Origin of the sequence: Luteibacter sp. 329MFSha, from assembly GCF_900111665.1 — a bacterium.
Classification (GTDB): domain Bacteria; phylum Pseudomonadota; class Gammaproteobacteria; order Xanthomonadales; family Rhodanobacteraceae; genus Luteibacter.
The window spans coordinates 1,948,141-2,174,790 of record NZ_FOJE01000001.1 but is presented as its reverse complement, the minus strand read 5'-3'; the positions used below and the strand labels follow the sequence as shown (position 1 = coordinate 2,174,790).

General features: G+C 68.1%; 212 protein-coding genes and 1 pseudogene (2 of these 213 cut by a window edge). 131 read left to right on the top strand and 82 right to left on the bottom strand.

The annotated features are described in order from the left end of the window. The 29 genes from rpsJ to BMW54_RS09680 all read left to right on the top strand — a co-directional run. Positions 1 to 49, top strand: partial view of a 30S ribosomal protein S10 gene (gene rpsJ / locus BMW54_RS09820; protein ID WP_014402136.1) — the final stretch only. The gene continues 263 nt to the left of window position 1, outside the view; 49 of the gene's 312 nt are visible here — the last part of the coding sequence; its start codon lies off the left edge, out of view; the stop codon is at positions 47 to 49. A gap of 20 nt (positions 50 to 69) precedes the next feature. After that, the gene (gene rplC, locus BMW54_RS09815) at positions 70 to 711 is read left to right on the top strand and encodes a 50S ribosomal protein L3 (protein WP_089978135.1); all 642 of its coding nucleotides are present in this window, start codon (positions 70 to 72) and stop codon (positions 709 to 711) included. Positions 712 to 722: 11 nt separating this feature from the next. Next, the gene (rplD, locus tag BMW54_RS09810; RefSeq protein ID WP_090054997.1) at positions 723 to 1,325 is read left to right on the top strand and encodes a 50S ribosomal protein L4; all 603 of its coding nucleotides are present in this window, start codon (positions 723 to 725) and stop codon (positions 1,323 to 1,325) included. Continuing rightward, complete coding sequence (gene rplW / locus BMW54_RS09805) at positions 1,322 to 1,615, top strand: 50S ribosomal protein L23 (RefSeq protein WP_046967254.1); 294 nt, start codon at positions 1,322 to 1,324, stop codon at positions 1,613 to 1,615. Before rplD ends, rplW begins: the two co-directional genes overlap by 4 nt. An 18-nt stretch (positions 1,616 to 1,633) precedes the next feature. Continuing rightward, a complete protein-coding gene (gene rplB, locus BMW54_RS09800) occupies positions 1,634 to 2,455 on the top strand; it encodes a 50S ribosomal protein L2 (protein WP_090054995.1) in 822 nt (273 codons plus the stop codon). A gap of 12 nt (positions 2,456 to 2,467) precedes the next feature. After that, entirely contained in the window at positions 2,468 to 2,740 is a 273-nt protein-coding gene (gene rpsS, locus BMW54_RS09795) for a 30S ribosomal protein S19 (RefSeq protein WP_029213892.1), read from the top strand. Next, a complete protein-coding gene (rplV, locus tag BMW54_RS09790; RefSeq protein ID WP_029213891.1) occupies positions 2,740 to 3,075 on the top strand; it encodes a 50S ribosomal protein L22 in 336 nt (111 codons plus the stop codon). Before rpsS ends, rplV begins: the two co-directional genes overlap by 1 nt. A 15-nt stretch (positions 3,076 to 3,090) precedes the next feature. Further along, a complete protein-coding gene (rpsC, locus tag BMW54_RS09785; protein WP_090054994.1) occupies positions 3,091 to 3,822 on the top strand; it encodes a 30S ribosomal protein S3 in 732 nt (243 codons plus the stop codon). A gap of 11 nt (positions 3,823 to 3,833) precedes the next feature. After that, positions 3,834 to 4,247 carry a 50S ribosomal protein L16 gene (gene rplP, locus BMW54_RS09780; protein WP_090054992.1) on the top strand — a complete coding sequence of 138 codons (414 nt, stop codon included), beginning with the start codon at positions 3,834 to 3,836 and terminating at the stop codon, positions 4,245 to 4,247. Next, positions 4,247 to 4,432 (top strand): 50S ribosomal protein L29, encoded by a 186-nt coding sequence (gene rpmC / locus BMW54_RS09775; protein WP_090054990.1) that lies wholly within the window; start codon positions 4,247 to 4,249, stop codon positions 4,430 to 4,432. The genes rplP and rpmC overlap by 1 nt, the downstream gene beginning before the upstream one ends. Positions 4,433 to 4,443: 11 nt before the next feature. Next, positions 4,444 to 4,704, top strand: a complete 261-nt coding sequence (gene rpsQ, locus BMW54_RS09770) for a 30S ribosomal protein S17 (protein ID WP_090054989.1) — start codon at positions 4,444 to 4,446, stop codon at positions 4,702 to 4,704. Positions 4,705 to 4,715: 11 nt separating this feature from the next. Further along, entirely contained in the window at positions 4,716 to 5,084 is a 369-nt protein-coding gene (rplN, locus tag BMW54_RS09765) for a 50S ribosomal protein L14 (RefSeq protein ID WP_090054987.1), read from the top strand. A 14-nt stretch (positions 5,085 to 5,098) separates the two neighbouring features. Further along, positions 5,099 to 5,410 carry a 50S ribosomal protein L24 gene (rplX, locus tag BMW54_RS09760; protein ID WP_090054986.1) on the top strand — a complete coding sequence of 104 codons (312 nt, stop codon included), beginning with the start codon at positions 5,099 to 5,101 and terminating at the stop codon, positions 5,408 to 5,410. A 12-nt stretch (positions 5,411 to 5,422) separates the two neighbouring features. Then, positions 5,423 to 5,962 carry a 50S ribosomal protein L5 gene (rplE, locus tag BMW54_RS09755; protein WP_090054984.1) on the top strand — a complete coding sequence of 180 codons (540 nt, stop codon included), beginning with the start codon at positions 5,423 to 5,425 and terminating at the stop codon, positions 5,960 to 5,962. Positions 5,963 to 5,975: 13 nt separating this feature from the next. After that, the gene (gene rpsN / locus BMW54_RS09750; RefSeq protein WP_090054983.1) at positions 5,976 to 6,281 is read left to right on the top strand and encodes a 30S ribosomal protein S14; all 306 of its coding nucleotides are present in this window, start codon (positions 5,976 to 5,978) and stop codon (positions 6,279 to 6,281) included. A 127-nt stretch (positions 6,282 to 6,408) separates the two neighbouring features. Then, positions 6,409 to 6,804 carry a 30S ribosomal protein S8 gene (rpsH, locus tag BMW54_RS09745; RefSeq protein WP_090054982.1) on the top strand — a complete coding sequence of 132 codons (396 nt, stop codon included), beginning with the start codon at positions 6,409 to 6,411 and terminating at the stop codon, positions 6,802 to 6,804. A gap of 11 nt (positions 6,805 to 6,815) precedes the next feature. Beyond that, positions 6,816 to 7,343 carry a 50S ribosomal protein L6 gene (gene rplF / locus BMW54_RS09740; protein ID WP_090054980.1) on the top strand — a complete coding sequence of 176 codons (528 nt, stop codon included), beginning with the start codon at positions 6,816 to 6,818 and terminating at the stop codon, positions 7,341 to 7,343. A gap of 30 nt (positions 7,344 to 7,373) precedes the next feature. Then, entirely contained in the window at positions 7,374 to 7,724 is a 351-nt protein-coding gene (gene rplR, locus BMW54_RS09735; protein ID WP_090054978.1) for a 50S ribosomal protein L18, read from the top strand. Positions 7,725 to 7,848: 124 nt separating this feature from the next. Further along, the gene (gene rpsE, locus BMW54_RS09730) at positions 7,849 to 8,358 is read left to right on the top strand and encodes a 30S ribosomal protein S5 (protein ID WP_090054977.1); all 510 of its coding nucleotides are present in this window, start codon (positions 7,849 to 7,851) and stop codon (positions 8,356 to 8,358) included. Further along, positions 8,351 to 8,548: a 50S ribosomal protein L30 gene (gene rpmD / locus BMW54_RS09725; protein ID WP_045831139.1), complete on the top strand. Its 198-nt coding sequence runs from the start codon at positions 8,351 to 8,353 to the stop codon at positions 8,546 to 8,548. The genes rpsE and rpmD overlap by 8 nt, the downstream gene beginning before the upstream one ends. 5 nt (positions 8,549 to 8,553) lie before the next feature. Next, entirely contained in the window at positions 8,554 to 8,985 is a 432-nt protein-coding gene (gene rplO / locus BMW54_RS09720; RefSeq protein ID WP_090054975.1) for a 50S ribosomal protein L15, read from the top strand. 4 nt (positions 8,986 to 8,989) lie between these two features. After that, positions 8,990 to 10,312: a preprotein translocase subunit SecY gene (gene secY, locus BMW54_RS09715; RefSeq protein WP_090054974.1), complete on the top strand. Its 1,323-nt coding sequence runs from the start codon at positions 8,990 to 8,992 to the stop codon at positions 10,310 to 10,312. 127 nt (positions 10,313 to 10,439) lie between these two features. Then, positions 10,440 to 10,796, top strand: coding sequence for a 30S ribosomal protein S13 (rpsM, locus tag BMW54_RS09710; protein ID WP_072322787.1), 357 nt, complete (start codon positions 10,440 to 10,442; stop codon positions 10,794 to 10,796). Between the two features lie 12 nt (positions 10,797 to 10,808). Then, positions 10,809 to 11,195, top strand: coding sequence for a 30S ribosomal protein S11 (gene rpsK, locus BMW54_RS09705; protein ID WP_007513384.1), 387 nt, complete (start codon positions 10,809 to 10,811; stop codon positions 11,193 to 11,195). A gap of 11 nt (positions 11,196 to 11,206) precedes the next feature. Further along, positions 11,207 to 11,833, top strand: coding sequence for a 30S ribosomal protein S4 (gene rpsD, locus BMW54_RS09700; RefSeq protein WP_090054972.1), 627 nt, complete (start codon positions 11,207 to 11,209; stop codon positions 11,831 to 11,833). 16 nt (positions 11,834 to 11,849) lie between these two features. Further along, entirely contained in the window at positions 11,850 to 12,848 is a 999-nt protein-coding gene (gene rpoA, locus BMW54_RS09695; protein WP_090054970.1) for a DNA-directed RNA polymerase subunit alpha, read from the top strand. Between the two features lie 209 nt (positions 12,849 to 13,057). Further along, complete coding sequence (gene rplQ, locus BMW54_RS09690) at positions 13,058 to 13,444, top strand: 50S ribosomal protein L17 (RefSeq protein ID WP_090054969.1); 387 nt, start codon at positions 13,058 to 13,060, stop codon at positions 13,442 to 13,444. 163 nt (positions 13,445 to 13,607) lie between these two features. Then, positions 13,608 to 14,108: a disulfide bond formation protein B gene (locus BMW54_RS09685; RefSeq protein ID WP_090054967.1), complete on the top strand. Its 501-nt coding sequence runs from the start codon at positions 13,608 to 13,610 to the stop codon at positions 14,106 to 14,108. A gap of 41 nt (positions 14,109 to 14,149) precedes the next feature. Further along, positions 14,150 to 15,523 carry a class II 3-deoxy-7-phosphoheptulonate synthase gene (locus BMW54_RS09680; protein WP_090054966.1) on the top strand — a complete coding sequence of 458 codons (1,374 nt, stop codon included), beginning with the start codon at positions 14,150 to 14,152 and terminating at the stop codon, positions 15,521 to 15,523. Positions 15,524 to 15,870: 347 nt separating this feature from the next. Here BMW54_RS09680 and queG read toward each other — a convergent pair whose 3' ends face one another. Continuing rightward, on the bottom strand, positions 15,871 to 16,932 hold the full coding sequence (gene queG, locus BMW54_RS09675) for a tRNA epoxyqueuosine(34) reductase QueG (RefSeq protein ID WP_090054964.1): 1,062 nt from the start codon (positions 16,930 to 16,932) through the stop codon (positions 15,871 to 15,873). 32 nt (positions 16,933 to 16,964) lie between these two features. Between queG and BMW54_RS09670 the strand changes: the two genes are divergently transcribed. The 5 genes from BMW54_RS09670 (at position 16,965) to BMW54_RS09650 (ending at position 23,479) form a co-directional block, all read left to right on the top strand. Continuing rightward, positions 16,965 to 18,437: an NAD(P)H-hydrate dehydratase gene (locus BMW54_RS09670; RefSeq protein ID WP_090054963.1), complete on the top strand. Its 1,473-nt coding sequence runs from the start codon at positions 16,965 to 16,967 to the stop codon at positions 18,435 to 18,437. After that, entirely contained in the window at positions 18,434 to 18,898 is a 465-nt protein-coding gene (gene tsaE, locus BMW54_RS09665) for a tRNA (adenosine(37)-N6)-threonylcarbamoyltransferase complex ATPase subunit type 1 TsaE (RefSeq protein WP_090054961.1), read from the top strand. Before BMW54_RS09670 ends, tsaE begins: the two co-directional genes overlap by 4 nt. 110 nt (positions 18,899 to 19,008) lie before the next feature. Continuing rightward, entirely contained in the window at positions 19,009 to 20,595 is a 1,587-nt protein-coding gene (locus tag BMW54_RS09660; RefSeq protein ID WP_090054960.1) for an N-acetylmuramoyl-L-alanine amidase, read from the top strand. 173 nt (positions 20,596 to 20,768) lie between these two features. Next, entirely contained in the window at positions 20,769 to 22,616 is a 1,848-nt protein-coding gene (mutL, locus tag BMW54_RS09655) for a DNA mismatch repair endonuclease MutL (protein WP_090054958.1), read from the top strand. A gap of 41 nt (positions 22,617 to 22,657) precedes the next feature. Beyond that, positions 22,658 to 23,479, top strand: a complete 822-nt coding sequence (locus BMW54_RS09650; protein WP_090054956.1) for a DUF1684 domain-containing protein — start codon at positions 22,658 to 22,660, stop codon at positions 23,477 to 23,479. 190 nt (positions 23,480 to 23,669) lie between these two features. Here the strand turns inward: BMW54_RS09650 and BMW54_RS09645 are convergent, their stop codons facing one another. Beyond that, positions 23,670 to 24,452 carry an enoyl-CoA hydratase/isomerase family protein gene (locus tag BMW54_RS09645; protein WP_090054955.1) on the bottom strand — a complete coding sequence of 261 codons (783 nt, stop codon included), beginning with the start codon at positions 24,450 to 24,452 and terminating at the stop codon, positions 23,670 to 23,672. A 154-nt stretch (positions 24,453 to 24,606) separates the two neighbouring features. On the opposite strand from BMW54_RS09645, the gene BMW54_RS09640 reads away from it, so the two are divergent. The 3 genes and pseudogenes from BMW54_RS09640 to BMW54_RS09630 all read left to right on the top strand — a co-directional run bounded on the left by BMW54_RS09640 (position 24,607) and on the right by BMW54_RS09630 (position 27,208). Then, a complete protein-coding gene (locus BMW54_RS09640) occupies positions 24,607 to 25,326 on the top strand; it encodes an FKBP-type peptidyl-prolyl cis-trans isomerase (protein ID WP_090054953.1) in 720 nt (239 codons plus the stop codon). 216 nt (positions 25,327 to 25,542) lie between these two features. Then, a pseudogene (locus BMW54_RS09635) lies at positions 25,543 to 26,339 on the top strand (CoA pyrophosphatase). Further along, positions 26,333 to 27,208 (top strand): sulfurtransferase, encoded by an 876-nt coding sequence (locus tag BMW54_RS09630; RefSeq protein WP_090054951.1) that lies wholly within the window; start codon positions 26,333 to 26,335, stop codon positions 27,206 to 27,208. The pseudogene BMW54_RS09635 and the gene BMW54_RS09630 overlap by 7 nt, the downstream one beginning before the upstream one ends. 63 nt (positions 27,209 to 27,271) lie before the next feature. Here BMW54_RS09630 and BMW54_RS09625 read toward each other — a convergent pair whose 3' ends face one another. After that, positions 27,272 to 28,303, bottom strand: a complete 1,032-nt coding sequence (locus tag BMW54_RS09625) for an oxidoreductase (RefSeq protein ID WP_090054950.1) — start codon at positions 28,301 to 28,303, stop codon at positions 27,272 to 27,274. Between the two features lie 97 nt (positions 28,304 to 28,400). On the opposite strand from BMW54_RS09625, the gene BMW54_RS09620 reads away from it, so the two are divergent. Both BMW54_RS09620 and BMW54_RS09615 read left to right on the top strand, forming a co-directional pair. Beyond that, complete coding sequence (locus BMW54_RS09620) at positions 28,401 to 29,960, top strand: POT-type proton-dependent oligopeptide transporter (RefSeq protein ID WP_090054948.1); 1,560 nt, start codon at positions 28,401 to 28,403, stop codon at positions 29,958 to 29,960. A 56-nt stretch (positions 29,961 to 30,016) separates the two neighbouring features. Next, complete coding sequence (locus tag BMW54_RS09615) at positions 30,017 to 30,823, top strand: SDR family oxidoreductase (protein WP_090054946.1); 807 nt, start codon at positions 30,017 to 30,019, stop codon at positions 30,821 to 30,823. Positions 30,824 to 30,832: 9 nt separating this feature from the next. Here the strand turns inward: BMW54_RS09615 and BMW54_RS09610 are convergent, their stop codons facing one another. The 3 genes from BMW54_RS09610 to BMW54_RS09600 are packed head-to-tail and all read right to left on the bottom strand — an operon-like array spanning position 30,833 to position 33,452. Continuing rightward, positions 30,833 to 31,645 carry a metallophosphoesterase family protein gene (locus BMW54_RS09610; protein ID WP_254779276.1) on the bottom strand — a complete coding sequence of 271 codons (813 nt, stop codon included), beginning with the start codon at positions 31,643 to 31,645 and terminating at the stop codon, positions 30,833 to 30,835. 2 nt (positions 31,646 to 31,647) lie between these two features. After that, a complete protein-coding gene (locus tag BMW54_RS09605) occupies positions 31,648 to 32,595 on the bottom strand; it encodes a diacylglycerol/lipid kinase family protein (protein ID WP_090054943.1) in 948 nt (315 codons plus the stop codon). Positions 32,596 to 32,636: 41 nt separating this feature from the next. Next, the gene (locus BMW54_RS09600) at positions 32,637 to 33,452 is read right to left on the bottom strand and encodes a phosphatase PAP2 family protein (protein ID WP_254779182.1); all 816 of its coding nucleotides are present in this window, start codon (positions 33,450 to 33,452) and stop codon (positions 32,637 to 32,639) included. 44 nt (positions 33,453 to 33,496) lie between these two features. Here BMW54_RS09600 and BMW54_RS09595 point away from each other — a divergent pair, with 44 nt between their 5' ends. The 4 genes from BMW54_RS09595 to prpC all read left to right on the top strand — a co-directional run bounded on the left by BMW54_RS09595 (position 33,497) and on the right by prpC (position 39,370). Further along, on the top strand, positions 33,497 to 35,095 hold the full coding sequence (locus tag BMW54_RS09595; protein WP_090054939.1) for an alpha/beta hydrolase: 1,599 nt from the start codon (positions 33,497 to 33,499) through the stop codon (positions 35,093 to 35,095). Between the two features lie 172 nt (positions 35,096 to 35,267). After that, complete coding sequence (gene prpE / locus BMW54_RS09590; RefSeq protein ID WP_090054938.1) at positions 35,268 to 37,172, top strand: propionate--CoA ligase; 1,905 nt, start codon at positions 35,268 to 35,270, stop codon at positions 37,170 to 37,172. 148 nt (positions 37,173 to 37,320) lie between these two features. Further along, the gene (gene prpB, locus BMW54_RS09585) at positions 37,321 to 38,208 is read left to right on the top strand and encodes a methylisocitrate lyase (protein ID WP_090054936.1); all 888 of its coding nucleotides are present in this window, start codon (positions 37,321 to 37,323) and stop codon (positions 38,206 to 38,208) included. Positions 38,209 to 38,221: 13 nt separating this feature from the next. Further along, positions 38,222 to 39,370, top strand: a complete 1,149-nt coding sequence (gene prpC / locus BMW54_RS09580) for a bifunctional 2-methylcitrate synthase/citrate synthase (RefSeq protein WP_090055895.1) — start codon at positions 38,222 to 38,224, stop codon at positions 39,368 to 39,370. Between the two features lie 148 nt (positions 39,371 to 39,518). Here prpC and BMW54_RS09575 read toward each other — a convergent pair whose 3' ends face one another. Next, the gene (locus tag BMW54_RS09575; RefSeq protein WP_175472821.1) at positions 39,519 to 41,537 is read right to left on the bottom strand and encodes an NADPH-dependent 2,4-dienoyl-CoA reductase; all 2,019 of its coding nucleotides are present in this window, start codon (positions 41,535 to 41,537) and stop codon (positions 39,519 to 39,521) included. Between the two features lie 341 nt (positions 41,538 to 41,878). On the opposite strand from BMW54_RS09575, the gene BMW54_RS09570 reads away from it, so the two are divergent. The 6 genes from BMW54_RS09570 (at position 41,879) to BMW54_RS09545 (ending at position 46,985) form a co-directional block, all read left to right on the top strand. Continuing rightward, positions 41,879 to 42,802 carry a hypothetical protein gene (locus BMW54_RS09570; protein WP_090054933.1) on the top strand — a complete coding sequence of 308 codons (924 nt, stop codon included), beginning with the start codon at positions 41,879 to 41,881 and terminating at the stop codon, positions 42,800 to 42,802. Between the two features lie 87 nt (positions 42,803 to 42,889). Further along, entirely contained in the window at positions 42,890 to 43,249 is a 360-nt protein-coding gene (locus tag BMW54_RS09565) for a hypothetical protein (RefSeq protein WP_139206077.1), read from the top strand. Beyond that, complete coding sequence (locus BMW54_RS09560; RefSeq protein ID WP_090054930.1) at positions 43,246 to 43,929, top strand: C39 family peptidase; 684 nt, start codon at positions 43,246 to 43,248, stop codon at positions 43,927 to 43,929. Before BMW54_RS09565 ends, BMW54_RS09560 begins: the two co-directional genes overlap by 4 nt. After that, complete coding sequence (locus tag BMW54_RS18815) at positions 43,926 to 44,549, top strand: hypothetical protein (RefSeq protein WP_090054929.1); 624 nt, start codon at positions 43,926 to 43,928, stop codon at positions 44,547 to 44,549. Before BMW54_RS09560 ends, BMW54_RS18815 begins: the two co-directional genes overlap by 4 nt. 42 nt (positions 44,550 to 44,591) lie before the next feature. Beyond that, the gene (locus BMW54_RS09550; RefSeq protein WP_217642622.1) at positions 44,592 to 45,947 is read left to right on the top strand and encodes an acetate kinase; all 1,356 of its coding nucleotides are present in this window, start codon (positions 44,592 to 44,594) and stop codon (positions 45,945 to 45,947) included. 180 nt (positions 45,948 to 46,127) lie between these two features. Further along, positions 46,128 to 46,985 (top strand): outer membrane protein, encoded by an 858-nt coding sequence (locus tag BMW54_RS09545; RefSeq protein WP_090054927.1) that lies wholly within the window; start codon positions 46,128 to 46,130, stop codon positions 46,983 to 46,985. A gap of 473 nt (positions 46,986 to 47,458) precedes the next feature. On the opposite strand, the gene BMW54_RS09540 is transcribed toward BMW54_RS09545, so the two are convergent. Then, complete coding sequence (locus BMW54_RS09540; RefSeq protein WP_090054925.1) at positions 47,459 to 48,133, bottom strand: TerC family protein; 675 nt, start codon at positions 48,131 to 48,133, stop codon at positions 47,459 to 47,461. Between the two features lie 294 nt (positions 48,134 to 48,427). Here BMW54_RS09540 and BMW54_RS09535 point away from each other — a divergent pair, with 294 nt between their 5' ends. The 6 genes from BMW54_RS09535 to BMW54_RS09510 all read left to right on the top strand — a co-directional run bounded on the left by BMW54_RS09535 (position 48,428) and on the right by BMW54_RS09510 (position 54,787). After that, positions 48,428 to 49,879: a bifunctional 2-methylcitrate dehydratase/aconitate hydratase gene (locus tag BMW54_RS09535; RefSeq protein ID WP_090054924.1), complete on the top strand. Its 1,452-nt coding sequence runs from the start codon at positions 48,428 to 48,430 to the stop codon at positions 49,877 to 49,879. A gap of 195 nt (positions 49,880 to 50,074) precedes the next feature. Continuing rightward, a complete protein-coding gene (locus BMW54_RS09530) occupies positions 50,075 to 51,169 on the top strand; it encodes an OmpA family protein (protein WP_090054922.1) in 1,095 nt (364 codons plus the stop codon). A gap of 321 nt (positions 51,170 to 51,490) precedes the next feature. Then, the gene (locus tag BMW54_RS09525; protein WP_090054920.1) at positions 51,491 to 51,928 is read left to right on the top strand and encodes a DUF3574 domain-containing protein; all 438 of its coding nucleotides are present in this window, start codon (positions 51,491 to 51,493) and stop codon (positions 51,926 to 51,928) included. Beyond that, on the top strand, positions 51,928 to 53,520 hold the full coding sequence (locus BMW54_RS09520; protein WP_090054917.1) for a hypothetical protein: 1,593 nt from the start codon (positions 51,928 to 51,930) through the stop codon (positions 53,518 to 53,520). The genes BMW54_RS09525 and BMW54_RS09520 overlap by 1 nt, the downstream gene beginning before the upstream one ends. Before the next feature lie 69 nt (positions 53,521 to 53,589). Further along, a complete protein-coding gene (gloA, locus tag BMW54_RS09515) occupies positions 53,590 to 54,120 on the top strand; it encodes a lactoylglutathione lyase (protein WP_090054916.1) in 531 nt (176 codons plus the stop codon). Between the two features lie 10 nt (positions 54,121 to 54,130). After that, positions 54,131 to 54,787, top strand: a complete 657-nt coding sequence (locus BMW54_RS09510; protein WP_090054910.1) for a rhomboid family intramembrane serine protease — start codon at positions 54,131 to 54,133, stop codon at positions 54,785 to 54,787. On the opposite strand, the gene rapA is transcribed toward BMW54_RS09510, so the two are convergent. From rapA to BMW54_RS09490, 4 genes are all read right to left on the bottom strand, one after another. Beyond that, on the bottom strand, positions 54,788 to 57,619 hold the full coding sequence (rapA, locus tag BMW54_RS09505) for an RNA polymerase-associated protein RapA (RefSeq protein WP_090054909.1): 2,832 nt from the start codon (positions 57,617 to 57,619) through the stop codon (positions 54,788 to 54,790). A 64-nt stretch (positions 57,620 to 57,683) separates the two neighbouring features. Further along, a complete protein-coding gene (locus BMW54_RS09500) occupies positions 57,684 to 58,364 on the bottom strand; it encodes a Fe2+-dependent dioxygenase (RefSeq protein WP_090054908.1) in 681 nt (226 codons plus the stop codon). A 20-nt stretch (positions 58,365 to 58,384) separates the two neighbouring features. Beyond that, positions 58,385 to 60,703 carry a catecholate siderophore receptor Fiu gene (locus BMW54_RS09495; RefSeq protein WP_090054907.1) on the bottom strand — a complete coding sequence of 773 codons (2,319 nt, stop codon included), beginning with the start codon at positions 60,701 to 60,703 and terminating at the stop codon, positions 58,385 to 58,387. A 266-nt stretch (positions 60,704 to 60,969) separates the two neighbouring features. Continuing rightward, positions 60,970 to 63,108, bottom strand: a complete 2,139-nt coding sequence (locus BMW54_RS09490; protein ID WP_090054906.1) for a M13 family metallopeptidase — start codon at positions 63,106 to 63,108, stop codon at positions 60,970 to 60,972. A gap of 238 nt (positions 63,109 to 63,346) precedes the next feature. Here BMW54_RS09490 and BMW54_RS09485 point away from each other — a divergent pair, with 238 nt between their 5' ends. After that, positions 63,347 to 65,053 (top strand): phospholipase C, encoded by a 1,707-nt coding sequence (locus tag BMW54_RS09485; RefSeq protein WP_090054905.1) that lies wholly within the window; start codon positions 63,347 to 63,349, stop codon positions 65,051 to 65,053. Then, positions 65,046 to 66,665: a multicopper oxidase family protein gene (locus BMW54_RS09480; RefSeq protein ID WP_090054899.1), complete on the top strand. Its 1,620-nt coding sequence runs from the start codon at positions 65,046 to 65,048 to the stop codon at positions 66,663 to 66,665. Before BMW54_RS09485 ends, BMW54_RS09480 begins: the two co-directional genes overlap by 8 nt. Positions 66,666 to 66,791: 126 nt before the next feature. On the opposite strand, the gene BMW54_RS09475 is transcribed toward BMW54_RS09480, so the two are convergent. Continuing rightward, positions 66,792 to 68,585 (bottom strand): M14 family metallopeptidase, encoded by a 1,794-nt coding sequence (locus tag BMW54_RS09475; protein WP_090054897.1) that lies wholly within the window; start codon positions 68,583 to 68,585, stop codon positions 66,792 to 66,794. Positions 68,586 to 68,666: 81 nt separating this feature from the next. Here BMW54_RS09475 and BMW54_RS09470 point away from each other — a divergent pair, with 81 nt between their 5' ends. From BMW54_RS09470 to BMW54_RS09450, 5 genes are all read left to right on the top strand, one after another. Further along, a complete protein-coding gene (locus BMW54_RS09470; RefSeq protein WP_090054895.1) occupies positions 68,667 to 69,203 on the top strand; it encodes an RNA polymerase sigma factor in 537 nt (178 codons plus the stop codon). Further along, on the top strand, positions 69,185 to 69,799 hold the full coding sequence (locus BMW54_RS09465; protein WP_090054889.1) for a hypothetical protein: 615 nt from the start codon (positions 69,185 to 69,187) through the stop codon (positions 69,797 to 69,799). Before BMW54_RS09470 ends, BMW54_RS09465 begins: the two co-directional genes overlap by 19 nt. Positions 69,800 to 69,875: 76 nt before the next feature. After that, a complete protein-coding gene (locus BMW54_RS09460; RefSeq protein WP_090054888.1) occupies positions 69,876 to 70,541 on the top strand; it encodes a response regulator in 666 nt (221 codons plus the stop codon). After that, positions 70,538 to 71,935, top strand: coding sequence for a sensor histidine kinase (locus BMW54_RS09455; RefSeq protein WP_090054887.1), 1,398 nt, complete (start codon positions 70,538 to 70,540; stop codon positions 71,933 to 71,935). The genes BMW54_RS09460 and BMW54_RS09455 overlap by 4 nt, the downstream gene beginning before the upstream one ends. Positions 71,936 to 72,004: 69 nt before the next feature. After that, entirely contained in the window at positions 72,005 to 72,523 is a 519-nt protein-coding gene (locus BMW54_RS09450) for a Dps family protein (protein ID WP_090054886.1), read from the top strand. Between the two features lie 222 nt (positions 72,524 to 72,745). Here the strand turns inward: BMW54_RS09450 and BMW54_RS09445 are convergent, their stop codons facing one another. After that, entirely contained in the window at positions 72,746 to 74,626 is a 1,881-nt protein-coding gene (locus BMW54_RS09445; protein ID WP_090054884.1) for a M61 family metallopeptidase, read from the bottom strand. 142 nt (positions 74,627 to 74,768) lie between these two features. On the opposite strand from BMW54_RS09445, the gene BMW54_RS09440 reads away from it, so the two are divergent. Beyond that, complete coding sequence (locus BMW54_RS09440; protein WP_090055890.1) at positions 74,769 to 75,218, top strand: DUF4442 domain-containing protein; 450 nt, start codon at positions 74,769 to 74,771, stop codon at positions 75,216 to 75,218. Between the two features lie 9 nt (positions 75,219 to 75,227). Here BMW54_RS09440 and trxA read toward each other — a convergent pair whose 3' ends face one another. After that, on the bottom strand, positions 75,228 to 76,100 hold the full coding sequence (gene trxA, locus BMW54_RS09435) for a thioredoxin (RefSeq protein WP_254779180.1): 873 nt from the start codon (positions 76,098 to 76,100) through the stop codon (positions 75,228 to 75,230). Between the two features lie 168 nt (positions 76,101 to 76,268). Between trxA and BMW54_RS09430 the strand changes: the two genes are divergently transcribed. From BMW54_RS09430 to BMW54_RS09360, 15 genes are all read left to right on the top strand, one after another. Then, the gene (locus BMW54_RS09430) at positions 76,269 to 76,880 is read left to right on the top strand and encodes a paraquat-inducible protein A (RefSeq protein WP_090054881.1); all 612 of its coding nucleotides are present in this window, start codon (positions 76,269 to 76,271) and stop codon (positions 76,878 to 76,880) included. Then, on the top strand, positions 76,877 to 77,500 hold the full coding sequence (locus tag BMW54_RS09425) for a paraquat-inducible protein A (protein WP_090054879.1): 624 nt from the start codon (positions 76,877 to 76,879) through the stop codon (positions 77,498 to 77,500). The genes BMW54_RS09430 and BMW54_RS09425 overlap by 4 nt, the downstream gene beginning before the upstream one ends. Beyond that, positions 77,497 to 79,179 (top strand): PqiB family protein, encoded by a 1,683-nt coding sequence (locus tag BMW54_RS09420; RefSeq protein ID WP_090054878.1) that lies wholly within the window; start codon positions 77,497 to 77,499, stop codon positions 79,177 to 79,179. The genes BMW54_RS09425 and BMW54_RS09420 overlap by 4 nt, the downstream gene beginning before the upstream one ends. Further along, positions 79,176 to 79,775 (top strand): PqiC family protein, encoded by a 600-nt coding sequence (locus BMW54_RS09415; protein WP_090054876.1) that lies wholly within the window; start codon positions 79,176 to 79,178, stop codon positions 79,773 to 79,775. The genes BMW54_RS09420 and BMW54_RS09415 overlap by 4 nt, the downstream gene beginning before the upstream one ends. Positions 79,776 to 79,878: 103 nt before the next feature. Beyond that, the gene (gene leuS / locus BMW54_RS09410) at positions 79,879 to 82,620 is read left to right on the top strand and encodes a leucine--tRNA ligase (protein WP_090054874.1); all 2,742 of its coding nucleotides are present in this window, start codon (positions 79,879 to 79,881) and stop codon (positions 82,618 to 82,620) included. A 2-nt stretch (positions 82,621 to 82,622) separates the two neighbouring features. Beyond that, complete coding sequence (gene lptE / locus BMW54_RS09405; RefSeq protein WP_090054872.1) at positions 82,623 to 83,174, top strand: LPS-assembly lipoprotein LptE; 552 nt, start codon at positions 82,623 to 82,625, stop codon at positions 83,172 to 83,174. Positions 83,175 to 83,187: 13 nt separating this feature from the next. Further along, entirely contained in the window at positions 83,188 to 84,198 is a 1,011-nt protein-coding gene (gene holA / locus BMW54_RS09400; protein WP_090054871.1) for a DNA polymerase III subunit delta, read from the top strand. Then, positions 84,195 to 84,836, top strand: a complete 642-nt coding sequence (gene nadD / locus BMW54_RS09395; RefSeq protein WP_090054869.1) for a nicotinate-nucleotide adenylyltransferase — start codon at positions 84,195 to 84,197, stop codon at positions 84,834 to 84,836. The genes holA and nadD overlap by 4 nt, the downstream gene beginning before the upstream one ends. Before the next feature lie 150 nt (positions 84,837 to 84,986). After that, a complete protein-coding gene (rsfS, locus tag BMW54_RS09390) occupies positions 84,987 to 85,322 on the top strand; it encodes a ribosome silencing factor (protein WP_254779274.1) in 336 nt (111 codons plus the stop codon). 7 nt (positions 85,323 to 85,329) lie between these two features. Continuing rightward, on the top strand, positions 85,330 to 85,800 hold the full coding sequence (gene rlmH, locus BMW54_RS09385) for a 23S rRNA (pseudouridine(1915)-N(3))-methyltransferase RlmH (protein WP_090054859.1): 471 nt from the start codon (positions 85,330 to 85,332) through the stop codon (positions 85,798 to 85,800). Between the two features lie 10 nt (positions 85,801 to 85,810). Continuing rightward, positions 85,811 to 86,368, top strand: a complete 558-nt coding sequence (locus BMW54_RS09380) for a Maf family protein (protein ID WP_090054858.1) — start codon at positions 85,811 to 85,813, stop codon at positions 86,366 to 86,368. Between the two features lie 54 nt (positions 86,369 to 86,422). After that, complete coding sequence (rng, locus tag BMW54_RS09375) at positions 86,423 to 87,910, top strand: ribonuclease G (protein ID WP_090054857.1); 1,488 nt, start codon at positions 86,423 to 86,425, stop codon at positions 87,908 to 87,910. 30 nt (positions 87,911 to 87,940) lie between these two features. After that, entirely contained in the window at positions 87,941 to 91,807 is a 3,867-nt protein-coding gene (locus BMW54_RS09370) for a YhdP family protein (protein WP_090054856.1), read from the top strand. Between the two features lie 200 nt (positions 91,808 to 92,007). Then, complete coding sequence (gene tldD / locus BMW54_RS09365; protein WP_090054850.1) at positions 92,008 to 93,447, top strand: metalloprotease TldD; 1,440 nt, start codon at positions 92,008 to 92,010, stop codon at positions 93,445 to 93,447. Between the two features lie 461 nt (positions 93,448 to 93,908). Continuing rightward, positions 93,909 to 100,769 (top strand): beta-1,3-glucanase family protein, encoded by a 6,861-nt coding sequence (locus BMW54_RS09360; RefSeq protein WP_254779272.1) that lies wholly within the window; start codon positions 93,909 to 93,911, stop codon positions 100,767 to 100,769. 555 nt (positions 100,770 to 101,324) lie between these two features. Here the strand turns inward: BMW54_RS09360 and yjgA are convergent. Together yjgA and BMW54_RS09350 are read right to left on the bottom strand one after the other, a co-directional pair. Next, positions 101,325 to 101,864 (bottom strand): ribosome biogenesis factor YjgA, encoded by a 540-nt coding sequence (gene yjgA / locus BMW54_RS09355; protein ID WP_090054845.1) that lies wholly within the window; start codon positions 101,862 to 101,864, stop codon positions 101,325 to 101,327. Then, positions 101,861 to 102,106 (bottom strand): DUF1653 domain-containing protein, encoded by a 246-nt coding sequence (locus BMW54_RS09350; RefSeq protein ID WP_090054844.1) that lies wholly within the window; start codon positions 102,104 to 102,106, stop codon positions 101,861 to 101,863. Before BMW54_RS09350 ends, yjgA begins: the two co-directional genes overlap by 4 nt. 120 nt (positions 102,107 to 102,226) lie before the next feature. Between BMW54_RS09350 and pmbA the strand changes: the two genes are divergently transcribed. Beyond that, on the top strand, positions 102,227 to 103,576 hold the full coding sequence (gene pmbA / locus BMW54_RS09345; protein WP_090054843.1) for a metalloprotease PmbA: 1,350 nt from the start codon (positions 102,227 to 102,229) through the stop codon (positions 103,574 to 103,576). Positions 103,577 to 103,656: 80 nt separating this feature from the next. Continuing rightward, positions 103,657 to 104,061 (top strand): DUF4870 domain-containing protein, encoded by a 405-nt coding sequence (locus BMW54_RS09340; protein ID WP_090054842.1) that lies wholly within the window; start codon positions 103,657 to 103,659, stop codon positions 104,059 to 104,061. Positions 104,062 to 104,195: 134 nt separating this feature from the next. Here BMW54_RS09340 and ispA read toward each other — a convergent pair whose 3' ends face one another. The 14 genes from ispA to BMW54_RS09270 form a co-directional block, all read right to left on the bottom strand. Further along, on the bottom strand, positions 104,196 to 105,098 hold the full coding sequence (gene ispA, locus BMW54_RS09335; protein WP_090054840.1) for a (2E,6E)-farnesyl diphosphate synthase: 903 nt from the start codon (positions 105,096 to 105,098) through the stop codon (positions 104,196 to 104,198). Further along, the gene (locus BMW54_RS09330; RefSeq protein ID WP_090054838.1) at positions 105,079 to 105,339 is read right to left on the bottom strand and encodes an exodeoxyribonuclease VII small subunit; all 261 of its coding nucleotides are present in this window, start codon (positions 105,337 to 105,339) and stop codon (positions 105,079 to 105,081) included. The genes ispA and BMW54_RS09330 overlap by 20 nt, the downstream gene beginning before the upstream one ends. Before the next feature lie 32 nt (positions 105,340 to 105,371). Continuing rightward, positions 105,372 to 106,658, bottom strand: a complete 1,287-nt coding sequence (gene tilS / locus BMW54_RS09325) for a tRNA lysidine(34) synthetase TilS (protein WP_090054835.1) — start codon at positions 106,656 to 106,658, stop codon at positions 105,372 to 105,374. Then, a complete protein-coding gene (locus BMW54_RS09320; RefSeq protein WP_090054833.1) occupies positions 106,655 to 107,398 on the bottom strand; it encodes an NYN domain-containing protein in 744 nt (247 codons plus the stop codon). Before BMW54_RS09320 ends, tilS begins: the two co-directional genes overlap by 4 nt. Before the next feature lie 65 nt (positions 107,399 to 107,463). Next, positions 107,464 to 108,423 (bottom strand): acetyl-CoA carboxylase carboxyltransferase subunit alpha, encoded by a 960-nt coding sequence (locus BMW54_RS09315; protein WP_090054832.1) that lies wholly within the window; start codon positions 108,421 to 108,423, stop codon positions 107,464 to 107,466. A 130-nt stretch (positions 108,424 to 108,553) separates the two neighbouring features. Next, entirely contained in the window at positions 108,554 to 109,174 is a 621-nt protein-coding gene (locus BMW54_RS09310) for a hypothetical protein (protein WP_090054830.1), read from the bottom strand. A gap of 387 nt (positions 109,175 to 109,561) precedes the next feature. Then, positions 109,562 to 113,107 carry a DNA polymerase III subunit alpha gene (dnaE, locus tag BMW54_RS09305; protein ID WP_090054829.1) on the bottom strand — a complete coding sequence of 1,182 codons (3,546 nt, stop codon included), beginning with the start codon at positions 113,105 to 113,107 and terminating at the stop codon, positions 109,562 to 109,564. Positions 113,108 to 113,177: 70 nt separating this feature from the next. Further along, positions 113,178 to 113,762, bottom strand: coding sequence for an NUDIX hydrolase (locus BMW54_RS09300; protein WP_175472820.1), 585 nt, complete (start codon positions 113,760 to 113,762; stop codon positions 113,178 to 113,180). Between the two features lie 67 nt (positions 113,763 to 113,829). After that, a complete protein-coding gene (locus BMW54_RS09295; protein WP_256374578.1) occupies positions 113,830 to 114,720 on the bottom strand; it encodes a 5'-3' exonuclease in 891 nt (296 codons plus the stop codon). Further along, positions 114,717 to 115,289 (bottom strand): nitroreductase family protein, encoded by a 573-nt coding sequence (locus tag BMW54_RS09290; RefSeq protein ID WP_090054825.1) that lies wholly within the window; start codon positions 115,287 to 115,289, stop codon positions 114,717 to 114,719. Before BMW54_RS09290 ends, BMW54_RS09295 begins: the two co-directional genes overlap by 4 nt. 37 nt (positions 115,290 to 115,326) lie before the next feature. Continuing rightward, positions 115,327 to 115,854 carry a DUF3106 domain-containing protein gene (locus BMW54_RS09285; protein WP_254779178.1) on the bottom strand — a complete coding sequence of 176 codons (528 nt, stop codon included), beginning with the start codon at positions 115,852 to 115,854 and terminating at the stop codon, positions 115,327 to 115,329. Between the two features lie 5 nt (positions 115,855 to 115,859). Next, on the bottom strand, positions 115,860 to 116,231 hold the full coding sequence (locus BMW54_RS09280) for a hypothetical protein (RefSeq protein ID WP_090054806.1): 372 nt from the start codon (positions 116,229 to 116,231) through the stop codon (positions 115,860 to 115,862). Next, a complete protein-coding gene (locus BMW54_RS09275; RefSeq protein WP_175472819.1) occupies positions 116,228 to 116,851 on the bottom strand; it encodes an RNA polymerase sigma factor in 624 nt (207 codons plus the stop codon). The genes BMW54_RS09280 and BMW54_RS09275 overlap by 4 nt, the downstream gene beginning before the upstream one ends. Before the next feature lie 83 nt (positions 116,852 to 116,934). Further along, positions 116,935 to 117,390, bottom strand: coding sequence for a hypothetical protein (locus BMW54_RS09270; protein ID WP_090054805.1), 456 nt, complete (start codon positions 117,388 to 117,390; stop codon positions 116,935 to 116,937). 192 nt (positions 117,391 to 117,582) lie between these two features. Here BMW54_RS09270 and sufT point away from each other — a divergent pair, with 192 nt between their 5' ends. Next, on the top strand, positions 117,583 to 118,140 hold the full coding sequence (gene sufT / locus BMW54_RS09265) for a putative Fe-S cluster assembly protein SufT (RefSeq protein ID WP_090054803.1): 558 nt from the start codon (positions 117,583 to 117,585) through the stop codon (positions 118,138 to 118,140). A gap of 11 nt (positions 118,141 to 118,151) precedes the next feature. Here the strand turns inward: sufT and BMW54_RS09260 are convergent, their stop codons facing one another. After that, complete coding sequence (locus BMW54_RS09260) at positions 118,152 to 118,604, bottom strand: DUF4279 domain-containing protein (protein WP_090054794.1); 453 nt, start codon at positions 118,602 to 118,604, stop codon at positions 118,152 to 118,154. Positions 118,605 to 118,831: 227 nt separating this feature from the next. Between BMW54_RS09260 and BMW54_RS09255 the strand changes: the two genes are divergently transcribed. Both BMW54_RS09255 and BMW54_RS09250 read left to right on the top strand, forming a co-directional pair. Next, a complete protein-coding gene (locus BMW54_RS09255; RefSeq protein ID WP_090054793.1) occupies positions 118,832 to 120,670 on the top strand; it encodes a M4 family metallopeptidase in 1,839 nt (612 codons plus the stop codon). Between the two features lie 186 nt (positions 120,671 to 120,856). After that, complete coding sequence (locus BMW54_RS09250; protein ID WP_090054792.1) at positions 120,857 to 122,167, top strand: S8 family peptidase; 1,311 nt, start codon at positions 120,857 to 120,859, stop codon at positions 122,165 to 122,167. A 1-nt stretch (position 122,168) separates the two neighbouring features. Here BMW54_RS09250 and BMW54_RS09245 read toward each other — a convergent pair whose 3' ends face one another. Genes BMW54_RS09245 through wrbA form a run of 4 tightly spaced genes read right to left on the bottom strand, consistent with a single transcriptional unit; the run spans position 122,169 to position 125,314 of the window. Next, positions 122,169 to 122,654, bottom strand: coding sequence for an asparaginase domain-containing protein (locus tag BMW54_RS09245; RefSeq protein ID WP_090054791.1), 486 nt, complete (start codon positions 122,652 to 122,654; stop codon positions 122,169 to 122,171). A 33-nt stretch (positions 122,655 to 122,687) separates the two neighbouring features. Further along, positions 122,688 to 124,337, bottom strand: a complete 1,650-nt coding sequence (locus tag BMW54_RS09240; protein WP_090054789.1) for an acyl-CoA dehydrogenase family protein — start codon at positions 124,335 to 124,337, stop codon at positions 122,688 to 122,690. Between the two features lie 30 nt (positions 124,338 to 124,367). Next, positions 124,368 to 124,715 carry a DUF2069 domain-containing protein gene (locus BMW54_RS09235; protein WP_090054787.1) on the bottom strand — a complete coding sequence of 116 codons (348 nt, stop codon included), beginning with the start codon at positions 124,713 to 124,715 and terminating at the stop codon, positions 124,368 to 124,370. Further along, positions 124,712 to 125,314, bottom strand: a complete 603-nt coding sequence (wrbA, locus tag BMW54_RS09230) for an NAD(P)H:quinone oxidoreductase (RefSeq protein ID WP_090054785.1) — start codon at positions 125,312 to 125,314, stop codon at positions 124,712 to 124,714. The genes BMW54_RS09235 and wrbA overlap by 4 nt, the downstream gene beginning before the upstream one ends. A 76-nt stretch (positions 125,315 to 125,390) precedes the next feature. Between wrbA and BMW54_RS09225 the strand changes: the two genes are divergently transcribed. From BMW54_RS09225 to yccX, 3 genes are read left to right on the top strand one after another with little or no spacing between them, the layout of a single operon-like run. Continuing rightward, positions 125,391 to 126,662: a YihY family inner membrane protein gene (locus tag BMW54_RS09225; protein WP_090055879.1), complete on the top strand. Its 1,272-nt coding sequence runs from the start codon at positions 125,391 to 125,393 to the stop codon at positions 126,660 to 126,662. Beyond that, the gene (locus BMW54_RS09220; protein ID WP_090054784.1) at positions 126,659 to 127,141 is read left to right on the top strand and encodes a TlpA family protein disulfide reductase; all 483 of its coding nucleotides are present in this window, start codon (positions 126,659 to 126,661) and stop codon (positions 127,139 to 127,141) included. Before BMW54_RS09225 ends, BMW54_RS09220 begins: the two co-directional genes overlap by 4 nt. Before the next feature lie 5 nt (positions 127,142 to 127,146). Beyond that, positions 127,147 to 127,416 (top strand): acylphosphatase, encoded by a 270-nt coding sequence (yccX, locus tag BMW54_RS09215; protein ID WP_090054782.1) that lies wholly within the window; start codon positions 127,147 to 127,149, stop codon positions 127,414 to 127,416. Positions 127,417 to 127,450: 34 nt separating this feature from the next. On the opposite strand, the gene BMW54_RS09210 is transcribed toward yccX, so the two are convergent. Next, entirely contained in the window at positions 127,451 to 127,891 is a 441-nt protein-coding gene (locus BMW54_RS09210; RefSeq protein WP_254779176.1) for a copper chaperone PCu(A)C, read from the bottom strand. After that, entirely contained in the window at positions 127,888 to 128,502 is a 615-nt protein-coding gene (locus BMW54_RS09205; protein WP_090054780.1) for an SCO family protein, read from the bottom strand. The genes BMW54_RS09210 and BMW54_RS09205 overlap by 4 nt, the downstream gene beginning before the upstream one ends. A gap of 80 nt (positions 128,503 to 128,582) precedes the next feature. Here BMW54_RS09205 and BMW54_RS09200 point away from each other — a divergent pair, with 80 nt between their 5' ends. After that, complete coding sequence (locus tag BMW54_RS09200) at positions 128,583 to 128,963, top strand: DUF423 domain-containing protein (protein ID WP_090054779.1); 381 nt, start codon at positions 128,583 to 128,585, stop codon at positions 128,961 to 128,963. 122 nt (positions 128,964 to 129,085) lie between these two features. On the opposite strand, the gene BMW54_RS09195 is transcribed toward BMW54_RS09200, so the two are convergent. From BMW54_RS09195 to BMW54_RS09175, 5 genes are all read right to left on the bottom strand, one after another. Further along, positions 129,086 to 129,274 carry a type II toxin-antitoxin system antitoxin gene (locus BMW54_RS09195; RefSeq protein ID WP_090054777.1) on the bottom strand — a complete coding sequence of 63 codons (189 nt, stop codon included), beginning with the start codon at positions 129,272 to 129,274 and terminating at the stop codon, positions 129,086 to 129,088. Between the two features lie 7 nt (positions 129,275 to 129,281). Beyond that, a complete protein-coding gene (locus BMW54_RS09190; protein ID WP_090054775.1) occupies positions 129,282 to 130,148 on the bottom strand; it encodes an SPFH domain-containing protein in 867 nt (288 codons plus the stop codon). A 66-nt stretch (positions 130,149 to 130,214) separates the two neighbouring features. Next, a complete protein-coding gene (locus BMW54_RS09185) occupies positions 130,215 to 131,702 on the bottom strand; it encodes a transglutaminase-like domain-containing protein (protein ID WP_090054774.1) in 1,488 nt (495 codons plus the stop codon). A gap of 84 nt (positions 131,703 to 131,786) precedes the next feature. Next, on the bottom strand, positions 131,787 to 133,304 hold the full coding sequence (locus BMW54_RS09180) for a transglutaminase domain-containing protein (RefSeq protein ID WP_175472818.1): 1,518 nt from the start codon (positions 133,302 to 133,304) through the stop codon (positions 131,787 to 131,789). Positions 133,305 to 133,353: 49 nt separating this feature from the next. Continuing rightward, positions 133,354 to 134,880, bottom strand: coding sequence for a transglutaminase-like domain-containing protein (locus BMW54_RS09175; protein ID WP_175472817.1), 1,527 nt, complete (start codon positions 134,878 to 134,880; stop codon positions 133,354 to 133,356). A 114-nt stretch (positions 134,881 to 134,994) separates the two neighbouring features. On the opposite strand from BMW54_RS09175, the gene purT reads away from it, so the two are divergent. From purT to BMW54_RS09150, 5 genes are all read left to right on the top strand, one after another. Next, entirely contained in the window at positions 134,995 to 136,176 is a 1,182-nt protein-coding gene (purT, locus tag BMW54_RS09170) for a formate-dependent phosphoribosylglycinamide formyltransferase (protein WP_090054769.1), read from the top strand. 83 nt (positions 136,177 to 136,259) lie between these two features. After that, positions 136,260 to 137,981 (top strand): hypothetical protein, encoded by a 1,722-nt coding sequence (locus BMW54_RS09165; RefSeq protein ID WP_090055874.1) that lies wholly within the window; start codon positions 136,260 to 136,262, stop codon positions 137,979 to 137,981. An 8-nt stretch (positions 137,982 to 137,989) separates the two neighbouring features. After that, entirely contained in the window at positions 137,990 to 138,820 is an 831-nt protein-coding gene (locus tag BMW54_RS09160) for an SDR family oxidoreductase (RefSeq protein WP_090054767.1), read from the top strand. A gap of 172 nt (positions 138,821 to 138,992) precedes the next feature. Continuing rightward, positions 138,993 to 141,245, top strand: a complete 2,253-nt coding sequence (gene mrcB / locus BMW54_RS09155) for a penicillin-binding protein 1B (RefSeq protein ID WP_090055871.1) — start codon at positions 138,993 to 138,995, stop codon at positions 141,243 to 141,245. Between the two features lie 3 nt (positions 141,246 to 141,248). Further along, positions 141,249 to 141,761 (top strand): tetratricopeptide repeat protein, encoded by a 513-nt coding sequence (locus BMW54_RS09150; RefSeq protein ID WP_090054766.1) that lies wholly within the window; start codon positions 141,249 to 141,251, stop codon positions 141,759 to 141,761. Between the two features lie 289 nt (positions 141,762 to 142,050). Here the strand turns inward: BMW54_RS09150 and hemE are convergent, their stop codons facing one another. The 4 genes from hemE to BMW54_RS09130 all read right to left on the bottom strand — a co-directional run bounded on the left by hemE (position 142,051) and on the right by BMW54_RS09130 (position 145,066). Further along, complete coding sequence (gene hemE / locus BMW54_RS09145) at positions 142,051 to 143,121, bottom strand: uroporphyrinogen decarboxylase (RefSeq protein WP_090054764.1); 1,071 nt, start codon at positions 143,119 to 143,121, stop codon at positions 142,051 to 142,053. Continuing rightward, on the bottom strand, positions 143,111 to 143,374 hold the full coding sequence (locus BMW54_RS09140) for a hypothetical protein (protein WP_090054763.1): 264 nt from the start codon (positions 143,372 to 143,374) through the stop codon (positions 143,111 to 143,113). Before BMW54_RS09140 ends, hemE begins: the two co-directional genes overlap by 11 nt. Positions 143,375 to 143,453: 79 nt before the next feature. Further along, the gene (gene aroB / locus BMW54_RS09135; protein WP_090054762.1) at positions 143,454 to 144,536 is read right to left on the bottom strand and encodes a 3-dehydroquinate synthase; all 1,083 of its coding nucleotides are present in this window, start codon (positions 144,534 to 144,536) and stop codon (positions 143,454 to 143,456) included. Beyond that, positions 144,536 to 145,066 (bottom strand): shikimate kinase, encoded by a 531-nt coding sequence (locus BMW54_RS09130; protein ID WP_090054760.1) that lies wholly within the window; start codon positions 145,064 to 145,066, stop codon positions 144,536 to 144,538. Before BMW54_RS09130 ends, aroB begins: the two co-directional genes overlap by 1 nt. A 7-nt stretch (positions 145,067 to 145,073) precedes the next feature. Between BMW54_RS09130 and BMW54_RS09125 the strand changes: the two genes are divergently transcribed. Next, the gene (locus BMW54_RS09125; protein ID WP_090054759.1) at positions 145,074 to 145,946 is read left to right on the top strand and encodes an NAD-dependent epimerase/dehydratase family protein; all 873 of its coding nucleotides are present in this window, start codon (positions 145,074 to 145,076) and stop codon (positions 145,944 to 145,946) included. 27 nt (positions 145,947 to 145,973) lie between these two features. Here the strand turns inward: BMW54_RS09125 and BMW54_RS09120 are convergent, their stop codons facing one another. Beyond that, positions 145,974 to 146,786 (bottom strand): kinase, encoded by an 813-nt coding sequence (locus tag BMW54_RS09120; protein WP_090055869.1) that lies wholly within the window; start codon positions 146,784 to 146,786, stop codon positions 145,974 to 145,976. 23 nt (positions 146,787 to 146,809) lie between these two features. On the opposite strand from BMW54_RS09120, the gene pdxH reads away from it, so the two are divergent. Genes pdxH through BMW54_RS09105 form a run of 3 tightly spaced genes read left to right on the top strand, consistent with a single transcriptional unit; the run spans position 146,810 to position 148,647 of the window. After that, on the top strand, positions 146,810 to 147,397 hold the full coding sequence (gene pdxH, locus BMW54_RS09115) for a pyridoxamine 5'-phosphate oxidase (RefSeq protein WP_090054757.1): 588 nt from the start codon (positions 146,810 to 146,812) through the stop codon (positions 147,395 to 147,397). Between the two features lie 12 nt (positions 147,398 to 147,409). Further along, positions 147,410 to 147,850, top strand: coding sequence for a secondary thiamine-phosphate synthase enzyme YjbQ (locus BMW54_RS09110; RefSeq protein WP_090054755.1), 441 nt, complete (start codon positions 147,410 to 147,412; stop codon positions 147,848 to 147,850). Then, complete coding sequence (locus BMW54_RS09105; protein WP_090054754.1) at positions 147,850 to 148,647, top strand: ABC transporter substrate-binding protein; 798 nt, start codon at positions 147,850 to 147,852, stop codon at positions 148,645 to 148,647. The genes BMW54_RS09110 and BMW54_RS09105 overlap by 1 nt, the downstream gene beginning before the upstream one ends. A gap of 174 nt (positions 148,648 to 148,821) precedes the next feature. Here BMW54_RS09105 and BMW54_RS09100 read toward each other — a convergent pair whose 3' ends face one another. The 5 genes from BMW54_RS09100 to BMW54_RS09080 are packed head-to-tail and all read right to left on the bottom strand — an operon-like array spanning position 148,822 to position 153,730. Then, entirely contained in the window at positions 148,822 to 149,523 is a 702-nt protein-coding gene (locus BMW54_RS09100) for an arginyltransferase (RefSeq protein ID WP_090054752.1), read from the bottom strand. A 59-nt stretch (positions 149,524 to 149,582) separates the two neighbouring features. Next, positions 149,583 to 151,448: a GAF domain-containing protein gene (locus tag BMW54_RS09095; RefSeq protein ID WP_090055867.1), complete on the bottom strand. Its 1,866-nt coding sequence runs from the start codon at positions 151,446 to 151,448 to the stop codon at positions 149,583 to 149,585. Further along, the gene (locus BMW54_RS09090) at positions 151,441 to 152,010 is read right to left on the bottom strand and encodes a biliverdin-producing heme oxygenase (protein WP_090055865.1); all 570 of its coding nucleotides are present in this window, start codon (positions 152,008 to 152,010) and stop codon (positions 151,441 to 151,443) included. Before BMW54_RS09090 ends, BMW54_RS09095 begins: the two co-directional genes overlap by 8 nt. A gap of 36 nt (positions 152,011 to 152,046) precedes the next feature. After that, positions 152,047 to 152,439 carry a hypothetical protein gene (locus BMW54_RS09085; protein ID WP_090054751.1) on the bottom strand — a complete coding sequence of 131 codons (393 nt, stop codon included), beginning with the start codon at positions 152,437 to 152,439 and terminating at the stop codon, positions 152,047 to 152,049. Between the two features lie 10 nt (positions 152,440 to 152,449). Further along, complete coding sequence (locus tag BMW54_RS09080; protein WP_090054749.1) at positions 152,450 to 153,730, bottom strand: alkaline phosphatase family protein; 1,281 nt, start codon at positions 153,728 to 153,730, stop codon at positions 152,450 to 152,452. Positions 153,731 to 153,786: 56 nt separating this feature from the next. On the opposite strand from BMW54_RS09080, the gene BMW54_RS09075 reads away from it, so the two are divergent. Both BMW54_RS09075 and hutU read left to right on the top strand, forming a co-directional pair. Further along, positions 153,787 to 154,215, top strand: coding sequence for a hypothetical protein (locus tag BMW54_RS09075; RefSeq protein WP_090054748.1), 429 nt, complete (start codon positions 153,787 to 153,789; stop codon positions 154,213 to 154,215). A gap of 82 nt (positions 154,216 to 154,297) precedes the next feature. Continuing rightward, positions 154,298 to 155,980, top strand: a complete 1,683-nt coding sequence (gene hutU / locus BMW54_RS09070) for a urocanate hydratase (RefSeq protein WP_090054746.1) — start codon at positions 154,298 to 154,300, stop codon at positions 155,978 to 155,980. Positions 155,981 to 156,340: 360 nt separating this feature from the next. Here hutU and BMW54_RS19115 read toward each other — a convergent pair whose 3' ends face one another. Both BMW54_RS19115 and msrA read right to left on the bottom strand, forming a co-directional pair. Further along, positions 156,341 to 156,475, bottom strand: coding sequence for a hypothetical protein (locus BMW54_RS19115; RefSeq protein ID WP_256374577.1), 135 nt, complete (start codon positions 156,473 to 156,475; stop codon positions 156,341 to 156,343). Positions 156,476 to 156,598: 123 nt separating this feature from the next. Then, positions 156,599 to 157,267, bottom strand: coding sequence for a peptide-methionine (S)-S-oxide reductase MsrA (msrA, locus tag BMW54_RS09065; RefSeq protein WP_090054744.1), 669 nt, complete (start codon positions 157,265 to 157,267; stop codon positions 156,599 to 156,601). 126 nt (positions 157,268 to 157,393) lie between these two features. Between msrA and BMW54_RS09060 the strand changes: the two genes are divergently transcribed. After that, on the top strand, positions 157,394 to 158,653 hold the full coding sequence (locus tag BMW54_RS09060; protein ID WP_090054743.1) for an HD-GYP domain-containing protein: 1,260 nt from the start codon (positions 157,394 to 157,396) through the stop codon (positions 158,651 to 158,653). Continuing rightward, positions 158,650 to 159,900 carry a putative bifunctional diguanylate cyclase/phosphodiesterase gene (locus BMW54_RS09055; RefSeq protein WP_090054741.1) on the top strand — a complete coding sequence of 417 codons (1,251 nt, stop codon included), beginning with the start codon at positions 158,650 to 158,652 and terminating at the stop codon, positions 159,898 to 159,900. The genes BMW54_RS09060 and BMW54_RS09055 overlap by 4 nt, the downstream gene beginning before the upstream one ends. 115 nt (positions 159,901 to 160,015) lie before the next feature. On the opposite strand, the gene coaE is transcribed toward BMW54_RS09055, so the two are convergent. The 4 genes from coaE to pilB all read right to left on the bottom strand — a co-directional run bounded on the left by coaE (position 160,016) and on the right by pilB (position 164,710). Continuing rightward, the gene (gene coaE, locus BMW54_RS09050) at positions 160,016 to 160,636 is read right to left on the bottom strand and encodes a dephospho-CoA kinase (RefSeq protein ID WP_090054739.1); all 621 of its coding nucleotides are present in this window, start codon (positions 160,634 to 160,636) and stop codon (positions 160,016 to 160,018) included. Beyond that, positions 160,633 to 161,502, bottom strand: a complete 870-nt coding sequence (locus tag BMW54_RS09045) for a prepilin peptidase (RefSeq protein WP_090054738.1) — start codon at positions 161,500 to 161,502, stop codon at positions 160,633 to 160,635. The genes coaE and BMW54_RS09045 overlap by 4 nt, the downstream gene beginning before the upstream one ends. 78 nt (positions 161,503 to 161,580) lie before the next feature. Continuing rightward, positions 161,581 to 162,846, bottom strand: coding sequence for a type II secretion system F family protein (locus BMW54_RS09040; protein WP_090054736.1), 1,266 nt, complete (start codon positions 162,844 to 162,846; stop codon positions 161,581 to 161,583). A 139-nt stretch (positions 162,847 to 162,985) separates the two neighbouring features. Then, a complete protein-coding gene (gene pilB, locus BMW54_RS09035; RefSeq protein WP_090054734.1) occupies positions 162,986 to 164,710 on the bottom strand; it encodes a type IV-A pilus assembly ATPase PilB in 1,725 nt (574 codons plus the stop codon). 171 nt (positions 164,711 to 164,881) lie between these two features. On the opposite strand from pilB, the gene BMW54_RS09030 reads away from it, so the two are divergent. The 3 genes from BMW54_RS09030 to BMW54_RS09020 are packed head-to-tail and all read left to right on the top strand — an operon-like array spanning position 164,882 to position 167,484. Beyond that, positions 164,882 to 165,736, top strand: a complete 855-nt coding sequence (locus tag BMW54_RS09030; protein ID WP_090054733.1) for a glycosyltransferase family 2 protein — start codon at positions 164,882 to 164,884, stop codon at positions 165,734 to 165,736. Beyond that, positions 165,733 to 166,701, top strand: coding sequence for a glycosyltransferase (locus tag BMW54_RS09025; protein WP_090054731.1), 969 nt, complete (start codon positions 165,733 to 165,735; stop codon positions 166,699 to 166,701). Before BMW54_RS09030 ends, BMW54_RS09025 begins: the two co-directional genes overlap by 4 nt. Before the next feature lie 6 nt (positions 166,702 to 166,707). Further along, entirely contained in the window at positions 166,708 to 167,484 is a 777-nt protein-coding gene (locus BMW54_RS09020) for a class I SAM-dependent methyltransferase (protein ID WP_090054729.1), read from the top strand. Here BMW54_RS09020 and BMW54_RS09015 read toward each other — a convergent pair. The 10 genes from BMW54_RS09015 to BMW54_RS08970 all read right to left on the bottom strand — a co-directional run bounded on the left by BMW54_RS09015 (position 167,481) and on the right by BMW54_RS08970 (position 179,273). Then, the gene (locus BMW54_RS09015) at positions 167,481 to 168,503 is read right to left on the bottom strand and encodes a glycosyltransferase family 2 protein (protein WP_090054728.1); all 1,023 of its coding nucleotides are present in this window, start codon (positions 168,501 to 168,503) and stop codon (positions 167,481 to 167,483) included. The genes BMW54_RS09020 and BMW54_RS09015 overlap by 4 nt on opposite strands. Next, positions 168,500 to 169,405: an NAD-dependent epimerase/dehydratase family protein gene (locus BMW54_RS09010; protein WP_090054726.1), complete on the bottom strand. Its 906-nt coding sequence runs from the start codon at positions 169,403 to 169,405 to the stop codon at positions 168,500 to 168,502. The genes BMW54_RS09015 and BMW54_RS09010 overlap by 4 nt, the downstream gene beginning before the upstream one ends. Then, on the bottom strand, positions 169,398 to 170,564 hold the full coding sequence (locus tag BMW54_RS09005; RefSeq protein WP_254779174.1) for a glycosyltransferase family 4 protein: 1,167 nt from the start codon (positions 170,562 to 170,564) through the stop codon (positions 169,398 to 169,400). Before BMW54_RS09005 ends, BMW54_RS09010 begins: the two co-directional genes overlap by 8 nt. Next, entirely contained in the window at positions 170,561 to 172,000 is a 1,440-nt protein-coding gene (locus tag BMW54_RS09000; protein WP_090054723.1) for a lipopolysaccharide biosynthesis protein, read from the bottom strand. Before BMW54_RS09000 ends, BMW54_RS09005 begins: the two co-directional genes overlap by 4 nt. A 33-nt stretch (positions 172,001 to 172,033) precedes the next feature. Continuing rightward, positions 172,034 to 172,705, bottom strand: a complete 672-nt coding sequence (locus BMW54_RS08995) for a NeuD/PglB/VioB family sugar acetyltransferase (RefSeq protein WP_090054721.1) — start codon at positions 172,703 to 172,705, stop codon at positions 172,034 to 172,036. Between the two features lie 2 nt (positions 172,706 to 172,707). Continuing rightward, the gene (locus BMW54_RS08990; protein WP_090055863.1) at positions 172,708 to 173,883 is read right to left on the bottom strand and encodes an aminotransferase class I/II-fold pyridoxal phosphate-dependent enzyme; all 1,176 of its coding nucleotides are present in this window, start codon (positions 173,881 to 173,883) and stop codon (positions 172,708 to 172,710) included. Positions 173,884 to 173,888: 5 nt separating this feature from the next. After that, entirely contained in the window at positions 173,889 to 175,928 is a 2,040-nt protein-coding gene (locus BMW54_RS08985) for a hypothetical protein (RefSeq protein ID WP_175472816.1), read from the bottom strand. Further along, a complete protein-coding gene (locus tag BMW54_RS08980) occupies positions 175,925 to 177,943 on the bottom strand; it encodes a tetratricopeptide repeat protein (protein WP_090054719.1) in 2,019 nt (672 codons plus the stop codon). Before BMW54_RS08980 ends, BMW54_RS08985 begins: the two co-directional genes overlap by 4 nt. Before the next feature lie 162 nt (positions 177,944 to 178,105). Beyond that, complete coding sequence (locus BMW54_RS08975; protein ID WP_090054718.1) at positions 178,106 to 178,540, bottom strand: pilin; 435 nt, start codon at positions 178,538 to 178,540, stop codon at positions 178,106 to 178,108. Between the two features lie 298 nt (positions 178,541 to 178,838). Beyond that, entirely contained in the window at positions 178,839 to 179,273 is a 435-nt protein-coding gene (locus BMW54_RS08970; protein ID WP_090054716.1) for a pilin, read from the bottom strand. A 205-nt stretch (positions 179,274 to 179,478) separates the two neighbouring features. Between BMW54_RS08970 and BMW54_RS08965 the strand changes: the two genes are divergently transcribed. After that, positions 179,479 to 181,569 carry a S9 family peptidase gene (locus BMW54_RS08965; RefSeq protein WP_090054715.1) on the top strand — a complete coding sequence of 697 codons (2,091 nt, stop codon included), beginning with the start codon at positions 179,479 to 179,481 and terminating at the stop codon, positions 181,567 to 181,569. Positions 181,570 to 181,651: 82 nt separating this feature from the next. Here BMW54_RS08965 and BMW54_RS08960 read toward each other — a convergent pair whose 3' ends face one another. Further along, positions 181,652 to 182,677 carry a magnesium and cobalt transport protein CorA gene (locus BMW54_RS08960; RefSeq protein WP_254779172.1) on the bottom strand — a complete coding sequence of 342 codons (1,026 nt, stop codon included), beginning with the start codon at positions 182,675 to 182,677 and terminating at the stop codon, positions 181,652 to 181,654. Positions 182,678 to 182,913: 236 nt separating this feature from the next. On the opposite strand from BMW54_RS08960, the gene tssB reads away from it, so the two are divergent. From tssB to BMW54_RS08870, 19 genes are all read left to right on the top strand, one after another. Continuing rightward, positions 182,914 to 183,426 carry a type VI secretion system contractile sheath small subunit gene (gene tssB, locus BMW54_RS08955; protein WP_090054713.1) on the top strand — a complete coding sequence of 171 codons (513 nt, stop codon included), beginning with the start codon at positions 182,914 to 182,916 and terminating at the stop codon, positions 183,424 to 183,426. Positions 183,427 to 183,430: 4 nt separating this feature from the next. Next, on the top strand, positions 183,431 to 184,924 hold the full coding sequence (gene tssC / locus BMW54_RS08950) for a type VI secretion system contractile sheath large subunit (protein WP_090054711.1): 1,494 nt from the start codon (positions 183,431 to 183,433) through the stop codon (positions 184,922 to 184,924). 92 nt (positions 184,925 to 185,016) lie between these two features. Beyond that, positions 185,017 to 185,523 (top strand): Hcp family type VI secretion system effector, encoded by a 507-nt coding sequence (locus tag BMW54_RS08945; RefSeq protein WP_090054710.1) that lies wholly within the window; start codon positions 185,017 to 185,019, stop codon positions 185,521 to 185,523. 7 nt (positions 185,524 to 185,530) lie between these two features. Beyond that, positions 185,531 to 186,034, top strand: coding sequence for a type VI secretion system baseplate subunit TssE (gene tssE, locus BMW54_RS08940; protein WP_090054708.1), 504 nt, complete (start codon positions 185,531 to 185,533; stop codon positions 186,032 to 186,034). A gap of 6 nt (positions 186,035 to 186,040) precedes the next feature. Continuing rightward, complete coding sequence (gene tssF / locus BMW54_RS08935; RefSeq protein WP_090054707.1) at positions 186,041 to 187,906, top strand: type VI secretion system baseplate subunit TssF; 1,866 nt, start codon at positions 186,041 to 186,043, stop codon at positions 187,904 to 187,906. After that, the gene (gene tssG, locus BMW54_RS08930; RefSeq protein WP_090054705.1) at positions 187,870 to 188,940 is read left to right on the top strand and encodes a type VI secretion system baseplate subunit TssG; all 1,071 of its coding nucleotides are present in this window, start codon (positions 187,870 to 187,872) and stop codon (positions 188,938 to 188,940) included. The genes tssF and tssG overlap by 37 nt, the downstream gene beginning before the upstream one ends. Next, entirely contained in the window at positions 188,937 to 191,603 is a 2,667-nt protein-coding gene (gene tssH, locus BMW54_RS08925; RefSeq protein ID WP_090054704.1) for a type VI secretion system ATPase TssH, read from the top strand. Before tssG ends, tssH begins: the two co-directional genes overlap by 4 nt. 25 nt (positions 191,604 to 191,628) lie before the next feature. Then, positions 191,629 to 192,081 (top strand): hypothetical protein, encoded by a 453-nt coding sequence (locus tag BMW54_RS08920; protein WP_090054702.1) that lies wholly within the window; start codon positions 191,629 to 191,631, stop codon positions 192,079 to 192,081. Positions 192,082 to 192,118: 37 nt separating this feature from the next. Further along, complete coding sequence (locus BMW54_RS08915) at positions 192,119 to 192,769, top strand: hypothetical protein (protein ID WP_090054701.1); 651 nt, start codon at positions 192,119 to 192,121, stop codon at positions 192,767 to 192,769. A 3-nt stretch (positions 192,770 to 192,772) separates the two neighbouring features. Further along, on the top strand, positions 192,773 to 194,737 hold the full coding sequence (tssI, locus tag BMW54_RS08910) for a type VI secretion system Vgr family protein (RefSeq protein WP_090054699.1): 1,965 nt from the start codon (positions 192,773 to 192,775) through the stop codon (positions 194,735 to 194,737). 10 nt (positions 194,738 to 194,747) lie between these two features. Further along, on the top strand, positions 194,748 to 195,278 hold the full coding sequence (locus BMW54_RS18810) for a DUF6931 family protein (RefSeq protein ID WP_175472815.1): 531 nt from the start codon (positions 194,748 to 194,750) through the stop codon (positions 195,276 to 195,278). After that, complete coding sequence (tagH, locus tag BMW54_RS08905; protein WP_175472814.1) at positions 195,275 to 196,576, top strand: type VI secretion system-associated FHA domain protein TagH; 1,302 nt, start codon at positions 195,275 to 195,277, stop codon at positions 196,574 to 196,576. The genes BMW54_RS18810 and tagH overlap by 4 nt, the downstream gene beginning before the upstream one ends. Then, positions 196,573 to 197,919: a type VI secretion system baseplate subunit TssK gene (gene tssK, locus BMW54_RS08900; protein WP_090054697.1), complete on the top strand. Its 1,347-nt coding sequence runs from the start codon at positions 196,573 to 196,575 to the stop codon at positions 197,917 to 197,919. Before tagH ends, tssK begins: the two co-directional genes overlap by 4 nt. Further along, positions 197,916 to 199,205: a type IVB secretion system protein IcmH/DotU gene (gene icmH, locus BMW54_RS08895; RefSeq protein ID WP_090055859.1), complete on the top strand. Its 1,290-nt coding sequence runs from the start codon at positions 197,916 to 197,918 to the stop codon at positions 199,203 to 199,205. The genes tssK and icmH overlap by 4 nt, the downstream gene beginning before the upstream one ends. Further along, positions 199,202 to 202,735: a type VI secretion system membrane subunit TssM gene (gene tssM / locus BMW54_RS08890; RefSeq protein WP_090054695.1), complete on the top strand. Its 3,534-nt coding sequence runs from the start codon at positions 199,202 to 199,204 to the stop codon at positions 202,733 to 202,735. The genes icmH and tssM overlap by 4 nt, the downstream gene beginning before the upstream one ends. Further along, positions 202,732 to 203,289, top strand: coding sequence for a type VI secretion system-associated protein TagF (gene tagF / locus BMW54_RS08885; RefSeq protein ID WP_139206073.1), 558 nt, complete (start codon positions 202,732 to 202,734; stop codon positions 203,287 to 203,289). The genes tssM and tagF overlap by 4 nt, the downstream gene beginning before the upstream one ends. Beyond that, entirely contained in the window at positions 203,286 to 204,011 is a 726-nt protein-coding gene (locus BMW54_RS08880; protein WP_090054692.1) for a PP2C family protein-serine/threonine phosphatase, read from the top strand. Before tagF ends, BMW54_RS08880 begins: the two co-directional genes overlap by 4 nt. Next, entirely contained in the window at positions 204,008 to 206,914 is a 2,907-nt protein-coding gene (locus BMW54_RS08875) for a bifunctional serine/threonine-protein kinase/formylglycine-generating enzyme family protein (RefSeq protein ID WP_090054690.1), read from the top strand. The genes BMW54_RS08880 and BMW54_RS08875 overlap by 4 nt, the downstream gene beginning before the upstream one ends. Continuing rightward, positions 206,914 to 207,204, top strand: a complete 291-nt coding sequence (locus BMW54_RS08870; protein ID WP_090054689.1) for a hypothetical protein — start codon at positions 206,914 to 206,916, stop codon at positions 207,202 to 207,204. Before BMW54_RS08875 ends, BMW54_RS08870 begins: the two co-directional genes overlap by 1 nt. A gap of 71 nt (positions 207,205 to 207,275) precedes the next feature. Here BMW54_RS08870 and tssA read toward each other — a convergent pair whose 3' ends face one another. From tssA to miaB, 7 genes are all read right to left on the bottom strand, one after another. Continuing rightward, on the bottom strand, positions 207,276 to 208,283 hold the full coding sequence (gene tssA, locus BMW54_RS08865; RefSeq protein ID WP_090054687.1) for a type VI secretion system protein TssA: 1,008 nt from the start codon (positions 208,281 to 208,283) through the stop codon (positions 207,276 to 207,278). Further along, entirely contained in the window at positions 208,270 to 209,256 is a 987-nt protein-coding gene (locus BMW54_RS08860) for a LysR family transcriptional regulator (protein ID WP_090054685.1), read from the bottom strand. The genes tssA and BMW54_RS08860 overlap by 14 nt, the downstream gene beginning before the upstream one ends. A 270-nt stretch (positions 209,257 to 209,526) precedes the next feature. Continuing rightward, the gene (locus BMW54_RS08855) at positions 209,527 to 210,735 is read right to left on the bottom strand and encodes a lipoprotein N-acyltransferase Lnb domain-containing protein (RefSeq protein ID WP_090054683.1); all 1,209 of its coding nucleotides are present in this window, start codon (positions 210,733 to 210,735) and stop codon (positions 209,527 to 209,529) included. Next, entirely contained in the window at positions 210,735 to 211,583 is an 849-nt protein-coding gene (locus tag BMW54_RS08850; protein ID WP_090054681.1) for an HlyC/CorC family transporter, read from the bottom strand. Before BMW54_RS08850 ends, BMW54_RS08855 begins: the two co-directional genes overlap by 1 nt. Before the next feature lie 102 nt (positions 211,584 to 211,685). Further along, entirely contained in the window at positions 211,686 to 212,147 is a 462-nt protein-coding gene (gene ybeY / locus BMW54_RS08845; RefSeq protein WP_090054680.1) for an rRNA maturation RNase YbeY, read from the bottom strand. Beyond that, complete coding sequence (locus tag BMW54_RS08840) at positions 212,144 to 213,124, bottom strand: PhoH family protein (protein ID WP_090054678.1); 981 nt, start codon at positions 213,122 to 213,124, stop codon at positions 212,144 to 212,146. The genes ybeY and BMW54_RS08840 overlap by 4 nt, the downstream gene beginning before the upstream one ends. 5 nt (positions 213,125 to 213,129) lie before the next feature. Beyond that, complete coding sequence (miaB, locus tag BMW54_RS08835) at positions 213,130 to 214,479, bottom strand: tRNA (N6-isopentenyl adenosine(37)-C2)-methylthiotransferase MiaB (RefSeq protein ID WP_090054677.1); 1,350 nt, start codon at positions 214,477 to 214,479, stop codon at positions 213,130 to 213,132. 160 nt (positions 214,480 to 214,639) lie between these two features. Here miaB and BMW54_RS08830 point away from each other — a divergent pair, with 160 nt between their 5' ends. Then, a complete protein-coding gene (locus BMW54_RS08830; RefSeq protein ID WP_090054675.1) occupies positions 214,640 to 215,776 on the top strand; it encodes a lytic transglycosylase domain-containing protein in 1,137 nt (378 codons plus the stop codon). A 111-nt stretch (positions 215,777 to 215,887) separates the two neighbouring features. Here the strand turns inward: BMW54_RS08830 and BMW54_RS08825 are convergent, their stop codons facing one another. Beyond that, positions 215,888 to 217,078, bottom strand: coding sequence for a S1C family serine protease (locus BMW54_RS08825; protein ID WP_090054673.1), 1,191 nt, complete (start codon positions 217,076 to 217,078; stop codon positions 215,888 to 215,890). Positions 217,079 to 217,314: 236 nt separating this feature from the next. Here BMW54_RS08825 and petA point away from each other — a divergent pair, with 236 nt between their 5' ends. From petA to BMW54_RS08800, 5 genes are all read left to right on the top strand, one after another. Next, a complete protein-coding gene (petA, locus tag BMW54_RS08820) occupies positions 217,315 to 217,914 on the top strand; it encodes a ubiquinol-cytochrome c reductase iron-sulfur subunit (RefSeq protein ID WP_090054672.1) in 600 nt (199 codons plus the stop codon). Further along, positions 217,914 to 219,215, top strand: coding sequence for a cytochrome b (locus BMW54_RS08815; RefSeq protein ID WP_090054670.1), 1,302 nt, complete (start codon positions 217,914 to 217,916; stop codon positions 219,213 to 219,215). Before petA ends, BMW54_RS08815 begins: the two co-directional genes overlap by 1 nt. Continuing rightward, complete coding sequence (locus BMW54_RS08810) at positions 219,208 to 219,963, top strand: cytochrome c1 (RefSeq protein WP_175472813.1); 756 nt, start codon at positions 219,208 to 219,210, stop codon at positions 219,961 to 219,963. The genes BMW54_RS08815 and BMW54_RS08810 overlap by 8 nt, the downstream gene beginning before the upstream one ends. A gap of 70 nt (positions 219,964 to 220,033) precedes the next feature. Then, positions 220,034 to 220,678 carry a glutathione S-transferase N-terminal domain-containing protein gene (locus BMW54_RS08805; protein ID WP_090054669.1) on the top strand — a complete coding sequence of 215 codons (645 nt, stop codon included), beginning with the start codon at positions 220,034 to 220,036 and terminating at the stop codon, positions 220,676 to 220,678. Positions 220,679 to 220,814: 136 nt separating this feature from the next. Continuing rightward, positions 220,815 to 221,249, top strand: a complete 435-nt coding sequence (locus tag BMW54_RS08800; protein WP_090055853.1) for a ClpXP protease specificity-enhancing factor — start codon at positions 220,815 to 220,817, stop codon at positions 221,247 to 221,249. A gap of 51 nt (positions 221,250 to 221,300) precedes the next feature. Here the strand turns inward: BMW54_RS08800 and BMW54_RS08795 are convergent, their stop codons facing one another. From BMW54_RS08795 to BMW54_RS08775, 4 genes are all read right to left on the bottom strand, one after another. Further along, positions 221,301 to 221,696 (bottom strand): DUF3301 domain-containing protein, encoded by a 396-nt coding sequence (locus BMW54_RS08795; protein WP_090054667.1) that lies wholly within the window; start codon positions 221,694 to 221,696, stop codon positions 221,301 to 221,303. Between the two features lie 396 nt (positions 221,697 to 222,092). Continuing rightward, positions 222,093 to 222,983 (bottom strand): carboxylating nicotinate-nucleotide diphosphorylase, encoded by an 891-nt coding sequence (gene nadC / locus BMW54_RS08785; protein WP_090054664.1) that lies wholly within the window; start codon positions 222,981 to 222,983, stop codon positions 222,093 to 222,095. 135 nt (positions 222,984 to 223,118) lie between these two features. After that, a complete protein-coding gene (locus tag BMW54_RS08780; protein ID WP_090054662.1) occupies positions 223,119 to 225,386 on the bottom strand; it encodes a DUF1631 domain-containing protein in 2,268 nt (755 codons plus the stop codon). An 87-nt stretch (positions 225,387 to 225,473) separates the two neighbouring features. Beyond that, a complete protein-coding gene (locus BMW54_RS08775) occupies positions 225,474 to 225,755 on the bottom strand; it encodes a Trm112 family protein (protein WP_090055851.1) in 282 nt (93 codons plus the stop codon). A gap of 74 nt (positions 225,756 to 225,829) precedes the next feature. Between BMW54_RS08775 and purE the strand changes: the two genes are divergently transcribed. After that, positions 225,830 to 226,345 carry a 5-(carboxyamino)imidazole ribonucleotide mutase gene (gene purE / locus BMW54_RS08770; RefSeq protein ID WP_090054661.1) on the top strand — a complete coding sequence of 172 codons (516 nt, stop codon included), beginning with the start codon at positions 225,830 to 225,832 and terminating at the stop codon, positions 226,343 to 226,345. Further along, on the top strand, positions 226,342 to 226,650 hold the 5' portion of the coding sequence (locus BMW54_RS08765; protein WP_256374576.1) for a 5-(carboxyamino)imidazole ribonucleotide synthase. 846 nt of this gene lie beyond the right edge of the window; only the first 309 of its 1,155 coding nucleotides appear in the window; the start codon lies at positions 226,342 to 226,344; its stop codon lies beyond the right edge, outside the window. The genes purE and BMW54_RS08765 overlap by 4 nt, the downstream gene beginning before the upstream one ends.

The window sequence follows — 226,650 nt, the reverse complement described above, 5'->3', positions numbered from 1 at the left end:
GAAGCTCGATCTCGCGGCTGGCGTTGACGTCCAGATCAAGCTCGGCTGAGCGGACTAAAGGATACGAAGATGAGTATCGGACTGGTTGGCCGCAAGTGCGGCATGAGCCGGCTCTTCACCGAAGACGGCCGCTCGATTCCGGTGACGCTGATTGAAGCGACCCCGAATCGCGTGACGCAGGTGAAGACCGAAGAAAACGACGGCTACAGCGCCGTGCAGGTCACGACGGGCGCGAAGCGCGCCTCGCTCCTGACCGCCCCGCTGAAGGGCCATTACGCTAACGCCAAGGTCGAGCCGGGCCGCGGTCTGTGGGAGTTCCGCGTTTCCGCGGAAGACGCAGGCAAGTACGCGATCGGCACCGAGATCAAGGCGGACGACGTGTTCACCGTCGGTCAGACGGTCGACGTCGCCGGCGTGTCGAAGGGTAAGGGTTTCCAGGGCACCATCAAGCGTCACCACTTCAAGATGGGCGACGCCACGCACGGTAACTCGCTGTCGCATCGCGCCCCGGGCTCGATCGGCCAGCGCCAGACGCCGGGCCGCGTGTTCCCTGGTAAGAAGATGTCGGGCCACATGGGTGCGGTGAACCGCACGCAGCAGGGCCTCGAAGTTGTCAAGGTCGACGCCGAGCGCCACCTGATCGCGGTCAAGGGCGCAGTCCCGGGCGCGCCGGGCGGTGACGTCGTGATTCGTCCGACGACCAAGGGCTGAGGAGAGACGCCATGGAACTCAACGTTATTGGCGCCAAGGCGCTCACCGTGTCGGACGACGTGTTCGGCGGCGAGTACAAGAAGGCCCTCGTGCACCAGGTCGTCACCGCCTATCAGGCGGCTGGCCGTGCCGGTACGAAGGCTCAGCTGTCTCGCGGTCAGATGTCGGGTACGACCAAGAAGTTCAAGAAGCAGAAGGGCGGCGGCGCTCGTCACGGCGATTACCGCGCTCCGATCTTCGTCGGTGGTGGTGTGACGTTCGCAGCGAAGCCGCGCAGCTTCGAGCAGAAGGTCAACCGTAAGGCTTACCGCGTCGCGATCCGTTCGATCGTCGCCGAGCTGAACCGCCAGAACCGTCTGAAGGTCGTCTCCGAGCTGTCGATGGAAGCCCCGAGCACCAAGGGCATGATCGCCAAGCTCGCCGAGCTCGAAGTCAAGGGTCGCGTGCTGCTGGTGTCGGAAGACGCCACCGAAGCGCTGTACCTGTCCGCTCGCAACATTCCGTACATCCACGTCGTCGACGTGCTGGCCCTGAATCCGGTCAGCCTGGTCGGCAGCGACTACGTCGTCATGACGGTGGACGCGGTCAAGAAGGTCGAGGAGTGGCTCGCATGAGCACCGAACGCACGCTCAACACGCTTCGCGCGCCGCACATCTCCGAGAAGTCGGCTCGCCTTGCTGAGAACAACCAGTACGTTTTCGTCGTGGCGCCCGAGGCGACCAAGGCCGATGTCCGCGCAGCGGTGGAACACCTCTTCGACGTCAAGGTCGTGGACGTGAACCTCGTGAACACGAAGGGCAAGGTCAAGTCGTTCCGCTTCCGCACTGGCAACCGCCAGGGCAAGCGTAAGGCCTACGTGCGCCTCGCCGACGGTCACACGATCGACGTGTCGGCCAAGGCCTGAGCCAGGAGTTGAATTGAGATGGCACTGATCACTCACAAGCCGACCTCCCCGGGCCGCCGCGACGCAGTCAGCGTGCGGACCGAAGGTCTGCACAAGGGCGCACCGTACGCGCCCCTGACCGAATCGCAGTCGAAGACCGGCGGTCGCAACCACTTCGGTCGCATCACCACGCGTCATCGCGGCGGCGGTCACAAGCAGGCTTACCGCATCATCGATTTCAAGCGTGACAAGGAAGGCATCGCCGCCGTTGTCGAGCGTCTGGAATACGATCCGAACCGCACCGCGCACATCGCGCTGCTGTGCTACGCCGACGGCGAGCGCCGCTACATCATCGCGCCGAAGGGCGTGGCGGTGGGCGACCGTCTCGTGTCGGGTTCCGACTCCCCGATCAAGCCGGGCAACTGCCTGCCGCTTCGTTCGATCCCGGTCGGTTCCACGATCCACTGCATCGAGATGAAGCCGGGCAAGGGTGCGCAGATCGCGCGTTCGGCCGGCGCCTCGGTCCAGCTGGTCGCTCGCGAGCAGGGCTACGCCACGCTGCGTCTCCGCTCCGGCGAAATGCGTCGCGTCCCGGTCGAATGCCGCGCCACCATCGGTGAAGTCGGCAACTCCGAGCACAGCCTGCGCAAGCTCGGCAAGGCCGGCGCCAAGCGTTGGAAGGGCATCCGTCCGACCGTCCGCGGCGTGGTCATGAACCCGGTCGACCATCCGCACGGCGGTGGTGAAGGCCGTACCTCCGGCGGCCGTCATCCGGTCAGCCCGTGGGGCACGCCGACCAAGGGTTACAAGACGCGCAACAACAAGCGCACCCAGCAGTTCATCGTGCGTCGTCGCAAGTAATAGGAAACGATCATGCCGCGCTCTCTAAAGAAAGGTCCGTTCGTTGACCTGCACCTCGTAAAGAAGGTGGAAGCCGCCGTTTCCGCCAACAACAAGCGTCCGATCAAGACCTGGTCGCGTCGCTCGATGATCCTGCCGGAGATGGTCGGTCTGACCATCGCCATCCACAACGGCCGCCAGCACGTGCCGGTGCTCATCAACGAGAACATGGTCGGGCACAAGCTCGGCGAGTTCGCGGTGACCCGCACCTACAAGGGCCACGCCGGCGATAAGAAGGGCAAGTGATGAGCACCGAAGCCAAAGCGATCCTGCGCAGCGCCCGCATCTCGGCGCAGAAGGCACGCCTGGTGGCTGACCTGGTCCGCGGTATGCCCGTGGGCCGAGCCAGCGACGTGCTCGCCTTTACCAACAAGAAAGCCGCCCACCTTGTCCGCAAGGTGCTGCTCTCCGCCGTCGCCAACGCCGAGAACAACCTCGGTGCCGACGTCGACGAGCTGAAGGTGGCTCGCATCTTCGTCGACGAAGGTCCGGCGATGAAGCGTATGTATGCCCGCGCCAAAGGCCGCGGTTCGCGCATCCTGAAGCGCACCAGCCACATCACTGTGGTTGTGGGCAACTGACTGGGGTAAGAAACGATGGGTCACAAAGTTCATCCCACCGGTATCCGCCTCGGCATTGCCAAGGACTGGAACTCGAAGTGGTACGCCAACAAGGGTGAGTACGCCCAGTACCTCGCTGCCGACCTCAAGGTCCGCGAGATGCTGCGCAAGAAGCTCGCCGCCGCCGGTATCTCGAAGATCCAGATCGAGCGCCCGGCCAAGACCGCCCGCGTGACGATCCACACCGCCCGTCCGGGCGTGGTGATCGGCAAGAAGGGCGAGGACATCGAGAAGCTCCGTAAGGAAGTCACCGACATGATGGGCGTCCCGACGCACATCAACGTCAGCGAAGTCCGTAAGCCGGAGCTCGATGCCCAGCTCGTCGCGGAGTCCATCGCTCAGCAGCTCGAGCGTCGCATCATGTTCCGCCGCGCGATGAAGCGCTCGGTCGGCAACGCGATGCGCCTCGGTGCCCTCGGCATCAAGATCAACGTTTCCGGCCGTCTCAACGGCGCCGAAATCGCGCGCTCCGAGTGGGCCCGCGAAGGTCGCGTTCCGCTGCACACCCTGCGTGCGGACATCGACTACGGCACCGCCGAGGCCAAGACCCAGTACGGCATCATCGGTGTCAAGGTGTGGGTCTACAAGGGCGAGATCTTCGATCTGGCGGCCGCCACGGCTGAGTCGAAGGAAGAACAGCAGCCTCAGCAGTCGTCGCGTCGCGAGGGTGGTGAAAACCGCCGCGATCGCGATCGGGCTGCCAAGTAAGGAGCGTTGCCATGTTGCAACCGAAGCGTACCAAGTACCGCAAGATGCATAAGGGCCGTAACGACGGCCTGGCATTCAACTCCAACCTCGTGAGCTTTGGCGAGTACGGCCTGAAGTCGACGACGCACGGTCAGCTGACCGCGCGCCAGATCGAAGCGGCCCGTCGTTGCATCACGCGCTACGTGAAGCGTGGCGGCAAGCTCTGGATCCGCGTGTTCCCGGACAAGCCGATCACCCGCAAGCCCATCGAAGTCCGAATGGGTGCAGGTAAGGGTGGCGTCGAGTTCTGGGTCGCCCTGATCCAGCCGGGCCGCATGCTTTATGAAATCGAAGGCGTCGACGAGGCGACCGCGCGCGAGGCGTTCCGCCTGGCCGCTGCCAAGCTCTCGGTCCAGACCCAGTTCGTCTCCAGGGCGGTGATGTAATGGCCATCAAAGAAATCAACGACAAGTCGGCGGAAGAGCTGAAGCAGCATCTGCTGGACCTTCGCAAGGAGCAGTTCAATCTGCGCATGCAGAAAGGCTCCGGTCAGCTCACTCAGCCGCACCAGCTGCGCCGCGTTCGGCGTGACATCGCCCGCACGAAGTTCGTGCTCGGCGGCAAGAAGTAAGGACGGCGGACATGAGCGATAACACGAAGGCGGCACGCACCCTCACGGGTCGTGTCATCAGCAACAAGATGGCCAACACGGTAACGGTCCTGATCGAGCGCCAGGTGCAGCACCCGCTGCTCGGCAAGATCATCCGCCGCTCCACGAAGCTCCACGCACACGACGAAACCGGTGCGAACGAGGGCGACGTGGTCCGCATCGCGGAGTGCCGTCCGCTGTCGAAGACGAAGCACCACCGCGTGGTCGAAATCGTCACGCGCGCTGAAGTTTAAGGAGAGCTGCGATGATCCAGATGCAAAGCACGCTTTCCGCGGCGGACAACAGCGGCGCGAAGGAACTGATGTGCATCAAGGTGCTGGGCGGCTCGAAGCGCCGTTATGCCAGCGTCGGTGATGTCATCAAGGTGACCGTCAAGGACGCCATTCCCCGCGGCAAGGTCAAGAAGGGCGAGGTGTACAACGCCGTGGTGGTTCGTACCGCCAAGGGTGTGCGTCGCTCGGATGGCTCGGTTATCCGTTTCGACGGTAACGCGGCCGTCCTCCTCAACAACAAGCTCGAGCCGATCGGCACCCGTATCTTCGGGCCGGTTACCCGCGAGCTGCGCAGCGAGAAGTTCATGAAGATCGTCTCGCTCGCGCCTGAAGTGCTCTGAGCGGAGGCCAGACCATGAACCGTATCCGCAAGGGTGATAACGTCGTCGTCATCACCGGCAAGAACAAGGGCCAGCGCGGTGACGTGCTGCGCGTCGATGGCGACCGCGTGGTCGTCTCGAACGTGAACCTCGTCAAGCGCCACACCAAGCCGAACCCGCAGGCCAACCAGCCGGGCGGTATCGTCGAGCGTGAGGCCTCGATCCATATCTCCAATGTCCAGCTCTTCAACTCCGCCACGAACAAGGGCGAGCGCGTTGGCACCAAGACGCTCGAGGACGGGCGCAAGGTGCGCGTGTTCCGTTCGGGCGAAGTGGTCGACGCGTAAGGAATCGAAGTCATGACCCGCCTTGAAACGTTTTACAAAGAGTCGGTAATGAAGAAGCTCACCGAGCGCTTCGGTTACCAGAACGTCATGCAGGTTCCGCGCATCACGAAGATCACGCTCAACATGGGCGTCGGCGAAGCCGCCGGTAACAAGAAGATCCTCGAGAACGCGGTCGCCGACATGACCAAGATCGCTGGCCAGAAGCCGGTCACGACGAAGGCCCGCGTGTCGGTCGCTTCGTTCAAGATCCGCGACGGTTGGCCGATCGGTTGCAAGGTCACGCTCCGTCGTGCCCAGATGTGGGAATTCCTGGACCGCCTGATCAACATCTCGCTGCCGCGTACGCGCGACTTCCGTGGTGTCTCCGGCCGTGCCTTCGATGGCCGTGGTAACTACAACTTCGGCATCAAGGAACAGATCATCTTCCCGGAAATCGACTTCGATCAGGTCGACGCGCTGCGCGGTATGGATATCTCCATCACCACGACCGCCAAGTCCGACGAAGAAGCCAAGGCGCTGCTGGAAGCCTTCAGCTTCCCGTTCCGCAACTGATTACAGGTAGAACATGGCCAAGACCTCGATGATCGAGCGCGATATCAAGCGCTCCAAGCTCGTCAAGAAGTACGCCGCCAAGCGCGCCGAACTGAAGGCGATCGTGCTGAGCGCCACCGCCTCGTATGACGAGAAGATGGAAGCCCAGACGAAGCTGCAGAAGCTTCCCCGCGATGCGAGCCCGTCGCGCCAGCGTAACCGCTGCGCCCTGACCGGTCGTCCGCGTGGCGTCTACAGCAAGTTCGGCCTGGGCCGCAACAAGCTCCGCGAAGCCACCATGCGTGGCGACGTGCCGGGCCTGCGCAAGGCTAGCTGGTAAAAAACTCGCCAACGGCGGGACAAGCTGTTATAGTCGTCGGTCTGCGCAACGCAGACCGACTTCTGTCGGCTTTACAATTTAAGATTTCCGGTAATTCGGATATCGGTGCACTCTCAAGGGTTTTCTTATGAGCATGACTGATCCCATCGCCGATCTGTTTACGCGCATCCGCAATGGCCAGGCATCTGGCAAGTCGGTTGTCCGTATGCCGTCGTCGAAGATGAAGCTGGCCGTTGCCACGCTTCTGCAGAACGAAGGCTATATCCTCGACGCCCGCACCGCCGACGAAGGCGGCAAGCCGGTCCTCGAGATCAAGCTGAAGTATTTCGAAGGCCGTCCGGCCATCGAGTCCATTTCCCGTGTCAGCCGTTCCGGTCTCCGCGTCTACCGCGGCAAGGACGAGCTGCCGAAGGTCCTCGGCGGCCTGGGTATCTCGATCATCTCGACTTCCGCCGGTCTCCTGACCGACGCGCAGGCCCGTGCCAAGGGTCTGGGCGGCGAAGTCATCGGCCAGGTGGCGTAAGGAGTCCCGACATGTCACGTGTAGCCAAAAAGCCCATCACGCTCGCCAAGGGCGTCGAACTCTCGGTCGCCAACGGCACCGTCACCGTCAAGGGCCCGAAGGGCACCCTGACCACCCATGAACTGCCGGGCGTTTCGTTCCAGCAGGAAAACGGCGTGGTGAACATCGTTCTCGCCGACGGCGCGGACGACAAGTTCGGCGGCACGGCGCGTGCAATCGTCGCCAACATGGTCCAGGGCGTGTCGGCCGGCTTCGAGAAGAAGCTCGAGCTCGTCGGCGTCGGTTACCGCGCTCAGCTCACCGGCAAGTCGGTGAACCTGTCGCTCGGTTACTCGCACCCGGTCGTGTTCGAGGCGCCGGAAGGCATCACCATCGAAGTCCCGACGCAGACGGAAGTCCTCATCAAGGGCGCCGACAAGCAGCTCGTGGGCCAGGTGGCAGCCAAGATCCGCGCATTCCGTTCGCCGGAGCCCTACAAGGGCAAGGGCGTCCGTTACGCCGGCGAGACGATCATCCTGAAGGAAGCCAAGAAGGCTTAATAAGCCTATCCGCTTCCTGGAGACGAGACGATGAACAAGAACGAATCCCGCCTGCGCCGCGCCAAGTCGACCCGCGCCCACATCCGTGAGCTCGCCGTCGCCCGCCTGAGCGTGCACCGCACCGGTCAGCACATCTACGCCCAGGTCTTCGCGCCGAACGGCACCGTCGTGGCAGCCGCCTCGACCGTGCAGAAGTCGGTCGCCGAAGGCCTCAAGAGCAAGAAGAACGTCGAAGCCGCCTCCACGGTGGGTCGCATCGTTGCCGAGCGCGCCAAGGCCGCCGGTATCGAAGCCGTCGCGTTCGACCGCTCGGGTTTCCGTTATCACGGTCGCATCAAGGCACTTGCCGACGCGGCGCGTGAGGCCGGCCTCAAGTTCTAAGAGGCGTCAGGCCACGGCATCGGCCCCTCGGGGCCGGTGTCGCCCGAAGTACCTACAACTCCAAGCGGCGACCAAGCCGTAAACGTGAAGTCCCGGGGTCCTTCCCGGGCAGACAGGAAAAGAGATGTCCTCGACAGATCGCGAAAATTCGGACGGCATGCTTGAAAAGCTGATCGCCGTCAACCGCGTGGCCAAGACCGTCAAGGGTGGCCGCCAGATGAGCTTCACCGCGCTGACGGTCGTCGGCGATGGCGAGGGTCGCGTCGGCTTCGGTTATGGCAAGGCCCGTGAAGTGCCGGTCGCCATTTCCAAGGCCATGGAGCGCGCCCGCCGCAACATGGTGACCATCGAACTGAACAACGGCACGCTGTGGTACGCCATCAAGGCCAACCACGGTGCGGCCCGCGTCTTCATGCAGCCCGCTTCCGAGGGTACCGGCGTCATCGCCGGCGGTGCCATGCGCGCCGTCCTCGAAGTCGTCGGCGTGAAGAACGTCCTCGCGAAGGCCGTCGGCTCGCGCAACCCGATCAACCTCGTCCGCGCGACGATCAAGGGTCTGCAGGCCGTCGCCTCGCCGAAGCGCATCGCCGCCAAGCGTGGCAAGACGATCGAAGAGGTGCTGGGCAATGGCTAAGAACAACGAAACCGCCGGCACCGTCCGCGTCCGCCTGGTCAAGGGCCTGCGCGGTGTGCAGGGTCGTCATCGTCTGAGCGTCAAGGCCCTCGGCCTGAACAAGCTCAACGATGTGCGCGAACTGAAGGATAGCCCCCAGGTCCGTGGTCTGATCAACACGGTCTACTACCTGGTCCGGGTCGAGGAGTAAGCATCATGCGTCTTAACGACATCAAGCCCGGCAAGGGCGCCCGCAAGACCCGCACCCGCGTCGCCCGCGGTATCGGCTCCGGCCTCGGCAAGACCGCCGGCCGTGGTCACAAGGGTCAGCACGCCCGTGCCGGTAACACGCACCGCGTCGGTTTCGAAGGCGGTCAGATGCCGCTGCAGCGTCGTCTTCCGAAGGTGGGCTTCCGCTCGCTGAAGAAGGCCGACACCGAGCAGGTCATGCTGTACCAGCTGGCGTCGATCCAGGCCGACACGATCGACCTGATCGCTCTGCACGCCGCTGGCCTCGTGTCCAGCCGCGCCAAGAAGGTCAAGGTGGTGCTGAAGGGCGAGATCTCTCGCGCCATCAAGCTCCAGGGCGTGCTTGCGACGGCCGGCGCCAAGGCGGCCATCGAAGCCGCCGGCGGCAGCGTGGAGTAATCAGGTGGCTGCAGCGCAGGGCACAACGCTCGGCTCGCTGGGCAAACTGACGGAACTGCGTCAGCGCATCTTTTTCCTTATCGGTGCGCTGATCGTCTTCCGCCTCGGTTCGTTCATTCCCGTTCCGGGCGTGAACCCCGAGGCGATGACGAGCCTGGTCGAAGGCGGTGGCGGCCTGCTGAACATGGTCAACATGTTCTCGGGCGGTTCGCTGTCCCGCTTCTCGGTGTTCGCTCTCGGTGTGGTGCCGTACATTTCGGCATCCATCGTGGTGCAGATGATGGGCTCGGTCATTCCGTCGCTCCAGGCACTGCGCAAGGAAGGCGAGTCGGGTCGTCGCAAGATGACCATGTACACGCGCTTCGGCACGGTCGGCCTCGCGGCCTTCCAGGCCTTCGGCATCGCGGTGGCCCTGCAGAAGCAGGTCGCGGCGGGTGGTGCGCCGGTGGTCTACATGCCGGGTGCGGGCTTCGTCCTCGCGTCGGTCGTCGGCCTTACCGCCGGCACCATGTTCCTGATGTGGCTGGGTGAGCAGATCACGGAGCGCGGCATCGGCAACGGCATCTCGATGCTGATCTTCGCCGGTATCGTCGCGGGTCTGCCCGGTGCGATCGTGCACACGCTGACCATGGCGAACAACGGCGAGCTGTCGGTGCTGAAGCTGCTGATGGTCACCGTGGTGATCCTCGCGGTCACGGCGTTCGTGGTGTTCATGGAGCGCGCCCAGCGGCGTATCACCGTGAACTACGCGAAGCAGGGCAGCCAGCGTCAGTTCCAGCGCCAGACCTCGCACCTGCCGCTGAAGATCAACATGGCGGGCGTCATTCCGCCGATCTTCGCGACCAGCCTGCTGCTTTTCCCTGCAACCGCGGCAACCTGGTTCGGCTCCGCCCACCAGTCCCGCTGGCTGCAGTGGCTGACCACGGCGCTGAGCCCGGGTGAGCCGGTCCACGACATCGTGTTCGCGGTGCTGGTGATCGGATTCGCCTTCTTCTATACGGCGATCGTGTTCAACTCGCAGGAAACGGCCGATAACCTCAAGCGTTCGGGCGCGTTGATTCCGGGCATCCGTCCGGGTCGCGCCACGGCGGACTACATCGATGGCGTCATGACCCGGCTCACCGGGGTCGGCGCGCTCTACATCGTGCTGGTTTGCCTGGTGCCCACGTTCATGCAGAACGCCTGGCACGTCCCGTTCTATTTCGGCGGCACTTCGCTGCTGATCGTGGTGGTGGTGGTGATGGACTTCACGGCTCAGGTCCAGGCCCATCTCGTCAGCCACCAGTACGAGAGTCTGCTCAAGAAGTCGAATCTCCGTCGCAGCTGAGACGCGACGGAACAGCCCCCAAGTAGGGGAGGCCGCGGCGCCTGGCGCCGCAGGACTTCCCGTTTAGGTTAATTCAGGTTAGAATTGCGCGTTTACCGCGCACGAAACGCATCGGAGACAGTACATCATGGCGCGCATCGCGGGTGTCAATTTGCCGGTCCAGAAGCATGTCTGGGTCGGTCTGCAGAGCATTTACGGAATCGGCCGGTCGCGGGCCAAGCAGGTCTGCGTGGACGCGGGCGTGGTTGCGACCACTCCCATCAAGTCGCTGAGCGAAGGCGAGGTCGAGAAGATCCGCGCCGAAGTCGCGAAGTACACGGTCGAAGGCGACCTCCGCCGCGAAATCGGCATGGCGGTCAAGCGCCTGATGGACCTCGGTTGCTACCGTGGCCTGCGCCATCGTCGCGGCCTGCCGGTGCGCGGCCAGCGCACGCGTACCAACGCCCGTACCCGCAAGGGTCCGCGTCGTCCGATCAAGAAGTAACGGATACCGAACATGGCTAAGCCTGTTAAGACCAAGAAGAAGATCAAGCGCGTTGTCACGGATGCCGTGGCCCACGTGCAGGCTTCTTTCAACAACACCATCGTCACGATCACCGACCGCCAGGGCAACGCCCTGTCGTGGGCGACCGCAGGCGGCGCGGGTTTCCGCGGCTCCCGCAAGTCGACCCCGTTCGCAGCGCAGGTCGCCGCCGAGAAGGCCGGCCGCGCCGCTGGCGACTACGGTGTGAAGACCGTGGAAGTGCGCATCAAGGGCCCCGGCCCGGGCCGCGAGTCGGCCGTGCGCTCTCTGAACGCGTTGGGCTACAAGGTGCTCAACATTATCGACGTCACGCCGATTCCGCATAACGGCTGCCGTCCCCCCAAGAAGCGTCGCGTCTAAGGAGCATAACCATGGCCCGTTATCGTGGAGCTACCTGCAAGCTGGCGCGTCGTGAGGGTACGGACCTCGGTCTGAAGAGCCCGGCTCGCGCGCTTGATTCCAAGTGCAAGCTCGAAAACAAGCCCGGTCAGCATGGCGCCAACAAGCGCGCCCGTCTGTCCGACTACGCTGTGCAGCTTCGTGAGAAGCAGAAGGTCAAGCGCATCTACGGTGTGCTCGAGCGTCAGTTCAGCAACTACTACACCAAGGCTTCGACCCAGAAGGGCAACACGGGTGAAAACCTGCTTCGCCTCCTGGAAAGCCGTCTCGACAACGTCGTCTACCGCATGGGTTTCGCGGTCACCCGCGCCCAGGCTCGTCAGCTCGTTGCCCATAAGTCCGTCACGGTCAACGGTAAGAAGGTCAACGTGCCTTCGTACCACGTCCGTCCGGGCGATGAGGTTTCGCTGACCGAGAAGGCCCGCACGCAGCTGCGCGTGCAGGAAGCGGCGACGATCTACGACACGATGGATCTTCGTCCGTCGTGGGTCGAGGTCGACAGCAAGAAGTTCGCGGGTACGTTCAAGGCCGTCCCGGATCGTGGCGATCTGCCGGCCGATATCAACGAAGCCCTGATCGTCGAGCTTTACTCGAAGTAATCCACCGGAGCCTTGCATGGCAGTTTCGTCAACTAGTGTGCTGCGGCCTCGTGGCCTCAGCGTCGAGCAGCTTGGAGCGAACCGCGCTAAGGTGGTGGTCGAGCCGCTCGAGCGTGGCTTTGGTCACACCCTGGGCAACGCGCTGCGCCGCGTGCTGCTCTCTTCGATTCCGGGCAGCGCGATCGTCGAGGTCGAAATCGACGGCGTGCTGCACGAGTACACCACTCTGGAAGGCCTGCAGGAGGACGTGATCGAAGTCCTGCTGAACCTCAAGGACGTTGCCATCCGTCAGCACAGCGGTGACGAAGTCACCCTGACGCTGGCCAAGAAGGGCAAGGGCGTGGTCACCGCGGGCGACATCGCGGTCGATCACTCCGTCGAAATCGTCAATCCCGAGCACGTGATCTGCCACCTCACCAAGGATGTGGCTCTGAACATGCGCCTGAAGGTGCGTCGCGGCGTCGGCTACCAGCCGGCCAGCGCGCGCCAGCATCCGGATGACGAGACGCGGCCGATCGGCCGTCTGCAGCTCGACGCGTCGTTCGCGCCGGTCCTGCGCGTGGCTTACGAAGTGGACGCCGCTCGTGTCGAGCAGCGCACCAACCTCGACAAGCTCGTGCTCGACATCGAGACGAACGGCACGATCGGTGCTGAAGACGCCGTCCGCAAGGCGGCTGAAATCATCAACGACCAGCTGTCGGTGTTCGGCGACTTCTCGCGCCGCGAGAGCGACTCGACCAAGGCGGAGAAGGGCGGTTTCGATCCGCTCCTGCTGCGTCCGATCGACGATCTCGAACTGACGGTCCGCTCCGCGAACTGCCTCAAGGCCGAAAGCATCTACTACATCGGCGACCTGGTCCAGAAGACCGAGGTCGAGTTGCTGAAGACGCCGAACCTGGGCAAGAAGTCGCTGACGGAAATCAAGGATGTCCTGGGCGGGCGTGGTCTCGCACTCGGCATGAAGCTCGAAAACTGGCCGCCGCCGGGCCTCTCGCACGGCATGCAGCTGGGCTGATGCATCACGGGGCGATCGCTTTTCGATCGCCCCGATCCTTTGCGCCATCCGGTCGATGCCCAAGGCACTTCGATCGGCTTACCAAAGCGGTCCACAGAGGCCGTGCTCTTATAACGGGGCGTTTTGACAGCCTCGAATAGCGGGTAACCGCGGGAAGTCGACTCATCCTGATCGGCTTTTCATAACAACAGACATAGAGAGTAGACGTCATGCGCCACCAGAAATCCGGTCGCAAGCTCAACCGCACCAGCAGCCACCGCGAAGCGATGTTCAAGAACATGGCCGCGTCGCTGATCAAGCATGAGCTGATCCGCACCACCCTTCCCAAGGCGAAGGAACTCCGTCGCGTCGCCGAGCCGCTCATCACGCTCGCGAAGACCGATGGCGTCGCCAACCGCCGCCTCGCTTTCTCGCGCCTGCGCGACAAGCAGGCCGTCGGCAAGCTGTTCGTCGAGCTCGGCCCCCGCTACCAGCAGCGTCCGGGTGGCTACCTGCGCATCCTCAAGTGCGGCTTCCGCCCGGGCGACAACGCCCCGATGGCGTACGTCGAGCTGGTGGATCGCCCGGCTAAGACCGACGCCGTCGACGCCGAGTAAGCCTTTCGGCTCACCGTTGTCACGAAACCCCGGCAGGGTGACCTGCCGGGGTTTTTTTATGCCGCAAGTCGTTGTCACGGTTACAAATGAAACTGCGCGCGCCTACTGACAAACCCCTCCACAAAGCGTTAACGTGGGTGTCCCGCAACGCACCATCCCCCGAATGAACCCTCGTACCTGGTCCTTCCGCACGCGCTACCTCGCTGGATTCGTCGTCTGCATCGGTCTCATGGCGTTCGCGCTGTATTCGCAGTACGTCATGCACCTCGACCCGTGCCCGCTATGCATCTTCCAGCGCATCGCCGTGTGCGTCATGGGGCTGTTCTTCCTCATCGGGGGCCTGCATGCGCCGCGTACCACCGGCAAACGCGCGGTGTACGCCACGCTGATCTCGCTGGGTGGCCTCTGGGGCATCGCGACCGCGGGGCGCCACCTGTGGTTGCAGTCGCTGCCGGCGGACCAGGTGCCGGCGTGTGGGCCGGGCCTTGGCTACCTTTTCGACGCGTTTCCGTTCGTCAAGATGCTGGAGCTGGCGTTCACCGGCTCGGGCGAGTGCGCCAAGATCGAGCCGATCCTCGGCCTACCCATGCCGGCCTGGACGCTGATCTGGTTCGTCGTTCTCACCGTGTGGGCCATCCTGGCCGTTCGCCGCACCGTTCGTTGACTTCCCGCGCCCCGTGGGGCGCATCCAAGCAGAGCACCGTCATGTCGCACATCCTCAAAGCCGTAACGCCCCCGTCCATCGACTGGACGCCGGCATCGTGGCGGTCGAGGACCGCCCTTCAGCAGCCGACCTACGAAGACGCCGACGAGCTCAACCGCGCGCTCGCGCAGCTCGGCGAGCTGCCGCCGCTGGTGACGTCGTGGGAGATTCTCGCGCTGAAGCAGCGCATCGCCGAGGCGCAGGAAGGCGAGCGTTTCCTGCTGCAGGGCGGCGATTGCGCGGAAAGCTTCGCCGACTGCACGAGCCCCATCATTTCGAATCGCCTGAAGGTGCTGCTGCAGATGAGCCTCGTGCTCGTGCACGGCCTCAAGAAGCCGGTCCTGCGAGTCGGTCGTTTCGCGGGCCAGTATGCGAAGCCGCGCTCGGCGGACACGGAAACGCGCGACGGCGTGACGTTGCCCGCGTTCCGCGGCGATCTCGTCAACAGCCCGGAGTTCACGCCCGCGGCCCGTCGCGCCGATCCGAATCGCCTCATCAAGGCGCACTCGCGCTCGGCGATGACGATGAATTTCGTCCGCGCGCTGATCGACGGCGGCTTCGCCGATCTGCACCATCCGGAGTACTGGGACCTGGCCTGGGTCGAACACTCGCCGCTGGCCGCCGAGTACCGTCGCATGGTCGCCAGCATCGGCGATTCGCTGCGTTTCATGGAAACGCTGGCCGGTCAGTCGATCTCGAGCTACTCGCGTGTCGACTTCTACACCTCGCATGAGGCGCTGCTGCTCCACTACGAAGAAGCCCTCACGCGCCAGGTGCCGCGCCAGGACGGCTGGTTCAACCTGTCCACGCATTACCCGTGGATCGGCATGCGCACGGCCGCGCTCGATGGCGCGCACACGGAATACTTCCGCGGCATCCGCAATCCGATCGCCGTGAAGGTCGGCCCGACCGTGCAGCCCGACGACCTCCTGCGCCTGATCGACGTGCTGAACCCGAACGAAGAGCCGGGTCGCCTCACGCTGATCCATCGCATGGGCAACGACAAGATCGCCACGCAACTGCAGCCGCTGCTCGAGGCGGTGAAGCGCGAAGGCCGTCGCGTGCTGTGGGTCGCTGATCCGATGCACGGCAACACCGAGAGCACCAGCAACGGCTACAAGACCCGCCGTTTCGCGAACATCGCCGGCGAACTCGACCAGGCGTTCGACATCCACGCGGCGGCGGGCACGCGCCTCGGCGGCGTGCACCTCGAGCTCACGGGCGAGGACGTCACGGAATGCCTCGGCGGCGCGCGCGACCTGGTGGAAGGCGACCTCGACCGCGCCTACCGCTCGATGGTCGACCCACGCCTGAACTACGAGCAGTCGCTCGAGATGGCGATGCTGATCGTGCGCAAGTCGGGCGGCATGGGCTGAGCCAGGGCGCTATCGCCCTACCGACCACCCCGCCGTGGGCACCGGCGTACGCCGGTGCGACGGTGAGGTGTCCACCGATGCAACCGCATCGCCGCTCACGCGCGGGCAAACGCCATGAGCTGTAGCGCGCGACGGTGAGGCGCTACGGACGTACCCGCGTCGCCGCTCTTGCGCTGACGGAAACGCCGGGCGGAAGCACGAAGGTGAGGGCGCACCCACTCCACCTCACCGTCGCACCGGCGTACGCCGGTGCCCACGGCGAGGCGCAGGGACGAGCGACGCCGATCCGGACTCACGCCGTACGACACGAGGCCAGTCGCCTCGTCTCGTCGCGAACGCGGCCTCCGTTACCCATGCCGCCCCAACGCCCACGCCACGTGCTCGCGCACGACCGGCGACGGATCGTCGATACGCGCGCGCAAGGCGGTCACGACGGCGTCGCTCGTGTCGGCATTGCCGAGCCCGACGGCGATGTTGCGCAGCCACCCTTCGTAGCCCGTGCGGCGGATCGCCATGCCTTCCGTTCGCGAGAGGAACTCCTGCTCCGACCAGGCGAACAGGTCGACCAGGCGCGGACCATCGAGGCTGTGGCGCGGCGCGAAATCGGGCTCGGTCGCCTCCTGGGCGAACTTGTTCCAGGGGCAGATCAGCTGGCAGTCGTCGCAACCGAAGACGCGATTGCCCATCGGCTCGCGCAGTTCCACGGGAATGCTGCCCTTGAGCTCGATCGTCAGGTAGGAGATGCAACGGCGTGCATCGAGCCGATACGGCCCGACGATGGCCTGCGTCGGACAGATGTCGATGCAGCGCCGGCAGCTGCCGCAGTGTGCGCTGGCCGGCTCGTCGATGGGCAGGGGCAGGTCGGTGTAAAGCTCGCCGAGGAAGAAGTACGACCCCGCGCGCTTGTTGATGAGCACAGTGTGCTTGCCGATCCATCCGAGGCCGGCGTTGCGGGCGATCGCCTTTTCCAGCACCGGGGCCGAGTCGACGTAGGCCCGGTAGCTGAAGTCGCCGATCCGCTCCTGGATGCGCGACGCCAGCTTCTGCAGGCGGTTGCGCATGACCTTGTGGTAATCGCGGCCGAGGGCGTAGCGCGCGACGTAGGCCTTGTCGCTGTCGTGGATGACCTCCCACGCGTTCGCGGTGCCGGGCGGCACGTAATCCATGCGCACGGAGACGACGCGCAACGTGCCGGGCTCCAGCTCCGCGGGGCGGCTACGACGCGTGCCATGCCGGGCCATGTAATCCATCTCGCCGTGATGCCCCTCGGCGAGCCAGCGTTCGAGGTAGCCCTCGTCCGCGCCGAGATCGGTGCCGGCGATGCCGACATCGGCGAAGCCGAGCTCGCGCGCCCACGCCTTGATGTCGCTGGCGAGCGTGACGTAATCGATGGCGGCGGAAACGGACATGCGGCCATTGTACCGGGGCCTATAATCGGCCGATGACCGCCACCGATCCGGGCATCGCCCTCTTCACATCCGAACAGTCCCGAGCGATCGACCAGCGCGCCATCGGCGAGCTGGGCATTCCCGGTTTCGACCTGATGACGCGCGCGGCCGCCGCGGCGTTCGCCATGTTGCGCAGGCGCTGGCCCGACGCACGGCGCCTGCGGGTGGTATGCGGGGCGGGGAACAATGGCGGCGACGGCTACCTCGTGGCGCGCGACGCGCTGGCGAGCGGGATGGACGTCGACCTCGTGGCGCTCGACCGTCCTCGCGGCGACGACGCCCTCCGCGCCCGCCAGGCGTTCGAAGCGCTGGGCGGTCGCGTGCACGACGTCGCCGCCTGGGCTTCCCTCGCACCGGCGGACGTCGTCGTCGACGGCATCTACGGCACCGGGCTCAACCGTGCTCCCGAGGGCGTGGCGAAAACGGCGATCGAAGCGATCGACGCGCTGGGCGCACCGGTGCTGGCCCTCGATGTGCCCTCGGGCCTTTCGGCGGACACCGGCGATTGCCCGGGCGTGGTCGTGCGGGCGACGGCGACGGCGACCTTCATCGTGCGCAAGCGGGGGCTGCATACGCACCGGGCGGCGGTCGCGGGCGACGTCGAGCTGCATACGCTGGATCTTCCCGCCAGCATCCAGGGCGAGGCCGACGCTCATCTGCTGGTCGAGGCGCACCTGCCGCCGCGCCCGCAGGATTCGCACAAGGGGAGCAACGGGCACGTGCTGGCCATCGGCGGCGACCATGGCACCGGCGGCGCGGTCCGCATGGCCGCCGAAGCGGCCCTGCGCACGGGCGCCGGTCTCGTCAGCGTCGCCACGCGCGACGAGAACGTGCTCGCGATGAACGCCGCGCGGCCGGAACTCATGGCGCATGGCGTGAACGGGCCGCAGGCGCTCCAGCCGATGCTCGACAAGGCGTCCGTGCTCGCGCTTGGTCCCGGGCTTGGACAGGCCGCCTGGGGGCACGCGCTGTGGACGACCGCGCTCGACGCGGGCCTGCCCACGGTCCTGGACGCCGACGGACTGAACCTTCTGCAGGCCGAACCGCGGCCCCTGCCGGCGAGCATCGTGCTGACGCCGCACCCGGGCGAAGCCGGGCGACTGCTCGGCGTTACGACCGTCGCCGTCCAGGCGGATCGCTTCGCCGCCGCGCGCGAACTGGCGAAGCGTTACCGCGCCGTAGTCGTGCTGAAGGGGAACGGCAGCCTCATCGCCCGGCCCTCGGGCGAACTCTCGGTCTGCCCCTGGGGCAATCCGGGCATGGCCAGCGGCGGCATGGGCGACACCCTGACCGGTATCGTGGCGGGGCTGCTGGCCCAGGGCTGCGACGCCTACGAAGCGGCCTGCCTCGGCGTCGGGCTGCACGCGCGCGCCGCGGACGTGGCCGCGCGGGACGGGCAGCGCGGCCTGCTCGCGGGCGACCTGCTCGAACCCTTGCGCCGCCTCGTCAACGGAATCCCCGCATGAGCGCGATCGAACTGCACCTGCCCGACGAGGACGCGACGACCGCCTTCGGTCAGCGTCTCGCCGCGACCCTTCCCGATGGACTGGTCGCCTTCCTCTACGGCGACCTCGGCGCGGGCAAGACCACGTTCGCGCGCGCGTTCCTTCGCGCGCTGGGCGTCGGCGAGCGGGTGAAGAGTCCTACCTACAGCCTCGTCGAGGGCTACGACCTCCCGGACCGACGGGCCTTCCACCTCGATCTCTACCGCATCGCCGATCCTGGCGAGCTCGAATGGCTCGGTCTGGACGGTCTCGCGGAACCGGGTGCGATCGTGCTCGTGGAATGGCCCGAGCGCGGCGCGGGCGCGCTGCCGCCGGTGGACGTGGAGCTCCACTTCCGCCACGAACGGGACGGGCGTGCCGTCCGCCTCGAGCCGCGCTCCGAGCGTGGGCGCCGGCTGACGCGCCAGCTCGCCGCGATCTGACGATTTGCGGGCCATTCCTGTATGGACGTTGACGAAGTGTTCGCAGGTCTTGGATTAGCAAGGAAAAACGTCTTGCATTCAGCGTGGGCTTGCAGTTCAATTCTGAACGTATGAGGGGAATCACTAGCAAACTCGGCCTTATCGCGTGCGTGACCGCCGTCGCGGCGATGGCGCCTGCCGCCTCGCGGGCGGCCGACGTGAAGGCCGCTCGTGTCTGGGCCGGCCCGGAATACACCCGCGTCGTGTTCGATCTTTCGGGTCCGGCGACTTATAAGATGTCCCAGGGCGACACCCCGGGTAGCGTCGTGCTCGACATCGCCGGCAGTGCCATCGCGGGCGACTTCGCCGCGCCGGGCGGGCAGGGCCTCTTCAAGTCCATGACCGCGGGCAAGCAGGGCGCCGCCGCGCGCATGGTCGCGACGGTGGATCCGAAGGCCAAGCCCAAGAGCTTCCTGCTCAAGCCGGCGGGCGATTATGGCTACCGGCTCGTGCTCGACCTCTACCCCGGCGGGCAGAGCGACCCGGGCGACAACCCCGTCACCGACGATGCCCCGTCGATCGCCGATGCCAGCGCCGACGCGCCGGTCGCGACGCCGGTGCGCGCGACGCGCGGCAAGACCGTGCCGCCCGGCAAGCCCCCGCTGCTCGCCGCCGAGCGCAAGGTGGTGGTGGCGATCGACGCCGGTCACGGCGGCGAGGATCCGGGCGCGCGTGGCGCGACGGGCCTGCGCGAGAAGGACGTCACCCTGCAGGTCGCGCGCGAGCTGGCCGACCAGATCAATCGCCAGCCCGGCATGCAGGCCGTGCTGACCCGCAACGGCGATTACTTCATTCCGCTCAAGCGCCGCTATCAGATCGCGCGCGAGCACAACGCCGACATGTTCGTGTCCATCCACGCGGACGCCTTCAAGAACAGCGATGCCAAGGGCTCGTCCGTCTGGGTGCTCTCGCCGCGCGGCAAGACCTCCGAAGCCGCCCGTTGGCTGGCCGATCGCGAAAACCGCGCCGACCTCGTCGGCGGCGTCTCGCTCGACGACAAGGACGACACCCTCGCCGCCGTGTTGCTGGATCTCCAGCAGGGCTACGCGATGCAGGCGAGCGAATCGATCGCGGGCAATGTGCTCAAGGCCCTGGGCCGGCTCGGTCCCACGCATCGCGGCTACGTCGAGCGCGCGAACTTCGTGGTGCTCCGTTCGCCGGACGTGCCGTCCATCCTGGTCGAGACCGCCTTCATCACGAACCCGGACGAAGAGAGGCGCCTGCGCGACGACGGCCATCGCCGCTCGCTGGCCACGGCCGTGCTCGGCGGCGTGCGCAACTACTTCGAATCGATGCCGCCACCCGGCACCTGGTTCGCCGCGCAGGCCGCGCGGCGCAATGGCACGTCGGTCGCTTCGGCGGCCCCCGCCGCCGCCCAGGACGACGACAACGCACCGGCCGCTCCGCCACCGCGCGCGACGCCGAAGAAGGCCGCGGACAAGGTGGTCGCGAAGGCCGACAAACCCGCGCCGGCCCCTGCCAAGCCCTCCGGGCGGGCCGACGACAACGTGCGCGACGTGCACCGTGTCAACCGCGGCGAGACCCTCACCGGCATCGCGCAGCAGTACGGCGTCTCGGTCGGCGCGCTGAAGATGGCGAACAAGATGACCGACAACAACGTGCGGATCGGCACGGTCATGGTGATTCCGTCGGGCTGAGACGCACCAGGACGGGCGTGGCCTGGTAGGAGCGCGCCCTGCGCGCGACATCTTTTGGGGCCGGGTGCTGCAGGCCCTGGCGCGTCGCGCGAAAAGCTGTCGCGCGCAGGGCGCGCTCCTACCATCTTCATCGGCTATCCTTCGTGGCTTGCAAGCCCGCAGGTCATGCCGTCATGCCCATTCGCCCGTTGCCGCCCGAGCTGATCAACCAGATCGCGGCCGGTGAAGTCATCGAACGCCCCGCTTCGGTGGTCAAGGAACTCGTCGAGAACAGCATCGACGCTGGCGCGCGCCGCATCGAAGTCGACATCGAGCAGGGTGGCGTGCGCCTCATCCGCGTGCGCGACGACGGCGGCGGCATTCCGCGCGACGAGCTGCCGTTGGCGGTGGCGTCGCACGCGACCAGCAAGATCGGCAGCTTCGACGATCTCGAGCGTGTCGCCAGCATGGGTTTCCGCGGCGAGGCGCTCGCGTCCGTGTCGTCGGTGGCGCGTTTCTCGCTGACCTCGCGCCAGGCGGGTGACGATTCGGCGTGGCGCATCGAGGTCGACGGCGGCCGCCTGATCGATCCGCGCCCGGCGCAGCATCCGCAGGGCACGACGATCGAGGTGCGCGACCTCTTCTACAACGTGCCCGCACGACGCAAGTTCCTTCGCGCCGAGCGCACGGAGTTCGCGCACATCGACGACCTGCTCAAGTCGCTGGCGCTCGCGCGCGAGGGTGTCGACATCCGCCTCAGCCACAATGGCAAGCCGGTTCGCCTGCTCAAGCCGGCGCGCGACGAGAACGCCGCGCTGGCCCGTGTCGCCGAGGTGCTCGGTCCCGAGTTCCCGGGCCAGGCGCTGCGCGTGGAGCACGAGGCCGCCGGCATGCGTCTGTCGGGCTGGGTCGGTCTGCCGACCGCGTCGCGCTCGCAGGCCGATCAGCAGTACTTCTACGTCAATGGTCGACTCGTCCGCGATCGCGTCGTCGCGCACGCGGTGCGCCAGGCGTACGCGGACGTCTTGTTCCATGGGCGGCACGCGGTGTTCGTCCTGTTCCTCGAACTGGACCCGGCGGGCGTCGACGTCAACGTGCATCCGGCGAAGAGCGAGGTGCGCTTTCGCGAACAGCGCCTCATCCATGACTTCCTCTTCCGCACGCTGCACGAGGCGCTCGCGCACACCCGCGCGGGTCACGTCGCCGCGAACGCCGATGCCGCACCCATGGCGATGCCGTCGATGGCGGGCGCGTCGTTCAGCGGCGGTGCGCCGGTGGCCGCGTCGTACCCGGCGTGGCCGCAGGCGGCGAGCCAGTCGCGCCTGAGCCTGGGCGTGCGTGAGGAGCCGCTCGCCGACTACGCGACGTTGTTCGGCTCCGCGTCGCCGTCCTCCTCGCCACTGCCGACCGCGCCCTGGACGCCACCGCCCGGCGCGGAGGCCGACGAAGCGGCCGGCGTGCCGCCGCTCGGTTACGCCATCGCGCAGCTGAAGAACATCTACGTGCTCGCGGAGAATGCGCACGGCCTCGTGCTGGTGGACATGCATGCGTCGCACGAGCGCATCACGTACGAGAAGCTCAAGAATGGGCGCGTCACGGCGAATCTTCGCTCGCAGATGCTGCTCGTGCCGCTGTCGATCGCGGTCAGCGCGAAGGAAGCCGCGGCCGCCGAAGAACATGCCGAGGCGCTCGGGGAGTGGGGCCTCGAACTGTCGCGCAGCGGTCCCGGCGGTGTCGTCGTTCGCCGCATTCCTTCGCTGCTCGAAGGCGCCGACGTGAGCCAGCTCACGCGCGACGTGCTCGCCGAGCTCGCGCAGCACGGCAGTTCCCGTCGGCTGGAGGAACTCGAGAACGAGCTGCTCTCGACGATGGCCTGTCACGGTTCGGTCCGCGCCGGTCGTCGCCTCGGCATTCCCGAAATGAACGCGCTGCTGCGCGAGATGGAAGCCACCGAGCGCTCCGGTCAGTGCAACCATGGCCGCCCGACCTGGGTGCAGCTCTCGCTCGGCGAGCTCGACAGGCTGTTCCTGCGCGGCCGCTGATGGCAGGCGGCGCGCGCTCCCAAGATGACTGAGGAATCTCGATGACCGACGACACCCTGGCGCAGGCGCGCGCCACGCGACTTGCCCGGCTGACGGCGCCGGATGGCTGGCTCAGCCTCATCGGTTTCGACTGGCTGGCGGAAGGTCCGCAGCGCGTCGGCAGCGCCCCGGACAACGACATCGTGCTGGCCGCGGGGCCCGAGCACGTCGGCACGATCGTGCTTGCCGCCGACGGGACGACGACGCTCGAGGTCGAACCCGGCGCCGGCGTGCTCGTCGACGGTCGCGAGGTCGCCCATGCCACGCTGCTCGACGACGCCGCGGGCCGCACGCCCACGGAAGTGCGCTTCGGCACGGCGCGCCTTTTCGTCATCCTGCGCGACGGACGCAAGGCGCTGCGCGTCCGCGACGAACAGGCGGAAACACGTACGCGCTTCGCTGGCTTAGATCACTTTCCCGAGGACGCGTCGTGGCGCGTCGTCGCCGACTGGGTGCCGTTCGATCCGCCGCGCGATCTCCAATTCGGCACGGTGCTCGGCACCATCGAGACGGAAAAGGTGCCCGGCAAGGCGGTGTTCGAGCGCGACGGCCGCACGTTCGAACTCATGCCCATCCAGGAGACGCCGGATGCGCTGTTCTTCGTTTTCGCCGACGGCACGTCGGGTAAGGAAACCTATGGCGCGGCGCGCTTCCTCGACACGGCGCTGCCGCGCGACGGCAGGCTCGTGATCGACTTCAACGAAGCGCGCAATCCGCCGTGCGCGTTCACGCCGTACGCGACGTGCCAACTCGCGCCACCCGAGAACCGGCTCGATGTACGCGTCGAGGCCGGCGAGCTGAAGTACCGGGGCGGGTCGCACTGAGGCGAGCACCCATCGCCGATACGATCGGCTCCCACCCTTCGGTAGCCCCGTCGCTGGGCCCAGCTACCGAAGGGTGGGAGCCGATCGCATCGGCGATCCCCGCATAGCGGGCCGGGTCGCGAAAGAGGTCCTACCAAAGGGTGGGAGCCGATCGCATCGGCGATCCCCGCGTAGCGGGGCCCGATACCGCTTACGTCCCCTGGAACGTCGGCTTGCGGCGTTCCAGGAACGCGCTGGTGCCCTCGCGCATGTCGTCGGTGGAGAACGCGATCGCGAAACCCTGCGTCTCGAACGCGAGGCCCTGATCGATCGCGCATTCGCCGCCTTCGATGACGGCGTCGAGGATGCCCTTGAGGGCGAGGGGCGCGGCCGCGGCGAGCTGGTCGGCCATGGCGTCGACGCCGGCGTCCAGTTCATCCGCCGCGACGACGCGCGTCACGAGGCCGAGCCGTTCGGCGCGCGCCGCGTCGATCTGGGCGCCGAGCAGGCACAGTTCCAGCGCCGCGCCGCGTCCGGTCAGTCGGGTCAGGCGCTGCGTGCCGCCGAAGCCGGGAATCAGGCCGAGACCGATCTCCGGCTGGCCGAATCGCGCCTTGTCGCTGGCGACGCGCAGGTGGCACGCCATGGCCAGCTCCATGCCGCCGCCGAGGGCGTATCCGTGGATTTTGGCGATCACCGGCTTGCCGAGGCGCTCGATGGTGAGCATCAGCTCCTGGCCGGCGCGCGACGCCGCCTGCGCCTTGACCGGCGACCAAGCCGTCATCTCGGAGATGTCGGCGCCGGCGACGAACGCCTTCTCGCCCGCGCCCGCCAGCACCACGACACGCACCGCCTCGTCCTGCGCCGCCTGGCGGAAGGCCATCGTCAGCTCGCCGATCGTCTCGCGGTTCAGCGCGTTGAGCTTGTCGGGGCGGTTGACGGTGATCGTACGGACCGCGCCGCGGTCGGCGGTGGTGAGGGTGCGAAAGGCCATGACGACTCCTGGCGGGGTGGGGCGGGGAGCCGGATGGTAGCAGGGGGCGGGGAACCTTTACCCCCCGACGGGCGTCTCATGGCGTACGGGCGGGCCGCGTGCCGATGGACTATCCTCCACGCACGCCCAAGGTTCCGGGTTCACGGAGAACGGGATGTCACCCTTGCGTTTCCTGGTCATGTCGCTCGCGCTGTCGCTCGTCGCGGCGGCCGTATCGGCGCAATCCGCGCCCACGCCGCCCGCGTCGGGGGCCCCGACGATCGACAAGACCAGGCTCTCCTATGCGATCGGCTACCAGATCGGCACTCAGTTCGCGAACAGCGCGCAGCCGGACGTCGACATCGCCGTCCTGGTGAAGGCGCTGCAGGATGGCTACGCGAAGCGGCCGCCGGGTGTGCCGGTGGACGTCATGCAGCAGCAGCTGGTGAACTTCGACGCGAAGGTGCAGCGCGATTCCGTCGTGGAGTTCCGCCGCGTCGCCGCCGACAATGCCCGGCGCAGCGCCGCCTTCCTCGCGCGCAATCGCACGCGCCCGGGCGTGATCACGTTGCCGTCGGGCATCCAGTACGCCGTGCTCGCGAAAGGCAGCGGGCGTCAGGCGCAGGTCACCAGCACCGTCGTGGTCAATTATCGCGGCGCGCTGATCGACGGTACCGAATTCGACAGCTCGTACGCGCACGGCAAGCCCGTCACGTTCACGGTCAATCGCGTGATTCCAGGCTGGCAGGACGTCATTCCGCGCATGCGCGTGGGCGATCGCTGGAAAGTCGTCATTCCGCCCGGTCTCGCGTACGGCGAGCGCGGCGAGCTGCCGCGCATCGGGCCGAACGAGGCGCTGGTGTTCGAGATCGAACTGATGGATATCCGGCAGTGACGGCGGCGAAAGCCGATGTGACGCGCTCGGGATAACCGACCGCCTCGCGGTGGATCCCGGCGTGCGCCGGGATGACGGCATGGCTGGCCGACGTGCTTATCGTTGTCCTCACCGTCACCCCGGCGTACGCCGGGGTCCACGGCCCCGGTGTCCGGCCGTGCGAGAACGCCCCTTCGCCCGTGCTTCGCGACGCGACGCGCTAGAATGCCCGACGCCATGCCCATCGCGCCTTCGCTCACCCTCCCGCTTTCTCCCTGCACCGGCGTGTGCCGCCTCGACGCGCGCGGCCTGTGCATGGGCTGCCTGCGCACGGGCGACGAGATCGCGCGCTGGACGTCGATGACCGACGCGCAGAAGCGCTGGTTGATGGACGAGGTCCTGCCGGGCCGCGAGGCGCAGTCGGAATGACCGACGACATGCTCGCCCGGCTTCGCGGTGCGCTGCTTCCGCTGGAGGCGCCGCCCGGTCCGCGCGGGTGGAACCACGACGACATGGCGGAGCTGATCGGCGAGGGTCCGCGGCGACGCGCGGCGGTGCTGATCGGCATCCGCGACGATCGCGAACAGAACGTGCTGCTCACGCTGCGCACCGACACCCTGCAGCAGCATGCGGGGCAGGTCGCGTTTCCCGGTGGGCGTGTGGAACCCGACGACGTGGACGTCGTGGCGACCGCCTTGCGCGAAAGCCACGAGGAGATCGGCCTCGACGCGTCGATGGTCACGCCGCTGGGTTTCCTCGAGAGCTTCGAGACGATCAGCGGCTACACGGTCACGCCGGTCGTCGCGCGCGTCGCCGCCGACGCGGCGCTGAAGCCCGATCCCGGCGAGGTGGCCGAAGTGTTCGAAGTGCCGTTCGCGTTCTTCATGGACCCGGCGAACCTACGTCGCTACACGATGGATTTCCGCGGTCACCCGCGCGACATGGTCGAGTTCCTCCACGCGGGGTATCGCATCTGGGGCGTGACGGCGGCCATCCTGTTCAACCTGCTCAAGCGGATGGGACACCCATGCTGATTTCGCGCACGCTGATCGACGCCACGACCGCCAGCCGTCTGCCCGCGCACGACGTGCTCTTCGTCGACACCCGTTTCGATCTCACCCAGCCCGGCGGCCGCGATCCCGGCAAGGGCGACCAGGACTATGCGCTCTCGCACATCCGCGGCGCCGTGCGCGCGGATCTCGACCGCGACCTCGCCGACATGGCGACGCCTTCCAACGGCCGGGGCAGGCACCCGCTTCCCGACGCCGCGTCGTTTTCCGCATGGCTCGCGCGCGCCGGCTGGCGTCCCGACCTGCAGGTCGTCGCCTATGACGCGGCGGGCGGTTCGCTGGCCGCGGCCCGCTTCTGGTGGCTCGCGCGCCTCGCGGGCCTCGACAACGTCGCCGTGCTCGACGGCGGCTGGCCCGCATGGATCGCCGCCGGACTTCCCGTCGACAACGCGGTGCCGGTCCGCGAGGCGACCGCGGTGCACGTGGCGTTCGACGCGGCCGGCACGGTGTCCGCGGACGAACTCGCCGAAGGCGTAGGGGCGGGCCGTCTCGTGCTGCTCGACGCGCGCGCGGCGCCGCGCTTTCGCGGCGAGGTCGAGCCGCTGGACCCGGTCGCGGGTCACGTGCCCGGCGCGCGCAACCGCCCGTTCTCGGACAACCTCGAGGCCGACGGCACGTTCCGTCCGGCGGAAGCCCTGAAGCAGGCGTTCCGCTCGCTGATCGGCCCGCACGACCCCGCCGACGTCGTGCACATGTGCGGCTCCGGCGTCACCGCCTGCCACAACCTGCTGGCGATGGAGTACGCCGGCCTGTGCGGCTCGCGTCTCTACGCGCCGTCGTGGAGCGGTTGGGTGAGCGACGCGTCGCGCGGCGTCGCGACGGGCGACAGCTGACGGATCGGCTCCCGCCTTTCACCGAAGGGGTGGGAACCGATCGTATCGGCGATCGAACTCGCCTCAGAGCACGACGGTACGACGCTCCCGCGCGCTGATCTGCGCCGCCTCGATCACGCGAATCACGTCGCGCGCCTCGCGGGCGTCGACGGGCAACGCCGAGCCATCGCGGATCGCCGACGCGACCTCGTCGTAGAACGCGGTGTAGCGGCCCGGCAGGGTGTCGATCGTGGCGACCGTGCCGTCGGCGTCCGTGAATCGTCCGAACAGCGCGGGATCGTCGTCGCCCCAGCCTTCGCCGCCCGGCCGGCGGCCTTCGCGCAACGCCGCCTCCTGGCCGTCGATGCCGTGCTTCACGAAGCTTCCGCCGTCGCCATGCACGAGGTAGCGGGGGCCCGGATCGCGCACCAGCACCGAGGCGTGCAGCACCGCGCGCCGCGTGCCGTAGTCGAGCACCAGGTGGAAATAATCGTCGGCCTTCGCCGCCGCGCGCTGCCGTGTCACGTCGGCGGTGATCGCGCGCGGCATGCCGAACAGCACCAGCGCCTGGTCGATCAGGTGGGCGCCGAGGTCGTAGAGGAGGCCGGAGCCGGGGACGTCGGTCTCCCGCCAGCCTGCCTTGATCTCCGGACGGAAGCGGTCGAAGTGGGCCTCGTAGTACGCGACCTCGCCGAGCCGTCCGTCGCCGACGAGGCGCCGCACGGTCAGGAAGTCGTTGTCCCAGCGCCGGTTCTGGAACACGGTCAGGCGGCGGCCCAGCCGCTCGGCGAGCGCGATCAGCGCTTCGGCCTCGGCGGCCTCGAGCGTGAACGGCTTGTCCACGACCACGTGCTTGCCGGCCTGCAACGCTTCGCGCGCCAGCCCGGCATGGGTGTCGTTGGGCGTGGCGATCACCACGAGCTCGATGCCCGGATCGGCGAGCAGCGACTGAGCATTTTCGTAGGCCCGGGCTTCGGGGAAGTCCCGCTGGATGTCGTCCGCGCGGCGGCTGGCGATGGCGGTCAGGCGGAGGCCCGGGGCGGCGGCGATCAGGGGCGCATGGAAGACGGCGCCCGCCGTGCCATAGCCGATGAGGCCGGTGGGAATCGGTTGCATGGTCGTTCCGCGTGGTGACATGCCGGCAAGGGTAGCGCGGGGCGCCTGATCGTTTCGTTTAGGATCGTGCGGTTCGACGCCACCTTACCGACGACGCATGACCGCCACCGACCTCGACGCCACGCGACCCGCCCGGCTGCCCCGCCAGATTCCCTACATCGTGGGCAACGAGGGGTGCGAGCGCTTCTCCTTCTACGGCATGCGCAACATCCTCACGCCGTTCCTCGTGACGTCGCTGCTCATGTATCTGCCGGAAGCGGAGCGACCGGGCGCGGCGAAGGACGTGTTCCACACGTTCGTCATCGGCGTCTATTTCTTCCCGCTGCTGGGTGGCTGGCTCGCCGATCGCTGGTTCGGCAAGTACAACACCGTGCTGTGGCTGAGCCTGCTGTATTGCGTCGGGCATGCGTGCCTCGCGATCTTCGAGCACAGCGTCGCCGGTTTCTACACGGGGCTGGCGCTGATCGCGCTCGGCGCGGGCGGGATCAAACCCTGCGTCTCGGCCTTCGTCGGCGACCAGTTCGACGAGAGCAACCGGAAACTCGCGAAAGTCGTGTTCGACGCGTTCTACTGGATGATCAACGTCGGCTCCTTCTTCGCCTCGCTCCTGATGCCGTACTTCCTGCGCCACTACGGGGCGGCGGTGGCATTCGGCATTCCCGGCGTGCTCATGTTCGTCGCCACGCTCGTGTTCTGGAGCGGCCGGCGGCATTACGTCATGGTGCCGCCCACGCAGGGCGACCCGCACGGCTTCCTGAAGGTCGTCCGCACCGCGTTGCTGGCGCACACGCCGGGGCAGGGGCGGCCCGGCCTCGTCGTCACGTCGCTCGCGTTCGTGCTGGCCGCGGCGTCGCTCGCCCTGACGCCCGCGCTTGGCATCGTCGCCGCGCTCTGCCTCGCGCTGGTCTGCGTGCTCGGTGGCGTCGGCATCGGCGCGCGCATGCAGTTGGATCGGGCGCGGGGCGCGCATCCCGACGAGGCCATCGACGCCGTGGCCGTCGTGTTGCGCGTGCTGCTCGTGTTCGCGCTGGTCACGCCGTTCTGGTCGCTGTTCGATCAGAAGGCGTCCACGTGGGTGCTCCAGGCCAACGCGATGGTGGCCCCCGACTGGCTGCATCCGGCGCAGATGCAGGCGGTGAATCCCGCGCTCGTGCTGATCCTCATTCCGTTCAACAACCTCGTCGTGTACCCGATGCTGCGTCGCTTCGGCATCGAGCCGACCGCGCTGCGCCGCATGACCGTCGGCATCGCGCTCGCCGCGGTGGCCTGGGTGATCGTGGGTGCGATCCAGCTGGCGATCGACGGCGGCGACGCGGTCTCGATCGCCTGGCAGCTCGTTCCCTACGTGTTCCTGACGATGGGCGAGGTGCTCGTGTCGGCCACCGGCCTGGAGTTCGCTTACAGCCAGGCGCCACCGTCCATGAAGGGCACGCTGATGAGCTTCTGGACCTTGAGCGTCACCGTCGGCAACCTGTGGGTGCTGCTGGCGAACGCCGGCGTGCGCAACGACGCCGTGTTGGCCGGCATCGCCGGTACCGGCATGGGCGCGACCGCGTTCCAGATGTTCTTCTTCGCCGCGTTCGCGGGGTTGGCGGCGCTGGTGTTCGGTCTCTACGCGCGCCGCTATCGCGAAGTGGATTACTACCGGCCCGCGTGACGTTTCCTCCACGGCGCCGCGTGGAGCATCCATGGGTCCCCCACCGGAGCCCTTCCATGGTCGCGCCAAAGCATGCGTCGCCCGTTCCCACCGCGTCCATCGGCGAATGGCCGGGCAAGGTCGTCCTCGTCACCGGCGGTGCGCAGGGCATCGGCAAGGGCATCGCGGAGGCCGTCCTGGCCGCCGGCGGCAGCGTGCTCATCGGCGATCTCGACGCGGAAGCGGGCAAGGCCTGCCTGGACGAGTGGAACGTGCCGGACCGTGCCGCGTTCCTGGTGCTCGACGTGGCGAAGGAGGCGAGCGTGAAACGCTTCGTCGCGGGTGCGCTGAAGCGTTTCGGCCGCATCGACGGACTGGTCAACAACGCCGGCATCGCCGATCCGGTCACGGGGCCGCTGGAGGACCTCGACTGGAACGAATGGAAGCGACGCATCGATACGAACCTTGGTGGCGCGTTCCTCTGCTGCAAGCATGCGCTGCCCGAACTGAAGAAACGCAACGGCGCCGTCGTCAACATCGCGTCCTCGCGCGCGCATCAATCCGAGCCCGATACCGAAGCCTACGCCGCGAGCAAGGGCGGCATCGTCGCCTTCACCCATGCGCTGGCGATCAGCGCGGGACCCGTGCGCGTCAACGCAATCGATCCGGGATGGATCGTCGTCGACGACTGGAAGAAGCCCTCCGAGCGACGCAAGCCTAAGCTCTCCGCCGCAGACCACGCGCAACACCCCGTCGGTCGCGCCGGCGTGCCGCCCGACATCGGCGCGCTCGCGGTGTTCCTCCTGTCGTCGCAGGCCGGCTTCATCACGGGTGCGAACATCACCGCCGATGGCGGGATGACGCGGAAGATGCAGTACGTCTGATTCGAGTGCCTACGGCGACGCGTACCGGGCGAGCGGCACCGAGGTCCTCGCTCCGGCCACGAACCGCTTCGCCGCCTCGTCGTAATCCCACTGCTCGACGACGCACACCGAGCGGTCCTGTTGGGGATCGTGGTGCAGCGCGTGGAACGAATTGCTGATGCCTTCGCGGATGCGCGTCGACAGCGCCGTGCCCGCCTGCACGGACCATAGCTCGCTCGCGAGCTTGCGTGCCTCGTTGTTCAGCGGCCGCACGTAGGGCAGGTGGATGTGGCCGCCGAGTACGAGGTCGGCACCCGCGGCGGCCCATGCGGCGATGGCGGCTTCGCGGTTGATCAGCAGGTTTTCGACGTCCTTCTCGCGGATCACGTGTACCGGCTGGTGCGTCACGACGATGCGCAGCTGCGCGTCCGTCGCGTCGCGAAGCCGCCGGCTGACGCGTTCGATCTGCGCGTCCGATACCTCGCCGTTCTTGTGGCGCTTCGCCCGGACGGTGTTGACGCCGATCGCGAGGATGCCGTCGCTTGCGAACGTGGGCTCGAGGTCGTGGCCGAACACGCGGGCGAATTCGCCGAAGGGCGAGAAGGCGCGGGCGACGACGTTGAAGAGCGGTACGTCGTGGTTGCCGGGGATGACCAGCGTCGGGCGGGCGTAGGCGTCGATGAAGCGCCGCGCCGCTTCGAACTGGGCGCGCCGTGCGCGCTGCGTCACGTCGCCGGACAGGATCACGAGTTCCGGCGCCAGCGCGACGATGGTGTCGTGCAGGGCGGTGACGACCTCGGCGCGTTCCGTCCCGAAGTGCGGGTCGGAGATCTGCACGATCACGCTCAACCCGGATCCTCCCCGGGCTGGCGCGCGCGGTCGGTGAGCAGGCGCAAGGGGCGCGGCGCGGCGCGAAAGACGATGGGCGGATCGAGCCAGACGATTTCGCCATCGACCGCCACCTTGATCGCATGGCGGTGATGTTTCGGCGTCACGCGGATCTCGCGGAACGGAAAGCTCACGGCCTGCTCGGCATCGCCGAGCTTGCCCAGCGCGCCACGCAGGATGAGGCCGAGCATCGCCAGGCGTCCGATCGGCTTGAGCACGAGGCCGGCGAGCACGCCCTCGTTGCGGTGGACGGCCTCCGCCTCCGGCAGGCCGATTTTTTCCAGCTGCAGGGCGTTGTTACCCACGAAGAGGGTGGGCGTGCGCAGGTGCCGCGTTTGTTCGCCGTCGGTGACTTCGATGCGCAGGGGGCGATAACCACGCATCATCGTGGCGAGGCCCGACCACAGCGCGACGATGCGATGGCGGCCGAAGCGCTGCTTCCAGGCTTCGCGGTCTTCGAGCACCTGCGGATACAGGCCGAGGCTGCCGTTCACGAGGAACACCCGGTCGTTGACCATGCCGATCTGGGCATCGGACGGCGTCGCGCGCACGAGCGCTTCCGCGGCTTCGCGCGTTTCGGTCGGGATGCCGTGCGTGCGCCCGACGAAATTGAACGTGCCCTGCGGCAGCACGCCCATGACGAGATCCTCCTCCCACGCGGTGCCCGCGACGCAGTTGATCGTGCCGTCGCCGCCGGCGGCGACGATCGCGCCGCCTTCGGCCTTCGCGTACGCCGCGGCCTCGCGCACCACGGTCTTGATGTCGCGGCTGCCGTCGATGGGAAAGAACCGGTGGGTGCGGCCGGCGGCGTCGAGCACCGACGCGATCTCGGCCTGCGCCTCGTCGGCTTCGCGGCTTCCGGAGCCGGTATTGATCACGATGGCGAACGAGGTGGGCTGGGTCATGCGGCACAAGGAAGCATCCGTGCCGTCACGACCGCATGAAATCACCGGGCGGCGCGGCGGCCCTCGCGCAGGCGCAGGTACTCCGCGCTGCCTGCGCACAGCGTGACCCATGCCAGGCCCGTCGCGTAGCCGGCCATCACGTCGCTGAAATAGTGCACCTGCAGGAGGATCCGGCTGATCCCGACCAGCGTGATCATCGCCACGCAGGCGATCACGATGGGGCGGTGCCAGCGGGCGGGGCAGAGCACCAGCAGCACGTAGCCGAGCATGCCGTAGAAGACCATCGAACCGGAGGCGTGGCCGCTGGGAAAGCTGTAGCTGTGCTCGACGATGAAGCCGTGGTCGTGCAGCGGGCGTTCCCGCTGGAACCAGGCCTTGAGCGCACCGTTGATCAACGCCGTGCCCACCAGCGTGGCGATCCAGGTCGCCGCCAGCCGGTAATGCCGGCGCAGCAGCAGGCCCACGAAAACGAGGAACGTGGCGATGCCGAGCACCAGTCCGTCGCCGGCGTGAGTCACCACGGCGACGCCGCGGAGGACGGGCAACGGCATGTTCGCCCGCAGGTCGCGCGCGAGGTTGGCGTCGAACACCGTGAGACCCGCCGCGCCCCTGACTTCCACCGCGATGGCGGTGGCGATCGTCAGCATCGCCACAACGATGGCCAGCGCGGTCATCGGCCGGAGCAGGCTGCGCGCCGCGGCGTCCAGGCCCTCGCGGCGGCGCACGGCGCGTCGCCAGGCCACGTCGGCACCCACGAGCGTCGCGGCGAGCAGCGTCGCCCATAGGCTCAGGGCATGGCGGCTGATCCACTCCGCGTCCATTTCGCTCGGTCCTCGTCTCGTGGCAGGATCGGCCATGTTGCCACGCCGCGCGTCCGCGGCCCGAGAAGGGGATCCACACGATGAACGTCACGCTCGCCCGCGCGACCCTTGCGCTCGCGCTTCTCGCCGCGGGACTCCCCGCCGCCCACGCCGACGACGCGCCGCTCGCGCATCGCATCGTCCGCGTGTCGCTCGACGGTGCCACGGACAAGGGCACGTCGGGCCGGCTGCTCCTGTTCGCCGCACCCGCGTCCGCGGCGAAGAACGGCAAGCTCGACGAAGTGGACACGAATCCGTTCCAGCCCAAGGCGGTGTCGGTCGCGGGGCGCGAGGTGAGCTGGATCGCCCCCGGCCAGTCGGTGGACATCGACACGGACGGCGAAGCGTTCCCGGCCGGGTTTTCCACGCTGCCGCCGGGCGATTACCTCGTGCAGGCCGTGCTCGATGTCGGCAACGACTACAACTACCACGGCCGCCACGCGGGCGACCTGATCAGCGACGTGACGCCCGTGAAGCTGACCCCGGGGGGCAGCCTGCCGGTGCTGAAGCTGACGAAGACGGTGCCCGCGAAGGATCCCTGGGACCTGCCGCCGCAGGCGCCGAAGGACGTGCGGGACGCCGCGCCGGAGGCGCGCAGGCACGCGCATGCCGAGGTGTTCCAGAGTCCCTCGCTCACGGCCTTCATGGGCCGCCCGGTATCGATCCGCGCCTGGGTGCTCACGCCGCCCGGCTACGATCCGAACGGCGGCACGCGCTACCCGGTGGCGTACGTCACCCACGGCTTCGGCGGCGGTTTCGATCGCTTCACCGGCAACATCGCGTTCCTCTGGCACGCGATGACGAAGAAGGACATGCCGCCGATGATCTGGGTGCTGCTGGACGAGTCCGGCCCCACCGGCACGCACGAGTTCGCCGATTCCGTGAACAACGGTCCCTGGGGCCAGGCCCTCACCACCGAATACATCCCGTGGCTGGAAGGCCGTTACAGGATGGACGGCAAGGCGAGCGGCCGGTTCCTCAACGGCCACTCGTCGGGGGGCTGGGCGACGCTCTGGTTGCAGACGCGCTATCCGAAGGTGTTCGGCGGCACATGGTCGACCTCGCCCGACCCGAGCGACTTCCACGACTTCACCGGCATCGACCTCTATGCCGCGAACGCCAACGCCTATCGCAAGGCCGACGGCAGCGTGAACCCACTGGTGCGCGACAAGGGCAAGGTGATCGCCACGTTCGAGACGTTCGCGAAGCTGGAGCGCGTGCTGGGCGCCTACGGTGGCCAGCTGGCATCGTTCGAATGGGTGTTCTCGCCGCGCGGCAAGGATGGCCGCCCCGAGCCGATGTTCAACCGCGACACGGGCGCGGTGGACGCGGACGTGGCCGCCTACTGGCGCGAGCACTACGACATTTCTCAGCGGGTGAAGACGCACTGGCCCGAACTGAAGCCCGATCTCGACGGCAAGATCCACCTGATCGTCGGCACCGCCGATACGTTCTACCTCGACGGGTCGGCGCACCTGTTCAAGGGCACGCTGGACGAGCTGCACGCGAAGAGCGATTTCCGTTTCTTGCCAGGCCGCACGCACTTCGATCTCTACGCCGAGGGCGACGACAAGCAGGCGCTGCTGAAGAAGATCGCGTGGGAGATGTACGGCGTCGCCCGGCCGGGGCAAGGCAAATAGGTCGCGTGCCCGTGCCAGGCATCGCACCCTTCGGTAGCCGCCTGGCTACCGAAGGGTGGGAGCCGATCGCCTCGGCGATGTGGCTGCCGCGGCTCCCATGTACGACCAAAGTGCAACGGAGCCGGCGGGCTGCGTGATCTAGGCTGATCGCATACTGCACGAGGTGATCCGCATGCGCTACGAAGACGCCTGGCGACGCTCGGTCGACGACCCGGAGGGTTTCTGGGGAGAGCAGGCGAAGCTGATCCATTGGGAGACGCCACCCGCGCGCATCCTCGACGCGACGCATCCGCCGTTCCGCCGCTGGTTCGTGGGCGGCACGACCAACCTCTGCCACAACGCGGTGGATCGCCACCTGGACACGCGCGGCGACCAGCTCGCCATCGTCGCGGTGTCCACCGAGACGAACACGACGCGCGAGATCACGTACCGCGAACTGCATCGCGAGGTGAACGCGTTCGCCGCGATCCTGGTGTCGCTCGGCGTCGGGCGGGGCGACCGTGTCGTCATCTACCTGCCCAACATCGCGGAAGCCACGTTCGCCATGCTCGCGTGCGCACGCATCGGCGCCATCCATTCGGTGGTGTTCGGCGGCTTCGCGGCGCACAACCTCGCGCTGCGCATCGACGATGCGGAGCCCGCGCTGCTGATCTGCGCCGACGCCGGCATGCGCGGCGGCAAGGTCATCCCGTACAAACCGCTGGTGGATGCGGCGCTGCGCGAGGCGAACGCCGCACCGGCGCACGTGCTCGTCGTCGACCGTGGCCTGGATCCCGCGATGGAGCGGCAACCGGGACGCGACGTGGATTACGCGACCCTGCGCGAACGGCATCTCGACACCGACGTACCCGTCGTCTGGCTCGAATCCAACGAGCCGAGTTACCTGCTCTACACCTCCGGTACCACGGGCAAGCCGAAGGGCGTGCAGCGCGACGTCGGCGGTCACGCGGTGGCGCTGGCGCTGTCCATGACGACCATCTTCGACCTGCGCCCCGGGCAGACCATCCTATGCACGTCCGACGTCGGCTGGGCGGTCGGGCATTCGTACAACGTCTACGGGCCGCTGATCGGGGGCTGCACCGCGATCCTCTACGAGGGCGTCCCGACCTCGCCGGACCCCGGCATCTGGTGGCGCCTGTGCGAGACCTACGGCGTGCGCACGATGTTCTCGTCGCCCACGGCGATCCGCCTGCTGAAGAAACAGGACGCCGCGTGGCTCTCGCGCTACGACCTCTCCGCCCTGGAATGGATCTTCCTCGCGGGCGAGCCGCTCGACCGTCCGACGTACGAGTGGCTCACCGCCGGCACGGGCAAGACGGTGATCGACAACTACTGGCAGACGGAGACCGGCTGGCCCGCGCTGTCGCTGATGCCCGGGCTCGACCTGAAACCCGTGAAGCCGGGCTCGCCCGGGTTCCCCACGTTCGGCTACCGCATGCGCGTGATCGACGAAGCCACGGGCGAGGAGAAACCGGCGGGGGAGAAGGGCGTGCTGGTGATCGAGCCGCCCCTGCCGCCGGGATGCCTGACCACGATCTGGCGCGACGACGAGCGTTACCGGCGAAGCTACTTCGGCCACTTCAGCGAGTGCCTGTACAGCTCGCTCGACTGGGCCGTGCGTGACGCCGACGGCTACTTCTTCATCCTCGGACGCACCGACGACGTCATCAACGTCGCGGGGCACCGGCTGGGCACCCGCGAGATCGAGGAATCGGTGGCGTCGCTCGGCGCCGTCGCCGAGGTGGCGGTCGTGGGCATCGTCGACGAGCTGAAGGGGCAGGTGCCCGCCGTGTTCGCCACGCTCAGGCAGGGCGTGACCGACGACCCCCGGGACGTCGCGCAGGCGATGGAGCGCCGGGTGGTCGAACTGCTGGGGAGTCTCGCGCGGCCGGCCTGCGTCTACGTCGTCGGCGCGCTGCCGAAGACACGGTCCGGCAAGCTGTTGCGGCGGTCGCTGCAGGCGCTGATCCAGGGCACCGATCCCGGCGATCTGTCGACCCTCGACGATCCGAACGCGCTGGACGAGGTGCGCCGGGCGATCCTGCGCGGGCCCGATTGCGGCGCAAGGCGGGCGTGAATCGCCGATGCGATCGGCTCCCACCCTCCGGTAGGAAAGGTGGGAGCCGATCGCATCGGCGACAAGCCGACGGAGCGGCTTAGCCGCAGCGCAACAACAGGCGAACATCCCTCCACGCTAAAATGCCTCCCTTTACGCGGAGAGTTCCATGGCACAGCACCCCTCGGCCGGCGCGCGTTTCCGGGCCGCCCTCGCGGCCGAACAGCCGCTGCAGGTCATCGGCGCGATCAACGCGAACCACGCGCTGCTGGCGAAACGGGCCGGGTTCCGCGCCATCTACCTCTCCGGCGGCGGTGTCGCGGCCGGTTCGCTCGGCCTGCCGGACCTCGGCATCAACACCCTCGACGACGTGCTCACCGACGTCCGCCGCATCACGGACGTCTGCGACCTTCCGCTGATGGTCGACATCGACACGGGTTTCGGTCCGAGCGCGTTCAACATCGCGCGCACCGTCAAGAGCCTGATCAAGTTCGGCGCCGCGGCCTGCCACATCGAGGATCAGGTCGGCGCGAAGCGCTGCGGTCACCGCCCGGGCAAGGAAATCGTCACCACCGAGGAAATGGCCGATCGCGTCAAGGCGGCGGCCGACGCGAAGACCGATCCGGACTTCTTCCTCATCGCGCGCACCGATGCGATCGCGGTGCAGGGCGTGGATGCCGCCATCGAGCGCGCCATCGCCTGCGTCGAGGCCGGCGCGGACGCGATCTTCGCCGAGGCGGCCTACGACCTGCCGACGTACAAGCGTTTCGTCGATGCCGTGAACGTGCCGATCCTCGCCAACATCACCGAATTCGGCCAGACGCCGCTGTTCAGCACCAAGGAACTCGGCAGCGTCGGCGTCGGCATCGTGCTGTATCCGCTTTCCGCGTTCCGCGCCATGAACAAGGCCGCCGAGAACGTCTACACCGCCATCCGCCGCGACGGTCACCAGCGCAACGTCATCGACACGATGCAGACGCGCGAGGAACTCTACGACCGCATCGGTTACCACGCTTACGAACGCCACCTCGACGAACTGTTCTCCAAGAAGGTTTAAGGAGTTTATGGACATGAGCGACACCACCATCGCGCCGAAGGCCAAGAAATCCGTCGCACTCTCCGGCGTGACCGCGGGCAACACCGCGCTGTGCACCGTCGGCCGCAGCGGCAACGACCTGCATTACCGCGGCTACGACATCCACGATCTCGCCGCCAAGGGCTCGTTCGAGGAAGTGGCCTACCTGCTGGTCCACGGCGTGCTGCCGAACTGGATGGAGCTGAACGCGTACCGCGCCAAGCTGAAGCGCCTGCGCGGCCTGCCCGCGCCGGTGAAGGGCGCGCTGGAGCTGCTACCCGCCGCGACGCATCCGATGGACGTCATGCGCACGGGCGCGTCGGTGCTCGGCACCGTGCTGCCGGAGAAGGAAGACCACAACGTGACCGGCGCGCGCGACATCGCGGATCGCCTGATGGCGAGCTTCGGTTCGATGCTGCTGTACTGGTACCACTTCAGCCACAACGGCAAGCGCATCGAAACGGAAACCGACGACGACTCGATCGCCGCGCACTTCCTGCACCTGCTGCACGGCCGCAAGCCGAGCGAACTGCATTCGCATGCGCTCGACCGCTCGCTGGTGCTCTATGCCGAGCACGAGTTCAACGCCAGCACGTTCACGGCGCGCGTCATCGCCGGCACCGGTTCGGACATGTATTCGGCCATCACCGGTGCGATCGGCGCGCTGCGCGGACCGAAGCACGGGGGCGCGAACGAAGTCGCGATGGAGATCATCGCGCGGTACCGCGACGCGACCGAGGCGGAAGCCGATATCCGTGCGCGCGTGGAGCGCAAGGAGATCATCATCGGGTTCGGCCACCCGGTCTACACCGTGTCCGATCCGCGTAACGAGATCATCAAGGAAATCGCGCGCAAGCTCTGCACCGACGGCGGCAATCCGCGTCTGTTCGAGGTCTCGGAGAAGATCGAGAAGCTGATGTGGGAACTGAAGAAGATGTTCCCCAACCTCGACTGGTACTCGGCCTCCGCGTACCACATGATGGGCGTGCCGACGGCGATGTTCACCCCGCTGTTCGTCATCGCGCGCACGTCGGGCTGGAGCGCCCATGTGATCGAGCAGCGCCAGGACGGCAAGATCATCCGCCCGAGCGCGAACTACACGGGTCCGGAAGACCAGACCTACGTGCCGATCGAGAAAAGGTAAAGCCCGCGCTTTGCGCGGATCGCCGATACGATCGGCTCCCACCCTCCGGTAGGCAGCTACCGGAATAGAGGCTGCCCACCGGCAGGCAGCTACCGGAGGGGTGGGAGCCGATCGCATCGGCGATAGCCGACGGAGCGGTGAAGCCGGATCACAGGGCCGCCGCCAGGCGCGTGGCCTTGTCGATCGCCCGCTTGGCGTCCAGCTCGGCCGCCACGTCGGCACCGCCGACCAGCCGCACGTCGACGCCCTTCGCGACCAGCGCCTCGTGCAGTTCGCGATTGGGCTCCTGTCCCGCGCATACGATCACATGATCGACGTCGAGCACCTGCGGCTTGCCGTCGATCACCACGTGCAGCCCCGCATCGTCGATGCGCTCGTAGCTCACGCCGCCCAGCATCTGCACGCGCTTGTTCTTCAGCGTGGCCCGGTGCACCCAGCCCGAGGTCTTGTTCAGGCGTCCGCCGGGGCGACCTTCGCTGCGCTGCAGGAGCCACACCTGCCGCTCCGGTTTCTCCGGGCGCGCCGGCATGAGACCGCCCGGCGTCGCCATCGTCATGTCCACGCCCCATTCCTTCGTCCAACGCGAGACGTCCATGGTGGGGGAGGGTGTGGCTTCGGTCAGGAACTCGGCCACGTCGAAGCCGATGCCGCCCGCGCCGATGATCGCGACCTTCTCGCCGACGGGTGCGTCGCCGTGGAGGACGTCGAGGTAGCTCAGCACCTTCGGATGGTCCGCGCCCGGCAGGTCGAGCGCGCGCGGCAGCACGCCCGTCGCCAGGATGACGGTATCGAATCCGTCGCGGACGAGCGCGTCGGCCGTCGCGTCGGTGCCAAGGCGACGCTCGACGCCCGTGGCGTCGAGGCGATGGTCGAAATAGCGCAGGGTCTCGTGGAACTCTTCCTTGCCCGGGATACGCTTGGCCATGTTGAACTGGCCACCGATCGCCGATGCGCGGTCGAACAGCGTCACGGCGTGGCCGCGTTCGGCGAGCGTGGTGGACGCGGCAAGTCCGGCCGGCCCGGCGCCGACCACCGCGACGCGCTTCTTCGCGGTCGCGGGCGCGATCACGAGCTCGGTCTCGTGGCAGGCGCGCGGATTGACCAGGCACGACGCGCGACGATTCACGAACACGTGGTCGAGGCACGCCTGGTTGCAGGCGATGCACGTGTTGATGGTTTCCGGTCGCGCCGCGCGCGCCTTGTTCACCCATTCGGGATCGGCCAGCAGCGGGCGGGCCATGGACACCATGTCCGCGTCGCCCTGCGCGAGGATCCGCTCGGCGACGTCCGGCATGTTGATGCGATTGGTGGTCACGAGCGGGATGCCGACCTCGCCTTTCATCCGCCGCGTCACCCAGGTGAAGGCGCCGCGCGGCACGCTGGTGACGATGGTCGGTACGCGCGCTTCGTGCCAGCCGATGCCCGTGTTGATGATCGTGGCGCCGGCCGCCTCGATGGCCTTGCCCAACGTGACGATGTCCGTCCACGACTGCGCTTCGTCGACGAGGTCGAGCATCGACAGCCGGTAGACGATGATGAAGTCCCTGCCGACCGCCTCGCGCATGCGGCGGACGATCTCGACGGGAAATCGCATGCGGTTCTCGCTCGAGCCACCCCAGCGATCGGTGCGCTTGTTGGTGCGCGCCGCGAGGAACTGGTTGATCAGGTAACCCTCCGAGCCCATCACTTCCACGCCGTCGTAGCCGGCGTCCTGCGCGAGCTTCGCGCTGCGCACGAAGGCGTCGATGCTGCGTTCCACGCCGCGCGCCGAAAGGGCGCGGGGAGTGAACGGCGTGATCGGCGACTTGATCCGCGATGGCGCGACGGAAAACGGCTGGTACCCGTAACGCCCCGCGTGCAGGATCTGCATGCAGATCTTCCCGCCCTCGGCGTGCACGGCCCGCGTGACCTTGCGATGGCGACCGACGTGCCATGGCATCGACATCGTGCCCGACATCGGCTTCAGCCAGCCCTGGATGTTCGGCGCGATGCCGCCGGTGACGATCAGGCCCACACCGCCCCGCGCGCGTTCGGCGAAGAAGGCCGCCAGCTTGTCGAAATCGGCCGCCTTGTCTTCCAGGCCCGTGTGCATGGAGCCCATGAGCACGCGGTTGCGCAGGGTGGTGAAGCCCAGGTCGAGCGGGGCAAGCAGGTGCGGGTAGGCCACGGAACGCTCCGGTTCAAACGATCGTTCGAATGATCGTCCGATCCCGGCCCGAGGGCAAGCGATAGAAGGCCCGCCGAATAGGCCCCGGATACCCGCCGCGACAGCCATCTCACTCCCGCCGCAACGGCGTTACGGCGTGTATCGCGTCCGTTACATGACGTGCGCGCTCTTCCGCCGGCTAGGCCGCGTAAACCCGCATGGATGCACGCCTCTCCGCAAATACGGCCAAAGGCACGCAACTTGCTGCGGCTCCTTCACCCCCCGTGTTGGCAGGACGCGGCGGTCGGCAAGAGAAACAGGGGTTCGCGAAGCTCATGCTATGCACACCAGGAGACTCTCCCATGCGTAAGACTCTTATCGCCACGGCGATCTGCCTCGCCACCGGACTTTCGCTGCCGGTGATGGCCGACGACACCCAGACCGGATCCTCGGGCGCCACCGCGCAGCGCCGGTCCATGGCTATCCAGTATTCCGACAGCTCCACGTACAGCGACAGCTCGACCCATTCATGGGCCGACAGTTCGACGCATACGAAGACGACCACCGGTTCGTTCAACACGACGAACGTGGCCGCGAACACCGTACTCAACGGCACCGTGAGCGACGTCAGCTCGACGATGGGCAACGTGGCCTGGAACCGCGGCGACGCCAGCGGAGCGCGTGGCGGATCCGGCGGTGACGGCTACGGCGCGAAGGGCTACGGCGGCCATGGCGGATCCGGCGGCGACGGCGGAAACGCCCGCGCCAGCGGCGCCGTGGGCGGCGATGGCTCCTCCTCGTCGGGCGACGCCTGGGCCGCGAGCGGAGCGAGCGGCGGCGGTGCATGGGGCGACGGCGGCGACGCGTCCGGCGACGGCGGCAACGCGCGTGCGCGTGGCGCGGGTTCGCATACCTCGACCGGCGGATCCACCGCCAGCACGGGCGGCGCGAGCAGCAGCACGGGCGGCGCGGGCACCTCCGGTGCGTCGACCGGCACGTCGGGCGCGTCGACCGGAACGGGCGGCGCGGGCGGCGAAGCCATGGCGGCGGGCGGCGCGGGCGGCGCCGGCGGTGCGGGTGCTTCCGGTACCGGCGGCTCGGGCTCCGGCGCGGCCGGTGGAGCGGGCGGTGCGGGTGGCTCGGCGTCCGCGAACGCCGGCTCGTTCTCGGTGGCCAACACCTTGAGTGGCGGTGCGGGCGCGGCCGGTATCACGACCTCGGTCGCGAACATCGGTGGCGGCCTGATCCAGACCGGCATCACCGTCCAGGCGAACATCAACCCGTAACAGGTTGTGCTCGGCAACAGGAACCACAGGGCGCCGTCGCGCCCTGTGGTGACCGCAGGGAACCGTCAGGACCTCGAGGACACCCAGATGCCGCAGTTTTCCAGACAACGGGTACGCCTGGCAGCGATCGTCGCGATCGTCGCCTTCAGCGGAGGAGCCGCGTCCGCCGCGACGCCGCCGCAGCAATCGCCGCCGACATCGTTCGGCCAGCCGACGCCGGTCGAGGCGCTCGGTGACATGACCGGCGGAAGCGACACCACGCACAACACCAACCAGCTGAACGCCACGATGAGCGAGGCGGATGCGAGGCGGAACATCACGGGCACGAACGTCATTTCCAGCGACGCGCTGAGCAACGCTTCCGGCATCCCCACCGTCATCCAGAACAGTGGCAACAACGTGATCATCCAGAACGCCACGATCGTGAACCTCAGGATGAATCCATGAAGATCGCCTGCGCCGTTGGCCTCGCATTGCTCGTCGCGGCACCGGCCGCGCCGGCGATGAAGGTCGAGGTGCAGACGAGTCCGGGTACGTCGTACCCGGTGAAGATGACCAGCCTCAAGGAAGCGCGTTTCCGCAACACGGTGCGGCAGAAGTACGACTTCAGCTGCGGCTCCGCGGCGGTGGCGACGTTGCTCACCTACCAGTACAGCGACCCCATCGACGAGCAGTCGGCGTTCGACATCATGTACGAGCACGGCGACCAGGCGAAGATCGGCAAGGAGGGTTTCTCCCTGCTCGACATCAAGCGCTTCCTCGCCTCGCGCGGCTTCCAGGCCGACGGTTTCGACGTGCCGCTCGAACGCCTAGAGGTCGAAGGCGTTCCCGCCATCGTGCTGATCAACGAACGCGGCTACCACCACTTCGTGGTGGTCAAGGGTTACAAGAAGGGCCGCGTGCTGCTCGGCGATCCCGCCCGCGGCACGCGCGCGATGTCCCGGCGCCGCTTCGACGCGCTGTGGACCAACCGCATCGTCTTCGTCATCCACAACGAACGCGACCGCGCGATCTTCAACAGTCCGCGCGACTGGGCCGTCGCACCCGCGGCGCCCATCGCCGAAGGCATCGAGCGCAACGGACTGGGCCCCATCGTGATGCCGAAACGCGGTCCGGGGGACATATGAACACCCGACACTTCCTGATCGCCGCCGTCCTCGCCGGTGGCGCATGCGCCACCGCCCAGGCGGCGGATCTCCCGCGCCATCGCGCGGTCCCCGACGCGCAGCTCGACCGCATCCGCGGTGGCTACGACTTCGGCGACAACCTGAGGGCGTCGTTCGCGCTGCAACGCACCGTGCTGATCAACGGCATGGAAGCTATGCGGACGTCCATCTCGGTGCCGGACATCGCGACGATGACCGCTGACCAGGCGGCCGCGCTGCAGAACGCGTTGCGCACGACCATCGTCACCAACGGCATGGGCGAGGTGGCCGGATCGGTGCCGGGCGTGCAGACGCCCGCCGTAACGGCCCCATCGGCCGTCGCACCCGCCGCCGCCGCGGCGAACGGCGCGGCCGCTTCCGCGAACGGCAACGCGGCGAACGCAGGAGCAGCATCGGCCGCCGTGGTCGCGACGCTGCCCAGCGCGTCGTTGCCGGGGCTCGTCGTCCAGAACTCGCTCGACAACCAGGCCATCACGGCCACCACGACGATCGACGCGTCGGTCAACACGGCCAACATGCTGCAAAACATGAGGGTATCGGAGTCGATCCGCGACGCGGTGATCCAGTTCCGGGGGAACTAACGCATGTATCGCAACGGCAGGGTGATGCAGGCTAAAACGTGCGTGAGCGCCCTGGCGCTCGCGGTGCTTCCACTGTGGATCGGCGCGTGCCTGGCGCAGGAATCCAGCGTCGATCCGGAGCTGCGCGAGAAGATCGACGCACAGGGGCGACGCATCGACGCCATGCGAACCCGCATGGCGGAGCAGCTCGCCGAGCTCGAGCAGATGAAGCGCGAGCTCGCCGCGCAGGAGCTGCAGTACAACGACCTGCGCAAGGCCGTCGGGCTGAACGCGCTCGAGGAAGCGCGGGGCGCCGCTGGCGAACTCGCCGATCCGCGTGCGCAGGCGTCCGCGCCCGCGCAGGACGCACCCGGCGCCCCGCCGCCCGGCGCACCGGCGGCACCCGCGTCGGGCCCCGTCGTCGCCACGCAGCCCGTCGGACGCCGTCCGGAAACCGACGAACGGCCACCGGAGGTCGCACCCATCTTCGACCAGCCCGGTGTGCTCACGCCGCGCGGCAAGCTGATCGTCGAGCCGTCGTACCAGTACGGTTATTCGTCGAGCGATCGCGTCGCGCTGGTCGGCTACACGGTGATCCCCGCCGTCCTCATCGGCCTCGTCGACGTGCGCCAGGTGAAGCAGACGACGCAGACCGGCGCGATCGCGTTCCGCTACGGCCTGACCAACCGCATGGAACTGGAAGTGCGCGTGCCCTACGTGGACGTGCACACCGATACGATCAGCCGCGAGATCTTCACGGGCACCGCCACCGATCGCCTGTTCACCACCAGCGGCAAGGGCATCGGCGACGTCGAAGCCACGCTTCGCTACCAGATCAACGACGGTGGCCCCGACAAGCCGTATTACATCGGCTGGTTCCGCGCCAAGTCGCGCACGGGCCGCGATCCGTTCGAGGTGACGACGGATTGCGTGACGCGTTGCATCGAGAGCTTCACCGGCACCGGCCTGCCACTGCGCAGTCCGACCGGCTCGGGGTTCTACTCGGCGCAGCTCGGCGTGACGTGGCTCTATCCCTCCGATCCGGTGGTCTTCTTCGGCAACCTCAGCTACCTGCGCAACTTCGAGCGCAAGAACGTCAGCCGCACGATCCTCGGCGGCGGCAAGCAGTTCCTGGGCGACGTGAAAGCCGGCGACATCGCCGACATCAGCATCGGCATGGGTCTGTCGCTCAACGAGAAGGCATCGATCAGCATCGGCTACGACCAGGCCTTCGTCGCCCGCACCACGCAGGACGGCCATCCGCTCGCCGGATCGGCGCGCGCCACGCTGGGCTCGTTGCTCATCGGCGGCTCGTACCGCTTCAACGACAAGGAGACGCTCAACATCACGCTGGGCGTCGGCGTCACGCGCGACACGCCGGACACCACGATCACGGTGCGCCTGCCACTCACGCTGTAGCCCTCCGGAAGGTAGCGAGCGTCACATATCCGCACGCACCTCGCTCACAGTCCCTTCACCAACGTGACGCACTCCGCGTTTCAAACACGCGGAGGTTCCCGTGCACGCCGCGCACACATCATGGATCGTTAAGATTTCGCTCGGGGGTTCGATCAAAAAATACTTAGCAGGGAGTTACCAATGCGCTCACGTCCACATCGTCATGCCAAGGTCGTCGCGGGCCTCGCGCTGGCTTCGATCGCTACCTTCGGTGCCGCCGCGCACGCGCAGGACAGCAGCAACAAGAAGTCGCAGTCGCCCGCGCTCGACAACATCAGCGTCTGGGTCGGCGGCTACTACACCAACAACGACACGACGATCGGTGCCAACACCGGCATCCTCAACACCAGCGGCGACGTGAACCTCGAAGACGATCTCGACTTCAAGAAGCACAAGACGGTACCGCGCGTGCGCCTCGACTTCCTGATCGGCGAGCACCAGGGCTTCACCTTCGACTACTACAAGGTCGATCGTTCGAACTCGAAGAGCCTCTCCGAGCAGATCAACTTCCTCGGCAACCCGATCCAGGCCAGCGCCTACGTCAAGGGCGACCTGAAGTTCACCTTCGGCAGCGCGGCCTACAAGTGGTGGTTCGGCACCGGTAACGACGTGTTCGGCGTGGGCCTCGGTGCCGCGTACTACAAGGTCGAAGCCAGCATCTACGGCTCGGTCACCGCGCTCGGCCAGACCCAGTCCTCGGGCTCGTCCAGCGACACCAACGCCTGGGCCCCGAACCTGCAGCTCGGCTGGCGCCATGCGTTCAACGACCAGTGGCGCATGTACGTCAACGCGTCGGGCGTGAAGAAGAACGGCGGTTCGCTCAACGGCCACATCTGGGATGGTGCGGTCGGTGTCGAATGGTTCCCGTGGGAGAACGTCGGTTTCGGCGCCGAGTACGCCTATACCAAGATCGACCTGCACCAGGACAAGCGTCGCTACGACCTCGACCTGGACATGAAGCTGCACGGCCCCGCGGCTTACGTGCGCTTCCGCTTCTGATACGAAACTGGGTGGGAATCCAGGGGGCCGCCGAAAGGCGGCCCTTTTTGTTGGAGCGGACCCGGCCGCGATCGCTCCTCCCGACCACCCCGGAGCTGGCGCGCGAGGCTGAGGACCGTGGCGAAGAGCCGTCGCGGCCAGGTCCGCTCCCACAGGCGCACCGAACGGCAGGGGCTCTCGTGGGAGCGGCCCCGGCCGCGACGTCTTTTCGCGACCACCCCGGAGCTGGCGCGCGAGCTTGATGACCGTGGCGAAGAGCCGTCGCGGCCAGGTCCGCTCCCACAGGCGCACCGAACTGTTGGAGCGGCCCCGGCCGCGATCGCTCCTCGCGACCACCCCGGAGCTGGCGCGCGAACCTGACGACCGTGGCGAAGAGCCGTCGCGGCCAGGTCCGCTCCCACAGGCGCACCGAACTGTTGGAGCGGCCCCGGCCGCGACATCGTTTCGCGACCGCCCCGGAGCTGGCGCGCGAGCTACGCCGCGGCCTGGCGGCGGCGCGCGTAGAGCCAGCCGCCACCGCAGATGCCGGCGACGAGCAGCACGTCGAGCAGCCACGGCGCCCACGGGCGTGCCTCGAACCAAGGGGCGAGCAGGTGGTCGTGCGCGATCATCCGCGCGGCCGTCCACGCGATCGCGCCCGCGCCGATGTAGACGATCACGGGGAAACGTTCGATGAGGCGCAGGATCAGGGTCGAGCCCCAGACGACCAGGGGCACGCTGATGGCCAGTCCGAGGATGACGAGGCCCATGTGCCCCTTGGCGGCGCCGGCGATCGCCAGGACGTTGTCCAGGCCCATCAGAGCGTCGGCCACGACGATGGTGCGGATCGCCGACCAGAAACCCGAGGCGGGGCTGATGTCGGGATCGTGCTCCTCGTGCTTGAGCAGCTTCCAGGCGATGGGCAGAAGGAGCAGGCCGCCGGCCAGCATCAGGCCGGGAAGCTTGAGCAGCCAGATCACGGCGAAGGTGAGGAGGATCCGGATCGCGATCGCGCCGAACGTGCCCCAGAAGACGGCTTTCTTCTGCAGGTGGCGGGGCAGGTTGCGCGCGGCGAGGGCGATGACGATGGCGTTGTCGCCCGCCAGCACGAGATCGAGCAGGACGATGGCGGCGAGGCCGGAGAGGAACTCGGGAGTGAGGAAATCCATGTGTGGGTACCTTCGCGCGCGGTGGTCGGACCAATGCGGCGGCGACGGGTACGCGCCCCCGTCGTCACCGCAAAAGTCTCGTTCCTGGCGCGAAGCCACCGCGACGACCGGGTTGCGTGGGAGCAACCGTACTGACGATCGTCGCGCACGGGGCCGGGATGGCCGCCGCGGAACTACTCCCCTTCGGGTGTGTCGTGGGGCGCATTGTCCCTGTTGGGATGCACCGCGGCAAGACATCCCCCGGGGGTCACCGGCTAAAATCGCGGGCTTTCCCAACCCCTCGCGAGTGAAGTCATGAGCGCACACGACATCCGTTCCGCCACGCGTCCCGATCCGGACCAGCCGCTGGTGGACATCGCCAACTACGTGGCCGATTACCAGATCGACTCGCAGGAGGCCTACGACACCGCGCGCTACATGCTCCTGGACTCGCTCGCCTGCTCCGCGCTGGCCATGAAGTTTCCCGACTGCGTGAAGCATCTCGGCCCGGTCGTCCCGGGCGCCGTGATGCCCGGCGGCGTGCGCGTGCCGTTCACCTCGCACGAGCTCGATCCGGTGCAGGCGGCCTTCGCGATCGGCACCCAGATCCGCTACCTCGACTTCAACGACACATGGCTCGCCGCCGAATGGGGCCATCCCTCGGACAACCTGGGCGCCATCCTCTCGGTCGCCGACTACCTGTCGCGCAAGGCGGAGAAGGAGGGCGGCAAGGCCCTGACCGTCCGCGACGTGCTCGGCTACGCCATCAAGGCCCACGAGATCCAGGGCTGCTACGCGCTGAAGAACAGCTTCAACCGCGTCGGCCAGGACCACGTGATCCTCGTCCGCCTCGCCTCCACGGCCGTCACCACGGCGATGCTGGGCGGCGGCAAGGAGCAGATCACCACCGCGGTGTCGCACAGCTGGATCGACAACGGCGCGCTGCGCACGTACCGCCACGCGCCGAACACGGGCCCGCGCAAGAGCTGGGCCGCCGGCGACGCCTGCCGCCGCGCCGTCACGCACGCCATCAACGCCGTCTACCGCAACGTGGTCGGCTACCCGTCGGCGCTCTCGGCGAAGACCTGGGGCTATTACGACGTGGCCTTCAAGGGCAACGCGTTCGAGTTCGAGCGTCCGTTCGGCAGCTACGTCATGGAGAACGTGCTTTTCAAGATCAGCTTCCCTGCCGAATTTCACGCCCAGACCGCGGTGGAATGCGCGATGCAGCTGCACGCGCAGGTCGGTTCGCGCATCGACGAGATCGAGAAGATCGTCATCGAGACGCAGGAAGCCGGCGTCCGCATCATCGACAAGACCGGCCCGCTGGCCAACTACGCCGACCGTGACCACTGCATCCAGTACATGGTCGCCGTGCCGCTGATTTTCGGCCGTCTCACGGCCGACGATTACAACGATTCGGTGGCCGCCGACCCGCGTATCGACGCGCTGCGCGACAAAATGACCGTGGTCGAGAATCCGCAGTTCACCAAGGATTATTTCGACCCGGAAAAGCGCTACATCGGCAACTCGGTGCAGGTGTTCTTCAAGGACGGCACGTCCACCGAAAAGGTCTCCATCGACTTCCCGATCGGCCACCGCAAGCGCCGCGCCGAGGGCATCCCGGTGCTGCTGAAGAAGTTCGAGGCCGCCCTGCGCGCCGAGTGGCCCGCCGAGCGCGTGGAGAAGGTGCTCGCCGTGACCTCGTCGCCCGAAAAGCTCGACGCCATGCCCATTCACGAGTTCATGACGCTCTTCACGGCTTGATAATGGCCGTGACTCAAGTATGAACGGCGGTTTTTAGCATGTGCCCAATTGTTTGATTTTTGCTAAACTGCCGCCGCCCGTTGAAGGGGTTAAAAGCGAGGGACGGCTGAAGTCCCCGGATTCGATAAGAGTTCTACGCGCGATTTCCGTCTGGGGTGGAGCGCGGACGCGAATACCAATAATGAGGAGACACCGATGAAACGTAAGGGCTTGTTTTTGCTGATTGGCTTGGCCCTGGGCGGCGTGGGTGCCGTTCACGCGCAGGAATCCGACTCGTCGGGTAACGGCTACGACGGCCGCTGGTACATCGCCCCGACGGTTGGCGGTTACTACAACGACACCGACCGCAACACGAACAGCCGCCAGGTCTACTACGGCCTGGGCGTTGGCAAGTTCATCTCCAACAACGCGTCGATCGACATCTTCGCCGATCGCACCAAGCGCGATAACGACGGTGCTGGCCACTGGTCGAACAACAGCTACGGCGTTGCCGCCCGCTTCTACGCTGGTGCGTGGGACAGCTGGCGTCCGTACCTGCTGGCCGGCGTGATGGGTTCGTACCACCACAACCCGTCCGACAACGGTTGGTCCCCGGCTGCCGAGCTCGGCGTCGGCGTGTCGAAGACCATCACCGACAGCTCCGACTTCCGCGTTGAAGCCGGCTACCGCTACGATTGGGACGACAAGACCAACGACAGCGAGAACGGCTACGGCGACTGGTTCCTCGGCTTCTCGATCGTCTCGCGCTTCGGCGAGCCGCCGGCGGCTCCGGCTCCGGCCGCTGCTCCGGCCCCGGCCGCTCCGGACTGCTCGACGCTCGACAGCGACGGCGACGGCGTGAACGATTGCGACGACAAGTGCCCGGCCACGCCGGCTGGCACGATCGTCGGTCCGGACGGTTGCCCGCAGAAGGTCGTCATCGACCTGCGCGGCGTCAACTTCAAGTTCGACCGTCCGAAGAAGGGCGAGACGAACATCGGCCCGACCCTGCAGGAGCCGACCAGCGAGTCGCTGGGCGTCCTCGACCAGGCTGTCGACACCCTGCAGCGTTACCCGCAGGTCAAGGTCACGGTTGCCGGTTACACGGATAGCGTCGGTAAGGACGCTTACAACCAGGGCCTGTCCGAGCGTCGCGCGAAGATCGTGTACGACTACCTGACCTCGCACGGCATCGGTGCGGATCGTCTGGAAGGCCCGATCGGCCACGGCGAGAACAACCCGATCGACACGAACGACACGGCCGAAGGCCGCGCTCGTAACCGTCGCACGGAGCTGCAGGTTCAGCAGTAAGCCGCGCAAGATCGGTAGCAACACAAAGGAGCCCGGCGAAAGCCGGGCTCTTTTTGTTGGAGCTGACCCGATGGCCCAACGCTGGCGCGTGGGTTTGATGACCGAGGCGAAGAGCCGTCGCGGCCAGGTCCGCTCCCACAGCCGCACGGAACTGTTGGAGCGGACCCGGCCGCGACCGCTTTTCGCGATAGCCCCCGAGCTGGCGCGCGACCGTGATGACCGGGGCGAAGAGCTGTCGCGGCCAGGTCCGCTCCCACGCTCGCAGGCGCGACCTGCTAACCTCCCAGCCGTCTGGCCGTAAGGACGTCCATAAGGGGGCGCATGAAAGTCGTAACCGGATGGTTGGTCGCCGCCGCGCTCGCCTGCGCGGGCTGTGCGACGCATGCCGTTTCGCCGACCTCCACCGGTGACGCCGCGCATCCGGTCGCGGCGCGGGGCTGGGTGAGGACGGAGCTCTACTTCGGCCTGGGCGCCGCCGATGCCGCCTCCGGCGTGAGCGACACGGCCTGGCGCGCGTTCCTCGATGCCGAAGTCACGCCACGGTTTCCCAGTGGACTCACCGTGGTCGACGCCTACGGTCAGTGGCGTGACCCGGGGCAGGGCACGCCCGAGCGGCTGCGCTCGAAGGTCCTGATCCTTCTGCACCCCGATACGCCGGCCGCCCGCGCCGATATCGACGCGATCCGCGCCGCGTGGAAAGCGAAAACCGGCGACCGGTCCGTGCTGCGCGTCACCCAGCCCGCCGAGGTTTCCTTCTGATGGTGAAACAACCTTCCACGGCGCGCCGTTTCGGCGGCGGCGACCTCAACGGCCTGCTCGGCCTCGTGGTCGACAACCTGTCGCTGCTCGCCTTCATGGCGACCGCGCTCATCGGGATCTTCGGCATGCCCGCCGACCTGGTGTTCCGCCGCATGTTCCCCGGCACGGCGCTCGGTGTCCTGTTGGGCAACCTCGCCTATACGTGGATGGCCCGCCGGCTCGCCCTGCGCACGGGACGCAGCGATGTCACCGCCATGCCGCTGGGCATCGACGCGCCGACGACCATCGGCATGGCGTTGCTGGTGCTCGGTCCGGCCTACGCGGGCTATCGCCAGTCCGGACTCGACGAGCTCGCCGCCGGCGAGGCGACGTGGCACCTGGGCATGGCGTCGCTGGTCGTCATGGGTGCCCTGAAATTCGTGCTCTCGTTCTTCGGTGCGTGGGTGCAGCGCTCGGTGCCGCGCGCGGGCCTGCTCGGATCGATCGCGGGCATCGCGCTGGTGCTGATGGGCTTCCTGCCGCTGGTGGAGATCATGCGCGTCCCTGTCGTGGGCTTCGCGGGTCTGGGCATCGTGCTCTACGCGCTGATCGCGAAGCGGCGCCTGCCGTTCGGCGTGCCCGGTGTGCTCGGTGCCTTCGTCGTCGGTGTCCTGCTGTACTACGGTCTCGGGCCCTTCGGTCTGCTCGGCACCGGCTACCACGCCCCTTCGGCCTGGCAGTGGCGCATCGGCTTCCCCTGGCCCAGCCTGGGTTTCCTCGCGGGTCTGCCGGCCACCGTGCCTTACCTGCCGCTGATCCTCCCCTTCGGCCTGCTCATGGTCGTCGGCGGCATCAACGTCACCGAGAGCGCCCGCGCGGCCGGTGACGACTACGCCACGCGCGACATCCTGCTCGTCGAGGCGCTGGCGACGCTCGTCGCGGGCATCTGCGGCGGCGTCGCGCAGACCACGCCCTACATCGGCCAACCGGCTTACAAGGCGATGGGCGCGCGGACCGGCTACACGCTCGCCACGGGCCTGGTCATCGGTCTGGGCGGTGTCTTCGGTTATCTGTCGAACCTCGTCGAACTGTTGCCGGTGGCCGTGCTCGCGCCGATCCTCGTGTTCGTGTCGATCGGCATCACGACGCAGGCGTTCGAGGCGACGCCGCTGCGCTACGCGGGCGCGGTCGTCTTCAGCTTCTTCCCGGCGATCGCGCGCATGCTGGCGATCAAGCTGGGGGATCCGGGCATCGTGGATCCCGCGCACTTCGCGGCGCTCTACGGCGACGGGAGCCACGGCGTCTCGCCGCTCGCGGTGATCGTGATCCTCGGCAACGGGTTCATCATCACCTCGATGGTCTGGGCGAGCTTCGTCGTGGCGATGATCGACGGGCACGTGCGAAAGGCCGCGGGCATCGTGGCGCTGGGTGGGGTGCTCACCGCGTTCGGCCTGATCCACTCCGTGCAGCCGATCGGTTCCGTCTACCTGCCGTGGCTGCTCGATGCCGCGAACCAGGCGCTGGTCTGGCCGTTCGTCGCGGCGTACGGAGCGCTCGCGGTGGTGCTGCTCCTGCTTTCCCTGGCGCCCGAGAAAGCCGCGATTCCCCGCTGAACGCCGCCGCGCGGCTTGAATTGCCGGCAGGGGGCAGCCACCCTTGGAGTCTGTCCCAAGGAATCGCCCATGTCCCTTTCCGACCTCACCTCGCTTCCCGGCGTCACCGCGACGCCGGATGCCGCGACCCACGGCTACGTCTTCAACCACACGATGATCCGCGTGCGCGACCTCGACGTGTCGCTGGACTTCTACACGCGCGTGCTCGGCTTCACGCCGGTGTACCGACACGTGTTCGAGGAGGCCGCGTTCACCATCGTCTACCTCGTGCTGCTGGGCGACCGCGCCGCGATTCCCGATGACGACGAAGCCCGCAAGGCATGGGTGCTGCGCCAGCCGGGCGTGCTGGAGCTCACCCATAACCATGGCACCGAGAAGGAGCCCGTCACCCCGTACCACAACGGCAACAGCGAGCCGCGTGGCTTCGGCCACCTCTGCGTAAGCGTGCCGGACGTGAACGCGGCCTGCGCGCGTTTCGAGGAACTCGGCGTGACCTTCCAGAAGAAGCTGACGGACGGGCGGATGCGCCACATCGCCTTCATCCGCGATCCGGACGAGTACTGGATCGAGATCCTCCAGCCCACGCCGCTGGCCGGCTGACGACACGCCGATGCCGACGAATCTGCCGCCGGTCACCCGGAACCTGCTCATCGTCAACGTCGTGGTGTTCGCGTTGCAGTACCTGCTGCACGACCAGGACACGCTGTCGCTCACGCGCTGGTTCGCGCTGTGGCCGTTCGGCCACGACATCGCCGTCGACCTCGGCGGAGGCGACGTCGCCGGCATCGGTTTCCGTCCCTGGCAGCTGGTCACCTACGGCTTCATGCATGGCAACGTTATGCACATCGTGCTCAACATGTACGCGCTCTACATGTTCGGCGGCCTGATCGAGCGGGTGATGGGCACGCGCCGTTTCACGGTCTATTACTTCGCGTGCCTGATCGCGGCGGCGGTGGCGCAGCTGGCGGTGGTGTACATCTTCGAGCCGGACCGCATGTACCCGACGGTCGGCGCCTCGGGTGCCGTGTTCGGCCTGCTGGGTGCGTTCGCGATGCTCTTCCCGCGCGAAAAGCTGATGCTGATCCCGATTCCCATCGGTATCCCGGCATGGCTCTTCGTCACCTTGTACGGCGTCGCCGAACTCGTCTTCGGCGTGACCGGCACCCTGTCCGGCGTGGCGCACTTCGCCCACCTTGGCGGGCTCGTGGCCGGACTGGCCCTGCTCTGGGCGTGGGGCGTCAGGCCGCCGCCACGCCACTGGTCCTGATCAGCGCAGCGCCAGGAAATCCGGGCTGACGACGAAGCGCACCGCGTCGAGTCGCAGCCGGGCTTCCGGAATGGCGGCGAGCAGCGCGTCGCGTTCGGCGGCGATCGCGTCGACCTCGTCATCGGAGATCGACGGGTTCACGGCGTGCAGCGCCACGAGGCGCGCGTGCTCGGCGTCGAGTTCGCGCCGCGCGGCGTCGAGCGCCTCGGCCTTGAGCACTTCCGCGCGCGCCTCGACGAGGTCCTGCGCCCGTTCGAGCATGGGCGGCACGAGCTTGGATAGGAACTTCCGGTAGCGCGGCACTTCGATGTTGCGGTCGGCGGCGCGGCGCAGCGCGACGTCGCTGGGGCGGAACTGCGCGCGCTCGGTCAGCTTCGTGTCCACCGTGAGCGTGAGCGGCGTGGCCGGCAGGAAGCGACCGGCGTCGAGCTTGCGGTCGGCCACCACCTCGAGGACGAACACCGTCTGCAGGAGCGCGGTGCGCACCGGCAGCGCGTCGTCGACGAGGAACGCGGCGTTGCCGTCCTCGCCCGAGACCAGCAGGTCGACGGCCGCGCCCACCATGGGATGGTCGAGGCGGAGCAGCGGCAGGTCTTCGCGCGCGAGCGCGATGTCGCGCGAGAACGTCACGGAGACCGGGCCGTCCGCGAAGCCGGGCAGGCCATCGGTGGACAGGTACTGCGGATCGAGCAGCACGATGCCGCGCGCGAGTTCTTCGGCGTGCACGCCGTAGGTTTCGAACAGGCGCTGGATGAAGGCGTCGCGCTTCGGATCGTCGTCCTCGGCGGCGAAGCTGCCGGCGAGGTCGCCCGCGTGCGGGTCGCGGCTGGCCGCGAGCTCGAGCAGGTGGTCGCGACCGGCGTGGATGAGCGCGGAGAGTTCCTCGTGCGCGCCGCGCGTCTCGGCGATCAGGGCATCGAGCTCCTGGTCGCGGTCGTCGTCCTCGCGGGCATGCTCGTCGGCGAGCGACGAAAGCAGGCTGCCGAAACGGCGCAGGAGTTCGCGGCCGTCGGCGGGGCTGCCGCGGAACGCGTCGAGGCCTTCGTCGTACCAGCGCGCGAGCACGTGCTGGGCGCTCTGGCCGACGAGCGGCACGTGGATGGTGATGTCGTGTTTCTGGCCGATGCGATCGAGGCGGCCGATGCGCTGTTCGAGCAGGTCCGGATCGAGCGGCAGGTCCCACATCACCAGGCGATGCGCGAACTGGAAGTTGCGGCCTTCGGAACCGATCTCGGAGCACAGCAGCAGGCGCGCGCCGTCGGGCTGGGCGAAGAAGGCGGCGTTGCGGTCGCGCTGCACGATGCCGAGGCCTTCGTGGAAGCGCGCCACGCCGACGCCGCTCTTCGTGCGTAGCGCGTCCTCGATCGCCATCACCTTGGCCTGGCTGCGGCAGAGCAGGAGGAACTTGTCGTTGGGATGGGCGTCGAGCAGGCCGATCAGCGCGGCGAGGCGCGGGTCGTTGGCATAGTCGAACTCGAGCGGCGCGGGCGGCTGCTGGATGTCCGAGCGGAACTCGGCGAGCAGCGCCTCGCGGCGGCCCGGCTCCAGCGTCGACGGATCGATCGCGATCAGGTCCGGCACGCGGCGCGGAAAGCCGCCGATGCCGGCGCGGCGATTGCGGAACATCGCGCGTCCGGTGCCGTGGCGGTCGATGAGCGCGGCGAGCAGGTCGTCGCCCGCGTCGTCGCGCGAGAGCAGGGCGGCCAGCTCGCGATCGCCCTTGAAGCGTTCGGCGAGCGTGGCTTTCTGCGTCGCGTCGAGCGCGGTGCCGGCGGCCAGCGTGCTGGCGATGTCGGACAGTTCGGCGTAGCCCGCCGATTCGGCGAGGTAGGCGTCGAGGCTGGCGTAGCGCTGCGGGTCGAGCAGGCGCAGGCGGGCGAAGTGCCCGGCGCGTCCGAGCTGTTCCGGCGTGGCGGTGAGCAGGATCACGCCCGGCGTCGCCGCGGCGAGTTCCTCGACGAGGCGATAGCGTGGGCTGGCGCCTTCCGGCGTCCATTCCAGGTGATGCGCCTCGTCGACGACGATCAGGTCCCAGCCGGCCTCGGCCAGCTGCGCGGCGCGTTTCGGCGCCGACTCCAGGAACGCGAAGTCGGCGATGACGAGCTGTTCGTCCTCGAACGGATTGCGGCCGTCGTTGGCCTGCTCGATCGCTTCGCAGCGCTCCTCGTCGAAGATCGAGAACGAGAGGTTGAAGCGGCGCAGGAGTTCCACGAACCACTGGTAGACCAGTGTCTCGGGCAGCAGCACGAGCACGCGCCCGGCGCGGCCGGTGGCGAGCTGGCGCGCGAGGATCATGCCCGCTTCGATCGTCTTGCCGAGGCCGACCTCGTCCGCGAGCAGCACGCGCGGCGGGCGGCGGGCGGCCGCGATGCCGGCGACGCGCAGCTGGTGCGGCACCAGCCCGATGCGGGCGGATTCCAGGCCCCAGGCGGCGGAGCGGCGGGCGTCGGCACGGCGGCGCAGGGCGTCGACGCGCAGATCGAAGCGGTCGTTGGCGTCGGTGCGGCCGCCGATCAGGCGGTCGTCGGCCTGTGACAGCGCCTGCTCGTCGTCGAGCTGGCCCTCTTCGAGCTCGCGGCCTTCGCCGCGATAGACGAACAGGCCTTCGCGCTCCTCGATGCGTTCGACGAGAAAGGCCACGCCCTTGCCGGAGACCCGCTGGCCGGCACGGAATTCGGCGCGGATCAGCGGCGCGCTGTCGGTGGCGTACGGACGCAGGACGCCCGCCTTGGCGAACAGCACCTGCACGCTGCGTCCTTCGACGCGGAGAATGGTGCCGAGGCCGAGCTCGGGCTCGGCGGTGGAAATCCAGCGTTGACCGGGTTGGAACATGCTTTGGGGAAGCCAGACATCAGGGGGCGCCAATTATCCGCTCTCGAAGGCGCCCCTGCCTACCTCATGTTTCGGCCCAGCGCCTGAGCAGGTTGTGGTAAACGCCCGTCAGTTGCAGGATCGCGGCCTGGTCGGCGCCGCTGGACGAGAGCGTGCGGATGGCCGTGTCCATCTCGAGCAGCAGCCGGCGCTCCCCGTCGTCGCGCACCATGCTCTGGATCCAGAAGAACGAGGCGACGCGGGCGCCGCGGGTCACGGGCGCGACGCGATGCAGGCTGGAGGAGGGGTAGACGATGGCGTCCCCCGCAGGGAGCTTCACCTCGTGTTCGCCGTACGTGTCGCTGACGATCAGCTCGCCGCCGTCGTAGTCGTCCGGCTCGCTCAGGAACACGGTGCAGGAGATGTCGCTGCGCACGTGCGTGTCGCCGGTGCCGGCGTGCATCACGGCGCCGTCGATGTGGAAACCGTATTCGCCGCCGCCTTCGTAGCGGTTGAAACGCGGCGAGATCGTGCGCAACGGCAGCACCGCCGCGTGGAACAGCGGATGGCGCCGCAGCGCCGCTAGCACGAGATCGCCCAGTTCGCGGCGCAGCGGCGACGCGTCGGGCAGCTGCAGGTTGCGCTTGACCTTCGCGCCCTGCGGACCGACGGTCTCGCGACCGTCGGTCCAGTCCGCGCCGTCAAGGGCGAGGCGCATCCCGGCCACCTGGTCTTTGCTCAGGACGTCCGGGATGTGCATCAGCATGGCGGCGGTTCCTCGCTGGATCAGAAGCGGATGTTGGCCTGGAGCATCGCCGAGCGCGGCGTGGCCGGGGTGTAACGGTAGCCGCTCTTGTTGATCGCCGCGACGTATTCCTTGTCGAACAGGTTGTACACGTTGAGCTGGATGTCGACGTGGCGGTTGATCGGGTAGCTCGCCACCGCGTCGAACACCCAGTAGCTCTGCGTGTAGGCGGGGGTGCCGACCGCGCCGTCCGTGCCACGCTGCAGTCCGCCCTGGTAGCGCGCACCGCCACCGACCGTGAGGTTGAACGGCAGGTGGTAGGTGGTCCAGGCCGTGAACGAACGCTTCGGCGTGTAGGCCAAGTCGTCGGAACCGTTGGCCGTGACGCCCGCACCCTTCTCGACGGTCGCGTCCTGCGTGGAGAAGCCGGCGCTGATCGCCCAGTTCTCGGTGATCTTGCCGATCGCGGTCAGTTCCACGCCCTGCACGCGCTTCTTGCCGATCTGGTAGTAGAGCAGGTCCGTCGGGTCCTGCACGAGCTCGTTGGTGACCGTGGTGCGATAGAGCACCGCCGTCACGAGCAGCTTCGAATCCATCAGGTCCCACTTCGTGCCGACTTCGGCGGTGCGGGCCTTCTGCGCGTCGAAGCTGGGGTTGTCGGCGCTGTTGGCCGACGAGGACAGCGTCAGCGTGTTGCCGCCCGGCGGCTCCTGCGACTGCGCGAAGTTGACGTAGATGCTGCCGTTGGCCGCCGGCTTGTAGAGCACGCCCACCTTGTAGTTGAACAGGTTGTCGCTCTTCTTCGCGTCGACGCCCGGCACGATGCTGCCCGGACGCAGCGGACCGCACACCGGACCGTTGCGCGCGCCGCAGACGACGAGGCTGCTGAAGTCGGTCTTGTAGTGGTCGAGGCGCACGCCGCCGTTGACCTGCCAGCTGTCGCCGAACTTCAGCGTGTCGAAGAAGTAGGCCGCCGCGGTGTTCGTCTTGCCGTCGCTGTGCGCGCCGGTTTCGCCGTAACGCAGGCCGCCCACGTGCGAGTACGGCTTGTACAGGTTCGCCGCCGGCCAGGTGCTGCCGGCGAGCGGCGCGATGCCGATCGTGCGAGCCTTCTCCTGCGTCAGCTCGATACCGGCACTGATGTCCTGCGTGACCGCGCCCGACTCGATCGTGGCGGTGAGGTTGGTCTGGTTCGTGGCGATGCGGTTGGACTGGTGCTTGAACGTCGGGGAGCTGCGCGCGATGGTCCACGTCGACGGATCCGCCGGGTTCGGCGTGAGCAGGTTCGCCGTGGAACCCATGAAGGAGGTCAGCAGGTAGTCCTGCGTCGTGCGGCCGATTCGGGAGGTGTTGTGCAGCGCGACCTTGTCGTTGAAGTCGTGCTCGACGATCACCGTGAACAGGTCCTGCGTGACGTGATCCTTGTCCTGCGTCGTGCCGTAGTAGTTGTCCTGATCGACCTTCGGCGCGTCGTTGAGGAACGCGCGGCGGTCCGGGCTGCTGTAACCGGGCAGGCCGATGGTCGGGATGCCGCCGTCGGGCACGTTGTTCTGCTTCACGTGCAGGTAGTCGAGGTAGACGCGCGTCGGCGTGCCGAGGCCGAACGCCAGCGACGGCGCGATGCCCCAGCGGTTGTTCTCGATCTGGTCGCGTCCGTAGACGCCGCTCTCCTGGCCGAGCACGTTGAGGCGGAACGCGCCGGTGTCGCCCATCTGGCGGTTGAGGTCGGCGGTCGCGCGGCGGCGCTGGCCGCTGCCCACCTGCACCGTGCCCGACACGCCGTTGCCAAGCACGGGCTGCTTGGTCACGAGGTTGATCGCGCCGGTCGGCGCGGTGCGGCCGTATTCCGTGCCGTCCGGACCCTTCGTGACCTCGACCTGCTCGATGTTGAACATGTCGCGCGACACGGTGCCGAGGTCGCGCGCGCCGTCGACGAAGATGCTGCCCGACGTATCGAAGCCGCGCATGTAGATCGCGTCGCCCGTGTTCGTCTGGCCGTTCTCGCCGACGTAGAACGTGCCCACGCCCGGACTGTTGCGCAGCGCCTCGGTCAGCGTCGTCGCGCCCTGCTGCTGGATCAGTTCCTTGTTGATGACCTGGATCGACTGCGTCGTGTCGAGCAGCGACTGGGTGAACTTGGGCGACGAGACCTTCTCGACGCGGTAGTCGCTGGAGCGGTCGGCCTCCACCTGCATGCCGGGCAGCGCCTGCGCGTCGTTGACCTTGGCCTGCTGGGGCGGGGCCACGACATCGGCGGGCGCGTCGGTGGCGATCGCGCCGTGCGCGAGGGTCAGAAGGACGGCGGCACCGACGGTGCGCGCGGCAGGAGCGGCATGCTTGCGGCTCTTGATGAAGGCCATGGGATTCCCTTTGAGTCTGGACGAAAGATGGAACGGCCTTCGTTCGCGCACGCGCCTCCGCGGCACGCGGCGACGAAGCCACGCGGCGGGCAGGGGATCGGTTGGTTTCCCTGTGGGCGGTGCGCGGGTACGGGACCCGTCTCGACCGACATCGTAATCGTAATGAGAACGAGTTGCAATTACCGGGCGCAGGAAGCCGCGCGCATGAAAAAGGCGCCGCACTCGCGTGCGGCGCCTTCTCAGTCATCGAGGATGACGTGGGGCGATTACCAGATCTTCACCTGCTTGTCGGCGGCGCGGACCATGGTGGCACCCGGCTTGCACTGGAACGCCGTGGCGAACGATTCCATGTTCGACGGTGCGCCGATGGCGCGCAGCGAGGCCGGTGCGTGCGGGTCGGTGTTGAGGTACAGCATCGCCTGCTTCTCGCGGACGCTGCCGCGCCACACGCGCGCCCAGTTGAGGAAGAAGCGCTGGTCCTGGGTGTAGCCGTCGATCTTCTCGGCGGCTTCCTTCGGATTCTTCTTCAGGGCTTCCTGCAGGGCGTCGTACGCGACGTTGAGGCCGCCGAGGTCGGCGATGTTCTCGCCGAGGGTCAGCTTGCCGTTGACGTGGAGGTCCGGCTTGTCCTTGATCGGCGCGTATTCGTTGAACTGCGCGACCAGCTTGGCCGCGCGCTCGTCGAACTTGGCGCGGTCGGCCTTCGTCCACCAGTTCTTGTTGTTGCCGTCGCCGTCGAACTGGCTGCCCTCGTCGTCGAAGCCGTGGCTGGCCTCGTGACCGATGACCGCGCCGATGCCGCCGTAGTTGATCGCGTCGTCGCCGTTGGCGTCGAAGAACGGCGGCTGCAGGATCGCGGCCGGGAAGTTGATCGTGTTGTCGGTCGGGTTGTAGTACGCGTTGACCGTCTGCGGCGTCATGCCCCACTCGAGGCGGTCGGTCGGCTTGCCGATCTTGGCGATGTCGTAGTGATAGTTGAACTTGCTGGCGGCTTCGACGTTGCCGAAGTAGTTCTCACCGTTGACGTCCAGACCGGACCAGTCGCGCCACTTGTCGGGGTAACCGATCTTCGGCAGGAAGGTGTTCCACTTCTGGATCGCCTTCTCCTTGGTCTCGGCGCTCATCCAGTCGAGGTTCTCGATGCGCGTCTTCAGGGCGTTGCGGACGTTGTCCACCAGCTCGTTGGCGCGCTGCTTGGCTTCCGGCTTGAACACCTTGGCGACGTACAGCTGGCCGAGCGCTTCGCCCATCGAGCTGTTCACCGTACCGAGCACGCGCTTCCAGCGCGGCTTCTGCTGCGGCTGGCCGGCGAGAGTCTTGCCGTAGAAGTCGAACTTGTTGTCCTGGAAGGTCTTGGACAGGTACGGCGACGCGCCGTCGATCGCGTGGAAGCGCAGGTAGGCCTGCCAGGTGGACACCGGCGTCGACGCCAGCATCTTGTCGAACTCCTTGAAGAACTTCGGCTGCGAGAGCGAGAAGCCCTTGTCGATCGTCACGCCCTGGGCGGCGAAGAACTTCTCCCAGTTGAAGTGCGGCGTGATCTTGTCGGCTTCGGCGACGGAGACGAAGTGGTACTGATTCTCCGGCGCGCGCAGTTCGACCGGCGCGAGCGAGGCGGCGGCGAGCTGGGTCTCGAACTTCATGACCTCGTCCGCCTGCTTCGTGGCCTGGTCTTCCGGCACGCCGGCGAGCGTCAGGGTCTTCACGATGTAGGCGAGGTAGGCCTTGCGGTTATCGGCCTGCTTCGGGTCGGTGTAGTAGTCCTTGGTCGGCAGACCGAGGCCATCCTGCTGGGCGTAGCCGATCTGCACCTTGGCGTTCTGGAAGTCGGCGCCGGCGCCGAAGCCGAACACGTAGCTGTTGCCGTCGTTGAAGCTGGCATCGAGGAAGTCGACGATGTCCTGCGGGGTCTTCAGCGCGTCGATCTTCGCCAGTTCCGGCTTGATCGGGTCGACGCCGGCCTTCTCGATGGCCGCTTCGTCCATGCCGGAGCGGTAGAGCAGGCCGATCTTCTGTTCGATCGAACCGGCCTGGGCGTTCGCCGCGCCCTTGTCCATCGCGTCGACGATGTCGTGCTGCGTGTTCAGGCTGTTCTCGGCGAGCTTGTCGAACGCGCCCCAGCGGGTGCGGTCGTCGGGGATCGGGTTGGCGGCCACCCACTTCGCATTGACGAAGCCGTTGAAGTCGGTGCACGCGTCGATGTTCGTGTCGAGCTCGGCCACGTCGAACGAGGGACCGGCCGGCGCGGCGGCCGCGGTACCGGCGGCCGCCGGCGCGGTGCTCGCGGGTGCCGGCGTGGTGGCGGCCGGCGCGGCGGTGTCGGCGTCGTCGTGCTTGCTGCACGCGGTGCCGGCGAGTGCGACGCCGAGCGCGAGTGCGAGCGGCTTCAGGTACTGCTTGGTCATGGATGTCCCTCGTGACTTGGTGGAAACGGCGCCCCCGGGCGCCGGTGGGGTCCGAGCATAGCCCTTGCGGCCCCGGCGCAGGGCCAACTGTGACGAAAGTCATGGTTGCCGATATTCCGCAAGAACTCGCGACGAATGTCCCCGAACCGTCATATCGGCTTCCTAGGCTTCGCGTGTCCGCATGACAGGGGATGCGGCTTCCCGTCCAGCCCGAAGAGCCAATCGAGGAGCATCCGTCATGCGCAAGTTACTGGCCGCAGGCATCGCCTGCGTGCTCACCCTTTCCGCCGCGTCGATCACGGCACAGCAGGTCGCGGGCGATACGCCGGACGACGGCGTGTCCGCGCTGGGCTTCGGCCACGGCCACGGCGGCCACGGCGACGATCCGCGCACGTCGACGCCGATCCGCCATCTCGTGGTGATCTTCCAGGAAAACGTGTCGTTCGATCATTACTTCGGCACCTATCCGTATGCCGAAAATCCGCACGGCGAGCCCGCGTTCTACGCGCGCCCGTTCACGCCGCCGGTCAACGGGCTGGACCGCCGCCTGCTGACGAAGAACCCGAACGCCACCAACAAGGACAACGGCGACGGCGCGATCAATCCCTTCCGTCTGACGCGCGCCCAAGCCGCGACGGCCGACCAGGACCACGGCTACACCTCCGAGCAGCGCGCGTTCAACGGCGGCCGCATGGACCTGTTCCCGCTCTACACGGGCCGCGGCGAGATGCTGCCGGGCGGTGATCCGTCGGAGGAGGGCAAGGGCCAGGTCATGGGCTATTACGACGGCAACACCGTCACCGCGCTGTGGAACTACGCGCAGCACTTCGCGATGAGCGACGCGAGCTACGGCACCACGTTCGGTCCGTCGACACCGGGTGCGGTCAACATGATCGCCGGCCAGACGGCGGGCGTGATCGACACGCTCAACGGCACGGGCGGCACGACGGACGACGGTAACGGTGGCCTGACGATGATCGGCGATCCCGATCCGATCGGCGACGTCTGCTCGTCGCCCACGGCGACGCAGGTGACGATGGGTGGCCGCAACATCGGCGACCTCCTCAACGAGCGCAAGGTGACCTGGGGCTGGTTCCAGGGCGGCTTCGACCTCACCCGCACGAACGCCGACGGCAGCAGCGGCTGCTCGCGGCGCACGCTGTCGAAGGTGACCAACAGCACCTCGAACGATTACAGCCCGCATCACCAGCCGTTCCAGTACTACCCGTCCACCGCGAACCCGACGCACGCGCGGCCGGCCTCGGTGGCGGCGATCGGCCACAGCGGCGATGCCGCCAACCATCAGTACGACATGGAAGATTTCTACGACGCGCTCGACGCGGGCAATCTTCCGGCGGTGAGCTTCCTCAAGGCGGCGTCGTTCCAGGACGGCCACGGCGGCTACTCCGACCCGATCGACGAACAGGCGTTCGTGGTGCACGTGATGAACGCGCTGCAGCAGAGCGGCGAGTGGCGCGATACGGCGGTCGTCATCGCGTACGACGACTCCGACGGCTGGTACGACCACCAGCAGCCGCCGCGGATGAACGCGTCGCAGGGCAGCACCGACGCGCTGGACGGTCCCGGCGTCTGCAAGGGCCACGGTACGTTGCCGGGTCTCGACGGCAAGACGCCGGCGCAGGGACGTTGCGGCTTCGGTCCGCGCCTGCCGCTGCTCGTGGTGTCGCCGTGGGCGCGCGAGAACATGGTGGACCACACGGTGACGGACCAGAGCTCGATCACGCGCTTCATCGAGGACAACTGGCTCGACGGCAAGCGCATCGGTGGCGGTTCGAGCGATGCCCACGCCGGTCGCCTCGACGGGATGTTCGACTTCTTCCTGCCGCGCCTGTTCGACCGCAAGCTGATCCTCGACGAGTCGACGGGCCAGCCGAAGCGCAACGGCGGATGGCCCTGGGCGGCCGGGAACGGTGGGCATGGTTGATCGCCGTCGGTTCCTGAAGACGGCGGGTTGGGCGGCCGCGGCGGGGTGGATCCCGTCGCGGCTGCTCGCGCACGACATGCACGCCATGCAGGCCGCGCCGGCAGGGCGCGTCGGCAACGATCTGTGCATGCACGCCATGGGCGACGTCACCCGCATGCCCGGTCTGGTCGATCCCGCGAAGCTCGCGCCGTTCGTCGATACGCTGCCCGTGCCGCCGGTGCTCGTTCCCGCGGCGGGCAAGCCGTTGCGCCTCCGCATGGCGGAGTCGACGCAGAGGCTGCATCGCGACCTGCCGCCGACACGATTGTGGACGTACGGCGGGGCGTACCCCGGACCGACCATCGACGCGCGGAAGGGACAGGCGACGGAGGTGATCTGGGAGAACGCGCTACCGGTGAAGCATTTCCTGCCCGTCGACCATGCGATCTGCGGCGCCGAGGCGGACAAGCCGGAGGTGCGGGCGATCGTCCACCTGCACGGCGCGCAGGTGCCGCGTGCCGACGACGGGTATCCGGAAGACTGGTACGTGCCCGGCAAATCGCGTCGTCACCGGTACCCGAACACCCAGGACGCCGCGACGCTCTGGTACCACGACCATGCGATGGGCATCAATCGGCTGAACATGTACGCGGGCCTGACGGGCCTTTACCTGCTGCGCGACGAGCACGAGCTCGGCCTCGGCCTGCCGGCGGGTGACCAGGAACTTCCGCTCGTGCTGGCGGATCGCCTGCTGCGCGAGGACGGCAGCCTCTATTACCCCGATTCCGGCGACGCGAACGCGCCGTGGGTGCCCGAAGTCTTCGGCAACCTCACACTCGTCAACGGCGCGATCCTCCCTCGGGCCGACGTGCAGCCGCGGCGCTACCGTCTTCGCGTGCTCAACGCGTCGAACGGCCGCTTCTATCACCTGCGTTTCCGCGACGGCCGGCCGTTCCAGGCGATCGGCTCCGATCAGGGGCTGCTGGCCGCGCCGGTGTCCATGCGGTCGATCTTCCTAGCGCCCGGCGAGCGGGCGGACCTCGTCGTCGACTTCGCAGCGTCACGTGGCGGCGCTATCGAGCTGATGAACGACGCGCTCCCGCTCATGCGGTTCGCGGTGGGGCAGGGCGCGGTGCGCGACGACAGCCGCGTGCCGGACGTCCTGCGCGACGTTCCGCGTTTCACGGAGCGCGACGTGTCACGCTCGCGCGAACTCACCCTCGACGAATACAGCGACTGCGTCGCGACCCCGATGCTCATGCTGCTCGGCGGAAAGCGCTGGCACGATCCGGTGACGGAGACGGTGAAGCTCGGGACGACGGAGGCGTGGAACCTGGTGAACCTCACCGAGGATACGCACCCGATCCACCTGCACCTCGTCCGCTTCCAGATCCTCGACCGTCGTCCGTACGACGTCGACGAATACATGTCCTCGAAGACGCTGCGTTTCACGGGTCCGGCGCAGCCACCGCCGGCGCACGAGCGCGGGTGGAAGGACGTGGTGCAGGCGTACCCCGGCATGGTCACGCGCATCGTCGCGACCTTCGACGGTTACAAGGGCCGCTACGCCTGGCACTGCCACCTCGCGGAGCACGAGGCCAACGAGATGATGCGGCCGTTCGAGGTGGTGTAAGCCCGATCGTGGAATGCCCTCCTCGTAGGAGCGCGCCTTGCGCGCGACAGCTTTTCGCGAAAGAGCACGGGACCTGCTGCCCTGGCTTCAAAAGCTGTCGCGCGCAAGGCGCGCTCCTACGAGCCGCTAGCGGGCCCGCCGCAACGCCGCCGCATCCAGCCGCAGCACCGGGTAGGCCCCGACCTCCTGGGCCACGTACCACGGGCTGCGTTCGAAGAAGAACGAAAGGCGTGCGCGCGGGTTCGCCGCGAACGCGGGATCGCTGCGCAGCTTCTCGTCGAAGGCGGTCTTGAGCGCGGGATCCTTCGCGATCATGTCGCGGGCGAGGGCTTCCTGCACGCGCGGCTCGCCGTATTCCTTCGGTTCGAAGATCGCGTCGAGATAGCCCCAGCGCAGCATGGAATCGGGCGCGCGGGGATCGAGCAGGTTCAGCGCGAGCACCGCATCGGTGTTGTCCGCGGGCACGATCACCGTGCCAGCCGGTAGCTCGACGGTCTCCGGTGTCGGCGTGATCGTCACGTCACGCAGCAGGTGATGGCCCTCGAACGGTTTCTCGGCCCACCGGGGCTGCGTCAGGCGATCGCGCGACACCGGCACGCGGACGCCCGTGGTCGTGCGCGTGTACGCAATGCCGTGCGCGTCGAGCCGCTCGATGATCTGCGTCCATTGCGCCGGAATGGCCCAGGCCGCCGGCAAGGGCGCGGCGACATCGGGAAGCAGGCCGTTCCAGCTCTGGATCGCGTACGTCTTCTTCTTCGTGGGGTCGTAGCGCACCCAGGTGTCGCCGGAGATGTCGCTCGGCGTCTGCGTGAACGCGTAACCCTTGAGCGTGAAGGGTGTCGGCGTGGGATCCTCCTTGAAGGTGACGGGCAGCGTGGCGCCAGGCCGGGCGGCGAGCGACGCGGCCCACGCGTCGGCCTGCTTCGACGCCTCGAGCAGCGCGGCGGGCGAGGCGTCGACCGCGTCGAGCACGCTGCGCACGACATCGTAGGTGGCGCGGACGCGAACCTCGTACGACTTCAGCATGTGCGTTTCGATCAGCAGGCCGGCGCGATTGCGGATCGCCGCGTAGCCCGTGGAAAAGCGCGGTCCCGAGCCGAAGTTCTGGATGCCCTTGGTGATGTCACGGCCGTCGCGGAATTCGAGGTACGGGGAGGCGAGGTGGCCGAGCTTCTCGTAGCGCGGCATCACCTTGCCGGCGTAGGTCGCCTGTTGCCATGCGGCCACCGAAGGCGGCAGCTTGTGCGCGTCCTCGGCGTACCAGGTGAGGTCGTACTGGTAATCGGCGCCGTCGGTGGTGTGGATGTCGATGAGCAGGTCGGGCCGCCATGTGTTCCAGAGCTTCAGCCACGCACGCGTCTCGGGCGCATCGGCCTTGACGTAGTCGCGGTTGAGGTTGAGGTACTGCGACTGGCCGCGGAACCCCATCTCTTCCGGCCCGTTCTGGTTGATGCGGAAGTACGGCCCCGAGTTCTCGTGCCCGTCGACGCTGTACACCGGAATGAACACGAGCACCGCATGGTCGAGCAGGTGGGGCAGGCGGCCGGTGGCGGCGAAGTCGCGCAGCAGCATCAGGCCCGCGTCCTTGCCTTCGATCTCTCCCGGGTGGATGCCCGCCTGCAACAGCACGATCGGCTTGCCGGCCGCGCGCGCCCGCTCGGGGGTCAGGTCGCCGTCCTTCGCGGCGACGACCACCGTCATCGGCCGGCCCTCCGGCGAGGTGCCGAAGGTCTCTACACGCAACGTGCCGTGCGACGCATCGGCCAGCCGGCGCAGGTACGCCTCGGTGTCGGCGTACGACGGCGTCGTGCGGAACCCGGACGCCTCGGCCGGCGTGATCCAGCTGTCCTTCGCATGAAGCGTGAACGGTGCGGCCGCGATCAGGCCAAGTAGGAGGCGTGCGGGGAACGTCGCAGGCATGGAACCATCCGTCGGAAGAATCCACCCATTGTGTGATTTTTTCGGCGTCCCGGCGAATCATGAAGGAAAGCGGGAGGACACATGCGGAACGAGGACAGGCAAAGGACGTTCGAGACGCTGCTGGCAGCGCACAGCAGGATCGTGCTCAAGGTGGCGGCCGTCTACGCGCGCGGCGTCGAGGACCGAAAGGACCTGGGTCAGGAGATATTCCTCCAGTTGTGGCGCTCCTTCGGAAGCTACGACCCCGCGCGGCCGTTTTCCACGTGGATGTACCGGGTGGCGCTGAACGTCGGGCTTTCGCATGCGCGGCGGCAGCGCGAGCGCACGCAGTCTCTCGATGCGTCGTTGATCGACACGCTCGGCGGCGGCGCCGCCATCGAGGAGCCGGATGAACGTCTGCACGCGCTCTCCGACGCCATCGAGGTGCTTGAACCGCTCGACCGGGCACTGATGCTGCTTTACCTCGAGGAATTGCCGTACGCGGACATCGCCGCCGTGCTGGGCATCAGTGACACCAACGTGGGCACGCGCATCGCGCGCCTGAAGCAACGACTGCGCCGGAACCTGACCGGCGAGGCATCGCAACGACGGAGGAAGGTATGGAATTCGACGAACTGAAGGCGGGCTGGTCGGCGCTCGATGAGCGTGTCGCCGCCGAGGCGCCTGGTGAGATCGCGGCAGGGCGGGACGGTGGCGTGCGCGCCGAGTTGCGGCCTTTGGTGGTCGGGCAGTGGGTGCAGGTGACCGCCGGTCTGTTGCTCGCCGTCGCCGCTGGCTCGTTCTGGTTCGACCACCGTCACGTGCCGTCGCTGCTGGTCACCGGCTTGTCGTTGCACGCCTATGGCGTGGCCATGGTGGTGGCGGCGGCGAGGAACCTCTATCTGGCCGCTCGCGTGGACGACGCCGCGCCGGTCCTCATGCTGCAGAGGCGCGTTGCGGAGCTTCGTGCGTGGCGGCTTCGCGAAGGACGCTGGTTCGGCGTGCTGGGCTGCTTCATGTGGGTGGCCGTGATCGTCTGGGGATTCGCCCTGCTGGGCGTGGACATCGTAGCGGCACGACCGGCGTTCGTCGGCTCCCTGCTCGTGGCCGCCGTCGCCTGTCTCGTCGTATTCCTTGTCGTTGCCCATCTCAAGGGCCTGCCGGAGGGGTCGAGCCTTCGCCGGGCAAGAAGCCGCCTCGCCGAAATCGAACGCTTTGAGCGGAACGGCGCCTGATCGCACCATCGCGCCTAAGGCGGCGCTAAGCTGGGCCAAAGGATAATCGCCGCCGACGCAGCCTGGGGTTCCCCACTTGCACATCATTCTCGTGGAAGACGACGCGCAGCTCGGCGAGGCCATCCGGCGGGCGCTGGAGCGGCTGGCCTACACGATCAGCTGGTTCCGCGACGGTCGCGAGGCGCTGCTCGCCCTGCGCGACCACGAGGCCGACCTCGTGTTGCTCGATCTGGGCCTTCCCGGGAAGGACGGGCTCGACGTGCTGACCGAGGCGCGGCGGATGAGCGTCGCGACGCCGGTGATCGTGATGTCGGCGCGCGAGGCCGTGGACTCGCGCATCCGGGTGCTCGACGCGGGAGCGGACGATTACCTCGTCAAGCCGTTCCACCTCGACGAGCTGGCGGCCCGCATCCGTTCGCTGACCCGGCGCGTGCGGGGGGCCGCGGTGAACAAGCTGGAGGCCGGCGCGCTGAGCCTGGATCTGGGCGCCTTCGAGTGCTATTGGCACGGCCAGCGTGTCGACCTGACGCGCCGCGAGTTCGCGCTCCTGCAGGCGTTGATGGAGCGCTCGGGACGCATCGTCCGCCGCGAGTCGCTCGAGAATTCCCTTTACGGCCCCGATAGCGCGATGAGCACGAGCGCGCTGGAGGTGCTGGTGCATTCCCTGCGTCGGAAGCTCAGCCACGACGCGATCCAGACTGTCCGCGGCTTCGGCTACATGGTGCCGCGGGAACCGCGATGAAGCTTTCGAGCCTGCGCGCCCGCCTGCTCGTGCTGATCGTGCTCGTGCTGGTGGCGCTGCTGCTGCCGCTCGGTTTCCTCAGCGCGAAGCACACACTCGAGGAGGTCGACGAGCTGTCGGACGGGCGCCTGGCGCAGGCGGCACGAACGCTCGAGGTGCTCGTGGGGCGCGTCGGTGTGGAGCATCTGCGCGAGCACCATCTCGAGCGGCTGCTCGTGCCCAGCGTGTCGAACCACCCGCAGGAACTGACCGTGCAGGGCAGGACGTTCGAGTCCGAGGTCGGTTTCCAGGTGTTCGATCGCGATGGAACGCTACTTCTGGCGACCGAGAACCTGGCGGAGGTGCCCCCGACGCAGGTCGCCGACGGCGCGTTCGAAGACATCCACAAGGGCAAGTACCAGTGGCGGGTCTTCACGCTCGTGATGGAGCGCGAGGGCGTGGTGATCCGCGCCGGCGAGCGCTACGACAGCCGCAACGAGATCACGCGCGCGCTCTGGCTGGAGCATGGCCTGCCGGCGTTGCTGGGCTTGCCCCTGATGGCCTTCCTCGTCGGACTGGCCATCCGGCGCGGCCTGGCCCCGTTGGACACGTTGGCCGCCGCCCTGAGTCGGCGCGAGCCGGGTAGCCGGGAACCGGTCGATCTGCCGGACGCGCCGGAGGAGTTGCGTCCCGTGGTCACGGCGCTGAACCAGCAGATCGAGCGCCTCGAAGGCGCGCTGGAGCGTGAGCGCCACTTCAGCGCGGACGTGGCTCACGAGCTGAGGACGCCGCTGGCCTCCACCATGATCAATCTGGAGGACGCGATGGCCTCCGCGCGGCCGGACGAGGCGCACACGGCCCTCGAGGCCGCGCGCGAGTGTCTCGTGTCGCTGGCCCGGCGCACTGAGCAGCTGCTCGCGCTGGCCCGCCTGGAGGCAGGCGCGGCGGCCGGGCCGCGAAGCCCGGTCGACCTGACCCAGCTGGCGCTGGACGTCGTCGACGAAATGGCCACGGTCATCGGCGCCGGTCACGTGGAGCTGGGCGTCGAGCTTCCCGACACGCTGGTGATCGAGGGGTACGGCACCGCCCTGCGGGCGCTGCTGCGCAATCTCGTGGAGAACGCCTTTCGGTATGCCCCGGCGGGCGGCCACGTGCAGCTGTCGATCCGGCAGGAGGGCGAGCGGGCGCGCATCGAAGTGGCCGACGATGGCCCCGGCATTCCGCCCGAGCGGCGGGCGGCGATGTTTACCCGCTTCCAGCGGGGCGCCGATACCCAGGCCGGGGGCTACGGTCTGGGCCTGTCGATCGTGCAGCGGGCGGTCGAGCTACACGGCGCGTCCATCCGGCTCGGGGACCCGGAGACGGGTACCGGCCTCGTGGTCGTGGTCGACATCCCTTTGCTTCCGGGTGCGTAACCAATTCGTCCAAGCATCGTCACGTCCTTGGGCGCATCCTCCGGAGCCATTCCCCACGGAGCCGTCACGATGAAGAATCCCGAAGCGACCAAGAAACTGCGCAAGGCCGACCTGCGGACCCCGTCGGGTCTCAGCGCGGACGCGACCCGTGACATCGCCGCGGGCCTGAACACGCTGCTTGCCGATACCTTCGCGCTGTACCTGAAGACGAAGAACTTCCACTGGCACATGTCGGGCCCGCGCTTCCGCGACCTGCACCTGCTGCTGGACGACCAGTCGGACCAGATCTTCAAGATCACCGACGACATCGCCGAGCGCGCGCGCAAGATCGGCGGCACGACGATCCGCTCGATCGGCAACGTGTCGCGGCTGCAGCGACTGTCCGACAACGACGCGGACTTTGTGACGCCGCAGGACATGATCGCCGAGCTGCGCGACGACAACGAGCGCTTCGTCGGCTTCATGCGCGAACTGCACGGCGTGTGCGACGAGTACGGCGACGTCGCGACGGCCAGCTTCCTCGAGAACTGGATCGACGAAGGCGAGCGCCGCGTGTGGTTCCTGTTCGAGATCGCGCGCGAGCACTGAGCCCGCGAAGCAATTGTGGGAGCGGACCTGGCCGCGACAGCTTTTCGCCGGGAGCAACAGGACCTGCGAAGCCCCTGTGGGAGCGGACCTGGCCGCGACGGCTTTTCGCCGGGAGCAACAGGGCCTGTTGCTCCTCGCGAAGAGCGGTCGCGGCCAGGTCCGCTCCTACAGTTAAAGCCGTCGCGGCCAGGTCCGCTCCTACGGTTCGAGCGGTCGCCAGCTTTACTTCTTCGGCGTGGCGATCGCGCCGATCAGATCCTTGCCTTCGCCGCGCACGAGGTGGGGATACTTCAGGCCGCCGTGGTAGTCGACCTTGACCGTGCGGTATTCCTCGATGTCCTTGATCAGGAACTCGATCGGCGCCGTCGTGGACTTCGCGGCGGTGACGGCGTCCTTCAGCGCCTGGCCGGAGTAGTCCTTGCCATCGACGGCGACGATCGTCACGCCGGGCACGAGTCCCGCCTTCGCCGAGATGCCCTCCCATTGCGCGTCGGTCACCACGCCCTTGTCGGACACCTGGATGCCCAGCGAATAGGCGAAGTTGACCGTCTTGCGGATCTTCTCGGCCGTCTTCGCGAACGCGGTCGGCTTGTCGTCGTAGACGAGCTTCCAGCCGCCGCCTTCGATGCCGTGCTCGGGTAGCGTGTCGCCGGTGTAGTCGAGGCGCTGGCGCAGGAACGTGGCCCAGTCGTACGGCTGCACGCCGTTGAGCGTCGAAATGACGTCGTCGAACGTATAGGTCTTCGGCTTGTAGCTGCCGTTGTCCATCCCGAAGAACGCGCGGGCGAATTCATCCAGCGTGTGCTTGCCGCCGGAGAGGTCGCGGATCTTCGTGTCGACGTCGAGCCAGAGCAGCTGGCCTTCCGGGTAGTAATCGGAGCTCCGGCGCAGGTTGGTCCAGCCCGTCGTGCCGCGCGACGACAGCGGAATGCCATCCGCCGTGTCCTGCAGTGAGCGCCATTCGCGACCCGTGCGCGCGGACATGTCCGCGGCGATCCCGGCCAGCGAGTCGCGCCATTGTTCGGTGGTCCAGATGCCCGAACGCGCCGTCAGCACGCCGGCCCAGTAATCCGTCATGCCCTCGTACACCCAGAGCAGGTCGTCCTGCATCGGCTCGGTGAACGTCGGCGTCCACAGATCGGCGGGGCGACGGAACTTGCCGTTCCACGAATGGATGTACTCGTGCGGCAGCAGCGTTCCGGCCGCGGCGTTGGCGTCGGGATCGGTCAGGAAGTTGGCGAAGAGACGATCGTCGCTGGACTGATGGTGCTCCAGTCCGAAGTGTCCGGTGTGGTCGGACGTGACCAGCAGGAAGTCGTAGTGATCGTAGTGGTGCGCGCCGAACAGCTTGTTCGCCTGCACGATGAGCGCGCGCTGCTTCGCGATCTGATCTTCCGTCGCCTTGACGCCGGCCGCGGTGTCGCCGGTGATGTTGAGGTGCACCTGCGTCGGCTGGCCCGGCGCGAGGTCGATGCGGGTGAAGTACTTGCCGGTCATCACCGGCGAGTCGACCAGGTTCTCGAAGCTCACCGGCCTGAAGCCGACCTCGTCGCCCGACTGCGACGCGGTCTCGAGCGCGGAGGCGAATTTCCAGCCAGCCGGCAGCTTGAGCGTCGGCTGGACCGTGATCTGGCTGGTGTAGTACCCGGCCGGATAGAAGGCCACTTCGTTGAACGACAGCGGGATGTAGTTAGGCGTCGTTGGCGCCAGGTAGTCGAACGTGAGGTCGAGCTTGTCCACGCCTTCGGGCACGTCGACGTGGAACGCGTACATCTCCTTCAGGTCGCGGCGCCAGGGAATGCGCTTGCCGTTGCCGGTGACGATGAAACCCGCCACGTTGGAGAGCGGGCCCGAGGGGGCGTGCACGCCCGGGATCCACTTCGGATAGTAGAGGATCGCGTGGCCGGGCTTGACCGGGATGCTCTCGCGCACGTGATAGAGATGTCGCGACGCGTCGGAAAGATCGACGTGCAGCGTGAGGTTGCCGGGGTAGGGCTGGTCCGCGGCCACCGGGAGGTCGGCGGCGCGTGCCTGGGGCATGGAAAGGGCCATCGCGGCCGCGACGGCGGCGGCGAGGGTGGCGCGGCGGAACGGATGGCGCATGGCTCGTATCCTGGCGGCGTGGGTAGCCTTCGATACTCGGCGCGGGTCCGCGGGTGGGCGTGTGCCAGAGGTCATGGCCGTTCCGCCCGCGTTTGAAACGGGGGACTTCGCGCGCACCATGGCCGCCGCTAGCATGGCGCCCATGAAAGCAAGCACGCTACGGCGCGTCCTCAACGCATGGCCGCCTTTCTTCTTCGCCGGTATCCGGGTCGTCGAGTTCGACACCTACCGCTACGCGAAGGTGCGCCTGAAACTCGCCTGGTACAACCGCAACTACGTGCGCACGCAGTTCGGCGGCAACCTCTTCTCCATGACCGATCCCTTCTGGATGATCATGGTGCTGAAGAGCCTCGGCAACGACTACATCGTGTGGGACCAGGCGGGCGAGATTCGTTTCGTCGCGCCGGGGCGCGAGGCCGTCTACGCGGAGTTCCGCGTCGAGGACACCGTCCTCGACGAGCTGCGCGCCGCCACCGCGAACGGCGAGAAATGCCTGCGCTGGTTCGATACCGACATCCGCACGGCGTCGGGCGAACTGGTGGCGACGGTACGCAAGCAGCTCTACGTCAGGCGCAAGCGGCCGAAGGCCTGAGGGCGCCGCTCAGAAGAGCAGCGACGCCATCTTGCGGCGGTAGGCGCCGACGAGCGCGGCGTCGTCGATGGTGGCGAACGCGGCGAGCAGCCGCTTCTTCGCCTGGCCGTCCTGCCAGTCGCGCTGGCGCTTCAGGATGTCGAGGAACTGGTCGAGACCGGCGGCGGCGTCGCCTTCGATCAGCAGGCGGACACCGAGCAGGTCGCGCGCCTCCCAGTCGTTGTCGTCCGATTGCACGCGCTGGCGCAGTTCGGCCAGCGAGGGTGCGCCGGCGAGCGCGCGGGCGAGTTCGAGCTGGCTGCGCAGGCGGACCGCCCGGGCGTCGGTCGCCAGATTGGCGGGCAGGGCATCCAGTTCGGCCTGGGCCGGACCGACGTGGCCGGCGCGCATCAGCGCCAGGGCGAGGTCGAGCTTCAGCTCCGGTCGCTCCGGCTCCGCGGCGATCGCCTGCTGGATACGGTTGATGGCGTCCTCGGGCGTCTCGGCGGGCGCGTCGACGTCGTCGGCGTCCTCGCCACCTTCGGCTGCTTCGATACCGTTGCGGGCGAGGAACTCGCGGATCTGACCTTCCGGCAGCGCGCCGGCGAAACCGTCCGCCATCTGCCCGTCCTTGATCAGGATCACCGTCGGGATGCTGCGCACGCCGAACATCGCCGCGAGCTGCTGCTCGGCCTCGACGTCGATCTTGGCCAGGCGGAACGCGCCGTTGAACTCCCCGGCGAGCTTTTCGAGGACCGGGCCCAGGGTCTTGCAGGGTCCGCACCATTCGGCCCACAGGTCCACCAGGATCGGGGTCTGCAGGGAGGCCTGGATGACGTCGCTCTCGAACCCGGCCGTGGTCGCGTCGAAGACATGTTCACTGCGGGTCTGGGCGCTGCTCACGGGGGTGCTCCTGGCGAATGGGAATGCCCCGTAAGTCGGGGAAGACGGCGAGCTTATCAAGGGACGACGCCATTTTAGGAACAGTCCTACCCCGCTCGTCATGCGCCGTTTACGGGGATTTGCGATCATAGGGCGCGGGCCGTTGCGGCCGCGTACCGCTTGGAAGGCATGCACACAGCCCAGGATCTCATCGTCTGCGAACACTGCGACTCCGTCTACCGGAGGCGCACGCTCGCGCGTGGCGAAGTGGCCGACTGCGCCGTCTGCGGCGCGGTCCTCGATCGACACCAGTGGGTGAGCATCGACGGGCAGTTCGCGCTGATCGTCACGGCCTTCATCGTGTTCGTGATCGCCAACGTGTCGCCCATCGTCACGCTGGGGCTGTCGGGGATGAGCGCCGCCACCACCCTCTGGGGCGCCGTGATCGCCATGTGGAACGACGGCGCCCAGATCGTCGCGTTCCTGAGCGCCATGACGCTGTTCTTCTTCCCGCTCAGCCAGATCCTCATCTTCGGCTGGGTGCTCTGGTTCGCCCGGTCCGGCCGCCGCGCGCCGTGGTTCGCGCAGGCCATGACGGCGCTGGTCAGCGTGAAGCCGTGGAGCATGATCGAGGTCTTCATGCTCGGCACCCTCGTGGCCGTCGTGAAGGCCCACACCTATTTCGACGTCGTGCCGGGCGCCGGCATCTGGGCGTTCGGGGTGCTCACGCTGCTGATCACGGTGTTCTCCAGCCTCGATCCGCGCGAACTCTGGACGCTGACCCGCGAGGACAAGGCATGAAGGCCCCGCCGAGAGCCGTCGATCTGGGCATCATGGCCTGCCACGTCTGCCGCCTGGTCACCGCGTACACGGACGACCACCGTGCCCGCTGCCCGCGATGCGGCGCCGCGCTCCACGCGCGCAAGACCGGCAGCATCGCCCGCGCCTGGGCGCTCCTTCTGGCCGCGGCGATGTTCTACATCCCGGCCAACGTGTTCCCGATCATGCGCACGCAGAGCCTGTCGTCCAAGGACGACAACACCATCCTGAGCGGCATCGTCGAGCTCTGGCGGGCCGGCTCGCCAGGACTGGCGGCGATCGTCTTCACGGCGAGCATCATCGTGCCCATGCTCAAGTTCATCATCCTGGGCTACCTGCTGGTGTCGGTGCAGCGGTCGAGCGGCTACGTGGCCCGTCAGCGGACGAAGCTCTACCGCTTCGTCGAACTGGTCGGCTACTGGTCGATGCTCGACGTCTTCGTCGTCGCGATCCTCTCCGCCCTGGTGCATTTCAAGATTCTGAGTCGCGTCGAGCCGCTGCCCGGCGTGGTGTATTTCGGCATCGTCGTCGTGCTGACGATGCTTTCGGCCATGAGCTTCGATCCCCGGCTGATCTGGGACAACAGGAAGAAATCGCAATGAGCGACGCCAACGCAGGAAACACGCCGCCGCAGGACGACGACCTGCCCCAGCCGGTGGTGCGGAAATCCAAGCTCGGCTTCTCGCTGATCTGGCTGGTGCCGATCGTCGCCGCGCTGGTGGGCATCTCGCTGCTGGTCAACCACGTGATGTCGGCCGGCCCGAAGATCACGGTCACGTTCCAGACCGCCGAGGGCATCGAGGCGAACAAGACCCAGGTCAAGTACAAGAACGTGGTGATCGGCAAGGTCACCACCATGCGCCTGTCGAAGGACCGCAGCCACATCAGCGTGGCGATCGAGCTCGACAAGGACGCGCGCGCGTTCGCCACCAAGGGCACGCGTTACTGGGTGGTCCGTCCGCGCATCGGCGCCAGCGGCGTGTCGGGCATCGACACCCTCCTTTCCGGCGCCTTCATCGGCGCGGACGCCGGCGATTCCGACGAGGACCAGTCCGACTTCACGGGGCTCGAGGCGCCGCCGGCGGTGACGCACGGCGCGCCGGGGCGCCGCTTCGTGCTGCACGCCAGCGACCTCGGCTCGCTGGATATCGGCTCGCCGGTTTACTACCGCCGCATCCAGGTGGGCCGCATCGTGTCGTACCAGCTCGACAAGGATGGCAAGGGCGTGTCTCTTCAGCTGTTCGTCGACGGCCCGAACGACCGCTTCGTCACCAAGGACACGCGGTTCTGGAATGCCAGCGGCGTCGACGTCTCGCTGGGTGCCGACGGCCTGAAGCTCAACACCCAGTCGATCGCGACCGTGATCGCCGGCGGCGTCGCCTTCCAGGATCCCCCGGGCCCACACGAGGAGGCACCTGCGGCCGAGATGGCCGAATACACCCTGTTCGGCGACCAGACGACGGCGCTCGCGCCACCCGACGGCAAGCCGCGCTACATCCGCATGCGCTTCGAGCATTCGTTGCGTGGCCTCGCCGTCGACGCGCCGGTGGAGCTGCTCGGCATGAAGGTGGGTCGCGTCGTGTCGGTCAACCTCGACTACGACCCGGTCACGAAGAAGTTCCCCGTGATCGTCGGCGCGCTCGTCTATCCGCAGCGTCTCGGCCAGGCCCACGAGAAGCTGGCCAAGGCCGTCGGCGGGCCGGACGACGACAGCATGTTCCCGCGCATCATGAGCGGGCTCGTCGCCCATGGCCTGCGTGCGCAGGCCCGCAGCGGCAACCTGCTCACGGGGCAGCTCTACATCGCGCTCGACTTCGATCCGAAGGCGCCGAAGGTGGCGTTCGACGCCAGCGCGAAGCCGGTCGAGGTCCCGACGACGGCGGGCGACTTCGACCATCTGCAGGAACAGATCTCCAGCATCGTCGACAAGGTCGAGAAGATTCCGTTCGATTCGATCGGACGCAACCTCGACGGCAGCCTGAAGGAACTGCAGGGCACGCTGAAGAACGTGAACAGCGAGATCCTGCCCGAGGCGAAGAAGACGCTCCAGGGCGTGAACCAGACCGTGGGCACGGCCAACGACGCGCTGTCCGAGAACTCGCCGTTGCAGCAGAACATCGCCAACACGCTGGAAGAACTGCAGCGCACCGTGCGCTCGGTCCGTGCGTTCACCGATTACCTCGGCCGGCATCCGGAAGCGCTGCTGCGCGGCCGCGGCAGCGACGCGCCGCCGAAGATCAGCACCCCGTCCCCGAAGCAGGGCAAGGAAGAACAGCCATGATCCAGACCCTTCGCCTCGCCGGCGTTTCCCTCCTGCTCGCCGGTCTCGCGGCGTGCGCCTCGGCGCCGACGCACTTCCACACGCTGATCCCGCCGTCGGCGCCGCTGGCGGGCGCGACCGCGCCCTTCGTGATCGACGTGCTGCCGGTGAACGTCCCGCCGCAGGTCGACCAGCCCTCGCTGGTGTTGCGACAGGGCGCCAGCGGCATCGCGGTGCTCGATGGCGAGCGCTGGGCGTCGCCGCTCGGCGACGAGATCCGCGGCGCGTTGTCCGCCGATCTCTCGGCTCGGCTCGGCACCCACGACGTCCATGGTCTGCCACGGGCGAAGGACGCCAGGGTCGTTCGCGTGCAGCTCGACGTCCGCCGCTTCGATTCCGAAGTGGGTGGCGAGGCGACGCTGGAAGCGTCGTGGGCCGTCCGTGGCGCCGACCAGGCGGCGACGTGCGCCTCCCGCGTGGCGGAGCCGGCGGGCGGCAGCTACCAGAGCCTCGTCGACGCCCACCAGCGTGCGCTGGGGAAGGTGGCCGACCAGGTGGCGGCCGCCGCGCGGGCGGTCGCCGCCGGCCAGCCGGCCACCTGCGGCGCGCCGCGGTAACGCGCCCAAGGCTTGGCCCGTATGCCCTTCGTGGGATAGTCTCCCGCGATTGAGCGCCGCGTTTTTCGCGCGGCCACCCGAGCATTCGACTGGTACCGAGAACATGCAGGACACCCACGATCAGGGCACGCGCGAGCAGGGCGGTTACGCGCCGGACGTCGTCGAGACGGCCGCCCAGCGCTTCTGGAACGACACCCGCGCCTTCGAGGTGACCGAGGACGCCGGCAAGCCGAAGTACTACTGCCTGTCGATGCTGCCCTACCCGTCGGGCGCCCTGCACATGGGCCACGTGCGCAATTACACGATCGGCGACGTCATCAGCCGCTTCCAGCGCCAGCAGGGCCGGAACGTCCTGCAGCCGATGGGCTGGGACGCCTTCGGCCTGCCCGCCGAGAACGCCGCCATCAAGAACCGCACGGCGCCGGCGAAGTGGACGTACAAGAACATCGAGCACATGCGCGATCAGCTCAAGCGCATGGGCTTCGCCTACGACTGGACCCGCGAGGTCACCACCTGCAAGCCCGAGTACTACCGCTGGGAACAGCAGATGTTCACCCGGCTGATGAAGAAGGGCCTGGTGTATCGCAAGAACAGCGTCGTGAACTGGGATCCGGTCGACCAGACCGTGCTCGCCAACGAACAGGTGATCGACGGCCGGGGCTGGCGTTCGGGCGCGGTGGTCGAGAAGCGCGAGATCCCGCAGTGGTTCCTCAAGATCACGGCCTACGCGCAGGAGCTCCTCGACGGCCTCGACACGCTGCCGGGCTGGCCGGACGCGGTCAAGACGATGCAGCGCAACTGGCTGGGTCGCTCGGAAGGCCTGGAGATCACCTTCGACGTCGACGGCGGTAACGATCCCGTGACCGTGTTCACCACGCGCCCCGACACGCTGATGGGCGTGTCGTACGTGGCGGTGGCGGCCGAGCATCCGATCGCGACGCGCGCGGCGCTCGACAACCCGGGCCTCGCCGCGTTCATCGAATCGTGCAAGGCGGGCGGCGTGTCCGAAGCCGAGCTCGAAACGCAGGACAAGCGCGGCTACTACACGGGCGTGGACGCCACGCATCCGCTCACCGGCGAGAAGGTGCCCGTGTGGGTCGCCAACTTCGTGCTGATGGGCTACGGCACCGGCGCCGTCATGGCCGTGCCGGGTCACGACCAGCGCGACTGGGAATTCGCGCAGAAGTACTCGCTGCCCATTCGCATGGTGGTGGTCGACCAGGGCGTCGTCGACGCCGTGGCCGAGCTCACTCGCGACCTCGCCGCGGAAGGCACGGACACCGTGCAGAACGCGCTCGACGGCGGTTCGTCGGACGCCTACCAGTCCTCGGCCGCGGTCGAGACGGTGAAGACGTTCGAAACCAACATCCAGACGGTCGGCGCGTACACCGAGTACGGCACGCTGACCAACTCCGGCGAGTTCGACGGCCTCGATTTCCGCGGCGCGTTCGACGCGATCGCGGCGAAACTGGAGGCCATGGGCCGCGGCGAGCGTCGCGTGAACTGGCGCATCCGCGACTGGGGCGTCAGCCGTCAGCGTTACTGGGGCTGTCCGATCCCGGTGATCTACTGCCCGCAGTGCGACGCCGTGCCGGTGCCGGAAGACCAGCTGCCGGTGGTGCTGCCCGAAGACGTCGAGTTCTCCGGCGTGCAGTCGCCGATCAAGGCCGATCCGGAGTGGCGCAAGACCACCTGCCCGAACTGCGGCGGCCCGGCCGAGCGGGAAACCGACACGTTCGACACCTTCATGGAGTCGAGCTGGTACTACGCACGCTACACGAGCCCCGGCGCCAACGCCCAGGTGGACGAGCGCGCGAAGTACTGGACGCCCGTCGACCAGTACATCGGCGGCATCGAGCACGCGATCCTGCACCTGCTGTATTTCCGCTTCTATCACAAGCTCATGCGCGACGAAGGGCTCGTGGACAGCGACGAGCCGGCCACCAATCTCCTGTGCCAGGGCATGGTGATCGCCGAGACGTACTTCCGTAAGGAGGCCGACGGCTCGTCCACGTGGTTCAACCCGGCCGATGTCGACGTGCAGCGCGACGAGCGCGCGCGCATCGTCGGCGCGGTCCTGCGCGCCGATGGCCAGCCGGTCGAGATCGGCGGCGTCGAGAAGATGTCCAAGTCGAAGAACAACGGCGTGGACCCGCAGTCGATGGTGTCCAAGTACGGTGCCGACACCGTCCGCCTGTTCTCGATGTTCGCCGCGCCGCCCGACCAGTCGCTGGAATGGAACGAGGCCGGCGTCGAGGGCATGGCGCGCTTCCTGCGCCGCCTGTGGCGCGACGTCTCCGCCCATGCCGAGTCCACGCCCGGTCCCGACGACGCGTCCGGCGACGCGGCGCGCAAGGCGATCCGTCGCCAGCTGCACGAGACCATCCAGAAGGTGGGCGACGACATCGGCCGCCGGCAGTCGTTCAACACCGCGATCGCCTCGCTGATGGAACTGCTGAACGCGCTGGGCAAGTTCGACGACGCCAGCGCGCAGGGCGTCGCCCTGAAGCAGGAGGCCTTCACGGCCATGGTCCAGCTGATCAACCCGTTCACCCCGCACATGGCCCACGCGCTGTGGCAGGTGCTGGGTCACGGCGAGACGCTGGTGGAGGACGCCGGCTGGCCGCAGGTCGACCCGTCCGCGCTGGTCCGCGACTCGCTGACCTACGCGGTGCAGGTGAACGGCAAACTTCGCGCTACCATCGAGGTGCCGGCGACGGCCTCGAAGGACGAGGCGGAAGCGATGGCGCGGGCCGAGCCGAACGTGGCCCGCCTGCTGGAAGGCCAGACCGTGCGCAAGGTGATCGTCGTGCCCGGCAAGATCGTCAACATCGTCGCAGGATAACCATGAGCCCGAACCTCCTTCGTTCGCTTCGCATCGCCGCGGTCGTTTCCGTCGTGGCGCTGGTCAGTGCCTGCGGCTTCCATCTGCGGCAGAGCGCGGCCCTGCCGCCGGGCATGAAGAAGATCCACCTCACGGTGTCCGGGGGCGGAAAGCTGGAACGCGAGCTCACCCGCGCGCTGGAGAACTCCGACGCCACGGTCGTCGACAAGCCGGCCGCCGACGCGTCCGAGCTGGCCATCACGTCCAACACCTTCCGTACCGATTCGCTGACCGTGAGCGGTACCGCCCGCGTGACCGAATACGCCGTGCGCTACCACGTCGACTTCAACGTCAAGGCGGCCGACGGCACCGTGATCGTTCCCTCGCAGTCGGTCGACATGTCGCGCGAGTTCAGCTACGACGCGCAGAACACGATCGGCACCGCCAGCCAGACCGAAGAGCTGCAGCGCAGCCTCATCGGCGACATGGTCCAGGCGATCCTGTTCCGCCTGCAGGCCGCCCGCACGCACCCCGCGGTGGCCGCGCCCGCGCAGGCGCCCGCCGCGTCGAACTGACCCTTAAGCACCCGTGCCGTTCAATCCCGTCCAGTGGCAGAAGCACCTCGCCGGCGACCGTCTGGCGCCGGTGTACCTGCTGGCCGGGGAGGAACTCCTGGTCCTGGAAGCTGCCGACGCCGTTCGTGCGATGGCCCGGCGGCTCGATTACACCGAGCGCGACGTGCTCGAAGCCGACAGCCGCTTCGACTGGGACGATCTCGCCCGCGCCTCGGCGGGATTGTCGCTGTTCGCGACCCGGCGCCTGCTCGACCTGCGCCTCGCGGGCGGCCGTGCGGGCAAGGAGGGCGGGGCGGCGATCGCCGCGTTCGTCGCCGATCCGCCGCCCGACACGTCGCTGCTGATCACGGCCACCGAGTGGAGCAGCAAGCACGAGGCCGCCTGGACGAAGACCGTCGACCAGGGCGGCGTACAGGTCGTCTTCAACGCCCCGCGGCCGCACGAGTGGGGCCAGTGGATCGGCGCCCGCCTCGCGTCGCGCGGCCTGAAGGCGACGCCCGATGCGGTCGCGATGCTCGCCGAGCGGGTCGAGGGCAACCTCCTCGCCGCCGCGCAGGAGATCGACAAGCTCGTGGTCCTGGCCGGCGACCAGCGGCTGGATGCCGCGACGCTCGAAGGTCTCGTGGCCGACAGCGCCCGGTTCGACGCGTTCAAGCTCACCGACGCCGCGTTCGCGGGCGAGGGCGGCCGCGCGCTGCGGATCCTGGCCGGACTGCGGGCCGAGGGCGACGAACTCATCGCGTTGATGGGCTGGCTGGTCAACCAGCTGCAGCTGGCCATGCGCCTCGCCAACGCGCGCGATTTCGGCGCGCAGGCCAAGGCCGAGCGACTCTGGCCCGCGCGCGAGCAACTGTTCCGCAAGGCGCTGCGCCGCGCTCCGCGCGAGCACTGGATGGCCTGCCTCGCCCGTGCCGCGCGCATCGACCGCATGGCCAAGGGCCGCGAGCAGGGCGACGCCTGGCTCGAAGCCGAGCGCCTCGTCGCGGCCATCGCCGAACCCCGTGCCGCGGCCGCCTTCGCATGAGCGAACCGCGTCCGCTGGCGATCCTGGGTGGCACCTTCGATCCGATCCATCACGGCCACCTGCGCGCCGCGTGGGAAGCCGCCGAGGCGCTCGACGCCGAAGTGCGCCTCGTCCCGGCCCGGACGCCACCGCACCGGCCGCCGCCGGTCGCCGACGCGGCCGGTCGCGTGGCGCTGCTGCGCGCGGCGCTCGCGGGACAGGATCGCCTGACCCTCGACACCCGCGAACTCGACCGCGACGGCCCCTCCTACACGGTGGACACGCTGGCCTCCCTGCGTGCCGACATCGGCCCCGATCGTCCGCTGGTGTTGCTGGTGGGCGCCGACGCCTTCGCGGGCCTGGCGTCGTGGCACCTGTGGCGGGACCTCTTCACCTTCGCGCACGTCGGCGTGCTGACGCGGCCCGGCGCCGCGCACGAGCCAGCCGGCGAACTTGCCGGATTCGTGGAGGGCCGCCGCGCCGACCGCGTCCACGGGCCCGCGGGCTCCGTGGTCGACATCGCGATCACGCCCCTGGACATCGCCGCCACGGCCATTCGTGAGGCGTTCGCGGCAGGCGGCGAGCCCCGGTTCCTCCTCCCCACGGCCTGCTTCGACGACGAGGCGCTGCTGGCGCCGTACCGCGCCCTCGGCCGCTGACGGATCCTCGGTAGCTGCCGCGGCATTTGACGCCGCCGCCCCGGGCGGGCGTTATACTGGCCGCGACGCCGGCATTCCGCCGCACGAGGTTTCCCCATCTTGAGTTCGACCGCATCCCGCAAGGCCAAATCCGCCGCCGGCAACGAGCACCTGCGCAAGCGCGTGGTGGCAGCCCTTGAAGACCTCAAGGCCAAGGACGTCCGGGAAATCGACGTCCGCGGCAAGACCTCCATCGCCGACATCCTGTTCATCGCGTCGGGCACCTCGGCCCGCCACGTGAAGTCCATCGCCGACGAAGTCATCAAGTTCGCGAAGGAAGCGGGCGTGATGCCGCTCGGCGTCGAAGGCCAGACCGAAGCCGAATGGGTGCTGGTCGACCTCGGCGACATCATCGTGCACGTCATGATGCCGCGCATCCGCGAGTTCTACGGCCTCGAGCGCCTGTGGACCGTGGGCGACGACGGCGCCGAAGCCGCCAACGACTGAGCCCGCCATGCGGGCTCGCCTCATTGCCGTCGGCGAGCGCATGCCGGCCTGGGTGGCCGAAGGGTTTGCGGAATATCGCAAACGCCTCTCGCACGAGCTGCCCCTCGAACTGATCGAGATCAAGCCCGGCGTTCGCGGCAAGGGCCGCGACGACGCACGGGCGATCCTGGACGAGGGCGCGGCCATCCTGGCGGCGCTGCCGCGGGATATCCATGTCATCGCCCTCGACGGCCGCGGCCGCTCGTGGTCGAGCGAGGACCTGGGCCAGCAGCTGGAGCAGTGGCGGATGAACGGGCGCGACCTCGCGTTCCTCATCGGCGGGCCGGACGGCCACGCGCCCGATGTCCTCGCGCGAGCCGACCAGCGCTGGTCGCTCGGTCCGCTGACGTTGCCGCACATGCTGGTGCGGCTCGTCCTCGCCGAGCAGCTCTACCGCGCCACGACGCTCGTCGCGGGCCATCCCTATCACCGCGCCTGAAGGAATCGCCGTGCTGTACCTGGCCTCGCAATCGCCTCGCCGCCGCGAGCTCCTCGACCAGCTCGGGCAGCCGCACCGCACGCTGGACGTCGACGTCGCCGAGGTTCGCGCGCCGGGCGAAGCGCCGGACGACTACGTGGTCCGCGTCGCGCTGGACAAGGCGCGTGCCGGATTCGCGCGCGTCGCGGGGGAATCCGGTGCGCGCGTGCTGGCCGCGGACACCGAAGTGATCCTGGGCGACGAGGTGTTCGGGAAGCCGCGCGACGCGGACGACGCCGCGGCGATGCTGGGCCGGCTCTCGGGCCGCGAGCACCGTGTCGTGTCCGCCGTCTGGCTGGTCGATTCGGAGGGCGAGCGTCATGCCATTTCGGTGTCCAGCGTGCGCTTCGCGCCGCTCGACGCATCGCGCATCGCCGACTACGTCGCGAGCGGCGAATGGTCCGGCAAGGCCGGCGCATACGCCATACAGGGCCGCGCGGGCGCCTTCGTCGCGCACCTGGCCGGCAGCTACTCCGGTGTCATGGGCCTTCCGCTGTTCGAAACGTCCGAACTCCTTCGCGGTCAGTGACAGGTCGTCTGCGCACGGCTATAAAGCATGATGACTGAAGGAAAAGGGACGGCGGTGAGCGAGGAAATCCTGATCAATGTCACGCCGCGTGAGACCCGCGTCGCGATCGTCGAGAACGGCATGCTCCAGGAAGTCCACGTCGAGCGCGCGCAGAAGCGCGGCTACGTGGGCAACGTCTACAAGGGCCGCGTGCAGCGGGTGATGCCCGGCATGCAGGCCGTCTTCGTCGAGATCGGACTGGAGCGCGCCGCGTTCCTGCACGCCTCGGACATCGTGCGGCCTTCGCTGCCTCCCACCGACGCGCCGGGCGAAGGCAAGTCGAACGGGCACGGTCCGGTGCCGCCGATTTCGGAGCTGGTCCACGAAGGCCAGGAAATCGTCGTGCAGGTGGTGAAGGATCCCATCGGGAGCAAGGGCGCCCGCCTGTCGACGCACCTGTCGATTCCTTCGCGCTACCTTGTCCTGCTGCCGCATTCGCGCACGCTCGGCGTCTCGGTGCGCATCGAGGAGGAGGCCGAGCGCCAGCGGCTGAAGGACATCATCAATCCGCTCATCGGCGAGAACCACCTCGGCTACATCGTGCGCACGAACGCGGAAGGCCAGTCCGAGGAGTCGCTCGCCTTCGACGTGACCTACCTGGGCAAGGTGTGGCGCGTCGTGCAGGAGAACATCCAGAAGGCGAAGGTGGGCGAGCGCGTGTACGAGGAGCTGTCGCTCCCGTTGCGCTCGCTGCGCGATTCGCTGAACGACGGCATCGAGAAGGTGCGCGTGGATTCACGCGAGACCTACGAGAAAACCGTCAAGTTCGTGGCGAAGTTCATGCCGGTGCTGTCCGACCGCATCGAGCACTACGCCGGCGAACGGCCCATCTTCGATCTGTACGGCGTGGAGGACGAGATCCAGCGCGCCCTGCGCAAGGAGGTGCCGCTGAAGTCCGGCGGTTACCTGATCGTGGACCAGACCGAAGCGATGACCACCATCGACGTCAACACGGGCGGCTACCTCGGCAGCCGCAACCTCGAGGAAACCGTGTACCGCACGAACCTCGAGGCCGCGCAGGCGGCGGCGCGTCAGCTGCGGCTGCGCAACCTCGGCGGCATCATCATCATCGACTTCATCGACATGACCGACGACGAGCACAAGCGGCAGGTGCTGCGCATGCTCGAGAAAGGCCTGACGAAGGACCACGCGAAGACCACGGTGTACCCGATGTCCGCGTTGGGCCTGGTCGAAATGACGCGCAAGCGCACGACGGAAAGCCTGGAACGCCAGCTGTGCGAGCCCTGCCCCGCGTGCAGCGGCCGCGGCACGCTGAAAACCGCGGAAACCGTCATCTACGAGATCTTCCGCGAGATCACGCGCGCCGTGCGTCAGTTCAACGCGCAGAAACTCCTCGTGATGGCGAGTCCGAAGGTCGTCGGTCGGATCCTCGAGGAAGAATCCGCGGCGGTCGCCGAGCTCGAGGAATTCATCGCCAAGAGCATCCGCTTCCAGGCGGAAGAGCATTATTCGCAGGAACAGTTCGATGTCGTTCTGCTCTGAACCCGGCGCGCGTCGCGGGACGCCGGGCCGGTGAGTCCGGACTGGCGCCATCGCGCACGCCGCCTGCGATTCCTCGGTCTTGGACTCGTCGCGAGCGTCCTCGTCGCGCTCGCGCTGGTGATGGCGCTCGGGCAGCTGTTGCTGCCCCTCGCCGCGCACTATCCCGAGCGCGTCGCGGCGATGCTCAGCGAGCGGCTCGGGCGCCCCGTGCACTTCGCATTGATGGAAGGCTTCTGGCGGCCCTCGGGCCCGTTGTTCGTGATGCGCGACGTGACGATCGGCGCGACCGAGGGCGGCGATGCGCTGCACCTGCCGCAAGCCGCGGTGAAACTCGATTTCGGCGCGTTCGTCCTGCCGTCCCGCCACCTCATCAACCTGCAATTGCGCGACCTGCGGCTGGGCCTCCGGCGCGCGGCGGATGGCCGCTGGAGCATCGACGGCTTCGGCGCGGGCGGTGGCACCCAGAAGGTGTCGTTCGGCAACCTGTCCGCCGATCTGTGGCTCGGCAACCTGCACCTCGACATCGCCGACGACACGACCGGGCGTCACTACGGTCTCATCGCGGATCAGCTGCGCCTCAGCCTGCAGGGCCATGCCATCCGCTTCGGCGCGATGCTCCGTCGCGAGAACGTCGGCGGCATGCTCACGGCGGCGGGTCGCTTCGCCGAGGACGGATCGAGCGGGCGCATCTACGTCGACGGTAGCGACGTCGACTTCAAGGCGTTGACCGGCGACTTCGATGTCGGCGGCTACGCGCTCGCCGGCGGCAAGGGACGCTTCGAATCCTGGCTCGACTGGCGCGATGCCCAGGTCGTGCGCGCGACGTGGAAGATCGATCTCGACAACCTCGCCGTGCGCGGTCCGTCGCGCACGGTGAAGACCGCCGGACTGCACGGCATCGTCGATCTGCATCGCACGCCGGAAGGCGAGCGCATCGACTGGGCAGGCGCCGACGGCAGCGATCTCGCGCTCGTGCTGCGCCATGCGGGCGACAAGAGCAGCGGCACGCTGGTCGCGCGCAACCTCGATCTCGCGCCGCTGCTGCCGTGGGGCGGCGTGGCGCCGGCCGTGTCGCCGTCGCTGGCGCGCTGGCTCGGCGAAGGGCGGCCGCGCGGGCGATTCGACCAGGCGCGCGCCGACTGGAATTCCGACGAGGGCGTGACGTTCGCGCACGCGTCGTTCTCCGGCCTCGGCATCGACGCCAGCGGCACGCTGCCCGGCATCTCGTCGCTGAAGGGCGAGATCTTCGGCGACCAGGGCGCGCTGGCGCTCAGCCTGCCGACCCAGGCGACGACCATCGACGCCACGGGCGTCTTCCGCAAGCCGTTCGTGATGTCCTCGCTCGGCGGCAGCATCGCCGTGCACAAGGAAGACGGCGACTGGCACGTCGGCGTCGATCCGCTCGATTTCCGCGGCGAGGGTTACGGCGGGCAGGCGCGCGGCGAGATCGTGCTCCCCGCCGCCGATACCGGTCCTTTCATGGACCTCTACGTGGCCCTCGGGGAGGGCGACGTCCCGGCCGCCAAGCTGTTCTGGCCGATCCATTCGATGTCGGAAGGCGCGCAGAACTGGCTCAACCGGGGCCTCGTGTCCGGCCACATCGAAGGCGGCTCGGCGCTCATCCACGGCAACCTGCGCGATTTCCCGTTCCGCAACCAGGAAGGACGGTTCGAGGCGCGCGCCGAGATCGACGATCTCGTGCTCGACTACGGCGCCGGCTGGCCACGCGCCGAAGGCGTGTCCGTCACCGCGAACTTCATCGGCAACGGGATGTACGTCGAAGCCAGCGAGGGTCACTCGCTCGGCAACGCCGTGAGCGCGGCGACCGCCGCGATTCCCGATTTCGCCGACGGCGTGCTCGACCTGAAGGTCAGCGGCGCGGGCACGGGCAACAGCTTCCTCGACTTCATCAAGAACAGCCCCGTGGCGAGCCGTAGCCGCGAGGCCATCGACAAGATGAAGCTCGGCGGCACCGGCGAGTTCGGGTTCAATCTCCTGCTGCCCCTGAAGGACGCGAAGGCGTTCACCCTGCAGGGCAGGGCGTCGATCAAGGACGCCGACCTCGTCGCCGACGCATGGAAACTGCGCCTCGACCGGATCACCGGGCCGATGACGTTCGACGGCGCGGGCTTCAGCGCGAAGGGTCTCACGACGGCTTTCCGCGGACAGCCGGCGCAGCTCGACCTCGCGATCGCCGGGGCCACCGGCGACCCGTCCACGATCGTCGACGCATCCGTGTCGGGCGCGTTCACGGTCGGCGAGATGACCGGCGAGTACGAAAGCCTGAAATGGCTCGGCGACATCGCGAAGGGGCGCGGGAATTTCCGCGTCGGGTTCGATCTGCGCAAGACGGGGAAGGGCGACGAGACCGCGCAGACCCTGCGCGTCGATTCGGACCTCCGCGGCGTCGAGCTGACCATGCCCACGCCGGTGAAGAAGGCCGCCAGCGTGGCCACGCCCCTTTCGGTGACCGTCGGCATTCCGGTCGACGGCGCGCGGCTCGATCTCGCGCTGGGCGACGTGGTCCGTGGCCGTCTGCGTCTTCCGACCGACAAGGAACCGATCGCCGCCGCGTTCAATCTCGGCAGCGCGGCACCCGCCACGATGCCCGCGCAGGGTTACCTGATCGGCGGTCATGCGGCGAAGCTCGACGTGTCCGGGTGGGTGCAGTACGTCGTCGGTCTTTCGACGGGCGGCACGGGCCCGGGTCTGTCGTCGCTCGACGTCGCCGCCGACGACGGCGAAGTCTTCGGCCAGCATTTTGCCAACATGCACATCGTCGCGAAACCCGGGCCACAGGAGCTCGCGTTGCGCGTCGACAGCGACGGCATGGCCGGGCAGCTCACGGTACCCAACGACGACCTCCGCCGCCGTGGCATCACGGCACGGATGGATCGCCTCTGGTGGCCCGCCGCGGACGACGCGGCGGATGCCGCGAAGAAGGGCAAGGCCGCCGCGGGCGCCGCGGCGACGACCGCCGCCACGGTCGCGAAGGCCGAGGATGCGACGCCCGACGCCACGAAGAAGCCCGTCGATGCGAACGAAGCCGGCGTCGCGCCGGCCAGCCTGCCACCGCTGCACCTGCAGGTGACGGACATGCGGCTGGGCAAGGCGAAGCTTGGCGAGGCGCGCCTCGAGACGTGGCCCACCGACGAAGGCATGCACATCGACCAGCTCCGTGCGCAATCGAAGAACGTGCAGATCACGGCCACGGGCGACTGGAACGGCGACGCGAAGCGCAGTCGCACCCACCTCGTCATGGGCTTCGTGTCCGAGGACGTCGCCCGCATGATGGACGCCCTCGGGTTCGCGGGCATCCTGCAGGGCGGCCGCACCGAGGCGCACCTCGACGCCACGTGGCCAGGTGGCCCGTCCGCCCTCGCTCTGGCCAACATGGACGGTACGCTGAAGGTCGACGTCGCCAACGGACGCATCCTCGAAGTGCAGCCCGGCGTCGGGCGCCTGTTCGGACTGGTATCGGTGACCGAACTGCCGCGGCGCCTGTCGCTCGACTTCGGCGACGTGCTCGGCAAGGGATTCGCGTTCGATGCCATCACCGGCGATTTCCGTTTCGCCAACGGCAACGCCACGACGCAGAACCTCAAGATCCGCGCCCCGGCGGCCGAGATCACGATCACCGGCCGCGCCGGCCTCAAGGCGCGCGACTACGACCAGCAGGTGCTCGTCGTGCCACACGTGGGCAGCAGCCTGCCCGTGGTCGGCGCGCTCGCCGGCGGTCCGGTCGGCGCCGCCGCGGGCCTCGCGGTCCAGGGCATCCTCGGCCACGGCCTCAACCAGGCGGCGCGCAAGCGCTACTCGGTGACGGGCTCCTGGGACAAGCCGGTATTCACCCCGATCGACAAGGGACCGCCCTCCTCGGCGCCGCCCTTGCGCTGATGACCCTGAGCATGTGGGAGCCCGCTCGCGGGCGAAGGGTGCTCGCGAGAGCCGATCACCTCGCCGTGGGTTCCCGCTTTCGCGGGAACGACGTGCCTCGGCGGCGGCGTCATGCACCTGCCAAACGGCTGCCCAGGGTTTAAGCTGGGCGCCTTCGACCCCAGATTCGGGGTTCCCATGAATTGTTGCCGGCAGACCCGATGGATTCCCTGATTTCGCTCGCCGAACGCCGCCTGCTCACCCCGGGCGGACTGGCCTCCACCGACCTGGATCGCGTGTTCTCCCAGCTCATGGGGCCGTCGATCGATGCGGCCGACCTGTATTTCCAGCATTCGCGCAGCGAATCGTGGGTGCTCGAAGAGGGCATCGTGAAGGACGGTAGCCACTCGATCGAGCAGGGCGTCGGGGTCCGGGCGATCTCGGGCGAGAAGACCGGTTTCTCGTACTCCGACGAAATCGTGCTTCCGCAGCTGCTCGAGGCGTCGCGCGCGGCGCGGGCCATCGCGCAGGGCGGGGCGGGTGCGGGCAAGCCGCTCTCCCTCGCCACCGGTCGTGGCCTCTATCCCGCCATCGATCCGGTGGAGAGCCTGCCGAACGAAGAGAAGATCGCGCTGCTGCGCGAGGTGGATGCCTACGCCCGCTCGCGCGATCCGCGGGTGAAGCAGGTGGTCGTCAGCCTCGCGGCGACGATGGATACCATCCTCGTCGCTGGCTCCGACGGCACGCTCGCGGCCGACGTGCGTCCGCTCGTGCGGCTGAACGTCCAGGTGATCGCCGAGCAGAACGGCCGTCGCGAGCAGGGCCATTCGGGCGGCGGCGGCCGCTACGGCTATCGCGAGTTGATCGAGAACGGCCGCGCGCACGCGTTCGCCGAGGAGGCTGTGCGCCAGGCGCTGGTCAACCTCGACGCCGTGGACGCGCCCGCGGGCAGCATGACCGTGGTCCTCGGGCCCGGCTGGCCTGGCGTGCTCCTGCACGAGGCCATCGGGCACGGCCTGGAAGGCGACTTCAACCGCAAGGGCAGCTCGGCGTTCGCCGGCCGCATCGGCCAGCGTGTGGCGGCGGAGGGCGTCACGGTCGTGGACGACGGCACGCTGCCGGGTCGGCGCGGTTCGCTCAGCATCGACGACGAGGGCACGCCGACGGAGTGCACCACGCTCATCGAGAACGGCATCCTCAAGGGCTACATGCAGGACAAGCTCAACGCCCGCCTGATGGGCGTGAAGTCGACCGGCAACGGCCGGCGCGAATCGTTCGCGCAGCTGCCGATGCCGCGCATGACGAACACCTACATGCTCGCCGGCAATCGCGAACCCGAGGAAATCATCCGGTCGGTGAAGCGTGGCCTCTACGCCGTGAACTTCGGTGGCGGCCAGGTGGACATCACGAACGGCAAGTTCGTGTTCTCCGCGAGCGAGGCCTACCTGATCGAGGACGGCAAGGTGACGCGCCCGGTGAAGGGCGCGACGCTCGTCGGCTCGGGCCCGGACGTGCTGACGCGCGTCTCGATGATCGGCAACGACCTCGCCCTCGACGAAGGCGTGGGTGTCTGCGGCAAGGACGGCCAGAGCGTGCCGGTCGGCGTCGGTCAGCCGACCCTGCGCGTGGATGGCATGACGGTCGGCGGCACGGCCGCCTGACGGCATGTGGGGCCCGGGTGCGCCGGAGCCGTCGCGAAATTGACGCGTGACGCTAAATGCGCGCCGCGTAACGACTTCCCACCCCGCAGCGCAAGGAATGGCGTCTTGTCCATTCCTGCTGCGTGGCGACAAAGCGGACCCACGTCACGGAACGCGAACGCGTGGCAAGAAATTTCTTAGCAATACCTCTTTTTAGTATTGTGGGTGTCATGGCCTGGGCGGATCATCCGCCCCGACAGCGTATGGACGGCTAAACCCGGGGTAGCGGGTTCGAACGGTCCACTCATCGTGAAACGACCCGTGAAGTCGCCGGCGACCCGTTCGCCGGCTTGCGGCGTCGTGCGCGCTGCGAAAAGTCGCTGCTTACCAACGTGGCTCAAACAGGGGACCTACACCCAATGAAGCGACATCCCGCATCACCCCCGCGTCCGCGGCGAACGAGGCTGTCCGCCTTGTTCTCCGTGGCGTTCCTGGGCGTGACCGCGACGGCCCAGGCCGTCACGCTCGCGCCTTCGGACCGCCAGGACATCAACCTCGGCGCGCAGCCGTGGAAGTACACCAAACAGGCGATCAAGAATCCGAACGACCCGGTGGTCTACGCGCCGTTGCCGAACGGCGACGATGGCGCAGCCGTCAATTTCGACGACAGCAAGTGGCTCACGGTCGGCCTGCCGCACGCGGCGAACGATTTCACCACCTTCATCAACCAGGAATCCGGCGGTGGCCAGGGCAGCCTGGACGGCGAGACCAGCTGGTATCGCACCACGCTCGCCGACTCCGCGTCCTACCGCGGCAAGAAGGTGATGGTGGAGTTCGAGGGTGCGCACACGGGCGACCGCGTGTACATCAACGGACGCTTCATCCCCGGTACCGGCGTGCTGAACCAGGCGGGCCAGGTCGACGCGCAGGCGACGCACGTGATCGGCTTCGTGCCGCACATCGTCGACCTGACGCCGTTCCTGAAGTTCGACGGCACCGACGTCCTGGCGGTCAAGGTCGCCCGCGGTGGCGGCTTCTTCGAGGATCCCGGCTTCTCGGGCTCCTTCCGCTTCGGCCAGGCCGAGTCGGGTATCTTCCGCCCGGTGAAGCTGCACGTAACGAATTTCGTGCACATCCCGGAAAACGTGTACGCGGGTCAGAACACCTGGGGCACGTACGTCGGCACGCAGGCGATCAGCGCCGACCACAAGCAGGCCACGATCCGCGTGCAGACCAACGTCGTCAACGAGACGGCGGCGGCGCAGGAAGTGACGCTGACCACGCAGATCGTCGACGCCAACGGCAACGTGGTGGCGACGGACCAGAAGCAGGCGACCCTCGCCCCGCACGTGATTCCCGGCGACGAGAAGCCCGTGTTCGACGAGACGCTGACGGTCAACAACCCGACGCTCTGGTATCCGAACAACAGCCTCGACGGCAAGCCGTACATGTACAAGGTGCTCCACACGGTGAGCATCGACGGCACGGTGGTGGATGCGAAGCAGAGCACGCTCGGCATCCGCACGATCACCTGGGACAAGGATTTCCCGTACGTCAACGGCAAGAAGCAGTACACCTGGGGCGGCTCCGGCCGTTACGACTATCCCGGCCTCGGCTCGTCCGTGCCGGAAGAGCAGCAGTGGCGCGATCTGCGCGACCTGGCGGCGGCGGGCGGTAACCTTTGGCGCCCGGGCCACTCGCCTTCGAGCCCGGAGTTCGTGGAAGCGGCCGACGCGCTCGGCGTGTTCATCGTCCAGCCCAGCGGCGACGGCGAGAACGGCTTCGCCGATCCCTGCAAGGCCGGCGACACGCAGTGCGCGAACATGTGGACGATCAAGCGCGAGGTCCATCGCGACATCGTGATCCGCGATCGCAGCCATCCGTCGATCCTGGCGTGGGAGCACAACAACGGCGTGATGTATACGCCGTTCGCGCAGGAACTGCGCACGCTCGCGCGCAACTGGGATTCGATCGCGCCGCGCGCCGCGGCCGACCGCACGCCGAACGCGGCGAACGGCGACATCCTCAGCTGTTCGAAGGCCGGTTGCGAGACCAACCTGCACCAGACCACGCCGAACAAGCCCGCCTGGGGCGCGGAGTACTGGGGCGACGGCGTGCTGCGTCATTCGTACGACCTCGAACTGGCGTTCGCGCTGAACTACCTCGTGCCGTATTCGGAGGCCCGCAAGGCCGGCACGTTCGGCATGGCGCAGTGGTACTTCGCCGATACCCCGGGTGAGACCGTCGAGCTGGCCGATGGCCTGGAAGACGATACCCATTGGGTGTACGGGTACAAGAACGGCGCCATCGACCACAACGCGGACGGCACGCCGGTCAAGCAGTTCCGGCACAATGCCCGTGGAAACAACGCGTCGATGACCGACGCGAACCGTTTCCCGCGCATGCTGTATTACATCTACCAGTCCGTGTGGGTGCCTTACGACCTGCGCCCGGTAGTGAAGCTCGCCAACCACTGGAACCGCACGGGCAACATCACCGTCAGCGCGTTCAGCAACTGCCCGAAGGTGCGTCTGCTGATCAACGGTGTGCCGCAGGGCAACGATCAGACGCCCAATCCGTGGGACACCATCGACAAGGTGTCGCAGGATGCGGAGAACGGCCCCCGCGATACGCGCACGGGTCGCATCGTCGGCGCGGACGTCGCGCAGAAGACGACGAAGCTGCCGGGCCAGGTCCATTGGGACGTGACGTGGCAGGCCGGCACCGCGGTCGCGCAGTGCATCGACACCGTGGGCAACGTCCGCAAGGACGCCAATGGCCTCGACGTCGCCGATACGCTGACCACGGCGGGCACCGCCGACCACATCGAGCTCGAAGTGGTGAACACGAAGGATCCGATCGTCCGTCCGGACGGCTCGGCCTTCCAGATCACCGCGAACGGTTCCGATGCGGCCTTCATCGTCGCGCGCGTGGTGGACAAGAACGGCAACTGGGTGCCGACGGCATCGCAGAAGGTGACGTTCGACGTCGACAGCGGCGCGTCGCTGGTGACCTTCAACGGCGGCACGCAGCAGTACGTGGACTACAGCGCCGGCGAGGTGCCGGATCAGGGCGGCGGCATCGCCGAGCCGATCCACTCGTACCACTCGCCGGGCTCGCATGAGCTGCAGTTCGAAGGCGGCCTGCAGAAGATCGCGCTGCGCACGAAGTTCACGACGGGTACCGTGACGGTCAGCGCTTCGGCGCCGGGCCTCGTCGCGGGCCATACGTCGTTCACCATCCAGTCCGTGCCGAAGGCGCCGACGACCTCCGGTCCGCCGTCGGTCATCGCCAATCCGGTCGACGACAACGTCACCGTCGGCGACACCGGTCACTTCTCCGTGACGGCGTCCGGCGCCCCGCCGCTGACGTTCACCTGGAAGAAGAACGGCGTCGAGATCCCGGGCGCGACGACGGCGAGCTACACGACGCCGGCGACCACGCTCGCGGACAACGGCGCGGTCTATACCGTGGTGGTGCATGGCCAGGGTCCGGACCAGGAGTCGACGCCGGCCCGCCTTGGCGTGTTCGCGTTCTCGCCGGTGGTCATCTCGGCGCAGCCCGCGTCGCAGAACGTCGACGCCGGCCAGTCGGCACGCTTCGCCGTGACGGCCTCCGGTTCGCCGAAGGTGAAGTACCAGTGGTACGTCGATGGCGTCGCGATTCCCAACGCCACCTCGACGAGCTACGAGACGGGTACGCTCTCCACGGCCGACAATGCGAAGAAGTTCGAAGTGCTCGTGAGCAACTCGAACAGCCAGCAGAAGTCGAACGTGGCGACGCTGACCGTCAACGCCGCCCGTCCGCCGGTCCTCACCGGTAACCTGGCCGACGTTCGCGCCAACCCGGGCCAGCCGGCGACGTTCGACGCGTCGAACATCGTGGCGGGTACCACGCCGTACCACTACAAGTGGTCGCACGACGGCCAGCCGGTCGGCGACGACCTGCCCACGCTGACCATCGGCGCGGTGCAGCTGTCCGATGTCGGTTCGTACAGCGTGACGGTCTCCAACATCGTCGACGGCGCTACCGTGACGGCGACGGCGAAGCTCACCCTGGCTCCGCCGGGCGCGAACCTCGCCCGCCAGAAGCAGACGCTGTCCACGGAAGTGGAGAACGTGCAGGGCACGCCGGCATGGGCGGCCGTCGACGGCGACGCCACGACGCGCTGGGCCTCGAAGCAGAAGGTCGACGACGCGTACATCACCGTCGACCTGGGCAGCTCGCGCACGTTCAACCGCGTGGTGCTGAAGTGGGAGAACGCGCACGCGACCGAGTACAAGATCCAGTATTCGGACAACCCGGACTCGGGTTTCAAGGACGCGTACCACAACACGGCGAGCGTCGGCGGCACCGAGGACGTCACGTTCGAGGCGCCGGTCACCGGTCGCTATGTCCGCATGCAGGGCGTCAAGCGCTCGACCGACTACGGCTATTCGCTGTACGAGTTCGAGGTGTACAACTCGGCCGGTTGCTGCGGCGCGAGCGAACGCTACACCACCACGTCCGGCTCGAAGTTCGTGACCGATACGCTCAGTGGGCTGGTCTGGGACCGCGTGCAGCGTGGCTACCAGGACCAGGGCGCGCAGTTCACGCAGTCGGTCGCCATCACCGAGTGCGCGAAGGACAGCATGCGCCTTCCGACCGTGGCGGAAGCGCTGGCCATCAGCGGCCAGAACTACTCCACCGCCGCGTTCCCGGGCGCCTGGACGACCTGGACCGAAGGCAAGGACCCGACGGATGCGACGTACGCGTTCGTGGTCAGCTCGCTCGGCGTGAAGAGCCGTGCCGTCGCGGAGAACAACCCGGGCCACGTCCTCTGCGTGAAGGGCACGAAGGTCGTCGCTCCGGCGATCACCGCGCAGCCCACGAACCAGAAGGCGGGCGTGGGTCGTTCGGCGCACTTCGCCGTGACGGCGTCGGGCGTGGGTCCGCTCTCGTACGACTGGTACAACGTGAGTAAGGACGCCGACGGCCTCGACGTCGAAACGCTGCTCTCGAGCACCGCCGACGGCACCTATGCGACGCCGGCGCTCGTCACGGCCAACAACGGCGCGCGTCTGCGCGTGAAGGTCGTCAGCGCCCAGGGCCTGTCGACCACCAGCGACGACACGTTCCTCACGGTCGACAACAGCGACGCCGGTTTCGACCCGGTGTTCGGTGCGCCCGTCGCGCAGCAGCCGGGCCAGCCCGGCGACGGCGACAACGGCGGCGACAATGGCGGTGGCAACCCGCCGAGCCCGGGCACGCCCGGCGACGGCAAGGGCGGCGTGAACATCGCCCTCGGCGCGAAGACGACGTCGCATGTCGATCCGGAACGTGGTGACCTGGACGCGTCCATGGCCACCGACGGCAAGTTCGACACGCGCTGGAGCTCGAAGGGCAAGGTCGATCCGACCGACCTCGTCGTCGACTTCGGCACGGCGAAGACGTTCGACCACGTGATCATGCGCTGGGAGAACGCCGCGTCGGCGAAGTACACGATCGATGTGTCCAACGACGGCGAATCGTGGCAGACCGTGGCCGGCCCGATCACGGGCAAGGGCGGCGTCGATACGCAGACGTTCGCCGTGCAGACGGCCCGTTTCGTCCGCATGAACAGCACGGCCCGCACCACGGACTACGGCAATTCGTTGTGGGAGTTCGAGGTGTACCAGGCGGCCGCGCCGCAGCAGCCCGAGAAGGGCGACCAGGATGCGGGCGAACCGCAGCAGCCGGACCACGCCGTGCCGTCCACCGGCAACCTCGCGCTCAAGCGTGCGGTGGTCGCGTCCGATACCGAGAACGCCGTGGCGTTCAAGGCGGACAACGCCAACGACGGCGACGGCGGCTCGCGCTGGTCGTCCGCGTTCAGCGACGACCAGTGGATCCAGGTCGACCTGGGTTCGGTGAAGACGATCGGCAAGGTGGTGCTCTCGTGGGAGAACGCGCATGCGCTCGCCTACCGCATCGACGTGTCGATCGACGGCAAGACCTGGAACGTCGCGTACGACGAGGAGAACAGCCAGGGCGGTATCGAAACCGTCACCTTCCCGGCGGTCTCGGCGCGGTACGTGCGCATGCAGGGCCTGAAGCGCTCCAGCGCCTACGGCTATTCGCTGTGGGAGATGGGCGTGTATGCCGCCAGCGGCGACGGCGACACCGGCACGCAGCCGGGCAACCCGGGCGCCAACGATCCGGCACAGGGCTTCGACTATGTGACGTATCCGGGCTACATCGGCACGCAGCTGCGCAACACGACGAACGGCAAGTGGCGCGACGACCAGATCTTCGTGGCCGTCATCGGCCGCGACCCGGCGTCGAAGGTGTTCTCGTGGGTCAAGCCGGACGGCACGTTGATCGCCGCTTCGGAGACCGACAACGATGCCACCGGTCATCTCACCAAGAACGGTCAGAACTACTCGAACTACTTCTTCACGCTCGCGCAGGCCAAGCTGCTCAAGCTGCCGAAGATGGATTCGGGGCGGATCTTCGTCTCGGTCGGTGAACCGATGTACATCAAGATCCTGAAGGCCGCCGACGGTTCGATCGGCTTCGCGGGCCCCAACCCGCTCAACGCCACCGACCCGAACATCGGTGTGTACTACGACTGGTACGAGTTCACCTGGAACGACAACGCCATCTTCATCAACACGACGCAGGTCGATCAGTTCTCGATCCCGCTGTCGCTCGATGTGTTCGGCGGCGACAAGTCCAGGCACGAGTCGTCGGGCATCACGCAGACGCGTGCGCAGATCTTCGCCCAGTACAACCAGGAGGTTCCGGCCGAGTTCCAGCTGGCCGAAGCCGATCCGATCCGGATCCTGGCACCGGGCAAGGCCGCGTTCGACGCCGGCAAGCCGCAGGAGCACTACTTCGACGCGTACATCGACCAGTCGTGGGCGTATTACGAGAACCACGTGCTGCAGATGACGATCGGCGCCAAGCAGTTCGAAGGCACCGTCGTGGACGGCGTGCTGACCTTCGTCCACACCAACTGGGCGCAGACGAAGGAGCCGGACGAGGCGGAAGGCATGCTCTTCAAGGTGGAAAAGCCGACCACGCAGGCCGTGCTCGAAGGCAAGGACCAGCTCGCCCGCTCGCACGATCCGTGGGGCGTGGAAGGCCAGCTCGAAGCGCAGATCTGCGCCGCGTTCAACCGTCACGTCATGGAAGACACCAGCAGCTGGAAGGATCCGGGCGCGTTCTACCAGCAGTCGCCGGCGAACTACTATTCGCGCTTCTGGCACCTGCACGGTGTGAACGGCAAGGCGTACGGCTTCGCGTACGACGATGTTTCGGACCAGAGCTCGACGCTGATCGAGACCCAGCCGGAGCATCTCGAACTCGGGATCGGTTGGTAAGCCGGTAACACGGTGAAGAAGAAAGGGCGGTGGAGAAATCCACCGCCCTTTTTCTTTGCCCGGCGAGCGAGGCGTTGCTACCGAAGGGTGGGAGCCGATCGCATCGGCGATACCCGCGAAGCGGGTGGGGTGTCGCGAGTGTGCCCGCTGCCGCGGGATCGCCGATGCGATCGGCTCCCACCGGCTCTGCGCTTCGGACCGGAGTTCGATGTCGATCACGAACCAGCCGAAGCACCTCGGCGCGGCGAGCGAGGCGCGTCTACCGGAGGGTGGGAGCCGATCGCATCGGCGATACCCGCGAAGCGGGCGGGTTGTCGCGAGGGTGCCCGCTGGCGCGGGATCGCCCCCACCGGCTCTGCGCTTCGGACCGGAGTTCGATGTCGATCACGAACCAGCCGAGGCGCCTCGGCGCGGCGAGCGAGGCGTGTCTACCGGAGGGTGGGAGCCGATCGCATCGGCGATACCCGCGAAGCGGGTGGGGTGTCGCGAGTGTGCCCGCTGCCGCGGGATCGCCGATACGATCGGCTCCCACCGGCTCCCAACGGCGTTGCGCGGTTATTCGCCAGCCGACGCCTCGAGTTCCTTCAGGAGCCGGTAGATCTCGCGGAAGGCGTGCAGCGGCTTGTTCGCCTCGCGCTCGGACTTCGCCTGGCGGACGAGCGAGCGCAGGTGCTGGCGGTCGAGGTCCGGGTGTTCGTCGAACAGTTCGCCGAGGGCCACGTCGCCGCCTTCCAGCAGGCGTTCGCGACGCGCTTCGAGTCGGTGCATGTGAGCGGCTTCCTGGCGCTGGCGATCGCGGTCTTCGCCGAGCGCGGCGCGCGCGTCGACGAACGCTTCGTCGCCGTGCCGGCGCATCTGCTTGGCGAGGAACGCGAGCTGGCGCTTGCGCGCGATGTGCGAGGTGACCTTTCGCGTGCGACCGATCTCGTCGACGATGTCCTCGGGCAGGTTGAGCTTCGGGATGCGGCTGGGCGGGAGCTCCACCAGCTGGCCCGCCAGCTTGAGGATGTCGAGCGCGTTGCGGCGCTTTTCGCTGCGGCTGGGGCCGAGGTCCTCGTCGTCCTCGTCGCGCGGACGGTCGTCGAAAGGCTTCATGGGAGAAGATCCGTGATGGACTGGAAGTCCGCCTCGCGCTCGAACGCGAAACGGGGGAACGTCTTGCCGTCGCGCTCGACGGTTTCGGCGAACATGGCGGCGGGGCGCACCCAGAGGCGGCGCTGGTCGTAGAGGTCCTGGTAGATCACCATTTCCTCCATCGTTTCGCTATGCAGGGACGTTCCCAGCACGCGGTAGGGCATGCCCTTGAAGTGGCGGTAGTAGCCGACACGGACGCTCATTCGTGGATTCCATGGCACCATGGGCGGTGCATTGCTTTTGATCGGACGACGCGACCCCATGTTTCCGGGGATGGCCGCGTACGGCCGACTATTCTAACCCTCTGCCCCCGGGAAGCCCACGTGAGCCAAGTTGCCGCCCTCGACACCAGCCACCAGGACCTCGACCGCCTCGCCAGCCTGGCGGAGGACACCATCCGCCGGGCGCGCGCCGCGGGCGCGACCCAGGCCGAAGTGTCCGCGAGCGTCGACGTCGGGCTGAACGTGAACGTGCGGCTGGGCGAGGTGGAGACGGTGGAGCACACGCGCGACCGCGGTTTCGCCCTCACCGTGTACTTCGGCCAGCGCAAGGGCTCCGCCAGCACGGCCGATCTGAACCCGGATTCGATCCAGGCCACCATCGAACAGGCCTGCGCGATCGCCCGCTTCACCGAGGAAGACCCGGCCGCCGGCCTCGCGGACGCCGACCGCATGGCCACGGCGTTCCCGGACCTCGACCTCTGGCACCCGTGGGACCTCGACGTGGACAGCGCGATCGCGCTCGGCCGGGACATCGAGGACGCGGGCCGGGCCGTCGCGGGCATCACGAATTCGGACGGCTCCAGCGTCAGCGCGGGGCAGAGCCTCTCGGTGTACGCCAATTCGCACGGCTTCCTCGGTCGCGAGCGGGGCACCCGCCATTCGCTGTCGGTGGCCCTGATCGCGGGCGACGACGAGGGCATGCAGCGCGATTACTGGTACGACAGCCAGCGCCGCGCCGAGGATTTCATGCCGGCCGCCGAGATCGGTCGCAAGGCCGCCGAGCGCACGCTCTCGCGCCTCGACGCGCGCCGTCTCGGCACGCGGCAGGCGCCGGTCCTGTTCGCGCCGGAGGTGGCGCGTTCGCTGATCGGGCATCTTCTCGGCGCCGTCAGCGGCGGTTCGCTGTACCGGCGATCGAGCTTCCTGCTCGATCACGCGGGCAAGCAGATCCTGCCTTCCTGGTTCCGCATCGACGAGAAGCCGCTCGTGCCGCGCGGCCTGGGCTCGTCGGTGTTCGATGCCGAAGGCGTCGCGACGGTGGACGCACCGCTGGTGGTCGACGGCGTGCTCCAGCGCTACATCCTCGGGAGCTACTCGGCACGCAAGCTGGGTCTGTCGAGCACCGGCAACGCCGGCGGCGTCCACAATCTCTACGTGAAGACCGGCGACGACGACTTCGCCGGGATGCTGCGCCGACTCGGCACGGGCCTGCTGGTGACCGAGGTCATGGGGCAGGGTGTGTCCATCGTCACCGGCGACTACTCGCGCGGCGCGTCGGGCTTCTGGGTCGAAAACGGCCAGATCGCCTACCCGGTGGAGGAGATCACGATCGCCGCCAACCTTCGGGACATGTACGCGAACCTGGTGGCCGTGGGGGCGGACGTCGACCGCCGGTCGCACATCCTCACCGGCTCCTGGCTCATCGAGAAGATGACGATCGCCGGCGAGTGACGGGCATGTGTCTTCCGTCGTCTTGACAGGCGACGGGGCGGCACCGACAGTGGGCGCGACATCGCCCACGGAGTTCCGCCATGAGTACGCCGTCCGATCAGATCCCGCCGTCGCCGCCGCCGGCCCCGCCGCCCTACGAGCCGACGGGCGCCGCCGTTTCCAGTACCGACGACAAGAACATCGCGATGCTGACCCATCTTTCGGGGATCATCTTCAGCATCATCGTCCCGCTCATCGTCTGGCTGATGCACAAGGACCGGGCCGACAAGGCCTACCTGGTGACCGAGGCGAAGGAAGCCCTGAACTTCCAGATCACGGTGCTCATCGGCTACGTGATCTGCTGGGTGCTCGCGTTCGTCATCATCGGCGCCTTCCTGACCCCGCTGGTGTGGCTGTTCAACCTGGTCTTCTGCATCGTCGCGGCGATCCGCGTGAGCCAGAACGGCAGCTACCGTTACCCCTGGGTGCTGCGGCTCATTTCCTGACCGTCAACCTGTGGGAGCGGACCTGGCCGCGACAGCTTTTCGCCTCTGTTCCGGGTCTTGCGCGCCAGCTCGATGGCTTGCCGCGAACGGCTGTCGCCGCCAGGTCCGCTCCCACCGTGTGACGCGCGAAAGGATCAGTGTCCGCGGGTGGCCGAATAGCGGGCGAGGTCCGCGAGCCATTCACCGCGCTGGCCCAGCGGCGAAATCGCCTCCAGCGCCTCGTCGACCAGTGACGCCAGACGCGCGCGCGACGCGTCGAGCCCGATGATCGACGGGAAAGTGGGTTTGTCGGCGGCGGCATCCTTGCCGGCGGTCTTGCCGATCACGGCGGATTCGCCCTCGACGTCGAGGATGTCGTCGCGCACCTGGAAAGCCAGGCCGACGGCGTGACCGTAGCGGTCGAGACGCGCGAACATCGATTCGTCGACGCATCCCGCCGCCAGCGCGCCGAGGCGGATCGAGGCGCGGATCAGCGCGCCGGTCTTGTATGCGTGCATGCGCTCCAGTTCGTCGAGCGACAGCTTGTGGCCGACGCCCGCGAGGTCGAAGGCCTGGCCGCCGGCCATGCCCTCCGCGCCGCACGCGGCACCCAGCGTGCGCAGCATGGCGATGCGCTGACGCGCGTTGTCGCCCTCGGGTGCGATGGCCAGCAGCTCGAACGCGAGCGCCTGCAGCGCGTCGCCCGCGAGGATCGCCATCGCCTCGCCGAACACGATGTGGCAGGTCGGCCGCCCGCGGCGCAGCGCGTCGTCGTCCATGGCGGGCAGGTCGTCATGGACGAGCGAATAGGCGTGGATGATCTCGACGGCGCACGCGGGCGCGTCGAGCAGCGGTCCGTCATTGCCCAGCGCATGGCCCGCCGCGTAGACGAACAGGGGGCGCAACCGCTTGCCGCCGCCCAGCACCGCATAACGCATGGCGCGGTGGAGGTCGGTGGGCGGGAGGTCTTCGGCGGGCAGCGCGCGCGCGAGCGCGTCGTCGGCCCGGCCGACCAGCGCCTTCAGCGGCGCCGGCAGGTCAGTCGATGCGGGAGTCAAAGGGTTCGGCGGTGTCGGGGGCTTCGGGGTCGAGAAGCAGGCGCACGCGCAGTTCCGCCTGCTCCAGCGCCGTCTGGCAGTGCCGGTAGAGGCCGATGCCGCGTTCGAACGACTTCAGGGATTCGTCGAGGCTGAGCTCCCCGCCTTCCATGCGCGTGACCAGCTGTTCGAGTTCGTCCAGCGAGTGCTCGAATTCGGCGATCGACGAGGCGGGCGCGGGGGTGGCGGGGGACTTCGGCATGGCCGCAAACGTAGCTCACATGGGCTTTGCGATCAATCGTCGCGATGCCACACCGGTGCGCCGCCGGCCTCGCCGAACAGCGCTTTTCCTTCGTCGCTCAGCCACCTGTCCGCCACGGCGACGAGGCGTCCGTCCCGTTCGACCAGCGGCATGCGCGGACGCTCCCAGGGAGGGATGCCCGCTTGTTGGAAGAGGTCACGCAATTCACGGGTGTGGCGATCGCCGGCCGGGCGGAGGCGCTCCCCGCCGCGTCGATAGCGGACCGTCACCGCCTCGCCGAGGCGAGCGCCCCCGAGGGATAGCGTGCCGCCACCCGGAAGGGCGAGCGGTTCGCCGTGCCAGGCGCCGCTCCATTCCTCGTCGAACCCGGAGCGGCGACGCATCGGCCAGAGCCGGCCGCGCCAGACGCGGATCTCCGTGTCCTGCCAGCCGATGAGCGGCAGACGTTCCGCCGCGGCATCGCGGACCTGCGCTTCGAGCGTCTCGCGCTGCGCCGTCGTGGGTGCGGCGAGCCCGGCCTCGTGCAGCCAGTGATCGAGCAGCGGAGCGCGCTGCGCCAGCGGCAGGGCGAGCCACCCCGCGGCGTCCAGGGTGCCGTTGGCGTCGCGAAGCCCGTCCAGCGCGTCCATCCAGCCGTCGCGCAGGTGGTCGGCGGCATCCCGGCACAGCCGCGCGCTATGCACGATGCTGCTGGCAGCGTGCGGCCAATGGGCGAGAAGGGCCGGCACGATCGTTCCGCGCAGGTAGGCGCGAGCGATCCGCGGATCCTCGTTCGACGGATCGTGCACCGTATCCAGCGCGGCGCCGGCGATGTGGTCGAGCAGGGCCGCGCGTGGCAGCGACAGCAGCGGACGCCAGAGCATGCCCGCACCCAGCGGGCGCAGCTCGCGCATGCCGGCGAGCCCCTCCGGTCCCGCGCCACGCAGGAGTTTCAGCAGCACCGTCTCGACCTGGTCGTCGCGATGGTGGGCGAGCACGAGGCGCTCGCCTTCGTGCAAGGCACCGGCGAAGGCCGCGCGCCGCGCGCGGCGCGCGGCGGCTTCGACGCCCTCGCCGCGGCTGAAGTCCACCGTGACACGGATCGCTTCGAAGGGCACGTCGAGCGACTCGCAGAAACGCCGGCAATGCAGCGACCACACGCCGCTTTCCGCATGCAGGCCATGGTCGACGTGGAGCGCGCGCAGGCGTGGCCGAGGCGAGTGTCCCGCGAGGGCGTGGAGCAAAGCGGTGGAATCCGGACCGCCGCTGTACGCGACGACGAGCGGTACGTCGCCGAGCTCGGCCAGCGCGGCGTCGAGGTGGTCGACGAGCGTGGTCATCGGGCCTTCGGCTTCACGCGCACGAAGGGATGCTTGCCGTTGCCGATCTGGCGGTCTTCCATGTCGAACAGGCCGATCGCGTTGATCAGGCCGCTGAAGCGGGAGTATCCGTAGTCACGCGAGTCGAAGTCGGGCGAGCGCTTGTTGACGATGCCGCCGACGGTGCTGAGCGCCGCCCAGCCGTTCTCGTCGGACGCGGCGTCGATGGCGTTGCGCAGCAGGTTCATCAGCTTCGTGTCGCCACGCAGTTCGTTCGCGGTCTTCTTCGCCTTCGGCTCTTCCGGCTCGCTCTCCACCGTGCCGACGAGGCGGTCGGTGTAGATGAACTTGTCGCAGGCGGAGACGAAGGGTTGTGGCGTCTTGCGTTCGCCGAAGCCGTAGACGGTGAGCCCGGCCTCGCGGATGCGCGAGGCCAGCCGCGTGAAGTCGCTGTCGCTGGATACGATGCAGAAGCCATCGAAACGCGCGGAGTAGAGCAGGTCCATCGCGTCGATGATCATCGCGGAGTCGGTCGCGTTCTTGCCCGAGGTGTACGCGAACTGCTGGATGGGCTGGATGGAGTGGTCGAGCAGGACGGCCTTCCACCCGCCCAGGTTGGGGCCGGTCCAGTCGCCGTAGATGCGCTTCACGTGCGCGGTGCCGAACTTCGCGACCTCGGCGAGCAGGCCATCCACGATGGCGGGGCGCGCGTTGTCCGCGTCGATCAGGACGGCGAGCTTGTCGGTGACGTCGTTGGCCATGGCGGCATCCCGTGAACGGTGATGCCGCCGATGGTACAGGTGCCGGAGCACCGGGGGCCCGTGCCTCAGCCTTCGGTGAAGGCGCCGTAGCCGCGGAGACGCTGGTAGCGCTTCTCCAGCAGGGTGTCGATGGGCAGCGCTTCGAGGGCGTCGAGCTCGTTCAGGAGCACGGCCTTCAGGCGCGTGGCCATCGACTGCGGGTTGCGATGGGCGCCGCCCAGCGGCTCGCGGACGATCTTGTCGATCAGGCCGTTCTCGAGGAGACGCGGCGCGGTGAGGCCCATGACTTCCGCGGCATCCTTCGCCTTGTCGGCGCTCTTCCAGAGGATCGACGCGCAGCCTTCTGGCGTGATCACCGAATAGGTGGAGTACTGGAGCATCAGCGTGCGATCGCCGACGCCGATCGCCAGCGCGCCGCCGGAACCGCCTTCGCCGGTGACCGTGCAGATCACGGGCACGCGCAGCTCGGCCATCTCCAGCAGGTTGCGCGCGATGGCTTCCGACTGGCCACGCTCCTCGGCGTTGATGCCGGGCCAGGCGCCGGCCGTGTCGATGAAGGTGAAGACGGGAATCTCGAAACGCTCGGCCAGCTTGAACAGGCGCAGCGCCTTGCGATAGCCCTCCGGACGGGGCATGCCGAAGTTGCGCTTGACCTTGGTCTTCGTGTCGCGGCCCTTCTGGTGGCCGACGATCATGATCGAGCGGCCGTTGATGCGCGCGAGACCCCCGACGATCGCCTGGTCGTCGGCGAACATGCGGTCGCCCTTGAGCTCGTGGAACTCCTCGCACATGCCCTGGATGTAATCGAGCGTGTAAGGGCGCGCCGGATGGCGCGACACCTGGCTGACCTGCCACGGCGTGAGGTTGCGGAAGATCTCGGCGGTCTTCAGCTTGAGCTTTTCGCGAAGCCGGCCCACTTCCTCGTCGATGTTGAACGCCTGGCCGCTGCTGGCATGGCGAAGCTCTTCGATCTTCGCCTCCAGTTCTGCGATGGGTTGTTCGAAATCGAGGAAATTGGGATTCATGGAGTCGGCGCTTCGGACAAGACCGCTGATTATACCCAACTGCGAAACGGCGCCATGTGCGCGAGGGTACGGTACGCGGGCCGGCGAACTAAGTGGTTGATTGGCCTCGGTTCGCCGGCCCGGTCGTTCCTTACGGGCCGACTTCGGCGTCGGCGGACTGCACGAGGAAGGCATCGTCCACCTGGACGGTCGCGGCGGAGTCTTCGTTGCCGATCTCGATCATGACGTGGGCGGGCTGGCGGAACGCCTTGCCGTCCACGACGAGTTCGACTTCCGTCCATTCGTGGTGGCGGGCCATGGTCGTGGTGGCGCCGAGCTTCGCGACATCCGTGCCGGCCGCGTTGCTCATGGAAAGCGTCGCGCGCACGGGGGCGTCGTGGCTCTCCGACAGGAGGCGGAAGCGCAGGACGTAGCTGGCGTCTTCGTTCGGCGTGCCGAAGCTGGCATAGACCGCCTGCCGAACGCTGGAGCCGGGGCGGATCGCCGCGTAGCCGTTGCCGGATGCGTCGCTGCCCTGAGACACCATGCCGTTGGCCGTCCAGCCCTGGAGCGAATCGAACATGCCCTGCTTCACGGGCAGGCGGCACGCGTCGAAGATCTCGGTGGAATTGCACGAGGGCAGCCCGGCTGGCGACGGACCGATGTGCGAGAAACCGCTGCTGGTCTGGGTGCCGGCGACCGCGGTGCCGGCGAGGCTGGTGGCGCAGAACGCGGCCAGAACGAGGTGGCGGGGAGAAACGTTGAGGGTCATCGTGGGGATCCATACGGGGGAGGAAAACGCATGTGCGTGCGCGGAATCCGATTCCGCACCCCGATTAAAGCTCAGCCGTCATCCTCGTTGGGCGCCGCCTACACGCCGCCAGCGATAGTCCTACGCACTCTGTCGCCCCCCGCCGTGACTGGCTCGAAGCTGTGGGAGCGGACCCGGCCGCGACAGCTGTTCGCCTCGGTCCACAGGCTCGCGCGCCAGCTCGAAGAAGGCTGTGGGAGCGGACCTGGCCGCGACAGCTGTTCGCCCCGGTCCACAAGCTTGCGCGCCAGCTCGAAGGGCAACGCGAAACGCTGTCGCGGCCAGGTCCGCTCCCACAGCCGGTCCGCTCCTACAGCCCCCGCATTCCGCGCCACGGCGACCGCCGGATCAATCCGCCGGGCGCACCATGCGCAGTTCGGTGCCCAGGACGCCCGGCAGGGTGCGCAACGTGCGGACGAGATCGGGCACGGCGCGCACGCGCCACTCGTCGCCGAGTTCGAGGCTGGCCTGTCCCACCGCGTTGCGATAGCCGCTGAGCAGGAGGGGCGTGCGCCCGCCGCGGTAGCCCATCAGCGCCTGGCGCAGATGACGCGGGAAATCGGGGCCGACGCCGTTGAGCTTGAGCGTCAGCAACCGGCCGAAATGCTCCATCGCGTCGGCGAGCGCGTAGGCCTTGCGCGCGCGCAACTGATAGCCGCCCGCGAAGTCGTCGATGCGCAGCCCGCCTTCGACCACGATCATCGTGCCGCGCGTCAGCAGGTGCTGCGATTCCGTGAAGACCTCACGGAAGAAACTGGTTTCGAGCATGCCGGTGGCGTCCTCGACCTGCACGAAGGCGTCGCTTTCGCCGCGCTTGCGCACGCCGACCACCATGCCCGCGACCGTCCACGGCGTTTCCGGTCCGCGACGGAAACGGCTGGCGTTCTCGTCGTCGTCGTTGCGACGCGGTTTCGGCGGCTGGTAACGCTGCGGAATCTCGCCGATGGGGCAACTCGACAACTGGCCGAGTTCGGCTTTCCACGGATCGGTCGGATGCCCCGACAGGTAATGGCCGAGCGTGTCGAGCTCGCCCTGCAGCAGTTGTTCGAGCGGCCACTCCGGCACGGAACCGGTCAGCTCGATGATGCTCGGTGCCTCGGCCGCGCCGAACGCGTTGCCGAAGATGTCGACCTGCCCCGAGGCGCGGTTCTTGGCCTCCTGGTCGGCGGCGCGCATCGCTTCGGGGATGTGCATGACGAGCGTGGCGCGGTTCTCGCCGAGCGCGTCGAGCGCGCCGGCCTGCACCAGCGCTTCCATCACGCGCTTGTTGAGCTTGTTCGAGCCGACGCGCTGGCAGAAGTCGACCAGCCCGCGATACGGGCCACGCGCCTTGCGTTCGGCGACGATCTCCTCGCAGATGCCCTGGCCGACGCCCTTGATGGCGCCGAGGCCGTAGCGCACGACGCGCGGTTCGACGGCCTCGAACATGTAATCGGACGCGTTGACGTCGGGCGGCAGCACCTTGATGCCGATCGCGCGCGTCTCGTCGAGGAAGGTGACCGCCTTCTCGGTGTTGTCCATGTCCGACGAGATCGTCGCGGCCATGAACTCGGCGGGGTAGTGCGCCTTCAGCCAGGCGGTCTGGTACGACACGAGGGCGTACGCGGCGGCGTGCGACTTGTTGAAGCCGTAGCCGGCGAACTTCTCCATGAGGTCGAAGATCGCGTCGGCCTTGTCGCCGTCGATCCCGTCCTTGGCGGCACCTTCGCGGAACGTCGCGCGGTGCTTCACCATCTCCTCGGCTTTCTTCTTGCCCATCGCACGACGAAGCAGGTCGGCGCCGCCGAGCGTGTAACCGCCGACGATCTGCGCCATCTGCATCACCTGCTCCTGGTAGACCATGATGCCGTAGGTCTCTTTCAGGATCGGCTCGACGCGGGGATCGGGATACTCCACCGCTTCCTTGCCGTGCTTGCGCGCGCAGAAGCTGGGGATGAGGTCCATCGGACCGGGGCGGTACAGCGCCACCAGCGCCACGATGTCCTCGAAGCGGTCGGCCTGCGCGTCCTTGAGCATGCCCTGCATGCCGCGGGATTCGAGCTGGAACACCGCGACGGTCTGCGCCTTCTTCAGCAGGTCGTAGACCTTGGGATCGTCGAGCGGCAGCGACTCGATCACCAGCGGCTCGACGCCTTCCTTCGCGCGGCGCTTGTTGATCGCCTTCACGGCCCAGTCGATGATCGTGAGCGTGCGCAGGCCGAGGAAGTCGAACTTCACAAGGCCGACGGCTTCGACGTCGTCCTTGTCGTATTGCGTGACGACGCCTTCGCCGCTCGGTTCGCAGTACAGCGGCGCGAAGTCGGTGAGCGGCGTGGGCGCGATGACGACGCCGCCGGCGTGCTTGCCGGCGTTGCGCGTGAGGCCTTCGAGGCTCAGCGCGAGATCGATCAGCGCGCGCGATTCTTCCTCGGTGTCGTAGACCTCGCAGAACTCCCTGACGATGCGGTCCGGCTCCTTCTTCGCCTTCTCCGTGCGGCCGAGCGCGTCGCCGAGCGTGAGGTCGAGCGGCCGGTTGGGAATGAGCTTGGCGAGGCGGTCGACCTGGCCGTAACCCATGCCGAGCACGCGACCGGAGTCGCGCAGCACGGCCTTCGCCGCCATCGAACCGTAGGTGATGATCTGGCTGACGTGGTCGCGGCCGTACTTGCGCGCGACGTAGTCGATGACTTCGTCGCGGCGATCCATGCAGAAGTCGATGTCGAAGTCGGGCATCGACACGCGTTCGGGATTGAGGAAGCGCTCGAACAGGAGCTCGAACTGGAGCGGATCCAGGTCGGTGATCTTCAGCACCCAGGCCACGAGCGAACCGGCGCCCGAACCACGACCGGGGCCGACGGGGATGCCGTTCTGCTTACCCCAGTTGATGAAGTCCGCCACGATCAGGAAGTAGCCGGGGAAGCCCATCCGGATGATGACGTCGACCTCGCGATCGAGTCGCGCCTGGTAATCCTCGCGCGTCTTCCCGGGCGCCAGGGGATTCGCCGCGAGGCGCTCCTCGAGGCCCTGCTGCGCCTGTTCGCGGATGAACGTGTCGAGCGTGTGGCCCTCGGGTACCGGAAAGTTCGGCAGGTAATACGTGCCGAACGTCAGTTCGAGGTTGCAGCGCTTGACCAGTTCGACGGTGTTCTCGAGCGCCTCGGGAATGTCGGCGAACAGCGCCTCCATCTCCTCGGGCGTCTTGAAGTACTGCTCTTCGCTGTACTCGCGCGGACGCTTCGGATCGGCCAGCACGCGGCCCTGGTTGATGCAGGTGCGCGCCTCGTGCGATTCGAAACCTTCGCGCTCCAGGAAGCGCACGTCGTTGCTCGCGATCACCGGCAGTTCGTGCTCGCCCGCCAGCGCCATGGCCGCGCGCACCCAGTGTTCCTCGTTCTCGCGGCCCGTGCGGGTGAGTTCGAGGTAGAGGCGATCGGGGAACAGGCGCGTGAGCATGCCGAGCCGGAGGCCCGCCGCCGGCAGCCCCGTGCCGAGCGCCACGCGCGCGACCTCGCTTTCCCGGCCGGCGATGGCGATGAGGCCCGAGACGGTGTCGGGCGTCATCCAGGCGGCGTCGACGAGCGCGCGGCCGGTGCCCTGGCCTTCGCGCCATGCGCGCGAGACCAGGCGGGAGAGGTTGAGATAACCGTCGCGGTCCTGGCAGAGCAGCGTGAGGCGGGAGGGGCGCGGATCGTCCGGGCTCGAGACCCAGATGTCGCAGCCCGCGATCGGCTTGATGCCCGCCGCGGTGCACTGCTTGTAGAACTTCACCAGCCCGAAGAGGTTGTTCTCGTCCGTCAGTGCGACCGCCGGCATCCCCGCACGCACGCATGCCGCGACCAGCTGCTTGATGCGGATGGTCGAATCGACCAGCGAATACTCGCTGTGCAGGTGGAGATGGGCGAAGCGGACGGACATGGGCGGTGCCTGGTAGGCCACCGGGAAGGCTAACCGGCAGGGGGTGTCTCGGCAAGAATTGACACGGGCCTCAGCGCATGTGCGCGTCGGGGTGTTCGATGAACCAGAGGCCGGCGAAGAGCTTGGCGTCGATCGAGAAACCCTCCTTGGCGCGCTCGAAGAGCCAGCGGCCGGCCTCGGCGCGGGGCACTTCGTGCACGGTGATGTTCTCGGTCTCGTCGCCACCGCCCGGTCCGACCTTTTCCAGGTCCCACGCGCGGGCGAACGCGATCATCTCGGTGCTCATGCCCGACGACGAGGGGCCCTCGTGCACGAATTCGATGCGGCCGCAGGCGTAGCCGGTCTCTTCCTCGAGTTCGCGGCGCGCGGCGAGCAGCACGTCCTCTTCTTCCGAACCGGCGATGTCCCCCACCAGGCCGGCCGGCATCTCGATCGTGTTCTGCAGCAGCGAGACGCGGTACTGCTCGACGAAGATCACCTTGTCGTCGGGCGTGACGGCCAGGATGATCACCGCGCCGCGCGGGTTGTTGCGGGAGACGTATTCCCAGCGACCGCGCCGCTTGAGCGTCAGCCAGTCGCCCCGGAACAGGGTTTCCTCGGGCGCGTGGGCGTCGTCGGGGATGGGCGAGGCGTGCGGCAGCGGGCTTTTCAGCATGGGTGGGCTCCAGGCGAGGCGACGAAGTATCCACCCAAGGGTATCTCGGGTGTGTGACGTTGGGGCGTTACAGCAGCGCGCGGAGCCGCGTGCGCGTCAGCGGCCCGAAGCGGATGCGCTCGCAGAGGTCGTCGACGGCCGACGCGTCGCCGGCCCGTCGGCTCAGCGCATCGGCCGTCTCCGCGACCGCGATGTCCAGCGCGATGCGCGTCAGCCGCCGGCAGAGCAACGCCTGTTCCGCATGCTCGCGAAGGCGCGCGGCGCAAGACGCCGCGCCGCGGATGCGCAGGAAGGCCACCTCGTCGATGCGGTCGAGGATCGCGTCGAGACTGCCGAAGTGCGCGAGCAGCGCGGCCGCGGTCTTCGCTCCGATGCCGGGCACGCCGGGGATGTTGTCGACCGCGTCCCCGCACAAGGCGAGGTAGTCGGCGACCTGGTGTGGATGCACGCCCAGGCGCTCGAAGACGCCCGCGGCGCCCCAGCGCACGTTCTTCGCGAAATCCCATTGCTCGTCGAACTCGCCGAGCAGCTGCCCGAAATCCTTGTCGGCCGAGACGATCACGCCCCGGAACCCGTGCGAACGCAGGCCCCACAGCGCGCTGCCGATGAGGTCGTCGGCTTCGTACTGGTGGTCGTTCAGGACCGTGAGGCCCAGCGCGGCCGCGATCTCGCGGCACAGCGCGAACTGCCGTACGAGTTGCGGCGGCGGTAGCTCCCGGTTGGCCTTGTACGCCGGGTAGATCGCATTGCGGAACGACGTCGTCAGCGAGGCGTCGAACGCCACGGCGATGTGCTCGGCACGGCTGCGTTCGAGCAGTTCGCAGAGGAAACGGGTGAAGCCGTGCACCGCGTTGACCGGCTCGCCCTCGTGATCGTGGAATTCGTCCGGCATGGAATGCCAGGCGCGGAACACGTAGAGGCTGCCGTCCACCAGGTGGACGAGGGAATCGCCGCTCACGGCGACCACACGCTCACGATGTCGTCGTACGACGGACGCTCGCGCTCGGGTGCGTCCATCGTGGGCGTGCCCACGTGGATGAAGCCGATGACGTGCTCGCTCTTCTTCATGCCGAGCAGCTTCGCCACGTCGCGGTCGTACGCCGCCCAGCCGGTGAGCCACTGCGCGCCGAAGCCGAGGGCCTGCGCGCCGAGCAGGATGTTGTAGGCCACGCAGCCCGCGGCGAGGTCCTGTTCCAGCGCGGGCACCTTGCTGTCGCCGTCGATCTTCGTCGTGACGACGAGCACCAGCGGCGCGTGTTCGTAGCGGCGCTGCTCCTTGTCCCGCTTGGCGTCGGACATGTCGGGATTGGCATCGGCGGCGAGCTTCGCCAGCTTGCGACCGAAGGCGAGTTTCGCCTCGCCGCGCAGGATGCGGATGCGGAATGGTGCGAGCTTGCCGTGATCGGGAACGCGCAGGGCGGATTCGAGCAGCCGGCGCAGCGTCGCGTCGTCGGGGGCCGGTTCGCCGAGCTGTCGCGAGGGCACGGAGCGGCGCGAATCGAGGAAAGCCAGGTCGTTGAGGGTCATCCGGGCATTTTACACGCGCCGGCCACCGCGCCCGCCGTCAGTTTCGCGGCGGCGGTGGCGGAGGCAGGGCGTCGTTGGGACCGAGGTGGTCGATCGCGTCCCGACGCTGATCCGGCGTCAGGCCGCGCCACTTGTCCACCAGGGCGTCACGCTGCTGCGGCGTGAGGCTGCGGAAGCGTTCGAAGGCATCGTGCAGGCGGTCGCGCTGTTCCGGGCTGAGGTCCTGGAACTTCTGCCGGTTGCGCCGCGCCTCGTCCCGCTCCTGCGGGGTCATCTGCTGCCAGCGCTCGATGCGTTCGCGGATCTGCGCGCGACGCTCCGGCGGCAGCCCACGCCAGCGCTGCGCCTTGTCGAGCATCCTCGACTGGCGTTGCGGCGGAAACGTGTCCCATTCCTTCGCCAGCGGCGCGAGGATGTCCTTTTCATCCGCCGACAGGGCGCTCCACGGCCGCGGCGCCGGCAGGGGCGCGTCGGCGCCGGGCGGCGGCGGTCGATCCTGCGCCGGCGTGGCGAACGGCGCGGCCATGGCGAGCAGGAGGGTGAGGACGAACGGGACGCGGCGCATGGCGGTCACTTGCGGGACGGGGATTTGGTGTCGTTGTAGGCCAGCCAGCTGTAGAACTGGAGGTCCTTGTAGAGCGCCGGATCGGCGCTGTCGGCATCGGGCGGCAGGTCGTTGGGGTCGCTCTCGACGGCGGCGCCGATCGACGCCGGCGAAGGCGGCGAGCCGCCCGGCTGCCAGACGATGAGACTGGCCAGCGCCAGCACCGCGAAGGCGCCCGCGGGCAGCAGCAGACGCCGCGCCGCCGAGGCGTGGGGCCGGGACAGGGCGCTCCGCCGGGCCGCCCGGAGGCGTCCCGACATGGCCGGATCCACGTCTTGGCTGGCGCGCAGGAACAGCTCCCTGGCGCGACGTTCGAGTTCCCGATCGTGCTGGCTCATCGCCATGCCTCCAGTTGCTCGCGCAGCGCATGCATCGCGCGCGAAAGATGGGTCTTCACACTACCGTCGGAGCAGCCCATGGCCGCCGCGGTTTCGGCCACGTCCAGGCCTTCCATGATCCGCAGCGTGAACGCCTCGCGCTGGCGCCGCGGCAGGTTGCGCAGCGCCGCCACGATGTCGCCGTAGGCCTGCGAATCCTGCAGTCGCCCGGACGGGTCGGGACTGTCGTCGGCGGGCTCCCAGGTAGGCAGCTCGTCGCCGTCGTCGTCCTTGCCGCCACCGAGCCAGCCGACCACGATGGAGCGGACCTTGCGGCGCCGCTGCAGGTCGACGATGCGGCGGCGCAGGATGCCCCAGAACAGCGGCGTCCACTCGCCCGCGGGCTTGGCGCCGTAGTGGTGCACCAGCCGCATCATGGCGTCCTGCACGGCGTCCAGCGCGTCCTCGCGGTTGCCTAGGTGGATCTCCGCCATGCGCCAGGCGCGCCGCTCGATGGACGCCAGGAAGGCATCCATGGTCGCGGGCACGTCCCGGATGTCGTCGAGCGACGCGCTGTCGAGCGCGAGCGAGGCGTTCACGCCTTTCTCCGCTTCGTCGGTATCCGCATCCTCGTGCTCCATCGGCTCGTTTCCACTCCGGTAAACGCGGTCGCCGACCGCCGGTTGACTGTCCGCTGGGCGAAATATCTTCCGCGACGGGGGATTTACGGCTTCTGAAGTGCGCCCCCACGGCGCGAGCGAAGGGGGAAGGCGACGAGCGCCGCCAGCAGCGCACCGGCGCCCGCGAGCGCGTAGTCGCCCGGGCCCTGCGCCAGACGGGCCAGTGCGAGCAGCATGCCCGGGCCGGCGTCGGAAATCGTCTCGCCCAGCCCCATGCCCATCATGCCCGCGATGGTGGCCGCCGCCACGAGGCAGGCGGTGTAGGCGGCCGCCAGGAGCGTCGCGCCCGCCGCGAGCAGGGCGCCGGTGAGGCCCTGGAAGCGCAGCCAGCGCCGGACGACGACGCCCAGCACCCACCCGGCGGGCAGGACCAGCGCGGGAAGCGCGCGCCCGAACATCATCTGCGGCACCATCCACACGGCGCCGACCGCGAAGCCGAAGGTCGCGGCGCAGAGCACCCCGAAGAGCAGCGTGGCGGGGCCGGAACGCTCAGAGGGCATGGGGAACGGTCAGGTCGCGCATGGGATCGACGGCTCGGGCAAAGCGGCCATGATAGCGGGCGCGCCCGCGTCGCGCTCTTGAGGCGGAGCGCGGTCGCCCCGACCTTGAGCCGGTGGATGCTTACCCGGGTGCCCCGCCCGGGCGCATAATCGACGACTTTGCGGCCGCGGTGCGGCCTTCACAGGACAGCAATGAGCGGTTTCAGCCTCAGCAGCGAACCTTTCACCCTCGAGCGCGACTGTCAGGCGGTCATGGTGCCGCAGGGCGAGACGGTGACGCTCCCGGCCGGGCAGATCGGCTACATCACCCAGGCGCTGGGTGGCAGTTTCACGGTCTACGTGGAAGGCAATCTCTTCCGCATCGCCGGCAACGATGCCGATGCGCTGGGCAAGGAGCCGCCGAAGGCGATCGAACTGGCGGACGGCGCGTCGGACGACGACGTCGAGAAGCTCGTCTGGCAGCAGCTGCGCACCTGCTTCGATCCCGAGATCCCGATCAACGTGGTCGAGCTGGGCCTCGTCTACGACGTCGCGCTGGAATCCAGCGACGAGGGCTCCCGCAAGGTGTACGTCAAGATGACGCTGACGGCACCCGGTTGCGGCATGGGCGACATCCTCGTCGACGACGTCCGCACCAAGCTCGAGCTGATCCCGACCGTGGCCGAGGCCGACGTCGATCTCGTGTTCGATCCGCCCTGGAATCACTCGATGATGTCCGACGCCGCCAAGCTCGAGACCGGCATGCTCTGAGCGCTCGTCGCTCAGGATCGCTCCGGCACGGATGGCGTCACCGCCGTGTCGAGCGACGCCCCATAGGTGGCGATCGCCTTGACGTTCGCCGGCGACAGATAGGCGGCGGGCGCGCGTTCGGCGTACATGCGCGTCTCCAGCGCGAAGTGCGCATCCAGGTCGAGGGCACGCGCCGCGGCGACGATCTCGTCGCGATGAGGCGTCAACGCGCGCAGCAGTTCGCTCAGCGCGTCATCGAGCATGTACGTACGCTGCCACGGTAGCTCGAAGCACCAGCCGTTCGTCCTGCGCTGCAGGTCCGACGCGGCGATGTTCTCGCCCTTTTGCCACGTGGTGGCTCCCTCGAGTCCGATCTCCCCCAGAAGATGATCCAGCGTGTGGCGCTCCGACGTCAGGCGAAACGCCGCCCGCACGGACGGCGTGAGCTGCCGCAGTTCGAGATCGATGTCGTCGGTGGCGCTCATCGGAGGTCCTTCGCGGTCGTCGTGTGCGTAGCATCGCGTTTTTGCGCCGCCTAGGGAAATCCCTAGGTAGTCGACCGTGGTTTCTTGCGCTAGGTTGACGGCGACCTTCGGTAAGGGGACCGCGGGTTACACGGGCATCGCGCCTCGGCGCGAACTTTGATTCGTTCGAAATGTGGTCCCCACGGCCGCAATGGCTGGGTGTGGCCCATTTCCGGAGGAGGAACGTAATGGCAAGTCATGTTCGTAGGAAGCTCCTGGCCGCATCCCTGGCCATCGCCGCCACATCGGCCGCCACGGCCGGCACCGAGCAGGCGCTTCACGCGCAGAGCCTCGGTGCCGTCCCGGCCAGCCAGCTCGCGGTGAAGCTCGGCCTCACGTCCGACAACGCGTTCGTCGCGAAGACCGCGTTGCCGACGGTGCGCGGCACGCAGACGGTACGCATGCAGCAGACGTTCAAGGGCGTGCCGGTGTATGGCCGCAGCATCGCCGTGGAGCAGGACGCCCAGGGCAATTCGCTCGTCGCCAACGGCATCGTCAGTTCCGACCTCCAGGTGGACATCGCCTCCGTGACCCCGCGGCTCGACCAGGCGGCCGCCGTCGCGGCGCTCACGAAGCAGGCGCGCACGGTCGGCGCCGCGTCGAAGCCGGAGAACGTCAAGGCCGACCTCTACGTCTATCCCGTCGAAGGCGCGCCGGCGCGTCTGGTCTACCTGACCTCGTATTTCGTCGGCGGCGACACGCCATCGCGTCCGACGGCGATCGTCGACGCGAACACCGGGCAGATCATCGAACAGTGGGAAGGCCTGACCAACGCGGAAGTCGACGCGACCGGTCCCGGCGGCAATCAGAAAACAGGGCAGTACACGTGGGGCGCGGGCGGCAAGCCTGCACTTCGCGTCACGCAGTCCGGCAGCACCTGTACGGCGCAGAACGCGTACGTGAAGTCGTACAACATGAAGAAGGCCACCTCCGGCAGCGGTACGCTGTGGAGCTTCACCTGCTTCAATTCCAGCGGCGACGCCGTCAACGGCGCCTACGGCCCTATCAACGACGCGCACCATTTCGGCGGCGTCGTGCATGACATGTACACCGCGTACACCGGCGCGGCACCCCTGAACCAGGTGCTGATCATGAAGGTGCACTACGGCAACGCCTACGAGAACGCCTTCTGGGACGGCAGCTCCATGACCTTCGGCGATGGCGCCAGCACGTTCTATCCGCTGGTGGCGCTCGACGTGACGTCGCACGAGATCAGCCACGGTTACACGGAGCAACACTCGAACCTCGCCTATTCCGGTCAGTCGGGCGGCATGAACGAAGCGTATTCGGACATCGCAGGCGAAGCGGCCGAGTACTACGACCGTGGCAGCAACGACTTCCTCGTGGGCTCGGACATCGTCAAGACCAGCGCGGGTATCGGCGACGCCCTTCGCTACATGTGCACGCCCTCGCAGGACGGCGCGTCGATCGACAACGCGTCGCAGTACTACAACGGTCTCGACGTGCACTACTCGTCGGGTGTCTACAACAAGGCGTTCTGCACGCTGGCGAAGAAGACGAACTGGGACACCGTCAAGGCGTTCAAGGTCTTCGCCCGCGCGAACGCGCTGTACTGGACGGCCAATTCGACGTTCAACACCGGCGCGTGCGGCGTGGCGAGCGCCGCGACCGATCTCGGCTACTCCGCCACGGACGTCGCCGCGGCCTTCACGGCGGTCGGCGTCAGCTGCTCGACGGGCGGCGGCGGTGGTAGCTCGCAGCTGCAGAACGGCGTCGCCAAGACGGGCCTGGCGGGAAGCTCGGGCACGGAGCTCAGCTACACCGTCGTGGTCAGCGCCGGCGCGTCGAACCTGACCATCGCCACCAGCGGCGGCACGGGCGACGCGGACCTCTACGTGAAGTTCGGTTCCGCGCCGACGACGTCGAGCTACAACTGCCGTCCTTACCTCAACGGCAACAACGAGTCGTGCACGTTCGCCGCGCCGCAGGCCGGCACGTACTACGTCAAGGTGCGTGGTTACAGCACCTTCTCGGGCGTCTCGCTGAAGGCGACCTGGACGCCGTAACGCGCAGGCATAGGCAGCATGAAGGCCCGGGCGGCGACGCCCGGGCCTTTTCTTGTGCGCCGCCCGCACCGCTCGCGCTTAGCGGCGGGGCGCGGAAACACTGACGCACCGGCGCGGGCGACATCGGATTCCCGCCAGGACACGCATTTCCTACGGTGAACGGACCCCACCCCAAAGGAATTCCTCATGCGCATCCTCCCCGTCGCGCTGCTGTTCTCGCTCGCATCCGCTTCGGCCATGGCCGAGCCCGTCCGTTACATCGTGCACTTCACCGATCCCGCCGCGGCGGCCGTGGCCCGTCGCCCGTTACGCGCGACGAGCGCGCGCGACGTCGTGCCACGCCACGTGCGCAGCGTCGCGACGGGCGGCGAGGTGTTCGAGGTGTCGGACGGCAACGTGGCACACCTCGTGGCGCTGCCCGGCGTCGTGTCGGTGGAGGAAGACGTCTGGCTGCAGCCGACGGCCGTCACCGATCCGTTGTGGCGGCGCCAATGGAACCTGCACGACCCGCGAGTCGGCGTCGATGCCGAAGTCGCGTGGCGGCGCACGCGCGGCGCCGGCGCCGTCGTCGCCGTGCTCGATACCGGCATCACGCCCCACCCCGAGTTCGATGGGCAGCTGCTGCGCGGTTACGACTTCGTAGGCGATGCGCAGCAGGCACGAGACGGCGACGGTCGCGACGCCGACCCGACCGACGAGGGCGACTGGAACGATCCCGGCGAGTGCGGCGCGACATCCGCCCGCCGCTCGTCGTGGCACGGCACCCACGTCGCCGGCATCGTCGCGGCCCGTGCCGGCAACCTGCCGGGCATGATCGGGCTGGCGCCCGAGGCGAAGCTCCTGCCCGTTCGCGTCCTGGGACGCTGCGGCGGACGGATGTCCGACGTCGCCGATGCCATCGTCTGGGCGAGCGGTGGCGAGGTGCCGGGCGTGCCGCAGGTGGAGCGACGCGCCGACGTGATCAATCTCAGCCTCGGCGTGCCGGGCGCGTGCAGCGGCACGTTCTCCCGCGCGATCGATGGCGCGCGCTCCCGTGGCTCGGTGGTGGTCGCCGCCGCGGGCAACGAGGAGATGCCGGCATCCGCCGCGATGCCGGCGAACTGCCCCGGCGTCGTCACGGTCGGCGCGCTGGCCCGTGACGGAGCGATGGCCTGGTACTCGAATTTCGGCGATCGCGTGACCCTCGCGGCACCCGGCGGAAGCCTCACCGAGGTGGGCGCGGACGACATCGTGTCTTCCGTGGATGGCGGGCAGCGCGGTCGGGAACGGCCGGCGTTCGCCTGGAAGGCCGGCACCTCGATGGCGGCGCCGCACGTGTCGGCGCTGGTGGCGCTCATGCGGTCGGTGGATCCGGCCATCGACGTGGACGCTGTCACGCGTCAGCTGGTGGACAACGCGCGCCCGTTGCCTGGCCCGTGCCCCAAGGGTTGCGGCGCCGGCCTGATGGATGCCGGGGCAACGGTGGACGCGGTCTTCGAAGACCGCGCCCCGCGCTGAATCAGATCGCCTCGAAGCGGTTCGCGTCGCGGTTCTTGCGAACCGCGGCCGGATCCCACACACGCCCGTTCATCGCGATGTAGACGCCGTCGGCCAGCGTCTGCACCGCGCCGACCGCGCAGCCGATGTTGAACACGGCGTCGGAACCCTGGAACCGCGCCGGATTGAGCGCACCCGTGAGCACGATCACCTTGCCCTCGATACCCGCGAGCACGCGCGCCGTGTCGACCATGGTGTCGGTGCCGTGCGTCACGAGGACATGGCGGTGCGGCTGGGCTTCGATGGTGCTGCGGATCAGCGCGCGATCCTCGTCGGTGACGTGCAGGCTGTCCTTGCGCAGGATGGGGATCACGTCGAAGCGGAAAGCGACGCCCAGCTGCTGGAGGATGTCACCGATCTGCGGCGAGCCGATCTGGTAATCCGACTTGTCGTCGAAATAGACCTTGTCGATGGTGCCGCCGGTGGTGACGATGGTGAGCTGCTGCATGGAGTGACCTGGGAAGGGGGTGAAACGGGGCCCTCATTCTACAGGGTTGTCCCCCGCGAGCAGGGCGTCGTCCTCGTTGGCCGGAAGGGCGAGCCGGTCGAGGCCCCGCTCGATGAAGCGCCGGCAGGCGGCGCGGGGACGGGGATCGCCCGCGGCGTCGCCCCAGTTCGCGGCGCGGACGAGCAGGGCCGCGGCCATCGTCCGCGCCAGGGTGTAGGCGATGCCCCGGGCCGACGCCTCCAGCGAGGCGCGGTCGGCCACGATCTCGCCGAGCAGCGCCTCGGTCGCGTCGAGAGCCGCCACGATCGCGTTCCGTTCGTGCGGGTCGCCCGCAGGAAGCAATCCGCCGATCGCGTGCCTCAGCGGCACGATTCCGCTGGACAGGGTCCGCAGCATGTCCAGTGAGAGCACGTTGGTCGTGCCCTCCCAGATCGCGTACACCTGCGCGTCGCGTAGCAATTGCGGCAGGCCGGTATCTTCGATGTAGCCGGCGCCGCCGAAGCATTCGATCGCTTCGGACACGACGCGGATGGAAACCTTCGCGGTCCACAGTTTCGCCAGCGGCGTCAGCAGGCGGAGCAGCGCGGGCTCGTGCGGCTCGCACTCGCCATGTTCGGTCCGGCCCAGCAGTTCGGCGACGTGGAAGGCGAGCGCGAACGCGCCTTCGAATTCCGCCTGCATGTCGGCCAGCGTGCGCGCGTGCAGCGGGTGCTCGACGAGCCGCGCGCCGAACGCGTCGCGCCGCCTCGCGTAATCGCGGGCGAGCGAAATCGCGCGGGCCATGCTCGCCACCGCGCACACGGCGTTCCACGTGCGCGTGACGTTGAGCATCGGCGCGATCTGCCGCACGCCGTGATCGAGCGGTCCGACGGGCGTCGCCGCCAGCCCGTCGAGATGGATCTCCGCCGTGGGCAGTTCGTGCGTGCCGAGCTTCTTCTTCAGGCGGTCGATCGTGATGCCCTGCCAGGCACCGTGCTCGTCCTTCGTCTCGACATAGAATAGCGCGAGCGCCGAGGTGCCACCGCCGGCACCCTCGGGACGCGCGAGAGCGAGCGCGGCCTCGCCGACGACCGCCGAACTGAACCACTTGCGCCCGTACAGGCGCCATTGCCCCTCCGCGTCCTGGCGCGCCACGGTCTCGGTGCGGCCCACGTCCGAGCCGCCCGGCGTTTCGGTCATCCACTGTCCCGAGAGCCAGAAGGTCGCGGGGTCGCGGCTGAGGAACCGGGGCAGCGCGCGTTTCATCAGCACGGTGTTGCCCGACGCGTGCAGCGCCGTGGCGGCGCCGTCGGTCATCGCGAGCGGGCAGCACCAGAATTCGCTGGCGACGTGATAGAGGTAGACGCGGGCGAATTCCTCGACGCGCGCCCAGGGCGTCCCCGCATGGCCGGCCGCGAGCACCGCGTGGCGGGTCGTCAGTGCCGGGCCTTCCTCCCAGGCGGGCGTGAGGGCGATCCGGTCGACGCGGTTGCCCCAGGCGTCCCATTGCGTGAGCACGGGCTCGACACGCGGCGTGCGCGTACGGCGATCCCAGGCCATGACGGCGTAATCGCCCAGCGCTTCGAGGTCCGGCCGCGCGTGGTCCAGCCGGTCGGCGGGCAGGCGATTGTCGAGCCACGCGTTGAGCACGCGATCGTGGCGGAAGGGATGCGCCAGTCGCGGCGCCTCCTGCACAAAACCCATCGTCGTGTCCTCGAGCCGGCGTCGATGCGCCTAGCGTGCACCGCTGCGGCGTCGTACGCCAGCGCCGAGCGTGCCGATCAGCAGCAGGGTGAGCGCCACCTCGATGAACGCGAGCCAGCGGTCGCCGGTCGAGCTCCAGGCTTCCGCCACGCCATGGCAGAAATAGAACAGCGCGAGGATGCCGACCCAGAGCAGGGCACGCGTCACGTTGGGCAGCGAAAAAAGCGGAAGCAGTAGCGCCGGCACGGTCAGGGCGAAGGCTACCCATGTGGGGATGGCGACGGGTGGGTAGAGCGAATACCACAGCACCTGCACGAGAAGGAGGCCCGCCCACGCGGCCAGTCCCACCTTCTGCGCCGTGCTCAGCGCCACGGTCATGCCGGGGTGCCCAGGCGTCGCGCGACATCGGCGATGCGTTTGCCCAGCGCCCGTGCCAGTTCGCGTTCGTGCTCGCTGATCGCGTTGTCGCCGCGCGTACCGGCGACATGGCTGGCGCCGTATGGCGTGCCGCCCGTGAGCGTGGCGTTCAGGGCGGGCTCGGTATAGGGAATGCCGACCAGGAGCATGCCGTGGTGGAGCAAGGGCAGCGCCATCGACAGCAGCGTGGCCTCCTGTCCGCCATGCATCGTGCTGGTGGACGTGAACACCGCGGCGGGTTTGCCCGCGAGCGCGCCGGAGGCCCATTCGGCGCCCGTGGTATCGAGGAAGTGTTTCAGGGGCGCGGCCATGTTGCCGAACCGCGTCGGGCTGCCCATGGCCAGCGCCACGCACTCGACCAGGTCGACACGCGACACGTACGGCGCGCCTTCCTCGGGCTCGGGCGGCATGGCCGTCTCGGTCACGGGCGCCACCGGCGGCACCTGGCGCAGGCGCGCGCGCATGCCGGGCACTTCCTCGACGCCACGCGCGATGAACCGGGCGAGCTGGGCCGTGTGGCCGCTGCGGCTGTAGTAGAGTACGAGGACGTCGTGGGACATGGATGGCCACCTTTACGAAGGCGGCTAGTCTCGCAGAACTGACACGTGTTCCCAATCGTTCGGGATGAGGATGGACATGCCGCTGCGCATCGACCGCGACCGCGCGCTGAGTTTTTCGCGCTTCACCTGGCTGCGCTTCGTCGACGACAAGTGCTTCGAAACGGCGGGCGCCCTGTCGTACACGACACTGGTGTCGCTGGTGCCGCTCACGGTGGCCGTCTTCGCGATCCTTTCGGCGTTCCCGGTGTTCGCCGAGTGGCGGGGCGCGCTCGCCAACTACGCTTTCCAGAATTTCGTGCCGGCGACCGGCATGAAGATCCAGGAATACATGCTCGCCTTCGCCGACAAGGCGAGCCAGCTGACGGGCATCTCGATCCTGGTGATGCTGTTCAGCGCCGTATCGATGATGGTCAGCATCGAGGATCGCCTCAACCGGATCTGGCGCGTCCGCAAGCCGCGCGGCTGGACCTCGCGCCTGCTCCTGTACTGGGCCGCGCTCACGCTGGGGCCTATCCTCGTCGTCGGCGGCCTGGCGCTCTCCTCGTACATCGCGGCGTTCCCGCTGCTGCACGAGGCGGCGGACACGCTGGCGACGCAGAGCAGCCTGCTCAACCTGCTGCCCTTCACGATCACCTTCGTCACCCTCGTGCTGATGTACACGATGATCCCCAACCGCCGCGTCTCGTGGCGGCACGCGGCCATCGGCGCGCTGCTGGGTGCCATCCTGTTCGAGGGCGCGCGCTGGGGCTTCGCGCAGTTCATCCGCAATTCGCCGAACTACGAAGAGATCTACGGCGCGCTCGCCGCGATCCCGATCTTCCTCCTGTGGATCTACCTCTCGTGGATCATCGTGATCCTCGGCGCGTCCATCGCGGCGTCGATCTCCGCGTTCGAATACGTCGTGCCTCACGAGGCGCTGCCCGAAGGGGCGGAATTCATCGGCCTGCTGGTGGTGCTCCAGCACTTCGTCCATGCGCAGCGGACGGGGGAGAGCGTCGACCCCGCCATCGTGCGCGTGCGCGAGCCCTATCTGCCGTCGAGCGCGATCGCCTGCTATTTCGACGACCTGCAGCGCGCGGACATGATCCAGCGCGGCGAAGCCGGCGGCTGGCTGCTCACCCGCAGCCTCGACGCCACCGAACTGCTGCGCGTCTACCGCTGTACCCAGTACCGTCTGCCGCTGCATCCCCGGGAACAGGTCCAGCGTCTGGGAATCGTTCTTCCACCCGAGCTTCTCGGGTTGCTGGATAATCTGGCCGAAGCGCTCGACGCCACGCTCGGCGCGAGACTCGACGCCCTTTTTCCGCCCCCGCCGGTTCCGGTCCCCACCGAGGATTCCCCCGCATGATCCGCCGCCTGCTCGCCGCTGCCGCCCTCGCGATCGCTCTTCCCGCGTTCGCCGCGGACGACATCAAGGTCTACCAGCTTTCCGTGAAGACCCTCGACGGCAAGCCGTTCGACCTCGCCGCGCAGCGCGGCAAGTGGGTGCTCGTCAATTACTGGGCGACGTGGTGCGTGCCGTGCATCAAGGAGATGCCGGACATCTCGGCGTTCGTGAAAGGCCGCAAGGACGTCACGGCCATCGGTCTGGCGTACGAGGACACGGACCCGAAGGAAATCGAAGCCTTCCTCGGAAAGCACCCGGTGTCGTACCCGATCGCGCAGGTCGACGTCACCGCGCCGCCGAAGGATTTCGGCGAAGCCAAGGGGCTGCCAACCAGCTGGCTGATCGCACCGGACGGTCGCCTGGCCAGACGGTTCGTCGGTCCCGTGACCGCCGAAAAGCTCAGGGACGAGATGTCGAAGCATCCGAACCCGAAGGGGTAGCGATCATGCAAGCCACGCGTTTCGTCGTCAGGGGCAAGGTACAGGGCGTGTTCTTCAGAGCTTCGGCCCGCGAGCGCGCGCTGGGGCTCGGCCTCACGGGGTTCGCGAAGAACCTGTCCGACGGAAGCGTCGAGGTGGTCGTGTACGGCGACCGCGGCGCGATCGAGTCCATGGAGGAGTGGCTGCGCGACGGCCCGGAGCACGCGAGGGTGGACGAACTCTACCGAGAGGAACTCTCGGTGCATGAGTTGCCGGAGGCATTCGACATCCGCTGAAGGTGTTCGTCCGCGCCGCTGCGCCGCGGCGTGGTCAGTCCGCCAGCCCCTTCGCGTTCGCCGGTCGCGCCAGGAAGGGCACGGCCAGTGTCGATCCGTCGGAAAGGGTGAAGGTCACGACGACCGTGTCGCCGGGCTTCACCGGGTGCTTCGGATTCATCAGCATCACGTGGTAGCCACCCGGCGAGAAGGCGACCTTGCCCCTGGCGGGCACGGGCACCTCGTCCACCATTTCCATGCGGCCCATGCCGGTTTCCGTGCTGCTCCGGTGGATCATCGCCTCGCCATAATCCGCGCTGGTCGCGTCGGTGATCGAGACCTTGCCGTCGCCGGGATTCTCGAACGTGGCGTAGCCGCCTGCCGGCAGGTTGCCGGGCAGCACGCGGATCCACGCGCCGGAAGCTCTCACCGTATCCGTCGCGTGGGCGGCGCCGGCGGCGAGCAGCAGGGCGGCGGCGATCGTGCGAACCATCATGGCGTGGACTCCATCGAAGTGAGCAGGTGCAGGTCGTGGACGATATCGTCCTGCGAGGCGGAGGGCGTGGCCAGCAGGCGCGCCTTGCCGTCGCCGTCGAAGATGTAGATCGCCGAGCTGTGGCTGACCTCGTAATTGCCGTCGCCCCGGTCGGGCTCGCGCGTGAACGCGGAACGATAGCGCTTGGCCAGTGCCTCGACGTCGCGGCCGGAGCCGACGAGGCCGACGGCGCGCTTGTCGAAGGCGTTCACGTAGGCATGCATGATGGCCGGCGTGTCGCGCGCGGGATCGACGCTGACGAACAGGATGCGCACCTTGTCCGCGGGCGCACCGAGGCGATCGAGCACGACGTGCAGCTGGGTCAGCGTCAACGGGCAGACATCGGGGCAGTGCGTGTAGCCGAAGTACATCACCGTCACCTTGCCCTTGAAGTCGGCGCCGGTCACGGGCTTGCCGTTGTCGTCCGTGAGCCGGAAGTCGAGGTCGGGCAGGTGGCCGGACACATCGTTGAGGCGCCACTCCGGCTGTGGCTCACGCTGGCAGGCGCTGAGGGACACGAGGGCGAGCAGGGCGATCAGTGCCAGGAAGACCCGGCGGGTGGACGGCGTCATGCGATGCTCCGCGAGATATCCTGCGCAGGATACGCCACCCGCCCGCGCGGGCAGGCGCCCCCGGATGAGGAATGCCTTCGATGCGACAACATGTCCCCCTGGCAGAGGCTGTGCTCGTCGGCGCGGCTGGCGCGTCCGCCGTGGCGGTCGGCGCCTTCGGTGCCCACGCGCTGCGCGGCGTGCTCGGCGATGCCGCGCTCGGCACGTGGCACACGGGCGTCGAGTACCACTTCTGGCATGCGCTGGCGCTGGCCCTGGCGGTGCTCGTGCCGGCCGCCGGTCGGGCGCGTGGCGTGGCGGTATGGGCGTTCGTCGCGGGTATCGTCCTCTTCTCGGGCAGCCTTTATGCGCTCGCCCTCGGGGCACCGCGGATCGTGGGCGCGATCACGCCGTTCGGCGGCGTGGCGTTCATCGTGGGGTGGATCGCGTTGGCCATCGCCGTGCGCGCACGAGCCACGTAGGACGCGCCTTGCGCGCGACATGTTTTGCGGCCGTGCGTTCCGGACCTGAGCGCTTCGCGAAACGATGTCGCGCGCAGGGCGCGCACCTACGACGAAACGATGTCGCCACGGATCGGTCGCTATCAGCCTTCCGGATCGTCGATCGGTTCGATGGCCCGCGGCTTCAGGCGTCCCGCGCGGCGCAGCGCGTCGCGCAGCACGTATTCGATCTGCGCGTTGAGCGAGCGCAGTTCGTCCTCGGACCACGCCTGCATGGCCTCGAGGACGGTCGCGCTCACGCGTAGCGGATAGGCTTTCTTCTCGGCCGCCACGATCGGATCAGTTATAGAGCGAACCGGCGTTGACGACCGGCTGCGTGGCCCGGTCGCCACACAGGACGACGAGCAGGTTCGAGACCATCGCCGCCTTGCGTTCCTCGTCGAGTTCGACCACACCCTGCGCGCGTAGCTGGTCGAGCGCGAGGGCGACCATGCCGACGGCGCCTTCCACGATACGCTCGCGCGCCGCCACGATCGCGCCGGCCTGCTGGCGCTGGAGCATCGCCTGGGCGATCTCCTGCGCGTAGGCGAGGTGGCTGATGCGCGATTCGATGACCTGCACGCCCGCCTTGTTGAGGCGCGCCTCGATTTCCTGGCGCAGGTGGTTGTTCACTTCCTCGCCGTGGCTACGCAGCGACGCCTTGGCATCGTCGTGCGCGTCGTACGCGTAGCTCTGCGCCATCTGGCGCAGCGCCGACTCGCTCTGGATCTGCACGAAGTTCTCGTAGTCGTCGACGCAGAACACGGCCTCGGCCGTGTCGACGACCTGCCAGACCACGATCGCCGCGATCTCGATCGGATTGCCGTCGTTGTCGTTCACCTTCAGGCGACCGCTCTCGAAGTTGCGCACGCGCAGGCTCACCGGGCGGCGCGAGTAGAACGGGTTGGTCCAGCGCAGGCCCTCGCGCCGCTCCGTGCCGGCGTACTTGCCGAACAGCTGCATCACCTGGCCCTGGTTCGGCTGCACCTGGAAAAAACCCTTCGCCAGGAACGCGAACAGCGGAATGAGCACGAAGGCGCCGGTCGCCGCCGGATTGCCGGCATGCGCGACCTGTCCGAAGACCCAGCCGGCGACGAGCACGATCGCGACGAGGAAGACGAGGATCGTCGGAATCCCCGGAAGGGATGCGGCGGAGCGTTCATTCATGACGGCGGTTCCCCCTGGAAGATGTGGAGGTAGTTGATATCAACTTGATATCAGATTCAAGTGCCGTCACGGTGCCTGGCCACCCCCGCCCTGCGTCCCGCTGGCCGGGACCGGAATGTCCATGAGGTTGGACCCCGGCAACGCGCGTTCGATGCGAATGCTGCCGAGGGTGCTCATCGCGGCGAAGAATCGCCAGGGCTCGCCGCTGCCCGTGCCCATGGCGATATGGGTGGAATCGAAGCGGCGCTGCGCGGAGTCGAAGCTGATCCAGCGGTTGTCGATCCACGCCTGCGCCCACGCGTGCGGAATGAAGACGCGGTTCGCGCCGCCCATGCGTTCCGCGTAGACGATGCCGGTGACGACGCGTGCCGGGATGCCGAGCGCGCGTGCCATGGCCGTCAGGAGCACCGCGTGTTCGGTGCAGTCGCCGCGCCGCGTCGTCGCGGTCTCGAGCGCCGATGCGTATCCGACGTCCAGCCCTTTCGCGGTGATGTATTCGGAGAGGAAGGTGCGCATGCGCCGCATGCGTTGCAGATCGCTCGTCGCGTCGCCCGCGGCGAGTTTCGCCAGCGCGATCACCGGTTCCGCATCGGACTGCACCCAGGGATTCGGCGCGGTGTCCTCGGGCAGGGGGCCGGGCTCGTCGCTGTGCCGCGAGCCGAAGCCCACGTCGACGAGGTAGACCCCGTCGCCCAGCGAGTACACCTTCTGCTCGTCGGTCTGGACGAAGGGATTGGCGTGCTTGCCGCGCACGCTGATCGTGTAACGCACCGGCGCGACGCGCAGCGCGGCGACCATGGGTCGCGGCGAGACGATCATCGCGGCGCGGAGCAGGTCGATATCCTGGTCGGGCGCCTGCGCGCACGCGGCGTCGCAGGCGGCCATTTCCAGCCGGAACCCGAGCAGCGGCGCGACGCTGCGGCGGATGTAGCCGTCGTCGTCGACCCAGATGTCCACGCTGTGGTCGGTGGCCGATCCGGCGATGGACTGGCGCAGATGGTGCAGCGTTTCGCGGGTCTCGTCGGGCATCGTCACCACTTCCCGGCCGATGACCGTCACGTCGACGTTCGCGACCTGTTGCTTTGTGGAGTCGAAGTTCCGCACGCGGTAGGTGGTGCCCGGTCGGAATCCCTCGCGGACGACGGTCAGGCGCTGGCCTTCCGCGAGCGTGGCGCCCGCAGGCCAGATGAGGAGGTCGATCTTCGACTGGCCGCCGACGGTATTGGAGATCTGGAACAGCCCGTCGTCGCGCACCTGGCCGGTCGCGAGGTTCTCCTGGCTCGACATCCGGGTACTGGCATAGAAGGCGAGAGGGGCGCCCGACGCCGATTCCGTCGAACGCAGCTCCGTGCGAAGCGCCATCGGCGTCTTCGCCCGGGTCATCCGGAAATCGAGGACCTGACGGGTGACCACCCGGTCGGCCTCGACCTCGCGGTCGATACGCAGGCTCCCCACCTTGCGACCGTCGAGCAGGACGGTCATCCAGCGTTCCTCGGCCGGAACGGCCGTGGGAAGCGCGCACAGTACGGCGAGGACGGCCAGGCAGCGTCTCATGAGCGTACGTCCGGATTGTTGGGGACGCCCTCATCACAGCACGTTGGCGGCGCGAGTCAAGTGCCCCATTCGGCGTGGTGCGGCTCAGTGCTTCCCGTTCGACGGAGGTGGCTCCCTGGTGTTCGGTTCCCGGGGCAGGACCCGCTGCACGGGCGCGGGCGCCTTGTAGATCACGCCTTCGACGGGCGACACGCGATCGATCCTGATCCGGCCCAGCGACGCCATGGCCGAAAAGAATCGCCAGGGGTCGCCATTGCCGACGCCGAGGGCGATGTGCGTCGTGTCGAAACGCACGTTCGCGGAATCGAAGCTCACCCAGCGCCCGTCGATCCACGACTGCACCCAGGTGTGCGGCACGTAGACATGCGAGGCCTTCGCGAAACGGTCCGTATAGACCAGCCCGGTGACGATGCGCGTGGGGATGCCGAGCGAGCGGCCAAGCGCAGCGAGCAGCACCGCGTGCTCCGTGCAGTCGCCCTGTCGGGTGCGCAGCGTTTCGAGCGCGGAGGCGTAGCCCACGTCGAGCGCGGTGGGCTGGATATAGCCGGACACGAAGCTGCGCAGGCGGAGCATGCGTCGCATGTCCGTATCCGCGCCGCCGGCCGCTTCGCCGGCCAGCGCGACGACGTCGGGATGGTTCGACTGCACCCATGGATTCGCAGCGAGGTCTTCCTTCGTCGGGCCGCTCTCCTTCTCGTGCGCGCGCGGCGCGCCGATCGTCACCTCGTACACGCCGTCGCCGCGCGACACGACCTGCTGCTCGTCGGTGACCGCGAACGGGCTGGCAAGGTCGCCCGACACGATCATCGTGTAGCGCGCCGCCTGCTCGCGCAGCGCGGGCGTGATGAAGCGCGGCGCCATCACCATCGCCGAGCGAAGCACGTCGACGTCCTGGTCGGGCGCGTTGGCGCAGGCTTCGTCGCACGCCATCAACTCCATGCGATGGCCGATCGATGGCGAGAGCCCCTTGCGCATGTTGCCGCCGTCGTCCACCCACAGGTCGAGGCGCTGGGCTTCGCCCGATCCGGCGAGGCTCTGGCGCAGGTGGTGCAGGCGCTCGTCGCCGCCCGGCAGCTCGACGATCTCGTCGCCGACGACCTCGACGTCGAGCGTCGCGACCTGCTGCTTGGTCGGATCGAAGTTACGCATCGTGTACCGATGTCCCGCCGCGAAGCCTTCCCGCACGATCGCGAGGCGCTGGCCTTCGCCCAGTCGCGCGCCCTCCGGCCAGCTCAGCAAGCCGACCGATGTCTGTCCGCCCACGCGGGTCGTGACCTGGAATCGGCCGTCGTCGCGACGATGCCCCTCGATATGCGTTTCCTGGCTCGACGAGCCATTGCGCGAGACGAACGCGAGCGGTTCCCCGTCGGACGACTCCGTGGTGGTCGTCGCACTGCGGATCGTCAGGGGTGCGGAGCCTCGGGCGACGCGAAGTTCGATCGTCTGCGAGGTACGCACATCGCCGTCGCCGGCGTCGCGCTCGAGCTGCATGTTGCCGACCTTGCGGCCGTCGAGCGTGACGGCCATCCAGGTCGTCGTCGCGGTCGCGTGCGTCGCGCCGATCGACAGCAGGCAAAGCAGGGTGGCGATCCGTCGTCTCATGGCGCGTGTCCTTTCTGTCGGGTGGTTCATCGGTTCGGGTGCCGTGCGATCAGGGTTTTCCGCCGCTGGCGGGCACGTTGGTCGGCGGATGGTAGGGTTCGGGCCGGTTCATGCCCTGGAAGGGGTCGGGACGCGTCGGCATCTGGCGGAAGGGCAGGTCCACCTTGCGGATCGTGATGGAGCCGAGCGCGCCGAGCGACGAGAAGAATCGCCACGGATCGCCGTCGCCGACGGCGAGCGCGATGTGCGTGGCGTCGAAACGGCCGATCGCGGAATCGAAGCTCACCCAGCGATCCTTGATCCACGCCTGCACCCACGTATGCGGAACGAACACGCGCGACGCGCCGGCGTAGCGCGGCATGTACACGAGGCCCGACACGATGCGCGTGGAAATACCGATCGCCCGACCCATCGCGGCGAGCAGCACGGCGTGCTCGGTGCAGTCGCCACGGCGCGTCTGGAACGTCTCGAGGGCCGACGCATAGCCTACGCCGAGGTCGTTGATGGCGATGTAGCCCGAGACGAAGCGGCGCAGTCGCGCCATGCGGTCGCGGTCGTTGCCGGAACGTCCCACCACTTCGCGCGCCGCCTCGACGATCTCGGGCGCGGTCGACTGCACCCACGGGTTCGGCGCGGCATCGCCGGGCGTGGGACCGTCGTCGTCCTTCCGTACCTGCGGCGGGCCGATCGTCAGCTGATAACCGTAGTCGTGCGCCACGACCTCCTGTTCGCCCGTCTCCACGAACGGATTGCGTCTATCGCGCGGTACTTCGATCGTGTAACGCAGGGCGGCGTCCGACATGTCCCGCGGGATCGTTCGCGGCGATCCGACCATCGCGGCGCGCAGGATGTCGACATCCTGGTCCGGCGCATGGGCGCAGGCCTCGTCGCAGGCCAGGAGTTCCATGCGCTTGCCGAGCATCGGGCGCACGCTGCGACGCGTGTCTCCCCGGTCGTCGACCCAGATGTCGATCGCGGCGCCCTGTGGCCGCGCCACGAACGTCTGGCGCAGGTGGTGGAGGGTTTCGTTGCCCGATGGCAGCTCGACGACCTCGTCGCCGACCACGGTGAGCGCGATGTCGGCCACCTCCTGCTTCAGCGCGTCGAAGGTTCGCATCGTGTACGTCGTGCCGCCGGCGAAGCCATGGCGCACGATATCGAGACGCTGGCCTTCGCTCAGCAGCGCGGCGGTCGGCCACGTGAGCAGGCCCACCGAGGCCTGCCCGTCGACGTCGCGCGACACCTGGAACGTGCCGTCCGTCCGCGCGAAGCCCTCGACCGTCGTCGTCTGTCCCGCGGACGTCGCACTCGCGGTGAACGCCAGCGGTGCGCCGGCGCGGGATTCTTCGAACCGTCCTTCCGTGCGGAGTGGCAGTCCCGTCTTCCAGCGCATGAGGTGGTAGTCGAGAACCTGGGTGGTGACGACGCGATCGCCGTCGACGATGCGATGGATCTCGGCATGTCCCACCTTGCGGCCGTCGATCGTCACGGCCATCCATGTCCCGATGTCGGCGGCGTGCGCCGACGACATCGCGAGAAACGCCGCGATGACGACGAAACGGGGTCGCGCGCGCACTCGTCCTTGATGACCGGGCATCCACGCATCACAGCGCATGCGGTCGCGGGCGTCAACCCGCATCGCGCTCGGTCGGGCCGGTACAATGCCGCCATCCATATCGAGGACCGCTCCATGAAGACCTTCGGCACGCCGCACTCCCGCACCGCGATCAGGGTGCTCCTCCTTGGATCGGGCGAGCTCGGCAAGGAGGTCGCCATCGAACTGCAGCGGTTCGCGGTCGAGGTCGTCGCCGTCGATCGCTACGCGAACGCACCCGCGATGCAGGTGGCTCATCGCAGTCACGTGATCGACATGCTCGACGGCGCCGCGCTGCGCGCGCTGATCGAGGAGGAGAAGCCCCACCTCGTCGTGCCGGAGATCGAAGCGATCCACACGCCGACCCTGATCGAGATGGAGAAGGAAGGCCTCAAGGTGATCCCCACCGCGCGCGCCGCGTGGCTCACGATGGATCGCGAGGGCATCCGCCGCCTCGCGGCCGACGAACTGCACCTGCCCACCTCGCCGTTCCGCTTCTGCGATACGCGCGAAGCCTTCCTCGCCGCGGTCGCGGAGCTCGGCACGCCGTGTGTCGTGAAGCCGGTGATGAGTTCGTCCGGCAAGGGACAGAGCGTCGTGCGCACGCCGGACGATGCCGCTGCCGCGTGGGACTACGCGCAATCCGGCGGCCGCGCGGGGAAGGGCAGGGTGATCGTCGAGGGGTTCATCGACTTCGATTACGAGATCACGCTGCTGACCGTACGCCACCGTGACGGCGTATCCTTCTGCGCGCCGATCGGGCATCGCCAGGAGGACGGCGACTACCGCGAATCGTGGCAGCCGCAGCCGATGAGCGACGCGGCGCGCGCCGACGCGGAGCGCCAGGCCGATGCGATCACCGCGGCGCTCGGCGGCTGGGGCGTGTTCGGCGTCGAGTTCTTCGTGCGCGGCGACGAGGTGATCTTCTCGGAGGTCAGTCCCCGTCCTCACGACACCGGCCTGGTGACGCTCATTTCGCAGGATCTTTCCGAGTTCGCGCTCCATGCGCGTGCCATCCTCGGGCTGCCCGTGCCGGAAATCCATTCGTTCTCGCCCGCCGCGTCGTGTGCCGTCCTGGTGGAGGGCGAAGGCCTCGCGCCCACCTATCACGGCATCGCCGACGCGCTGGCGGAGACGGGCACGATGTTGCGGATCTTCGGCAAGCCCGAGGTCCGCGGCCGTCGCCGCATGGCCGTGACGCTCGCCCGGGCCGGCACCGTCGAGGAAGCCCTCGAGAAGGCGAAACGTGCCGCCAGCCGCATCCGGGTGGAGCTCTGACGCGTCTCCCGCCGCCCTGAGTCCTCAACGGCCGTTCACGGCCGGATGTTAAGCTGCCATGCTCCTATGGACGACCGATGGCCATGAGCGGACGCAGAGACCACCACGATCGCGACGCGCGCGCGCGCACCGAACCGACCCTCGGCCGGCTCGACGACCTCGACCGGCCCGCGTCGCCGCCCGACGACGGGCTGCCGAGCATCGTCGTCGACTCGCCTCGCCCGCGCAGTGGTGGCGGCACGCCTCCGCCGTCGCGTGGCACCCGCGGCCCGCGCCGGCGTGGCTGGCTCATCCCCGTTCTCGTGCTCGTGCTGATCGGCGCGGTCACGGCGTTGTGGCTGCAGCAGGATCGTCTTCGCGGCATGGTGCCCGCCACCGAGCTCAACGACACGCTGGCGCAGGCGAACCACGCGCTCGAGACGGGGCACCTCGACGGCACGAACGGCGACAGCGCGCGCGAACTCTTCGAAAAAGCGCGCGATCAGCAGCCCGATAGCGACCAGGCGCGGGATGGACTGCGTCGCGTCGGCCAGGCCGAGATTGCGCGGGCGGACGCGGCGCTGCAGGCGGGGCGCCTCGACGAAGCCGAGGCGGCACTGAACGTGGCGCGCGAATTGCTCGGCGGCGGCAGCGATGTCGAACAGCTGGCGCAGCGGCTCTCGCAGGCGCGCAATCCGCAGGATCGCACGGAGTCGCTGATCGACCAGGCGCAGAAGGCGTTCGCCGCGGGCCGGCTCGATGGCGACGACGGCGCGGGCGCGCTGTACCGCCGCGTGCTCGACGCCGACAAATCGAACGCGGTGGCCGCGCGTGGCCTCGACAAGGTCGGCGACGGTCTCGCGGCGCAGGCGCGACAGGCGATCGCCGACAACGACAGGACGAAGGCGAATGCCCTCGTCGATCGCATCGCCATCCTCGTGCCGGGTTACGGCGACCTGCCGTCGCTGCGGGCCGCGCTCGCCGAAACGAAGAAGCAGGACGACCAGGCGGTCAAGGCGCTCGTGCAGCAGGGCAACGACGCGATGCGCGCCGGCCGCTTCACGGGCAGCGGCGACGACAACGCGCTCGCGCGCTTCCGCGCCGCGCTCGCGGCCGATCCCGACAACGCCGAGGCGAAGGCGGGTCTGGGCCAGGTCGCGCAGGCCCTGATCGTGCAGGCCAACGCCGCGCTCGACAGCGAGGACGACGACCAGGCCACGCGGCTGCTCGACCAGGCCGAAAAGCTCGCGCCGAAATCGGCCGAACTCGCCGCCGCTCGCGCGCGCATCGCTGGCGGCGACGTGAAGGCCCGGCAGTCGAGCGGTGCCGTTCGCGCGGCGGACGACGACGGCGACCTCGCGCAGGCTTCGCTCGCGGTCAGTCCCGAACAGAAGGCCAAGGTGGCCGAGCTCGTTCGCCGGGCGCAGTCCGCGGCCTCGCGCGGCGACATCATGGATCCGCCGGGCGACAGCGCGTACGACCTCTACCGCAACGCGCTAGCCATCGACGGTAACGACCCCGCGGCGCGCGCGGGCCTGCAGGGCCTGCCCACGCAGGTCGAGAAGCAGATGCAGCAGGCGGTGGCCAACGGCAACGTCCAGCGCGCGGAGAACCTCTACGCGACGCTCGCCGATCTCGCGCCGGGCGACACCTCGCAGGGCGAGCTGCGTCACCGGCTCGGCAGCGCGTGGATCGACAACGCGCTGCAGCGCGCCGGGCAGGGCGACCGCCAGGGTGCGTTCCAGGCGCTCGACCGCGCCCGTCGCTACGCGCCGGACGATCCCCGCCTGCAGAGCGCGTACGAGCGCATCGCGACGGGCCGGTGAGGGGTGGCATGACGGTACTGGTGCTTGGCGCGTCGGGTCAGATCGGCCACTTCCTCCTTCCCCGGCTCGACGCCGCCGGCTTCGACTGGATCGCGGTCAGCCGTCGCGAGGGGCCCGACGCACGTTGGCGCGTGGGCAGTCTTCCCGACACGATGCCGGAGCTGCCGCCGCTGCGTGCCATCGTCAGCCTCGGCCCGATCCACGAGTTCGCCGCATGGCTGGTGGCGAACCGGTTGCCGGGCACGCCGCACATCCTGGCGACCTCGTCGATGAGCGCCGAGACCAAGCGCGAATCCCTCGTGCCGGAGGAGCGCGAGGTGTCGCGCCGCCTTCGCGACGCCGAGACCACCATCACCGCCACCTGCGCGTCGCGCGGCATGCCCTGGACGCTGTTCCGTCCCACGCTGATCTACGGCGCGGGCGTGGACAAGAGCCTCACGCCGATCGTCCAGGCCTCGCTCCGCCGGCGGATCTTCCCGCTGCCGGCCGGAAGGGGGCAGCGCCAGCCGGTGCACGCCGACGACATCGCCGCCGCCGTGGTGGCCGCCATCGCCTCGCCGTTCGCCCGCGGGCAGACCTTCCCCATCGGCGGTGGCGAGCGCCTCCTCGCGGCCGAGATGTTCCGCCGGGCCCGTCGCAGCGCGGGCGGTGCGACCTTTCCCGCCCCGATCCCGCGGCTGGTGCTCGATCTGGCCGCCCTGATGTCCCCCGCCATCCGCGGCCCGGTGAACCGGCTCGATAGCGACCTGATCGCCGACAATCGCGAGCTGGAGCGGGTGCTCGGCATCCATCCCCGGGCATTCCGGCCCTCGCCGGACATGTGGCGACCGCGGCGCTGACCGCGTCCGCCACACCGTCGCCAGCATCCGTTCAGATGGGCGCCGGTCGTGTGCCCCTATCATCCGGACACACCTCCTTCCCCAGGACTCCTCCGCGTTGGCTTTCTTCAACCGTCTCGGCTCCCTCCTGCGCACCAGCTGGCCCTGGCTGCGCATTCCCTTCTGGCTGGTCATGGGTCTGGTGTTCGGCTTCCTGCTGCCGTACACGCTGATCCTCAACGCCCGCCTGCAGGACCGCTTCAACGATCTCGTGTTCGCGGTGCCGACGCGCGTCTACGCCCGGCCGCTGCCGCTGGCCCAGGGGCTGCCCATGACGCCCGCGGCGCTCGAACTGGAACTGACCTTCGCCGGCTACACCACCGAAGGCGGCGGCAAGGTGCAGGGCAGCTATTCGAAGAACGGCTCGCGCTTCGTGATCGCGTCGCACGGCTACGCCGGCCCCGACGGTGGCGAACTGCCGCACCGGATCCGCGTCGCGCTTTCCGATGGGCAGGTCGCTTCCGTCGTCGACGACACCAACAACAAGCCGATCAAGTCGATCCACCTCGATCCGGCGCGCATCGCCACGCTGTACGGCGCGCAGCAGGAAGAACGCCGCATCGTTCGCCTCGAGAACGTTCCGCCGCTCCTCGTGCAGGGCCTGCAGGCGGTGGAGGATCGCGACTTCAAGAGCCACATCGGCCTCGATTTCTCGGCGATCCTGCGCGCGTCGTTCGCCAACATCCGCGCCGGACACACGGTGCAGGGTGGTTCCACGCTCACGCAGCAGCTGGTGCGCAACCTCTTCCTCGACCGCAGCCAGAACATGCTGCGCAAGGTGAACGAGGCGATCCTGTCGATCCTGATGGAGGTGCATTACTCCAAGGGCCGCATCCTCGAGGCGTACGTCAACGAGGTCTTCCTCGGTCAGCAGGGCAACCAGGCGGTGCACGGCTTCGCCGCCGGCGGCGAGTTCTTCTTCGGCCGCCGCCTCGAAGACCTCCGTCCGCAGGAGATCGCCCTGCTGGTCGGCCTGGTGAAGGGACCCAGCTACTACGATCCGCGCCGTTACCCCGATCGCGCGCTGGCCCGCCGCAACCTCGTGCTCCAGCAGTTCCACGACACGGGCCTGCTGGACGACGCGCAGACGAAGGCGGCGCAGGCCTCGCCGCTCGGCATCGCCGCGAACGCGCAGCTGCCGCACAACCGTTTCCCTGCGTTCATGCAGCTGGTCCGCTCGCAGATCACGGCCGACTTCGACGAGGCCGCGCTGCGCGACGGCAGCCTGTCGATCTTCACCACGCTGGACCCCGCGGCGCAGCTCTACACCGAGCAGGCGATCGTCACGACGATGAAGGGGCTGGGCAAGCGCGGTGCCGCCGCGCAGGCCGCCGCCGTGGTCACCGACACGACCAACGGCAGCGTGCTCGCCGTCGTCGGATCGCGCGACCCGGGCGATCAGGGCTTCAACCGCGCGCTCGACGCGCGTCGCCCGATCGGTTCGCTGGTCAAGCCGCTGGTGTACCTCGTCGCGCTCGCGCAGCCGGCGAAGTGGTCGCTCGCCTCCATCGTCGACGATTCGCCGATCAACATGCGCCAGCCCGACGGCAAGCCGTGGACGCCGCAGAACGACGACCGCGAGATCCATGGGCAGGTGCCGATGCTCGACGCGCTCGTCCATTCGTGGAACCTCGCCACGGTGAACCTCGGCCTGCAGGTCGGCGTCCCGCGCATCAAGGGCTTCCTCGAATCGTTCGGTCTCGAGGGCGTGAATCCCAGCCCGTCGCTGCTGCTGGGCGCCGTCGACCTCTCGCCGCTGCAGGTCGCGCAACTCTACGAGTACATCGCTGCCGACGGCCACGCGCTGCCGCTGGTCGCCGTGCGCGGCGTCATGGACAACAAGGGCCAGGCGATCAAGCGCTACGAGGTGAAGGGTGGCGAGGGCGAGTACCAGACCGCCGCGCGCCTAACGACGTGGGCGATGCAGCAGGTCGTCAACAGCGGCACCGCCGCGGCGATCGGCAACTCGGGGCTCTCGTGGCTGCACGCGGCGGGCAAGACCGGCACCAGCGACAGCCAGCGCGACAGCTGGTTCGCCGGTTTCACCTCCGATCGTCTGGCGATCGTCTGGATGGGCCGCGACGACAACAAGCCGACCGGCCTTTACGGCGCCACGGGCAGCATGCGCGTATGGCAGGAGCTCTTCCGCAAGCTGCCGACACGCCCGCTGGCGGCGACGCCGGGCGAGGGCCTCGAAATGGCTTATGTGAACCCGCAGAGCGGCAAGCGCACGGATCCCTCGTGCGAGGGCGCCCGTCCGTTCCCGTTCGTGGCGGGTTACGTGCCCGAAGCGGAGGAGGGCTGTTTCTGGCAGCGATTCAAGGGTATGTTCGGCGGCGAAGCCGAGCCCTCCGCGCCGGCCGCACCCAGTAATCCTGTGGATTGACCCATGCATCGCCTTCGTTTCTGCGCCATCGCCACCGTCACGCTCGTCGCCGCCTGCAGCCAGCCCGCCCCGCCGCAGGCGACGCGCCCCACCAAGCCCACCTACGACATCGTCGCGCAGGTACGCGCGGCGGGTGAGCGCGAAAAGTCGGCCATCGAGGTCGCGCCGCTGCGCGATCCGGGCGTCCAGGGCCTGGCCCAGGCGGCGCAGGCCGACGACCGCGCCGGCAAGTACGACGAGGCGGACGCGAAGCTGCAGCAGGCGCTGAAGCTGGCGCCCGAGGCGCCGGAACTCATCCAGGATCGCGCGGAAAACGCGATCCGCCGCCAGGATTACCCGGCGGCCGAGAAGCTCGCGAAGCAGTCGTTCGAGATGGGCCCGAAGTCGGGCAGCCTGTGCGCGCGCAACTGGCAGACCATCGTCGAGATGCGCCTTCAGGCCGACGACAACGCGGGCGCTACCGCCGCGCGCGGTGAACTCGCCAAGTGCCACATCGCAGGTCCCAACCGCTTCTGAGCGCGTGAATCGCCGATGCGATCGGCTCCCACCCTTCGGTAGGGAACGGGGCCGATCACGGCGGCGCTACCGAAGGGGTGGGAGCCGATCGCATCGGCGATCCCGCGCCAGCGGGCCCAGGGCGATGGATGCGGTCCGTCGCTACCGAAGGGGTGGGAGCCGATCGCATCGGCGATCCCGCGCCAGCGGGCCCAGGGCGATGGATGCGGTCCGTCGCTACCGAAGGGGTGGGAGCCGATCGCATCGGCGATCCCGCGTCAGCGGGCACAGGGCGGATGACGCCGTCGCGTTACCCGGCTCGAATCGCCCGCCCGTGCGCATGCACGGTATCGACCAGCACCCTCACATTCTCCGGATCGACTTCCGGCGTGATGCCATGCCCGAGGTTGAACACATGCCCCGGGTGGTTGCCGAACGCGTCGAGGACGGCGCGCGCCTCGCGCTCCACCACCGACGCCGACGCGCGCAGCACGCTCGGATCGAGGTTGCCCTGCAGCGCCACGCGCTCGCCGACGCGGCGGCGCGCTTCGCCGATGTCCAGCGTCCAGTCGACGCCCAACGCGGTGCAACCGGTGTCGGCCATGGCTTCCAGCTGGCCACCCGCACCCTTCGAAAACAGGATGACCGGAAGATCGCGGCTGGCCGGGTCGGCCTTCAACGCGTCGACCACCTGCGCCATGTAGCGCAGCGAAAACTCACGGAACGGGCCCGGGCCGAGCAGACCGCCCCACGTGTCGAACACCATCAGCGCCTGCGCGCCCGCACGCGCCTGCGCGACGAGATAGGCCGCGACCGAGCGGGCGACGGTGTCGAGCAGGCGATGCGCGAGCGCGGGCTCGTTCCATGCCAGCGCCTTCACCCGCGCGAAATCGCGCGAGCCTTCGCCTTCCACCATGTAACAGGCGAGCGTCCACGGACTGCCGGAAAATCCGATCAGCGGCACGCGACCATCCAGTTCCTTGCGGATCAGGCGGACGGCGTCCATCACGTAACGCAGCTCGCCGTCCATGTCGGGCACGGCGAGCGCGTGGATCGCGGCGGCGTCGCGTAGCGGGCGCGCGAATCTCGGGCCTTCGCCGGCTTCGAACGACAGGCCGAGCCCCATCGCGTCGGGAATGGTGAGGATGTCCGAGAACAGGATCGCGGCGTCGAGCTCGAACCGGTCGAGCGGCTGCAGCGTGACCTCGCAGGCGAACTCCGGATTCGTGGCCAGGCCCATGAAGCTGCCGGCCTTCGCGCGCGTGGCGCGGTATTCCGGCAGGTAACGCCCGGCCTGGCGCATCACCCAGATGGGCGTGGTGTCGGTGGGTTCGCGGCGCAGGGCACGGAGGAAGCGGTCGTTGCGGAGCTCAGCGGCCATGCGCCGACTCCTGTCCCTGGCTGAACATCACTTTGAAACCTTTCTTGATCTGCGCGTCGCGCGCCTTGGCGAATGCGGCCATCGCGGCGTCGCGGTCGACGTAGACCTCGCGCTTGAGCATCGCCTTGCCGCCCTGCACGCCGCTCTCGCGGTACAGGGTCCAGCCGCCCAGGAGATCCTGTTCGAGCGTGATCTGGACGTAGCGGGGCGCTTCGGCGCCCGCTTCGGGCATGGTTTGCAGGTAGATCCGCATCGAGCGATCCGGGGCAGACGCAGGGCCGGCCATTGTAGGGGGTTTTGTCAGCGAGCGACGGCGCTGGCCGGCGCAGCGCTCAGGGAAGGACGCCCAGCACGTCGTCCTCGGCCACGCCGGAGACGATCTCGGCGCGCCCGATGCCACGCCACAGAATGAGGCGCAGCGTGCCCGCGGTGTTCTTCTTGTCGAGGCGCATCAGCTCGACGATGCGACTGGCCGCGTGGACGCGCGACGGCTCCGTGGGCAGGCCGAGGCGTGTCAGCAATGCGACCAGACGCGCGGTGTCGGTGGCATCGGACATGCCCAGACGCTCGGAAAGACGCGCCGCCAGCACCATGCCGATCGCGACGCCTTCGCCGTGCAGGATCTCGCTGTAGTTGCCGGCGGTTTCCAGCGCATGCCCGAAGGTGTGACCGAGGTTCAGTAGCGCGCGCTCGCCTTGCTCCGTCTCGTCGCGCGCCACCACGCCGGCCTTGTAGCGGCACTTGCGCGCGATAGCCTCGATCAGCACCGACTGCTCGCGCGCCGCGAGGGCGTCCGCGTGCGCTTCGAGCCAGGCGAAGAACGCCGGATCGCCGATCGCGGCGCCCTTGACGATTTCCGCCATGCCCGCGCGGTATTCGCGCTTCGGCAGCGTTCGCAACGTGTCGATGTCGGCGACGACGGCACGCGGCTGATGGAAGGCGCCGGCGAGGTTCTTTCCGGCGGGAAGGTTCACGCCCGTCTTGCCGCCGACCGAGGAATCGACCATCGACAGCAGCGTGGTCGGCATCTGGATGAAGTCGATGCCGCGCATCCAGCACGCCGCCGCGAAGCCGGCGAGGTCGCCGACCACGCCGCCGCCGAGCGCGATCACGCACGCGTCGCGCGTGGCGCCCAGGGCGCCGAGCGCTTCGAGCACGCGCCCGACGTTGGCGAACGTCTTGTGCGTTTCGCCGTCCTCGATGAGGAACGACGACCAGCGCAGGCCGTCGAGGCCCTTCGCGAGCGCGTCGAGGTAGAGCGGGGCGACCGTGGTGTTGCTCACGACCAGCACGTGCCTGCCGCGGATCGCCGCGCGCCAGCGCGCGCTGTCCTCGATGAGGCCCGGGCCGATCCAGACGTGGTAGCTGCGGCCGGCGAGGTCGACCTCGACCGTCTCCGTCAGGTGCGTTTCCATCAATGGCGTTTCCAGTGGCGTTCCAGCAGGGCGATGGCGCGCGGCGCGGCCTCGTCCACCGATTCGTGGCGACCGCGGAAGATCAGGTCCGCGATCTCTTCATACAGATGATTGCGATGGCCGGCGAGGCTTTCCAGCCGGCCGCGACGATCGTCGCCGGCGATCATCGGCCGGGCGGTGTCGTGCCGCAGGCGGTCGAGCTGCTCGTCCACGTCGACGCCGAGCATCAGCACCGTGCCGCGCGCCATGAGCGTTTCGCGGTTCGCGGGATCGAGGACGGCGCCGGCGCCCGTGGCGAGCACGATGCCGTCGCGGAGACTAAACTCGCCCAGGTGCGCGCATTCGCGCGCGCGGAAGCCCGCCTCGCCTTCGCGTTCGAAGATGTCGGCGATCGTCATGCCACAGCGTGCCTCGATCTCGACGTCGAGGTCGATGAACGGCAGGCCGTAATGCGCCGCGAGGCGCTGTCCGATCGTGGTCTTGCCGGCGCCCGTGGGGCCGACCAGGAACAGGTTGGGCGAAGGATTCATCGCTCCGATGCTAGCAACAAGCCATGAGCAGGGATACGAAACGGTGCTCGTCGCCGGGGCCGGCGACGTCGGCGGCCGGCTGGCCGCGCGTCTCGCCGAGCAGGGCCGGCGCGTGTTCGCGCTGCGCCGTGGCGACGCGTCGGGCGGCGGCATCCACTGGCTGCGTGGCGACCTCACGCGGCCGGCGACGTTGACGGGTATGCCACGGGTCGACGCGCTGGTCTTCGCCGCCGCACCGGACGCCCGCGACGAGGCGGCATACCGCGCGATCTACGTCGACGGCCTGCGCCATCTGGTCGAAGCGCTGCCCGAGCCACCGAAGCGGACGCTCTTCGTCTCGTCGTCGGCCGTGTACGGCGAACACGCGGGCGGCTGGGTCGACGAGGACACGGCACCGGCCCCGCCGGGCTTCAACGGACGCGTGCTGATCGAGGCCGAGCGGTGGCTTGCCGCGCAGGCCATCGGCGGCATAGTCGTGCGGCTCGCCGGGCTCTATGGCCCGGGTCGAACGCAGCTGTTCGAGCGGCTGCGCGAAGGCAAGGCCGTCGTGCCGCGCGGGCAGGGCGTCTACGCCAACCGCATCCACGTGGACGATGCCGCGGCGGCGCTGGCCTTCCTGCTCGACGTGCCCGAACCCGCGCCGCTATATCTCGGCGTCGACGACACACCGCTGCCGATCGACGTGCTGTACGACCACATCGCCGGCCTGCTGGACGCGCCGATCCCGCCCGAGGGGCCCGGCCCGGCGGGGATCGGCAACAAGCGGCTGTCGAACGCGCGTCTGCGCGCCGCGGGCTTCCGCTGCGCGTGGCCCGATGCACGGGACGGCTACGCCGCGTTGCTCCGATCGCCGATACGATCGGCTCCCACCCTTCGGTAACCGTGTTTCGGCCGGCGGGATCGCCGATCAGATCGACAGGACGCGCCGCCGCTCATCGAGCCGGACGATCAGATCGGCCTTCGACGCCAGCGTCGCCAGCGCCCGCCGGCTGATCCGCTCGTAATGCTGCAGGAACCTCGCCAGCGCGGCCGCATCCATCGCATGCGGATCGCCGCGCTCGCGCAGCGGCCGCTCGGCCTCGTCGCGCCACGACGCGACCACGTCCCACGATGGCGCCTGCAGCACGACGAGCGCGTCGAGCCGTTCCCACAGCGGCGCGTACCCGGCGAGACGCGCGTCGGCCCAGCGCCGCCACGTTCCGTCGGGATCCTCCTCGCGCTCGAGCGCGTTCACCGGCTTGACCAGCGCCTGCTCGCCCGCCGGTTCCACCCCCAGGCACCAGCCTTCGAGGACGACCAGCTTCGGCACCTCGCCGACCGCCGGCCACAGGGCCGCTTCATGGCGGTCGTCGCGGCCCTTGTCGAAACGCGGGATGGCCACGGGATTTTCCGCGGATGCCTGCGCCAGCGCGTCGAGCGTGGAGGCGAGCAGCGCCAGGTCGTGCGTGCCTGGCACGCCGCGTGTGCGGAGGAGGGGGTGCACCGTCGCCGCGAGCGCTTCGCGCTCCGCGCGGGTCAGGTAGACATCGTCGAGGGACAGCGTGACGGCGCCCCAGCCGCGCTCGCGCGCGGCCGCCACGAGACCGGCGCCAAGGTGGCTCTTGCCGCTGCCCTGCAGCCCGGAAATCCCGAGCACGAAGGGCGCCGTCGCCTGCGCGACGTCCGCGGCGAAACGCCCGAGGACCGTGGCGGCCAGCGTGCTAGCATCGGACGATTCCATGGCCGACAGCATAGTCCATCGTCATGCTTACCCCTGAGATCCTCGACACCTTCCGCGGCCTGCTCGACGAGGCGAAGGCCAGCGGCGACCGCGAGCCCACCGCGATGAACCTCGCCACCGCGAGCAACGACGGTCGCGTGCATTCGCGCATCGTGCTGCTCAAGGCCATCGACGAGCGCGGCCTGCGCTTCTTCACCAACTACGGTAGCGCCAAGGCGGGCGAGATCGCCGAGCACGCGCAGGTCGCGCTGTGCTTCCACTGGAAACAGATCCGCGAAGGCATCCAGGTGCGCTTCGAAGGCCGCGCCACGAAGACGAGCGAGGCCGAGTCCGACGCCTATTTCGCGAGCCGTCCGCGCGGGAGCCAGATCGGTGCGTGGGCCTCGCTGCAGAGCCAGGAGCTGCCCGACCGGCAGACGTTCGACGACCGCGTCGCCCGGTACGAGGCCGAATTCGCCGGCCGCGACGTGCCACGCCCGCCGCACTGGGGCGGTTTTCTGGTGGAACCGGATCGCGTGGAGTTCTGGTACGGCGCGACGTTCCGCCTCCACGAACGCGTCGTGCACGCCCAGGCGGGTACACACTGGACGAACCACCTCCTGTACCCCTGACCGGAGCCCTCGATGAGCCGCGCTCAACCCGTCCAGCACATCGCGCAGTCGACGTTCACCGTGCACACGCGCGGACGCTCGCTCAGCGAGATCAGCGACCGCATCGCGGACGCGGTCGCGGCGAGCAGCGTCGGCACCGGCATCGTGCATGTCTTCGTGCAGCACACGAGCGCGTCGCTGCTGATCGGCGAGAACGCCGATCCCACCGTCGTGGCCGACCTCGAACGCTTCTTCGCGCGACTGGTGCCCGACGGCGACCCGCTGTTCCGGCATCGCGACGAAGGCCCCGACGACATGCCGGCCCATGTGCGCTCCGTGCTCACCGGCGTGTCGCTGTCGATTCCCGTGCATGGCGGCAAGCCGCTGCTCGGCACCTGGCAGGGCGTGTTCCTCTACGAACACCGCCACGAAGCGCACCAGCGCAGGATCACCGTCACCGTGTCGGGCCACTGATGGGCGACGCGTATCCGCGGCGGATCGTCTGCCTCACCGAAGAACCGACCGAAGTCCTCTATGCGATCGGCGAGGAGCATCGCATCGTCGGCATTTCCGGGTTCACCGTGCGGCCACCGCGGGCGCGCAAGGAGAAGCCGAAAGTCTCCGCGTTCACGAGCGCGAAGATCGACCAGATCCTCGACCTGAAGCCCGATCTGGCGATCGGCTTCTCGGACATCCAGGCGGACATCGCGCGCGAACTGATCCGCGCGGGCGTCGAGGTCTGGATCAGCAATCATCGCAGCGTCGACGGCATCCTCGAGTACATCCGGCGCCTCGGCGCGATGGTGGGAGCGGGCGAGAAAGCCGCCGCGCTCGCCGATCGCGCACGGGCCAACCTCGACCGCATCGCGGCGCAGGCCGCCTTGCTGCCGAAGCGGCCGCGCGTCTACTTCGAGGAATGGGACGATCCGCTGATCACCGGCATCCGCTGGGTCGGCGAGCTCGTCCGCATCGCCGGCGGCGACGACGTGTTTCCCGAACTCCTCGAAGAACCACTGGCGAAGCAGCGGATCGTCGCCGATCCGCTCGAGGTGGTGCGGCGCGCACCGGACATCGTGTTCGGTTCGTGGTGCGGCAAGCGCTTCCGGCCCGACCGGGTGGCGTCGCGCCAGGGTTGGGCGGACGTGCCCGCCGTGCGCGACGGCGAGCTGCACGAGATCAAGTCGCCCATCATTCTCCAGCCCGGTCCGGCGGCGTTGTTCGACGGTGTCGAGGCGTTGCACGCGCATATCGCGGCGTGGGCGCGCAGATAGCTCTGGGAGCGGATCTGGCCGCGACCGCTCTGTAGGAGCGGACCTGGCCGCGACGGCTTTTCGCGAAGAGCCGCAGGCCCTGCTGCTCCTGGCGAAGAGCTGTCGCGGCCAGGTCCGCTCCCACAGCCCGGGGTCGCGGCCAGGTCCGCTTCCACCGCCGAGGTTCGTCGATGCTCAGGGCATCGCGATCCAGCGGTCGTGCTTGCGAATTTCGAGCGGCCGGAAACGCCGCTTGTAGTCCATCTTCGGGTGCCCCGCGATCCAGAAGCCGAGGTACACGTACGGAATGCCGCGGCGTCGGGCGAGATCCACCTGCTGGAGGATGCCGAACGTGCCGAGACTGCGGGCCTCCTCGTCCGGATCGAAGAACGTATAGACGGCCGACAGGCCGGCGAGCGTGACGTCGGTGACCGCTACGCCAAGCAACCGGTCCGCCTTGCGGAATTCGAGGAACAGCGTCGGGCTCCATGGCGCGGCGAGGAAGCGCTGGAAGTCGTCCGCGTCCGCGGCGTCCATGCCGCCCCCGCTGTGCCGCGCCTTAAGGTAGCGGCGATACAGCGCGTGCCGTTCGTGCGTGAACCCCGGCAGTTCTTCGCTGACCGTCACATCCGCGTTGCGCGTGAGGCAGCGCCGCTGGGAGCGGTCCGGCGCGAACGCCGCGGCGTCGATGCGGCAGGGCACGCACGCCTGGCAGGCGGCGCACTGGGGCAGGTACAGGTGGCCGCCGGCGCGACGGAAGCCCTTGGCGAGCGCCGGCGCGTAGAGGCGGTCGAGATGCGGCGCGCCTGGATCCACCACGAGATTCTGCGCCGTCCGCTCGGCGAAATAGCCACACGTGTGCGGCAGGGTCTGGAACAGGCGGACGCGATCGGTCATGGTCCGATGTTATAGCCCGATGGCGCGCGCCGCGTCACCGCGGGGTGTTCGTCGCGCGCTCAGCCGCCCGCGTGGTGGACGACCATCCAGTGCGTCGTTGCGCCGCCGGCGTCGGTCACGGCCTCCAGCTCAAGCCTGCCGTCCACGCCCGCGCCATCGTTCGTCTGCAGGCGAACCCGGTGGGAGACGCCCGGCGTGGCGGGCAGCGAGGCCGCCGCCGGGAGCAACGCCGAGATCGGCAGCCCCGCGACGGACCGCGCGTCACGGCCGGTCGCGCGGACGAACGCGTCGTTGACGAAGACGATGGGGCAATCCTGCCATCGCGCCTCGGTCGCTTCCGCGATGGCGATGGGCTCCGGCAGGCGGGCGAGCGACGCGCGCATCAGCGCGAAGTTCTGCTGGTAATGCTTGCGCTCCATCATCTCGATGAGCACGCGAAGGCTGCGCGCCGATTCCAGATGCAACCGCGACCAGGGCCGCGAGCGGCCGCGGACGGTTTCCTGCCAGGCCTCGAAACTCTGCCGCGGCGACAGGCGGGCGCCGGGGATCGTCTCGAGCTTCGCCAGCGACGGGTTGCCGCCCCAGCGCACCTGGCGCACCTGCTCGCTGCGCGTCCACATCACCGCGTTATGCGAGTCGGCCTGCAGGGGCATGAAGATGACGCCCGCCGCGAGCTCGGTGACCCCGTGCGCCGCCAGCGCCGGGTGCCATGCGCCGATCGCGTCCGTATGCAGCACGCCGGCGATGCCGTCGGGGGAGCCGGCCGCGCCATGGGCGGCGACGATGTCGCGGATTTCGAGCAGGGTGGCCTCGTCGGGCAGTTGCCCATGGCGCATGACGCGATCGCCCGCGTAAATCGCGACGCCGTCGGCGTCGACGACCTCGAGGAGTTCCGGGGCGAGCGAGGCGAGCAGGTCGGGATCGATCCGCTCGCTCTCGTTGAACGCCGTGATCAGCTTTTCGCGCACGGTGAGCAGCGTGCTCTCGACTTCGATCTTCGCCAGTTCCTCGATCGCCGAGACGCGCGCCGCGAACGAACGGGCGATCGCGTCGGCCACCTCGCGCATCTGGTGGTCGGCGAAGAAGGGCGAATAGTGGTGGCAGGAAATCAGGCCCCACAGCCGGCCGTTCGTGACGATGGATGCCACCAGCGTGCCGGTGACGCCCATGTTCCCCAGATATTCCAGGTGCACGGGCGAGACGCTGCGCAGCGACACGTCGCTGAGGTCGGTGGGCTGCGCCGTCTGCGGATCGTACGCGGGCAGGATGTACGCCGGCACGTAGCCGCAGTCGCTGATCTGGCGGACGCGGTTACGCAGGTAGAGCGCGCGCGCCTGCGCCGGGATGTCGGTGGAGGGGTAGTGCAGGCCGAGGTACGCCTCGAGATCGTCGCGGCGCGCCTCGGCGACGACTTCGCCGTGCCAGTCGTGGTCGAAGCGGTAGACCATGACGCGGTCGTATCCGAGCAAGGTGCGGACCGTCCGCGCGACCCGCGCCGCGGCGCGTTCGACGGACGCGTCGTTCTCCAGCTTGTGCGCGAGGTCGTAGGCCACGCGGATCGGGTCGTCCTCGAAGTAACCTTCGCGCGGCTCGATCTCGATCATCCAGCGATCCGCGTACGCGTGCACCGCCGCATGCCAGGTGCCGGTCCTCTTCGTCTGCGGGAAGCCCGCGGGCACCCAGGCGCTGTGCGCGGGGCGCTCGTCGTCCTCGAAGAGGTCGGGCGGCAGCGTCAGCACCTCGTGCAGCGGCGCATCCAGGGCCGCTTCCACGTCGACGCCCAGGATGTCGGCGATGTTCTCGCTGGCCTGGAGGATCGTCCCCGTCGACGCATCGACCACCAGCAGCACGCCATGGGGCTGGATCGAGCCGGGGATGTGGATCGGCTCGCGGTCGCAGAGGGTGAGGTCGGGGAGTTCAGACATGCGCGGCATGGTCCTGTAACGTTCGTTGAAAGCGCGCGAACATGGCCAGCGCGCCGTTCAGGGCGGCCCGGTGGGCTTCTTCGCCTATCAGTTCACCATCCAGGACGGCCTGGAACCGGCGCCAGGGGGCGGTCCGCTCGCCGATGGCGTAGAAGCGATGGCGCAGGTGAGGAAAGCGCTCGCGGAGCATCTTCACGATCAGCCGGCCGCCCAACGCGGACCCCTCGATCACATACAGCTCGCCCCAGGCCTCGGCGCTGTCCAGCGTGCCGCCCGCACGGCCGGGCGCATCGCTACCGGAGGGGTGGGAGCCGATCGTATCGGCGACGGGTTCGGCGGCAAGGTCCCCTTCGAGCGCGTTGGCGCGGGATGCGTAGTCCCAGCGGGGAGCGACGTGGCGAAGCCACTCCCTCCGTTCGGCCTCCCACTCGCCGAACAACGTCAGCTGAGCCGCCAGCAACTCCCGGTAGCCGGCTTCGTCGAGGTCTCCCGCGAGCAGCCGGCGCATGCCGGCCGAGGCCTCGGCGGCCTCGTGCGCATCGCGCGTCGCTTCGCGCAACATGACGTGGGCAGGCGTGCCTTCCCCCGCGCCGTCCACTCAGAGGACCTGGGTGGCCTTCAGGACGACCACGAGCATGACGCCGGCGACGATCGCCAGCACCATCAGGCGGATGCGGGACGCCGTGCGCTGCGCCGGCGGCCGGCGATCCGGCTGGCGGTGCATCTGCAGTTCTTCCTGGTAGCGCACCACCGGCTCGATGCCGATGTCCTTGAGCAGCGAGCGCGCCTTCGGGAAATCGTCGGCGCTCTTGACCCAGACCTGCGGCCAGCTGCTGCGATCGTCGCTACGCTGCGAATAGCTGAAGCGCTGGTAGGTCGGGCGATTCCAGCTCGACCGGTTGGTCACCGACGTCTCGATCTCGTGCTCGGTGAGCAGGGCGACGATACGGTCGATGTTGTCCTGGCGTGGCGATGTATAGATCTGGCGCATGGGCCCGATTCTACGGGAATTGGCCGGCCGGCGACGCGCCGGGCCGCTCCGGTGCCAGGGCGCCCTTCACGGCATCGAGGTGCCCGTCGTTCGGCAGGGGCGCGATCCCCAGCAGGTGCGCCAGCAACGGGTAGATGTCGACGTTGGGGAACGGCGCTATGGTCACGCCGCGCGCGAAGCCGGGACCATGGCCGATGAACAGGGCGCGCATGGAAGGATCGAGGTTGTCGTAACCGTGTTCGCCGCGCGACATCGGCGAGGTGCGTTCCGCGAGCGTCTGCCGGCTGGTGATCGCCCAGCCCGTGTCGGCGAGGCAGAGGTAGGCGGGGACGCGGGCGTTGTGGCCGTAATCGAGGCGCGGCGGCAGGTCTTCCTTGCGGTAGCAGCGCATGTGGGCATGCGGCCCGAGCAGGCGCGCGATCGCGTGCGTGGCGTCCACGCCCGGCTTCGGATTGAACGTGGCCATGACGCCCCACGACACCGCGGTGAGCGATGCGAGATCGGTCTCGTCGTCCGCGAACACGATGTTGCCGCGCGGCACGTCGGCCATGCCGTGGTCGGAGACGATCACCAGGTCGGTGCTGTCGTACAGGCCGCGCCGACGCAGGGCGGCCATCAGATAGCCGATGGCGTCGTCGACCTCCCTGAGCGCTGCGTCCACCTGCGGGGAGTCGGGGCCGAACTCGTGGCCCGCGTGGTCCACGGCGTCGAAGTACAGTGTGTCGAACGACGGCTTCGCCCCGGGTTCGTCGATCCACGCCATGAGCCTGTCGACGCGCTGGCGCGACGAGAGCGAATCGTCGAACGGGATCCAGTGGTCCGGCCGCATGCCGTGGATCTCGGCCTCGGTGCCGGGCCAGAACATCGTCGCCGTCCGCAGGCCCTGCTTCTGGGCGGTCACCCAGATGGGTTCCGCCTGCGCCCACCAGCGCCCGTCGCTCGTCGCCGCGTGGTTCGACAGGCTGAACCTGCCCAGGGCGGGATCGCGCATCGTGTTGTTGACGATGCCGTTGCGGTCGGGCACGCGGCCCGTCACCAGCGTGTAGTGGTTGGGAAAGGTCAGCGAGGGGAACGACGGCAGCATGTACGGGGTGGTCGCGCCATCGCGTGCCAGCGCCACCAGGTTCGGCGTGAGGCCCCGCTCGATGTAGTTGGCGCGGAAGGCGTCGATGGAAACGAGCAGGGCGGCGTGGTGGGGCGTGGCGGGCCGGGCGGCGGGACGGGTGGCGCATCCGGCAAGGGCCGCGAGCAGCGCGAGGGCCGCGACACGGCGGAACAACATGGCATTCATGACGGGGAACGTAGGCTCTGGTCTAAAGGCAATCCCTCCCATGATGGACGAGTCCCATGACCAATTCATCACGCAACTTCCTGCTGATGACTTTGACGACCCTGTGTCCCCTGCTGGCGCTCGCGCAGACCCCGCCGCCGAAACCGGCCGCGCCGCCCCCGCCGCGCCCCGTGATCGTCACCACGCCGAGCCCTTCCCAGCAGTGGCAGCGCCAGGTCGACCGGCAGCAGTTGCAGAACCAGCAGAACCAGAACGCCGTCCGCGAGCAGCTGCGCCAGGGCAACCTCGATCGCCAGCGGGCGAACACGACCAACCCGGCGCTGCAGAACCAGCTGGACGCTGCCGATCGCAGCCAGCAGCAGCTCTATCGGGCGCGCCAGGAGGACGCGGTGAAACGCTACCAGTCGCTGCCGGCCAACGAGCCCGCTACCCAGACGCGCCGGGTCGAGCCCGCGCCGGCTCGGGGATCGTCGGCGGGACGCTGACCGCCGTTGCTGCGACGCGTCTGGCGACGCGTCGCGGCGCGGGACCATAATCGGGGATTCCTGCATCGACGGAGTTCCACCGATGGCCGCAGTCACGCGCATCGACACCACCCGCATCGTGCGCGCCCCGCGCGGCAGCGAGCTGACCTGCCGCAGCTGGCTGACCGAGGCGCCGTTCCGCATGCTGCAGAACAACCTCGATCCTGAGGTGGCCGAGAATCCGGCCGAGCTGGTGGTCTACGGCGGCATCGGCCGAGCCGCGCGCAACTGGGAATGTTTCGACGCCATCCTGCGCAGCCTGCGCGAGCTGCGCGACGACCAGACCCTTCTCGTCCAGTCCGGCAAGCCGGTCGGCGTGTTCCCGTCGCATCCGGACGCACCGCGCGTGCTGATCGCCAATTCCAATCTCGTGCCCGCCTGGGCGAACTGGGAACACTTCAACGAACTCGATCGCAAGGGCCTCATGATGTACGGCCAGATGACGGCCGGCTCGTGGATCTACATCGGTTCGCAGGGCATCGTGCAGGGCACGTACGAGACCTTCGTCGAGATGGGTCGCCAGCATTACGGCGGCAGCCTCGCCGGTCGCTGGATTCTCACGGCGGGCCTCGGCGGGATGGGCGGCGCGCAGCCGCTCGCCGCCAGCCTGGCGGGCGCATCGTCGCTGACGATCGAATGCCAGCAGAGCCGCATCGATTTCCGCCTGAAGACGCGTTACGTCGACGAACAGGCGACGGACCTCGACGATGCGCTGGCCCGCCTGGACCGCTATGCGAAGGAGGGGCGCGCCGTCTCGGTGGCGCTGCTCGGCAACGCCGCCGATGTCCTGCCGGAGCTCGTGAAGCGCGGGGTGCGGCCCGACGCCGTCACCGACCAGACCAGCGCGCACGACCCGGTCAACGGGTACCTGCCGTCGGGATGGACGGTCGAGGAATGGTTCGAGCGGCGCAAGAGCGATCCGGCGGGCACCTCGCGCGCCGCGAAGGCATCGATGCGGCGCCACGTCGAAGCGATGCTCGCGTTCCACGCGATGGGCGTGCCGACCTTCGACTACGGCAACAACATCCGCCAGATGGCGAAGGACGAGGGCCTCACGGAGGCCTTCGCGTTCCCGGGCTTCGTGCCGGCGTTCGTGCGGCCGCTGTTCTGCCGCGGCGTCGGCCCGTTCCGCTGGGTGGCGCTATCGGGCGATCCCGAGGACATCTACAAGACCGACGCGAAGGTGAAGGAGCTGATCCCCGACGATCCGCACCTGCACCGCTGGCTCGACATGGCGCGTGAGCGCATCAGCTTCCAGGGACTGCCAGCGCGCATCTGCTGGGTCGGCCTCGGCGAGCGCCACCGCCTGGGCCTGGCGTTCAACGAAATGGTCCGCAACGGCGAACTCAAGGCCCCGGTGGTGATCGGCCGCGACCACCTGGATTCCGGTTCCGTCGCCAGCCCGAACCGCGAGACCGAGGCGATGCGCGACGGCAGCGACGCCGTCAGCGACTGGCCGCTGCTCAACGCGATGCTCAACGTCGCGGGCGGTGCGACCTGGGTCAGCCTGCACCACGGCGGTGGCGTCGGCATGGGATACAGCCAGCACAGCGGCGTGGTGATCGTCTGCGACGGCACCGAGGAGGCCGACCGCCGGATCGCCCGCGTACTGTGGAACGATCCGGGCACGGGTGTCATGCGGCACGCGGACGCCGGCTACCCCGAAGCGATCGCCTGCGCCCGCGAGCAGGGCCTCGACCTGCCGATGCTGACGCCCATGTCGTAGGAGCGCGCACTGCGCGCGACATCTTTTCGCCTCGGTTCCCAAGGTCTGCGCGCCAGCTCCGCGGCGTGGCCCCAGAACATGTCGCGCGCAGGGCGCGCTCCTGCGAAGGCCGGCGATCAGCGGCCGTTCGCCCAGCCCGGCACGTAGCGCTCCGGGTAGATCCGCTGTAGCGCCAGCACCTTGGGCAGGTCGTTGATCACGCGAGCAGGGCCTCGACCTGCCGATATTGACGTCCATGTCGTAGGAGCGCGCCCTGCGCGCGACATCTTTTCGCCTCGGTTCCCAAGGTCTGCGCGCCAGCTCCGGTGCGTGGCCTCAGAACATGTCGCGCGCAGGGCGCGCTCCTGCGAAGGCCGGCGATCAGCGGCCGTTCGCCCAGCCCGGCACGTAGCGCTCCGGGTAGATTCGCTGTAGCGCCAGCACCTTGGGCAGGTCGTTGATCACGATCGCCTGCGCCCGCGAGCAGGGCCTCGACCTGGCGATGCTGACGCCCATGTCGTAGGAGCGCGCCCTGCGCGCGACATCTTTTCGCCTCGGTTCCCAAGGTCTGCGCGCCAGCTCCGGTGCGTGGCCTCAGAACATGTCGCGCGCAGGGCGCGCTCCTGCGAAGGCCGGCGATCAGCGGCCGTTCGCCCAGCCCGGGACGTAGCGCTCCGGGTAGATGCGCTGTAGCGCCAGCACCTTGGGCAGGTCGTTGATCACGATGTAGCGGTCGTCCGGGTTCTGGCGCATGTAGTCCTGGTGATAGTCCTCGGCCGGATAGAACGCCTTCAGCGGGGTGACGTGGGTGACGATGGGGGCGGGGAAGCTCTTCGCCGCGGTGAGCTGGGCGACGTAGGCATCGGCCACCTTCTTCTGCTCCGGCGTGGCGTAGAAGATCGCGGAACGGTACTGGGTGCCGGTGTCGGGCCCCTGGCGGTTCAGCTGGGTCGGGTCCTGCACCACGGAGAAGAAGACCTGGAGCAGCTGGCCATAGGTCACCTGCGCCGGGTCGTAGACGACGCGGACCGATTCGGCGTGCCCGGTGTCGCCCTCGCTGACGTCGTCGTAGTTCGCGTGGGCGGCGTCGCCGCCCGAATAGCCCGCGCGGACGCTCTTCACGCCGCGAACGTGCTGGAAGACACCCTCCACGCCCCAGAAACACCCGCCGGCGAAGACGGCGGTGGCTTCCCCGGCGGCCGGGGTGGCGTCCACGGTGGGGGCGGGCAGTTTGAGTCCCTCGTCCCGCGCGGCGGCGGACGAGCAGGCGGCGAGGGCGACGAACAGGGTCGAAAGGAGGCGGCGCATGGGAAGCTCCTGGAGGGTTACGCCTCAATAGACCGGGGCCACCGCGTATTCCTCACGTCCGTCTCTTCAGGATCGCGAAAGGGTGCCGATAAAGGGCAGATATCTTCGTCTGGAGGGAGCGGAAGCGTGGCGTACGACCTGGTGGAGAGACGCGTGTTCGTGACCGACCTCGAGGTCGGCATGTACGTCAGTCGTCTCGATTGCGAGTGGTCGGACACCCCGTTTCCGCTGCAGGGCGTGCCCATCACGTCCCGCGACGACATCGAGCGCCTCGCGAAGTTCTGCAAATACGTCTTCGTCGACCTGCATCGTCGCGTGGCGCCGGCGGCCGTGTCGACCGTCGTCGGCGCGCCGCCGCGCTTCGCGGGCGCCCGCACGGGTGGGGCCCTGGGGCCCGCCCCGGTGAATCCGCGGCTGGTGCCCAGCCACACCTATACCGACACCGCTTCGTTCGACGACGAGGTGCCTCGCGCGCACGAGGCTTTCGAAGGCGTCACGCGCTTCGCCGAGCGCCTGGTCGACGACATCCAGGAGGGAAGGCCGATCGACCCCGGCGCCGTCGAGCAGGCCGTGCGGCCGCTCGTGGCGAGCGTCCTGCGCAGCGGCGATGCCTTCTCGTGGGTGGAGAGCCTGCGTCGCCGCGACACCTATACCTACCAGCACGCCGTGGGCTGCAGCACGCTCGCCGCGGCCTTCGGCCGGCACATGGGCTTCGCGCCCGAGGCCATCGTCAGCCTCGCCGCCGGCGGGTTGCTGATGGATGTCGGCAAGGCGCAGCTGCCGGAGGAAATGCTCAACCGGGCCGGGCCGCTCAACGACGACGAATGGGAACTCGCAAGGCAGCACGTCACCGAAGGCGTGGCGATCCTCGACCATTCCGGCGTCGACGATCCGGACGTGCGCGACATGCTGTTGACGCACCACGAGCGTTACGACGGCAGCGGATACCCCGAAGGCCTCGCCGGCGCGGCGATCCCGCTCGCGGGGCGCATGGCGGCGATCATCGACACATACCACGCGATGTCGTCGCGGCGGCCGTACCGGCCCGCGGTGTCGCAACACCTCGCCCTGCGCGAGCTCTACGCCGGGCGCGATCGTCTGTTCCAGGCGGAGCTCGTCGAACAGTTCCAGGCGTGCCTCGGCGTCTATCCCACCGGAACGCTGGTGGAACTCAACACGGGTGAAGTCGCGATCGTGATGGTGCAGAATCAGGTCCGCCGCCTGCAGCCGCGTGTGGCCGTCCTGACGCGTACGGACAAGGGGCCGCGCGACGAATTCCTGATCGTCGACCTCATGTACCAGGCGGACGTGGTTCGCAGGGAAATCCTGCGTACACTGCCGCCCGGTAGCTACGGCATCGATCCCAGCGAGTATTTCCTTCCATGAGTGAACGCGCCGACATCCTGCCTGCCGTGCAGGTCATCCTCGACCGGGTCGTCCCCGATAGGAGCTGGCGTGCCGTGCTCGTGGTCCGCCTGCAAGGCATCCGCGAGGCGCAGCTGCGTTTCGGCTACGACTTCGGCAGCGAGATCATGCTCGCCGCCCGGGGCCGGCTCGTCGACGCCCTGCGGCATGTCGATACCGTGTTCGTCGCGGGCGACGATTCATTCGTGGTCGTGTTGCCGTCGGTGCGCAACCGCACGCATGCGCTGCTCGCCGCCACGCGCATCGTCGGTGCCTTCGACAGTCCACTGCTTCGCGGCGAGCGTCCCTGGCACGGACGACCTGTCGTCGGTGTCGCCGTCCATCCGGAGCACGGCACCTCCGCCGAGTTGCTCTACCGGCGCGCCGAGCTGGCGCACGACGAAGCCCTGCGCATCGGCGAGCCGTTCGCGCTGTATCAGCCGGATGCCACGCCGGTGGAGATCCTCTACGGCGAGCTTCGCGAGGACATCGAGGCCAACCGCCTCCACGTCGCCTTCCAGCCGCTGCGCGACTTGCGCTCGGGCGAAATGGTGCGCGTGGAGTCGCTGTCGCGCTGGACCACGACCGCGCAGGTGCACGTCGCGCCGGCCGATTTCATCCAGTTCGCCGAGCGCAGCGACCTGATCGTGCCGCTGACCCGCTGGAGCCTCAACGCGTCGCTACGGCACGCGGCGGCGCTGCACCGCGGCGGCTGTCCGCTCGATGTGGCGATCAACCTTTCGCCGCGCGTCTTCGCGGAACAGGGCTTCGCCGAGCAGATGATCGGTGCCATGGACATCTGGGGCGTGCCGCCCACGGCCGTGATCGTGGAGATCACCGAGACGGCGCTGCTCACCGATCTCGACATGAGCGTGCGCGTGCTGCGCAGCCTGCGCGACCGTGGCGTGCGCGTCGCGATCGACGACTTCGGCACCGGCTACGCGTCGTTCGCGTATCTGCGCCACTTCCCGGCCACCGAGCTGAAGATCGACCGCACCTTCGTCGACGCCATGATCACCGACAGCCGCACGGAGCTCCTGGTGCAGGCCATGGTGGACGTCGCCCACCGGATGGGCATGGAGGCCGTGGCCGAAGGCGTGGAAAACGAAGCCACGCTGCTGCGCCTCGTCGAGATGGATTGCGACCTGGTGCAGGGCTATCACATCGGCCAGCCGATGCCGGCGGACGATTTCGTGGCCGAACGCCTGGCGGCGGCGTCGCTGGTCTGACACGTCGCTGTCGTAGGAGCGCGCCCTGCGCGCGACATCTTTTCGCCCCTGTCCTCAGCGTTGCGCGCCAGCTTTCAGGCCCGGCTGCAAAACATGTCGCGCGCAGGGCGCGCTCCTACGATGGTGGGGTGGATCGGGTCGCGAGATCCCGGTAGCGCTGGTTTAGCGCCGCCACCGCGGTGTCGAGCGCCGCCTCGTCCCCGTCGTTGACGATCACGTCGTCGGCGATCGCCAGGCGGGCCTCGCGCGATGCCTGCGCCGCGATCATCGTCGTCGCGAGGCTCGCATCGACACCGTCGCGCCGCACGAGCCGCTCGACGCGAACGGCTTCGGGCGCGTCGACCACCAGCACGCGATCCACCCAGTCGTAATGCGCGAGGTTCTCGACCAGCAGCGGGATCGACAGGATGCAGTAGGGCCCGCTGTCCGACGCGACGGCCTCGCGCAGCCAGCTGCGGATGCGCGGATGCAGGATGCCTTCGAGCGTCGCCCGGGCCGCGGGGTCGGCGAACACCCGCTGACGCATGGCCGCGCGATCGAGCGCGCCGCCGGCATCGAGGGCTTCCGGTCCGAACACGCGGGCCACCTCGGCCAGCGCCTCCGATCCGGGTTCGACCACGGCGCGCGCGGCCACGTCGGCGTCGTAGGCGCGGATGCCCAGCGCCTCGAAGCGCCGCTCGACCGCGCTCTTGCCCGAGGCGATGCCGCCGGTCAGCGCGACGACGAAGCGGCTCATCGCAGGCCCGACACGTGCAGGTAGGCGGCGAGCAACCGGTCGCCGGCGAGCAGCCAGACCCAGCCGGCGGCGGCGATGTACGGACCGAACGGGATGGGGACGTCGCGCTGGTGCTTGCGCAGCAGCATCAGGCTGCCGCCCACGAGGGCACCGATCAGCGACGACAGCATCACCACGGGCAGGATCGACACCGGGCCCATCCACGCGCCCAGGGCGGCCAGCAGCTTGAAATCGCCGTGGCCCATGCCCTCCTTGCCGGTGAGCAGCTTGAACAGCCAGTAGACGCTCCACAGGCTGAGGTACCCGATCAGGGCGCCGACGATCGCGCTCGACGGCGACACGGGCGACGGCTGCCACGCGGGAATCAGCGAGAGGCCAAGGCCGATCCAGAGAAGGGGGTAGGTGAGCTCGTCGGGCAGCAGCTGCGTGCGCACGTCGATGCCGGACAGCGCGATCAGGAAGAAGGTGAAGAGCAGGGCGGTCAGCGCGGCGGCCGTCGGCCCGAAGTGCCACACGACGAGCCCGCTGGCGATGCCCGTGAGCAGCTCGACCGCCGGATACTGCACGGAAATCGCGGCCTTGCAGTAGCGGCAGCGGCCACGAAGAAAGAGCCAGCCGAACACCGGGATGTTGTCGTGGGCGGCGAGGCGATGCTTGCATCGCGGGCAATGCGACGCCTGAAGCGCCACACCCGGTGGCTTCGGCTCGTCGACGGGGTCGAGCCCCAGCACCTCGCGCGCCTGGCGGCGCCACTCCCATTCCATGCGCGGCGGTGTGCGCAGGATCACGACGTTGAGGAAGCTGCCGACCAGCAGGCCGAACACCGCGGCGAACGCGATCCAGAGGGAGAGCGGCAGTTCCGGCATGAGCGATCCGTATCCAAAGAAAAGACCCTTCGCCCGCGAGGGCGAAGGGTCTTTATTGTGCCTTGCGCGCGACGAAAATCAGACCGTGCCGGCGAGTTTGAAGATGGGCAGGTAGAGGGAGACGACCATGCCACCGACGAGCACGCCGAGCACGACCATGATCAGCGGCTCCAGCAACGTGGCGAGGTTGTCCACGGCGTTGCTGACCTCCTCTTCATAGAATTCGGCGACCTTGAACAGCATGTGGTCGAGCGAGCCGGATTCCTCGCCGATCGCGGTCATCTGGACCACCATGTTCGGGAACAGGCCGGTCTGACGCATCGAGAGCTGCAGCTGGTGGCCCACCGCGATGTCGTCGCGCATCTGCATCACGGCGTCGCCGTAGATGACGCTGCCCGTGGCGCCGGCCACCGCCTCGAGGGCCTCCACCAGGGGTACGCCGGCGTGGAACGTGACGCCAAGCGTGCGCGCGAAACGCGCGATCGCCGAGAGGCGCAGGATGTTGCCCATGACGGGCAGGCGGAGCGATATGCGCTCGAGCAGATGAGCGAACTTCGGCGACCGCTTCTTGGCCATGATCAGGACAGTGATGCTGCCGACGATCACGCCGATCACCAGCCACCAGTACGACTGCATGAACTGGGACGCCGATACGACGACCTGCGTCGGCAGGGGCAGTTCGGCGCCGGCGTCCTTGAAGGTCTGTTCGAACACGGGCACGACGAACAGCAGCAGGATCATGCTGACCAGCATCGCGACGACGAGCACCATGATGGGATAGAACAAGGCCTTCTTGATCTTGGCCTTGATGCTTTCCATCCGCTCTTTATAGGTGGCCACGGTGTCGAGCACCGTGTCGAGCACACCCGCCGATTCGCCCGCATGGACGAGGTTTCGGTACAGCTCGTCGAACTGGACCGGGTACAGCGCCAGCGCCTCGTGCAATGCGGAACCGCCCTCGATCGAGGCCTTGACGTCCGTGAGCATGTTCTTGAACCGGACGTTCTTCTGCCCGTTGGAGATGATCTCGAACGCCTGCACCATGGGCACGCCCGAGGCCATCATCGTGGCGATCTGACGGCTGAAAATCGCGACGTCCCTTGGCTTGACCGTGCTGCCACTGGCACCGAACAGCGGCTTCGCCCGCTCACGCACCGTCTGCGGATTCATCCCCTGGCGACGCAGTTCGGCCTTCACGAGGGAGGCATTCTTCGCCGGCATCTCGCCCTTCATGCGCTTGCCGCGCTTGTCGAGGGCGGTCCAGTCGTACATGGTGAGCTTGTTGACTTCGGCACGCGCCGCGCCGATGGCGCGCGCGTTCTTCGTGGCGGTGGCAGTAGCCATGGCGCGGTGTTCCCCCCGGTGGATGCTTCAGTGGGCCAGCCCTCCCGGGCGGCCCCTTGCTCTTATTCTAGTGTGACGGCTGGGGCCCGTGCCTTTCTGCCGTCTGGCGCACATCTTCACACGGCCGACGCCCGGGCGGTCAGTCCTTGGTCACCCGGTTGATCTCGGCCAGGCTGGTGACGCCGTTGCGGACCTTCAGCAGGGCCGAGGCCCGCAGGTCGTTGATGCCCGCCGCCTTCGCCACTTCGGCGATCTGCAGCGCGTTGCCGCCTTCCAGGACGATCCTCTGGATCTCCTCGACCATCGGCATGACCTGATAGATGCCCACGCGACCCTTGTAGCCCTCGTTGCAGCTGTCGCAACCGACCGCCTCGTAGAGGGTGATGCCGGCATCGACCTCTTCCTGCGTGAAGCCCTCGGCGAGTAGCGCCGCCGGCGGGAGCGTGATCTCCCGCTTGCAGTCGTGGAGGCGGCGGGCGAGGCGCTGGGCGATGATCAGGGTGACCGACGAGGTGATGTTGTAGGGCGCGATGCCCATGTTCATCAGGCGCGAGATGGTCTGGGGCGCGTCGTTGGTGTGCAGCGTGGACAGTACCATGTGGCCGGTCTGGGCCGCCTTCACGGCGATTTCCGCCGTCTCGAGGTCGCGGATCTCACCGACCATGATCACGTCGGGATCCTGGCGCAGGAAGGAGCGCAGGGCTGCCGCGAAGGTCATGCCGCGCTTCACGTTCTGCTGGACCTGGTTGATGCCCTCCACGCGGATTTCGACCGGGTCCTCCACGGTGGAGATGTTGCGTCCCTCGATGTTCAGGATGTTGAGCGCCGTATACAGCGAGACAGTCTTACCCGAGCCCGTCGGGCCGGTGACCAGGACCATGCCGTAAGGTTTTTCGATCGCATCGAGGTACAGCTTCTTCTGCACTTCCTCGTAGCCCAGCTTGTCGATGCCCAGCTTGGCCGACGAGCCGTCGAGGATACGCAGCACGATCTTCTCGCCGAACAGCGTCGGCAGCGTGCTCACGCGGAAGTCGATCGCGCGGGTCTTCGTGAGGTTGAGCTTGATGCGGCCGTCCTGCGGCACGCGGCGCTCGGCGATGTCCAGGCCGCTCATCACCTTCAGGCGCGACGCGATGCGCGTGCCCAGCTTGATCGGCGCCGTGGCGACGATGCGCAGGATGCCGTCCATGCGCAGGCGGACGCGGTACACCGTTTCGAACGGCTCGAAATGGATATCCGAGGCGCCACGCTTGATCGCGTCGACCAGGATCTTGTTGACGAACTTTACGACCGGGGCGTCGTCGTTGGCGTTGGCGTCGATGCCGGTGGTCTCGCCCTCGTCGTCGCCGCCTTCGAGCGCAAGCTCTTCCAGCCCGCCGTCCTCGAACCCCGGGACATTCGCGGTCATGGCGGACAGGGCGGTATCGATGATCCGCCTCAGCTGGCCGCGCTCCACCAGCACCGGCTCCACCATGTGGTTCGAGTGGAACTTGATCTCGTCCAGGGCGTGCGACTGCATCGGATCGGCGATGCCGACGAACAGCCGCTTGCCGCGCTTGAACAGCGGCAGGGCCTGGTGCTTGGTGATCAGGGCCTCGGTGACGAGGTCCAGCGGCATGTTGGCGGCGGCCATGCCCGCGATATCCATCAACGGCATGCCGAATTCGGCGGACGCCACCTGCGACAGCTTCGCGCTGTCGACGAGGTTGTGGTCCACCAGCCAGGACGAGAGCGAGACGCGCTTTTCCGCGGCGTCCTGCACGGCCTTGCGGACGTCGGCTTCCGCCAGGACGTTTTCGGTCACCAGGCGCCGTGCCATACCCGTGAGGCCTGCCAGCATCGGCGTATGCATTTGAGAAGCCATGAAGGACCCGTTTCCCCGAGATACGCGGCTGAATCTACTCCAGATTATGCAATTGGTCACGCTTAACGCATGTGAATGCGCCGGGCCCGCCGAAGCGCTGGAATTCGCTTGGCCGTACTCGTTTCCCGTAGGCGATATCCCTTATGATTCAACGACCACGGGGGACATCTCTTGAGTCGTATAAGCATCATCCTTCCCGCCAAGAACGAGGCGGCCGCCCTGAAAGACCTGTTGCCCCGGCTGACCGCCGCCCAGCCCGGCGCGGAGATCATCGTCGTGGACGATGGTTCCACCGACGATACGAAAGCCGTTTGCGCGGCCTCGGGGGTGGTCTGCCTGTCGTCTCCCTACTCGATGGGTAACGGCGCCGCGATCAAGCGCGGCGCCCGGGCGGCGAAAGGCGAGATCCTCGTCTTCATGGACGGCGATGGCCAGCACGATCCCGCCGACATCGCGCGCCTCATGGCCCGGCTGGAACAGGGCTACGACATGGTCGTGGGTGCGCGGGACTGGGAAAGCCAGGCGGGCGTCGGGCGCGGCCTGGCGAACACGCTGTACAACTGGCTCGCCAGCCGAATGACGGGGCAGGCCGTGGCGGACCTCACCTCCGGCTTCCGGGTCGCGAGGGCCGATCGATTCCGCGAGTTCATCCACCTCCTGCCCAACGGCTTCTCCTACCCGACGACGAGCACGATGGCGTTCTTCCGCAGTGCCTATGGCGTCGCGTACGAGCCGATCAAGGCCGCGGAGCGGGTGGGGAAGAGTCACATCAAGCCGCTGAAGGATGGCGTTCGGTTCTTGTTGATCATTTTCAAGATCGCGACGTTGTATTCGCCGTTGAAGTTGTTCTTTCCGGCGAGCGCGACGTTCTTCCTGCTCGGCTGCGCGAACTACCTTTACACGTACCTTCATTACGGGCGCCTCACTAACGGCAGCACGCTCATGTGGAGCGCCGCCGTGATCGTGTTCCTTATCGGGCTGGTATCCGAGCAGATCACGTCGCTTACCTACAGGCGATCCGAATGACCGTTGCAGGCGGCGTCCGGCCGCGCGTCGCGGTGTGCGTCGTCACGTACAACCATGCGCGTTACATCGAGGACTGCCTGCTGAGCGTGCTTTCGCAGGCCGTCGACGCGGACGTCTCGATCATCGTGGGCGATGACGGGTCGACCGATGGAACCAGCGATCTGATCGTCCGACTCGACGCGGCATGGCCCGGACGTATTACCCATGTCTTGCATTCCGAAAGGCGTGGCCCCATCGGCAACTATCTTTCCATCATCGCCCGCGCAGAGGGCGACTTCGTCGCGCATCTCGATGGTGACGATTTCTGGCTCCCGGGCAAATTGAGGGAGCAGATCGAACTGCTGGAACGGCACCCGTCGGCCATGGCGTCATGCACGAACGCAGTGGTGTTCGATGACTCGAGAGAGCCGGTAGGCGTTTTCACGAATGCCCGGGCGGGTCTCTACTCGCTCGATGACCTCATGCGGCGAGGCAACTTCCTGAACCATAGCTCGTTGCTTTACCGCGCCTCGCAAAAGGACCGTATTCTCGCCCTCGCACCGCCGTTCATCGATTACCGGATGCACGCCGAGTTGGCCACACGCGGTCCCATCGTTTTTACCTCGAAGACACTGGTGGGATATCGCGCGAACGCGACCGGATCGATGCTTTCGAACGCCAACGCCTCCGTAAGGGAGGCGTACTTCGATGCGATACAGTTCGCCATCCCACATCTCTCCCCTCGGGCTCGCGTCGCAGCATGCGTGGACATGATGCGTCGGGTCGTGTTCCGGTCGCTTCGGACGCGGGACATCCGGATGCTCGCCACATGGTGGGCGCGCTTATCCCGCGCCGCATCCGTGCCGGCGCCACGTTTCGTGGCGCAACTGCTGGCGTCCGTCGTTCGCGAGGCTTCCCGGCAAGGAGTCCAGGCCTTGAGCGGCAGGATGCTCGGTGCCAGGAATCGCGTCCTCTACTTTCGTTGATCGCCGATGACCATTCACCTTCGAAAGTTGCCCATGTGGGTCTGGTACGGCTGGCTGGCACCGCGTCGACGCGTCTGCTACGCCTGCTCACGGCACGTAGGTGGCTTTCTTCCGTACCGTAGTGGATGGCGCTCCGTTTCCGACGCGATGCGCGTGCTCGAACTCAATGGCAGTGACCTGGACAACTTCGAGTGCCCTCGTTGCGGTGCCAACGATCGCCTGAGGCATCTCCTCATGTATCTCGATTCGCGGCGATTCTTCGAGAGATTCGCCGGCGCACGAGTCCTTCACTTCGCCCCGGAGCGGGCCCTTGTTTCCAGGATCGATGCCGCCGGACCGTCCACCTACGTGCTCGCTGATATCGAGCCGTCCAGCGACCGCATGGTCCGGGTGGACATGACGCGGATGCAGTTCGGGGACGGCAGCTTCGATGTCGTCATCGCGAACCACGTGCTCGAGCATGTCCATGACCTTGGCGCCGCACTTCACGAAGTCGGACGGGTGCTCGCTCCCGGGGGGCATGCCATCCTGCAGACGCCATACAGTCGACGGTTGAGTGCCACGTTCGAAGATCGTGGTATCGACACCGACACGGCTCGCCACGTGATGTACGGCCAGGAAGATCATGTTCGCCTCTTCGGCGCGAATATCGTCGAGGAAATCGCCCGGTTGTCAGGCCTGGTCGCCACCGGGCGCCCGCACCATGAAGAGTTGCCGGATGTCGATGCCTGGCGGAACGGCGTCAATGCAGCCGAACCGTTCTTCCTGTTTCGCCGGACTTAGCGAAGGTCGGGTACGCCATGCCGGCGAAGCATGTCCAGCTTGCGCAATCGCCATCGGAAGGCGCTGAAATAGCGACTCGCTGAGACGACCCGGCGAGCCTGCACCTGACGCCGCGTCCGCTTGAGCATGCCGCGCTGCCTCCAGCAGGACGCGAGGGCGGCGCCGTAGATTTCCGTCCAGGGGCGAATGCTTCGGCGAAGGATCGACATCAGCAAGCCCTCCGCGATCAAGGTCGCGACGTGCGCGATCAATGCCGGTACGGCGTAAGGGAATGGGGTGAAGACGGCAAGCAGGTACGTCTTGTTGCGCTCGCTGAGGCTGCGCCGCCGATACGTCGATTCTAGGCGGCCATGCTGGACACGATTGCCGCCGAAGCTCCTGCCCTGCATGTGGCGATATCCCGAAGCCGCGACGCAGCGCACGGTGCGCCCGGCCTGGCGGGCCGCGCAACAAAGATACATGTCTTCCGCGAGTGACCCTATCCACGATGGAAATCCACCAAGTTCGTCCCAGAGGACGCGTGAGGTCCAGAGGCATGCTCCGATGACCATGGCCACTTCCGTCGTCGCGTCCGTGTTGGGTATCGGATTCATGAAAGGGTCGAGCAGGCACCCCCGGTCGACCAGGTCACCGCTGTCCCAGTCGAACTGCGGCAGGGTGAGCACGGACCCAGGCGTTGTCTCGAGCGCTGCGGTGGCCAACGCAGCGAGTGCTCCGGGCAGCAAGGCCGCGTCGTTGTTGAGAAGGAGGATGTATTCCCCGCGGCTCGCTTCAACCATGCGGTTGTTGGATACACAAAAGCCGACGTTCTCGGCGCTGGCGATCACGCGCACCGACGGATAGCGGGCGAGCACTTCCAGGGACCGGTCGGTGGACGCATCGTCATGGACGATGACCTCGAAAGTGTGGCCCAGCTGCTGGCTCAGCACGGATTCGAGGCATCCTTCGAGGAGGGCCTCTCCGTTGTAGTTCGCGATGCAAACCGTGCAGAACACCCTTGGAGCGGCTGGATCGATCATGCGAACGCTGCCCATGCGCGTCGCAGGCCCGTCTCGAGGTCGACCGACGGTCGCCAGCCGAATGCGCGGGAAGCCTTCGCGTTGTCCAGGACGATTCGCCGGACATCGAATGGCGACGATGGATGATAGGTTCGCGGCACGCTCAGGCCGGTCACGGACTCGATACGTGCGAAGAGTTCGTTGAGCGAGACCCCCTCGCGACTCGACGCGTTGTATGTCGTCGCTCCGGGCATGACCGGCGTTGTCAGGATACGGGCGACGAGGCGCGAAAGATCGTCAACGTGAAGATAATCACGGATCGACTCGCCATCGCCGCGAATGGCGACCGGTGCGCCACTTCGTATGGCGTGGAACGCGGTTGGGATGATCCCGAATCCTGGCCGATACGGCTGCCCACTCCCATAGACGTTCGAGGCCCGCAGTACGATCGCGCAGTGGCCCTCCTGACGCGCCCAGGCGTACAGGAATGCCTCCGCCGCGGCCTTTCCCGCGCTGTAGTAAGACTTCGGCTCGATGACCGTGTCCTCCGTCGCCATGTCTTCCAGCACGTCTCCATAGATGGCCCCACCGGTGGAGAGGAAGACGAGGCGAATGGGCGGCTGGCGCCTCGCGGCCTCCAGCAAACGGACCAGCGGCGCGATGTTGGCATCGACTTCGGCGCTCACCGACATCGAGCTCGAAGAAGGAGTGGTTGCCCCGGCCGACCAGAGCACGGTAGTTCCCGGTCGCAAGATTTGTGACCAATCCGGGTGACTCCCGCTGTTCGATCGCGACCCTTCCGCCGACGAACCGTCGGCAGGCAGGCGGCCGACGGGCGTCAATGTCCGGCCATGGTGCAGCTCCGTTACCAGATGCGAGCCGATGAAGCCCGACGCACCGACGACGACGACGTGGTCAGACACCCTTCGTCTCCTGCACTAATCGACCATATAACGCGCTGTAACGAGCGGCACAGTCCGCCCATGTTCCGAACCTCTCTCTCGCCGAGACCCGGCTTGCCGCTCCCATCCGTCGGTTCTCGTCCTCGTCCTCGAGGCTCCCCAGCGCGGCGCCGAAACTGTCCGGCCCTTCGACGATCATTCCGTCGGAACCATGGGTGATCAGGTCCTCGTGCGCGGGTAACCTCGAAGCGATGATTGGTAGGCCTGAAGCCATCGCCTCCAGCATGACCTGAGGTCGTCCTTCGTCGTGTTCGCTGAGGCTAATCAGCCCCGTCGCAACGGGGAACCAGTGATCCCGGAGACGGTCCGGCGACGCCGGGCCGTGGTACTGCACCCAATCCGGAAGCGTCACGCCTTCTTGCAAGGGACCGATAATGTGAAGCATGCGGCGCGCGTTGCCCCTGAAATGCCGTTCTCCCCACGCGAAAAGGGGCCCGAGCTTCTTTTCCGTGAGTCTCGATACGACAAGCCAGTGACTCGTGTCCTGGGGATTGCGGTCGATGTCGAACCACCGCGGATCAATGCCGAAGGGCACGGTCTTTATCGTCGCCATGTCGCCGAAGATTCGCTCGAGCGGCGTGACCATCCAGTCGGCGTTGGGGCAGATGGCGACGCGGCGTCCACGCAACGCTCGCCTAATCCATCCGGTGACTCCCGGAAGTTCGAGGAGGCGCATGTCGTTGCCGAGGACCGTGACGAGGGCGGGAACGCCGTTCGTCGGCAGCGGCATTGCGCACTGCAGCCAGTTGATGTGATAGACGTCGGGACGCGAGGCACTGAACGCACGCCTGAGGCCCGCGATCAGCCGCACCGCGGCAAGTACACCGCGAAAGCGCCGGCGCCGCAGGAGGTGGGCGATGCCGCCTTCGGCCATCAGCGTCGCCAGCATCCGGGTCTCCGTCGGCGTCGTCGCGTCGGCGGCGTCTGGCGGCAGGGGGCCGGGTGGGGCCCATACCGATAGTGCGATGTCGTCCCTTGCGGCCAGCGCTCCCACCATGTGACGGATGAACACGCCGCGCCAGTCGCCCTCGTCAGTCGGATACGAAGTGCTCGTGAGCAACACGGCAAGGGTACGTGCGGCAGGGGCCGTTCGGTTCGTCATCGGTGCATGGGCGCTCATGTCGGGGTGCCGCGAAGTATTTGTTTGACGGTGGGTAAGGCCGGATGCCCGAGGGCGAGTCCGACGATCAGAGTGCTGGCCGCGGCAGATATGCATCCTAGTATCGCCGCCCATAGATCGACCGGAATGAGTTGGCGGCAAGTCCATGCTGCCAGTCCGGCGATGGCCGCCGGCAGCGCGACTCCAGCGAAATCCTCGAGTTGGGCTCGTACACCATAGTTCATGATTCGGCCGAGGAAATATGCGTTCAGAAGGCACGAGATCATGCTTGTAAGGACTGTCGACCAAGCGATCGCGACCATTCCAAAGGGCGCGCTGAGCGCCAGCAGGGCGACGCCCGTCGACTTCTTCAGGACCTCGACGCGAAGCACAAGGTGGGGGTGTCCTTGCGAGTTGAGTGCCACCAGGTTGAGGACGTGAGCGGGCCAGGGGATGGCGGCGAGCGAAAGTATGCCAAGTAGCGTCCCGGCCTCGGACCATGCCGTGCCGTAGATCGTACGGACGAGTGGCGTCGCCAGAGCGGCAAGCGTGGCCATCGCGGGCGCGAAAATGAAGAGCCCCAGGCGCATGCCGCCCCGCAGGATGCGGCGCGCCTCCGCGAGGTCGTCGCGCATGGAGGACAGGAGGGGGAGCCCGAGGCGATTGAGCACGGCGGCGATGAATGACGTCGGAGCTTGCTGCGTGTTCTGCGCAAGGGTGTAGTACCCCAACTCCTTCGCTGAATACATTCTGCCGATCCACACGGTCTGCAGTCGGTTGTACGCGGTATCGATGAGCCCGGCGACGAGCATGTAGCCACCGAACGATCCCACGGAGCGCGCCGCCCTCGAGTCGAACCTTCCGGAGGGGCGCCATCCTGAGAGGACGTAAAGCATCGCGGTGCGCGCGCCGATCGATGAAATGGCTTGCGCGACGAGCGCCCATGGGCCGAGTCCCGCGTAAGCGCAGGCGATCGCGATCACGCCTGAAGCGGTCGAACTAACCAGTTCAACACGGGTGCGTGTCCGGAAGGCCATGCGTTGCGTCAGCAAGGCATCGGGTACCACGGCGAGTGCACCCAAGGGGAACACGGCAGCCATGGCCACACATAAGCCCACGAGTTCCGGATGTCCGTAGAAGCTGGCGATAGCCGGTGCGGCCCCGACCAGCACGAGCGCCACGACGACGCTGATCGCGAGGTTCACGAACAGGGTAGAGGTTTCCTCATCCTTCGTCGTGTTCTGCCGCTGGATGAGTGCCAGGCCCGTGCCGGAGTCGACGAATACCGTTCCCAGCGCGGTGAACACCGTCACCATCGCGACGAGTCCGAACGAGGCGGGATCGATCAGGCGCGCGAGAACCACCATGACGCCGAACTGGACGACATAGCGCACGCCGATCTCAAGACCGCTCCAACGGGCTGCGCCGCCGAGCTTCGTTTTATGGCTGCGGGTCATGGGGGAGCGCGATGAAAGCCAGGGCGTGGGCGATCATTTGGGTCTCGCCGGCACGCCGATGACGGTCGCGCCTGGATCGACGGAACGGATAACGCAGGCGCCGGCGCCGACGACAGCGTCATCACCGATGACGAGCGGAGCGCTTTCCGTCCCGTTGACGATGTTGCAGCCCAGTCCCAGAAAAGCATAGCGGCCCACGTGGACATGTCCGGCCAACCGGGCGCCCGGCGAAATCGTGGCACCTCGCCCGATGACGCAGTCATGAGACACGGAGGCTCCGACGTTGATATGGGCATAGTCGCCTATCGATACGTTGACGGTCACGACGACGCCCGCGGCCATGACCACGCCCTCGCCGACCGACACGGATTCATGGAGGTCGATGCCGGGATGTATGAGCGTGGCAGGCCTCATGCGGCGCGCGACGCACTCGTCGGTCAACGCCTCCCGTACCCTCGGGTCGCCGATCGCCACCACGCAGGGCCATCCATCGCAATGGCCGGACTCGATGCTATGCACCGGCATGCCATCGATCGTTTCGTCCCGGAGGTAGCGCTCGTGCACGGCGAAAACGATGCGAGCCGCGGGGACGCCGACGCGTTGTGCAAGCCAGGCGATTTCCCGCCCGTGGCCACCCGCGCCGATGATGGCGAGGGAGTCGGGCAGCGACGCCCTGGGCGACGCGTTCCGCGGTGAGGATGGCATCGTCACGCCGCCGTGCGCTCAGCGACGCCATGCACGCAAGCGTCTTCTATGACATCGCATATGGTGTGGACGTCGGCCGCCGTGATGGACGGACCACTGGGCAGAACCAGATTGCGCGCGGCCACGAATTCCGTATGGCCCAGGCCCCGGGACGTCGCCTCACCCACGTACGGGCGCATGCCGTGACAGCCAGGCCAGAAGTATTTTCGTGCCAGGATGTTCTCCGCGTGGAGGACCTCCACGAGGCGGTCACGGGAGACTTTGGCAGGTGCGTCGATGGACGCGACCACGTAGTGGAAGTTGTTCTCCTCTGTCTCGTCGTATACGACCATGGATACGCCGGGCACCTTTTCGAGTCGCTCGCGAAACAGCGCGTAACGCTCCCTGTTGGCGAGGACGAATGCATCCAGCGCATCGAGGTTCGTGAGGCCCATGGCGGCACTCGCTTCCGTCATCTTGCCATTCGTGCCCGCGTGGACGACGTTGTCATAGCCGGCGAAACCGAAATTTCGCATGAGCCGCGTCTTCGCCGCCAGCTCGTCGTCGTTGGTGACGATGGCGCCGCCTTCCAGGGTGTTGAAGACCTTGGTTGCGTGGAAGCTGAGCACCTCGCAGGCGCCGAAGCCGCCGATGCGTCGCCCCTTGTAGCTGCACCGGTACGCATGCGCCGAATCGAAAAGCAGGCGCAGGTCATGGCGGCGGGCGATATCCGAAAGCTCGTCGACAGGCGCGGGACGGCCCCAGACGTGGACGCCGATGATCCCTGACGTCCTGGTCGTGATAGCGGCTTCGACCGACGCCGGCGCGAGGTTGTGAGTCGATGGGTCGATGTCCGCGAAGACGGGGGTGATTCCTTGCCACGCAAGAGCATGGGCAGTCGCGATGAACGTCCAGGAGGGAACGATGACCTCGCCCGTCAGCTCCAGGGCGCGAATCGCGATTTCCAGCGCCACTGTTCCATTCGCCATCACCACGCAGTGCCTTACGCCCAGATCGGCGGCGATGCGCTGCTCCAGTTCCTCGACGAGTGGGCCGGCGTTCGTCAACCACTTCCTTTCCAGCATCCCCTCGATGAGCCCGAGAAAGCGCGCCCTGTCACCGATATTGGGCCGGCCGACATGCAGTGGCTCGGCAAACCGAGGTTCGGCACCATTGATGGCAAACGAGATATTGGACATGTTGGTCACGGTGAGGAAGTGGGGCGGCGAGGCTCGCCATTCATGGACGCGGAATCATCTGTAGGGACCCGCTCGCCCGCGGCAGCCTCGGCCGTGGCGAGTTGCGCCTTGAGCTTGGACAGCGTGGTACCCAGCCGGTCTCCTACGTTAAGGCGAGCGAGCGCCGCTATGTGCGTCCGTGCCGTCGCCAGATCGCCCATGGCGATGGCCTGGCGTGCGACTGTCACATGATAAGCCGGCTCGTCGGGTTCGATGGAGGCGGCTTCCTTGGCCATGCTGTAACCGAGTTGCCTGTCGCCGAGAGTGGTCCACGCGAAGTCGCTATAGGACCCGACGAGTCTGGCGCGCGGCTTGGGATGCGAAAGGGCGGCGATATAGAGGTCAAGGAGCCGATGCGGGTCGAGATCGCAGGTCCCATCGATCTGGCATGTCGCAAGCGACATGATCGCGCTTTCATCTTCGATCGACACAGGGCCCTGTTCCAGCTTTCGACGCATCGATTCCCACCAGGCGTCCTCAACCGGTACACGCATCCTCCCGTTCAGGAAGATCAGTGCCTGTTCCGGAAGCGTGGAGGCCCCAGGCGTGGCGGAAGCGCGCTCGAGAACCCTGTACGCAGGAGCGCGATAGGGTGAATCCGTCTTATAGCCTGTCATGATCACGTACGCTCGGCCGAGTTCGTACTGTGCCCTGGGAGATGCAGGATTACGGATCGCGAGCTCTTCCGGGAGGCGAAGGGGATCCCCTCCCCAACGATACGCCGTGAACGCGGTCAGGCCCAGCCAATACGCGCCGACGATGCAAAGAAGGAAGTCGCGGGGCCGTACGCGACGGTTGGTGCGCGCAGTCCGATCCGGATCGGTATCTGCACGGACGACAGTGACGAGCGCGAGGACCACACCCAGGCTGGCGAAGTAATTGCGGTGCTCGTAGATGAGTTCCAGCGGGATGATGGTCGCCGTGAGGGCGTGGCAGGCGAAGAACCAGCCGATACCCAGCGAGACGAGGGGCCAGCGTCGCCTCACGGCGATGGCCGCGCCTGCAAGGGTGACGAGAAAGGCTGCGCTCGCGAGCGTGGTCCACGGTGTCAGCCAGCCTTTCGAAACGACGAAATCGTCGTGATAGAACGACAGACCGGAAGGCGTGGGTAGCAGCGTCCAGCGCAGGTATGACGCCACGATCCGGCATTCGCTCAGAAGGCGTTCCCGTAGCGTGAACGAGCGGGGCGCCCAGGTGGCGTCAGCCAGCAGGCGCGGCACGAGAATCGACCCGCCAATCAGCAGAGGAATGACCAGGACGATGACGAACAGGGCCACCGTGCGGCGGCTTACTCCCTGCGTGCCATCGATGCTCTCCCTCCAGCGAAACACGAACGTCTCGATCAGTAGCGCGTACACGACCGTCAGAATGGCCGTTTCCTTGGCGAGCACGCCGATGGCCGTGGCGACGACCAGACTTCCGGCGGCCAGTAACAGGCCTCTTCGACCCGCGAGCATGCGTCTGCGACCGATCATGTAGCCGACGAGGCCGGCCAGCACGAACAGGTTCGCGAGACTCTCCATGCGCTGCACGACATATAGCACCGCGGTGAGGTTGATGGGCAAAGCCATCCAGAGCGTCGCGACGAGTGCCGCGTGCATGCCGTCGCGCCTGTCCGGGACGCGACCGCCACCTGCCAGCAACAGACGCGCGAGCAGAAAAACCAGGAGCCCGTTCGCCAGGTGGATGGCGATATTGGTCAGCTTCATGGCGGCCGGATCGAGGCCGCTCAGGAGATAGTTGGCAGCGAAGGACAGCGACGCCAGTGGCCGTTTGAAGTCGCTGGAAGGCGACGACAGCGCCGCGGCCGAAAGCGACGCAATGGTCGCGTCCTTGGGCTGCACCGCCTTGTTGTCGACGATGTTCGGATAGTCGTCGAACAGCCAGTTACCCGAAATACCCGGGAGGTAAGCCATGGCGACAAGCAGCATGCCTGCCACAAGCCAGAAGGCCGGAGCGCGGCCTAGCGAGCCCAGCAGAGAAAGACGTGGTTCGGCAGTGCTCAATGTTCGCTTCCGGTCTGATTGGCTGCGTCACGCCGCAATGTCGATACGAGCTGGGAACGCTCATGTTCCCAATACCCCTGCCTGCGGAGCACCCACGCGTGAATGTAGGGCATTCCGGCGGCCGGTGCCGAGGCTTTCGGAGCCAGCTTATCGAATAGCGCCAGGTGGCGCAGTCCGAGTCCCGGGTAACCGTTCGAGCCAAGTTGAGCCGCTTGCTCGAGTGCCGCGGAAAGCCTCGGGTCGAGTGCCAGCGCTTGATCGAAGGCGTCCGCCGCTCCGGGACCGTCGCCGGCGTCGAGGCGAAGTTTCCCTTCAAGGAAATACAGATCCTGCTTCCTTCCCGGCGGCAGCAGGTCGTTCTCCCTCCCCGCATCCAGCAAGTGGCGTAGCGATACGGTGTCGAAGCCAGCGCATGAGCCACTGTTTGCGATTTCGGTAGCGCGGTCGAACCATGTGAGCAGTAGCGAACCCGGGTCGCGGGTGATACGGATGGCGTGCGCCGCGGCCGCCATGTCATCTTCCGAGACGGCACCTTGCGCACACCGCGCAGCGACCAGGTTGAAGGCGATCTGAACCTGATCGGGGTGCCTTGCCAACAATGGCCGGAGACGGCGTTCGGCACGTTCAGGCGAACCATTGCTCATCTCGGTCATGGCCGCGCTCGCCTGGGCGCGATCTGAATTCGGATTCAATTCAGCCCAAAGCACCGCCTGATTGCGTGCATCGCCCCAGATCCTCGCGTTCATCAGCGTGAATGCGCCGAGCAATGTCAGGAAGCCCAACCCGGCGACAAGGCGAAGAACGCGGTGCCGGGAATGGGTCTGGATACCGGCACCAGCTGCCCATCGCGCGAAGGGCCAGAACGCGAGCAGGGCAGGCAGATAGTTGCGGTGCTCGAAATAGAGCTCCAGTGGGATGGATGTGGACTCGATGGCGTGGCCACATGCGAAGAACAGGATGGCGGCGCTCAGCGCCGGCTGGCGCTGGCGCCATAGCGCGGCCGCGCCCACCAGGGCGAGCGCGCCAATGATGGCCGGGAGCGTATACCAAGGATCGATGAAGCCGGAAGACGGCTCAATCTGGTCGTTGAATACGCCGGCGGTGTAAGGGCGCGGAAAGAACATGAGGCGCGCGTAATCCCACAGGATCCGCGGCTCGGTCAGAAGCCGTTGTCCCAATGTCCATGGCCGGACCGCCGCGATGTCGACTTGGAGGGACCGCGCGACGAACCAGGCCAGGTAAAGCCCTATGCCGATCGAAAGCAACCAACAGGGCATCAGCACAATCCAGCGATACGCCCGCCTTCCTGCGCCTGACAGGGGAGCGCATGACGCCCAGCCTCGATTGTTCAGCAGTGCGTACTCGAGCACCAGGACCAAGGGCGCGACGAGGATGCCGTTTGCTTTCGATAGCGCCGCGAGTGTCGTACACAGCACGACGGTTCCCGCTGCGAAGAAGGATCCGGTCCAGTACCTTCCCGCGCCGACAGCACGGCGCCCGTGCCACCAGCCCAGAAGACCGAGCAGTGCGAACGTCGCCGGAAGCATGGCTTCGCGTTGGACGATATACAGGGTCGTCGAAACGAACAGCGGATGCAGCATCCACATACCTGCGCCGAGCCATGCGGCAACGAGCTCAGGTAATTGCGTCGCGCGCTCTAGACCCCGGCGCCCCAGGCAACAGAGCAACCAGAAGAGCAGGCATCCGTTCGCAAGATGGATCAGGACGTTGGTTCGTTTGAAACGCTCTGGCGGCGCCGGCCAGTCGCGCGCGTCGAGCAGGAAGCTGGCGAGCGCCACCGGGCGGCCGGTAGGGTCGGCTGTGCCCGAGGTGATATAGCGCGTAAAGCTCGGGCCGTCGACGATGGGTCCTGTCGCGCCGAGCGCGGGAAGATTCGCGAAGTCGTCGAACAAGTAGGGGCCGGTCAGGCCCGGGCGATAGACGAGCCAGGTAGCGACCAGCAGCGCGACTAGGCTCATCAGGACGACGAGGCGGCGGGCGTGAATTGTCGTCATAGATGACCGGAGAAAGCCGTCGTCGGACTAGCGGCCGCACGCTTCGGGCAGGGCCGTTCATGATACGTGGTCTGGAGCCCGCGAAGTGGCAGGCCACTAGTCGGCAGAAACAAAAAAAGGGCCGCAGCATGGCGGCCCTTTCTCTGACGATGGCTGCCTCGATTAGCGGCAGTTGGTCGGCAGGTAGTTCTTCTTCAGGTCCGCGCTCTTGCACGTCCACTGGATGCTGCCGTCGTTGGTCTTCGGCGAGAGCACGAGCGTGTTGCCCTTGATGCGATCGCTGGACTTCGGGCCGGCAAAGGACGCCGTAATGATGCCGTTCGACGTGCCGACCTGGATCTGCGAGACGTACTGACCCTTGATGCTGGTCGCACCAGCCAGGCCGGCCGACTCGTTATTCTTCGGGAAGTGGCCGGTGTTCTGGTAGAACTCGGCAACCGCCGTCTTCGCACCGTCAGCGAGTACCGGGCCTTCCGAGACCTGGGCGCGGATGGTGTAGTCCTGGTAAGCCGGGATGGCGATGGCGGCCAGGATGGCGATGATCGCGACGACGATCATCAGTTCGATCAGGGTGAAGCCCTTCTGCACGTTCTTCATGGTGTGTCCTGTCAAAGGTGGTTAGCTAACCGTGTTTGTGATGCCCCCTGAGCCCCGGTTCCGGCTCCCCCTAGGAAGGGTCCGGCCCCCTTTCGCACTCACGTGGTCAGGAACGACCAGGAAGCTCGCGTTGTCTGCTGCATGTTGCGTGCCACAGCCGACGGCGCGTATTCCCGCACATTACGGCTGCCGGAATTGTGCCGGGTGTCACGTCTGCCGAGCAACCGGAAATTTTCTGTCTTTTCAAGGCACTGCGTGTGACACTCAGCGTCATATTGTGACGCTGAGTGTCAGTGGGTCATCTGCAACCGGTGGGCAGGTATCGTGTCGGCATGGGCGTACCTTTGCACACCCAGGCGATGGATCCCGAGGCCGTCACCGGAGAAATCGAGATAGCGCTTGTCCGGACGTTGCTATTCGCCTTGGCGGTGGCGTAGCTGACCGTGATTTTCCCGTTCGCTACCAGAACGCCCGAAACGTAGCTGCCCTTGATCGACCCGGGCCCGGGAAGACCGGCCGAAGAGTTCTCCTTGGGGAGATGTCCAGTGTCGGCATAGAAGTCCCAGATGGCCGTCTTCGCTCCCGTAGACAGGGCGATGCCCTCGGACACCTGCGCCCGGATCGTGTAATCCTGATAAGCCGGAATCGCGATCGCGGCGAGAATGGCGATGATTGCCACGACAATCATCAGCTCGATCAGGGTAAAGCCACGGGCACGTCGGGTCGATTGCATGAGTAGGGTTCTTGGTGGCATGTGCCGGAGTGTGAGCACGTTCCATACCACCTGCCACAAGCGGCGACGATATGGCCGTCCAAACGTGACCGCGGTCACCAATTCCTCGCCATCGCCCCTTGATCGGACGGGCAGGGTCACCGCTTGCGCTCCCACCCGCCACCCCTTACCGTCCCTCCCTGCATTCCCAGGGAGCTCCAACACCATGAAACCCCTCTTCGCCGCGCTGGCCCTCGCGCTGGCGGCCGGTCCCGCGATGGCCGCCGACGCCGACAGCACCGCTTCGCATCCGTTCTCCATCCGCGACCTGGTCATGATGGATCGCGTGAGCGATCCGCAGCTCTCGCCGGACGGGCGTTACGCGCTGTTCTCGGTGCGTGCCACGGATTACGCGGCGAACAAGGGCGTCACGTCGCTCTACGTGCTGGACCTCAACAAGCCGCCGCAGCCGGTCAAGATCGTCGAGAAGGGTTCCTCGGCGCGTTGGGCCCCGGATGGCAAGTCCATCTATTATGTCGCGGCGAAGGACGGCACCGCGCAGGTCTGGCATCGCGCGTTCGACGCCGATGCATCCGGCAAGGGCCTGTCGCTGACCGTCCGTACCGGAGAGGCGGTGACCGACGGCCCGCTCGACGTCAACGCGTTCAAGCTCTCGCCCGACGGCTCGAAACTGCTGCTCACGTACGACGTCTTCACCGACTGCGCCGACCTGGCCTGCACGAAGGAGCGGCTGGATGGCCGCGAGAAGGACAAGGCCTCCGGCACGGTGTACGACAAGCTCTTCGTCCGCCATTGGGATACCTGGAGCGACGGGCGCCGCGCGCAGCTCTACATCGCCGACGCCACGGCCGCCTCGCAGCCGTTGCTGCTGAGCCGCGGCATCGACGGCGACGTCCCGAGCAAGCCGTTCGGTGGCGACGACGAGTTCTCGTTCTCGCCGGACGGCCGGACGGTGTACTTCGACGCGCGCATCGCCGGTAAGACCGAACCGTGGTCGACCAATTTCGACATCTTCAGCGTGCCGGCCGACGGATCGGCCGAACCGAAGAACCTCACCGCCGACAATCTGGCGTGGGACGCGAACCCGCTCGTGTCGCCGGACGGCAAGACGCTCTTCTATACGGCGATGAAGGAGCCCGGCTCGGAAGCCGACCGCTTCGCCATCATGGCCATGGATATCGCCACGGGCGCGAAGCGCGAGGTCGACCCGTCGTGGGACCGCTCCGCGGGCGCGTTGCAGGTGTCGGCCGATGGCAAGACGCTCTACACGACCACCGACGACAATGGCCAGCATCCGCTGTTCGCCGTCGACGTGGCGACCGGTAAGGCCACGATGCTGGTGACCGACGGTTCGGTGGGTGCTTTCTCCGCCGGTAGCAAGACGTTCCTGCTTTCGCGGGACGATCTGAAGCGACCGGCCGATCTCTACACCGCCGACCTGAAGGGCAAGGGTCTGAAGCAGGTCACGCACTTCAACGCGAAGCGCCTCAAGGGCGCACAGGTCGGCGACTTCGAGTTCTTCACCTTCAAGGGCTGGAACAACGAAACGGTGCAGGGTTACGTCGTGAAGCCGGTCGGCTTCAAGCGTGGCAAGACCTATCCGGTCGCGTTCATCATCCATGGTGGCCCGCAGGGCGCGATGACGAACAGCTGGAGCTATCGCTGGAACGCGCAGACGTACGCGGGGCAGGGCTTCGCGGTGGTCACCGTCAATTTCCACGGTTCCACCGGCTACGGCCAGGCGTTCACCGAATCCATCTCGGGCGACTGGGGCGGCAAGCCGCTGGAGGACCTCAAGGCGGGCTGGAGCGACGCGCTGTCGAAGTACAAGTTCCTCGACGGCAACCGGGCGTGCGCGCTCGGCGCAAGCTACGGCGGCTACATGGTGTACTGGATGGCCGGCAACTGGAACCAGCCGTGGAAGTGCTTCGTCGACCACGACGGCGTCTTCGACGCGCGCGCCATGTACTACGACACCGACGAACTCTGGTTCGAGGAAAAGGAAAACGGCGGCACGCAGTACGACCATCCGGAAAACTACGAGCGCTTCAATCCGGTCAACCACGTCAAGGACTGGCGCGTGCCGATGCTCGTCATCCACGGCGGCAAGGATTTCCGCATCCCGGACACGCAGGGCCTGGGCGCCTTCACCGCCCTGCAGCGCCGCGGCATTCCCAGCAAGCTCCTGCATTTCCCCGACGAGAACCACTGGGTGCTGAAGCCGCAGAACAGCGTGCAGTGGCATGAGACGGTGAACGCATGGCTGAAGGAGTGGACGGCGCCTGGCGCCAAGTAAGCCGCAAGACGAAATGGCCGCGCAATGCGGCCATTTCGTTTTCCAGGCACAGCGGGAGGTCTTGTCGCTGCGATCAAGAACCTCAGAACCACCGATTGCGCTTCAGCGCGATGAAGATGCCGCCGACGATGCAGGCCACCAGGCAGGTGATGGCGGGGTAGGCCCAGGGTTTGTCGAGCTCGGGCATGTGCACGAAGTTCATGCCGTACCAGCTGGTGATGAGCGTCGGGGCGGCGAGCATGGCCGCCCAGCCGGCGAGTTTCTTCATCACCTCGTTCTGGCCGAAGGTGACGAGGGCGAGGTTCACGCTGATGGCGGCGCCGAGCATTTCGCGCATGGCCGAAATGGATTCGTTGACGCGGAACACGTGATCGTAGATGTCGCGGAAGTACGCGCGCAGTTCGTCGTGGATCAGGTGCGGGTGCAGGCGGGTCAGCTGGGCCACGATGTCCTGCAGCGGCGCGACGGCGAGACGTAGCGTCATCAGTTCCCGTTGCATGTCGTACAAGCGCTTGATGGTCTGGCGGTTGTACGTCTCCGCGAAGATGTCGTTCTCGAGCTCGTGCAGCTCCTGCCGGAAGTCGCGGACGATCGGCAAGAAGTTGTCCACGATGAAGTCGAGCACCGCGTAGAGCGCGTAGCTCGGACCCATCGCCAGTAGCTCCGGCGTCTGCTCGCAGCTGCGGCGCGCCGGCGCGTACGAGAGCGACGCGCCGTGGCGGACCGTCACGAAGTAGCGGCGGCCGAGGAAGATCTGCGTTTCGCCGAAGGCGATGTTGCCGCCGACGAGTTGCGCCGTCTGCGCCACGATGAACAGCGAGTCGCCGTAGGCCTCGATCTTGGTGCGCTGGTGCGCGTGCTGCGCGTCCTCGATCGCCAGATCGTGCAGGTCGAATTCCTCCTGCAGCTTCAGCAGCAGGGCTTCATCGGGCTCGTGCAGGCCCACCCAGACGAACGTATCCGGCTCCTTCAGCACGTCGCTGATCGCATCGATGCTGATGTCGCCGATGCGACACCCGTCGGTGCGGTAGGCCACGCAGTTGACGACCATCCCGCCCGAGGGCAGGACGGGGGCGGGGGCTTCGGGGACGATCGAGACGGATTCCATGGCGGGCATGATGCCGTCGCCCATGTGACGCGGCAATCGCAAAGCGACGCGCGCGCGTACCGGACGAAGGCGGCGTTCATGACGTCAGGAGCTATCACATCTCTTTATGCCTCCTATATCGACGAACGATTTCAGGTGATGGGTAGCGTGGCCGACAATGGCGCCTCGATTGATAGGGTGAAGCAAATCTATCAAGTTGATTCATGTTGTCTATTGAAATGCCAGAGGACGCCTCCATGGCCAAGCCGAGCAGCCAGAAGTTCATCGCCCGCAACCGCGCCCCGCGGGTCCAGATCGAATACGACGTCGAGCTCTACGGCGCCCAGAAGAAGGTCAGCATCCCCTTCGTCATGGGCGTGATGGCCGAGCTCTCGGGCGCCAGCGCGGCGGACCTGCCGGCGATCGAGGAGCGCAAGGCGCTGGAGATCGACGCGGACAACTTCAACGAGCGGCTGGAGTCCACCCGCCCATCGGTCGCCATCAGCGTGCCGAATACCTTGACGGGCGAGGGCAGCCTGAATGTGGCCATGAGCTTCTCGCACATGGACGACTTCACGCCCGCCGCGATCGCCCGCAGCGTCGAGCCGCTGGCGAAGCTGCTCGAGGCGCGCACGCAGCTGGCCAACCTGGGCACCTACCTCGACGGCAAGGCCGGCGCGGAAAAGCTGATCGCACAGGCATTGCAGGATCCCGCGCTGCTGGCCGCGCTCGCCGCCACGCGCAAGACCAACGACCCGCAGGAGGGCTGATCCCATGGCCACGCAACAGACCCAGGCCGTCGAGCCGTCGGTCGACACCGTCGAGGGCAACGATTTCGCGGCCCTCCTGACGAAGGAATTTCGTCCCAAGAGCGAGCGGGCGCGCGAAGAGGTCGAGTCGGCCGTCCGCACGCTGGCCGAGCAGGTGCTCGATCGTGCCGATGTGGTGTCGGACGACGTCGCCCAGACGATCAACGCGTACATCGCCGAGATCGACCGCAAGCTCACCGAGCAGATCAACCTGATCCTGCACCACCCGGAATTCCAGCAGCTCGAAGGCGCCTGGCGCGGCCTGCACCACCTGGTGACCAATACCGAGTCGGATACGCAGCTGAAGATCCGCGTGATGAACGTCTCCAAGAGCGAACTGGGCCGCACGCTCAAGCGCTACAAGGGCACCGCCTGGGACCAGAGCCCGATCTTCAAGAAGATCTACGAGGAAGAATACGGCCAGCTCGGTGGCGAGCCGTATGGCTGCCTCATCGGCGATTACTACTTCGACCACAGCCCGCAGGACGTCGAGCTGCTGCGCGGCATGTCGCAGATCGCCGCCGCCTCGCACGCGCCGTTCATCGCCGCCGCCGCGCCGGGCCTCCTGGGCATGGACGGCTGGAACGAGCTGGCCAATCCGCGCGACCTCGCGAAGATCTACACCACGCCGGACTACGCGGCATGGCGCTCGCTGCGCGACAGCGAGGACGCCAAGTACGTCGCGCTGACGATGCCGCGCACGCTGGCCCGCCTTCCGTACGGCGCGAAGACCGACCCGGTCGAGGACTTCGATTTCGAGGAAGACAGCGCCGGCGCCGATTCGTCGAAGTACACCTGGCAGAACGCCGCCTACGCGATGGGCGTGAACATCAACCGCTCGTTCAAGCAGTACGGCTGGTGCACGCGCATCCGCGGCGTCGAATCGGGCGGCATCGTCGACAACCTCCCGGCGCACGTCTTTCCGACCGACGACGGCGGCGTGGACATGAAGTGCCCGACCGAGATCGCGATCACCGATCGCCGCTCGGCCGAACTGGACAAGATGGGCCTGATGCCGGTCGTGCATCGCAAGAACTCCGACATGGCTGCGTTCATCGGCGCGCAGTCGCTGGCCCGGCCGGAGGAGTACGACGATCCGGATGCGACCGCCAACGCGGCGCTCAGCGCGCGCCTGCCGTACATGTTCGCCTGCTCGCGCTTCGCGCACTACCTGAAGTGCATCGTCCGCGACAAGATCGGCTCGTTCAGCACGCGCGAGCAGATGGAGAACTGGCTCAGCAGCTGGGTGCTCAACTACGTCGACGGCGATCCGGTGAACTCCAGCGAGGAAACCAAGGCCCGCAAGCCGCTCGCCGCCGCGCAGGTCGTGGTGGAGGAAGTCGAGGGCAACCCGGGTTACTACACCTCCAAGTTCTACCTGAAGCCGCATTACCAGCTGGAAGGCCTCACGGTGTCGCTGCGTCTGGTCGCGCGCCTGCCCTCCGGCAAGGCCGCCTGATCCGGTCACCTTGAAACACCCTCGCGCCCTGAATCGGCGGGCGCGACGGGAACCTTTTGCCACCCGTTCACGCGTCAACGAGGAAATCGTCCATGGCATTCGACATGCACATCAAGTTCGGCCCCGGTCAGGTCAAGATCGAGGGCGCATCCAACCACGCCAAGCACAAGGGCGAGGTACCGATCATCGCGTGGGCCTGGGGTGCCAGCAACTCGGGCAACCTGCATACCGGTGCAGGTTACGCGTCGGGCGGCAAGGCCAACGTGCAGGACATCACGATCACCAAGTTCGTCGATTCCTGCTCCAACGCCCTGCTCAACGCCTGCTGCACCGGCGCGCGCGTGGAAAACGCCACGCTCTACGTCACCAACGCCACGGGCGAGCAGACCGATTTCGTCACGATCGAGCTGAGCGAGGGCGTCATGGTCACGTCGATGTCCACCGGCGGCAGCGGTGGCGACGAGCGCCTGACCGAGAACATCACGCTGCACTTCGGCAAGTTCAAGTACGCCTTCCAGCCGCAGGACGACAAGGGCAAGGCGGACGGCGGCAAGAAGGAGTTCACGTACGACATGCAGCAGGTCAAGGGCCAGGCCTGAGCACGGCATGGCGGAACTGACCACCCAGGAACGACTCCAGCCCTCGCTGCTGGACCGACTTCGCGACGACGAGCCTCACGTCACCGAGGAAAGCCGCGAGAAGCGCGTGATGACGGCGGCGCGTTTGCGCGAGCACGTCGTGCGCGACCTGGGCTGGCTGTTCAACTGCACGCGCCGCGGCGCGGGCGATGACGAGGCCGGGCTTCCGCACGTCGGGAGCTCGGTCATCGGCTACGGCATTCCCGACCTCACGGGTGCCGCGATCGCCGGCATGGACGTCGAGGAGCTCGCGCAGCGTATTCGCGCGTCGATCGTCGCGTTCGAACCGCGGCTCGACCCGGCGAGCCTGCAGGTCGACGTGCAGACGGACGTGTCGCGCATGGACCGCCTCACGCTGTCGTTCCGCATCGTCTCGACGATGTGGGCGCAGCCCATGCCACTGAACCTGTACCTGAGAACCGAAGTCGACCTCGAAACCGCGCGCTTCAGCGTGTTCGACGGCGTCGGTTAGAGCGCCATGGATCCCCGACTGCTTCGCTACTACAACCAGGAACTCCAGCACGTCCGCGAGTCGGGCGCCGAGTTCGCGCGCGCGTATCCGAAGATCGCGGGCCGCCTGGGCATGGAGGGCATCGAGTGCGCCGATCCGTACGTCGAGCGGCTCCTCGAAGGGTTCGCCTTCATGGCCGCGCGCGTGCAGATGAAGCTGGATGCGCAGCATCCGGTGTTCACGCAGCACCTGCTGCGCATGGTCTATCCCCATTACCTCGCGCCGGTGCCGTCGATGGCCGTCGTCGAGCTCACGCCGGACGACGCCGGCACCTTGCCGGTCGAAGGTCACGTCGTGCCGCGTGGCACCGCGCTGCGCAGCCAGATCGGCTTCGGCGAGCGGACGGCCTGCGAGTACCGCACCGCGCACACCGTGACGTTGCTTCCGCTGGGCCTGCGCGAGGCGCGCTACCTCGCCACTCCCGCGGCGATCGCGGCGGCCGGGCTCGTCGTGCCAGCCGGGACCGCGCCGCGCGCGGCCTTGCGCCTGCGCTTCGGCCTGAACGCCGGCGCGCGGCTCGACGCGCTGGCCTTCGACGAGTTGCCGCTCTTCTTCGCCGGAACGGGCGATCTCCCGGGGCTTCTCCACGAGCAGGTGCTCGGTAACGGGCTCGGCTTTTCGGTCGTCGTCGACGGGGAGTCGCGTTTCATCGAGCAGGCACGCATCGAGGCGCGCGGCTTCGGCGATGACGAAGCGCTGCTGCCGCCGGTGGACCGGTCCTTCAGCGGCTATCGGCTTCTGCAGGAATACTTCGCCTGCCCGCAGCGCTTCCAGTTCGCCGCGTTCACCGGTCTGCGTCGCGTGCTCGCGCAGTCGTCCGCCAGCGGGTTCGACATCGTCGTCTGGTTCGACCGCGGCGTCGCTCGCCTCGACGGGGCCGTGGACGCGTCGTTCCTCCGTCTGTTCTGCACGCCGGCCATCAACCTGTTCCCGCGCCGGGCCGACCGCATCCACCTGCGTGACGGCGCCGCGGAGTACCACGTGCTGGCGGACCGTTCGCGTCCGCTCGACTTTGAGGTCGTCGATATCGCCGACGTCCAGGGCTATGGCGACAGCCAGGAGCCCGAACAGGCGTTCCGGTCGTTCTACGGCGGGGATGCCCGCACGTGGCACGACCCGGCCGGCGCGTTCTACACGCTTCGCCGCGAGCCGCGTCTCCTTTCCTCGCGGCAGCGCCGGGACGGACCGCGGTCGAGCTATGGCGGAAGCGAGGTGTTCGTCTCGCTGGTCGACGCGCGCGAGGCCCCTTACGCGAGCAGCCTTCGCCAGGTCGGCATGCAGCTGCTCTGCAGCAATCGCGACCTGCCGCTGCACATGCCGGTCGGAAAGGGACGCACCGATTTCGAGCTCGACACCGAGGCGCCGGTGCGCAGCATCCGCTGCCTCGCCGGACCCACGCGGCCCCGCGGCGCGATGGCGGAAGGGCAGACCGCGTGGAAGCTGATCAGCCACCTGCAACTGAACTACCTCTCGCTGCTCGATCACGACGACGGTGCCGTGGCGCTGCGCGAGATGCTGCTGCTCTACGCCGACGAGCACGACGCGGCCACGCGGCGGCTGGTCGACGGCGTACGCGACGTGCGCTCCGCGCCGATCGTGCGGCGCCTTCCGATCCCGGGCCCGGCGACGTACGGCCGTGGCCTCGAGATACGCATCACCTGCGAGGACCGCGCGTTCGAGGGCTCGGGCGCGTACCTCTTCGGCTCGGTGATGCGGCATTTCTTCTCGCGCTACGTCTCGCTGAACTCGTTCACCGAGACGGTGCTGCATACCCTGGAACGCAACGAGGTGGCACGGTGGACGGCTCGCTCCGGCACGCGCCCGATCCTGTAGCGCTCTTCGAAGCGCTGCGTGCCGACCCGGGTTCGTTCGACTGGTTCGGTGCGCTGCGGCGGGTGGAGTGCGTTCACGTCGACCGCCCGCGGCTCGGCCGTTCCGCGCGCCTCGCGGACGATCCCGTGCGCCTCGCGCATGCGCCGTCGCTCACGTTCGCCCCTCGTGCCATCGACCGCGTCGACACGGAGCCCGGCCGTCCGCCACGCATCCACAGCCTGATGCTCGGGCTCTGGGGTCCGAACGGCGCGCTGCCGCTGCACCTCACCGAATACACGCTCGAGCGAGAGCGCACGGCGCGCGACGCGACGTTCACCGCGTTCGCCGACGTGTTTCACCATCGCATGCTCAGCCTGTTCTACAGGGCGTGGGCCGAGTCCCAGCCGACCGCGCAGCTGGACCGACCCGACGACGACGCGTTCGCGCGCTACGCCGGAGCGCTGGCGGGCATCGACGCGCCGTCGCTCGCCGACCGCGACGCGCTGCCCGACCGCTTCCGCCGTTACATGACCGGACGCCTCGTCGCGCAGGCACGCAACACCGAAGGGCTGGTCGCGATGCTAGCGGCGTTCTTCGACGTCGCGGTGCACGTGGACGAATTCGTCGTGGGCTGGATGCCGCTGCCCGACGAAGGGCGGCTACGCATGGGGCAGGCGATGGCGGCGCTGGGCACGACGGCGGTTCTGGGCGCCGCGGTGCGCGACGCCCAGAACCGCTTCCGCATCCGCCTCGGACCGATGGCGATGGCCGACTACCGGCGCTTCCTGCCGGGTGGCGAGGCGCTTCCGGTGCTGATCGCCGCCGTCCGCTTCTACGTCGGCGATCCGATGGCGTGGGATGTCCAGCTCATCCTGCGTCGCGACGAGGTGCCACAGGCGCACCTCGGCCGCGGCGCCCGCATGGGCCAGTCGACCTGGATGGGCCGCTTCGCCGGCCCGGACGACGCGGACGATCTCGTGCTCCAGCCCGACTCCCATCCAGCCGTGGCCCCGCGGGCCACGGCCAACCCGCTTCGCTCGAGGATTCCATCGTGACCGATATCAGCCGTACCGCGCTCTTCGGAAAGCTCAACGCCATCGCCTACAAGGCGATCGAGAGCGCGACCGTGGCCTGCCGTCTGCGTGGGCATCGCGAGGTGGAGCTCGTCCACTGGCTGCAGCAGATCCTGCAGCTGGCCGACTCCGACGTGCATCGCGTCGTGCGTCACGCCGGCATCGACGCCTCGCGGCTCGCGCGGGACATCGACGACGCGCTGGAGCGTCTCCCGGGTGGCGCGACGTCGGTGAGCGACCTGTCGGCCGACATCGAGGAAGCGGTGGAACGTGCGTGGGTGTATGCGACGCTGACGTTCGGCGAAGCGCAGGTGCGCACCGGCTACCTGCTCGCCGGGATCGTGCGCACGCGCCGCCTGCGCCACGTGCTGACCGCCATCTCGCCGGAATTCGACAAGCTGCGCGCCGAAGGCTTCGTCGACACGCTTCCCGGCATCGTCGCCGGATCGCCCGAAGACCGGCTCGCCGCGAGCGACGGCTTCCGGATGGATGCCCGCTCGACGCCCAACGATGACGCTCCCGCCGCCCTCGGTGGTCGCGACGGCTTGCGGCGCTACACGGTCGACCTCACCGCGCAGGCCCGCGACGGATCGATCGACCCGGTGGTGGGACGCGACGACGAGATCCGCCAGGTCGTCGACATCCTCATGCGACGCCGCCAGAACAATCCGATGCTGGTCGGCGAGGCGGGCGTCGGCAAGACCGCCGTGGTCGAGGGTCTCGCGCAGCGGATCGTGGCGGGCGACGTGCCGCCGGCCCTTCGCGACGTCGAGCTGCGCGCGCTCGACGTCGGCCTGCTCCAGGCCGGTGCGAGCATGAAGGGCGAATTCGAGAGCCGCCTCCGCCAGGTGATCGACGAGGTGCAGGCCTCGGAAAAGCCGGTCATCCTCTTCATCGACGAAGCGCATACGCTGGTCGGCGCGGGTGGCGCGGCAGGGACGGGCGACGCCGCCAACCTGCTGAAGCCCGCGCTGGCGCGCGGCACGCTTCGCACCATCGGCGCCACGACGTGGGCCGAATACAAGAAGCACATCGAGAAGGATCCTGCACTCACGCGCCGCTTCCAGACGGTGCAGGTCGGCGAGCCCGACGAGGCGCGCGGCGTGCTCATGTTGCGGACGGTCGCCGGGGTCATGGAGTCGCACCACGGGGTGCAGGTACTCGACGAAGCGATCGAGGCCGCCGTGAAGCTGTCGCATCGCTACATCCCGGCACGGCAGCTGCCCGACAAGGCGGTGAGCCTGCTCGACACGGCGTGCGCGCGCGTGGCGGTCAGCCAGCATGCCGTGCCCGCCGCCGTCGACGATTCACGCAAGCGGATCCAGGCGCTGGAGACCGAGCAGGCGATCGTGGCGCGCGAGAAGGCCGTGGGCATCGATGTGGTGGAGCGCGAAACCGATGTCGACGCGCGTCTCGTCGCCGAGCGCACCCGGCTCGCCGATCTCGAAGCCGGCTGGGCGGAGGAAAAGACCCTGGTCGACGGCGTGCTCGCGTTGCGGGCGCGGCTCCGCGACGGGGCACCGTCGGGCGAGGAGCGCGACGGCGTCCTCGTCGAGCTGCGCGCGTTGCAGGCGCGTCTCGCGGAGCGCCAGGGCGAAACGCCGCTCATCCTGCCGACGGTCGACCACCAGGCGGTCGCCGCGGTGCTTGCCGACTGGACCGGTATTCCCGTCGGCCGGATGCTGCGCAGCGAAATCGACACCGTGATGAACCTGGCGTCGCTGATGGGGCAGCGGGTCATCGGGCAGGACCATGCGATGGACGCCATCGCCCGGCGCATCCAGACCTCGCGCGCCGGTCTCGACAACCCCGACAAACCGATCGGCGTCTTCCTCCTCGCGGGCACCTCGGGGGTGGGCAAGACCGAGACGGCGCTCGCGCTCGCCGAGGCGCTCTACGGTGGCGAGCAGAACCTCATCACGATCAACATGAGCGAGTTCCAGGAGGCGCACACGGTCTCCACGCTCAAGGGCGCGCCGCCGGGCTATGTCGGCTACGGCGAGGGCGGCGTGCTGACCGAGGCGGTGCGTCGCAGACCGTACTCCGTCGTGCTGCTCGACGAGGTGGAGAAGGCCCATCCGGACGTCCATGAGATCTTCTTCCAGGTATTCGACAAGGGCGTGATGGAAGACGGCGAGGGCCGCCGCATCGACTTCCGCAACACGCTGATCATCCTGACCAGCAACGCCGGCACCGACGTGATCGCGCGGATGTGTGCCGCTGCCTCACCGACACCCGATCCGGAGACGATCGGCAAGGCCCTGCGCGCGCCGCTCCTGGATGTATTTCCGCCCGCGCTGCTCGGCCGCCTCGTCGCCATCCCGTACTACCCGCTCAGCGAGGCCATGCTCGGCCGCATCGTCAGGCTGCAGCTGGATCGCATCAAGCGTCGCGTGGAATCGCGTTACCGCGTGCCGTTCGAGGTGAGCGACGCCGTCGTGGACCTCGTGGTGTCGCGCTGCACGGAGAGCGAATCCGGCGGACGCATGATCGACGCGATCCTGACTCAAACGATGCTGCCGGACATCAGTCGCGAACTGCTCGTGCGCACGATCGAGGGCGTGCCCGTCGAAGCCGTTCGCATCGATGTCGTCGACGGCTCGTTCGCCTACGACTTCCACGCCGCTGCGCCGCAGCTTGCCTGACTCTTCCCGGTACGAAGGAACCCAAGTGGCCATCTACTATCACGTCGTCATCGACAAGAACAACGTCGGGGTTGCGCACCTGCGCAACCAGCTGGCCCTGCACGGTCTGCAGACGCAGGAGCAGCGCGGCATGCCGCCGGGCTATCCGCTGCCGATGATCGCGATGCAGCACCACCAGCATGTCTTCCTGTGGGACGGCACCACGGCAGGCGTGCGCGGCCGTCGCGGCATCGAGAACGGTACGGCCGACACCGTCACCGTTCTGATCAACTGGCCGGAGCTGACCGAATCCGGTCGGTTCATCGCCGGCACGCTGAAGGGCGACTCCGCGCAGTACGGCCCGCCGCAGGGTCCGTCGACGAATGGCGCGTGGGCTTACAAGGGCTCCATCGATCGCCGCTGGATTTTCATCGAAGGTCTCGACACCGCGTCCGACCCCGGCTTCGACCAGTGGCAGGCGGGCCAGGGCTGGCCGTAAGCAACCGTAGCGTCCCAGCGACTTACCAGGAAACGAGATGGCCAAGGGCAACCACGTATTCAACGATTTCGACGGCTGCATCGCATCGGCGTTCGCCGATGTCCTCGCCAAGATGGGCGGGGAGGGCGGTGCGCACCTGCGCGCGCTCAACGGCAGCGGCGGGCCGGTCGCTCCCGCCAGGACGTTCATGGATTCGAAATTCACGCGGTCGTATCCGTCGCTGTTGGTGATCCGATCGAATCCGCGTATCGCGGAGATCCATTGGGTGCAGGACGATGCGGTCGTCGCGGCGAACGACGAGAACTCGGGCGCCTTCGGCGAAGCCGCGGCCGCATTCAGGAGCGCGGTCGTGGACTGGGCGATGGGCGGGGACCGCGACAATCCCATGGCGGCCTGGCGCCAGCTGGTGAACGCCGGGGTGGATCATGCGGCGATGGAGCGGTTCGTCGCGGGAAGCTCGCAGTCGCTGGCGCCGCGGTCGGCGGAAGGGCGGCGGACGCTTTGCCTCGAGATCGAAAAGTTCATTCGCGGAGCCCTGACGAAGGACACAGCGAAATGGCTGATCGAGCTGCGCCTGGACCTGCAGCTGCAGAACTACGATTACGCCAAGAGCGAGTCCGGCTGGAAGGCGACGTTGGGTAAGGGCCTGGGCCCGGGCTGGTTCGCGCCGGCGAGCGGAGCGGGCTGATCCATGGCACACGCCATCACCCTCGCATCGTCGCTGGGCGACACCCTGCGCTTCGCCAGCATGACGGCGACGGAGGAGCTCGGTCGGCTGTTCGCCTTCCGCATCGAGGCGATCAGCAAGAACGCGCAGGTCGACCTGCGCGCGCTGCTCGGCACGTCCATGACGGTGACCCTGAAAACTCCGCAGGGATACACGCGGCACTTCCACGGCATCGCGGTGGAGGCGGAGCAGGGCGGCTTCGTCGCCATCGATAACGTCAGGTACGCCGTATACGCGCTCACCGTGCGACCGAAGCCGTGGCTGCTCCGGCAGACCTCGGACTGCCGGATCTACAAGGGCAAGTCCGTGCCGCAGATCGTTCGGGAGGTCCTGGCCGAGTTCGGGTACAGCGACGTGCGGCTCAGCCTGACCGGCAACTACACGGCCCGCGAGTACTGCGTGCAGTACCGCGAAAGCTACTTCGACTTCATCAGCCGGCTGATGGAGCAGGAGGGCATCTATTACTACTTCACCCACGCGCAGGGGAGCCACACGATGGTGCTCGCCGACGCGCTGGGTGCTCACGCGCCCGTGCCCGGTTTCGAATCCATTCCCTATGCGCCGCCGACCGAGCGCGGCCATCGGGTCAAGGCGTCGATCACCGAATGGACGAGCGCGCTGTCCGTCAACCCGACACGCGTGCGCCTCGACGACTACGACTACCAGCGACCCAAGGCGAGCCTGCTCGCGAACGAGCAGGTGACCGACGCCGCCGACGTGCACTCGGTGTCCGGTCTGGAAATCTACGATTACCCGTATGGCTCGGTCGGTCATGCGCAGCAGGTATCGACCGGCCAGCGCTTCGCGCAGGTGCGCGTCGACGCGCTGAACGTGCCGGCCGCCACGAGCGAGGCCGTCACGGACGCCGTGGGCCTCGCGACGGGCGCGCTGTTCACCCTGCGCGACTTCCCGCTGCAGGAGGCGAACCGCGAATACCTGGTGATCGGGGCGACGACGCGGCTCGTCGAAGTGGACTACCAGGCCGGCGGCATCGAGCCGGACGCCGACGAAGCGCCGTTCGCCTGCCGCTTCCGTGCCATCCGTGCGCGCCAGCCGTTCCGCACCGCGCAGACCACGCGGTGGCCGCGCATCGCCGGTGTGCAGACGGCCGTCGTCCACGGCGAAGTCGACGAGGACATCGAGATCGACAGCCTCGGGCGCGTGCAGGTGACGTTCTTCTGGAATCCGCCGGGCAAACCGAAGGCCGACCAGTCGTGCCCCGTGCGTGTCGGTACGTCATGGGCGGGCAAGCGCTGGGGCGCTCAGTTCATTCCGCGCGTCGGTCAGGAAGTGATCGTCGGCTTCCTCGAAGGCGACCCCGACCGGCCGCTCGTCATCGGCTCCGTCTACAACCAGGACCACCTGCCGCCGTACGCGCTGCCCGGCGAGAAGACGCGCAGCGGCTTCGTCAGCCGTAGCCTGCGCGGTGCGCAAGGCGAGGCGAACGAGGTGCGCTTCGAGGACCGCAAGGGTGCCGAAGAGCTGCTGCTGCATGCGCAGCGCGATCTTCGCCACGAGGCGGAGAACGACCACTTCAGCACCATCGACCGCGACGAGACGACGTCGATCGGCCGCGACCGCAGCCACGACGTGGCGCGCGACGACACCTTGCACGTCGGCCGTCGGCTGCGCATCGAAGCGGGGGAGGAGATCGAGCTCGTCACGGGTCTCGCCCGCATCGTCATGAAGCGTACGGGTGAAGTGCAGATCTTCGGTACGACGTTGCGCGTGACCGGCGCGGGGGCGATCAACCTGTCGTCGGGCGGGGCCACCTCGATCACGTCCGGCGCCGCGGTATCGATCACCGCCGGTGCGACGGTCGCCGTCAACGCGACCGCCGCGATCACGGTGACCAGCGGCGCGGCGCTGATGCTTTCTTCCACGCTGGGTCCGGCCGTGCTCAAGGGCATGCCACCCCTGATCCTGTGACGGAGCGACGATGAACATCCTTACGGCGGCGCGCGAGATGGCGCTCGAGGCGGACGCGCTGCGACTCCTGCGCGACGACCTGACCGTGCGCGCGGCGGTGCGCGCGCTCACCGACGCCGATCTTCCCGCCCAGGCGCTTCGACTGCTCGTGCGTCTGCTTCCGCGCGGCTATGTCGTGCCATGGCTGTGCCAGTGCGCCGCCGGGAGCGAGCTCGACGAGACCGAGCGCGACGGGCTGCGCCTGGCCGAGGCGTGGATGCGCGACCGCGCCGAAGCGAACCGCCGCGCCGCGCTGGCGCACGCGGCCGGACGCCACTACGTGGGCGCGGGTGCCCTGATCGCCGCGAGCGCGGGTTGGTCCGAGGGATTCCTGCTCGACGCCGACGGCAACGAAGTGGCGCCCGTGGCCGCGCACCTCATGGCCGTCGTCGCCGCCGGCGCGCTCCTGACCCTGGCCATGGCGGACGACGACTTCGCCGGGCGCTGTCGTGCCCTCGTCGCCGCCGGCATGCCCCTGCTCGCCCCGGAGGACTCACCATGAATCGTTTCAACGGACCGAGCCTGGTCCTTTCCGTGCTCGGCACGCATGTCGACGACATCGCGGAGCGCACGTCGGTCCGCGTGGAAGGCGAGGCGCTGACCATCGGCCGCGCCGACCAGTGCGACTGGGTGCTGCACGCCCAGGGCGTGTCGCGTCAGCACGCGATCGTGCGCTTCCTCAACGGCATGTATTTCCTCGAGGACCGCAGCACCAACGGCATGCTCCTCAACGGCGAGGCGCTGCGCGGCGAACCCGCGGTGTTGCGCGACGGCGACGTGATCCAGATCGATACGTTCGAAGTGCTTGCCACGGTCGAATCTCCCGTCGACGTCGCGCACACGACGGCACGCCGGGCATCGGCCGACACCGCGCGGACGGTGCGTCTGGCGGCGGCGCCGGCGGTAGCGCCGCCGGTCGTGTCGCCCCTGCGCTCGCCGGTGGATGCGCTGATCGGAGAGGCCGGGCCAGGCGGATCGGTCGATCCGCTGGCGTGGTTCCAGACGATGCTGCCGGTGAGCGGCGAGCCACGCGCGACGTCCGGCGACGCACCGTCGTGGGCCCACGCGTCGCCGATGGAAGATCATCTCGCACCGCCGCGCGTCGACACCGCCGCCACGCCCTCGGCCGGGGCGGTATTGCCCGAGCACTGGGACAGCACGCGCAGCGTGTTCGTGATGCCGGACACGTCTGCCGTGCCCACGCCGGCGGCGAACGAGTCGGCTTCCGTCGCATCGGTGCCGCCAGCCGCACCGGCGCCCTCGCCGGAGCGCGAGGCTCCGGCGCCGGCACGCGCCGGTCTCGAACCGCTTTTCCTGCGCATGCTCGACGGTGTGATGGACGTCCTGCGCGCGCGTGCCGAACTGAAGAACGGTTTCCGCATGCCGGCGACGCTGATCCGCCGTTCGGAGAACAACCCACTGAAGTTCGCGCCCACCGCGACGGAAGCGCTGGACCGACTGCTGGCTGCACCGAACGACGCGTTCCTTTCCGGCGAAGCCGCCGTCGCCGACGCGATGGACGATATCCGGTTGCACCAGGTCGCGCTGCTCGCGGGAGTGCGCGCGGCGTTCGACGACCTGATCGCCCAGATCGACCCGGCCCGCTTCGAAGAGGGTGGCGCGCGTCGCTCCCGCTTCGCGTTCGGCGCGGCGAAAGGCCCCTGGGAGCGATACCGGGCATTCCACGAGGGACTCGCCGCCGACCCCGAGGAGCGGTTCCGTCGCCTCTTCGGCGACGAGTTCGCCCGTGCCTACGAAGACCAGCTGGCGCGCTTCAAGCGCGACGGAGCCACGCGATGACCGCATTCAACAAGGTGGTGTGGAGCGAAGGTCTGTTCCTTCGTCCGCAGCACATGCAGCAGCAGGACCGCTACACGGAGCGCTACATCGAGCTTCGCGCCGCGACGCTGCGCCCGCATCCCTGGGGGTTCGACGAGCTGGAGATCGAGCGCGACCTCCTCGCGATCGGCAAGCTGGGCATCCGCCGCGCGCGCGGCGTGTTTCCCGACGGCACGCCGTTCTCCATGCCGGATCGCGACCCGCTGCCGCCGCCGCTCGAGATCGACGCGAACTGGCGCGACCAGCCGGTGTACCTGACGCTGCCGTTGCGAGAAGCGACGCAGCCCGAGAGCCGCTGGCCCGACGCGTCGCCGTCCGGCCAGCTGTCGCGCTTCCGCGTGCGCGAAGCGGAGGTCGGCGACGCGTCCGGAAGTACCACGGGTACCGTCGTGCTCGAGGTTGGCGGGCTGGACGCACGCCTGCTGGTCGGTTCGCAGGCGCGGGAGGGTCTGGTCGAGCTGCCCATGGCGCACCTCGTGGAGTGCCGCGCGGATCGTCGCGTCGTGCTCGACGATGGATTCATCCCGACGGCGTTGTCGTGCCGCGCGGCGAACCCGCTGTCCCTCTTCATCACGGAATTGCTGGGGCTGCTGCACCAGCGCGGCGAGGCGCTCGCCGCGCGCGTGGCCGGCACGGATCGCACGAGCACGGCCGAGCTCGCCGACTTCCTCATGCTGCAGATCGTCAATCGCAGCCAGCCGCAGCTGGCGCATCTCGCCGAGGCGCCGCTGCTCCATCCGGAGGACCTCTATCGCCTCCTGCTCGGCATGGCGGGTGAACTGGCGACGTTCACCGCGCCCGGCAAGCGCAGCGAGGCGTTTCCGCCGTACCGTCACGACCGCCTTCGCGAATCGTTCGAGCCCGTGATCGCCGCCCTGCGCACGAGCCTGAGCGCGGTGCTGGAGCAGACGGCCATTCCCGTGCCGCTGCAACAGCGCAAGTTCGGCGTATGGGTGGGAACGCTGGCGGATGCGAGCCTGCTCGACGCCGCCAGTTTCGTGCTCGCGGCCAAGGCGGACATCGCGGCCGCCGACATGCGCCGCCGCCTGCCCACGCAGTCGAAGATCGGGCCGGTGGAGAAGATCCGCGACCTGGTCAACCTTCAGCTGCCGGGTATCGCGGTGGCGTCGTTGCCCAGCGCCCCGCGCCAGATTCCGTACCGGAGCGGCTACCAGTACTTCGAACTGGACAAGGCCTCGCCCATGTGGAAAACGCTGCGCACCTCCGGTGGCGTCGCGCTGCATTTCGGTAACGGCTTCGACGGCCTGGATCTCGAACTGTGGGCGGTGAGGGCGTCGTCATGAGACGCGACGACCGTCCGGGCGTGAACGACGACGCCACGATCGTGCGACCGAGCGCGCCGGCACCGGAGCCCGTGGCCGCGCGTCCCGCCGCCGCGGCGATCGACGCCGTGACGCAGATGCTTCCTTCGGCGGCGGGGAGTCCGATCCTGCGCGCCGCGAATCCGCTCCTCCTGCTCGCCGCGCAGCTTCGCCACAGCGGCGACGCGCCCGATCCGACGGTGCTGCGCGATCGCGCGATCGCCGGCATCCGTCGGTTCGACGACACGCTGGCGCGCGCGGGCGTTGATGGCCAGACGAGCGTGACGGCGCGCTACGTGCTGTGCACGATGCTCGACGAGGCGGTGCTCGAGTCGCCCTGGGGCGAGCGCACCGGCTGGCAGCGGCAGACGCTCCTGGTCACGTTCCATGGCGAGGCCTACGGCGGCGAGAAGTTCTTCGTCCTGCTGGACCGCCTGACGCAGGACATGGTGCGTCACGCCGACCTCGTGGAACTGATGTACCTCTGCCTCGCGCTCGGCTTCGGCGGGCGCTACCTCGTCGAGCCCGGCGGTGTGGCACGGCTGGCGGACCGTCGCGAGGACGTCTATCGGCGCATCACGGCGTACCGGTCCGGCGTGGCGACCGAGCTGTCGCCGCGGTGGCGTGGCCTGGATCGCCCGCTGCGCGTTCGTCGCGGCCTGCCGGCGTGGATGGCGGCACTCGGTGCCGCATGCCTGCTCGTCGTCGTGTGGATCGTCCTGCACGGCCGTCTCAACGGTGTGGCCGAACCCGTGGGCGCGCGTCTCGCGGCGATCGGCCTGCAGGGCGTGCCGCTTCCCGCCAGCGCGGCACCGGCGAAGAGACCGCCGGCGAGCCTGCGCGCGCTGCTCGCCGACGACGAGCGAAGCGGGGCGCTCGGCATCGACGAGAAACCCGATGGCCAGGCCGTCCTGCGCCTGGCCGGCACGGAGATGTTCCCGTCGGGCGGCGCCGATGTCGCCGCCGACCGTGCCGCGTTGCTCTCGCGCATCGCGCGGGCGCTGAACCAGGTGCGCGGGCGCGTCGTGGTCGTCGGACACACCGACGACCAGCCAATCAGGTCGCTGCGCTTCAAGGACAACATGGAACTTTCGGCCGCGCGTGCCCGCAACGTCGGCGCGGTACTCGCCCGCGACCTCACCGATCCGCGGCGCATCGAAACCAGCGGCGCCGGGGCATCCCAGCCGGTGGCCACGCCGGCCGACGTGCCCGCCAATCGCGCGCGTAACCGCCGCGTCGACATTCTTTTCGTTCCGGAGGCCGGATGAAGTCCGCGACCGAGCTGCTTCGCCATCCGTGGTTCCATGCCGCGATCGGCATCCTGTGTTGCGCGCTGCTGATCGGTTTCGGTGGCCCGTACCTGGGCATCGGCGACACGCAGCCGCTGGCGAGCGTCGCCGCGCGCGTCGTGGCGATCCTCGTCGTCGCTGTCGTCTGGATCGGCGCGCTGCTGTTCCGTCGACGCCTCGCCGCCCGCCGCGACGAACGAATGGGCGCCGAACTCGCCGGGTCCGACGCCGCGCGCGCCGACTCGGACCTGCGCGCGCGCGCCGAGCACGAGGTGCTGCGCACGCGTTTCGCGGAAGCGCTGGCCCTCCTGCGCAAGCGTCGCGCTGGCGGCGGTCATCTCGAAGACCTGCCGTGGTACCTGCTCATCGGCGCTCCCGGTTCGGGCAAGAGCACCCTGCTCGAGCATTCGGGTCTCGACTTTCCGTTGCAAGGCGGCACCGGTAAGCGCTCGGTCGCCGGCATCGGTGGCACGCGTCACTGCGACTGGTGGTTCACCGACACCGCCGTATTCCTCGACACCGCGGGCCGCTACACGACGCAGGATTCCGACCCGCGGGCGGACGCCTCGGCATGGGATGGATTCCTGCAGCTGCTGCGTCGCCACCGCCGTCGTCGGCCCGTCAACGGCATCGTGCTCACCGTGAGCGCGTCGGAACTGCTGACGATGGACGAGGCCGGGCGGCAGCGGCATGCGACGGTGCTGCGCGAGCGCCTCGACGACATCGGCACCCGCCTGGGCATCGCGGTGCCGGTGTACCTCGTGTTCACCAAGTGCGACCTCGTCGATGGGTTCCTCGCGTTCTTCGACGGGCTCGACGCCGCCGCACGGGAGCAGGTCTGGGGTGCGACGTTCACGGCGGAGCAGAGCCTCGACGGCAGCGCGCCCGCACGCCTCGGCGACGAGTTCGACGCGTTGCTGGCGCGTCTCGACGAGCGCGTGCTCGGACGCATGCATGCCGAACGCGACGTGCGCCGCCGCGCGCAGGTGCTCGCCTTTCCGCAGCAGGTGCGTGGACTCCGCGAGCTCGCGCTGCCGCTGGTAGCGACCGTGTTCGGCCGCCACGCCTACGGTCGCTCGCCGCTGCTGCGGGGCGTCTACATGACCTCGGGCACGCAGGAGGGCACGCCGATCGACCGCGTGCTCTCGGTGGTCGGGCGCTCGTTCGGCATGCATGCCGCCGCGACCCCGTCCACGCGGGCGCAGCGACGCGCGTACTTCGTTTCCCGGCTGATGAAGGAGACGATCCTGCCGGAAGCGGGCTTCGTGGGATCGGATCCGCAGGCGCTGCGTCGTCGACGTATCGCCGAGGCGGCCGCGATCGCAGGCATCGGCACGGCGACGGCCGCGCTGCTGGTCGGCATGGCGGTCAGCTACGGTCGCAATGCCGACTACGTCGCACGCGTCGCGGAGGCGTTGCGCGATTACCCCGAGGCGGCACCCGCCGCGACGGCTTCGTTGCGACCGTACTACGCGCAGGCGCTGCAACGGCTCGACGTGCTCGCACGCGCGGAACAGGTGGCGAACGAGGTGCGCGACGATACCCCGTGGTCGATGCGCTTCGGCCTGTTCCAGGGCGACGCGGTGTTCGCCGAAACGCGTGCGGCACGCGCGCGCGAGTTCCAGGCGAGCGTGCTGCCCGGCCTGGCGCTGCAGTTCCGCGACGGGCTGAGGGACGCGGCGGACGATCCGCAGCGCCTGTACACCATCCTCAAGGGATACCTCATGCTCGGCGAGCCCGCGCACCGGGACGATGCGCAGCTGGTGCTGTTCGCCGGTGAACGCTGGCGCGAGGTGTTCCCGGACGAAGACACCCTGGTGCAGGCGCTCGAAGACCACTTCCGCGTCCTCTTCGAGGGTGAGGACACGCTGCGCGCGCTGCCGGTCGACGGCGGGCTCGTGGAGTCGGCGCGCGCGACCCTGCGGGCGGCCGACCTGGCGACACTGATCTATGGCGGACTGAAGATCGACGAGGCGGCCAGCGGCGACGCACCCGTGCGTCTCGACCGCACGCTCGGATTGCTGGGCGAGGTGTTCCGCCGTCGCGACGGTGCCTCCCTGGCGAAACCGGTGCCCGCGCTCTACACGCGCCCGGTGTTCGCGAGCATGGTCAGCGAGACGCCGCCCGGACGCATCGCGCAAGCGGTCGACCGCTTCGTGAAGGACGACTGGGTCTTCGGCGCCACCGCGGCCGATCCGTTGCGCCGTGCGTCGCTCGCGACGCAGGTGCGCGGCCTCTACGTCGACGATTACATCCGGGCGTGGGATGGTCTGATCGGCGGTCTCGAGATCCAGCCGGTGGCGACCGTGCAGGAAGCCAGCGGAGTCGCCTCGCGCCTCGCGGGGCCAGGGTCGCCGCTGAAGGCGCTGCTCCTGCTCGTGCGCGACAACACGACCGATCTGTTGCGCGCGCCAGCACCTTCAACCGATCCCGCGGACCGGATCGCCGATGCGGCGAAGGCGCGCGCGACGCAGCGCGTCGGCAGCCGGAACGAGATCGCTCGCGTGATCGCCGAAGGCGCGCGCCCCGCGAACATTCGTTCGGCGGCGCCGGCGGATGCGCCCATCGTCGAGCATTTCGCGGCGATCAACCGCCTCACGGACGGCGGCGCGGGAGCGACGCCGCTGGACCGGACGATGGCGACGTTCGAGCAGCTCAGCAAGACGCTGCTCACGGTGCGTCCCGGTGCGGACAGCATCGGCCAGACGGACCCCGCGCTGGCGACGGCTCGCCAGGAGGCCGCGCAACTGCCGCCACCCCTGTCGTCGTGGCTGGGCGGACTCGCCGGCAACAGCGAGACGCTGGTGGGGAAGGGCGCGAGCGGTGCGCTCGCCGGCGGCTTCCGCCAGGCGGCGGGCGCCGACTGCGACCGATTCGTACAGGGCCGCTATCCCTTCGTCGCGGGCAGCCGCAACGATATTCCGGTGCAGGATTTCGCGGCGCTGTTCGGCAACGGCGGGCGCTTCGACGCGTTCTTCCGCCAGTCGTTGTCACGCGTCGTCGATACGAGCGGAACGGCCTGGCGCTTCCGGGACGCGACCTCCGCCAACGGCGCGGCGGGCGTGCTGGCGCAGGCGCAGGTCGCCGACGCGATCCGCCAGACGTATTTCCGCGACGGCCCGCAGCCGCAGGTCGGCTTCACCGTGTCGATCACCACGCCGCCCGAAGGCATCGGGCGCCTGACCATCGACATCGACGGCCAGACGTTCGAATACAAGGCCGGCGAGCCCGCGCAGCCCGTGGCGATGCAGTGGCCGGGACCGAAGCCGGGCGCGACGCGCGTCAGCGCGTGGGATACGTCCGGCGAGCCGCTTCCGACGCTGAGCTATCCGGGCGAGTGGGGCCTGTTCCATGCGCTCGACGCGGCGTCTCTGCAACGACGCACGGAAACACGCTTCGGTGCGACGTTCGGTTTCGGCTCGGCGCGTGCCAATGTCGACATCGAAGCGGCGAGCCTGCGGAATCCCTTCGGCGATGGCAGCGTGCACCGTTTCCGGTGCCCGGCATGACGCGGCCGATGGCGGGCTTCCATGGCAAGTTGCCCGGCGTCGGCGACTTCGTCCAGCGCCGCGTGCCGGGCGACTTCGTCGAGCCATGGGACCGGCATTGGCAGATGCGCCTCGCGGCGATGGCGGATCGCGATGGCGACGACTGGCGCCAGCGCTTTCTCGCGATACCCGCCACGCGTTTCGCGCTCGCATCCCATGTCTGTGGTCCGCGCGCGTGGGTCGGCGTCGTGGCACCGTCGCGCGATCGCGCCGGTCGCGTCTATCCGCTGGTGATCGCTGCGTCCCTACCGTCCGACGCCGGTGGTTGGCCACCGCTGCCCGGTGGCATGTGGTTCCGCATGGCCGAGGACGCGCTGCGCGACGCCGTCGGCGACGTCGGGCCCGAGGCGTTCGATGTCGCCGTGTCGTCGCTGCCGGAGCCCTCCGCGACATCGGCGGCGTGGGACACGCCACGACCCGATGCCATGCGAGCTCTCGTGTGGCGGGGCGACGATCCGGGCGCCGGCGTGTTCACGCGCGGGCTGCCCGATTTCAACGAGGAAAGCATCGCATGACCCTGTTCCGATCGGCGGGCCGGACCGAAACCGGTCACGTTCGCCGGCATAACGAAGACGCCATCCTCGATGCGCCCGAGCTGGGGCTCTGGGCGGTGGCCGACGGTCTGGGCGGCCACGCGGCGGGCGACGTGGCCAGCCGTCTCGTCGTCGAGCGGCTGCGCGCGCTGCCGGTGGTGGACGACGTCGCCGACCGTATCGACGCGATCGAGGACGAGCTGCTTCGCGTCAATCACGCGTTGCGAAGGATGGCCGCCGAGCGGCACGTCGACGCGATCGCGTCGACCGTGGTGATCCTCGTGCACACGCGCGACGCGATGCTCTGCGGGTGGGTCGGTGACAGCCGCGCGTACTGCTTCGAGAACGACCGCCTGCGCCTGCTCACCCGCGATCACGTACATGGCGATCGCGGCGACGAGACGCGCTTCGGCGCGCACCCGGCGCACGCGGCGGCGGGTGTGCTCACTCGCGCGGTCGGCGCGGAAGACCGCCTCTACGTGGACTGGAAGATCGTGCCGAGGCGTCGCGGGATGTCCTTCGTGCTGTGCTCGGACGGGATCAACAAGGAACTCGGCGACGCGGACATCGAAGCCTGTTGCCGGCGCCATGCGACGCCGGACGCGGTGGTGGGCGAACTGATGGACGGCGCGCTGGCACGCGCGGGCCGCGACAACGTGTCCGCCGTGGTGGTACGGCTCGACGATTTCGAGGAAACACGATGAACGAACACGACGACGACGCGACCCGCGTCGATCCGCTGCGCGGCTCCGCCGCGGGCGCCCAGGACGACGCCACGGTCGTCAAGCCGCTGCACGGCGCGACGGCGGAAGGCACGGCGACCGGCACGGCCTCGCGAGGCACGGGCGAAAGCGGATGGCGGCGCATCGCCGACATGGCGCAGGGCGAACGCATCGGCGTGGGCAGCCTGCTCAAGGGGCGCTTCTTCATGGAGCGCGAGCTCGGGCGTGGCGGCATGGGCGTGGTGTACCTGGCGCGCGACGAGCGCAAGGTGGAGGCGCGCGACCGCGATCCGTACGTGGCGGTCAAGGTGCTCAACGACGACTTCCGCAAGCACCCGGACGCGCTGGTCGCGCTGCAGCGCGAAGCACGGCGCGCGCAGCAGGTCGCCAACGACCACATCGTGCGCGTCTACGATTTCGACAAGGACGGCACCAACGTCTTCATGACGATGGAGTACGTCGAAGGCAGCGACCTGCGCGCGCTGATCCGTGGCAAGGCGCGCGACGGCATGCCGTTCGCCGAGGCGTGGCCGCTCATCGCGGGCATGGGTGAAGCGCTGGGACGCGCGCACGGCGCCGGCATCGTGCACTCGGACTTCAAGCCGGGCAACGTCATGGTGACGTCGGCGGGCGTCGCCAAGGTCTTCGATTTCGGGATCGCGCGCGCCGGCAAGATCGGCGCGGACGGCGGCGACGACCGCACGGTGTTCGACGCCGGCACGCTCGGTGCGATGACGCCGGCCTATGCGAGCCTGGAGATGCTGCAGGGCAAGCCACCGTCGCCGGCCGACGACATCTACGCGTTCGGCTGCGTCGTGTTCGAACTGCTCACGGGCCGCCACCCGTTCGACAAGGAGAGCGCGGAAGAAGCGCTCGCGCACGGCCGCCGGCCACCGGCCGTGCCCGGACTCGACAAGCGTCAGTACAAGGCGCTGTGCGATGCCGTCGCCTTCGACGGAGCCCGGCGGGGCAGCGACATCGGCGTGCTGCTCGCCGCGCTGCGTCCGCGCCGCTGGCGCGAACGCGCGACGCCGTGGCTCGTCGCCGCCGCGGTCGCCCTCGCGCTCGCCGGTGGTGGCGCGTGGTTCGCGTCCGCGCAGGCCGAGCGACATCATGTGGCCGACACGCTGCGCCGCCTCGCGCCGGGCCAGCCCGATGGCTATCGCAACGAAGACGACCTGCGCACGGCGCTCGCGGCGCTCGACGGCGACGAGCGCCGGCGCGTCGTGGTCGACGGCGCCGACGCGATCGACGGCTTCCTCGTCCGTCTCGTGGCGACGCACTGGGATCCGGCGAAAGGCCAGTTCGATTACCCGGGCGCGACGCGCACCTTCGCGCTTCGCGCGGACCTGAAGAGCTTCGCGCCGAAACTGGATCGACGGCGCGAGGAGGTGACGCACGAACGCGACGACGCGCTGAACCGGCTCGACACGGCGTTGAGCCAGGCGATCCTCGGCGGCCGCCTGTTCGGCGACGCCAGCGACGACGTGCCCGCGATCCTGGCGCGCATCCGCCGGATCGACCCGGCGAGCCGCCTGCTGACGAACCCCGAACTCGAGCTCAAGCTCGACATGGCCGTGGGCGAGAGCATGGCGGCCGGAGACATGCAGACCGCCGGACAACGTCTGGCGATCGCGCGCCGGGTGTATCCGTCGTCCACGCGGCTCGCGGCGCGAGCCATCGCGCTCGCCGATGCGACGGCACCCGCGAAAGCCGCGTCGGTGGCTGGCCCTCTGGCTGCCGCGCCCGCCGCGGCGTCGACGGCCGCGGCACCGGACCTGCAGCATGCCGAGCACGAGGCACGCCTCGAATCGCTGCGCCACGCGGCGGCGGCGGGCGACCTGCCCAAGGCCGTAGAAAGCTTCCAGGATCTTCGCCGTATCGACGGGGGTGCCGTCGAGACCGACGACGAGGCCGCCAACCTGCTCACGGGCGCGTATCTCGACGCGGCCCGCGAGGCATGCCGCGCGGGTCACTGGAAAGACGCCGCGGAGCGGATCGACAACGCGCTGTCGGTGATCGGCGAACGGGACGACCTGCGTCGCGCGCAGACGCGCTACGACCTCGCGGTCGCCGTGATGACCGCGGCGAAAGCGCCCGGTGTCGCCCCCGCCGCGCAGGACGATCTGCGCAAGCGCCTGGCGGCCGTGCAGACCACGGACCCGCAGGGCCTCAAGGACCTCGAAGCCGCGATGGTCACGTCGAAGCTGCTGCCCGAGGGATCGCTGTCCGCCGTGATCGGCAAGATGCATCCGGTCGCGACGACGCCACCGGATCCCTGTGGCCGCCGCGGCCTGGCGGGGTCGGCGCGCGAATGCTTCGATACGTTCGCGGTCGGCGCGTACGGGCCCGCGATGGTCGTGATACCGCGCTCGCCGAAGCCCTTCGCGATGACGCGCACGGAGATCACGATCGCGAACCTCGACCAGTTCTGTCGCGCCACGCGCACCTGCGCGGTCTCGCGCGGCGTCGCGGCGACGGAGCCGGCGCGGTCGATTCCGGTCGCCTTCGCGCAGCGCTACGCCGCCTGGCTGACGCAGGTCAGCGGGCACGTGTATCGCTTGCCGACCGACGACGAGTGGCTGCTCGCCGCCCACGCGAAGGGCAACTGGGACAGCAAGGACGGCAACTGCGGCGCCGATTCGTCCGGCCTCGGCCGCCTGGTGAAGGCGCCCGATTTCAGCGCCCACGGTAGCGCCAACCCGTGGGGGCTCGTGGATCTCACCGGCAGCGTGTGGGAGTGGACCACGAAGGGCCGTGGCGTCGTCATGCGCGGCGGCAGCTATCGCAGCGGGGGCGATGCCTGTTCCGTCGACACTGTGCGCGACAGCGACGGCACGGCGCAGCGCGATGTCGGTTTCCGTCTCGTCCGGGAGATTCGCTGATGGACTGGGAAGCCAGCGTCGACGGGGAACTCGCCGCGCTCAACGCGGCGCACAGCGGTCGCCGTATCGACACGCCGGAGTACCGGCTGCGCCGGCGGATGCTGCTGCGCTCGCTCGCACGGCGTCGGGGCGGTGCGACGCATACGTTGCGCCGGCCCGCCGGCGCGGTGGTGACGGTGTTGCCGGTGCGGCCTGTCGTGCCTGCGCGCGAGCGCCGATGGACCTCGTGGGCCTGGTGGGTTGGCGCGATCCTGCTGGCCGCCGCGGCGTCGCTGCGCGTCTATCTGTAGGAGCGCGCCTGCGCGCGACATATTTTGGGGCCGTGCCCTCGAGCTGGCGCGTGAGACACGAAGGCGCGGACTCAGTCGCCGTCACCCGCCAGCACCTGGAACTCCGACAACCCACCCGGTGCGAGTGCCTTGAGCAGGTCGGTGAAGCCGAGTCCGACGAGACCTTTCGCGCGTTGCAACAGCGCGGGAATCGGACTGGACGGTTCGTGCGTCGCGTACCACGCGCAGATCTCGTCGAGCAGGCGGACCACGTCCGCGGTGCCGCGGATCGGTCCGCGGGCGTCGGCCGTCGTGGCAGCCACCGCACCCGGCTCGTCGGAACCCGGCGCGATGCCTTCGACGGACGCCGGTGCGCGCACGGCGAGATACGGCTGGAGGAACGCCTGCACCTCGCGCAGGTCGCGCAGCAGGGGATCGAGCTCCGGGCCCGTGCCGGGCGTGCGTTCGTCGAACGTCGCGGCGACGGCGCGCGCGTCGTCGAGCGCACCGACGACGGCCGTGTGGAGGCGGACCAACGCATCGGTGTCGACCTGCTGCATCACGGCGTCGACATGCTCCTGCGTGACGACGGAGATCCCGTCACCCGGCTTGAGCGCGCCGCTCAACACGCGCAGGTCGCGAAGCGAAAAAGCGCCGACGCGATCGGCGGCGAGCAGGGGCGCCTGACGCAGGTGCCCGAGCATGGCCTCCGGCGCAGAGAGCGCGGCGAGGGCGCTGACGCGCTCCATGGCGTCGCCGTCGTCGAGCGCGGGATGCACGTCGTCCCAATAACGTTCGAGCAAACCTCGCACGTGCGCGATGGTCGCGGCCCACGCCTCCCATCCCTCGGTACGCAGGCGTGCCGTGGCGAGATGGATCGCGACGCGCAGATCGTGCGTGCGTGTCGCGAGCTGCTCCGCCTGCCGGGCGACATCGCGCCACTCGGGTTCCTCGGCCTGCTTCACCGTGTCGCCGATGGCGCGTTCGCCGCGTGGCGCTGCCAGCGTCTCGAGCGCGAGAAAGGCCGCGTCGTATTCGAGGTTCGGTCCGCACGGGGCGTCGGCCTCGATGGGCATGAGCAGGGTGTCAATGGTATCCATCGCGTACTCGGTCGATGATCATCGGAAGGAGGCTCTTCTGTGGCTCCACGTGGCGCGTGGGATGCAGCGTGCGGCTGACGCGGATCAGCTCGTCGCGCAGCCAGCGGTGGGCCGGTTGCTTGTCCAGGCGGCTGTGCCAGGCCATCGCCAGGGACATGTCGGGCATGTCGAAGGGAATGGCATAGGCCTCGACGCCCGGGCCCACCGCTTCCACCATGCTTTGCGGCAGCGTGCAGACGAGGTCGGTCGCATTGAGGATGGGGCCGATCGAATCGCCCACCGGCGCGGAGACGAGCACGTCGCGCGAACGGCCGATCTCTTTCAGGCGGTCGTCCATGAGTCCGGTCGTCCGTCCGGAGTCCGAGATGACGAGATGCCCGAGGGAGCAGTATTCGTCGAGGGTGACGGGTGACGTACCGCGCGGATGGCCCTTGCGCTGGAGCATGACGAACTCGTCGGCCATCAACGGGCGCATCTTCAGCGACGACGGGATCTGCTCGTTGGGCGCGAGGAGGATGTCGACCTCGCCGTTCTCGAAGCGCGCGAGCACGTCCGCGATCTCGCAACCGGTGCGGAACGTGATGCGGAGGTCGCTGTTCCGCCACGCGTGCAGCGCCGCGATCAGGGGCTTCGCGAACGTGCCGATCGCGCTGAACGAGCCACCGATGCGGAACGTGGCGCCGTCGGTGGAGGGATCGAACGTATCGCTGGGATCGCCCAGCGCGCCAAGCTGGGACAGCGCGTCGCGCAGGGCCGTGGCCATCTCCTCGGCCTTGGGCGTGGGCACCATGCCACGGCCCGTTTCGGACGGGACGAGCAGGGGATCCTTGAACAAACGCCGCAGCCGCGCGAGCTGCGCGGACAGCGCGGGTTGGCTGACATGCAGTTTCGAAGCGGCACGCGTGACGTTCCGCTCTTCGAGCAGCATGTCGAGGGAGACCAGCAGGGGAAGGTCGCTCGGTTTCAGGTTCATCGATTGGCGGTGTGCCAGGCACCCGTGGGGACGAATGCAGGACGTTCGGCGAGGGCGCACTATCCATGTGCGTCCCGAACGACGCGCTGGCAACGTGGTGTTTCGTGACGTGGTCCGCAGTTTTTACGGACAGGCGTCAGCGACGTCGGGGATGCGTCTCGCTGTCGCCTTCCATGCGGAATGGACGTCCATTAGTGCCATGGATGCGCCTCCGGGGAATCCCCCAATCGAGCGAGGCGGAGCGTGCGCGAATGTGCTCGCGAGCGAGCGTCAGTCGTGCCGCCGGCAGAAGCTCGCGAACAGCGCCGCCCAGCACGGCACCGCGAAAAGCAGCCAGGGCATGTTCCGCTGCGGGAACTCCGGCCACAGATGCAGCAGCAGGCCGATCACGGCGGCCGCGAACGAGATCGCCGCGATGCGCGGCGTGAAACGGCCCATGGGGCGGCCGGCACGACGCAGGCGCCAGATGCCGGGGATCAGCAGCAGCGCGAGCGGCTGATAGGCAAGGAGGTTGAAATTGCCCCACGCCGAGCGATGCAGCGTCAACGTCCACAGGCCGAGCATGAACAGGCCCGCGAGACCGGCGAAGACGACGAAGGCCGTCGCCGCGACGGCGAACACGGTGCGTGCGACACGCTGGCGGGTGAACACCGGCAGCGCGAGGAGGACGGCGAGCGCCACGCCCGCGCCCAGCAGCGGCCAGCGCAGGTCGGGCGCCGTGTCGGGCGGCGGCACGAGGCGGTTCGGCGACAGCGTGGCCTCGTCGATCACCAGCGCGCGGGAGGCAGGGCCTTCGCCGATGCGGACGTGGCGGATCTGTTCTTCGAGCGTCATCGGCAGGAAGGCTTCGGTCCAGGCCGTCATCGGCTGGTCGGCGAACGGGCCGAGGCCGAGGTCCATGCCGAGCATCAACCAGGCCTGGTTGCTCATCAGGCGCGCGGTCTGCTCGCGGTAGGTCATGCCGCCGGGCGTGCCGGTCCACTGCTCGCTCAGCGCGCCGCCGAGCGCGTTGTCCAGCATGTCGCGCACGCGCGTGGTGCAGTTGTCGACGTAGTAATCGTAGTGGTAGCCGGCGTTCTCGGGCCGGATGTTCCACAGGACCGCGCGCCGCAGGATCTGCTTCTGCGCGTCGTCGAGGGCCAGGCGCTGCCGGCGGACGTAGCGGCCTTCGCTGGCGTAGAAATCGACGTCCGACTGCGTCGTCTCCGCGTCCATGCGGTAAGCCATGATGCCGCGCGCGAAATTGAGCAGGAAACCCTTCTGGTCGAAGTCGAACACGCCCCAGTTGAACGCGATCGACTCGCCGCTGACCGTGTCGCGGATCTCCAGCGCGTCGTGACCGAACCGTTCCCAGTAGATGTCGCCCGGGCCGTAGGTCATCAGCGAGACCTCGAGGTTCGCCGCGGGTGCGTCGACGATCCCCGCCCTCGCGAGCGGGGTGAAGCACAGGGTGATCAGGAGAAACAGGACGAACCGCATCAGCCGCCGTTCGCGCGGGTGACGTGGAACGCCTGGACGCGGCGGTCGTCGGCCTCCGTGACACGGAAGAGGAAGTTGCCGACGCCGATCTCCTCGCCCACGGCCGGCAGATGGCCGAACTCCGAGGTGATCATGCCGCCGACGGTGTCGAATTCCTCGTCCGAGAAATGGGCGCCGGCGATCTCGTTGAAATCGGCGATCGGCGTGAGCGCGCTGACCGCGAAGCCGCCCCCGTCGAGGGCCTGCACCAGCACCGGGTCTTCCTCGTCGTCGTGCTCGTCGTCGATTTCTCCGACGATCTGCTCGAGGACGTCCTCGATGGTGATGAGCCCGGCGACACCGCCGTACTCGTCGACCACGAGCGCCATGTGATTGCGCGTCAGGCGGAATTCCGCCAGCAGCACGTTCAGGCGCATCGATTCCGGGATCAGGACGGCGGGACGGAGCAGGGCGCGCACGTCGCAGCCTTCGCTCTGGCCGAAGTACTTCAGGAGGTCTTTCGCGAGCAGGATGCCCAGCACCTCGTCCTTGTCTTCGCCATGCACGGGGAAGCGCGAATGGCCGGATTCGACCACGGTCGCGAGGATGTCGGGGAGGGGGGCGTCGGCGGGGAGGCTGACGATCTGGGCGCGCGGCACCATGACATCGTCGACGCTGAGCTCGGTGACCTTGATCGCACCCTCGACCATGGTCAGGGTGTCGTTCGAAAGCAGGCCGTTGGCCTGGGCGGTCCGCAGTTCCTCGATCAGTTCGTCGCGGTTGCGGGGCTCGCCGGAAAACATGTGGCCCAGTCGGTCCCACCAGGATCGGTGAGCCGGGCCGTTGGTACTACCAGGGTCCTCGTTCATTACTCTTTGTGGTTCAGCCCAGCAGGGGGCGGAAGGGTCAGTCTAGCGGAATTTACGTGACGGTTCAGGGCGCCGGGTCGCGGCTACGCCGCGAATCGCCGATCAGGCCAGGTACGGGTCGGCGATGCCGAGTCCGGCCAGCACCTTCGTCTCCAGGGCTTCCATCGCCTCGGCCTCGGCCTCGTCGATGTGGTCGTAGCCCAGCAGGTGGAGGGTGCCGTGGACGGTGAGGTGGGCCCAGTGGTCGGCGGGTTTCTTGCCCTGTTCGGCGGCCTCGCGGGCCACCACGGGGGCGCAGATCACCAGATCGCCGATCAGCGGAAGATCGAGGCCGGGCGGCAGGTCGGCGGGAAACGACAGGACGTTGGTGGCGTAATCGCGGCCCCGGTACTGCAGGTTCAGGGCCTGGCCCTCGTCGGCGTCGACGATGCGGATGGCCACTTCCGACGCCTTGCGGCGGCGGGCGCCCTTCAGCGCGGCCTCGACCCAGCGGCGGAAGCTCGCCGGGGCCGGCACGCCCTTGCGCGGCGCGGCGTAGCCGACCGCGACCTCGACACGGCTCATTGCGCCTCGTCCTGCTTCTGCTCGAAGGCCTCGTAGGCGCGCACGATCTTGGCCACCAGCGGATGGCGCACCACGTCGCGCGAGGTGAAGAACGTGAAGCTGATGCCGTCCACGCCGCGCAGCACCTCGATGGCGTGACGCAGTCCGGAGCGGATGTGGCGGGGCAGGTCGACCTGCGAGACGTCGCCCGTGATCACCGCCACGGAGCCGAAGCCGATGCGGGTCAGGAACATCTTCATCTGCTCGACGGTGGTGTTCTGCGCCTCGTCGAGGATCACGTAGGCATCGTTGAGCGTGCGGCCGCGCATGTAGGCGAGCGGCGCGATCTCGATCACGTTGCGCTCGATCAGCTTGGACACCTTCTCGAAGCCGACCATCTCGTACAGGGCGTCGTACAGCGGACGCAGGTACGGATCGATCTTCTGGCTGAGGTCGCCGGGCAGGAAGCCGAGCTTCTCGCCGGCCTCGACCGCGGGGCGCACCAGCAGGACGCGCTGGACGCGGTTGGCCTCGAGCGCCTCGACGGCGCTGGCGACGGCGAGGTAGGTCTTGCCGGTACCGGCCGGGCCGACGCCGAAGTTGATGTCGTGCGTGGTGATGGCGTGGAGGTAGCGGGCCTGGTTGGGGCCGCGGCCCTTGATCACGCCACGCTTGACCTTGATCACGACCTCCTGCGCCGACTCCGCCGCCTGCTCGTTCAGGGCGTCGATGCCGGATTCGGCCAGGCGGAGGTTGATCACCTGGCCGTTGAGCGTCTCGTGCTCGGTCGCGTCGTAGAGCGCGCGCAGCACCTGCTCGCCGGCTTTCGCGGCGGCTTCGTCGCCGATCACGCGGAAGAGGCTGCCACGGTGGTCGACCTCGATACCGAGCCGCAGCTCGATCTGGCGGATGTGCTCGTCGAGCGGACCGCAGAGGTTGGCGAGGCGGGCGTTGTCCTCGGGATCGAGGGCGAAATCGCGTTGGGAAAGCTGGCTCATGGCATTCACGAGGCTAGGGCGACCTCGTCGCCGAGGACCACGCGGCCGCGGAGCGAATTGCTCATGGCCTCGGTGATCGTCACGTCGATGAACTGGCCGATCATGCGGGCATGACCGGGGAAATTCACGTAGCGCATGTTTTCGGTGCGTCCGGTCATTTCGTTCGGGTTCTTGCGGCTGGGCTTCTCGACGAGCACGCGCTGGACGGTGCCGACCATGGCCTCGTTGATCCGGCGGGCGTTCTCGTTGATCGCGGCCTGCAGGCGCGACAGGCGCGCGTGCTTGACCTCGTCGGACGTGTCGTCCGGCAGGTTGGCGGCCGGCGTGCCGGGGCGCGAGGAAAAGATGAAGGAGAAGCTCTGGTCGAAGCCGACGTCGCCGATCAGCTTCATCGTCTTCTCGAAGTCGTCGTCGGTTTCGCCGGGGAAGCCCACGATGAAGTCCGACGAGATGCAGATGTCCGGACGCACGGCGCGCAGCTTGCGGATCTTCTGCTTGAATTCCAGCGCCGTGTAGCCGCGCTTCATCGCCGCGAGGATGCGATCCGAACCGGCCTGCACCGGAAGATGCAGGTAGTTCGCCAGCTGCGGCACGTTCGCATAGGCCTCGATCAGAGAGTCCGAGAACTCCAGCGGATGCGACGTGGTGAAGCGGATGCGGCCGATGCCGTCGATCTGCGCGATGGCGTGGATCAGCACCGCGAGGTCGGCGGTGCCGCCGTCGTGCATCGGGCCGCGATACGCGTTGACGTTCTGGCCGAGCAGGTTGACCTCGCGCACGCCCTGCGCGGCGAGCTGCGCCACTTCGACGATGACGTCGTCAAACGGCCGGCTGATCTCCTCGCCACGCGTGTACGGCACGACGCAGTACGAGCAGTACTTCGAGCAGCCTTCCATGATCGACACGAAGGCGGTGGGGCCTTCCGCGCGGGGCTCGGGCAGGCTGTCGAACTTCTCGATCTCCGGGAAGCTGATGTCCACCTGCGCCTTGCCGCTGGCACGCTGGGCTTCGATCATTTCCGGGAGGCGATGCAGCGTCTGCGGGCCGAAGACGAGGTCGACGAACGGCGCGCGCTTGATGATCGCGTCGCCTTCCTGCGAGGCCACGCAGCCGCCGACGCCGATGAGCACGGGCTTGCCGCCCTGCTTGTGCGCCTTCCACCGGCCGAGCTGGCTGAAGACTTTTTCCTGGGCCTTCTCGCGGATCGAGCAGGTGTTGACCAGGATGACGTCGGCCTCGGCCTCGTCCTGCGTCAGTTCCAGCCCGTGCGACGCCAGCAGCACGTCGGCCATCTTGGCCGAGTCGTACTCGTTCATCTGGCAGCCGTGGGTCTTGATGAAAAGCTTGCCGCTCATGGGCCGGGGTACCGTGGTTTCGTGGTGGATCACCGAACCGCGCAGTTTACGCCGCCGGTCCCTCCGTTGCCAGATGGGCGCCGTGGATCAATGACTTGCGTGAAGATGGTCACGCTATCCCTGCTTGGCTCCGGAGGGGGCTTCGGGCACACTCGCGCCCATGGTCAACGACGCGTCGCCAGGGGAAAGCGCCGGCCATGCCGCCCGCCGTTTCCCGCGTGTCCGCACGGTCCTGCGAAGGGCCGCGGTGGCGTGCGTCCTGCTGGCCGGCGTGAGCGCCGGTCCGGCCGTGGCCGGGGCGCTCTACCGCTGCACCGGCAGCACGGGCGAGACCGTCTTTTCCAGCAGCGCGGCCGGTTACAAGGACTGCAAGCGCATCGGCAGCACCGGGCCGGCCCGCGCCGCCCGGCCCGCGGCGCCCGTCGCTCCCGCGGCCGTGTTCGAGGACGTGCCGGGGAAGGCCTCGCTGGAGGGCGTGATCGGGTCGGTGGCGCTGATCCCTTCGACGGCCCCCTCGTTCGCGGGTGTGACCGGCGGCGTGGTGGGCGGAGCCGAGGGAAACACGCTGGAACCGCCGGTGTTGCCACCCGTCACCGCGCCCAAGGGCAGCTGGGATTACCGGGAATCGGCAAGCGCGGACCTCGCGACCGCCGAAGCGCCGGCGGCGCCGAAAGGCTCTCGGGTGCTGCGCGGGGCCGTCTACCGGATCACCCGGGCGGACGGCGGGGTGGAGTACACGAACATTCCGCCCGGCGGCGGGGCCAGGGGTCAGAGCATCAAGATGCTCTTTACCTATATCGCGACCTGCGCCGCCTGCGACGTCCATTCGAAGATCGACTGGAACAGCGTGGCCCTCAACATCACCTCGTTCGGCGACACCATCCGTTCGGCGAGCAGCGAGTTCGGCGTCGACGAGGCGTTGCTGCGGGCCGTGATCCACGCCGAGAGCGCGTTCAATCCGCGCGCGTTGTCCGTCGCCGGCGCCCAGGGGCTCATGCAGCTGATTCCGGGCACGGCGCGGGACATGGGTGTGCTGGATGCCTTCAACGTCGACCAGAACATTCGCGGCGGTGCGCGGTATCTGGCCCTGCTGCTGCGCAACTTCAACGGCAACGAGCGCCTGGCGGCTGCGGCGTACAACGCCGGTCCCGGCGCGGTGCAGAAGTACAACGGCGTGCCGCCTTACGACGAGACGCAGGTCTACGTCGAGCGCGTGGGGGTGCTGCGCAAGCGCTACGCGGAAACGCTGCGGCAGCGCCCGGCGCCCGGCACGCCCCTGGCCATCCGCGGCGCCTGAGCGAGAGCATCGCCGATACGATCGGCTCCCACCCCTCCGGTAGGTGACCTCATCTGGTGGGAGCCGATCGTATCGGCGATCCCGCGGCAGCGGGCCAGTTGGCCGCGGTGCTCAGGGCGTCGAACGCAACGGCTGCATCGGCGCGCTCGGCGGGCGCTGCGTCGGGGTGATGGTCGCGGTGAACGGGGCGCCGTAGCGCAGGCCCGATATCGTCACGGCTACGCCCGGTTTCAGCGACGCCTCGTGGCGGCGCAGGTCCGAGGTATCCAGGATGTCCTCGTCGCCGAGCTTCAGCAGCACGTCGCGTTGCTGGATGCCGGCGAGCGCCGCCGGACCGCCCGGCGAAAGCTCGTTGACCACGACGCCGCGCGCCGCGGAGGGCAGGCCGCTATCGGCCGACACCGGTACCGCGCCGTAGTCGGCACCGATCCAGCCGCGGACGACATGGCCCGTCTTCACGATCTGGTCGAGCACGTCGCGCGCGCTCTGCGCCGGAATCGCGAAGCCGATGCCCTCGGCACCGACGGCCTGTCCGATCAGCGAGGTATTGATGCCCACGAGCTCGCCATGCGCGTTGACCAGCGCGCCGCCGGAGTTGCCGAAGTTGATGGCGGCATCCGTCTGGATGAAGTTCTCCAGGCTCGACAGGTTGAGCTGCCGGCCGATGGCGCTGACGATGCCCATGGTGACCGTTTGCCCGATGCCGAACGGGTTGCCGATCGCAAGGACGACGTCGCCGACGCGTGGCCGCGTCTCGGCGTCGGTCATGCGGATGGCCGGCAGGTTGCCCGCGTCGACCTTCAGCACCGCCAGGTCCGTCTCGTCGTCCGAACCGACCACGCGGGCCTTCGCCACGCGACCGTCGTAGAGCAGCAGCTGGATGTCGTCGGCGTTGGCGATGACGTGGTTGTTGGTCAACACGTAGCCATCGTCGCTGACGATGACGCCCGAGCCGAGGTTCTGCTGCCGTCGTGTGCGCACGGGGCCGCTCGGCACGCTGAAGATGCGCTGCAGCACCGGATCGGAGTAGAGCTCGCGCGGCTGCTCGGTGACCAGCTTGTTGGCGTAGATGTTGACGACCGACGGCGCGGCCTTCGCCACCGCGTCGGCGTACGAGGCGGGGGCCGCGCCCGGCGCGGGCAGGGCGGCCACGGGCGTCTCGGCCGCCTCCTGCGTGCCGGCGAGCCGGTGCCGGAGGAAGGCGCCGCTACCCGGCCAGAAGAGTCCCACGACGAAGGCGACCGCGAGGCCGAGCACGACGAAACGAGCGATGAAGGCGAGCGTGCGGGCGGCGTGTTTCATGTAAGAGCGCGGGGTCCTGTCGTCGTCGCGTCGCCTTGCCAACGAAGCGCGAACCTGTTTTTCCGCTTCCGGGCGGTTCCTTGGCAGCCCTCCGCCGGGACGCCGGACAGGGCTAAGTTCATTTTATTGTACGTGGCTGGTGCTGACGTTACACTGACGCGATTTGCGGAAGCCGATTTCCGAAGAACCGGCGATAGGGGTCCGCATCCTCAATGGCATAAGTTCCGGAGAGCCTGATGGCGAACGAAGTCGTCGATCATGGCCGCCGTCGCTTTCTTACCGTGACGACAGCAGTTGTCGGCGGTGCGGGAGTGGTCGCTGCGGTTGTGCCCTTCATCAAGTCGTGGGAACCGAGCGCAAGGGCAAAGGCAGCGGGGGCGCCTGTCACGGTCGATATCAGTGCCATCGAGGCCGGTCAGAAAGTCACCTACGCCTGGCGCAGCCTTCCGGTCTTCGTCGTCAATCGCACCAAGGATCAGCTGGCCCAGCTGAAGGGCCTGGATTCGCGCCTGCTCGACCCCGAGTCGAAGGACGCGGCGCAGCAGCCCAAGTACGCGACCAACGAAACGCGTTCCATCAAGCCCGAGTGGCTCGTCGTCATCGGCCTGTGCACCCACCTGGGCTGCGTGCCTGACTTCGTTCCCGACATCAAGCCGGAGCCGTTCGACGCGAACTGGAAGGGCGGCTTCTACTGCCCCTGCCATAAGTCACGGTACGACCTGTCGGGCCGCGTCTTCAGCGGCGTCCCGGCGCCGAAGAACCTCCCCGTGCCGCCGTACCACTTCGTGGACGACACGCACATCCAGATCGGTGTCGATCCGCAGGAGGCAGGCTGATGGCCAACGTATTCTCGAACATCGCCGGTTGGGTCAACGAGCGCGCCCCGGGCCTCGCGCCCATGTACCGGAAGCACATGACCGAGTACTACGCGCCGAAGAACTTCAACATCTGGTACTACTTCGGTTCGCTGGCGCTGCTGGTCCTGGTCAACCAGATCGTGACCGGCATCTTCCTCACCATGAACTACAAGACGAGTGCGCTGGAAGCGTTCAACTCGGTCGAGTACATCATGCGTGACGTCGAGTGGGGCTGGCTCATCCGCTACATGCACTCCACGGGCGCATCGCTGTTCTTCGTGGTGGTATTCCTCCACATGTTCCGCGGAATCATGTACGGCTCGTTCAAGCGTCCGCGCGAGCTGGTCTGGATCCTCGGCATGCTGATCTTCCTCGTGCTGATGGCCGAGGCGTTCATGGGTTACGTGCTGCCCTGGGGCAACATGTCGTTCTGGGGCGCGAAGGTCATCATCTCGCTGTTCGGCACCATTCCCTTCATCGGCGACGCGCTGGTGCAGTGGATCATGGGTGACTTCCTGCCTGCCGATGCCACCCTCAACCGCTTCTTCGCGCTGCACGTCATCGCGCTGCCGCTGGTGCTGCTGCTCCTGGTGGTGCTGCACCTCGCGGCGCTGCACGAGGTGGGTTCGAACAACCCCGACGGCGTCGACGTGAAGCACGGCCCGAAGGGCAATCGCTGGGATGCCGAGAAGCCTGCCGACGGCATTCCCTTCCATCCGTACTACACGGTGAAGGATCTCTTCGGCACCGGCTTCTTCCTCACGATCGCGGCGTTCATCATCTTCTTCGCGCCGACGTTCGGCGGCTGGTTCCTGGAGCACGACAACTTCACGCCGGCGAACAACCTCGTCACGCCGAGCCACATCAAGCCGTCGTGGTACTTCACGCCGTTCTACGCGATCCTGCGCATGATCCCGTCGTTCTTCGGCACGGCGATCTGGGGCGTGATCGGCATGTTCGGCGCGATCCTGCTGCTGGCGCTGCTGCCGTGGATCGACAAGGGCGAGGTCCGCTCCGTGCGCTACCGCGGCCTGGGCTTCCGAATCGCGCTGGCCGTCCTCGTCGTCAGCTTCCTCGCCCTCGGCCTCGTCGGCGCGGGCGTCACCGCGGAGCTCATCCCGGCGTGGTTCCCGCATGCGGACGTCACCACGTGGGAGAACGCCTTCGGCCGCCTGATGGTGCTGGGCTACTTCGGGTTCTTCGTATTCCTTTGGGTCTACACGCGCTTTGGCTTCGAGAAGACCAAGCCGGTTCCGGAACGGGTGACGATGCATGATTAAGCGCGCTATCTCCTCCATCGCCCTGGCGCTGGGCCTTGCGGTCGCCACGATTCCCGCCCTCGCCAACGAAGGTGGCGAGGGACTGGCGCCCGCCGGTACCAACGTCGCCGACCGCGCATCGCTGCAGCGTGGCGCGAAGCTCTTCTTCAACTACTGCGTCGGCTGCCACTCGCTGAAATACGTGCGGTATTCGCGCCTCGCCTCCGACCTCGGCCTGTCCGAGGAAGAGGTGATGACGAACTTCAACTTCACGGGCGCCAAGTTCGGCGAGCCGGTCATCTCGCACATGCCGGCCGACGACGCCAAGGCCTGGTTCGGCAAGGATCCGCCGGATCTCTCGCTCGAAGCCCGCGCCAAGGGCGTGGACTTCATCTACAACTACCTGAACTCGTTCTACCTGGACCCGAGCCGCCCGGTGGGCTGGAACAACACGGTCTTCCCGAACGCCTCGATGCCCAACGTGCTGTGGGAACTGCAGGGCCTGCAGACTGCCGTTCACGGCGAGGCCGCTCCGGGCCAGGAAGCCGCGGTCGAGAAGCTGGAGATCACCACTCCCGGCCGGATGACCCCGGAACAGTTCCGCGGCGCCACCCGCGACCTGGCCACCTTCCTCGAATACACGGCCGAGCCGGCCGCCCTGGAACGCCAGTCGATCGGCGTCTGGGTCATCCTGTTCTTGGCTGGCCTGACCTTCCTCCTGTACCTTCTGAAGCACGAGTACTGGAAGGACGTTCACGATAGTCACTGATTGACGTCCTGGCGGGGCGGCCACGGGTCGCCCCGTCATCGTTCAGGCAGCAGGGAGGGAGATCGAAAGCATGGTCCAGAATGCACGTTCGCGCTCGGCACTCACGCTCTACACCAGCGCCGACGACATCCACTGTCACCGCACGCGCCTCGTGCTGGCTGCCAAGGGCGTCGCCTACGACCGGATCATCCTCAAGTCCGATCAACCCACGGCCGACCTGCTGGACCTCAACCCGTACGGCACGCTGCCGACGCTGGTCGATCGGGATCTCACCCTGTACGACCCCGCGGTCGTCGTCGAATACCTCGACGAACGCTACCCGCACCCGCCCCTGATGCCCATCGACCCGCTTTCCCGTGCGCGCCTGCGCCTGGGCACCTGGCGGATCGAGAACGACTGGCTCCCGGAAATCGAGACCATCGGCGAGGGCGGGAAGGTCGCCGAGGGCGCCCGCAAGCGCCTGCGCGAGCACCTGCTGATGTCGGTGCCCCTGTTCAAGGCCTCGCGGTTCTTCCTGAATCCCGAGATGAGCCTGATCGACTGCCTCGTGGCCCCCGTGGTGTGGCGCCTGCCGCATCTGGGCGTCGATCTGGGCAAGGACGGCAAGCCGATCGTCGACTATGGCGAGCGCCTGTTCCACAGCCAGGGCTTCGCCCGCAGCCTCACGCCGGAAGAGCGTGATATGCGTCCGGACTTCAATTTCAGTCCGGTTTAGCTCGTTTTTGGTCCTTCGGGACGCCGTATCCCTTAAACTCTTCGCCAGACCTTGCCCTGCCGGGCTTTGGGTGCTTCCCGACCGACCGGCGGGTACGACGAGGACGGATTCCATGGATACGAACGAAAACGCGGGCATGACCTCCAATCGGCCCTATCTCCTGCGCGCCATCTACGACTGGATCAGCGACAACGGCCTCACGCCGTACGTCCTCGTGGATGCGGGCTTCCCGGGCGTGCGGGTGCCGTCGCACGTGGTGAAGAATGGCCAGGTGGTGCTCAATCTCGCCATGCGCGCCGTGGCCAACCTCGACCTCGGCAACGACCGGATCGCCTTCCAGGCCCGCTTCTCGGGCGTGAGTCAGTCGATCGTCATTCCCGTCCACGCCGTGCTCGCGCTGTACGCGCAGGAGAACGGCCAGGGCATGATGTTCCCGGCCGACGAGAACGAGGCCCTGAACGCCGGCGCCGCCGACGAGTCCGAAGGCGAGGCCGGCGACACGCCACCCGCCTCGGGTGGCGACGACGACCGTCCGAAGCGCGGCACGCCGCATCTGCGCGTCGTCAAGTAACGAAAAACCCGCCGGAAGGCGGGTTTTTCATGTCGACGAGGATGTCGTTCGTCAGTGCAGCCTGCGCCGGTCGGCGAGCGAGATGATATTGCTCGTGGCCAGCACGCTGTCGGTCGCCACGACGGTCTCGAGTTCCGGTGCGCCCGAATGGGGCAGCGAGAAACTCGCGACCTCGTTTCCGGTCATCCAGAGGCGGGCAGGCTGGCGCGATTGGCCATCTTCGCTCACTTCGAACGCGTAGCAGCGCTCCAGGCGGCGTGCACCGTCGACGCCCTGCCAGCGGATCGCCCGCAGGCCGACGCTCTGGTCGAGCAGCTGCAGTCCATACCGCTTGCACAACGCCATCGCCGCCCGCACCGCCACCTCGCGGGCCCGCGTCAGCCGATACCACGCGGCCACGCCGGCAGCGAGTACGAACAACCAGAAGAGGTCGGTGAACGAGGTCATGGGAGCAGTGTGTGGCCGGGCGGGCGCGACCACAAGTCCCGCCGCGACGTAAGAGCCATCGCGCCCAGGTGCGCTCCAACGTCGGGGTGGTGTGGGAGCGGACCTGGCCGCGACAGCCTTTTGCGACAGTCATGGAGCTGGCCGCTGAGAGCCATCGCGCCCAGGTGCGCTCCAACGTCGGCGTGGTGTTGGAGTGGACCTGGCCGCGACGGCCTTTCGCGACAGTCATGGAGCTGGCCGCTGAGAGCCATCGCGCCCAAGTGCGCTCCAACGTCGGCGTGGTGTTGGAGCGGACCTGGCCGCGACGGCCTTTCGCCACAGTCACGGAGCTGGCGCGCGAGCTACAGGGGTGCGGCTAAAAGCTGTCGCGCCCAGGTGCGCTCCCACAGGGCGCTCCTACAGTTGCGCTTCTACGGGGTGCTTCACGTCCAGGCGTAGCGACAGGTCGATGGCGCGGATGTGCTTGGTCAGCGCGCCACTCGAGATGAAGTCGACGCCCGTCTCGGCGATCGCGCGGATGGTGTCGATCTCGACGTTGCCGGACACCTCGAGGGGGATGCGTCCCGCGGTGTACGCGACGGCCTCCGCGAGCATCGCCGGCGTGAAGTTGTCCAGCAGCGCGCGGTCGGCACCGGCCTGCACGGCCTGCGCGAGCTCATCGAGGTTTTCCACTTCCACGATGAGCGGAAGGGTAGGGTGCGTGTTCCGCGCGGCGCGTACCGCGGCGGGAATGCCGCCCGCCGCGATGATGTGGTTTTCCTTCAGCATCATCGCGTCGAACAGGCCGATGCGGTGATTGGTGCCGCCGCCGCAGCGCACCGCGTACTTCTGAGCACGGCGCAGGCCGGGGATCGTCTTGCGGGTGTCGAGCACCCGTGTCCGCGTGCCGGCGATCGCGTCGACGTACTGCGCCGTCACGGTCGCGGTCGACGACAGCAGCTGCAGGAAGTTGAGCGCGGAACGCTCGGCGGTCACGAGTGCCCGGGCATTGCCCGCCAGCCGGCAGATCGGCGAACCGGCGGCGACGCGGTCGCCGTCGTTCGCCAGCCATTCGATGCGCACGTCGGGATCGAGTTTGCGAAAGCACGCGTCGAACCAGGGCGAGCCGCAGAGCACGGCGTCCTCGCGACAGGTCAGCACCGCCGTGGCGGTGGCTTTCGGGTCGAGCAGGTCGGCCGTGGCGTCGCCGGGTCCGATGTCCTCGGCGAACGCGCGCTCGACGTCGGCAAGGATCTCAGTCTTCGACGGCAGCGCGTCGGCAAGGTGTCGCGGGTCGGAAGGGCTCATCGGCGGGGCGGCAAGGGAAAGGCCGCTACCTTACCGTAGGAGCGCGCCCTGCGCGCGACAGCTTTTCGCCCCGGTCCGCAGGCCGCGCGCCAGCTCGCAGGCTGCGCGAGGAGCTGTCGCGCGCAGGGCGCGCTCCTACGGGTTATCCGGCTGGCGCAGTTTCTCGACGATCGCGTCCATCGCGCGGTCGAACAGCAGCGTGGAGTCGAGCACGCGCGCGGTGCCCTCGGCGAACGCCTGCGCGAGGCCGGCGAGGCTGTGGTCGGCGACCTTCAGGCCGCGGCGGTTCACGAAGAGGTAGCGCCCGCTGATGGGGGATACCCACGACAGCTTCGCGCGGTCGGTCGTGCCGTCGCCGGCCACGAACTCGAGCCACTGACCCACCTTCAGTTCGCGAGCCTGCGCGAGGTAGGTCTCGTCGAACGCCTCGTCGCGCAGCGCCGCTTCCTCGTCGTCCGGATCGGGCGCGAGGACGGGCTCCTCGATCGCCTGGATCGCTTCGGGCAGCGGCATCACGCTGGCGACGATCGTGCCCGAGGCGGTCTCCGGCGCGGCCTCGCCGAGCTGCTGGCGGTAGAACGCGTGCAGCTGGGCCAGGAGTTGTTCGGTGTCGGCTTCCTGGAACGCCACGGCCGCCAGGCCCCGGCGCAGCGCGCGCTCGACGCCCGGCAGCATCGCGCGCAGGTCGCGGCGGGCGTTGGTGTCGTGCACGGGCCGCGCGCTGGCGACGAAGTCGTCGATGAAGCGCAGCGAGTCGCGAAATTCGTGGGATTCCTCGCCCTGACGAAGCAGCGTCAGCACGATGTAGTTGGCCCAGGCGCGCGTCAGCACGCCGTAGATCAGCGGCGGCAGCGAGGCCTCGCCGATGCGGCCGACGATTTCCTGGGCGGCGCGGCGGCGGGCCTGCTCGAGCTTCTCGCGACCGCGGGTCGATTCGGCCACGCGCTGCTCGGCGAGCTCCGCGCGCTTGCGGCTGATGTCGAGGAAGTCCTGCAGTTCGGTCGCGAGACGATTGAAGATGCCGAGGTCGTCGTCGAAATCATGCAGCAGGCGCTCGACGATCGTCTTGACCTTCTCGTACAGGCGGCCGTCGCGATCGGCCTCGGCCGACCAGCCCTTGGCGGCGTCGGCGAGGGCGTCGAGCAGCTGGCGCGCCGGATGCGTCTTGTGCGCGAACATTCGGCGATCGAGCAGCGCGACCTTCAGATAGGGAATCTGCAGGCGCGCGAGCATCACCTGCATTTCGGCCGGCAGGTTGTGGTCTTCGAGGATGAACTCGAAGAGCATGCCCACCAGGTCGATGGTGTCTTCGTCGACGCCCGACACGTGCGCCGTCTGCTGGCCGCGCAACTGGCCGATCTGCGCGAGCAGCTGTTCCTTCAGCTGGGCGACGTCGCGCGTGACGTCCGCCTGCGTGGCGAGCGGCGCAGCGTTGCTCGGCAGCACCGCGATCTGGCTCTGCAGCAGCGTCAGCGCGCCGAGGAGTTCGGTGGGGCTCGGGAGCGGCCCGGTCGGGATCGGCGCGCCACTCGCGCCGCCGGTGGCGACATCGCCGCGGCGCGCGGAGAACAGGGCATGCAGCGACTGCATGAATTCGGCGGCCGCGGCATCGGTGACGGGCGCGGTGGCATACGCCGCCTGCGCCGCGGCGGGCGACGCGGGGCCGATCGGGGCGGGCGCGTCGCTGCGACGCGTCGAAATTTCGTGCCGCAGCTGCGGCAGCACGCCGGCTGCCGCGAGCTCGTTGTTGATGTCGTCGTACAGCTCGTCGATGCCGGCGAGCACGTAGCGGTCGAAGAGCTTGTAGATGATCAGCTTGACGCGCACTTCCACGAGCAGCTCACGCATCGCCTGGCGGAACGCGCCGGCGAGCGACGCGGGACCGACGGGATTGCTGGCGTCGTCCATGCGCGCACCGCCACAGATGACCGACAGGCGCTGGTTCACCGCGAACAGGGCGCGCGCGAGGCGCTGCTCGTTCTTGCCGATCATGCTGGTGATGGCGAGCGATTCTTCCAGCTCGTTCTCGCCGACGAGGCTCAGCTCGATGTTGGCGAGCGGCCGGGCGGAGGCGTCGGCATCCGGCGCGCGCGTGCGGCCGGCCGAGAAATCGGCGAGGTCGCGGGCCACCTGGCCGAGGAACGTGCGCTCGACGATCGCGCGCTTCTTGCGAACCTCGCGCATGCCGTCGAAGAACTGGGTCTGCGCCGCGTTGTTCTCGGCTTTTTCCGCGAGGTCGAAGAGGGCGTCGTCGATGTTCTCGAACATGTTCGAGGCGAGTGCGTGGAGCCGTTTGGTGGCCAGCCCGCGAACGGTGACCAGCAGCGCGCCCACGCGTTCGCTGCGCGGGTCGAGGCGCTGACTGAGGTCGACGACGTTCGACGGCTCACTCGCATTGTTCATCGCACATCCTGGATCTGTAGCTGGCCCCCGCCTGAGGCGCCATTGTGCGGGAACCAATGTTTTATAGCGTGACTCGCGTCACGGATTTTATGCGCGATCCGTTTCCGGCGTGAAGCCGCCCAGCTGCACCGTGCCGATGCCCGCCTCGGGGAGCATGACGGGGATGCCGTCTTCCACCCGGTACACGAGCTGGCCGTCGGTGGTGATCAGTCCCTCGGCGATGGGCTCGGCGACCTTCTCGCCGGCCACGGTATCGAGGGTGCCGCCGCGGATGGCGGCGTTGAGCTGCTCGCGCTCGGTGGCGGTGAGCGGGCGCAGCGGTCGCTTGCTGACCGGGCAGCAGAGGATGTCGAGGAGACGCTTGTCCATGAGGAAGCGGCCGATGCCGGCCAACCCGATAATTAGGAATGCCTTTACAATAGCGACTTTTGGGTGCTCCGGCCATGATTTCCAACGAGGGTAACGAAGCGGGCGCGCCGCGCGTGGGCGTGGTGATGGGCTCCCGTTCGGACTGGGAAACGATGGAGCACGCCTCCAGCATGCTGACCCGCATGGGCATCGTGCACGAGGTCCGGGTCGTCTCGGCCCACCGCACCCCCGACCTCCTCTTCGACTACGCGAACACGGCTCGCGGGCGAGGCATCCAGGTGATCGTGGCGGGCGCCGGCGGCGCCGCACACCTGCCCGGCATGCTCGCCGCCAAGACCCCACTGCCCGTGTTCGGCGTGCCCGTGCAGTCCAAGGCGCTGAACGGCATGGATTCGTTGCTTTCGATCGCCCAGATGCCGGCGGGCATCCCCGTGGGCACCCTCGCGATCGGCCGGGCCGGGGCGACCAACGCCGCGCTGCTCGCCGCCGCCGTGCTCGCCCTGCACGATCCGGCCGTCGCCGCCGCGCTGGACGCGTTCCGCGCCGAGCAGACCCAGACCGTGCTCGACAACCCGGATCCCCGTTCGTGACGCGCCGGCTTCCCACCGTCGGCATCCTCGGAGGCGGACAGCTCGCGCGCATGCTTGCCCTCGCGGCCGCGCCGCTGGGCATCCGCACGGTCGCCTTCGACCCCGTCGCCGACGCCTGCGCGGGGCAGGTCACCGAGCTGACCGTCGCCGGTTGGGACGACGAGGCGGCGCTCGGCGCGCTCGCCGGCCGCGTCGACGCCGTGACGTTCGATTTCGAGAACGTGCCGGCCGCCACGGCGGAGCGGCTGGCGGGACAGGTCCCGGTACACCCGAATGCCGGCGCGCTCGCCGTCGCCCAGGACCGG

Coding starts and splice junctions, on each gene's coding strand:
- BMW54_RS09670 (WP_090054963.1), top strand. CDS start 16,965: ATGACCGCCACCGATCCGGGCATCGCCCTCTTCACATCCGAACAGTCC.
- BMW54_RS08970 (WP_090054716.1), bottom strand. CDS start 179,273: ATGCAATCGACCCGACGTGCCCGTGGCTTTACCCTGATCGAGCTGATG.
- rplR (WP_090054978.1), top strand. CDS start 7,374: ATGAACAAGAACGAATCCCGCCTGCGCCGCGCCAAGTCGACCCGCGCC.
- gloA (WP_090054916.1), top strand. CDS start 53,590: ATGTCCCTTTCCGACCTCACCTCGCTTCCCGGCGTCACCGCGACGCCG.
- miaB (WP_090054677.1), bottom strand. CDS start 214,479: ATGAGCGGCAAGCTTTTCATCAAGACCCACGGCTGCCAGATGAACGAG.
- BMW54_RS09350 (WP_090054844.1), bottom strand. CDS start 102,106: ATGAGCGTCCGTGTCGGCTACTACCGCCACTTCAAGGGCATGCCCTAC.
- BMW54_RS09570 (WP_090054933.1), top strand. CDS start 41,879: ATGCGTAAGACTCTTATCGCCACGGCGATCTGCCTCGCCACCGGACTT.
- rplD (WP_090054997.1), top strand. CDS start 723: ATGGAACTCAACGTTATTGGCGCCAAGGCGCTCACCGTGTCGGACGAC.
- BMW54_RS08775 (WP_090055851.1), bottom strand. CDS start 225,755: ATGGACAAGCGTCTCCTCGACATCCTCTGCTGCCCGGTCAGCAAGCGA.
- BMW54_RS09565 (WP_139206077.1), top strand. CDS start 42,890: ATGCCGCAGTTTTCCAGACAACGGGTACGCCTGGCAGCGATCGTCGCG.
- BMW54_RS09110 (WP_090054755.1), top strand. CDS start 147,410: ATGAGCCGCGCTCAACCCGTCCAGCACATCGCGCAGTCGACGTTCACC.
- tsaE (WP_090054961.1), top strand. CDS start 18,434: ATGAGCGCGATCGAACTGCACCTGCCCGACGAGGACGCGACGACCGCC.
- BMW54_RS09225 (WP_090055879.1), top strand. CDS start 125,391: ATGCCGCTGCGCATCGACCGCGACCGCGCGCTGAGTTTTTCGCGCTTC.
- rpsC (WP_090054994.1), top strand. CDS start 3,091: ATGGGTCACAAAGTTCATCCCACCGGTATCCGCCTCGGCATTGCCAAG.
- rplN (WP_090054987.1), top strand. CDS start 4,716: ATGATCCAGATGCAAAGCACGCTTTCCGCGGCGGACAACAGCGGCGCG.
- BMW54_RS08945 (WP_090054710.1), top strand. CDS start 185,017: ATGGCATTCGACATGCACATCAAGTTCGGCCCCGGTCAGGTCAAGATC.
- icmH (WP_090055859.1), top strand. CDS start 197,916: ATGAGACGCGACGACCGTCCGGGCGTGAACGACGACGCCACGATCGTG.
- BMW54_RS09545 (WP_090054927.1), top strand. CDS start 46,128: ATGCGCTCACGTCCACATCGTCATGCCAAGGTCGTCGCGGGCCTCGCG.
- BMW54_RS08870 (WP_090054689.1), top strand. CDS start 206,914: ATGGACTGGGAAGCCAGCGTCGACGGGGAACTCGCCGCGCTCAACGCG.
- sufT (WP_090054803.1), top strand. CDS start 117,583: ATGAGCGGTTTCAGCCTCAGCAGCGAACCTTTCACCCTCGAGCGCGAC.
- rplF (WP_090054980.1), top strand. CDS start 6,816: ATGTCACGTGTAGCCAAAAAGCCCATCACGCTCGCCAAGGGCGTCGAA.
- BMW54_RS09425 (WP_090054879.1), top strand. CDS start 76,877: ATGAAGGCCCCGCCGAGAGCCGTCGATCTGGGCATCATGGCCTGCCAC.
- BMW54_RS09615 (WP_090054946.1), top strand. CDS start 30,017: ATGGTCGCGCCAAAGCATGCGTCGCCCGTTCCCACCGCGTCCATCGGC.
- tssK (WP_090054697.1), top strand. CDS start 196,573: ATGACCGCATTCAACAAGGTGGTGTGGAGCGAAGGTCTGTTCCTTCGT.
- BMW54_RS09005 (WP_254779174.1), bottom strand. CDS start 170,564: ATGAGCGCCCATGCACCGATGACGAACCGAACGGCCCCTGCCGCACGT.
- BMW54_RS08815 (WP_090054670.1), top strand. CDS start 217,914: ATGGCCAACGTATTCTCGAACATCGCCGGTTGGGTCAACGAGCGCGCC.
- rplO (WP_090054975.1), top strand. CDS start 8,554: ATGCGTCTTAACGACATCAAGCCCGGCAAGGGCGCCCGCAAGACCCGC.
- BMW54_RS09470 (WP_090054895.1), top strand. CDS start 68,667: ATGCGGAACGAGGACAGGCAAAGGACGTTCGAGACGCTGCTGGCAGCG.
- BMW54_RS09445 (WP_090054884.1), bottom strand. CDS start 74,626: ATGCGCCATCCGTTCCGCCGCGCCACCCTCGCCGCCGCCGTCGCGGCC.
- hutU (WP_090054746.1), top strand. CDS start 154,298: ATGGCCGCAGTCACGCGCATCGACACCACCCGCATCGTGCGCGCCCCG.
- prpB (WP_090054936.1), top strand. CDS start 37,321: ATGGCACAGCACCCCTCGGCCGGCGCGCGTTTCCGGGCCGCCCTCGCG.
- BMW54_RS09130 (WP_090054760.1), bottom strand. CDS start 145,066: ATGAATCCTTCGCCCAACCTGTTCCTGGTCGGCCCCACGGGCGCCGGC.
- yjgA (WP_090054845.1), bottom strand. CDS start 101,864: ATGAAGCCTTTCGACGACCGTCCGCGCGACGAGGACGACGAGGACCTC.
- BMW54_RS09530 (WP_090054922.1), top strand. CDS start 50,075: ATGAAACGTAAGGGCTTGTTTTTGCTGATTGGCTTGGCCCTGGGCGGC.
- wrbA (WP_090054785.1), bottom strand. CDS start 125,314: ATGTCCCACGACGTCCTCGTACTCTACTACAGCCGCAGCGGCCACACG.
- BMW54_RS09285 (WP_254779178.1), bottom strand. CDS start 115,854: ATGCGCCGCGTCCCGTTCGTCCTCACCCTCCTGCTCGCCATGGCCGCG.
- BMW54_RS09080 (WP_090054749.1), bottom strand. CDS start 153,730: ATGAATGCCATGTTGTTCCGCCGTGTCGCGGCCCTCGCGCTGCTCGCG.
- BMW54_RS09650 (WP_090054956.1), top strand. CDS start 22,658: ATGACCGACGACACCCTGGCGCAGGCGCGCGCCACGCGACTTGCCCGG.
- rplC (WP_089978135.1), top strand. CDS start 70: ATGAGTATCGGACTGGTTGGCCGCAAGTGCGGCATGAGCCGGCTCTTC.
- BMW54_RS09160 (WP_090054767.1), top strand. CDS start 137,990: ATGACGGTACTGGTGCTTGGCGCGTCGGGTCAGATCGGCCACTTCCTC.
- BMW54_RS09320 (WP_090054833.1), bottom strand. CDS start 107,398: ATGGCCAACGACGTCACCGACAAGCTCGCCGTCCTGATCGACGCGGAC.
- rplW (WP_046967254.1), top strand. CDS start 1,322: ATGAGCACCGAACGCACGCTCAACACGCTTCGCGCGCCGCACATCTCC.
- BMW54_RS09455 (WP_090054887.1), top strand. CDS start 70,538: ATGAAGCTTTCGAGCCTGCGCGCCCGCCTGCTCGTGCTGATCGTGCTC.
- BMW54_RS08800 (WP_090055853.1), top strand. CDS start 220,815: ATGACCTCCAATCGGCCCTATCTCCTGCGCGCCATCTACGACTGGATC.
- BMW54_RS08840 (WP_090054678.1), bottom strand. CDS start 213,124: ATGAGCCAGCTTTCCCAACGCGATTTCGCCCTCGATCCCGAGGACAAC.
- BMW54_RS09625 (WP_090054950.1), bottom strand. CDS start 28,303: ATGCAACCGATTCCCACCGGCCTCATCGGCTATGGCACGGCGGGCGCC.
- rpsQ (WP_090054989.1), top strand. CDS start 4,444: ATGAGCGATAACACGAAGGCGGCACGCACCCTCACGGGTCGTGTCATC.
- BMW54_RS09125 (WP_090054759.1), top strand. CDS start 145,074: ATGCTAGCAACAAGCCATGAGCAGGGATACGAAACGGTGCTCGTCGCC.
- tssE (WP_090054708.1), top strand. CDS start 185,531: ATGGCGGAACTGACCACCCAGGAACGACTCCAGCCCTCGCTGCTGGAC.
- tssC (WP_090054711.1), top strand. CDS start 183,431: ATGGCCACGCAACAGACCCAGGCCGTCGAGCCGTCGGTCGACACCGTC.
- BMW54_RS09510 (WP_090054910.1), top strand. CDS start 54,131: ATGCCGACGAATCTGCCGCCGGTCACCCGGAACCTGCTCATCGTCAAC.
- BMW54_RS09340 (WP_090054842.1), top strand. CDS start 103,657: ATGAGTACGCCGTCCGATCAGATCCCGCCGTCGCCGCCGCCGGCCCCG.
- tldD (WP_090054850.1), top strand. CDS start 92,008: ATGGATTCCCTGATTTCGCTCGCCGAACGCCGCCTGCTCACCCCGGGC.
- rplP (WP_090054992.1), top strand. CDS start 3,834: ATGTTGCAACCGAAGCGTACCAAGTACCGCAAGATGCATAAGGGCCGT.
- lptE (WP_090054872.1), top strand. CDS start 82,623: ATGAGCCCGAACCTCCTTCGTTCGCTTCGCATCGCCGCGGTCGTTTCC.
- tilS (WP_090054835.1), bottom strand. CDS start 106,658: ATGACCACGCTCGTCGACCACCTCGACGCCGCGCTGGCCGAGCTCGGC.
- BMW54_RS08980 (WP_090054719.1), bottom strand. CDS start 177,943: ATGACGACAATTCACGCCCGCCGCCTCGTCGTCCTGATGAGCCTAGTC.
- rapA (WP_090054909.1), bottom strand. CDS start 57,619: ATGTTCCAACCCGGTCAACGCTGGATTTCCACCGCCGAGCCCGAGCTC.
- pdxH (WP_090054757.1), top strand. CDS start 146,810: ATGCTTACCCCTGAGATCCTCGACACCTTCCGCGGCCTGCTCGACGAG.
- tssA (WP_090054687.1), bottom strand. CDS start 208,283: ATGGATACCATTGACACCCTGCTCATGCCCATCGAGGCCGACGCCCCG.
- prpC (WP_090055895.1), top strand. CDS start 38,222: ATGAGCGACACCACCATCGCGCCGAAGGCCAAGAAATCCGTCGCACTC.
- rpsD (WP_090054972.1), top strand. CDS start 11,207: ATGGCCCGTTATCGTGGAGCTACCTGCAAGCTGGCGCGTCGTGAGGGT.
- BMW54_RS09490 (WP_090054906.1), bottom strand. CDS start 63,108: ATGACCAAGCAGTACCTGAAGCCGCTCGCACTCGCGCTCGGCGTCGCA.
- BMW54_RS09535 (WP_090054924.1), top strand. CDS start 48,428: ATGAGCGCACACGACATCCGTTCCGCCACGCGTCCCGATCCGGACCAG.
- BMW54_RS08850 (WP_090054681.1), bottom strand. CDS start 211,583: ATGAACGAGGACCCTGGTAGTACCAACGGCCCGGCTCACCGATCCTGG.
- BMW54_RS09645 (WP_090054955.1), bottom strand. CDS start 24,452: ATGGCCTTTCGCACCCTCACCACCGCCGACCGCGGCGCGGTCCGTACG.
- BMW54_RS09000 (WP_090054723.1), bottom strand. CDS start 172,000: ATGACCCGCAGCCATAAAACGAAGCTCGGCGGCGCAGCCCGTTGGAGC.
- BMW54_RS09290 (WP_090054825.1), bottom strand. CDS start 115,289: ATGACCCTCAACGACCTGGCTTTCCTCGATTCGCGCCGCTCCGTGCCC.
- prpE (WP_090054938.1), top strand. CDS start 35,268: ATGCGCTACGAAGACGCCTGGCGACGCTCGGTCGACGACCCGGAGGGT.
- BMW54_RS09185 (WP_090054774.1), bottom strand. CDS start 131,702: ATGAGACGCTGCCTGGCCGTCCTCGCCGTACTGTGCGCGCTTCCCACG.
- rplQ (WP_090054969.1), top strand. CDS start 13,058: ATGCGCCACCAGAAATCCGGTCGCAAGCTCAACCGCACCAGCAGCCAC.
- BMW54_RS09240 (WP_090054789.1), bottom strand. CDS start 124,337: ATGGGTTTTGTGCAGGAGGCGCCGCGACTGGCGCATCCCTTCCGCCAC.
- yccX (WP_090054782.1), top strand. CDS start 127,147: ATGCAAGCCACGCGTTTCGTCGTCAGGGGCAAGGTACAGGGCGTGTTC.
- rpsK (WP_007513384.1), top strand. CDS start 10,809: ATGGCTAAGCCTGTTAAGACCAAGAAGAAGATCAAGCGCGTTGTCACG.
- BMW54_RS09150 (WP_090054766.1), top strand. CDS start 141,249: ATGCATCGCCTTCGTTTCTGCGCCATCGCCACCGTCACGCTCGTCGCC.
- BMW54_RS09105 (WP_090054754.1), top strand. CDS start 147,850: ATGGGCGACGCGTATCCGCGGCGGATCGTCTGCCTCACCGAAGAACCG.
- BMW54_RS09190 (WP_090054775.1), bottom strand. CDS start 130,148: ATGAATGAACGCTCCGCCGCATCCCTTCCGGGGATTCCGACGATCCTC.
- mrcB (WP_090055871.1), top strand. CDS start 138,993: ATGGGTCTGGTGTTCGGCTTCCTGCTGCCGTACACGCTGATCCTCAAC.
- coaE (WP_090054739.1), bottom strand. CDS start 160,636: ATGAGCCGCTTCGTCGTCGCGCTGACCGGCGGCATCGCCTCGGGCAAG.
- rpmC (WP_090054990.1), top strand. CDS start 4,247: ATGGCCATCAAAGAAATCAACGACAAGTCGGCGGAAGAGCTGAAGCAG.
- purT (WP_090054769.1), top strand. CDS start 134,995: ATGAAGACCTTCGGCACGCCGCACTCCCGCACCGCGATCAGGGTGCTC.
- BMW54_RS09275 (WP_175472819.1), bottom strand. CDS start 116,851: ATGGAGCACGAGGATGCGGATACCGACGAAGCGGAGAAAGGCGTGAAC.
- BMW54_RS09640 (WP_090054953.1), top strand. CDS start 24,607: ATGTCACCCTTGCGTTTCCTGGTCATGTCGCTCGCGCTGTCGCTCGTC.
- BMW54_RS09180 (WP_175472818.1), bottom strand. CDS start 133,304: ATGAGACGACGGATCGCCACCCTGCTTTGCCTGCTGTCGATCGGCGCG.
- BMW54_RS08995 (WP_090054721.1), bottom strand. CDS start 172,705: ATGCCATCCTCACCGCGGAACGCGTCGCCCAGGGCGTCGCTGCCCGAC.
- pilB (WP_090054734.1), bottom strand. CDS start 164,710: ATGGCTTCTCAAATGCATACGCCGATGCTGGCAGGCCTCACGGGTATG.
- BMW54_RS09660 (WP_090054960.1), top strand. CDS start 19,009: ATGAGGGGAATCACTAGCAAACTCGGCCTTATCGCGTGCGTGACCGCC.
- BMW54_RS08825 (WP_090054673.1), bottom strand. CDS start 217,078: ATGAAACACGCCGCCCGCACGCTCGCCTTCATCGCTCGTTTCGTCGTG.
- tssM (WP_090054695.1), top strand. CDS start 199,202: ATGAAGTCCGCGACCGAGCTGCTTCGCCATCCGTGGTTCCATGCCGCG.
- BMW54_RS09315 (WP_090054832.1), bottom strand. CDS start 108,423: ATGAATCCCAATTTCCTCGATTTCGAACAACCCATCGCAGAACTGGAG.
- tssF (WP_090054707.1), top strand. CDS start 186,041: ATGGATCCCCGACTGCTTCGCTACTACAACCAGGAACTCCAGCACGTC.
- BMW54_RS09485 (WP_090054905.1), top strand. CDS start 63,347: ATGCGCAAGTTACTGGCCGCAGGCATCGCCTGCGTGCTCACCCTTTCC.
- BMW54_RS08875 (WP_090054690.1), top strand. CDS start 204,008: ATGAACGAACACGACGACGACGCGACCCGCGTCGATCCGCTGCGCGGC.
- tssB (WP_090054713.1), top strand. CDS start 182,914: ATGGCCAAGCCGAGCAGCCAGAAGTTCATCGCCCGCAACCGCGCCCCG.
- BMW54_RS09310 (WP_090054830.1), bottom strand. CDS start 109,174: ATGACCCTCAACGTTTCTCCCCGCCACCTCGTTCTGGCCGCGTTCTGC.
- nadD (WP_090054869.1), top strand. CDS start 84,195: ATGAGCGAACCGCGTCCGCTGGCGATCCTGGGTGGCACCTTCGATCCG.
- BMW54_RS18810 (WP_175472815.1), top strand. CDS start 194,748: ATGAACATCCTTACGGCGGCGCGCGAGATGGCGCTCGAGGCGGACGCG.
- tagH (WP_175472814.1), top strand. CDS start 195,275: ATGAATCGTTTCAACGGACCGAGCCTGGTCCTTTCCGTGCTCGGCACG.
- BMW54_RS09025 (WP_090054731.1), top strand. CDS start 165,733: ATGACCGTTGCAGGCGGCGTCCGGCCGCGCGTCGCGGTGTGCGTCGTC.
- BMW54_RS09120 (WP_090055869.1), bottom strand. CDS start 146,786: ATGGAATCGTCCGATGCTAGCACGCTGGCCGCCACGGTCCTCGGGCGT.
- BMW54_RS09235 (WP_090054787.1), bottom strand. CDS start 124,715: ATGACCGTGGCGCTGAGCACGGCGCAGAAGGTGGGACTGGCCGCGTGG.
- leuS (WP_090054874.1), top strand. CDS start 79,879: ATGCAGGACACCCACGATCAGGGCACGCGCGAGCAGGGCGGTTACGCG.
- BMW54_RS09595 (WP_090054939.1), top strand. CDS start 33,497: ATGAACGTCACGCTCGCCCGCGCGACCCTTGCGCTCGCGCTTCTCGCC.
- BMW54_RS09015 (WP_090054728.1), bottom strand. CDS start 168,503: ATGATCGATCCAGCCGCTCCAAGGGTGTTCTGCACGGTTTGCATCGCG.
- BMW54_RS08975 (WP_090054718.1), bottom strand. CDS start 178,540: ATGAAGAACGTGCAGAAGGGCTTCACCCTGATCGAACTGATGATCGTC.
- purE (WP_090054661.1), top strand. CDS start 225,830: ATGATTTCCAACGAGGGTAACGAAGCGGGCGCGCCGCGCGTGGGCGTG.
- tagF (WP_139206073.1), top strand. CDS start 202,732: ATGACGCGGCCGATGGCGGGCTTCCATGGCAAGTTGCCCGGCGTCGGC.
- BMW54_RS09330 (WP_090054838.1), bottom strand. CDS start 105,339: ATGCCGAAGTCCCCCGCCACCCCCGCGCCCGCCTCGTCGATCGCCGAA.
- mutL (WP_090054958.1), top strand. CDS start 20,769: ATGCCCATTCGCCCGTTGCCGCCCGAGCTGATCAACCAGATCGCGGCC.
- rplE (WP_090054984.1), top strand. CDS start 5,423: ATGACCCGCCTTGAAACGTTTTACAAAGAGTCGGTAATGAAGAAGCTC.
- BMW54_RS09255 (WP_090054793.1), top strand. CDS start 118,832: ATGGCAAGTCATGTTCGTAGGAAGCTCCTGGCCGCATCCCTGGCCATC.
- ybeY (WP_090054680.1), bottom strand. CDS start 212,147: ATGAGCCGTGTCGAGGTCGCGGTCGGCTACGCCGCGCCGCGCAAGGGC.
- msrA (WP_090054744.1), bottom strand. CDS start 157,267: ATGCGCCGCCTCCTTTCGACCCTGTTCGTCGCCCTCGCCGCCTGCTCG.
- BMW54_RS09540 (WP_090054925.1), bottom strand. CDS start 48,133: ATGGATTTCCTCACTCCCGAGTTCCTCTCCGGCCTCGCCGCCATCGTC.
- BMW54_RS08990 (WP_090055863.1), bottom strand. CDS start 173,883: ATGTCCAATATCTCGTTTGCCATCAATGGTGCCGAACCTCGGTTTGCC.
- BMW54_RS09040 (WP_090054736.1), bottom strand. CDS start 162,846: ATGGCTACTGCCACCGCCACGAAGAACGCGCGCGCCATCGGCGCGGCG.
- rplV (WP_029213891.1), top strand. CDS start 2,740: ATGAGCACCGAAGCCAAAGCGATCCTGCGCAGCGCCCGCATCTCGGCG.
- BMW54_RS08805 (WP_090054669.1), top strand. CDS start 220,034: ATGGTCCAGAATGCACGTTCGCGCTCGGCACTCACGCTCTACACCAGC.
- BMW54_RS09245 (WP_090054791.1), bottom strand. CDS start 122,654: ATGCAGCAGCTCACCATCGTCACCACCGGCGGCACCATCGACAAGGTC.
- BMW54_RS09500 (WP_090054908.1), bottom strand. CDS start 58,364: ATGCTGATGCACATCCCGGACGTCCTGAGCAAAGACCAGGTGGCCGGG.
- BMW54_RS09210 (WP_254779176.1), bottom strand. CDS start 127,891: ATGATGGTTCGCACGATCGCCGCCGCCCTGCTGCTCGCCGCCGGCGCC.
- rpsM (WP_072322787.1), top strand. CDS start 10,440: ATGGCGCGCATCGCGGGTGTCAATTTGCCGGTCCAGAAGCATGTCTGG.
- BMW54_RS09525 (WP_090054920.1), top strand. CDS start 51,491: ATGAAAGTCGTAACCGGATGGTTGGTCGCCGCCGCGCTCGCCTGCGCG.
- BMW54_RS08965 (WP_090054715.1), top strand. CDS start 179,479: ATGAAACCCCTCTTCGCCGCGCTGGCCCTCGCGCTGGCGGCCGGTCCC.
- rpoA (WP_090054970.1), top strand. CDS start 11,850: ATGGCAGTTTCGTCAACTAGTGTGCTGCGGCCTCGTGGCCTCAGCGTC.
- BMW54_RS09475 (WP_090054897.1), bottom strand. CDS start 68,585: ATGCCTGCGACGTTCCCCGCACGCCTCCTACTTGGCCTGATCGCGGCC.
- BMW54_RS09280 (WP_090054806.1), bottom strand. CDS start 116,231: ATGAGCCAGCACGATCGGGAACTCGAACGTCGCGCCAGGGAGCTGTTC.
- BMW54_RS09100 (WP_090054752.1), bottom strand. CDS start 149,523: ATGACCGATCGCGTCCGCCTGTTCCAGACCCTGCCGCACACGTGTGGC.
- BMW54_RS09085 (WP_090054751.1), bottom strand. CDS start 152,439: ATGCGCCAGATCTATACATCGCCACGCCAGGACAACATCGACCGTATC.
- BMW54_RS09055 (WP_090054741.1), top strand. CDS start 158,650: ATGAGTGAACGCGCCGACATCCTGCCTGCCGTGCAGGTCATCCTCGAC.
- BMW54_RS09260 (WP_090054794.1), bottom strand. CDS start 118,604: ATGAGCGCCACCGACGACATCGATCTCGAACTGCGGCAGCTCACGCCG.
- nadC (WP_090054664.1), bottom strand. CDS start 222,983: ATGAGCCCTTCCGACCCGCGACACCTTGCCGACGCGCTGCCGTCGAAG.
- BMW54_RS09090 (WP_090055865.1), bottom strand. CDS start 152,010: ATGTTGCGCGAAGCGACGCGCGATGCGCACGAGGCCGCCGAGGCCTCG.
- rplX (WP_090054986.1), top strand. CDS start 5,099: ATGAACCGTATCCGCAAGGGTGATAACGTCGTCGTCATCACCGGCAAG.
- aroB (WP_090054762.1), bottom strand. CDS start 144,536: ATGGAAACGCACCTGACGGAGACGGTCGAGGTCGACCTCGCCGGCCGC.
- rpsS (WP_029213892.1), top strand. CDS start 2,468: ATGCCGCGCTCTCTAAAGAAAGGTCCGTTCGTTGACCTGCACCTCGTA.
- dnaE (WP_090054829.1), bottom strand. CDS start 113,107: ATGTCCGTCCGCTTCGCCCATCTCCACCTGCACAGCGAGTATTCGCTG.
- hemE (WP_090054764.1), bottom strand. CDS start 143,121: ATGGCCGCTGAGCTCCGCAACGACCGCTTCCTCCGTGCCCTGCGCCGC.
- BMW54_RS09220 (WP_090054784.1), top strand. CDS start 126,659: ATGATCCGCCGCCTGCTCGCCGCTGCCGCCCTCGCGATCGCTCTTCCC.
- tssI (WP_090054699.1), top strand. CDS start 192,773: ATGGCACACGCCATCACCCTCGCATCGTCGCTGGGCGACACCCTGCGC.
- BMW54_RS09600 (WP_254779182.1), bottom strand. CDS start 33,452: ATGGCCGATCCTGCCACGAGACGAGGACCGAGCGAAATGGACGCGGAG.
- BMW54_RS09630 (WP_090054951.1), top strand. CDS start 26,333: ATGCTGATTTCGCGCACGCTGATCGACGCCACGACCGCCAGCCGTCTG.
- BMW54_RS08830 (WP_090054675.1), top strand. CDS start 214,640: ATGGTCAACGACGCGTCGCCAGGGGAAAGCGCCGGCCATGCCGCCCGC.
- BMW54_RS09685 (WP_090054967.1), top strand. CDS start 13,608: ATGAACCCTCGTACCTGGTCCTTCCGCACGCGCTACCTCGCTGGATTC.
- BMW54_RS08810 (WP_175472813.1), top strand. CDS start 219,208: ATGATTAAGCGCGCTATCTCCTCCATCGCCCTGGCGCTGGGCCTTGCG.
- BMW54_RS08880 (WP_090054692.1), top strand. CDS start 203,286: ATGACCCTGTTCCGATCGGCGGGCCGGACCGAAACCGGTCACGTTCGC.
- BMW54_RS09465 (WP_090054889.1), top strand. CDS start 69,185: ATGGAATTCGACGAACTGAAGGCGGGCTGGTCGGCGCTCGATGAGCGT.
- BMW54_RS09200 (WP_090054779.1), top strand. CDS start 128,583: ATGCGACAACATGTCCCCCTGGCAGAGGCTGTGCTCGTCGGCGCGGCT.
- rpsN (WP_090054983.1), top strand. CDS start 5,976: ATGGCCAAGACCTCGATGATCGAGCGCGATATCAAGCGCTCCAAGCTC.
- BMW54_RS19115 (WP_256374577.1), bottom strand. CDS start 156,475: ATGGGCGTCAGCATCGCCAGGTCGAGGCCCTGCTCGCGGGCGCAGGCG.
- BMW54_RS08795 (WP_090054667.1), bottom strand. CDS start 221,696: ATGACCTCGTTCACCGACCTCTTCTGGTTGTTCGTACTCGCTGCCGGC.
- BMW54_RS09440 (WP_090055890.1), top strand. CDS start 74,769: ATGAAAGCAAGCACGCTACGGCGCGTCCTCAACGCATGGCCGCCTTTC.
- BMW54_RS09415 (WP_090054876.1), top strand. CDS start 79,176: ATGATCCAGACCCTTCGCCTCGCCGGCGTTTCCCTCCTGCTCGCCGGT.
- queG (WP_090054964.1), bottom strand. CDS start 16,932: ATGTCCGTTTCCGCCGCCATCGATTACGTCACGCTCGCCAGCGACATC.
- BMW54_RS09480 (WP_090054899.1), top strand. CDS start 65,046: ATGGTTGATCGCCGTCGGTTCCTGAAGACGGCGGGTTGGGCGGCCGCG.
- BMW54_RS08915 (WP_090054701.1), top strand. CDS start 192,119: ATGGCCAAGGGCAACCACGTATTCAACGATTTCGACGGCTGCATCGCA.
- BMW54_RS09605 (WP_090054943.1), bottom strand. CDS start 32,595: ATGACCCAGCCCACCTCGTTCGCCATCGTGATCAATACCGGCTCCGGA.
- BMW54_RS08960 (WP_254779172.1), bottom strand. CDS start 182,677: ATGGAATCCGTCTCGATCGTCCCCGAAGCCCCCGCCCCCGTCCTGCCC.
- BMW54_RS09075 (WP_090054748.1), top strand. CDS start 153,787: ATGACCAATTCATCACGCAACTTCCTGCTGATGACTTTGACGACCCTG.
- BMW54_RS09420 (WP_090054878.1), top strand. CDS start 77,497: ATGAGCGACGCCAACGCAGGAAACACGCCGCCGCAGGACGACGACCTG.
- BMW54_RS09250 (WP_090054792.1), top strand. CDS start 120,857: ATGCGCATCCTCCCCGTCGCGCTGCTGTTCTCGCTCGCATCCGCTTCG.
- BMW54_RS09270 (WP_090054805.1), bottom strand. CDS start 117,390: ATGCCCTCTGAGCGTTCCGGCCCCGCCACGCTGCTCTTCGGGGTGCTC.
- BMW54_RS09205 (WP_090054780.1), bottom strand. CDS start 128,502: ATGACGCCGTCCACCCGCCGGGTCTTCCTGGCACTGATCGCCCTGCTC.
- rpsH (WP_090054982.1), top strand. CDS start 6,409: ATGAGCATGACTGATCCCATCGCCGATCTGTTTACGCGCATCCGCAAT.
- rpsE (WP_090054977.1), top strand. CDS start 7,849: ATGTCCTCGACAGATCGCGAAAATTCGGACGGCATGCTTGAAAAGCTG.
- BMW54_RS08855 (WP_090054683.1), bottom strand. CDS start 210,735: ATGCGGTTCGTCCTGTTTCTCCTGATCACCCTGTGCTTCACCCCGCTC.
- BMW54_RS09450 (WP_090054886.1), top strand. CDS start 72,005: ATGAAGAATCCCGAAGCGACCAAGAAACTGCGCAAGGCCGACCTGCGG.
- rpmD (WP_045831139.1), top strand. CDS start 8,351: ATGGCTAAGAACAACGAAACCGCCGGCACCGTCCGCGTCCGCCTGGTC.
- BMW54_RS09165 (WP_090055874.1), top strand. CDS start 136,260: ATGAGCGGACGCAGAGACCACCACGATCGCGACGCGCGCGCGCGCACC.
- petA (WP_090054672.1), top strand. CDS start 217,315: ATGGCGAACGAAGTCGTCGATCATGGCCGCCGTCGCTTTCTTACCGTG.
- BMW54_RS09095 (WP_090055867.1), bottom strand. CDS start 151,448: ATGTCTGAACTCCCCGACCTCACCCTCTGCGACCGCGAGCCGATCCAC.
- rplB (WP_090054995.1), top strand. CDS start 1,634: ATGGCACTGATCACTCACAAGCCGACCTCCCCGGGCCGCCGCGACGCA.
- BMW54_RS08780 (WP_090054662.1), bottom strand. CDS start 225,386: ATGAACAATGCGAGTGAGCCGTCGAACGTCGTCGACCTCAGTCAGCGC.
- rlmH (WP_090054859.1), top strand. CDS start 85,330: ATGCGGGCTCGCCTCATTGCCGTCGGCGAGCGCATGCCGGCCTGGGTG.
- BMW54_RS09045 (WP_090054738.1), bottom strand. CDS start 161,502: ATGCCGGAACTGCCGCTCTCCCTCTGGATCGCGTTCGCCGCGGTGTTC.
- BMW54_RS09300 (WP_175472820.1), bottom strand. CDS start 113,762: ATGCTGAAAAGCCCGCTGCCGCACGCCTCGCCCATCCCCGACGACGCC.
- BMW54_RS09020 (WP_090054729.1), top strand. CDS start 166,708: ATGACCATTCACCTTCGAAAGTTGCCCATGTGGGTCTGGTACGGCTGG.
- BMW54_RS09560 (WP_090054930.1), top strand. CDS start 43,246: ATGAAGATCGCCTGCGCCGTTGGCCTCGCATTGCTCGTCGCGGCACCG.
- BMW54_RS09430 (WP_090054881.1), top strand. CDS start 76,269: ATGCACACAGCCCAGGATCTCATCGTCTGCGAACACTGCGACTCCGTC.
- BMW54_RS09680 (WP_090054966.1), top strand. CDS start 14,150: ATGTCGCACATCCTCAAAGCCGTAACGCCCCCGTCCATCGACTGGACG.
- BMW54_RS18815 (WP_090054929.1), top strand. CDS start 43,926: ATGAACACCCGACACTTCCTGATCGCCGCCGTCCTCGCCGGTGGCGCA.
- BMW54_RS09620 (WP_090054948.1), top strand. CDS start 28,401: ATGACCGCCACCGACCTCGACGCCACGCGACCCGCCCGGCTGCCCCGC.
- BMW54_RS09495 (WP_090054907.1), bottom strand. CDS start 60,703: ATGGCCTTCATCAAGAGCCGCAAGCATGCCGCTCCTGCCGCGCGCACC.
- BMW54_RS09520 (WP_090054917.1), top strand. CDS start 51,928: ATGGTGAAACAACCTTCCACGGCGCGCCGTTTCGGCGGCGGCGACCTC.
- BMW54_RS08860 (WP_090054685.1), bottom strand. CDS start 209,256: ATGAACCTGAAACCGAGCGACCTTCCCCTGCTGGTCTCCCTCGACATG.
- BMW54_RS09140 (WP_090054763.1), bottom strand. CDS start 143,374: ATGCGGATCTACCTGCAAACCATGCCCGAAGCGGGCGCCGAAGCGCCC.